The 171,535-nt window shown below is 45.5% G+C and carries 136 protein-coding genes and 6 pseudogenes (1 of these 142 running past the window's edge); 85 read left to right on the plus strand and 57 right to left on the minus strand.

All coding sequences use genetic code 11. The features are described from left to right. The 7 genes from AB4167_RS05170 to AB4167_RS05200 all read left to right on the plus strand — a co-directional run. Positions 1 to 121, plus strand: partial view of a GyrI-like domain-containing protein gene (locus tag AB4167_RS05170; RefSeq protein ID WP_372136240.1) — the 3' end only. The gene continues 749 nt to the left of window position 1, outside the view; 121 of the gene's 870 nt are visible here — the last part of the coding sequence; its start codon lies beyond the left edge, outside the window; the stop codon is at positions 119 to 121. A gap of 209 nt (positions 122 to 330) precedes the next feature. Continuing rightward, positions 331 to 1,668 carry an MATE family efflux transporter gene (locus AB4167_RS05175; protein ID WP_104216222.1) on the plus strand — a complete coding sequence of 446 codons (1,338 nt, stop codon included), beginning with the start codon at positions 331 to 333 and terminating at the stop codon, positions 1,666 to 1,668. Positions 1,669 to 1,877: 209 nt separating this feature from the next. Further along, positions 1,878 to 2,636 carry an ATP-binding cassette domain-containing protein gene (locus AB4167_RS05180; RefSeq protein WP_102398459.1) on the plus strand — a complete coding sequence of 253 codons (759 nt, stop codon included), beginning with the start codon at positions 1,878 to 1,880 and terminating at the stop codon, positions 2,634 to 2,636. Further along, complete coding sequence (locus tag AB4167_RS05185) at positions 2,633 to 3,484, plus strand: ABC transporter ATP-binding protein (RefSeq protein WP_017065049.1); 852 nt, start codon at positions 2,633 to 2,635, stop codon at positions 3,482 to 3,484. The genes AB4167_RS05180 and AB4167_RS05185 overlap by 4 nt, the downstream gene beginning before the upstream one ends. Before the next feature lie 48 nt (positions 3,485 to 3,532). Continuing rightward, positions 3,533 to 5,062, plus strand: coding sequence for an ABC transporter substrate-binding protein (locus tag AB4167_RS05190; protein WP_372136241.1), 1,530 nt, complete (start codon positions 3,533 to 3,535; stop codon positions 5,060 to 5,062). A gap of 4 nt (positions 5,063 to 5,066) precedes the next feature. Next, entirely contained in the window at positions 5,067 to 6,803 is a 1,737-nt protein-coding gene (locus tag AB4167_RS05195; RefSeq protein ID WP_372136242.1) for an ABC transporter permease subunit, read from the plus strand. A 152-nt stretch (positions 6,804 to 6,955) separates the two neighbouring features. Continuing rightward, on the plus strand, positions 6,956 to 7,198 hold the full coding sequence (locus AB4167_RS05200) for a hypothetical protein (protein WP_102299817.1): 243 nt from the start codon (positions 6,956 to 6,958) through the stop codon (positions 7,196 to 7,198). Between the two features lie 134 nt (positions 7,199 to 7,332). Here the strand turns inward: AB4167_RS05200 and AB4167_RS05205 are convergent, their stop codons facing one another. The 3 genes from AB4167_RS05205 to AB4167_RS05215 form a co-directional block, all read right to left on the minus strand. Further along, a complete protein-coding gene (locus AB4167_RS05205; protein ID WP_372136243.1) occupies positions 7,333 to 10,188 on the minus strand; it encodes an FAD-binding and (Fe-S)-binding domain-containing protein in 2,856 nt (951 codons plus the stop codon). 443 nt (positions 10,189 to 10,631) lie between these two features. Beyond that, positions 10,632 to 11,771, minus strand: coding sequence for an FMN-dependent L-lactate dehydrogenase LldD (gene lldD / locus AB4167_RS05210; RefSeq protein ID WP_048663885.1), 1,140 nt, complete (start codon positions 11,769 to 11,771; stop codon positions 10,632 to 10,634). Positions 11,772 to 11,972: 201 nt separating this feature from the next. Continuing rightward, the gene (locus AB4167_RS05215; protein WP_372136244.1) at positions 11,973 to 13,667 is read right to left on the minus strand and encodes an L-lactate permease; all 1,695 of its coding nucleotides are present in this window, start codon (positions 13,665 to 13,667) and stop codon (positions 11,973 to 11,975) included. A 247-nt stretch (positions 13,668 to 13,914) separates the two neighbouring features. Here AB4167_RS05215 and AB4167_RS05220 point away from each other — a divergent pair, with 247 nt between their 5' ends. The 11 genes from AB4167_RS05220 (at position 13,915) to AB4167_RS05270 (ending at position 30,485) form a co-directional block, all read left to right on the plus strand. Further along, positions 13,915 to 14,832, plus strand: a complete 918-nt coding sequence (locus AB4167_RS05220; protein ID WP_017068571.1) for a LysR family transcriptional regulator — start codon at positions 13,915 to 13,917, stop codon at positions 14,830 to 14,832. A gap of 11 nt (positions 14,833 to 14,843) precedes the next feature. Further along, the gene (locus AB4167_RS05225) at positions 14,844 to 16,904 is read left to right on the plus strand and encodes a prolyl oligopeptidase family protein (RefSeq protein WP_372136245.1); all 2,061 of its coding nucleotides are present in this window, start codon (positions 14,844 to 14,846) and stop codon (positions 16,902 to 16,904) included. Positions 16,905 to 17,277: 373 nt separating this feature from the next. Then, positions 17,278 to 18,618 (plus strand): carbohydrate porin, encoded by a 1,341-nt coding sequence (locus AB4167_RS05230; RefSeq protein ID WP_017061564.1) that lies wholly within the window; start codon positions 17,278 to 17,280, stop codon positions 18,616 to 18,618. Between the two features lie 199 nt (positions 18,619 to 18,817). Further along, the gene (locus tag AB4167_RS05235; RefSeq protein ID WP_372136246.1) at positions 18,818 to 20,836 is read left to right on the plus strand and encodes a methyl-accepting chemotaxis protein; all 2,019 of its coding nucleotides are present in this window, start codon (positions 18,818 to 18,820) and stop codon (positions 20,834 to 20,836) included. Positions 20,837 to 21,282: 446 nt separating this feature from the next. Beyond that, on the plus strand, positions 21,283 to 22,290 hold the full coding sequence (locus AB4167_RS05240; protein ID WP_372136247.1) for a LacI family DNA-binding transcriptional regulator: 1,008 nt from the start codon (positions 21,283 to 21,285) through the stop codon (positions 22,288 to 22,290). An 18-nt stretch (positions 22,291 to 22,308) separates the two neighbouring features. Then, the gene (locus AB4167_RS05245; RefSeq protein WP_017077014.1) at positions 22,309 to 23,556 is read left to right on the plus strand and encodes an ABC transporter substrate-binding protein; all 1,248 of its coding nucleotides are present in this window, start codon (positions 22,309 to 22,311) and stop codon (positions 23,554 to 23,556) included. 66 nt (positions 23,557 to 23,622) lie between these two features. Beyond that, positions 23,623 to 24,609 (plus strand): carbohydrate ABC transporter permease, encoded by a 987-nt coding sequence (locus AB4167_RS05250; protein WP_017070431.1) that lies wholly within the window; start codon positions 23,623 to 23,625, stop codon positions 24,607 to 24,609. A 46-nt stretch (positions 24,610 to 24,655) separates the two neighbouring features. Beyond that, positions 24,656 to 25,504: a carbohydrate ABC transporter permease gene (locus AB4167_RS05255; RefSeq protein ID WP_017061568.1), complete on the plus strand. Its 849-nt coding sequence runs from the start codon at positions 24,656 to 24,658 to the stop codon at positions 25,502 to 25,504. A 17-nt stretch (positions 25,505 to 25,521) separates the two neighbouring features. Then, the gene (locus AB4167_RS05260; RefSeq protein WP_102497098.1) at positions 25,522 to 26,871 is read left to right on the plus strand and encodes a GH1 family beta-glucosidase; all 1,350 of its coding nucleotides are present in this window, start codon (positions 25,522 to 25,524) and stop codon (positions 26,869 to 26,871) included. Beyond that, on the plus strand, positions 26,871 to 27,962 hold the full coding sequence (locus tag AB4167_RS05265; RefSeq protein WP_372136248.1) for an ABC transporter ATP-binding protein: 1,092 nt from the start codon (positions 26,871 to 26,873) through the stop codon (positions 27,960 to 27,962). Before AB4167_RS05260 ends, AB4167_RS05265 begins: the two co-directional genes overlap by 1 nt. Before the next feature lie 108 nt (positions 27,963 to 28,070). Continuing rightward, complete coding sequence (locus AB4167_RS05270) at positions 28,071 to 30,485, plus strand: GH36-type glycosyl hydrolase domain-containing protein (protein WP_372136249.1); 2,415 nt, start codon at positions 28,071 to 28,073, stop codon at positions 30,483 to 30,485. Between the two features lie 59 nt (positions 30,486 to 30,544). On the opposite strand, the gene AB4167_RS05275 is transcribed toward AB4167_RS05270, so the two are convergent. Next, the gene (locus tag AB4167_RS05275; RefSeq protein ID WP_372136250.1) at positions 30,545 to 31,492 is read right to left on the minus strand and encodes an aldose 1-epimerase; all 948 of its coding nucleotides are present in this window, start codon (positions 31,490 to 31,492) and stop codon (positions 30,545 to 30,547) included. A gap of 64 nt (positions 31,493 to 31,556) precedes the next feature. Here AB4167_RS05275 and AB4167_RS05280 point away from each other — a divergent pair, with 64 nt between their 5' ends. The 3 genes from AB4167_RS05280 (at position 31,557) to AB4167_RS05290 (ending at position 36,896) form a co-directional block, all read left to right on the plus strand. Further along, positions 31,557 to 34,655 (plus strand): GH116 family glycosyl hydrolase, encoded by a 3,099-nt coding sequence (locus AB4167_RS05280; RefSeq protein WP_372136251.1) that lies wholly within the window; start codon positions 31,557 to 31,559, stop codon positions 34,653 to 34,655. Between the two features lie 96 nt (positions 34,656 to 34,751). Then, positions 34,752 to 35,765, plus strand: a complete 1,014-nt coding sequence (locus AB4167_RS05285) for a LacI family DNA-binding transcriptional regulator (RefSeq protein ID WP_017070807.1) — start codon at positions 34,752 to 34,754, stop codon at positions 35,763 to 35,765. Positions 35,766 to 36,113: 348 nt separating this feature from the next. Next, positions 36,114 to 36,896, plus strand: a complete 783-nt coding sequence (locus tag AB4167_RS05290; protein ID WP_102431267.1) for a hypothetical protein — start codon at positions 36,114 to 36,116, stop codon at positions 36,894 to 36,896. 405 nt (positions 36,897 to 37,301) lie between these two features. Here AB4167_RS05290 and AB4167_RS05295 read toward each other — a convergent pair whose 3' ends face one another. Beyond that, a complete protein-coding gene (locus AB4167_RS05295; RefSeq protein ID WP_017071106.1) occupies positions 37,302 to 38,009 on the minus strand; it encodes an SDR family oxidoreductase in 708 nt (235 codons plus the stop codon). 647 nt (positions 38,010 to 38,656) lie between these two features. Here AB4167_RS05295 and AB4167_RS05300 point away from each other — a divergent pair. The 3 genes from AB4167_RS05300 to AB4167_RS05310 all read left to right on the plus strand — a co-directional run bounded on the left by AB4167_RS05300 (position 38,657) and on the right by AB4167_RS05310 (position 43,567). Next, positions 38,657 to 39,019 (plus strand): EF-hand domain-containing protein, encoded by a 363-nt coding sequence (locus tag AB4167_RS05300; RefSeq protein WP_372136252.1) that lies wholly within the window; start codon positions 38,657 to 38,659, stop codon positions 39,017 to 39,019. 124 nt (positions 39,020 to 39,143) lie between these two features. Beyond that, entirely contained in the window at positions 39,144 to 40,466 is a 1,323-nt protein-coding gene (locus tag AB4167_RS05305; protein ID WP_032545691.1) for an efflux RND transporter periplasmic adaptor subunit, read from the plus strand. Continuing rightward, complete coding sequence (locus tag AB4167_RS05310) at positions 40,463 to 43,567, plus strand: efflux RND transporter permease subunit (RefSeq protein WP_102394013.1); 3,105 nt, start codon at positions 40,463 to 40,465, stop codon at positions 43,565 to 43,567. The genes AB4167_RS05305 and AB4167_RS05310 overlap by 4 nt, the downstream gene beginning before the upstream one ends. 824 nt (positions 43,568 to 44,391) lie before the next feature. Here the strand turns inward: AB4167_RS05310 and AB4167_RS05315 are convergent. After that, the gene (locus tag AB4167_RS05315) at positions 44,392 to 46,020 is read right to left on the minus strand and encodes an ABC transporter ATP-binding protein (RefSeq protein WP_372136253.1); all 1,629 of its coding nucleotides are present in this window, start codon (positions 46,018 to 46,020) and stop codon (positions 44,392 to 44,394) included. A 12-nt stretch (positions 46,021 to 46,032) separates the two neighbouring features. Beyond that, positions 46,033 to 46,527, minus strand: a complete 495-nt coding sequence (locus AB4167_RS05320; protein ID WP_102320288.1) for a hypothetical protein — start codon at positions 46,525 to 46,527, stop codon at positions 46,033 to 46,035. 240 nt (positions 46,528 to 46,767) lie between these two features. On the opposite strand from AB4167_RS05320, the gene AB4167_RS05325 reads away from it, so the two are divergent. Next, a complete protein-coding gene (locus tag AB4167_RS05325) occupies positions 46,768 to 49,128 on the plus strand; it encodes a Lon protease family protein (RefSeq protein WP_017061577.1) in 2,361 nt (786 codons plus the stop codon). Between the two features lie 192 nt (positions 49,129 to 49,320). Here AB4167_RS05325 and AB4167_RS05330 read toward each other — a convergent pair whose 3' ends face one another. Continuing rightward, positions 49,321 to 50,067, minus strand: coding sequence for a flagellar brake protein (locus AB4167_RS05330; RefSeq protein WP_017065025.1), 747 nt, complete (start codon positions 50,065 to 50,067; stop codon positions 49,321 to 49,323). Between the two features lie 274 nt (positions 50,068 to 50,341). On the opposite strand from AB4167_RS05330, the gene AB4167_RS05335 reads away from it, so the two are divergent. Genes AB4167_RS05335 through AB4167_RS05345 form a run of 3 tightly spaced genes read left to right on the plus strand, consistent with a single transcriptional unit; the run spans position 50,342 to position 52,957 of the window. Further along, positions 50,342 to 50,626: a GNAT family N-acetyltransferase gene (locus AB4167_RS05335; protein WP_004732803.1), complete on the plus strand. Its 285-nt coding sequence runs from the start codon at positions 50,342 to 50,344 to the stop codon at positions 50,624 to 50,626. Between the two features lie 11 nt (positions 50,627 to 50,637). Next, entirely contained in the window at positions 50,638 to 51,786 is a 1,149-nt protein-coding gene (locus AB4167_RS05340) for a phosphotransferase (protein ID WP_372136254.1), read from the plus strand. After that, positions 51,776 to 52,957 (plus strand): MFS transporter, encoded by a 1,182-nt coding sequence (locus tag AB4167_RS05345; protein ID WP_102394010.1) that lies wholly within the window; start codon positions 51,776 to 51,778, stop codon positions 52,955 to 52,957. The genes AB4167_RS05340 and AB4167_RS05345 overlap by 11 nt, the downstream gene beginning before the upstream one ends. A gap of 108 nt (positions 52,958 to 53,065) precedes the next feature. On the opposite strand, the gene AB4167_RS05350 is transcribed toward AB4167_RS05345, so the two are convergent. Both AB4167_RS05350 and AB4167_RS05355 read right to left on the minus strand, forming a co-directional pair. Further along, positions 53,066 to 53,980, minus strand: a complete 915-nt coding sequence (locus AB4167_RS05350; RefSeq protein WP_371721309.1) for a DMT family transporter — start codon at positions 53,978 to 53,980, stop codon at positions 53,066 to 53,068. Positions 53,981 to 54,312: 332 nt separating this feature from the next. Then, a complete protein-coding gene (locus AB4167_RS05355; RefSeq protein WP_017071977.1) occupies positions 54,313 to 55,206 on the minus strand; it encodes a DMT family transporter in 894 nt (297 codons plus the stop codon). Between the two features lie 123 nt (positions 55,207 to 55,329). Here AB4167_RS05355 and AB4167_RS05360 point away from each other — a divergent pair, with 123 nt between their 5' ends. Beyond that, on the plus strand, positions 55,330 to 55,812 hold the full coding sequence (locus AB4167_RS05360; protein WP_017061583.1) for a MarR family winged helix-turn-helix transcriptional regulator: 483 nt from the start codon (positions 55,330 to 55,332) through the stop codon (positions 55,810 to 55,812). Positions 55,813 to 55,911: 99 nt separating this feature from the next. On the opposite strand, the gene AB4167_RS05365 is transcribed toward AB4167_RS05360, so the two are convergent. Together AB4167_RS05365 and aceB are read right to left on the minus strand one after the other, a co-directional pair. After that, positions 55,912 to 56,352, minus strand: a complete 441-nt coding sequence (locus AB4167_RS05365) for a heme-binding protein (protein WP_008220964.1) — start codon at positions 56,350 to 56,352, stop codon at positions 55,912 to 55,914. Positions 56,353 to 56,453: 101 nt separating this feature from the next. Further along, complete coding sequence (aceB, locus tag AB4167_RS05370) at positions 56,454 to 58,079, minus strand: malate synthase A (protein ID WP_372136255.1); 1,626 nt, start codon at positions 58,077 to 58,079, stop codon at positions 56,454 to 56,456. Between the two features lie 314 nt (positions 58,080 to 58,393). Here aceB and gcl point away from each other — a divergent pair, with 314 nt between their 5' ends. The 6 genes from gcl to AB4167_RS05400 all read left to right on the plus strand — a co-directional run bounded on the left by gcl (position 58,394) and on the right by AB4167_RS05400 (position 65,975). After that, the gene (gcl, locus tag AB4167_RS05375; RefSeq protein ID WP_372136256.1) at positions 58,394 to 60,166 is read left to right on the plus strand and encodes a glyoxylate carboligase; all 1,773 of its coding nucleotides are present in this window, start codon (positions 58,394 to 58,396) and stop codon (positions 60,164 to 60,166) included. Positions 60,167 to 60,318: 152 nt separating this feature from the next. Beyond that, positions 60,319 to 61,095 (plus strand): hydroxypyruvate isomerase, encoded by a 777-nt coding sequence (gene hyi / locus AB4167_RS05380; RefSeq protein ID WP_102291463.1) that lies wholly within the window; start codon positions 60,319 to 60,321, stop codon positions 61,093 to 61,095. Between the two features lie 37 nt (positions 61,096 to 61,132). Then, positions 61,133 to 62,029 (plus strand): 2-hydroxy-3-oxopropionate reductase, encoded by an 897-nt coding sequence (locus tag AB4167_RS05385; protein ID WP_372136257.1) that lies wholly within the window; start codon positions 61,133 to 61,135, stop codon positions 62,027 to 62,029. A gap of 187 nt (positions 62,030 to 62,216) precedes the next feature. Further along, positions 62,217 to 63,527, plus strand: a complete 1,311-nt coding sequence (locus tag AB4167_RS05390) for a glycerate kinase (RefSeq protein WP_372136258.1) — start codon at positions 62,217 to 62,219, stop codon at positions 63,525 to 63,527. A gap of 163 nt (positions 63,528 to 63,690) precedes the next feature. Further along, on the plus strand, positions 63,691 to 64,299 hold the full coding sequence (locus AB4167_RS05395; RefSeq protein WP_102332259.1) for a TetR/AcrR family transcriptional regulator: 609 nt from the start codon (positions 63,691 to 63,693) through the stop codon (positions 64,297 to 64,299). 239 nt (positions 64,300 to 64,538) lie between these two features. Continuing rightward, the gene (locus AB4167_RS05400) at positions 64,539 to 65,975 is read left to right on the plus strand and encodes an amidohydrolase (protein WP_372136259.1); all 1,437 of its coding nucleotides are present in this window, start codon (positions 64,539 to 64,541) and stop codon (positions 65,973 to 65,975) included. A gap of 86 nt (positions 65,976 to 66,061) precedes the next feature. Here AB4167_RS05400 and AB4167_RS05405 read toward each other — a convergent pair whose 3' ends face one another. The 4 genes from AB4167_RS05405 to uraH all read right to left on the minus strand — a co-directional run bounded on the left by AB4167_RS05405 (position 66,062) and on the right by uraH (position 71,203). Next, entirely contained in the window at positions 66,062 to 67,423 is a 1,362-nt protein-coding gene (locus tag AB4167_RS05405) for an 8-oxoguanine deaminase (RefSeq protein ID WP_372136260.1), read from the minus strand. A 161-nt stretch (positions 67,424 to 67,584) separates the two neighbouring features. Further along, positions 67,585 to 69,036: a nucleobase:cation symporter-2 family protein gene (locus AB4167_RS05410; RefSeq protein WP_372136261.1), complete on the minus strand. Its 1,452-nt coding sequence runs from the start codon at positions 69,034 to 69,036 to the stop codon at positions 67,585 to 67,587. 224 nt (positions 69,037 to 69,260) lie between these two features. Next, positions 69,261 to 70,604, minus strand: a complete 1,344-nt coding sequence (locus AB4167_RS05415) for an NCS2 family permease (RefSeq protein WP_372136262.1) — start codon at positions 70,602 to 70,604, stop codon at positions 69,261 to 69,263. Positions 70,605 to 70,849: 245 nt separating this feature from the next. Continuing rightward, positions 70,850 to 71,203 (minus strand): hydroxyisourate hydrolase, encoded by a 354-nt coding sequence (gene uraH, locus AB4167_RS05420; protein ID WP_017076963.1) that lies wholly within the window; start codon positions 71,201 to 71,203, stop codon positions 70,850 to 70,852. Positions 71,204 to 71,629: 426 nt separating this feature from the next. Between uraH and puuE the strand changes: the two genes are divergently transcribed. The 9 genes from puuE (at position 71,630) to AB4167_RS05465 (ending at position 78,731) form a co-directional block, all read left to right on the plus strand. Then, entirely contained in the window at positions 71,630 to 72,550 is a 921-nt protein-coding gene (gene puuE / locus AB4167_RS05425; RefSeq protein WP_372073888.1) for an allantoinase PuuE, read from the plus strand. A gap of 23 nt (positions 72,551 to 72,573) precedes the next feature. Beyond that, positions 72,574 to 73,089 (plus strand): 2-oxo-4-hydroxy-4-carboxy-5-ureidoimidazoline decarboxylase, encoded by a 516-nt coding sequence (uraD, locus tag AB4167_RS05430; protein WP_017061596.1) that lies wholly within the window; start codon positions 72,574 to 72,576, stop codon positions 73,087 to 73,089. Between the two features lie 123 nt (positions 73,090 to 73,212). Further along, the gene (gene alc / locus AB4167_RS05435; RefSeq protein ID WP_017069066.1) at positions 73,213 to 74,199 is read left to right on the plus strand and encodes an allantoicase; all 987 of its coding nucleotides are present in this window, start codon (positions 73,213 to 73,215) and stop codon (positions 74,197 to 74,199) included. A gap of 14 nt (positions 74,200 to 74,213) precedes the next feature. After that, positions 74,214 to 74,774, plus strand: coding sequence for an ureidoglycolate lyase (locus AB4167_RS05440; protein ID WP_372136263.1), 561 nt, complete (start codon positions 74,214 to 74,216; stop codon positions 74,772 to 74,774). 14 nt (positions 74,775 to 74,788) lie between these two features. Further along, positions 74,789 to 76,105, plus strand: a complete 1,317-nt coding sequence (locus AB4167_RS05445; RefSeq protein WP_061037654.1) for a urate hydroxylase PuuD — start codon at positions 74,789 to 74,791, stop codon at positions 76,103 to 76,105. 293 nt (positions 76,106 to 76,398) lie between these two features. Continuing rightward, entirely contained in the window at positions 76,399 to 76,959 is a 561-nt protein-coding gene (locus tag AB4167_RS05450) for a hypothetical protein (protein ID WP_017071670.1), read from the plus strand. 250 nt (positions 76,960 to 77,209) lie between these two features. Next, on the plus strand, positions 77,210 to 77,449 hold the full coding sequence (locus tag AB4167_RS05455; RefSeq protein ID WP_017086627.1) for a hypothetical protein: 240 nt from the start codon (positions 77,210 to 77,212) through the stop codon (positions 77,447 to 77,449). 16 nt (positions 77,450 to 77,465) lie between these two features. Continuing rightward, positions 77,466 to 77,939 carry a GrpB family protein gene (locus AB4167_RS05460; protein WP_372136264.1) on the plus strand — a complete coding sequence of 158 codons (474 nt, stop codon included), beginning with the start codon at positions 77,466 to 77,468 and terminating at the stop codon, positions 77,937 to 77,939. A gap of 267 nt (positions 77,940 to 78,206) precedes the next feature. After that, complete coding sequence (locus AB4167_RS05465; RefSeq protein ID WP_050632517.1) at positions 78,207 to 78,731, plus strand: hypothetical protein; 525 nt, start codon at positions 78,207 to 78,209, stop codon at positions 78,729 to 78,731. Here AB4167_RS05465 and AB4167_RS05470 read toward each other — a convergent pair. The 9 genes and pseudogenes from AB4167_RS05470 to AB4167_RS05510 form a co-directional block, all read right to left on the minus strand. Further along, the gene (locus AB4167_RS05470) at positions 78,728 to 79,609 is read right to left on the minus strand and encodes an AEC family transporter (RefSeq protein ID WP_048613709.1); all 882 of its coding nucleotides are present in this window, start codon (positions 79,607 to 79,609) and stop codon (positions 78,728 to 78,730) included. The genes AB4167_RS05465 and AB4167_RS05470 overlap by 4 nt on opposite strands. A gap of 287 nt (positions 79,610 to 79,896) precedes the next feature. Beyond that, positions 79,897 to 81,231 carry a guanine deaminase gene (gene guaD, locus AB4167_RS05475; RefSeq protein ID WP_102362672.1) on the minus strand — a complete coding sequence of 445 codons (1,335 nt, stop codon included), beginning with the start codon at positions 81,229 to 81,231 and terminating at the stop codon, positions 79,897 to 79,899. 59 nt (positions 81,232 to 81,290) lie between these two features. Then, positions 81,291 to 82,172: a xanthine dehydrogenase accessory protein XdhC gene (gene xdhC, locus AB4167_RS05480; RefSeq protein WP_004732871.1), complete on the minus strand. Its 882-nt coding sequence runs from the start codon at positions 82,170 to 82,172 to the stop codon at positions 81,291 to 81,293. Positions 82,173 to 82,264: 92 nt separating this feature from the next. After that, entirely contained in the window at positions 82,265 to 84,670 is a 2,406-nt protein-coding gene (gene xdhB, locus AB4167_RS05485; protein WP_372136265.1) for a xanthine dehydrogenase molybdopterin binding subunit, read from the minus strand. Beyond that, positions 84,663 to 86,108, minus strand: coding sequence for a xanthine dehydrogenase small subunit (gene xdhA, locus AB4167_RS05490; protein ID WP_108020175.1), 1,446 nt, complete (start codon positions 86,106 to 86,108; stop codon positions 84,663 to 84,665). The genes xdhB and xdhA overlap by 8 nt, the downstream gene beginning before the upstream one ends. Before the next feature lie 480 nt (positions 86,109 to 86,588). Further along, a complete protein-coding gene (locus tag AB4167_RS05495) occupies positions 86,589 to 87,323 on the minus strand; it encodes a GntR family transcriptional regulator (RefSeq protein ID WP_048669449.1) in 735 nt (244 codons plus the stop codon). A gap of 194 nt (positions 87,324 to 87,517) precedes the next feature. Next, a complete protein-coding gene (locus AB4167_RS05500; RefSeq protein WP_019821260.1) occupies positions 87,518 to 88,204 on the minus strand; it encodes a DNA-3-methyladenine glycosylase I in 687 nt (228 codons plus the stop codon). Positions 88,205 to 88,267: 63 nt separating this feature from the next. Then, positions 88,268 to 88,893: pseudogene (locus tag AB4167_RS05505) on the minus strand (HD domain-containing protein). 196 nt (positions 88,894 to 89,089) lie between these two features. Beyond that, positions 89,090 to 89,749: an HAD family phosphatase gene (locus AB4167_RS05510; protein ID WP_017069081.1), complete on the minus strand. Its 660-nt coding sequence runs from the start codon at positions 89,747 to 89,749 to the stop codon at positions 89,090 to 89,092. A 411-nt stretch (positions 89,750 to 90,160) separates the two neighbouring features. On the opposite strand from AB4167_RS05510, the gene AB4167_RS05515 reads away from it, so the two are divergent. Beyond that, on the plus strand, positions 90,161 to 91,489 hold the full coding sequence (locus tag AB4167_RS05515) for an anaerobic C4-dicarboxylate transporter (protein WP_010432780.1): 1,329 nt from the start codon (positions 90,161 to 90,163) through the stop codon (positions 91,487 to 91,489). A 115-nt stretch (positions 91,490 to 91,604) separates the two neighbouring features. Here the strand turns inward: AB4167_RS05515 and AB4167_RS05520 are convergent, their stop codons facing one another. From AB4167_RS05520 to AB4167_RS05540, 5 genes are all read right to left on the minus strand, one after another. Next, positions 91,605 to 91,928, minus strand: coding sequence for a DUF4144 domain-containing protein (locus AB4167_RS05520; protein WP_102320855.1), 324 nt, complete (start codon positions 91,926 to 91,928; stop codon positions 91,605 to 91,607). Between the two features lie 31 nt (positions 91,929 to 91,959). Further along, positions 91,960 to 92,226, minus strand: a complete 267-nt coding sequence (locus AB4167_RS05525) for a Txe/YoeB family addiction module toxin (RefSeq protein WP_372082956.1) — start codon at positions 92,224 to 92,226, stop codon at positions 91,960 to 91,962. Continuing rightward, positions 92,216 to 92,473 carry a type II toxin-antitoxin system Phd/YefM family antitoxin gene (locus AB4167_RS05530; protein ID WP_017061616.1) on the minus strand — a complete coding sequence of 86 codons (258 nt, stop codon included), beginning with the start codon at positions 92,471 to 92,473 and terminating at the stop codon, positions 92,216 to 92,218. The genes AB4167_RS05525 and AB4167_RS05530 overlap by 11 nt, the downstream gene beginning before the upstream one ends. A gap of 186 nt (positions 92,474 to 92,659) precedes the next feature. Further along, positions 92,660 to 93,451 carry a CLCA_X family protein gene (locus AB4167_RS05535; RefSeq protein ID WP_372102138.1) on the minus strand — a complete coding sequence of 264 codons (792 nt, stop codon included), beginning with the start codon at positions 93,449 to 93,451 and terminating at the stop codon, positions 92,660 to 92,662. 120 nt (positions 93,452 to 93,571) lie between these two features. Continuing rightward, the gene (locus AB4167_RS05540; protein ID WP_017061618.1) at positions 93,572 to 94,261 is read right to left on the minus strand and encodes a flavin reductase family protein; all 690 of its coding nucleotides are present in this window, start codon (positions 94,259 to 94,261) and stop codon (positions 93,572 to 93,574) included. 233 nt (positions 94,262 to 94,494) lie between these two features. Between AB4167_RS05540 and AB4167_RS05545 the strand changes: the two genes are divergently transcribed. From AB4167_RS05545 to AB4167_RS05555, 3 genes are all read left to right on the plus strand, one after another. Further along, positions 94,495 to 95,826: a ferric reductase-like transmembrane domain-containing protein gene (locus tag AB4167_RS05545; protein ID WP_372136266.1), complete on the plus strand. Its 1,332-nt coding sequence runs from the start codon at positions 94,495 to 94,497 to the stop codon at positions 95,824 to 95,826. 139 nt (positions 95,827 to 95,965) lie between these two features. Next, on the plus strand, positions 95,966 to 96,373 hold the full coding sequence (locus AB4167_RS05550) for a hypothetical protein (RefSeq protein WP_017054885.1): 408 nt from the start codon (positions 95,966 to 95,968) through the stop codon (positions 96,371 to 96,373). Between the two features lie 470 nt (positions 96,374 to 96,843). Then, the gene (locus AB4167_RS05555; protein WP_372136267.1) at positions 96,844 to 98,217 is read left to right on the plus strand and encodes a carbohydrate porin; all 1,374 of its coding nucleotides are present in this window, start codon (positions 96,844 to 96,846) and stop codon (positions 98,215 to 98,217) included. A 134-nt stretch (positions 98,218 to 98,351) separates the two neighbouring features. Here the strand turns inward: AB4167_RS05555 and AB4167_RS05560 are convergent, their stop codons facing one another. Further along, complete coding sequence (locus AB4167_RS05560) at positions 98,352 to 99,338, minus strand: LacI family DNA-binding transcriptional regulator (RefSeq protein WP_137002180.1); 987 nt, start codon at positions 99,336 to 99,338, stop codon at positions 98,352 to 98,354. A 234-nt stretch (positions 99,339 to 99,572) separates the two neighbouring features. Between AB4167_RS05560 and AB4167_RS05565 the strand changes: the two genes are divergently transcribed. The 3 genes from AB4167_RS05565 (at position 99,573) to AB4167_RS05575 (ending at position 103,609) form a co-directional block, all read left to right on the plus strand. After that, on the plus strand, positions 99,573 to 101,012 hold the full coding sequence (locus AB4167_RS05565) for a sucrose-specific PTS transporter subunit IIBC (protein WP_017064972.1): 1,440 nt from the start codon (positions 99,573 to 99,575) through the stop codon (positions 101,010 to 101,012). A 195-nt stretch (positions 101,013 to 101,207) separates the two neighbouring features. Beyond that, complete coding sequence (locus AB4167_RS05570; protein ID WP_372102134.1) at positions 101,208 to 102,167, plus strand: aminoimidazole riboside kinase; 960 nt, start codon at positions 101,208 to 101,210, stop codon at positions 102,165 to 102,167. After that, entirely contained in the window at positions 102,164 to 103,609 is a 1,446-nt protein-coding gene (locus AB4167_RS05575) for a sucrose-6-phosphate hydrolase (RefSeq protein ID WP_102320860.1), read from the plus strand. The genes AB4167_RS05570 and AB4167_RS05575 overlap by 4 nt, the downstream gene beginning before the upstream one ends. A 145-nt stretch (positions 103,610 to 103,754) precedes the next feature. Here AB4167_RS05575 and AB4167_RS05580 read toward each other — a convergent pair whose 3' ends face one another. Both AB4167_RS05580 and AB4167_RS05585 read right to left on the minus strand, forming a co-directional pair. Next, a complete protein-coding gene (locus tag AB4167_RS05580) occupies positions 103,755 to 105,197 on the minus strand; it encodes an N-acylglucosamine 2-epimerase (protein WP_372136268.1) in 1,443 nt (480 codons plus the stop codon). Positions 105,198 to 105,340: 143 nt separating this feature from the next. Then, positions 105,341 to 105,988, minus strand: a complete 648-nt coding sequence (locus AB4167_RS05585; RefSeq protein WP_017069761.1) for a glutathione S-transferase family protein — start codon at positions 105,986 to 105,988, stop codon at positions 105,341 to 105,343. A gap of 98 nt (positions 105,989 to 106,086) precedes the next feature. Between AB4167_RS05585 and AB4167_RS05590 the strand changes: the two genes are divergently transcribed. After that, positions 106,087 to 106,938: a LysR family transcriptional regulator gene (locus AB4167_RS05590; RefSeq protein WP_372136269.1), complete on the plus strand. Its 852-nt coding sequence runs from the start codon at positions 106,087 to 106,089 to the stop codon at positions 106,936 to 106,938. An 18-nt stretch (positions 106,939 to 106,956) separates the two neighbouring features. On the opposite strand, the pseudogene AB4167_RS05595 reads toward AB4167_RS05590, so the two are convergent. From AB4167_RS05595 to AB4167_RS05605, 3 genes and pseudogenes are all read right to left on the minus strand, one after another. Beyond that, a pseudogene (locus tag AB4167_RS05595) lies at positions 106,957 to 107,943 on the minus strand (sigma-54-dependent Fis family transcriptional regulator); the annotation flags it as partial. 237 nt (positions 107,944 to 108,180) lie between these two features. After that, entirely contained in the window at positions 108,181 to 108,918 is a 738-nt protein-coding gene (locus AB4167_RS05600; protein ID WP_102398053.1) for an NUDIX domain-containing protein, read from the minus strand. Between the two features lie 224 nt (positions 108,919 to 109,142). Continuing rightward, positions 109,143 to 109,544, minus strand: a complete 402-nt coding sequence (locus tag AB4167_RS05605) for a hypothetical protein (protein WP_017061631.1) — start codon at positions 109,542 to 109,544, stop codon at positions 109,143 to 109,145. 306 nt (positions 109,545 to 109,850) lie between these two features. Between AB4167_RS05605 and AB4167_RS05610 the strand changes: the two genes are divergently transcribed. Then, positions 109,851 to 110,933 (plus strand): pyridoxal phosphate-dependent aminotransferase, encoded by a 1,083-nt coding sequence (locus tag AB4167_RS05610; protein ID WP_017061632.1) that lies wholly within the window; start codon positions 109,851 to 109,853, stop codon positions 110,931 to 110,933. 77 nt (positions 110,934 to 111,010) lie between these two features. Here the strand turns inward: AB4167_RS05610 and fghA are convergent, their stop codons facing one another. Both fghA and AB4167_RS05620 read right to left on the minus strand, forming a co-directional pair. Continuing rightward, a complete protein-coding gene (gene fghA / locus AB4167_RS05615; protein ID WP_017061633.1) occupies positions 111,011 to 111,850 on the minus strand; it encodes an S-formylglutathione hydrolase in 840 nt (279 codons plus the stop codon). A gap of 315 nt (positions 111,851 to 112,165) precedes the next feature. Further along, positions 112,166 to 113,314: an S-(hydroxymethyl)glutathione dehydrogenase/class III alcohol dehydrogenase gene (locus AB4167_RS05620; RefSeq protein ID WP_017061634.1), complete on the minus strand. Its 1,149-nt coding sequence runs from the start codon at positions 113,312 to 113,314 to the stop codon at positions 112,166 to 112,168. Positions 113,315 to 113,823: 509 nt separating this feature from the next. Here AB4167_RS05620 and AB4167_RS05625 point away from each other — a divergent pair. The 8 genes from AB4167_RS05625 (at position 113,824) to folM (ending at position 123,042) form a co-directional block, all read left to right on the plus strand. Then, a complete protein-coding gene (locus tag AB4167_RS05625) occupies positions 113,824 to 115,995 on the plus strand; it encodes a phosphoesterase (RefSeq protein ID WP_102320867.1) in 2,172 nt (723 codons plus the stop codon). Positions 115,996 to 116,214: 219 nt separating this feature from the next. Further along, positions 116,215 to 116,559 (plus strand): multidrug efflux SMR transporter, encoded by a 345-nt coding sequence (locus AB4167_RS05630; RefSeq protein WP_017061635.1) that lies wholly within the window; start codon positions 116,215 to 116,217, stop codon positions 116,557 to 116,559. A gap of 232 nt (positions 116,560 to 116,791) precedes the next feature. Beyond that, entirely contained in the window at positions 116,792 to 119,089 is a 2,298-nt protein-coding gene (gene pflB / locus AB4167_RS05635) for a formate C-acetyltransferase (protein WP_372136270.1), read from the plus strand. A gap of 439 nt (positions 119,090 to 119,528) precedes the next feature. Beyond that, the gene (locus AB4167_RS05640) at positions 119,529 to 120,410 is read left to right on the plus strand and encodes a DUF4238 domain-containing protein (protein ID WP_372136271.1); all 882 of its coding nucleotides are present in this window, start codon (positions 119,529 to 119,531) and stop codon (positions 120,408 to 120,410) included. 295 nt (positions 120,411 to 120,705) lie between these two features. Continuing rightward, the gene (gene folK, locus AB4167_RS05645; protein WP_372083339.1) at positions 120,706 to 121,203 is read left to right on the plus strand and encodes a 2-amino-4-hydroxy-6-hydroxymethyldihydropteridine diphosphokinase; all 498 of its coding nucleotides are present in this window, start codon (positions 120,706 to 120,708) and stop codon (positions 121,201 to 121,203) included. Between the two features lie 97 nt (positions 121,204 to 121,300). Further along, on the plus strand, positions 121,301 to 121,672 hold the full coding sequence (gene folX, locus AB4167_RS05650) for a dihydroneopterin triphosphate 2'-epimerase (protein ID WP_017067658.1): 372 nt from the start codon (positions 121,301 to 121,303) through the stop codon (positions 121,670 to 121,672). An 18-nt stretch (positions 121,673 to 121,690) separates the two neighbouring features. After that, positions 121,691 to 122,329, plus strand: coding sequence for a GTP cyclohydrolase I FolE (gene folE / locus AB4167_RS05655; RefSeq protein WP_102398130.1), 639 nt, complete (start codon positions 121,691 to 121,693; stop codon positions 122,327 to 122,329). Next, positions 122,326 to 123,042, plus strand: a complete 717-nt coding sequence (gene folM / locus AB4167_RS05660; protein WP_104216029.1) for a dihydromonapterin reductase — start codon at positions 122,326 to 122,328, stop codon at positions 123,040 to 123,042. Before folE ends, folM begins: the two co-directional genes overlap by 4 nt. Before the next feature lie 104 nt (positions 123,043 to 123,146). Here the strand turns inward: folM and AB4167_RS05665 are convergent, their stop codons facing one another. Continuing rightward, positions 123,147 to 124,067 (minus strand): helix-turn-helix domain-containing protein, encoded by a 921-nt coding sequence (locus tag AB4167_RS05665; RefSeq protein ID WP_017061644.1) that lies wholly within the window; start codon positions 124,065 to 124,067, stop codon positions 123,147 to 123,149. A gap of 200 nt (positions 124,068 to 124,267) precedes the next feature. On the opposite strand from AB4167_RS05665, the gene AB4167_RS05670 reads away from it, so the two are divergent. From AB4167_RS05670 to eat, 3 genes are read left to right on the plus strand one after another with little or no spacing between them, the layout of a single operon-like run. Further along, the gene (locus AB4167_RS05670) at positions 124,268 to 125,680 is read left to right on the plus strand and encodes an ethanolamine ammonia-lyase subunit EutB (RefSeq protein WP_017061645.1); all 1,413 of its coding nucleotides are present in this window, start codon (positions 124,268 to 124,270) and stop codon (positions 125,678 to 125,680) included. Continuing rightward, positions 125,673 to 126,542, plus strand: a complete 870-nt coding sequence (gene eutC, locus AB4167_RS05675) for an ethanolamine ammonia-lyase subunit EutC (protein WP_136974151.1) — start codon at positions 125,673 to 125,675, stop codon at positions 126,540 to 126,542. Before AB4167_RS05670 ends, eutC begins: the two co-directional genes overlap by 8 nt. A 24-nt stretch (positions 126,543 to 126,566) precedes the next feature. After that, the gene (eat, locus tag AB4167_RS05680; protein ID WP_017061647.1) at positions 126,567 to 127,964 is read left to right on the plus strand and encodes an ethanolamine permease; all 1,398 of its coding nucleotides are present in this window, start codon (positions 126,567 to 126,569) and stop codon (positions 127,962 to 127,964) included. Positions 127,965 to 128,372: 408 nt separating this feature from the next. Here eat and mpaA read toward each other — a convergent pair whose 3' ends face one another. Next, on the minus strand, positions 128,373 to 129,080 hold the full coding sequence (gene mpaA / locus AB4167_RS05685) for a murein tripeptide amidase MpaA (RefSeq protein WP_372098080.1): 708 nt from the start codon (positions 129,078 to 129,080) through the stop codon (positions 128,373 to 128,375). A gap of 144 nt (positions 129,081 to 129,224) precedes the next feature. Between mpaA and AB4167_RS05690 the strand changes: the two genes are divergently transcribed. The 4 genes and pseudogenes from AB4167_RS05690 to AB4167_RS05705 all read left to right on the plus strand — a co-directional run bounded on the left by AB4167_RS05690 (position 129,225) and on the right by AB4167_RS05705 (position 133,444). Beyond that, positions 129,225 to 130,850: an ABC transporter substrate-binding protein gene (locus AB4167_RS05690; protein WP_372136272.1), complete on the plus strand. Its 1,626-nt coding sequence runs from the start codon at positions 129,225 to 129,227 to the stop codon at positions 130,848 to 130,850. Between the two features lie 160 nt (positions 130,851 to 131,010). Continuing rightward, a pseudogene (locus AB4167_RS05695) lies at positions 131,011 to 131,496 on the plus strand (LysR family transcriptional regulator); the annotation flags it as partial. A gap of 10 nt (positions 131,497 to 131,506) precedes the next feature. Continuing rightward, positions 131,507 to 131,730: pseudogene (locus AB4167_RS05700) on the plus strand (GGDEF domain-containing protein); the annotation flags it as partial. Positions 131,731 to 131,938: 208 nt separating this feature from the next. Then, the gene (locus AB4167_RS05705; protein ID WP_372136273.1) at positions 131,939 to 133,444 is read left to right on the plus strand and encodes a putative bifunctional diguanylate cyclase/phosphodiesterase; all 1,506 of its coding nucleotides are present in this window, start codon (positions 131,939 to 131,941) and stop codon (positions 133,442 to 133,444) included. Positions 133,445 to 133,601: 157 nt separating this feature from the next. Here the strand turns inward: AB4167_RS05705 and AB4167_RS05710 are convergent, their stop codons facing one another. The 4 genes from AB4167_RS05710 to AB4167_RS05725 all read right to left on the minus strand — a co-directional run bounded on the left by AB4167_RS05710 (position 133,602) and on the right by AB4167_RS05725 (position 138,983). Continuing rightward, positions 133,602 to 135,029: a fructose-specific PTS transporter subunit EIIC gene (locus tag AB4167_RS05710; RefSeq protein ID WP_372136274.1), complete on the minus strand. Its 1,428-nt coding sequence runs from the start codon at positions 135,027 to 135,029 to the stop codon at positions 133,602 to 133,604. 13 nt (positions 135,030 to 135,042) lie between these two features. Further along, the gene (locus tag AB4167_RS05715) at positions 135,043 to 135,483 is read right to left on the minus strand and encodes a PTS sugar transporter subunit IIA (protein ID WP_372136275.1); all 441 of its coding nucleotides are present in this window, start codon (positions 135,481 to 135,483) and stop codon (positions 135,043 to 135,045) included. Between the two features lie 283 nt (positions 135,484 to 135,766). Further along, entirely contained in the window at positions 135,767 to 136,984 is a 1,218-nt protein-coding gene (gene manA / locus AB4167_RS05720; RefSeq protein WP_016785547.1) for a mannose-6-phosphate isomerase, class I, read from the minus strand. Positions 136,985 to 137,078: 94 nt separating this feature from the next. Next, positions 137,079 to 138,983, minus strand: coding sequence for a fructose-specific PTS transporter subunit EIIC (locus AB4167_RS05725; RefSeq protein WP_372103450.1), 1,905 nt, complete (start codon positions 138,981 to 138,983; stop codon positions 137,079 to 137,081). 379 nt (positions 138,984 to 139,362) lie between these two features. Between AB4167_RS05725 and AB4167_RS05730 the strand changes: the two genes are divergently transcribed. Then, positions 139,363 to 140,202, plus strand: coding sequence for a helix-turn-helix transcriptional regulator (locus AB4167_RS05730; RefSeq protein WP_017061655.1), 840 nt, complete (start codon positions 139,363 to 139,365; stop codon positions 140,200 to 140,202). Positions 140,203 to 140,766: 564 nt separating this feature from the next. Beyond that, complete coding sequence (locus AB4167_RS05735; RefSeq protein WP_029236500.1) at positions 140,767 to 142,545, plus strand: sodium:solute symporter family transporter; 1,779 nt, start codon at positions 140,767 to 140,769, stop codon at positions 142,543 to 142,545. A gap of 155 nt (positions 142,546 to 142,700) precedes the next feature. Here the strand turns inward: AB4167_RS05735 and AB4167_RS05740 are convergent, their stop codons facing one another. Both AB4167_RS05740 and AB4167_RS05745 read right to left on the minus strand, forming a co-directional pair. Then, positions 142,701 to 143,474, minus strand: coding sequence for a PTS sugar transporter subunit IIA (locus AB4167_RS05740; protein WP_372136276.1), 774 nt, complete (start codon positions 143,472 to 143,474; stop codon positions 142,701 to 142,703). A gap of 7 nt (positions 143,475 to 143,481) precedes the next feature. Then, the gene (locus AB4167_RS05745) at positions 143,482 to 143,784 is read right to left on the minus strand and encodes a PTS fructose transporter subunit IIB (RefSeq protein ID WP_372136277.1); all 303 of its coding nucleotides are present in this window, start codon (positions 143,782 to 143,784) and stop codon (positions 143,482 to 143,484) included. Positions 143,785 to 144,122: 338 nt separating this feature from the next. Between AB4167_RS05745 and AB4167_RS05750 the strand changes: the two genes are divergently transcribed. Then, positions 144,123 to 145,988, plus strand: coding sequence for a fructose-specific PTS transporter subunit EIIC (locus AB4167_RS05750; protein ID WP_017070484.1), 1,866 nt, complete (start codon positions 144,123 to 144,125; stop codon positions 145,986 to 145,988). 125 nt (positions 145,989 to 146,113) lie between these two features. Here AB4167_RS05750 and AB4167_RS05755 read toward each other — a convergent pair whose 3' ends face one another. Both AB4167_RS05755 and AB4167_RS05760 read right to left on the minus strand, forming a co-directional pair. Then, entirely contained in the window at positions 146,114 to 146,698 is a 585-nt protein-coding gene (locus tag AB4167_RS05755) for a TetR/AcrR family transcriptional regulator (RefSeq protein ID WP_017064940.1), read from the minus strand. A 139-nt stretch (positions 146,699 to 146,837) separates the two neighbouring features. Beyond that, positions 146,838 to 147,011 (minus strand): hypothetical protein, encoded by a 174-nt coding sequence (locus AB4167_RS05760; protein WP_017061661.1) that lies wholly within the window; start codon positions 147,009 to 147,011, stop codon positions 146,838 to 146,840. 495 nt (positions 147,012 to 147,506) lie between these two features. Here AB4167_RS05760 and AB4167_RS05765 point away from each other — a divergent pair, with 495 nt between their 5' ends. Next, positions 147,507 to 149,486, plus strand: coding sequence for a methyl-accepting chemotaxis protein (locus tag AB4167_RS05765; protein ID WP_136982577.1), 1,980 nt, complete (start codon positions 147,507 to 147,509; stop codon positions 149,484 to 149,486). A gap of 121 nt (positions 149,487 to 149,607) precedes the next feature. Here AB4167_RS05765 and AB4167_RS05770 read toward each other — a convergent pair whose 3' ends face one another. Continuing rightward, positions 149,608 to 150,771, minus strand: a complete 1,164-nt coding sequence (locus tag AB4167_RS05770) for an amino acid permease (protein ID WP_136982582.1) — start codon at positions 150,769 to 150,771, stop codon at positions 149,608 to 149,610. Between the two features lie 274 nt (positions 150,772 to 151,045). On the opposite strand from AB4167_RS05770, the pseudogene AB4167_RS05775 reads away from it, so the two are divergent. Further along, positions 151,046 to 151,444: pseudogene (locus tag AB4167_RS05775) on the plus strand (GNAT family N-acetyltransferase); the annotation flags it as partial. 237 nt (positions 151,445 to 151,681) lie between these two features. Further along, positions 151,682 to 152,230, plus strand: a complete 549-nt coding sequence (locus AB4167_RS05780) for a carboxymuconolactone decarboxylase family protein (RefSeq protein WP_017069794.1) — start codon at positions 151,682 to 151,684, stop codon at positions 152,228 to 152,230. Between the two features lie 114 nt (positions 152,231 to 152,344). Here AB4167_RS05780 and AB4167_RS05785 read toward each other — a convergent pair whose 3' ends face one another. Beyond that, positions 152,345 to 153,772 carry a PLP-dependent aminotransferase family protein gene (locus AB4167_RS05785; RefSeq protein ID WP_372136278.1) on the minus strand — a complete coding sequence of 476 codons (1,428 nt, stop codon included), beginning with the start codon at positions 153,770 to 153,772 and terminating at the stop codon, positions 152,345 to 152,347. Between the two features lie 124 nt (positions 153,773 to 153,896). Between AB4167_RS05785 and AB4167_RS05790 the strand changes: the two genes are divergently transcribed. Beyond that, positions 153,897 to 154,796: a DMT family transporter gene (locus AB4167_RS05790; RefSeq protein ID WP_102429238.1), complete on the plus strand. Its 900-nt coding sequence runs from the start codon at positions 153,897 to 153,899 to the stop codon at positions 154,794 to 154,796. 103 nt (positions 154,797 to 154,899) lie between these two features. Here the strand turns inward: AB4167_RS05790 and AB4167_RS05795 are convergent, their stop codons facing one another. Further along, positions 154,900 to 155,325: a DUF3010 family protein gene (locus AB4167_RS05795; protein ID WP_017071370.1), complete on the minus strand. Its 426-nt coding sequence runs from the start codon at positions 155,323 to 155,325 to the stop codon at positions 154,900 to 154,902. A 259-nt stretch (positions 155,326 to 155,584) separates the two neighbouring features. Here AB4167_RS05795 and AB4167_RS05800 point away from each other — a divergent pair, with 259 nt between their 5' ends. After that, positions 155,585 to 157,222: a methyl-accepting chemotaxis protein gene (locus tag AB4167_RS05800; RefSeq protein ID WP_372136279.1), complete on the plus strand. Its 1,638-nt coding sequence runs from the start codon at positions 155,585 to 155,587 to the stop codon at positions 157,220 to 157,222. Between the two features lie 175 nt (positions 157,223 to 157,397). Here the strand turns inward: AB4167_RS05800 and AB4167_RS05805 are convergent, their stop codons facing one another. Then, the gene (locus tag AB4167_RS05805) at positions 157,398 to 157,745 is read right to left on the minus strand and encodes a DUF3316 domain-containing protein (protein ID WP_048611671.1); all 348 of its coding nucleotides are present in this window, start codon (positions 157,743 to 157,745) and stop codon (positions 157,398 to 157,400) included. A gap of 209 nt (positions 157,746 to 157,954) precedes the next feature. On the opposite strand from AB4167_RS05805, the gene AB4167_RS05810 reads away from it, so the two are divergent. Further along, positions 157,955 to 158,824 carry a LysR family transcriptional regulator gene (locus AB4167_RS05810; RefSeq protein WP_372136280.1) on the plus strand — a complete coding sequence of 290 codons (870 nt, stop codon included), beginning with the start codon at positions 157,955 to 157,957 and terminating at the stop codon, positions 158,822 to 158,824. A 114-nt stretch (positions 158,825 to 158,938) separates the two neighbouring features. Here the strand turns inward: AB4167_RS05810 and AB4167_RS05815 are convergent, their stop codons facing one another. Then, on the minus strand, positions 158,939 to 160,600 hold the full coding sequence (locus AB4167_RS05815) for a methyl-accepting chemotaxis protein (protein ID WP_268672850.1): 1,662 nt from the start codon (positions 160,598 to 160,600) through the stop codon (positions 158,939 to 158,941). Positions 160,601 to 160,875: 275 nt separating this feature from the next. Between AB4167_RS05815 and AB4167_RS05820 the strand changes: the two genes are divergently transcribed. From AB4167_RS05820 to dgcA, 5 genes are all read left to right on the plus strand, one after another. Then, positions 160,876 to 161,388: an RNA methyltransferase gene (locus AB4167_RS05820; RefSeq protein ID WP_017111519.1), complete on the plus strand. Its 513-nt coding sequence runs from the start codon at positions 160,876 to 160,878 to the stop codon at positions 161,386 to 161,388. An 87-nt stretch (positions 161,389 to 161,475) separates the two neighbouring features. Next, entirely contained in the window at positions 161,476 to 162,312 is an 837-nt protein-coding gene (locus AB4167_RS05825; RefSeq protein ID WP_371725254.1) for an SGNH/GDSL hydrolase family protein, read from the plus strand. Positions 162,313 to 162,407: 95 nt separating this feature from the next. After that, positions 162,408 to 163,298 carry a LysR family transcriptional regulator gene (locus tag AB4167_RS05830; protein WP_017066887.1) on the plus strand — a complete coding sequence of 297 codons (891 nt, stop codon included), beginning with the start codon at positions 162,408 to 162,410 and terminating at the stop codon, positions 163,296 to 163,298. Between the two features lie 91 nt (positions 163,299 to 163,389). Continuing rightward, entirely contained in the window at positions 163,390 to 164,397 is a 1,008-nt protein-coding gene (gene dgcN, locus AB4167_RS05835) for an N-acetyltransferase DgcN (RefSeq protein WP_017061677.1), read from the plus strand. A 57-nt stretch (positions 164,398 to 164,454) separates the two neighbouring features. Next, positions 164,455 to 165,441 (plus strand): N-acetyl-D-Glu racemase DgcA, encoded by a 987-nt coding sequence (gene dgcA, locus AB4167_RS05840; protein ID WP_372136281.1) that lies wholly within the window; start codon positions 164,455 to 164,457, stop codon positions 165,439 to 165,441. Positions 165,442 to 165,602: 161 nt separating this feature from the next. Here dgcA and AB4167_RS05845 read toward each other — a convergent pair whose 3' ends face one another. The 3 genes from AB4167_RS05845 to AB4167_RS05855 form a co-directional block, all read right to left on the minus strand. Further along, positions 165,603 to 165,758, minus strand: a complete 156-nt coding sequence (locus tag AB4167_RS05845; RefSeq protein ID WP_017061679.1) for a DUF3012 domain-containing protein — start codon at positions 165,756 to 165,758, stop codon at positions 165,603 to 165,605. Positions 165,759 to 165,998: 240 nt separating this feature from the next. Next, entirely contained in the window at positions 165,999 to 166,355 is a 357-nt protein-coding gene (hpf, locus tag AB4167_RS05850; protein ID WP_102320895.1) for a ribosome hibernation-promoting factor, HPF/YfiA family, read from the minus strand. A gap of 337 nt (positions 166,356 to 166,692) precedes the next feature. Beyond that, positions 166,693 to 166,950, minus strand: a complete 258-nt coding sequence (locus tag AB4167_RS05855) for a hypothetical protein (protein WP_229648214.1) — start codon at positions 166,948 to 166,950, stop codon at positions 166,693 to 166,695. Between the two features lie 57 nt (positions 166,951 to 167,007). Between AB4167_RS05855 and AB4167_RS05860 the strand changes: the two are divergent. Then, positions 167,008 to 167,235 (plus strand): annotated as a pseudogene (locus AB4167_RS05860) (hypothetical protein); the annotation flags it as partial. 415 nt (positions 167,236 to 167,650) lie between these two features. Further along, entirely contained in the window at positions 167,651 to 169,081 is a 1,431-nt protein-coding gene (locus AB4167_RS05865) for a YfcC family protein (protein ID WP_102320897.1), read from the plus strand. A gap of 121 nt (positions 169,082 to 169,202) precedes the next feature. Here the strand turns inward: AB4167_RS05865 and glgC are convergent, their stop codons facing one another. Next, positions 169,203 to 170,423 carry a glucose-1-phosphate adenylyltransferase gene (gene glgC / locus AB4167_RS05870; RefSeq protein ID WP_102320898.1) on the minus strand — a complete coding sequence of 407 codons (1,221 nt, stop codon included), beginning with the start codon at positions 170,421 to 170,423 and terminating at the stop codon, positions 169,203 to 169,205. A gap of 401 nt (positions 170,424 to 170,824) precedes the next feature. On the opposite strand from glgC, the gene ompW reads away from it, so the two are divergent. After that, positions 170,825 to 171,466 carry an outer membrane protein OmpW gene (gene ompW / locus AB4167_RS05875; protein ID WP_008216576.1) on the plus strand — a complete coding sequence of 214 codons (642 nt, stop codon included), beginning with the start codon at positions 170,825 to 170,827 and terminating at the stop codon, positions 171,464 to 171,466. Positions 171,467 to 171,535 lie beyond the last annotated feature (69 nt).

The raw sequence follows: 171,535 nt of genomic DNA on the forward strand, positions 1-171,535 counted from the left end.
ACCCACATCTGGTTTCAAACAGCGCTCGACTCCCGCGTATGTGCATTATCATCAGAATCATTTTCTCAACACCGATGAAGTGTTCGAACTCGATTTCTACCTTCCCGTGAGCTTTTACTAATCGATGGTTGTGCTGTTTTGTTGAACCAGACTTTGATCTTTTGTTGAGACAAATTAGCACAACCAATAGCAGCTAACGATTTTATGCAGTTGGCCTAAGATAAAGATGCTTTGTTGATAATCTACTCTAAGTAAATGATGACAACGTACGGATTAAACGATAGCATTTCATTCTAATTGCAAATAGTTCTTAATATCACTCGATAGAATATGACCATTACCCACAAAGATTATCTGAAAATCGCTTTCCCTTTCATCATCTCAACGGTGACACAACCTCTGTTAGGTGCTGTGGATACCGCTGTTATTGGCCAACTTGGTATTGCTGAATTGATTGGTGGCGTAGCGATCGGCACCATCATTATGAACACCATGTATTGGTTGTTTGGTTTTTTCCGTGTCAGTACCACGGGCCAAAGTGCGATGGCACTGGGTAAGGGAAACCGCACTGATTTGGCGGGTAGCTTGATGCGTCCGTTTGTGCTGTCTGGTTTAGTGGGTTTGATCTTTATCTTGATACAACCACTCATCTGGCAAGGCGCAATGTGGGTGATAGAGCCTGAAGCCAATGTAGCCGAGCACGCGCATATCTACTTCAGTATTTTGATTTATGGCGCGCCTTTCGTGTTGCTTAACTACACCATTATTGGTTGGTTAATGGGACAGGCGAAAGCCAAAGACGTTCTTTATACACAAGTGTTTGGTAATGTGTTGAACATTGTCTTGGATGCGGTGTTTGTACTTTATTTCGATTTGGGTGTCGCAGGTGTGGCTTACGCAAGTTTGATTGCACAAGTTACCACCTTTGCGATTGGTGTGACCTTGGTGATGAAGACCAGCAATATTTCGATCTCTGAGTTCTTGCAAGGCTCGAAGATGACCAAGAAAGACCTATCGACAATCATCTCTTCGAATACCGATCTATTGCTTCGCACCATTTGTATCTTGGTGTTCTTCAACATGATGGCGCGTACTGGCTCTAAACTGGGTACCGATGTTCTAGCGGCTAACGCGATCTTGATGCAGGTGACCTTCATTGTCAGCTATATGTTTGATGGTATTGCCAACGCATCGAGTGTGTTTGCAGGTAAGGCGGTAGGACAGAAGAACCCTTCAATGCTTGATCGTGTTTTAAGGCTTAACTTCCAATGGACGGCAGGTTTCATTGCCGCGCTGACGCTTTTAACTTTGATTTTTAAAGATATGATTGTTTTCTTGTTTACCGATATTCTAGCGCTGGTCACGCTGTACCAAGAGATGGCTCCGTGGTTAATTGTGTTCCCGCTAGTGGCTGGCTTTGGCTTAACGGTTTATGGCATTTTTACCGGAACGGGAACCACACGTCCGGTTAGAGACTCAAGCATCGCGACTTTGTTGGTATTTTTAGCGGTACAGGCATTCACCGTCGATATTTGGGGTAATCATGGTTTGTGGTTGGCGTTTACTCTGTTCTATCTTGGGCGTATTGCGTTCCTGTATCCGTTCATCGCACAAGTTAAGCAGAAGTGTTACCCAGTCGAAGATACCGCTCATGGTGCCATTAACTAAGTAACCTAATCACCACCTGTAATATTTTATGAAAGCGCTTTACTATTTTTATACGATAAATTTGGTGAGCGCTTTTTTGTATGTAATGACTCACTATAAATGGTCAATAAAATTGTAAGTAAAACGCGATACAGTTCAATGTCCGCTTTTCATCGCCTCAGCTAAATGATAATGTTGTTATGTTATAACATCTATCTGTGAGTATCTGCGTGAACGCCCCACTTTTGTCTGTTGACCACCTAACGATCAAAACCTCTTCGAGAACCCTTTTCCAAGATATCCACTTCGATGTTTATCGCGGTGAGCTGTTGGCGATCATGGGACCGTCAGGCATTGGTAAGTCGATGCTTTCTCGCGCTATTGCCGGGTTTCTGCCAGAGACGATTGAAGTTGAAGGTCATATTTCTCTATCTGGTGAAGCTGTGTGTGGTTTGCCTATGTTGCAAAGAACTGCCACACAGCGCCCCGCAGTTATCTTCCAAGATGCGCTTCAAGCTTTGAACCCTCTGGTTTCAATAGAAGGTCAACTCTGCCTTGCCTTGACGGGAACTCGCACTAAGCTTAAATCAAGAGAAAAAATTCAAATTACCGAGTTGCTGAATCAACTTGGTTTTCCTAATCCAGAAACCATCTTGCCGTTGTACCCGAGCCAAATTTCGGGTGGGCAACGCCAACGTGTGTGTATTGCGATTGGCTTGCTGAGTAACGCCGATATTATCATCGCCGATGAACCAACCAGTGCGTTAGATCCGGTGACAGAGCAAGAGATACTTAAGCTGATTCGACACAATGTTAAACAGCGTCAAATTGGTGGTTTACTCATCACCCATGACCTGCATAGCGCGTTGGCGTGTGACAAGCTGTTAGTCATCGATGATGGTGGTGTGGTGGCTTACGGTGCACCGAAACATGCACTTGAGTCGAGCTCTCACGCTTTCTGCTGTTCATTGAGAGACTTAATCGAATGAGCTCGACCTTATCACTAAACTCAGAAGCCTCGCCATTAATGCCAGTGACTGATTCAGAAACACAAACACCGATAGAGATTAAGTTCGACAATGTGAGTGTTCACTACTACTCCGTACCAAGTTGGTTGGGTGGTAAAGCGTTCAAAGCGCTACAGAACATAGACCTTAATGTTGAAGACAAAAGCCTAGCAATTGTTGGGCGTTCTGGTGCCGGTAAATCAACGTTAATTGAACTGCTATTTGGCCTTAAAGCGCCAACCGTTGGTCAAATAAACTTGTTCGGTTATTCGCTCCCAATTCGCGATAGCAAAGCGCAAGCAACGGTGTGTCGCTTGATTCAATTGGTGCCTCAAGAGCCCCACACTAGCCTCAACCCTTACTATACCGTTCGACAGATCTTAGCCGAACCTCTAAGTAACTTAGATGTTTCGGGTAATCATGAAGCCATCATTGAAGAGGCGCTTTCAGACGTTGGATTGCCTGCCAGTTTGCTCTTACTGAAACCCAATCAGCTTTCTACAGGTCAAGCTCAACGTGTGGCTATTGCTCGGGCTCTTGTCGTTAGACCCGCAGTGCTGGTGGCCGATGAACCTACTGCCAGCCTTGACCCAGTGAATCGCCAAAGGTTGTTGGACTTGGTTAATTCATTAAAAAAGAAGCGCGATATGCGCCTTATTTTGGTTACTCACGATTTAGGTGCCGCAAAAGCCCTTTGTGAAGAAATACTGGTACTCGACCATGGTGAAATGGTGGAGCACGGACCGACCGATCAAGTGATGAGTAAACCTGCTCATCCTGCGACTCAGATGCTGATCGAGTCTCAGCCTCTTTCGAAATCTACTTGTTAAACACAACCTTATTTATTAAAAAAATACAGCTACAGAGAAAAAATAATTATGCGTTTTAATTCAATCAAACTGGCTTGCACGCTTGCGTTGGCTCTGCCTTTGACGGGCTGTTTTGACTCTCAACCAGGGTCTAGCGATGCCGCAGTAAAATCTGAAATTCGAGTTGCGATGATGCAACCACCAAGAACGGGTTTATCGCCACTTTCTGATGACGCGTTCAAACTATCGCGTTGGAGCACGGCTGAAACGCTAGTTAACCTGAGCCCAACTTCAGAAGCTGAGCCAATGCTGGCAACAGATTGGAAACACGTTGATCCACTGACTTGGCAATTCACGGTTCGCCAAGGCGTTAAATTCCACGATGGCTCTACATTAACAGCAGAATCCGTAGTGAACTCTTTGCAGAAAGCGCTTGAGGCTGCACCTAAGCCACGCATTCTAGATGGTGTCGATCTCGAAGTGAAAGCGATGGACAACTACCGCGTAGAGATTAAAACCAGCTTTGATGACCCTCTTTTACCAAGCCGTTTATCAAGCCCTCAATTAGCGATTCTTGCAGCAAGTGCTTACCAAGAAGATGGCCGTGTTAGCCCAATGGGTGCTGGTACGGGCCCGTTTGAGTTGAGTGAAATCAACGGCACAACCAGCGCGAAGCTAAAACGTTTCGATGGCTACTGGGGTGAAAAAGCGCAAGTTGAATCTGTGATTGCAGAATACGTCCCTAACGGTTTTGCTCGCGCTGCAGCTCTAAGAACAGGTACAGCAGACATCGTTGAAGCAGTACCCGTTTCACAAATCGCGACCATTGATCCGAACCTACTTTATGAAGTGGCAATGCCTCGTACCAATACGCTTTACTTAAATAACAAGTCAGGCGTATTCAGCGATATTAACTTGCGTAAGGTAGCGGCGGCTGCGGTAGACCGTGAGCAAATCGTGAATACTGTTTATGAAAACCACGCGGACATCGCACAAGGCCTATTAGGTCCTGCACTTGCTTGGGCAGAGCCGATCCGACCTGAAGGTCAAGCAATCGACAAAACGCTAAAAGCAAACGGTGAAAGTATTGTTATCGGTACCTTTACCGACCGTGCAGAGCTTCCAGAAGTGGCAGCGCTACTGAAGCAACAACTTGAAGCGGCTGGTTTCAAGGTTGAGCTGGATATTCGTGAATACGCTCAGATCGAGAACGATGCGCTATCTGGTAAGTTCGACGCGTTTATCCTTTCTCGTGCAACGGTTCTAGATTCGGGTGACCCAGTGGCTTACATGATGAGCGACTTTGGTTGTAAGGGTTCATTCAACCTTGGCCAGTTCTGTTCTCAAGAGGTAGATAAAGCACTGAATCACGCTGACCTACAACCGCTAGGTGCGCTGCGTCAGCAAGCGATCATCGAAGCTGAACAAAAAATCCTTAACGATTTCGCGGCTATCCCGCTGCTTCACGAACGTGTGATTCAAGGTGAAAGTGAGCGTGTAAGCAATGTCGTTCGTGACCCAAGTGAACGTCGCTTGGTTGACCAAACTACACAGGTCAAAAAAACGACACAAGTTAACCCGGCAACACAGGCTAACTAAATAAATGTTATCTGCTGAGACTCTGCGTCGAACTCTATTTATCTTGACGCCTTGGCTATCAAGAATCGCCTCACTGATTGTGGTGGTGATTCTTGTTGGTTTGATGCCTGACATTGCAGGCATCGATCCAAGCCAATCTATTCTGCGGGCTAGGGCGGGGCAACAACACCTGCTTACGCCTGAAGCTTTAGCGGCGGTACGCGCTGATCTTCAGCTTGACCGTTCAGCCATTGAGCGCCTGCTCGACTGGGTAGGAAGTGCTTTTTCAGGTGATCTAGGTGAATCATGGATTGATGGTTCCTCGGTTGCTTTAAGCATTCAAAAAACAGCATCTACGTCTCTGTTCTTGATGTCTAGCGCACTTGTGATGACCTTCGTGTTGTGTGGTGCAGGCTTGCTTGCCACCTTACGCAGCTGGAAGAAGGGCAAACTGGGGCAGAGTTACAGCAGTTTAAGCACGGTACTAATATCCTTACCAGAGTACGTTGTTGCCTCGGTATTGATACTGGTGTTCTCTATCTGGTTAGGTTGGCTGCCGCCGTATGGTTGGCAAAGTTGGCAAGATATTTGGCTACCAAGTTTAGCGCTCGCCCTACCTGCCAGTGGCCTGTTTAGTCGCCTACTCAGAGACAGTTTACAACGCGTTCTCAATGAACCTTGGGTGATCACTTGGCTCAGTGCCAACGTTCATTCCAATCAAATTATTCGCTTTGCGCTGAAAAGAGCGCTGAGCAGTCTGATCCCGCAAATCGCGATGATCGTGATTGGCTTAACGGGTGGCGCAGTCGCGGTTGAGCTTATCTTTTCGATTCCGGGTATCGGGCGCATGATTCTTGGTGCAGCCAAGGCGCAAGACTTACCAACGCTGCAAGGCGGCTTATTGGTGTTGCTGCTATTTTCAATTGCCGTGAGCAGCATGAGTTTGTTTGTTCAGCAATTGATTCTTGGCCATAGCCTGAAAAGCGGCAAGCTCATCAGTAGCCACTCTTCGTTTCGTTTTACCCAGAATCGAGCTAAACGTGTCACTGCTTTTGCGATCTTCTCTTTCCTAATTGCTATCGTTGTATGGGCTGCATTCCGAGACCCATACACTAGCCAATTCGCACGCTTGGCATCACCGAGTTGGCAAGCACCTTTGGGCGCAGATGGCATTGGTCGAGACCTACTGGCGAGAATTGGTTCTGGTATGATTGCGACCTTCCAAGCCGGCATATTGGCAACGTTCTTGAGCTTGGTGACGGGCATCATCATGGGTTTCAACACCCGCTTTAGCCAAGGCCTTATCGAGATCACTAAGGGTATCCCATACATCATTGCAGGCTTGCTTGTTGCAGGCTTAACGGGGATGAATCCGAACAGCGCATTAATCGCGATTGTATTGGTGTCGTGGGCGCCGCTAGCTGCACACTGCTCAAGCTTGATCGTAGAAGCCAAGGCTCAACCTTATACACACCTCGCGCCACTATGGGGCACCAGTAAGCTTAGAATCTTCCGTTTCTACTTGCTTCCGTATGTGTTGCCACCGTTGTTAAGACACGCGATGTTGAGGCTACCGGTTATCACTCTAAGTCTGACCTCGCTGAGCTTCATCGGATTAGGGGCAAAGCCACCAACACCTGAATGGGGTTTGATGATCGCAGAGAACCTTCCATACATTGAGCGCGCGCCATTAGCAGTCATGGGGCCAATTGTTGGGCTGATCTTGTTGGGTGCAGCCATTAACTTGATGTTTGATGACTAACGTAAAGATCCGGTCGCTGAGGTTTCTAAATTGACGATCCGATTGGGTATTCGATTTAGCATTTATGTTGTAACCTTAGCCCTGCTTTTTAGAGACGCTTTTTGATCGGCTCGAAAGTTAAACAGGCCCTAGTTAAGTGTAAAGGATTCAACATGTATCTCGTTTTGTATTGCCACAATATTGGTATGACTGACTTTTCATTCTTTGAAACGGAAGATTTTGACAAAGAAGAGGGCTATATCGTGCGAGGCAAATGGCCGAATGAGAAAGCGTTTCGTGATTACTTGACCAAAGAGTTTGGGGATATGAGCGAGTTCCAAGTGATTGACCTAATCGCCAAAGGTGCAGAGGCAGAACACTACTCGCCAGAAGAGTTGATGCGCTTAGCTCAATAACATAAGGCTCTGTAGCTCTCGCTTAATAGCATTTATTTCAATAATATATTTCAGCCGAATAAAGAAATGGCAGCCTGATTGGGCTGCCATTTTTCGTTTTAAACTAGAGCACATTGCTCGCAGTATGAGTGAAGCTACTGCGCCACTTCGTCCACCAAGTACAAGATTGATTGATACGGAATGCCACTGTGGTGCGACAAACCGATCTCACAGGTTCGGCTGTTACTGAAACCACGAGTACAGTTGCTCGGTACTTGTTCTTTAAGTGGGTGGACTGCCGCTTCATTTAGTTCTGGCGTAGTGAAGCCTTTGTCACCCGCCCAGCCACAACATTGAATATGCTCTGGAACAATCACTTCTTCGGTACAGGCTTTAGCGAGGTTTAGCATCGCACTTTCTAAGCCCATTCGGCGAGAGCTACAAGTGACATGCAGCATTACGGTTTCTTTCAGTGGCTCAAGCGTCAGGTGCTCTAGCAAGTATTGATTCACAAACCCTGTCGGCTCTAGCACCTCTAATGGCTTGGTGAACTGCTCAATACTGCGTTTGGCGCACGGACTGGTGTCCATCAGTACCGGGTATTCACCCTGACGACTGGCTTGCCATAGCACTTCTTCCAACTGCTGAGTCTTCGACTGTGCTAAGTCGGTCATTCCTTTGCTGTCGTAAGGCATACCACAGCATTGGTCATCTAGCTTCTTCGGTAGAATTACCTCGAATCCTGCCTTGTTGAGCAAAGACATGGTCACTTCAGTAAGAGGACGTTGGTCGCCCGCATCACTTTGTTGCCCCATGGTTCGACTGGCACACGAAGGGAGGTAAACCACTTTCTTCGCGTTGTTCGATGTTTCGGCTGTCATTGGTGAAGCCGTGAGGGAGTGATTGTTGGATTGCGGCATCTCTGGCATCCAAATCGGTGTCGCGCCTTTGGTCACTGAGCGTAGGCCATTGGTAAGCTTGCCGACCGTGTTGGCGCCCAGAACCTTACTCGCCACTTGGTTGGTTTTGAGGCCAGCCTTGGTCAGCTTAGTGGTGGTCGAGAAATGATCCGCTGTCCACTTAGCGATTGGTGTGAACTTCTCATACTTGGCAACACGAAGCTTCTTCACTAAGTCACCCGTATTAATGCCTACCGGACAGCGCTCAGCACACAGGCCTGTTGCCGCGCAGGTATCAATGCCTTGGTATTCGAAGGTTTTCTCTAGTTCACTGGCTTCTATCTCTTCACCTGCTTCTCGGCGGCGTTGCAGTTCTCGGTACAACACAATACGTTGGCGAGGTGACAAGGTCAGTGTGCGAGACGGGCAAACAGGCTCACAGAATCCACACTCAATACAGCGGTCAACAAGGTCGTCGGCAGCAGGCATTGGTTTTAGGTCGGTGATGTGGGAATTCGGGTTGTCGTTGATGATAACGCCGGGGTTGAGCAGTCTTTCTGGATCAAACAGCGCTTTGATCTGTTGCATCAAGGCATAGCCGTCTTTGCCCCATTCCAATTCCACATAAGGCGCCATGTTTCGGCCCGTGCCGTGTTCCGCTTTTAGAGAACCTTGGTATTTCACCGCAACCAGCTCGGCAACATCGTCCATGAAACCGCCGTAGCGATCGATTTCTGTTTGACTGTCGAAGCCTTGAGTAAATACAAAGTGCAGGTTGCCTTCGAGGGCGTGACCAAAAATGATCGCTTCGCTGTAGTCGTATTTGTCGAACAGCTCTTGTAGCTCTCGAATACCGTTAGCGAGGTTTTCGACAGGGAAAGCCACGTCTTCGATGATAACGGTTGTGCCAACTTCACGAACGGCTCCAACTGCTGGGAACATGCCTTTTCGGATGCCCCACAGAGTCGCGACTGTCTTCGGATCGGACGTGAAAGGGACTGATTCAACAATTGTGTATTCAGTCAATGCATCCAAAATTGATTTACATTGTAAATCTAAGTCCTGCTGGGAGCTGGCGTGTGATTCAACCAAAATAGCCGCGGCTTCTAAATCCAAGCTAGGCATAAAGGCGGGCATACCCGGTTTATCAGCCACTGAACGCAGTGCTCTGCCATCCATCAATTCAACGGCAGCAACTGGTGTTTTTGATAGCGTAGTAACGGCTTTACTTGCTTGTTCTATGTCAGCAAACACCAACAGAGCCGAAGCTTTGTTCGGGTGTTCGATAACGGTGTTGTAGGTGATCTCTGCGATGAAGCCTAGCGTGCCTTCTGAGCCAATCATCAGGTGTTTGATGATCTCAATTGGATCGTGGTAATCGACCAAGGCATTCAGAGCGTAGCCAGTGGTGTTTTTAAGACGGTACTTGTGGCGGATTCTGTCTGCCAGTTCTTGATTTGAGCTAGTCTGTCTGTGTAAATCAATAATGCCTTCAAACAACGTTTTGTGTGACTGCTTGAATGATTCAACGCTAGCACTGTCTGCGGTATCGAGCAGGGTGCCATCGCTCAATACGACTTTCATGCTTTCGACCGTGCGATAGGAGTTCTGCGCAGTACCACAACACATGCCACTGGCGTTGTTCGCGGCAATACCACCAATCTTACAGGTGTTGATAGAGGCTGGGTCTGGGCCGATTTTACGTTGGAAAGGGGCGAGGTATTTGTTGGCATCAGCACCAATCACACCGGGCTGAAGAATGATCTGATTGCCGTTATCGACAATCTCATAGCCGCGCCAGTCGTCGGTTAGAGTGATGAGTACCGAGTCTGAAACCGCTTGTCCTGATAGGCTGGTACCCGCAGCGCGAAAGGTAAAATGAATGCCCAGTTCGCGACAGCTTTGAATGGTGAATATCACTTCATCTAAGTTTTTCAGCCTTAGAACCATTTTCGGTACCAAGCGATAGAAACTCGCATCGGTGCCGTAAGCCAAGCGCTTTGCCTCTTGCGTGACAATGCGTTCTGTTTCTATTCTTTGAGCCAGTATCGATTCAAGCTGCTGATAAGCTTTGGCGTCGATTACTCGCTCATGGGATGTGTTTGTCTCCATCTTTGCTTCCTTGTGCTTCTTATTTGGCACTGTTCAGGGCGTGTTGAACTTTCGCGGTTAAATTTTGTTCGAGATAAAAGCGTTTTAATCGCGGCGAAGGGGAAGTAGCCTAGTCACTCTAAGCAAATCCCCCTCAACAAAGAGTAAAACGCTTTTTGCGGGGGCGCCCAGCTCGAACCCTTCGGGCAGCGTTTGCTGACCATTTCTACTACGTTATCGGCTTCTCATGTAGGCTAGCTACACATCGACGCCTCTGCCTTGTATAAATACCCAGCAACTCGCTGCAAAAATCAGCTCGAAAGATCAACACGCCCTAGCTTTTTATTTTATTTTCCAGTGCTTAAACGGTGTCACAACGGCAGTGGAATTGCTGTGACACCGATTGAACTTCAGTCTAAGTAGACCAAAGCATTAGTCTGAACCTAAATCAGAATCGTGGCCGCTTAATCTAGCCCCACCAAAGATTCACGAGTTAAGTCTTTGATTGTCTTCGCGCCTGTTAATGTCATGGCAACGCGCATCTCTTTATCGTAAAGATCGAGCAGGTTCTCAACACCTGCTTGTCCTTGCGCTGCTAACGCGTAAACGAAAGAGCGGCCAAGCAAGGTGCAGTCTGCGCCCATCGCCATCATGCGAACTACATCTAAGCCAGTACGAATACCAGAGTCGACCAGAATCTTGGTGTCGCCTTTTACCGCATCTGCAATCGCAGGCAGTGCTTTAGCACTGGATAGAACACCATCTAGCTGACGACCGCCGTGGTTTGAAACTACGATACCGTCTGCGCCAAATCTCACGGCGTCTTTTGCATCTTCTTCATCAAGAATGCCTTTGATAACCATTGGGCCATCCCAGAAGTCACGGATCCACTCTAGATCTTTCCATGAAATCGACGGGTCGAAGTTATCTCCTAACCAACCGATGTAGTCTTCCAGCTTGGTAGGAGAACCACGATAAGTAGAGATGTTGCCTAGGTCGTGTGGTTTACCCAGTAAGCCGACATCAACTGCCCAGCTAGGATGACGCATAGATTGGAATACGCGGCGTACTGCTGCATTTGGACCACTCATTCCTGAGTGCATGTCACGGTAGCGAGCGCCGGGTACGGGCATATCCACGGTGAAGACCAGTGTTGTGACGCCAGCGGCTTTAGCGCGTTCAAGAACGTTCTTCATGAAGCCACGGTCTTTTAGTACGTAAAGTTGGAACCACATTGGGCGCTCAATCTTAGGTGCAACTTCTTCAATCGGACATACCGACACGGTCGACATGGTAAAAGGGATGCCTTTGTTGTCGGCGGCTTTTGCTGCTTGTACTTCACCGCGTCTTGCGTACATACCCGTTAAACCAACAGGCGCCAGTGCGATTGGCATCGCTAGCTTCTCGCCAAATAGTTCGGTTTCCAAATTTAGGTCCGACATGTCGTTGAGTACGCGTTGTTTTAGCGCAATCTCAGCTAGGTCAGCCGTGTTGCGACGTAGGGTATGTTCTCCGTAAGAGCCACCATCAATGTAGTGGAAAAGAAACGGTGGTAATTTCGCTTTTGCTGCGGCGCGGTAATCAGTCGATGCGGATATGATCATAATTTCAGTCCTAAATTCTTGGGATGTTGCTCTTCTTTGAGAGCTTGGTTTGGGCTGCTTTAATTCGGGAAAATGGCGTTAATACCCATGGGTGTTGATGTGCTCTAGTATCCATCCCGGAACTCATCAACTGTCTTATTAGACGGTGTCGCTGTCGGGGAATTGAGTATTAACGCCAAGTGCTTTTGAACGACTTATGGTTTACATAAGTGCGTCGGTCATTTTGAATCCGTAGATAACCACTAGGCCGATGATGCCTGTCATCACCAAGTAGTAGAACGTTGGAATGATTGTCTTACGTAGGGTTGCACCTTCGCGTCCTAGCAAGCCAACAGTTGCTGATGCCGCTACCACGTTGTGAATCGCAATCATGTTACCTGCTGCTGCACCAACGGCTTGTAGAGCAACAACCACCGCACTAGAGATAGTCAGAGTCTGCGCTACTTCGAATTGGAACTGGCTGAACATCATGTTTGAAACTGTGTTCGAACCTGCAATGAAGGCACCTAACGCACCAACCGTTGCACTCAATGCTGGGAATGCGCTACCAACGAGGTCAGCTGCGAAGTTTGCCGTGGTTACGGGCATACTTGCTAAATCTGCGCCGTTCACACCAGAGTTAATGAAGATACGAACCATTGGGATGGTGAACACCAACACAAAGCCAGCGCCTATCAGAGTTTTGCTCGACTCACCAAAGGCTTTAGCCAGTGGAGCTGCACTGCGAGATTGCATTAGAACCGCAACCAGCGCGACGAAGACTAAGATGCCGCCTGGTAGATACAGAGGTTGAATCGCTGTGCTTACACCGGTCTCGCCAAGGATGTTGCTGAAAGAAAGGCTAACGCTCTTAAGTAGGCCTTTGAACTCAGGGCTCACACGGCTAGCAACGAGAGTGACAGCGAGCAGCACGTAAGGTGCCCATGCCATCGCCATGCTCATCTTCTTATGGCCTTGATTGTTGTCGTCAAGGTCGATTTTCAGAGAACCTAGCCATTCTGCAGGCCACTTGTCTTCGCTTTCAAAATCCCATTTTGATTTAGGGACTAGGAAGCCGCGTTTTGCTGCTGTCACAACAATAGCAAGGCCAACCAAACCACCAATCAGTGATGGGAACTCAGCACCGAGGAAAACACCCGTTAGTGCGTAAGGAATGGTGAAAGCGGCACCTGCGAACAGTGCGAATGGCAGGATATCAAGACCTTCAGTCCAGCTTTTGTTCTTACCGAAGAAGCGAGTCAGCATCATTGCCATCAATACAGGAATCATCACACCAACGCAGGCGTGGATGATTGCAACACTTGATGTGATCTGTTGTAGGTAAGCATCCCATGTTGAACCATTGGCAATCAGGCTTTCACCGATGTTGTGCGTATCCAAACCTTTGTTTACGCCAACAATGATAGGTGTACCCACCGCGCCGAACGATACCGGCGTAGATTGAATCATCATGCCCATCAGTACCGCAGCTAACGCTGGGAAGCCAATTGCCACCAACAATGGAGCGGCGATTGCAGCGGGTGTGCCGAAGCCAGATGCGCCCTCAATGAATGAACCAAAACACCAAGCAATGATGATCGCTTGTACACGACGGTCTGCTGATATGTCAGTAAATCCGTTGCGGATGGTGGTGATAGCTCCGGTGTGTTTCAAAGTGTTTAATAAGAAGATGGCGCCAAACACAATCCAGAGAACCGACACTGTAATGCCGAAGCCTTGGAATACTGAAGCCAGCACGCGAGTGCTAGACATATCCCATGCGAATAGGGCGATAGCAACGGTTAATGCAAATGCCACTGGCATCGCTTTTTTTGCAGGCCAGTTAAGGCCAACCAGCAGAATCGCTGCAACAACTATTGGCGAAAAGGCCAATAATGCTAGTAGAGTTTCACTCATGGGTACTTCCTCGTACTTGTTTTCAAACGTTCATGTTTGAAGTGAATAACACGTCATTAGTTTTGTAGGTGTAATCTGAATCTCGAGGATTCAATTGTTGTAATTAGAGTCGCTTTATTTGTAACCGATGTGATTGCAAAAGCTGTTTTTGTAATTGTTTTGTTAATTTGGCGTGAATTTACCCCTTTATTTTTTATTGATATAGGGAAATAATGAAAATAATTAATTCCAAAATTGGCATAATCAAATGCGAGCAGACGATTTGATCCTGTTTTCACAGGTAGTAGAGCTGGGCAGTTTTAGTAAGGTGGCAGAGCAAAATAACCTTACAAATTCGGTAGTTAGTAAGAGAATTGCGCGTTTGGAAGAAGAGATTGGCGTGCAGCTATTATATCGAACCACGCGTAAATTGACGCTTACCGAGGCGGGTAAGGCAATGTTACACGGAGCCAAAAATGTGAAGCAGGCGGCTCAAGAGGCTATGGACGCAGTTTCAGGCTTTGGTGAAAATGTTAGTGGTCATATCAAAATGTCAGTGCCTACTATCTCCGGAGATTTGATTCTCGCAGACGCTGTGGCCGAGTTTTGTAATATGCACCCAGGTTTAACGGTCGATATGTCTCTGAATAATCGCTTTGTCGACTTGGTTGAGGATGGTCTCGATTTGGTGATTCGAACCGGCTACTTGGAAGATTCAAGCCTCATTGCTCGTCATATATTGGATTCACAATGGGTGGTGTGCGCTTCGCCGTCTTATATTGCTAAGAACGGTAAGCCGATGCTGCCTAAAGATTTAGTGCAGCACAATTGCTTGCAATACGCCTATCAAACAACGGGTGCTAGCGAATGGCAGTTTCTGCATAGTAAAGATGGCTGTACCGACAATGACAAATATATCGTGCGTGTTGCGGGCTCTTTTTCGACTGACAATGCGACCGCGTTAAGAAAAGCGGCGCTGGGTGGGCATGGCGTGGCGTACGTACCACGTTGTCTGGTTTATCACGACATTCGCAATGGTCAGCTGGTGGATATCTTCCCTGATTTGGTAGGCAAAAAGTTGGGAATTTATGCGGTGTACCCTTTTACTCGCCAGCCACCAAACAAGATTAAGTTATTGATTGAACATATCAGAACGCGCTACTTGACGATTTCTCACTATTTTTAATAAGGATCACGATGAGCTATTTAAAAGAGTATCCATATCCAATCACCAATAAACAGATCGTCAGCGATGACTATTTTGATCACATAGTTGAAGACCCTTATCGCTGGTTAGAAGACGACAGAAGCGACGAAACCGCGCAGTGGGTGGCGAGCCAAAATGAGGTCACGTTCGATTACCTTGCTCAAATTCCGTATCGCGATGACCTGCGAGAGCGATTAGCGAAAGCGCAAGACTACAAAAAGAGCTCGCAGCCGTTTGTTCGAGGTGAGTACACCTATTTCTATAAGAACGATGGCCTGCAGAATCACAGCATTCTCTATCGTCACAAAGAAGGGCAACAAGAAGAAATTTTCCTAGATCCGAATACTTTCTCGGAAGATGGCACTACATCACTGGGTGCGGTGTCGTTTTCTAAAGATTACAGCCTAGTGGCGTACAGTATTTCAGAGGGTGGTAGCGACTGGCGTAAGATCTTCGTGATTGATACCGAGACTAAACAGCAGCTTGAAGCCGAAATCACTGACGCCAAATTTACTGGTATTTCTTGGTTGGGTAATCGCGGCTTTTATTACTCTAGTTACGACAAGCCAGACGGCAGCCAGCTTTCTGCACGTACCGAACAGCACAAACTTTACTTCCATGAGTTGGGTACAGAGCAAGCTAGCGACAAAGTTATCTTTGGTGAGAACAACGCTGAGCAGCACCGCTATGTATCAGGCTATACCACCGAAGACGACCGTTACTTGATCATTCTAGGGCGAGAGTCGACATCGGGTAATAGACTGTTCTATATCGATTTAAACTCACCAGAACAACAGCTGAACACGCTGATTGATCATGTGGATAGCGACATTTATCTCATCGATAACCAAGATGAGACCTTCATTCTATATACGAATCTTGATGCGCCTAATGGCAAGGTGGTGAGCTTTGGTACTCGCGATGGGAAATGGCTCGAAATCATCCCTGAAAAGCCACAGCCATTGGATATCAGCACGGGTGGTGGCCACTTGTTTGCTCACTACATGGTGGATGTGGTGTCTAAGATTGAGCAGTTGGATTACCAAGGTAACCTAGTTCGTGAAATTCATTTGCCTGGGCTGGGAACGGCCAGTGGCTTAGGTGGAAAAAACGAGCAAACTCAGCTTTATTACACCTTTACCAACTATGTAACGCCGCCAACGATTTTCTCTTTCGATGTCGAATCAGGCAATTCTGAAATCTACCAACGCTCTGAGTCTCCGTTTGAGTCGGATCAATTTGAGTCTAAACAAGTCTTCTATACCTCGAAGGATGGCACCAAGGTTCCGATGCTTATCTCTTATAAGAAGGGATTAGTGTTAGATGGCAATAATCCAACCATGTTGTACGCCTATGGTGGCTTTAACGTTAGCCTAACGCCTTCTTTCTCGGGCACGGTTGGCAGTTGGCTAGAACTGGGTGGCGTATATGCGGTGCCGAACCTGCGTGGCGGTGGTGAGTATGGTAAGGCGTGGCACAAAGCGGGAACTCAGCAGAAAAAGCAGAATGTCTTTGACGACTTCATTGCTGCTGCCGAGTTCTTAATTGAAGAAAACTACACCAGTAGCGATAAGTTGGCGATTCGCGGCGGTTCTAACGGAGGCTTGCTGGTAGGAGCTTGTATGACACAAAAGCCTGAGCTGTTCCAAGTGGCTCTGCCTGCTGTTGGGGTGTTGGACATGTTGCGTTACCACACATTCACGTCTGGCGAAGGGTGGGCGTACGACTATGGCACATCCGCGCAGAACAGAGAGATGTTCGAATATCTGCTTGGTTATTCTCCGGTTCATAATGTGGTGCGTGGCACGGATTATCCAGCAACATTGGTGACGACCGCTGATCACGATGACCGCGTAGTACCGGCTCACTCTTATAAGTTCATCTCAGAGCTGCAAGATAAGCATGAAGGTAGTGCGCCCGTGATGATTCGTATTGACGTAAATGCAGGGCATGGTGCTGGAATGCCATTGAGTAAAGCGATCGATCTCACTGCCGATATTTATGCGTTTACGCTGTTTAATATGGGCGTTGAATCTCTAGATTCGTTTTAGATAATACTTGATTCTAGATAATTGGGTGTTTGACTCAGACTAAAAAGCCTCAAAATCGACCTTAGATTTTGAGGCTTTTCATATATATGAAAACTTATCAAAACTGCACCATATTTCCTTCATTTTTACATACACTTTTCCGTGATAGATCCCGCCATTATTGATGAAATGAAAGCGATTTCAAGCTGATATTTCACGCGTTTCCTTTCCTAAGTTTCTGATATTAAATTAATAGTTTTGGGTATGACTTTTCTAAAAGTTTCATGGCTCTCGACCTAATTTATCAGTGTGAACAGCGACCAACTTTTCAACGCTTTCATTGCTTAATATTTCCCTGTTCGATGAAAACTCAAAAAAATAATAGGGAATTACAATGCAAAAATTTAAGCTTTTGCCAATAACGGTCGCAGTGGCGGCTTCGCTTGCTTCACTCTCTTCTTTTGCTGCAGAAACGGATCTTGCTGCTCTCGAGCAACGAATCCAAGAGTTGGAATCTCAAGTTGGGGACATCAAGTATGTTGATGATCAGCAACAAGCGGTTCTAACTTCAGAAACAACTGTGCCAGACGGTATCGTCTTCTCTGGTTATGCTCGTTACGGCGCTCACTACAAGAGCGGTGATGAGCGTTACGTAGACATCGGTACAACAGGTCGTTCTGTCGGTCGTTTGGGTAACGAAGCTAATGGTGGTGAGGTTCAGCTAGCTAAGCTTTTCCAAGCTGACAATGGTGCGATTTGGGACATCGTATTCATGGCTGACCACTGGGAAGCAGACGCTTGGGCTGACGACGGCGGCCTGAGTATGAAAAAAATGTACGCAGGTGTAACTAACGTATTTGAAAGCCAACCAGAACTTTATATGTGGGCTGGTCGCGACTTCCATCAACGTCCGCAACAAGGTTTGAACGATTACTTCTGGATGACACACGATGGTCAAGGCGCTGGCTTTAACAACCTAGATTTCGGCGGCGCTAAGCTAGATATGGGCTTTGTTGGCCAAGTGAAAGGCGGCCTCGTAAATGACAATGGCCGATACGCCGTGACAGCGAAGCTACACAGTATTGACGCAGGTATTGGTAATCTGGATTTTTACGCGAACTACGGTTTTGCATCGAGCGAAGCGGATACGTCTACGACGACTGAGTACGTATACGATCCAGTGACAGATTCAATGCAGCCTGTCGTGACTCAAGGACAAAAAGTCAGTGATGAAACGGCCTACCTAGTAGGTGCAACATTAGGCTTGGGTGAGTCTAACAAGTTGGTTGTTAAGTACGGTGACGGTGCCGATTCATCGGTATATGACCTTAAAGGTGATTACCAGACTTTTTATGCAAGTGTTGAGGGTAGCTACGCTGCATCTGAACAGTTCATCATTGATTACTTAGTGTCTTACAAAGACAACTCTGGCTCAGACTTAGATCGTGAGAATACTGAATACGCGGGTATCGTTCGTCCACAGTACCAATGGGATGATGTTCATTCTACATGGTTAGAAGCGGGCTACGGCATGGTTGATTACGATGACGACGGTGAAGAGAACGCATGGAAAGTAACGCTTTCTCAAAACGTTTCTCTAGGTGGCTTACCTTGGAGCCGTCCAATGCTTCGTTTCTACACAACCGTGGGTGATGTAGAAACCAAAGGCAACACAGTGAAGACAACCAATGTTGATACATTGTCGTTCGGCGCAATGTTTGAAGCTTGGTGGTAATCACAGGTATAGAAAGCGCTGCTCTTTGAATTCGGCATATTTTCAAGGAGCCATGCTTTCAAATATCTATGCTTGTTAAGAGCACGTAATACTGTCCATTTTAGCCCTAAAGGCAGATTGATTAGGGCACGTTTCAATTAACTCCATTCTTGGGCACATTTTTGTGCCCTTTTTTTCGCCACTAGATCAGGGATTTACTATGAGACTTTCTTCCATCGTGTCTCGAGTTTATTTAGGTTTCTTCGTACTGATTGTGATCATGCTGGGTTCTGCATGGTTAAGCATCAGTAGCAATAAAGACATCACCACTCGAATCGAAAACATCACCCAGCAAGCTACGCCATTAATGCTTCAATCTTCAACGTTAACCATCCGATTTCTGGACATTAATCGCAGCACCACACCCTACTTATCCGCTAACTATATTGATGAACTTGAGCCACTGAAACAAACCGTCTTAAACAACATCGAGCTATATCAGCAGCAATTGAACTGGTTCGAAGGTAAGGGCGTAGCTGGTTCACAAATGGAAGCCATGCTTAACAACATCACTCAAACAGGTTTGTTGACTATCGATAAGATAGAGCAGGTATTAGAGCTTTATGTTGAGTATTTGGATAGTAAAGATCTCGGTTCGATGGATCAGGAACAATTTCAATCTGTGGTAGGACAACTCAATAACACCTTGGTTAATCAATTGGCGAGTACGAGTTCGGGCAACACGCAAAAAGCGGTAGAAGCCTTGTTGGTTCAGTTGAGTTTGATTGCAGCAGAAGCGAATGAAGCTTTCTCTCTGCAAACTTCATCGGAGGTTCGTGGTGTTGAGCGTCGCCTACAAAGCCGTAAAGAGCGATTCGAACAAGCTGTATCAGACTTGGATAATCTGGACTCATCTTTGCTACGCCGCAGTAAACAGTCTTTATCGTTGCTCGCTTCACACGCGTTTTCAGCCAGTGGCTCAGTCGCTACCCATAAAGAAACCGTCAAACTCGATGAGTCTATCTCCCTTCAAAAGCAGGAAATTGAACAGCTAATCGATCAACAGTTAAGTCACTTTGATGAGCTTTCAATGTACGCTGAAGACACCGCGACACGCCTGTATCACGAATCGATGGACTCTTCACAGCAAGCCCTTGTGATGCAGGGTTTTATTGCACTTGCTTCCGTGCTTATTGCTCTGTTGATCGGGTTGAATATTGCCAAAGGTATCCGTAAACCAAGCAAGCTGCTACAAAGTGCACTCGACCAAGTTGCCAATAAAGACTTGAGCGCGATGGTGCAGTATCAAGCCAATAATGAGTTCGGCTCAGTGAGCGACAAGGTCAACTTAGTGATCAGTCATCTGACTCAAATGATTGAGAACATGCGTTATTCGTCGACGTGCTTAAAAGAGGCGTCCATAGAGAATCAAAGCACGAGCCGTTCATTGAGCGAGGCGATGCAAGACCAAACCAATCAGACCGTGATGGTGGCAACAGCTATGGAGCAGATCGAGTGCTCGGTGACCGAAATAACTCAAGCCGCTAATCAAACGCTAACGCTTGTAACCGAAGCGGTGTCGAGTTCCTGTGCTGGTCAGAAGACCATGGATAAAAGCGTCGAGTTAATGGGCAGTTTAGAGCGCAAGTTAGCAGAATCAACAGCGACCATTGGCCAGCTCGAAAGCGAAAGTGCCAGCATTGGCTCCATTTTGGATGTGATATCTGGGATCTCTGAGCAAACTAATCTACTGGCGTTGAATGCGGCAATAGAAGCGGCGCGAGCTGGAGAGCAAGGGCGTGGTTTCTCTGTGGTTGCGGATGAGGTTCGAGTGTTAGCAGCGAAAACCAATGCCTCGACGCAAGAGATACACAACAAGATCGAGCAGTTGCAAACTAGCTCTAAACTGGCGGTTGAACAAATCAATCAATGTGTGGTGGGGATGGTTCAATGTGTTGAGCAAACGGGCGAAGTGAATCACTCGATATCGACGGTGTCTGATCTTCTCAACGAAGTAGAGCAAAGAAGTCATCAAATTGCGACCGCGACGACAGAGCATCAAGTGGTTGCCTCTCAAGTCACTCAAAATATCAGCCAGATACACATCTTGGCTGAAGATAACTCACAACGATCTCAGGTTTTGTTTTCTCATGGTCAACAGCTTGAAACCATGTCGCAGCAGCAGTTCTCACTAACTCAAGAGTTTAAGCTCGCGGAGCAATCAGAAAACGAGGTTTAAAGGCGACTCTAAGTTTTTCAATGTTTCACGCTCAGCCTTTGCTGGGCGTTGTTGTTTCAAGTTTCGGGTTCTGGAAAGAGAATTAGAAGTGCCTATGAAATGTTCCCATACAATTTCGCATAGCCACTGAAATAATAGGGTCAATTTTGCTCTGTATATTACCGCCTGTTGCGGGTTCATCACCGAATCGTGCTTTTTGAAAACGGAGTTTATGCATGCTTGTTAGCACTTTGGGAGCAAGTAACCGAGTGCTGTTTTGATAAGGTGAGCAAGAATCTCATGAAACAGTTTCATGGTGTGAAGTGAATCTGTAAGCGCTTTCAAGATTTCCAAATCCAGCCTTTTTACCTCCAAGTTTAGTGTGATGACACTCACTTCAACTAAAACGTAATTTCTTAATAATCGTTTTGTAAGCGGTTACAAGCTAATGAAGTATCGAGGTTCGAGTGGCAACAATTAAACACGTATCAGAGCATGCAGGTGTGTCTCAAGCGACAGTGTCTAGAGTGATTAACGGCACCAGTAGAGTGAGCCACGACAAGAAGTTAAAGGTTGAAAAGGCGATCAAAGAGCTGGGTTATCGCCCGAACTCTATCGCTCAGGCTTTGGCTTCAAGTCGTACCGGAAGTGTGGGTGTTGTTGTTCCAGAACTGGGCGGATCTTTCTATTCAGGCATCTTGCATTGCATAGAGGAAAACCTACGCCGCTTCGGTTACCACGCAGTGGTTACAGCGGGTTCGAACACCGAACAAGGGCAGCGCGAGTCGGTGGAGTTTCTGTTGGGGCGTCGTGTCGATGCTTTGATTCTTCATACTCAACTGCTCAGTGATGACTATTTAATTGAATTGGAAGAACAGGGGACCCCTGTGGTTTTAATTAACCGCTTCATCCCAGAAATGGCGATGAGTTGCATTGATATTGATAACGAAGTCGGGGGGCTACTCGCTACTCAATATCTTTTGCAAAAGGGACATACAGATATCGCGTGTATTACCGGGCCTTTAGATAAAGCAGATGCTAGGGGGCGTTTGCAGGGGTATCGAAAGGCCTTGGAAGAAGCGGGTGTGCCATACGATGAAGCATTAGTCTCGGAAGCGGGCTTTACTGAAGAGACGGGCATCAGTGCTATGAAGAAGCTGGTTAATCGTAAGTGTCATTTCACAGCAGTATTTGCTTCGAATGACCACATGGCATTTGGCGCCTTCGAGGTGTTGCATCAAGAGGGACTGTCTGTTCCTAAAGATGTATCACTGGTGGGCTTCGATAACACCATCTTCGCGCGCTATCTGACCCCTAGTTTGACCACCATTAATTTCCCTATTGAAGAGATGAGCGTTGAAGCAGTACAGCTCACTCTACAGAAGCTAAAAAAAATAAAACATGACGTGAACTTTAAATTGCTGCCGACGTTGGTCACTAGAAACTCGGTATCGGATTTACCAGTTACCCTATAAAAATATTAAGGATAGAACATGAAATTTAAGACCTTAGCGCTTTCATGCGCGGTTGCTTTAGGATTAGGTACAACAGCTGTAAATGCAGCAGACAAAGAAATTCGTTTCGACGGTTTCCCTGATTTCGATAGCAGCCTAAAGGTATTACTGCCTGATTTCGAAAAGGAAACGGGTATCAAAGTTGATTACCTTATGAACAACCACGGTGACCACCACACGAAACTCACAACGAACCTTGCAACGGGTTCTGGTGCCGGTGATGTGATTGTTGTCGACGTTGAGAAAATTGGTCCATTTGTTGGATCTGGCGGCCTAGTTAACCTGTCTGAAAACTACGGTGCAGATAAATACGAAGAACGATTCGCACCTTACGCATGGGCACAAGGCAAAGGCGCTGACGGCGATATGTATGGTATCCCTGTCGACCTAGGTCCAGGTGTTATGTACTACCGTACCGACGTATTCGAAAAAGCGGGCATTGATGTAGAAGAAGCAATCAAAGATTGGGATTCATACATCGCTGCTGGTGAAAAACTGAAAGAGCAAAACGTACAACTTATCGCTTCGGCAGCCGACGTGGCACAAGCGATTATCTTCACGACCGTTCCTGAAGGTGAAGGTCTGTACTTCGATAAAGATGGCAATCCAGTGGTGACATCAGAGCGTTTTGTTCACGCTTTTGAAGTAGCAAAAGAGATTCGCGACAAAGGCTTAGACGGACGCATTTTGGCTTGGTCTAACGAATGGTACGAGGGCTTCCGCAACGGCACATTTGCAACTCAACTTTCTGGCGCTTGGCTACTTGGTCACCTAAACAACTGGATCGCTCCTGAAACCAAAGGCAAGTGGGCAGTAGAAAACCTACCTGATGGTATCTACGGCAGCTGGGGTGGTTCATTCCTTTCAATTCCAACTCAATCAGACAACCCAGATGAAGCTTGGGCGCTTATTGAATACATGACGACGGATCGTGAAGTACAGCTTAAGCACTTCGAAACGATTGCTGCTTTCCCAGCGAACATCACAACGTATGACGATGAGCTTTTCCAAGAAGAGATGGAGTTCCTAGGTGGACAAAAAGCCCGTCTTCTTTTTGCTGAAGTGGCGCAAAACATCAAACCCGTCTCTCCAGCACAAGGCGACCACGTTGCACGTTCTATTATATTAGAGAACGCATTGATGGAAGTACTTGATGAAGGTAAAGACATCAAGACTGCGCTTAAAGAGGCAGAGCGTCTAATCAAGCGTCGCACGCGTAATCTTTAATTTGTTTTTACTTTAAGTAAGTGAGGAAGCGTGGATAACGCGCTTCCTTTTTAAGAGGTCGTTACTATGAATCATACAGCGAGCACAACGATAGAACCTGCGGACAAAAGCCTTTTTTCTCGTCTAAATCTGAAAGCGCTTACACCGTATGGATTCCTTCTGCCGTTTCTGATCATTTTTTCTGTATTTGGGATCTTCCCGCTGTTGTTCTCTGTTTATCTGTCGTTCCACGAATGGAATCCAGTACAGGGCATGGATGCAATGGAGTTCGTTGGTTTTGAGAACTATCACATTGCCTTGACTGACCCATGGCTATGGCGTTCATTAAAGAACACATTGTGGCTAGCAATCACATCGGGTGTTGCTCAGCACTTAGTCGCTATTCCAGTGGCTTACATGTTGGTTTCAATGGGTGACCGTATGCGTCACTGGCTAACATCGGCGTACTTCCTACCGTTCATCACATCAACGGTCGCAGCATCACTGATTTTCTTCAACATGTACTCTCCTAACTCAGGAATTATCAACCAAACGTTAATGGCATTGGCCGATAGCACGCTGTTTGGTTGGGCATTTGCTTGGGTTAACGATTTTCAACCAATCCGCTGGTTAGACGATGCCACTATGGTGAAGCCGTCTATTGCGATCATGGTTTTCTGGAAATACACCGGTTTTAATATCGTCCTTTACACCACTGGTTTAATGACGATTCCTAAAGACATTTTAGAAGCTGCACGTATGGATGGTGCGAATGCCTTCCGCCGCTTCTGGAACATCTCACTACCAATGATTCGTCCATTCATCTTCTTTGCAATCACCATGACCATCATCGGTAACCTGCAAATGTTTGAAGAACCGTTCGTTCTAACGCGTGGTACAGGTGGTACGGGTCAATCTGGTTTAACTATCTCTATGTACCTCTACAAAGTGGGTTGGGAATGGTTAGAAATGGGCACAGCGTCAGCAATTTCATGGCTTCTGTTTGCACTGATCGCGTCTTGTACTTTGGTTCAATTTTTATTCTTCGGTAAGAAAGGCTTAGGGGAACATTAAGATGTCGACATCAATTAAGACAAATACCTCACCATTAAGTGGCCTAATGCCAAGCGAACGCACCATGTACATCATGACTAAGATCTTGATGGTCATGCTCGGCATATTACTGATTGTTTCCGCAATCATTACGGTGTTCCCGTTTGTGTGGTCAGCACTGCTTTCAACACGTGACCGCTCGGAGATCTTCGGCTCGGGCATCAGCTTTGCGATTGGCGACAGCCTAATGGTGAACTACGCAAAACTGCTAGAAATCATGCCGTTTTGGAAAGCGATGTTTAACTCGATTTACGTGGCTTTCTTGGGCACAACCATCTCGCTGCTGTTTTGTAGCATGGGTGGTTACGCGTTTGCTGTGTTTAAGTTTCGCGGTAAGAACGTGTTGTTTGGCATGTTGGTTGGCTCAATGGCGATTCCGCCAGTGCTTAGCCTGATCCCTTACTTCATGATCGTGAAATTCTTAGGCTTGTTGGATAACCACATGGCGGTATGGCTACCGTTCACAACCACGCCGTTTGGTATCTTCTTGATGCGTCAGCACGTGATTGCATCGATTCCAAAAGAGCTACTTGAAGCAGCGAAATTGGATGGTGCTGGTGAGTTCAGAACGTATTGGAGTGTGGTATTGCCACTGATGAAGCCTGCCTTAGCAACACTGGCTATCGTTCAGTTCGTTTTCTTCTGGAACATGTTTATGCAGCCTCTCGTGGTGCTAAATAACCCAGATAACTATGTTATTACGCAAGCACTTCGAAGTGTTCAAGGTATTCCGAATACGCCATGGGGCGCGGTAATGCTAGGTACAACAATTTCTATTTTACCGCTCGTGATTACTTACCTGTTCGCATCGAAACAGATGATCAGTGGTTTAACGTCCGGCGCAGTCAAAGGTTAGGTTTAAGGGTTATAACAATGAATAAATATCAACTTCCAAGTGATTCAAAGTTACGCAGTAAGGAATTTGTATTCGGTGTCGCGACATCTTCATACCAAATTGAAGGCGGCGTTGAAGAGGGCGGTCGTACACCGTCTATCTGGGACACTTTCTGCAAGACGCCGGGCAAGGTCGATAACGGCGACAATGGTGATGTGGCGTGTGACCACTACCACTTATGGAAACAAGATATCGAGATGATTCAAGGTTTAGGCGTTGATGCTTACCGTCTCTCTATTGCATGGCCGCGCATCCTGCCACAAGACGGCGTGGTGAACCAGCAAGGCCTAGAGTTTTACGGTCAGATCATCGATGAGTGTCATGCTCGTGGCATGAAGGTGTATGTGACGCTGTATCACTGGGATCTTCCGCAATACCTTGAAGATAAGGGTGGCTGGCTAAACCGTGAAACGTCTTACAAATTCGCAGAATACGCGGAAGTGGTGAGTAAATACTTTGGTGACAACATCGATGTGTACACCACGCTGAATGAACCGTTTGTTTCTGCATTCCTAGGCTACCGCTGGGGCGAACACGCGCCAGGTATCAAGGGTGAGAAAGAGGGCTACCTAGCATCTCACCACCTAATGCTGGCACATGGTTTGGCAATGCCGATCCTTCGCAAGAATGCACCTCACGCTAAGCATGGTGTGGTATTCAACGCGACGCCAGCTTACCCGCTGACGCCACAAGACCAAGCGGCAGCAGATTACTGCGAAGCCGAGAATTACCACTGGTTCATCGACCCAGTATTAAAAGGCGAGTACCCACAGCTGGTGGTTGAACGCCAAGCGATGAACATGCCTATGATCCTTGAAGGTGACTTAGACATCATCAGTGCTCCTGTTGATTACATCGGTATCAACTACTACACACGCAATGTCGCTCGCTTTAATGAGAACGGCGACATTGAATCGGTGAAGCAAACTGAAGCTGAACACACTTACATTGGCTGGGAAATCAACCCACAAGGTTTAACCGATTTATTGGTAAGACTGGATGCTCGCTACGAAAATATGCCACCTATCTACATCACTGAGAACGGTGCTGCAGGTAACGACGAGCGCGTAAACGGACAAGTGATGGACGACCAACGAGTTCGTTATTTCCAAGGTCACATCGAAGCGGTTCACAACGCGGTTGAAGCGGGTGTGAAAGTTGATGGTTACTTCGCTTGGAGCCTGATGGACAACTTTGAGTGGGCATTTGGCTACTGCCAGCGTTTTGGCATTGTCCATGTTGACTACACCACCCAAGAAAGAACATTGAAACAGAGCGCAATTGCGTACAGAAATATGCTTCTAGAGCGCGCTGAGGAGAACAGATAATGGCTAAAGTAGAATTTAAGAACATCAAAAAATCATTCGGTGATGTTGAAGTCGTCAAAGAGTTTGATTTTACGGTTGAAGACGGTGAGTTCGTGGTTTTCCTTGGCCCATCTGGCTGTGGTAAATCGACAACGCTACGTATGCTTGCTGGCCTTGAAAGTATCAGCTCTGGAGACATCGTGGTTGGCGGCAAGCTGATGAATAAAGTCGACGCGAAAGACCGTGATTTGGCGATGGTATTCCAAAGTTATGCTCTGTACCCGCACATGACGGTATACGAGAACATCGCATTTGCTCTTAAACTGAAGGGCATGCCAAAAGCAGAAATCGACGTAGAAGTGCTAAAAGCAGCGAAAATGCTAGAGCTTGATCCACTACTCAACCGTAAGCCAAAAGAGCTTTCTGGTGGTCAGCGTCAACGTGTGGCAATGGGCCGCGCGATGGTTCGTACGCCGAAGGTTTTCTTGTTTGATGAGCCGTTATCTAACCTAGATGCCAAACTGCGTGGCGTGATGCGTGAAGAGATCAAACACCTACACCGTGAACTAAAAACCACAACGATCTACGTAACCCACGATCAGATCGAAGCGATGACATTGGCGGATCGCATCGTGATCTTGAAAGATGGTTATGTGGCTCAAGTTGGTACGCCAACCGAGGTGTTCCAACGCCCGGCTAACAAGTTTGTCGCGCAATTCATTGGTAACCCATCAATGAATATGTTGGAAGCCAAACTGATTGAAAAAGAAGGCGAATACTTTGTTGAACTTGGCGATGTTCATATCCCTCTGCCAGATCGCTTTAAGTCTCTGGCCTCTAAAAACTTAGCGCTTCACTTTGGTGTTCGTCCAACAGATATCCACCTTCGTGCTGAGCAAGTCGACCACGATCGCGTACTGCCATTCCCTGTGAAAATCAAAGACAAGGAACTACTTGGCGCGAGCATTCTTCTGAAAACAGAAATTGGTGGTCAACCGCTGATGGTTGAAACCCAAGCCGCTGAAGTGGATGTGAAAGAGCTGACACTTTACTTGGACTTGGATGCTTTCCACCTGTTTGACGCTCTGAGTGAGAACTCGCTAGCGAGCTAGTCAATTACGAGCTAGCCAATCAATTTAAATCAGCCATTGAGCTGACACCAACCAACTTACGACAAATTGTTTTGGCTCCTCCTGATTTGGGAGGGGCTAGGGATAGTGATGATGAAATTCGGATATTTTGACGATAAAAACAAAGAATACGTAGCAACCACACCGTGCACGCCGATCAAATGGTGTAACTATGTCGGCACATTAGATTTCGGTGGCATTGTCGATAGCAACGGCGGCGTACTACTGTGCAAAGGTGATCCGGCACTTAACCGCATCACCAAATACATTGCTCAACTGCCAAATTCAGATTTTAAAGGCTCGACAATGTACCTCAAGGTACGTGATGAAGCGGGCAACGTAGAGGTGTTCTCACCTTTCTACACGCCAACCTTGAAGCCGTTAGATAAGTTTGAAAACCATACCGGTTTGTCATACACCACAATCATTGCAGAAGCATTTGGTGTGCGTTGTGAAGCGACGTTCTTTGTACCGAAAACTGACCAAGTACTGCTACAAGACATCAAAGTCACCAACATTTCAGACGAAGCACTGCACGTTGATGTGGTGCCTGTATACGAATTCACGCACTTCGATGCACTTAAGCAGCTATTGAATGCAGACTGGGTGCCACAAACCATGACGCTAAAAGCACACCAACAAGAATCGGGTCATACCGTGCTTGAGCAGTATGCTTTCATGAAGCGCGATTACGCGGTGAATCTGATGACAGCGGATCGTCCAGCGACGTCTTTTGATGGTGACCGCCAATCGTTCTTAGGCAACTTAGGCTACGGTACATGGGCAGCGCCACAGGCGTTAGACAACGATGAGCTTGGCAATACTGAATGTCTGCGTGGCGACAATATTGGCGCACTTAACCTGCGCCTAGGTTGGTTATCTCCAGAGCAGACAGAACGTACGGTTGTACAAATTGCACAAGAACAGAGCCTAGAAGCTGCATTGCCTTTGCTAGCTAAATACCGTGACCATCAAATGGTCGATTCGGCATTCGCTGAACTGGCTGAACACTGGGATGGCTACCTACAAGCGGTTCAGGTTGAAACGCCAGATCCGGCAATGAACTCAATGCTGAACGTACATAACCCACGTCAGTGTCACACAACCAAAAACTGGTCTCGTTACCTGTCTCTGTATCAGCTTGGCTATGGTGCTCGTGGTATCGGTTTCCGTGATTCTTCGCAAGATACTTTAGGCGTAATTACTCACATGCCGGAAGAGGCGCGTGAGTTCATTGAGCGCTTACTATCAGTGCAAAACACCAATGGTTCGGCGATGCACCAGTTCTTCCCGTCAACCATGGAAGCTAACGCTGGTGACTCACGTGAAGAAGAAGATCGCCCGGATTACTACGGTGACGATCACCTGTGGATCATCTACGCGGTCACTCAATACGTGAAAGAAACGGGCAGTGCAGACTTCCTGAATAAAGAGATCCCGTTCTATCAAAAAGACAAAGCGGGTAACCTAGTTGAAACTGGAACAGTTTGGGAGCACCTATGCCGCGCGATTGAATTTACTTACACCAATACTGGTGAGCACGGCCTACCGTTATTAGGTTTTGCTGACTGGAATGACACAGTGAACCTGCCAACGGGTGCTGAGTCGATGATGGTGGCGAACATGTACGGCAAAGCATTGCTCGACATGTTGGACTTGTGTGAGCTACGTGGCGAAGCGCAACTGACGGCTAAGTTTAAAGATCAGTACCAACAGATGCAGAGCACGGTGAATGAGTGTGGCTGGGATGGCGAATGGTTTGTTCGTTACTTCGATGAGCAAGGTCTGCCAATCGGTTCTCATAAAAATGAGCAAGGTCAGATCTACACTAACGGTCAAAGCTGGCCTGTGATTTCTGGTTTCGCAACACAAGAGCGTGCAACGCAAGCGCTAGACTCGGTTTACAACAAACTAAACACCACCAATGGCATCAAGCTTTCAACACCTGGCTACAACGGTTTTGATCCACAGCTAGGTGGCGTATCAACGTATCCACCGGGTGCGAAAGAGAACGGCGGTATCTTCTTACATTCAAACCCATGGGTGATGATCGCAGAAGCGAAAATGGGCAACGGTGAGCGTGCTTACGAGTACTACCGTCAAATCAACCCAGCTTCGAAGAACGACGACATCGATACCTTTGAGTCTGAGCCATACTGCTACCCACAAAACATCTTGGGTGACGAGCATAAACAGTTCGGTTTAGGACGCAATGCGTGGCTTTCTGGTACTTCATCTTGGACATACGTTGCAGGTACGCAGTGGATTCTGGGTGTTCGCCCTGAAGTGGATGGCTTGCTGGTGGATCCTTGCATTCCGGCAGAATGGCCTGAATTCAAAGTACGTCGTCAGTTCCGTGGCGCAACATATAACATCCATGTCTCGAACCCGAACAATGTGTGTAAAGGTGTGGTTGAAATGAAGGTCAATGGTGACCTGATTTCAGGCAACAAAGCACCGGTATTTACATCGGGTGAGCACATGGTAGAAGTGGTATTAGGCTAACAAAGAGAAGGGCGCTTTATGCGCCCTTTATTGCTTTTTGGTTTCTCTTTAGTGTTGTTTTATTTTGGTTGATAGCTGGCCTGGCATTGCCAATTGAAGGTTTGAGACTGGTTCGGGCTAAGCGTCAGTAAGCCAATTTGGTTATTGAATGCATCTGCAGGGCAAGTCATTGGTTCTATTGCAATGCTTTGCTCACTCGTGGGCGTGTACAGCTGAACGAATGGGTAGCTTGCATCTTGTTGATAGTGAATCGCAGCTGATGAATCTGAGCGCGTCAAAGTCAGTTGGTTGGTTGTCTTCGAATCAAATTCAAAGCAGTGATTTAGGCTTTGATTCGTCAGGGAGTCGCCCAAAGACAAACGGTCAAAAACCTGTTTTTCACCATTAGGTAGGTCGTTCACGTGTATGACTTCGGAGCACTGCGACATGGACAGCGCACATTGTGTCAGATCCGTACCCAGTGAAAAGTAAGGGTGCCAAGCATCACCGAATGGGAAGGCAGAATCACCAAGATTAGAAGCGGTTGTTGAGCAAGAGAGCTTGCCTGTTATGTCGATAGTGAAGGTGACTTCAAGGTTAAAAGCAAATGGGAAAGCAGGGTGCAAAGAAGACGTTTGATACTGCATTGTCACACTGGCTAACTCTTCGTTGGCTACGCTGTTTGTGATTGAAAAAGGTTGGTTATAGAGCAGGCCATGTACGGCGTGATCAGACCAAGGAAAGTTAGCCGGGAGTTGATGGTTTTGGTTATCGAAACTGTAACGACCTAAGTTTAAACGGTTTGGAAAAGGGAATAATTTAGCACTGCGGGAAAAGAACGGATGTTGGTTGATCAGTTCATCATAATTCTGATAACCACAAATAAAAGAGAACGGACTGTTATTTACGATATATTTATTAATAATAGCACCAAATTCATTGATTATTTGAAGTTCTATACCATGTTGGTGGTTTATTAATGTGACAGAGTCAATACTTCCAAATTTTTCATTTATAATTTTAAACATGTTGATGTCTCCATTTTTGAAAGATATTAACAAGAAGAAAAAAATATTCAATGGCGGTTTTAAAATGAATAATAAAATTCCATATACAAGCTATTCAGGAAATTCAAAACACCTTTGCAAAAAAGGTGATGCAGTTGAATTTATTCAACCTTGGTACACGCCAATTTCTACCACACCAGAAAATACCGGCATGGCAGTGGGTGGTATTGGTAATACATTTACACTGACGCCAAATGGCAACACGCCAAACTTTAGCTTTATCCCTGGTATATTTGTTGATTGTTCAGAGCAAGTTATTAATTTTAATGATTTTTATGCTTCAGTGATGGATGTGCCAACCATCGACACGCTGCAAGTCATTGATGAGCAAGATCTGGGCGTTCACCTGAACTTTTACCCTGCTTTGTTCGATGGTAAGAAGATTGACAATACAGACATGTCGAATGCGATTAACCACATTCGTTCGGCATTAAAAAATGGTGGCTTCTACCAAGAGAATAAAGCTAACTTTACAAAATGGAACATTGAGTTTTCAAATAAGACTCTATTATTGATTGACTCAGATTCATCTTCAATTATTTGTCAATTATATGTAGCCTTAGATTTCTTTAATGGTTTATTAATAAATGATACAGTTAAATTATTATCACTTACTGCTGGTAATAATAGTGATATGGATAGTTTCAATGGCAGTGATATAGATAGTGTCAACGGTAAGGATATCGAATATCAAGCTTTGTATCCATTAGCTGAATATAAATATAACAGTTTTGATGACATTAAAATAAAACGTAAAGTGGTTTCTCCAATCGTTAAAAACGACAAACGCCTGTGCTCTTTACCGATGCACTGGAATCACTTCGAATTAACCAATCATTCGGCGCAAACACGCGTGATTACGCTTGCTCAGCCGCTACAAAACTTGATTGGCTCAACTTATCGCAAAGGTCGCGATGGCATTCAAGATTCGGCGTGTACCTTGTCTCAAAATCCAATCGCCCAGCAGCATCAAGCGGTTAGCGTAAACGGCGAAAACCACGGTTTTACGGGTGTCCAGCTCACTAGTCAGTCCCCGTATCAAAGTGATATTGAAGGTGAAGTGGTGTTTGGTGTTCAAGCGAATAACCACCTGACCGAATCTGGCAAGATATCGGTGTCTGTTAAGCCAACGCTTTATACTTCGAAAGTGACCCAGCAAACCGAGTTCGCACTGAAAACAGGCCGTACTAATACAGAATTCCAAACCGGCATTTACACAGGGCGTGAAGCGTTGAGCGCATTGGTGGTGGTTCAGGTTGAATTGGAAGCGGGTGAGTCTGTTGATCTGCGTTTTGCACAGGTGATGGCTCACAGCAAAGTCATGCTTAATGGTTGGCACTCAGATAAGGCTTACACGCAATTCTACCCGCAAGTAAAGCCTGCATTACCTATGTTAGAAGACATGTTGCCTAAGCTCGAAACCATTGAGCAGCAGATCGTCGAACAACAAACAACTTTCCTAGAGCAAGCTCAAAACAAGATCTCGCAGCCTGAATCGGCACTTCGCTATGCAACGATGGCGATGAACTCATTGTCCTTCCTAGCGGAATCAACGGTATGGGATAAAGAAGATAAATTCTTGGTTAAAGAGTGTGTCGACTACCCATTCTTTAACTCTCTGGATGTGTATTTCTACGGCTCGTTCTCGCTGCTTTATCTGCTGCCTGAGCTTGATGGCTGCGTGATGAAAGCGTTCTCGAAGGCCATTTTGGCGGAAGACTTCACTCAGCGCCGCTACTGGGAATACGAAGCGACGCCTAATGCCGAATTGATTGATGAAAAGTACCAAGGTGTACGTGCTATTCGAGGTGCGGTAATCCACGACTTAGGCAGCCCATTCGACATTCAGCCCGATGCTTACAGTTGGCACAATGTGAAAGAGTGGAAGGACTTAGCGCCGAAATACATTCTGATGGTGTACCGCCATTATCAAAACACCCAAGATCTTTCTGTGGTTAATGAGTGCTGGCAAGCGGTAACTGAAAGCATCGATTTCTTATCGAATTTGATCGCTGAGGGTGACGATTTACCACTAACCCGAGGCACAGACGATACCTTTGATAACCTAGCTTCTCACGGCATCTCTATTTATTGTGCGAGCCTGTGGGTTGCTGGCCTGCAAGCCGCGAGCGAACTTGCACAATTGATGGGTGAAAGCGAGCGAGCTAGCGGTTACTTAACGCGTTCTAAAAAGGCGTTAGCCACGGTTGAGCAAAGCTTGTGGGATGACAAAGAGGGTTACTACCACTTCTTCGTGACGCCAGTTCAAGCCAAGCATCTAACGGGTGAAGGCTACCAAACTCTGGAAACCTTAGGCCTAACTTTGACGGGCGATGCGATTGCCGATAAGAACACGCTCAATACCTATCTCAATGAAACAGATACTTCAATCAGCATCAGCAAGGTGTCTCAAAGAGTATCTAAGAAGCGCTTATTGAGCGAGACCGCGCCTCAAGCCTTTACACAAGACTACTTAGATTTAGTACCTGATTCAGACAACAGCTTTGGCGATGCTTTATTGGCTGACAGCTACCTAAAGCTCATCGGTTTAGAAGGTATTTTCCCGCAAGAGAACATCCAACGCGCACTAGACTATGTTTATAAGCATAACTTCGAAATTAACAGCCCTAAGCTTGGGGTTGCGAATATGACGTTGGCCGATGGTTCGCCGCATGAGGCATTTCAGGCTCAAGATGTGTGGATTGGTGTGCAGTTTAGTGTCGCAACGGCGTTGAGTCTGGCAGGTAAAAACCAGCAAGCAGAAACATTGATGGATACCGTGTATACCGCACTCTATGACTATTCAAAAATTCCATTTGCAGCGCCAGAAGGGTTCAATTGCTCTGTGTCTGTCAATGAGAAATATCTTATAGAAGCCTTTAAATTGACGCAAAATGATGCGAAAAACTGGCTAAGTGTACTTAAATGTCAAAACTGTGTGCTGTCTGACGGTCGGATCAATCCAACATTGACGAAAGATACTGGTAATTTTGTTAAAATGGTGAGCGGTGAAATTCCGTTAGAAAAGCTGGCAGGCTTACACAAATGGTTACTGAGTACTGGCTTGAAATATACGGCTGGTCGTTACTTTAGACCGGGGATGATCTTCGCCTACTTGTATTAACTTAATGACACGATTTTCAGCTAAAGCAGTGGTATGCAGGTTGAAACTGATGGGGAGCTTAAAGCTCCCCGAATGTCACTTGATTAGGGGGTCGAGATGCGCACTAAAACAAAAAAAACAACAGTATACGATGTAGCAAAACTGGCTGGTGTTTCTCCCAGCACAGTTTCTCGTTTTCTTAATCGAACCACTTATGTGTCGGATGATAAAAGCCAGAACATCGAGCAAGCGATTAAAGACACTGGCTACAAACCTAATTTTCAAATGCAAGAAAACACCAACCGACGTTCACTCACCATTGGTGTGTTGGTGCAACACCCTGACAGCCCTTATACCAGCCGTATTCTCAATGACATGGAGAAAACACTGATCGCTCAAGGTTATTCGTTAGTAATCGCGACAGGGCATTGGCAGAAAAAGTTAGAAATGCACGCGTTGGAGTATCTCGCAAAAAGTAACGTGGATGGCATGATCATCGTGACAGGAAGCATTACTCAAGAAGAGATTACCAAGTATGCACAAGACATTCCTATCGTGATGGTTGGCTACGATTTTGTTGAGAATAACGTCCGCTCCATCAACATTGATAACGTGTTGGGCGGCTACATGGCAACCTTACATTTACTGCAACAAGGGCATGTGAATATTGCTCATATTAAGGGACTTTCAAGTCAACCTGATTCGGGAAATCGCTTTGAAGGCTATAAGAAAGCACTTCAAGAGGCGGGCATAAAAGTGATGCCAAAACTCGTTAAACAGGGTGATTTCAGTAGTGAAACTGGCTATGAGAAAACCGTGGAATTAATTGAATCTAAGATTCATTTTTCTGGCCTGTTTGCCGCCAATGATCAAACGGCTTACGGCGCGATTAAGGCGCTCCATGATCACGGCTACAAAGTGCCAGAAGATGTGTCAGTGATTGGGTTTGATGACTTGCCAACGTCTAAGTATTTCACACCTGCGTTAACAACATTAAGGCAGCCAATTGAAGAGATTGGAGAGGTGTGTGCTCAGTCGATTTTGAACTTGTTATCTGGCGAGCGACATGAAGCTCGACTGCCACCGATTGACTTAATCGTCAGAGAGTCAACCAAGTCTTTGTATCGTTAATTTCAAGACAAGCATCAAGGTGGTGCGTCCGTGATGATTCGTATTGATATTAACGCGGACCATGGTGCAGGTAAGCTAAAACACTTCTGCCCCACTCTTCTTAGCTCCGCCGAACGGAGCCCTTCGAACGTTCTAGAATAGAACAAATTAAACCAATCCATATGTACGGTGTTTATACGGATATTTTTGGTAGGCTTCTTACGAATATCGCTTTCGATTCACACAATAGCATTATACTTATTGAGCCTCATAATAGACGACAGCAATATAATAAAAACGTAGATACGGAAGAGTTACGTCTGTAAAGCGCGAGGCATTTACATACAGTTTTAGCTATGAGGAGGTCAAATGGGTGACTGGGACTATTTATATGACATGCATAATGAAGGTTATAGCGCTGATCAGATAACTGACGCAGCAGGTTGCGGGTATAACCCATATGATATTAACCTAGATCTACATGCTTTAGGGTTATCTCCTAAAGAATGGGAGGCGACTGATAGTAATTTTAATTCAGAGTTATCCAAAGTTAACCCCAAGTTAGAAGTGATCTTTGAGAAGTTGGTGGATAATGCCGAAGCTTTCTACGATCTTACAAATCGTTATTTGCAGATTTGGGGGGAGTTAGGAGAGTTATATGCCGAAATTAACTATGGGATTAAGCGGCATAAACCACATACTAAAGGGTCAGACGGAAAGCTAGGAAATGACTTCATCGAAATAAAAACGATTTCTCCTGAAAAGAATAAAGAAGAAGTGAAAGTGAAACGCGCTGGAAACTTTAATAAGCTTCTAATTGTAAAAATATCCTCCGACTTTACGTTTGAAGGGCAGCTAATCGCCCGAAAAGATCTACCGAAAGGTGAAGGTAAACATGCAAGAGCTTCATGGGAACGTAAGAAAACTGTAGTCACAAAACCACAAACTGTAATCACAAAATCAATGACTGGCTCACCTGAAGCCAAAATATATGCAGCCCTAAAGGTTCCTACTTATTTAGATGCCGAACTTCAAAACAAGCTTGGTTTGTCGGAGTTAGATTTCACAAAAGCAGTTAGTGAGCTTTCTAAATCCCAAAAGATTAAGCGTTCACTAGAAGATGGTAAAAAATGGGTACGCAATACAAAGTAACCTAGTAAATCGATAAGACAGATTTGCAACGATTGGCATTCTCAGTTCAAGTTGAATTTAGTGCTTACAGTTCAATTCTAAATAAGTTGAGTGGTGGCGTCGTTTACTGCTTAACGTTACATCAGCCAATCCACAATCTAGTAAATTAGTAAAATCGTTAACTCATAATTGCCCCCAAAATCACTTAGACCAAATACTCTACAGATTTTAGAGATGTGTGTTTGCCCTATCAAAACTTATCCGAGTTCAGCCTATCTAGAATTTTGCTGCACTAAGCAACCTAACCGCTCAATATGGTTGCTAACATGTTGATTTCAAATAAAGTGACAGATGAAAGACGGCATTATCTATCCATGAAATAGGCTTATACCCGTATAAAAAGTGTTATACCTATCTCTGATAGGTCTACTCTAAGTCTATAATTCGACACCTTATGGATAGTGTGCTTACAGCAGCCCCTGGAGATAGACTTCGAATAAATCTAAGTGCTTTTGCTAGGTCTTGTGTTTCAATTTTAAATTTATTATCAATACGCCCATCATTAGTCATATCGGTATCTACAACGCTAGGGCATAAACAGCAAACCTTTACCCCAAAAGGGAGCAGTTCGTGATAAAGCGATTGGCTATAACTAACAATTGCAGCTTTTGTCGCTGAATATGCTGCAATCTTAGGGACTGGCGCCAAACCAGCAGTAGAGCCAAGGTTATATATTTCCCCGTAGCCTTGCTGTTTCATTTTCTCCGCAACTAAATTACAAGCAGTGATTGTAGATAAAAGATTTACGTTTACCAACTCAGAAAGCTTAGCTAAGGAAAGGTTAGTATTGCCTGCTGCCAAAACGCCAGCACTATTAACCATAGCATCAATATTTTCATGCTGTTTAATGATTGATGTAATAGCAGTTTCAACTTCAGATGGGTTATTGAAATCGACTGACATTGTCTCAGCTAGACATGAGGAATAGCATGACTTGAGCTCTGCTTTAGTCCGCTCAAGGTTTTCATTATTTAAGGAAAGTAACACCAAAGTGTATCCTTCCTGAGCAAAGTAATGAGAAATAGCTTTACCAATACCGCGACTAGCGCCTGTAATTATGGCAACTTTAGACATAGTGTATCCCTAAACTGTGTAATAAGTGCGTTGTTAGGTTAATGTACTAAATAGTTTCCAAAATTAGAACTGGTCTTTGCACCGTAAGCACACTAAGGTTTCAAGATACTTTTTCTAACCTGACCAAAACGGTTTATAGCCGTGGCCGCAAATCGTTTTTGTCCAGAGTCTTCATAGACCTGAAGTTTTACTCGTGGCACTTTTCTCAAAAAGTGCCAGCTAGCTCAGATCTGCCCCATTACCAGTCAGAGTTAACAGAATGTTAACATGTATTTGCCCTACTAAAAGTAATCCCTTGTCTGTTGGATATTTGCAAGGCAAACTGCTGGGCAAAAGTTCGAAAACACTCTGAATGTCTAAAAATCGCCATATTTTTCGAAACTAGGGATTTTATATCATTGGCTTTTCGGTTTCGGTGGCTGAAAGTTTGGGATAATTTGAAAACCATTTGGACATAGCTATGCCTGTACTCTTACCAGAGTACTAGCGGCAGAAGTTTCATAATTTCTGTTGCGCTGCGCTTACAAACCGATAAGAACATAAATCGATATCTACTTAGCCATCTTTACATACCTTTACATCACATGACGTTATCTTACTTACATTAGTATATTCTTAAGTAGTGAAACAAAGAGAAGGAAAACGTCATGAAAATCAAAAGCACGATAATCGCGTTACTCGGTATCGTTATTGCCTTCGGAGCAATGGCTGGTGGAATGAATAAAGGCATGAATAAAGGCATGAATAACAATATGTCACGCCCAGTATTTTCACAGTTTGATCTCGATGGTGATGGCAAGATAACCGAAGCCGAGTTCAATCAAGCACGCTCAGAACGTATTGCCCAGCGAGCAGAAGAGGGACGTACGTTGAAAAATATCAATCAAAGCCACAGTTTTGCTTCGTTAGATAGCAACGCGGATCGCGCTATCTCTCAACAAGAGTTTAATGCTCATCAAGGCATGGTGAACCCCAAAAATACCATGGGCAAAGGCAAAAACAATCAGTAGCTCAATTCAATCAGGCCTCCATTTGTGAGGCCTGACTTATTTTGAGATCAAGGAAGCAAATCCGCTTATGTTGGTGTGCTACCTTTTGCTTAAGGAAAAGCTAATATATAGTAAGGGAATCGCTATGACTAGGTATAGCTGGTTACAAAGGGCTCTGTTTGTTCCTCCTGTTTTGTTGGGCATCGCGTTATTGGTGATCGCACCAGGGATGAAGGCTGAACCGCCTAATGCGAGTAATACGGCTGCTAAAAAGGTGGTTCGGGTGTTGAAAGTCGAGCCGCGAAATATCCAACCTTCTGCCATCGGATATGGACATACCGAGTCTGTTCAAGACTGGCAGGCACAGTCTGAACTTGACGGCGCGGTTGTGTGGGTTTCTGAGCAATACAAAACGGGCGCTATTATCCGCAAAGACAGCGAACTCCTTAGAATTGACCCCACCGCTTATCAACTTACTATTGCCCGTTTGCAAGCTGAGCTTGAAGTGCTAATGCTAACGAATCAGACCATTATCGATTCGCTCAAGATTGCAGAGAAAGAGTTTGAGGTACAACAGTCAGAATATGCCCGCTCAATCAAATTGAGTGAAACCGGGCATATCTCCAAAACAGAGAAAGACCGCGCGACCAAAGACTTGCTCAGCAGCCAGCAACAGCTCCAGACACAGAAAAACCAACTGGCAATTAATCAAGCGCAGCAAAAGGTTTTGCAAACGGAACTAGCACTTGCAAACCGAGATCTCGAACAAACCGTAATTAAAGCCCCATTTGATATTCGCATTGTCGAAACCTTGGTTGGACTCGCCGAGTATGTCAACAAGGGGGAATTGCTGCTCAAAGCGGATGACATCGATGCCGTTGAGGTTCGCGCGCAGTTTCCGCTTGGTAAAATGCGTCCGCTAAGAAATTCCAATCGCTTTGACTCGCTTGACGAAGATGTTCATAGCAACTTGAGCGCGACAGTCGAGCTCCAAGCAGGCGATAAAGTAATTACTTGGCCTGCCGAGATCAGCCGCTCCGGCGGTGAAATCGATGCTCAGACTCAAAGCCAAAGCCTGGTTGCACAAGTAAATCAGCCCTATCAGCAAGCCATTCCCGGGGAGAAGCCACCACTTATTCGTGGGACTTTCGTTAAAGTCACGATTAAAGCACCAATGATGGAGCAACAAGTCTTGCTACCGATAAACGCCATCCATGATGGTAAAGTTTACACTGTCTCTGAAGGTAAACTGAAAAGCAAACCTGTCAGGATAGATTTCGTCCAAGGGCAGGTTGCGGTGATCAAATCTGGCGTGGAATTCGGTGATGTGGTTGTGCTAAGTAAACTTTCACCCGCCGTTGAGGGGATGGCTTTACAACCGCAACCGGATGAGAAAATCGGCCTTTGGTTGGATACGCAGAGCGGATTTAAAGCCCTAAACGCGATTCAGAAAGAGGGCAAATTATGATCGCTTTTTTTGCTCGGCACACCACTGGCGCCAATGTCCTGATGATGGCGGTACTGCTGTTAGGGGCTTTTGCCTTGCCCAAACTGCAGAAAGACACTTTTCCGTTGACGCCGACCAAAAATATTGAGGTTCGGATCGTTTATCCGGGCGCGTCACCTTTTGAGATGATGGAAGAAGTGTGTTACCCGTTGGAAGATTCTCTCGACAAGCTGAGTGGAATTAAAGAGTTAAGCTGTGATGCCCGAGAGAGTTTGGTCATCGCCAATGTGGAAATCGGCGATGATGAAGACATTGACACTTTAACCAGCGATATTCAACAGCAGGTTAACGCCATCAGTGATTTTCCGGATCGAGTTGAGCAGATCACGGTGTCGAAACTGGACCGAGTGGCAACGGTGGCCAGTGTCGCGATTACCGGCAATATGTCAGATAGGGACTTATATCTCTATGCCCAGCAAATTAAGCATAAGTTAAAAGAGAGCCCATTGATCGCTCAGGTGACCGTGAGCGGTTTTGCGGATCAAGAAATAGAAATTCGCGTATCGCAGTGGAAGTTGCAGCAGTACGGCCTGAGTGTGTCCGACTTGTCCAATCTAGTACAACAGCAAAGTATCAGCACTCCTGCTGGCGTATTTAGTAATGACTTGGAAGAGATCAGCGTCCGCTTCGACCACTTAGGCAGCAACGTCAGAGACTTCGAAAATATCGTGATTAAATCCAGTGAGACGGGGACTCAGGTTCGCCTCGGTGATGTTGCCGTTATTCAGCAGAAGTTCACTAGCGATGAAAATCAAATCCTGTTCAATGGTCAGCGTGCCGCTTTGCTTCAGGTGTCCAAAACGCAATTTCAAGATACCTTAACGGTCAAAGATGCGATCGTCAGCATCGTTGAAAAAGAACAGGCGAGAGCCCCTGAAGGCGTCGCTTTAACCATCACCCAAGATTCCAGCACCAATATTATTGAGCGTCTGAGAATCCTCACCAGCAATGGCGCACAGGGATTAGCACTGGCATTTTTGATGTTGTGGGCGTTTTTTAATATTCGCTTTAGCTTTTGGGTCACCATGGGGCTGCCGGTTTCATTCCTTGGCGCCATTTTTGCGATACAACTTCTCGGTTATACCCTGAATATGATGACGCTGGTCGGGCTGATTGTCGCGATTGGTCTGCTAATGGACGACTCGTTGATCATTGCAGAAAACATCGCTGCCAAGAGGCAACAAGGGCTACCCGCGTTTGACGCTGCAGTTGAAGGTACCAAACAAGTCTTCCCAGGTGTGATTGCATCGTTTGCTACCAGCATTATGGTGATAGGGCCGCTGATGTTTCTCACAGGCAAGATGGGCGAAGTACTACGCTATATTCCCATCGTGTTATTGATTACCTTGCTTGTTAGTCTGATAGAAGCTTTCTTGATCTTGCCGTCTCATTTGGCACATAGCCATACTGAATCTCGCTCTAATCCTATACGGGACAAGTTCATTGCCGGTTTTGAAAACATCAGAGACAGATTCTTTGTGCCAGTGAGTGTCAAGGCGATGAATGCACCTTATCTTTCAGTAGGGATATTGGTGATGGTGGTGATGATTTCAACCGCTTCCATTTCGTCAGGTTGGCTGAAATTCAAAGCCATGCCTGCCTTGGAAAGTGATGTGCTGCAGGCGCGTATCTTGCTCCCTCAAGGCAGTTTACTGAGCCAGACAGAGGCGGTGGTGGAGAAGGTTTCAAACGCGCTTGATGAACTCAACCAAGAATACGCAGAGAAATACCCAAGCTCAAAACCTTTGGTCGCGAGCACCACGATCATGTTCAACTCAAATGCTGATGCTAATGAGTCGGGGCCGCATATGGCAACCGTCAGTGCCGATCTATTGCCAGCGCAATTTAGGCAGCAGAGCATTAAAGATCTGATCCAAGATTGGAAACAAAAAGTAGGCCCTACGGCGGATGTGGTTTCACTCAAGTTTACCGATAAAGAACGGGGCATTGCTGGCAATGGCATTGATATTCGGGTTCAGGGTGAGTCGTTACAAGAGCTCAATCAAGTCAGCCGCTCGCTGGTGAAATGGTTGAAGGGATTTGACGGTGTCTATAACCTCTCCACCGATCTGCGTGAGGGCAGAACCGAATTTCACGTTAACCTTAAAGATGAAGCTGGCGTGATGGGAGTTAATGCTTCCAACATTGCTCAAACGCTGCGCAGCGCGGTAAAAGGCAGTACTGATCTGACGGTTTTCCAACAAGGCGAGCTGGTGGATATTAGTGTGAGACTGGATGAGTTTACGCACCAAGCTAGCCTGTATGAGTTGAATAACTTGATGGTGACGGCAGGCAATGGAACCCTAGTTCCATTATCAAGTGTTGCGACGTTTGACAGAAAACAAGCCTTCTCGCGAATTCACCGCATTAATGGGATGAACACTGTGGTTGTGCAAGGCAATATCGATACGCGGGTTGCCAATGCGCGTGAAATCATGCTGCAGTTCAATAGCGAATTTGTCTCGCAAACTCAACACAAATTCCCAGACATCACCTTCACCTCGCAAGGTCAGGATAAAGAAAGCTCAGATACGGGCTCCTCGCTGGCGACCTTCTTTGCTCTTGGCGTGGTGGGGATTTATCTTATTTTAGTGTTCCTGTTACAAAGCTACACTCAACCGATTGCTGTGCTGCTGGCAATCCCTATGGGCTGGATTGGTGTGGTATGGGGGCACTTGGGCATGGGGTTCGATTTGACTATTCCAAGCTTGGTTGGCTTTGCTACCTTAGCGGGTATCGTCGTTAACGATAACATTCTGTTGGTCAATTTTATTAAGAAGAATATCGCCCAAGGCGAGCGCTTGATAGACGCTTGTCGAGAGGCGGTACGTGACCGATTTAGAGCGATATTTATCACCTCGTTAACCACATTTGCAGGATTGCTTCCACTGTTAATCGAAACCAGTACGCAAGCGCAATTTCTGATCCCGTTAATTGCCAGTATTGCGTTTGGCTTAGTCTCGGCTACGTTACTAGCGTCAATTGTTGTGCCTTGCGTGCTGCTTATTTTGGACGATTTAAAGCTGACCAAATGGGCAGAAGGTGCTCAATCTTCCCTTTGAGGCCCTTGGGAGTGCATGCTGAACCATGTCATTTAGCCCGGCATGAAAATGGTAGTTTGCGTAGAATTTATTTGGCGATTAAACCCTATCACTGACTGCTGTTTTTTTGCGTACAAAAAACAATAGGGTCAGGTCTTGTCTTTTGCTCTTTGGTGGCAGTTTTTCTATCAGGTTTAGTTATTTGTCATACCTGAAGTTATTAGTCATTTGCTAATGTTTGATTTTCCAAAACTCATTTCTGTCCAATTATCATTTTTAGCGACAGCTGCCCCGTTTAACTTGATTGCATATGCTAGCTAAGTAAAACATTATTGTTATTTAAGCCACTTATACATGGCCACTTTCCCTACTCTGGAAAGTGGTTTTTTTTGTTTTGCCGTACCTGTGGTTATTGATGGTTTGCTAATTTAACGAAAGCGCTGGCAAATAAATGTCCAAAAACGAGTTGAACGAAGCCGCTCTGCGGCTGTGATCCGACTATCAGTTAACCCTGTTTAAACTTGATCAGACCTTCATAATCACCGGCATGAATCACTGAGTTGATTTTTCATATACGCCAGAAACGAAAAATGTCGCATCCATGCGACATTTCTCTTTTGGCGGCCAAACCAGTTTTGCTATATCCATTCTAGAGTGAAACCCATTCTACTCTTCATACTTGAAGCCGCAGCGTTGTTAACTGCCTAAGTTCACCCAAATCACATAGAGCCCCTATGCTCATAGGGCTGAACTTATTTGTTGCCTAGCTGCAATTCCAATTATTTTGAGTAGCGATATTATTCAGAATGTACTTATAAGACGCTGTTAATGTTGATTAGTTCCCTCTATGCGGCATTTTTTTTCGATTTATTTTCTAAGTCGAATGACGCTGCGATCAGTTTCTTGGTGTAGTCGTTTTTCGGCGCATTGAAAATCTCTTCTGCAGCCCCTTCTTCCATCACTTCGCCCTTCTGCATCACCAGCACTCGATCCGACAGAGCTTTCACTACCGAGAGATCGTGGCTGATGAATAGGAAGCCGATATTGTGCTTAGCTTGAATGTCTTTCAGTAGGTCGATCACGGTCAGTTGTACTGAGCGATCGAGTGCTGAAGTCGGTTCATCCAGTAAAATGAAAGAAGGTTCAAGAATCAGCGCGCGAGCAATCGCGATACGTTGTCTTTGTCCGCCAGAGAACTCATGCGGATAACGGTTTATTGAATTTGGCTCTAAGCGAACTTCAATCAATGCTTTGCGCGCTCTTTCTAAACGTTCTTGCTTGGATAGATGAGGTTGATGCACCGTTAAGCCTTCGGTGATGATTTCCCCAACTGTCATGCGTGGTGATAAAGAACCATAAGGATCTTGGAACACCATTTGGACATCTTTCTTGAGCTTGTGACGCTCTTTATCATTTAATAAGCTAACGTCTTGGCCTTTGTAAACAATACGTCCGGTACTTGGCAGCAAGCCGATTAACGCTCGTCCCAGTGTTGATTTTCCTGATCCGGATTCACCAACAATACCCAAGGTTTCGCCCTGTTTAAGATTCAACGAAATGCCTTTTACGGCTTCGAAGTACTGACTTTTACTCTTGATGAAATGTGATTTAACCAAGAACTGAACTCGGATATCGTCAGCAGACAATAGCTCTGGGGCTGACGCCTCAACAGGAACCTTAGCGCCTTTAGGAATCGAGTTAATCAGCATGCGTGTGTAATCGTGTCTTGGATTCTCGAATAAGGCTTGAGTCATCCCTTCTTCAACTAGCTCACCTTTGCACATCACCAGAACACGGTCGGCAAAATGTTTTACTACGCCAAGGTCATGGGTGATGAACAAAATTGCCATGCCCATTTTGTTTTGGATTTCTTTGATAAGAGAAAGCACTTCCGCTTGTACGGTCACATCCAATGCGGTGGTGGGTTCGTCGGCAATCAAAATATCGGGCTCGTTGATTAAAGCCATCGCAATCATGATGCGCTGCAACTGACCGCCTGAAAACTCATGCGGATACTTGTTGTAAGCCTGTTCTGGCATTGGTAAATGCACAAGATTGAAGAGCTCTAGCACACGCTGTTTTGCTTTTGATTTCGATACATTGCGGTGGCACATAATGGCTTCAGCCACTTGTGTGCCCACGCGCAGGTATGGGTTGAGAGAGGTCATCGGTTCCTGAAAGATCATGCCGATTCTGTCGCCACGAATCGACTGCATTTCTCGTTCAGTCTTGCCAAGTATTGATTGCCCCTCAAATTCTATTTCAGATTGAGCATCAATGATGGCGTTATCAGGGAGCAAACGCATGAGTGCGTTAGAAGAGACTGATTTACCTGAACCTGATTCACCAACAATGGCCAAGGTTTCGCTAGAATTAAGGGTAAAGTTAACCTTTTTTACCGCATCAATGATTCCATCATTGGTTGTGAAGCTAACGGAGAGGTTATTGACTTTAAGAATGGCCCGGTCCGACATGATATATCCTTATCAATTTAAGACATTAGGTGAAGATTTCACTTCTGACGTGGTTTTAAGTTGCCCAAAATGGTGATGAGCACGTTGAATTTGTTCTAGTTCGAGCATCCAATACGAACTGCGCTGAGCGCTGCAAAAAGCGATCAGGTGATTGAGCAAACCTTCGCTCTGCTTTTCCAATAATCCAAAGGTACGTTGAATCAGCTCAGTGTTCTCCAGAGAGATAAATTGCATCAGAGCGTAAGATTGATTCAAGGTATCGAAGGCTTGTTGGTGCTGACCTAATCGGTTGAGTATCTCTGATTGAGCGACGCTCGCGTCTCTTAACCCGGCAAGCAAGCAGGCAAATTGGCAAGGCTTGATATCGCTTTGGTATGCTGCATCTTGGATGTGGTGAGGAAGTGAGGTTAGAACATCACCATATAGGCGCTGTGCTTCAGGCCAGTGACCTTGTTCCATTAACTGTTCAGCTTTTAGGTAGTGCATCCAGCATCGTTCAATTTCCATATCCACATCCTCAATTTATAATATCTGAAAATGTTAATGATATTTGTTATCAATTGCAAATTAAAATCATTCACATGTTAAGTTGGTGAATTAAATGACGAGCTATTCCTAAAAATGGCTTAAATTGTGTGTTATTTGTTCAGTTGAACAGCTGTGTAGCGTAAGTCACTAAATTTGTAGGAAATTACATCTACACTGATTTTATCTACACCCAAGTAATGAAGGACTAAGGAGGCGGCGATGGCGATGCAAAGACTCAATACAGAACAGCTGTATCAGGTAGCGGATTTAGACAAGCTACCATGTAAGTCGACCAAAGAACTGGCTCCAATTGACGAAATCGTCGGGCAGGAACGGGCACAAAAAGCCGTTGAGTTCGCGATGTCAATCAAGGAAAAGGGTTACAACATTTATGCGATAGGGCGAAATGGTCTGGGTAAACGCACCATGATCTTGCGCTATCTGAACCGTCACCCTCAAGAAGTGCAGGAGCTTTTTGATTGGTGTTATATCGCGAACTTTGAAGATATTCGTACACCTAAGGTACTGAAATTGCCGCGTGGCGTTGGCAGCAGCTTAAAGCAAGATATTGAAAAATTGATGCGTAAACTGCTGAAAGGTATGCCTCTAGCGTTTGATAACGAGATGTACTTTAGCCGTGCTGACAGGCTTAAAAACCAATTAGCAGCTAAGCAACAAGCCGCGTTAGAAAGCATTAGCCAAGAAGCGAAAGACAAGGGCATTAACCTGACGATCACCACTCAGGGTGATTACCAGTTTGTGGCAATGAATGGCGATGATCTTCATACCGAAGAGAGCTTTGATCTGCTTTCGCCGGAAGAGCAAGATCAATTCGATAAAACCATTGATGGATTGGAAGTCGGCCTGCGAACCATCTCTCGTGAACTGACGGAACTTGAAGAGACGTACACTGAGAAAATTCAAAAGCTGAATGATGATACGGCGCGAGATGTGATCACGCACTTCATCAAGCAATTGAAGAAGGATTACAGCCAATATCCAGACATTAAAAAGTACCTAACGGCACTGCGTAAAGACATTGTCGACAACGCTGACATCTTCTTAGAAGAGAGCACTGAGCAAGCCGAAGTTGCAACCGCTTCTTTGGATAAGAAAATGCCGCGTCGCTACAAGGTTAACGTGATTGTGAGCCAAAAGGAGGAGACTCTGCCGATCGTGGTGGAAGAGAATCCAAATTATCACTCTCTGTTTGGCTATGTAGAAACGGCGACGTTCAAGGGTACTGTCTTTACTGACTTCTCATTGATTCGCGCAGGTAGCTTACACAGAGCCAACGGTGGCGTATTACTGATGGATGCGGTGAAGGTACTTGAGCAGCCGTACGTTTGGGAAGGCTTGAAACGAGCACTGCGTTCACGTCAATTGAGCTTCACTTCATTAGAAAAAGAGGTGACCTTAACGGGGGCGGTATCGCTTGATCCAGAACCGATTCCATTGGATGTTAAGATCATCCTGTTTGGCGATTACCGAACTTACCAACTGCTGCAACACTACGATGCAGAGTTTGGTGAACTGTTCCGTGTAACGGCCGATTTTGAAGATGAGATGAAGCGTACTCCCGATTCTGAAATGCATTACGCGCGCTTTATTTCGAGCATCGTGCACGACAACAACATGCTGCATTGTGACCGTAAAGCGATCGCTCGCATCATTGAGCACAGCTCTCGTCAGGCGGGTGACCAAGGTAAATTGTCTCTGCACTCTGCTCACATTGCTAATCTGCTTCGTGAATCAAACTACGTGGCGAGAGGCTCAAAATCGAACCTGATTCGTGCAACGCACGTTGACCAAGCGTTATCTAACCAACAGATGCGTGTCGGACGACTGCAAGACAGCGTGATGGAAACCTTCACTAACGGCACAACGCTAATCCATGTTGATGGTCAAGCGGTTGGGCAAGTGAATGCGCTGTCTGTACTCAGCACGACGGATCATATGTTTGGTGCGCCGAACCGAATCACGGCAACCACCGCTTACGGTGATGGTGAAGTGATTGATATTGAAAGAAACGTAGACCTAGGTGGCAGTATTCACTCAAAAGGCGTGATGATCTTGTCGGCTTACCTTTCTTCCGTATTTGGTAAGACAGCCAAAGTCCCGCTCACCACTAACATCACCTTCGAGCAATCGTATGGTGGCGTCGATGGTGACAGTGCGAGTATGGCCGAGTTCTGTGCGGTTGTATCAGCGTTCTCTAAGCAACCAAACCGTCAAGATATCGCAATTACAGGCTCGATGAACCAGTTTGGTGAGTCTCAGCCAATTGGTGGTGTGAACGAGAAAATTGAAGGTTTCTTTGATGTGTGTGAAATCAAAGGGCGTTCAAACGAACAAGGGGTGATCATCCCGCGTTCAAATGTTCACAACCTGATGCTGCGTAGCGATATTGTGAAAGCGGTTGAAAAGGGCGAGTTTAATATCTGGGCGATTGACCATGTAACAGAAGCGATTGAACTGTTCACAGGCAAAGCCGCAGGTGAGGCGAGTGATGAGGGTAGTTATCCAATTGATACTATATTTGGTATCGCCCAAGCTAAACTGAACGCACTGCGCAAATAGTTTGAATATCTAGATACACAGTTTAATAGCTAAGCTAAATAGATAGATAAACAAACAGATAAACAGCTAAAACGCAAAAGCCATCGATTCTAGAGTCGATGGCTTTTTTGTTGGTTACGATTTGGTTTACCAGTGAGCTATTTGTATTTGGTCAGCTTGCTGTATTCGGTGAAAGTCGCGTGTTAAAAGGCGTTACCCATTTCGTAAGCAAAGCTTGGTGCCATCGAACTTCAGTTTTGCCAACAAGTGTTTGGCGTTAGCTCGGCCAATATCATCAAATTCGACACCGTATCGAGCGTAGTGTGTCGATTTCTGTAGATTGCAGACGATGCCTCGCAATGGCGGAATCAGTGGTCCGTTGTAGTTCTCAGGGGTTATCTCAATAGACACGCGATCGGCAATCTGAATCGCACGAGAGGTTGGTGAGGTAACGAAACGACAACCACTTTTCGATAAGTCTCTTATCTCACAGTTTGCTCGCTGGTCGTTGAAGATGATTCTTGAAGCCAGATTCACTTCATAGCGTGTTTCTTTACGTAGCTGTGTCACTTGCATCGTGCTTGGTGTAGACAGCACTAGAATAGGGAAGGGTTCACCAATCTTATGGTGAATTTGGCTTCTAAAGTGGATAAGCGCGCCTTCACCTCGTAGAGAATACGCACGAGCGGTCATCCAAAAACCTTCTTGAAAGAAAAAGTTCAGATCTTCATTGGATACCTCGGGAACCTCAACCACAATACAGTTATCACTGTGCGTTCCGATAAACTTGGTGGTGGCGAGAAACTTCGTGCCAACGGGAGTCGAGACATTTAATGTCAGCTCACTGCCGTGCTCAATCATGGCCAGTGCATCAGTGCTATTGATAGTGGAAACGGTGCGATTACGAGGGTCTTGAAGTGCCTGATTATGCTCCAAAGGCTTCTTCAGAGGTGCGTTCATTATATGTTCTCCATGCGCCAACATGCGTCTGTTAGTTATACTGGTAACTTGCTAATAAGGGGTTATTACGTGCTAGATTTAGTAGGTGTACTAACACAATTTATAGAGTGCTTTTAATTGGTTTGAATTTTATTTATAACCACACGCTATAATAATATTTTCTTTGATTGTAAGTACTTAGTTTTATTTATATGCACTTGAGCTAGTCTATTACAAGGAACTCATACTTCAAACTTTTATTGTTTGTCGTATCAATTATTTGCAGGAGTTGAGAATGCAGGCAGTAAAATGGGATCAAGAAGTGAACCAGATCACGGTAGAGTTAGAACCCAACCAGTTCGCGGTCGTTAAGTATCAAAAGGACGGAGATGTACTACATATCACGTCGACACGCATTCCTGATGAACTGCAAGGCAAGGGCTTTGGGAAGGTGATGATGGAGTCGGTATTGCCTGAAATTGAACAAGCGGGCTTCAAAATTGTGCCGGTTTGTAGCTATGTGGTTCACTACATGAATAGGCAGCCACAGTGGTCACACCTTCTATCCGATAAAGCATAACAACGAGTAATATGTCTCAATCAATATCGTCGAATAATCGAGCTCAACCTGAAGCGGGTTCAAGTCAAAATCAGCCAGAGCTTTATCAACAAGAGTTTTATCAAAATGAGCTTTATCAAAAAATAGCGACCTCGCTGGGTTGTCATGAAGGGTTTGATGTCCAAGTGATTCAACGCCTATGGGGTGGATATGGCGAGTTAGTTCGCTTAGTCTTTTCTCAAGAAAGCAGTGCGGAACTCAAGAGTGTGATTGCTAAACATGTCGCGTTGCCAGATAAAGCTGAACACCCAAAGGGTTGGAATACCAAACTCTCTCACCAACGAAAGGTACACTCTTACCAAGTGGAAACAGCTTGGTATCAGTCATTCACCCAACAATGGGATGAGCGCTGCCCTGTACCTGTTGGGCTGCAATGTGAACTAGAAGAGAATGAGTGGCTGATTGTGATGCAAGACTTAGCGGATATAGGTTTTCCGTTAACCTCTCATTTTGATGTTCTTGCTGCTTCTGACTATCAGGCACCTAGTTACACACGAGAAGAGCAAAAACAACGCGATGCTTGCCTTAAATGGCTCGCTAACTTTCACGCAAAGCATATCAATATCAATCAAGAGCAGTTGTCATCATTGTGGCAAGTCGGTACTTATTGGCATCTAGATACACGTCCTGATGAGCTCAATGCCTTGGCTGATTTACCATTGAAGAATCAAGCCAAGCACATCGACCGTTTACTCAAAGAGTGTCCATATCAAACCTTAGTCCATGGCGATGCCAAGCTCGCCAATTTTTGTTTTGATTCTGAAAGCGAGCGAGCAGCTGCGGTCGATTTCCAATATGTGGGTTACGGCTGTGCGATGAAAGACGTCGCCTTGTTCATGAGCAGCGCGATTAGGCCACAAGATTGCGCAGAGCTTGAATCAGAAGTACTAGATGCTTACTTCCACTACTTGAAAGAGGCATTGGCGTACTATCAGCCACACCTTTCATTTGATGAGGTAGAAGCAGCATGGCGACCAATGTTTTACGTGGCGTGGGCCGATTTCCAACGTTTCGTAAAAGGCTGGAGCCCAGAGCATTGGAAGATTAACCCTTATACTGAGCAGTTGACCTTACGAGTGCTCACTCAATTAGACGAACAGGAGTCCGTCAATGTTCGATAGAACCGCGAGCTGGAAAACGCCGCAAAACTTTTTATTACTGATTTCGATTGTTGTCCCTATCGCGTTTTCGAGCTGGATGGCACTGCTTAATAACTTCGTGATTGAAAAAGCGAACTTTGATGGTGCGGATATTGGTTTACTGCAAAGTGTTCGTGAAATACCTGGTTTCTTAGCGTTTACCGTAGTGTTTGTGCTGGCCTTCATACGTGAACAACGCTTTATGTTGATATCGCTAGCGATGCTCACTGTAGGCACCGCGATTACGGGTCTGTTCCCTTCACTCACTGGTCTGTTGCTGACTACGATTTTGATGTCGACGGGCTTCCACTATTTTGAAACGCTGAAGCAGTCTTTGTCACTACAATGGTTGAGTAAAGAAGAAGCACCAGAGATGTTAGGTAAGATGATCTCCGTTGGCGCGTTGGCATCCTTAATCACTTACGGATCTATCTGGGTGATGCTAGAACAGCTGAAGCTCGACTTTGCTTGGGTGTACGGTATTACTGGCGGTATTGGTTTTATTCTGGTTTTGGTGATGACCTTTGGCTTCCCTGAGTTTCAAACCAAGACGCCACAGAATAAGAAGTTGGTACTGCGGAAGCGTTACTGGCTCTACTACGCGCTAACGTTTATGAGCGGTGCGAGAAGACAAATCTTCACTGTGTTTGCAGGCTTCTTGATGGTAGAGAAGTTTGGTTACTCGGCTGCCGACGTCACATTGTTGTTCTTGGTTAATTACCTATTTAACTTCTTGTTTGCGAAGCGCATTGGTCGATTTATCGGTGTGGTTGGCGAGCGTAAAGCGTTGATCTTCGAGTATGTTGGCTTGATTGGTGTGTTTGTCGGTTATGGTTTGGTGCAAAGCGCGGAATGGGCGGCGGCACTTTACGTGATCGATCACCTGTTCTTTGCATTGGCGCTGGCGATCAAAACTTACTTCCAGAAAATCGCAGACCCGGCAGACATGGCATCAACTGCTGGTGTCTCTTTCACCATCAATCATATTGCAGCGGTCGTTATTCCAGTGGTGTTTGGTGTGATTTGGTTGTCTTCTCCTGCAACGGTTTTCTATATTGGTGCAGTGATGGCCGTGGTTTCTCTAGCGCTATCTTTAAACATTCCGAAGAAACCTGAAGAGGGCAACGAAGTGCGAATGTTTAGCTGGCGCTAATGTTGGTCTCGATATTATGAAATAAGCAAAAAGCTCCAATAGTGATATTGGAGCTTTTTGTTTATGTGGGATATGTATATCTAATCCGCAAAATAGGTTTCACGCGGATCAGTTTCTTACGGTTTTTAATTCGGTACGCAGCTTGAAGATTCCCTTTGGTGCTTTGGTTAGCAGGATGCCGCAAAGTAGAGGAATCATCATTACAAGTGACTGTTCAGATAGAACCTCACCATTGATGTAACAAGAGATCAGTAGTGCAACCACAGGGAAAATTAGGAAGCAGATAGATGCTTGGAAAGGTGTCGAAACCTGACCTAATTTAAAGTAAGCCACAATGCCGCCAACACTCGCCACAAAGCCTAGGTAAACCACAGCAGAGATTGAGTCCCAAGTGAAAGATTCAATATTCACGTTTTCACCTATAGCTGATACAGCAAATAAGAATAGAGCTGCAATTAGGCTCGGTACAGCGTTGTAGGTTAGTACTTCAATACCTTTGCAGTGCTTTTGAACTAACACATACATCACTGCGTGAATCGCAACAGCAAGGCCTAAGCAAACCGTGCCAATTAGGTAGTCATCGCCACCCATCTGCATTTCATTACCAAGGATTAAACATAGGCTCACAACAGCGGTAATCAAACCGAATATTTGGTGCTTCGCCAGTCGTAGACCTAAGAATAAGCCAGACATCAACATCACAGCCACAGGCATGTTGGCGAAGATGATCGACGCTAAACCTGAAGAGATGTATTGCTCGCCATAGATCATCAACGTAAACGGAATCGCGAAATACATCAGCGCAACAATAAGCAGCCATTGGCGCTTACCTTTAGGGAACAGCAGTGGTTGGTTGAAGACTTTCGCTAATACCGCAAGCAGAGGTGCTGCAAGTAAAAAGCGCAACGCAGTAGCAAAAATAGGTGGGATAGAATGCAATGCTACTTCCATAGCGAACCAAGTGGTTCCCCAAATTAAGCAAACAGAGACAAAAAGCAAAATAGTTAGCGACTTCGAATTCATGGTGACTACTCATTAATAATTATTTTAAATCATAGGCTTGTAGCGCCTTAATGACGTGGCACAGTATAGAAAGGTAGTCGGAGAAAAGTTTTGTTTTTTTATCTCTAATTTGAGTTTTATGTGGAAATTAGATCTCTAATATGATTATTTTATAGAAAATAAATTCACTTTAGATAGCCTGAGTAAAGTCATTGTTCTTTGTGAGGTCTAATTTTGCTCAGGAAGTAATCAACTCGTCTAGTATGGCTGTTGGGTTATTGCTTTCAGCGTAGCAACAAAAAACTCGCCCTCAATGAGGCGCGTTTTTGAGCAATACGTTTAAGAGGCTGCGTCTACTGCGTAACAGGCTTAACTTGTTTGGATTGTCTTACCGCAAGGATAAGTTGTGGTAGCAGTGACATCACTATCATGCCGGTCATTAGTGAGTATTGTACTGCAGTGAATGATTCACCCATTAACACCATGCCTGTCACGATGCCAGCCACTGGGTTTGCGATGCCACCGAAGGTGAAATCAACCACCGACATACGTTGTAGCAACCACACATACATGCCGTAACCCAGCGCTGTGTTTAGCCCAATAACCCACACGAGTCCCATAGCATTACGAGTATCGAAATGAGTCACGGCATTAACATAAGGCTGCGGGTCGATGAATGCATGAACGCCAGACGCGACAGACAAAATCGTACCACCCAGAATCAACTGCCACGTTAATACCTTCCACCAGTGCATGCGGTTACCCAGTGACTTGGTAATGCTGCTGCCGATGACAATACACATTATTGCGGCAAACATTGCGCCTAAACCGATTGGGTTCAGAGCAATTTGGCTTGGGTTAAACAGTATCCACGCTAAGGTGATCAAGCCAATACCCGAAAGGGCTTGAATCAGATGCGGGCGCTGTTTTTTCACTACCCAGTGGAAGATCATCGCGAACACCGGCACGGAGATCATGCCCACGCCAGAGATTGCCGAAGGCAGCGTTAGCGCCATCACGAAGATCAAGCCAAAGAAGGTCGCGATATTGATAAGGCCCAGTGTGAAAATGATTTGCCACTCGCCTTTTTTAGGCAGTGTTGGTTTTACTGCTAGCAATAACAAACCAGCAGGTAACGCACGCAAAGCACCCAATAATAATGGTGGCCACTCCTGTAGCGTAAATTGCGTCACTGCATAGGTTGTTCCCCAAAAGAACGCGGGGATCATTGCTAATAATATGTTCATTTAAAATATCTTTACGTTAAGATAACTATTGTGTGAACTGTATACTGAGAACTAGTGGTTGTAAAGTATCTTTATGTTAAACTAGTTTGAAGTAATCAGACTAACAACGGAGCGAGATTGCAAATGGATGCTATCGACCGCGTAGTAGAGCAATGGGCAAAGGAAAAGCCCGAACTAGATACTGAGCCTATGGCAATGATGGGTCGGATTATGCGTATTGCCAAGTATATGGAGACGCAAGTTGCCGAGCTTCATAAAAAATACGACATGAAGCTGGGTGAGTTTGATGTGCTGGCGACGTTGCGACGTTCTGGGAAGCCTTACCGACTGACGCCATCTGAACTGATTGGATCCATGATGCTGACATCTGGCGCGATGACCAATCGCCTTGATAAGCTAGAAGCCAAAGGGCTGATCAGTCGTGAACACAGCAAAGAAGACAGACGCAGCGTGAGTGTCCAGTTAACTAAAGATGGTCTTATTCTGATTGACCAAATGATGACTGAACATGTCGAAATGCAGAAAAAACTGGTTAAATCATTGTCTGCGAGTCAGAAGAAGAACACCAATCAACTTCTGAAAACATGGTTGAGCGCGTACGAGTAGTTTTTCTGATCTTCCTTTAGATTTAATAAAAAACCGAAGCTTAATCGCTTCGGTTTTTTTGTGCTTGTTTAAGAACTTCAAGTACAGCGAATTGGCGAGTTAAGCTTGCAGCATCTCGTCACTGAACAGTTCTGCACAACCAATGCCGTTGATGGCGCAACTTTCGTCGATGTCTGAGATGTCACCGCTGACCCCAATCGCACCAAGTACCGTTTTATCCTTATCTCGAATCAGTAGGCCCCCTGGCACTGGCACCATGTTTCCGTGTGCGAGTACGTTTACGGCGGAGATAAATGCTGGTCGATTATCAGCATCTTGGGCGAGTTTTCTAGAGGAACAACCCAGTGCGAGTGCTCCCCAGGCTTTAGCAATGGCGATGTCAGGTCGCATCATGCTAGAGCCGTCTTGACGTTGCAGAGAAATCAGCTTGCCACCGCTGTCTAAGACGGCGACCGTCAAAGGTTCTGTGTGGATCTTGTTTCCTGCTTTTAAGGTTCCATCGATGATGGTTAACGCTTGTTGTAGAGTCAAACTTCCCATGTTATCTCCTAGTTTTTCAAGGGGCCGTGTACCAAGCTAAGTCAGCCAATCATTACGCTTGTTGTGAATATCATCGACTGATTCAGCTCGGTACAAGAGTCCTAACTGGACTCTTGTAATAGCCCATAGCTGGGTAAAGTTAGGAAGGCAGCGAACTCTTTGGCTGTAGAAAGTTGATAGAAAAGATCAGCTGTCTCTTCAAATCGACCTGCTGTATAGCGCGAGTCTCCGACTTCATGTTTTATCGTGTCTAGCTCTTGGTAAAGCCAAGAGTGGAATAGTGATTTGGTAAAGGTTTGGCCATCATCGAGTGTTACCCCGTGGTGGATCCACTGCCAGATATTGGCTCTTGAGATCTCAGCAGTCGCGGCATCTTCCATAAGGCCGTAGATAGGTACACAGCCGTAGCCTTGGATCCAAGCCTCAATGTAATACAGCGCAATGCGGATATTCTTACGCACACCCGCTTCGTCGCGGCTGCCTTCACAAGGTTTTAGCAGAGAGTCTGCATTGATCACATGGTCTGGGCTTTGGAAGTCCATTTGGTTTACTTTGCCATCGAGGTGCTTATCGAAGATCGACATCGCTAAATCAACCAGTGCAGGGTGCGCGACCCAAGTGCCATCGTGTCCGTTTTGAGATTCTCTCTGTTTATCTTCGATAACCTTGGCGGTTACACGTGCCATTTCTTGCGGGTCTTTCGCTGGAATAAAGGCCGACATACCACCCATCGCCAGTGCGCCGCGAGCATGACAAGTACGCACCAACAGTTGGCTATAGGCATTTAGAAACTCTTGATCCATGCCGATCCCGTGGCGGTCAGGCAGGATGCGGTCTTTATGGTTTTTCAGCGTTTTGATGTAGCTGAAGATGTAATCCCAACGGCCACAGTTCATTGCCACGATATGATCACGCATTGCGTACAAGATCTCTTCCATTTGGAATACGGCTGGAAGCGTCTCAATCAAAACCGTCGCACGAATGGTGCCTTTGGGTACGTGGAAATAGTTTTCGGTGAAGCTGAAAACATCGTCCCACCACTGTGCTTCTTCCATGCTCTCAAGCTTGGGAATGTAGTAGTAAACCCCTAAACCTTGTTGTGCTCGTGATTGATAGTTATGGAAAAAGTACAAGGCGAAGTCCATCAAGCAACCGCCGATAGGCTGATTGTTGAATTGGATGGATTGCTCAGGAAGGTGGATCCCTCGTGGGCGTGCGATCAGCAGTGCAGGATCGTCGTTTAATTGGTAACTCTTCTGCTTTTTCTCATCGAAGTAACTAATGGTGCCAAGGTTGGCGTCTCTTAGGTTGATTTGCCCTTCGACCATATTGGCCCAAGTCGGGGAAGACGCATCCTCAAAGCAACACATGAAGACTTTTGCGCCTGAATTTAGCGCGTTGATCACCATCTTTCTTTCGATAGGTCCGGTGATCTCTACGCGTCGATCCAGTAAGTCTGGCGGCGGTGTTGCCACTTTCCATTCTTTATTCTGACGAATGGATATGGTGTCCTTTCTGAAATTAGGTAACTCACCGTTGTCATATTGAGCTTGTTTTATGTCACGGTCATTTAGCAGGGTATGACGGCGATCTCCAAACTTATTAACAAGGGCTTCTAAGAACTTTAATGCATCTTTAGACAAGATCTCTTTGTACTCGGGGTTGTCCATATTCCCAAGTACCTGCATACACAGCGTTTCTTCTCTTTCTTTCACGTCATTCATCATTGTCTGTCTCCTTTACACAATATGATTTAATTTTGTATACAAAGTGCTCTTTTTAACGATATTTATATTGTAGAAATTGTAAACAAGCAAATGATATTTAACATTTATTTATCATTTGATCTTTTTGTGATTTATTTTTACGTAAAGATATTTTATGTAAAGCAATGAATTGTAAGCTTTTCAGGCCTAATTGCTGTTCAATAGGATAGGTTGATGTAACAAAATTGTTTCAAATTGGACTTGATAAATGCTGAGGATGATTCATAGTACACAAAAGTTAGTTTAATTGTATACAATCTGATCTGGAGGTTCGAATGGCAATTATGAAAGCGATTGAAGCAGCGGTAGAGGTGCTTAAACGTGAAGGAGTAGACATCGCATTTGGTGTTCCCGGCGCAGCGATAAATCCAATGTACGCAGCGATGAAAAAGCTCGGAGGAATCGACCACGTCTTAGCTCGACATGTAGAGGGTGCATCGCATATGGCCGAAGGGTACACGCGTACCAATCAAGACAATATCGGTGTGTGTATTGGTACCTCTGGCCCTGCGGGAACGGACATGATCACGGGGCTTTATTCGGCGTCTGCAGATTCAATCCCAATCCTATGTATTACAGGCCAAGCGCCACGTGCTCGTCTTCACAAAGAAGATTTTCAAGCGGTCGATATTGAATCTATCGCTAAACCAGTGACTAAGTGGGCGACTACGGTGCTGGAACCTGCACAAGTGCCACGCGCATTCCAAAAAGCCTTTCATTTAATGCGTTCGGGTCGCCCGGGTCCAATCCTGATTGATCTACCGATTGATGTTCAGCTGGCTGAGATTGAGTTTGATATCGATACCTATGAGCCGCTTGAACCATACAAACCAAAAGCGACACGCGCGCAGGTTGAGAAAGCATTAACCATGATGTCTCAATCTGAAAAACCGCTGATTGTATCTGGTGGTGGCGTGATTAACGCTGGCGCGTCTGAATTGTTGCAGCAGTTTGCCGAGATCACTGGTGTTCCTGTGATTCCAACCTTAATGGGTTGGGGCTCGATTCCGGATGATCATGAGTTAATGGCGGGTATGGTAGGGCTACAAACTTCTCACCGTTATGGCAATGAAACCATGCTTAATTCTGATTTTGTGTTTGGTGTTGGTAACCGCTGGGCTAACCGTCATACCGGTTCTGTGGATGTTTACACCGAAGGCCGAAAGTTCGTACATGTAGACATTGAACCAACCCAAATAGGCCGTGTGTTCTGTCCTGATTTAGGCATTGTCTCTGATGCGAAAGCAGCACTAGAGCTAATGGTTGAAGTGGCGCAAGAGTGGCGTGATGCTGGCAAGCTGCCGAACCGAAATGCTTGGGCAAGTGAGTGTCAGGAACGCAAGTCGACCATGCTGCGTAAAACCAATTTCGATGAAGCGCCAATGAAACCGATGCGTGTTTATGAAGAGATGAACAAGGCATTTGGTCGTGACACTTGTTATGTGAGCACCATTGGTTTGTCGCAAATTGCTGCCGCTCAGTTCCTGCATGTTTATAAGCCGCGTAACTGGATCAACTGTGGTCAAGCTGGCCCATTGGGTTGGACAACACCAGCCGCATTGGGTGTACGAGCGGCCGATCCAAATCGCGATATTGTCGCTATCTCTGGTGACTATGATTTCCAATTCATGATTGAAGAACTGGCCGTCGGCGCGCAGTTCAACTTGCCATACATCCATGTGTTGGTGAACAACTCGTATCTAGGTTTGATTCGCCAAGCACAGCGCCAATTTGATATCGACTATTGTGTACAACTGGCGTTCGATAACCAGAATGCACCAGAGCTTGAAGGCTACGGTGTTGACCATGTTGCCGTTGTTGAAGGCCTAGGTTGTAAGGCAATTCGAGTTCGTGAACCAGACCAAATTGCCGCTGCGTTTGAGCAAGCCAAAGAGCTGATGAACAAGCATAAGGTCCCGGTTGTTGTTGAGTTGATTCTTGAGCGAGTAACCAACATTGCGATGGGCGTTGAGATCAATGCTATTAACGAATTTGAACCGCTTGCCGAAAGCCGTGGCGATGCCCCAACAGCGTTAGCGTACAAGTAATCATTAAGTAATGTGTATCCGTAGAGCTGAGGTTTAGCTCTACGGAAAGTCTCCAATAGAGCGAGGCTTACTAAGCAAACGTAGCTCCACCAAATAACCGTTGCTTCACTAAACAGTCATAGTTTCACCAAATAAAGAATAAGGACAGAGTCATGGCAAAATTTGCAGCAAACTTGTCAATGTTATTCACGGAAGTTGATTTTATGGATCGCTTTGAGGCCGCCGCAGAAGCGGGCTTTCAAGGTGTGGAATACCTTTTCCCTTACGCCTTTGATGCTCAGGCGATCAAAGCAAAGCTCGACGCTAATAACCTAGAGCAAGTGCTATTTAACTTGCCTGCGGGTGATTGGGGCGCTGGCGACCGTGGTATCGCGGTAGACCCAGCACGAGTTGAAGAGTTTCAAGCGGGTGTACCTAAAGCTATCGCTTACGCAAAAGCGCTCGGTTGTACTCAAGTGAATTGCTTGGCCGGGATTGTTCCGCAAGGTGTGACCCAACAAGATGCGCAATCGGCGTTTGTGATTAACCTGCATTACGCGGCAAACGCGTTAGCAGCAGAAGGCATTAGCCTAGTGATAGAAGCGATCAACACCCGTGATATTCCGGGCTTCTTCTTGAACACGACTGAGCAAGCCAAAGCGATCATCAAAGAGGTAGGGAGCGATAACCTTTCTATCCAATACGATATTTATCACATGCAAATTATGGAAGGCGATCTTACGCCGACCATGCAACAAAACATTGGCCAAATCGCACACGTGCAACTGGCGGATAACCCAGGCCGACACGAACCGGGTACTGGTGAAATCAATTACCCATTCGTGCTCAATTATCTTGATGAGCTTGGCTATCAAGGCTGGGTTGGCTGCGAATACAAGCCAAAAACAACGACGACAGAAGGCCTTGGTTGGCTACACCAGTACCGTTAATTGCGTCTGGTAACCCTCAAACGTTAAGGAGAACAACATGTCTAAAATTGCATTTATCGGAACTGGCATCATGGGTAAACCTATGGCGAGTAACCTTCAAAAAGCAGGTCACGATTTGATTCTGTCGGATCACTTTAATGCAGCACCTGCCGACCTTGTGGCAGCGGGCGCAACGGTCTGTCATTCACCAGCGGAAGCGGCTGAAGCAGCAGATATCATTATCCTAATGGTGCCGAATACACCACAAGTTGAAGATGTCCTGTTTGGTGACAACGGCGTCGAGAAAGGCCTAACGGCGGGTGGCGCAACGGGGAAACTGGTTATCGACATGAGTTCGATCTCGCCAATCGCGACCAAAGCAATCGCAGCGCGAATCAACGAAGGCGTGGCGTCATACCTTGATGCACCGGTATCAGGTGGCGAAGTAGGCGCTATTAATGCAGCGCTGACTATCATGGTTGGTGGTGAGCAAGACGCCTTTGACAAAGCACGTCCGCTATTTGAAATCATGGGTAAGAATATTACGCTGGTGGGCGACAACGGTGCGGGTCAAACCTGTAAGGTGGCGAACCAGATCATTGTTGCTCTGAATATCGAAGCCGTGTCTGAGGCGTTAGTCTTTGCTTCGAAAGCAGGCGCTGATCCAGCGCGAGTACGTCAGGCTTTATTAGGTGGCTTTGCTAACTCTAAGATATTGGAAGTGCACGGTGAGCGTATGGTTGAAGGCACATTTGACCCTGGCTTTAGAATCTCACTTCACCAAAAAGACTTAAATCTTGCGCTAACGGGCGCACAGGAGCTAGGGGTTGCGCTACCGAACACGGCAAATGCACAAGAGCTGTTTGGCGAGTGTGCCGAAATGGGCGGTGAAGGTTGGGACCACTCTGCGCTTATTCAAGCGATTGAGAAACGTTCTGATCACTCGATTCGCTAATTAATTAAGGCTGCTATCGATTCGTAGCCCAACAGTTTGTTTATAAATCGCGTAGTTTCGTCTCCTTTTATACGCGTTCCTGATACGAGGCAGAGGTTGAAGTTGTTCCTTTCCAACTTGATCTTAGCAGGCACCCTTTGGCCTTGTATCGGGGTTCTTTTTTTCTCCGTCAACTAAGGAGTGGCTGATGGACATTGATGCTAAGCAGTTTCTGCAAACCCTTTTCTCAAGTGCTGTTAATCAGGCGCTACCTAAAAATCACATCGAACCTTTTCTTCCTAAAGACATTTTTTATCGCTCTGCTAACCAAGCTGGGCGAACTGTCGTTATAGGAGCAGGTAAAGCAGCCGCGTCGATGGCCGCTGAGCTCGAAGCCGTCTGGCAAGTTAAACAACAGCAAGATCTCGCACTGCGTGATCTTGAAGGCTTAGTCGTGACCCGCTACGAACACACCGCCCCTTGCGAACATATCGAAGTGATTGAAGCTGCGCACCCCGTGCCAGATGCGATGGGCTTAGAAGTGAGCCAACGTATGCTGCAATTGGTGAGTGGCTTGAGCGCTGACGACACGGTTATTTGTCTATTGTCGGGTGGCGGCTCTGCACTATTAAGCTTACCCGGTGGTGACATCAGCCTAGCAGAGAAGCAACAAATCAATAAGGCGCTGCTTAAATCAGGCGCCGCCATTGATGAGATGAACTGTGTGCGCAAACATCTATCTTCGATAAAAGGTGGTCGACTCGCCAAAGCTGCGTATCCAGCAAGAGTTGTGTCACTGGCGATTTCGGACGTGCCGGGTGATGACATCAGTGTGATTGCATCGGGCCCAACCGTACCCGACACCACCACGCGTTTTGATGCGATGGCCATTTTAGAACGTTATCAAATAGAAACACCACGCTCGGCATTTGAATGGCTAAATAATCCAGAGTCAGAGACCATTAAGCCAGATGATGCCTGTTGGAAGAACGCGGAGCACCATATTATCGCCACCCCGATGTCGGCATTGGAATCCGCTGCAGCAGAAGCTGAAGGCTTAGGTATTCCGGCTTATGTGTTGAGTGATTGCATAGAGGGAGAAGCGCGAGAAGTGGCGAAGGTTCATGCAGCGCTGGCTAAGCAAGTGGCTAATAACAAGCACCCATTCGAGACGCCTTGCGTGATACTTTCCGGCGGGGAAACCACGGTAACCGTTAAGGGAAATGGTCGCGGTGGGCGTAACTGTGAGTTCCTTTTAAGCTTGTATAACGAGCTCAAAGGCCAAGACAACATATTTGCATTGGCTGCCGATACCGACGGGATTGATGGCGTGGAAGATAATGCGGGTGCGTGGATCACACCTCAAACATGGCAGCAAGGTTCGAGCCTGTCGCTTAAAGCGCAAGATTACCTCGATGCGAATAACAGTTACGATTTCTTCGAACAAGTCGATGTGCTTCTAACCACGGGGCCAACGCTGACCAATGTGAATGACTTCCGCGCGATATTGATTCTTTAACTTGAACAGTTCAAAAACACGGTATGGAATGGTCGCTTCTTAACAAATAGAGCGGCCATTTTATTGTTATCAATGCGGTGACCTTGAGTTCTGAGATTATCTTCTGGACTAATGAAGCACGTTGATTACTATGATTTTAGTAACGAGCTGTAAAGGATGCAATATGTCTAGGATCAGACAAAAGAATCAAGATTTAATCATCGAAGTCGCGTGTGAACAATTCGCCACTCATGGTTATGCTGCAACAAAAATGGCCGATATCGCGAAAGCGGCCGACATTCCCAAGCCTAACGTATTCTATTATTTCAGCTCTAAAGATAAGCTCTACAACGCTGTGCTTGAAACCGTCACTCAACCCTTACTAGAAGCGTCTCGTCCGATTGAAGAGCTCAGCGATCCTGTTGAAGCTTTGTCTCAATATATTCAAACCAAGCTGATCATTTCTCGCGATCATCCACATGCCTCTAAGGTATTTGCCAATGAAGTGATGTCTGGCGCGAAAGTGCTGCCGAAAGAGATTGGTGACGAGCTGTATAAGCAATCCCAGATGATTCTTGATAAGTTCTCGACATGGTCAGCGCAAGGCTTAATGGACGATGTTCCCGCTCATCACCTGATGTTTACCATCTGGGCGGCAACTCAAACCTACGCCGATTTTGGCTGGCAGATTTGCAGCGTGATGCAGAAGGACCAACTCGATGATAAAGACTATGCCGATGCCGCTCAGTTCATCACACAGTTAGTGATTAAAGGCTGTGGTGTGAAAAGCTAATGTTGTTTGAACGTTTATCTAGGTGTGTGAGTGACTATAAGCACAGAACCTCTTTTGTGACCTGTTGTGCAATAACTCATTTATCTTGAATTCGGTTCGATTAGGTATGCCATTTTATTTAAATGACAGGTTATAGTATCGCGAAAATTGGCGGCACTTACTCTTCTGAAAAGCGAAAAGCTGGAAACTTATAGATGAAGCCGCTAACAATATTACACGCACAACATTAAGGTTTAGCAATGACGCTTAAAAGCTTGGCATGCACCATCAGCGCAGTTCTGCTTGCAGGTTGCGGTTCAACGGTCGCGACGCAAACATACAACGCTGATCTGATCATCACCAACGGACAGGTTCTCACCATCAATTCAGAAATGGATGTGATTGAAGATGGTGTGGTAGTGGTGAAAGACGACCAGATTATCGCAGTTGGTAACGAGGATTTGATCACTCAATATCGCGCTGAAAAGGTGATTGATGCTCAAGATGGAATCGTTATGCCGGGTATGGTGAACGCGCACAACCATTTACCGATGATCGCGTTTCGTGGCTTAGGGGAAGAGGGTATTTCGAATCGTCTGTTCGCTTACTTCTTCCCTCTAGAAGCCGAAAAGCTAAGCCGTGAACTGATTTACAACGCGACTAAGCTTGGCTCGATCGAATTGGCACAAAGCGGTGTGACCACTTACGCCGATATGTACTACCACATGGACGAAATGGCCAAGGCGACCAAAGAAGTTGGCTTGCGCGCCGTGCTCGGCGAAACCGTGATTAAGTTCCCGGTGGTCGATGCCAAAGAACCTTACGGTGGAATTGATTACGCGAAGGGTTTTATCGAACAATACAAAAACGATGAGTTAATCACACCTGCTTATGCACCACACGCGGTGTACACCGTGAGTAAAGATAAGCTGCAAGAAATCAACAAGCTGTCTGCTCAATACGATGTGCCAGTGCTGATTCACGTTGCTGAATTCCCAAATGAAGAGAAACGCATCAAAGATGAAACTAAGGCAACATCGCCAGTCGAATACATGGATGAAATTGGTGTGCTGGACGAGCGCGTAGTCATTGCTCACGGTATCCATCTTTCGGAGAACGATCAAAAGCTTCTCAAGCAAGCTGACGCGGGTATCTCATACAACCCAATGGCGAACGCTAAAGGTGCAACTGGCATCGCACCAGCATGGGATATGTACCGTGCTGACATGCGAGTAGGCTTAGGAACAGATGGCCCAATGAGCTCTAACCAAGTCGATATCATGCGCACATTAAGCTACGCAGCGAACATGCAACGTTTAAAGCATTCTGACCGCACTATCATGATTCCTGAGCAAGTTATCGAGATGGCGACATTAGGTGGCGCGAAAGCCCTACACATGGAAGATCAAATCGGTTCTCTTGAAGCGGGTAAGAAGGCAGACATCGTGATTGTAGAGACAACATCAGCGAACATGATGCCAAATTACGACCCTTACGCGACCTTGGTTTACCAAGCGAACCCAAGCAACATCGACACGACGATTGTGAACGGCCAAATCGTAATGGAAAACCGTGTAATGCAAACCGTTCAACTGGATGAAATCCGCCAAAGCGTCGATGAGTTTGAAACAGATATCAAAGCCTTTGCCAAAGAGCTTTCTAAGAAGGCGATTAAGTCGAAGAGCTTGATGGATTAAGATGTAAATCGGTTTCTAAAAATCGAACTGAATGAACAAGGCCGACATCACGTCGGCCTTTTTTCGCTTTTCTAGTTAGAGAGTATTTAATTATTCATCGCCAGTTTACCTAGCTTCATTGCAGCTGCATGGTGGCGGTGCATTAGTTGTTCCATGTCTACGCCAATCACAGCGCCATCGTTCACTCGCCACTTACCTGCAACCATCACTTTATCCGCTTGTTGAGCACCACAAAGTAGTAATGCGGCCAGTGGGTCGTGGCTGCCAGAAAAACGAATATCATCGAGCTTGAACATCGCGATATCGGCTTGTTTGCCAACCTCTAGTGTACCAATGTCGGTTCTGCCCATTGCCGCGGCAGAACCGGATGTCGCCCAGCGTAATGCATCAAAGTGTGAAACGTTGGCGGAACCATATTGCAGGCGTTGTAGATACATCGCCATGCGCACTTCGGCAATCATATTAGAGCCGTCGTTTGAGGCCGAACCATCCACACCTAGCCCGACTTTTACGCCTGCTGCTTCTAGATCGTTGTTTTTACAAATACCGGAAGCCAACATCATATTGGAAGTTGGGCAGTGACTGATACCAATGCCTGCTTTACCCAAACGTTTGATCTCTTCTGGATTGAAGTGAATACCATGAGCGAGCCAAGTGCGCTCGTTCAGCCAACCCACATCTTCTAGGTAATCAACTGGGCGCAAGCCAAACTTCTCTATACAGAAGTCTTCTTCATCGAGCGTTTCGCATAGGTGCGTGTGCATCATGACGTTTTCACGCTCACTGATCTTGGCGGTCTCTTTCATCAGGTCGGTAGTGACTGAGAACGGCGAACAAGGCGCGAGCGCGATTTGAATCATCGCCCCTTCATCACGCTGGTGGTAATCACGAATCAAGCGCTGGCTGTCATCAATGATGGTTTGTTCGGTTTGAATGGTGTGTCTTGGTGGCAATCCACCCTCATCTTCCCCTAGGCTCATGGAACCTCGGGTAAATATCGCTCTAACGCCCAGTTTCTCTGCGGCCTCGACTTGCAAATCAATAGCGTGCTCAAGCCCGTTTGGCAGCAAGTAATGGTGATCGGAAGCAGTGGTACAGCCCGACATCATCAGCTCAACCAGAGCAAGCTCTGTTGCGAGGCTCATCATCTCCGAATCGAGGTTGGCCCAAACTGGGTAGAGGCTTTGTAGCCAATGGAAGAGTTCTTTATTGAGTGCGCCGGGGTAGGCTCGCGTTAGGGTTTGATAGAAGTGGTGGTGCGCATTGATAAGCCCAGGAGTCACAACATGACGAGAGGCGTCGACGCTGTAATCTACGGGTAAGGTCGGCTCTTTGTGTTTGCCAACCAGTTCAATGATTTTATTACCTTTTATGACGATTCCGCCTTCTGCATCAGCCTGCGAGCCAGTGTAGATTGCGAGAGGATTCTTAATCCAGATGGTTTCCATTCATAGTAGTCCTTAGCCATCTCAGCCTTTTCAGGGAAGAGGGTCTTTATTTGGTATTTGTTGTTGAAAGATAAATTCAAATCAAGGGCGATGAGACATTCACTGTTATCGTTACGCCCGTGATTCTACGGAAATCGGTTTTACGCTCGTTAGCGATTTATCTAGTTCGTTTTTGGCTCAGGGTTATCTGATGCCGTTTGAACTTCAGTTTCTGTTGTTGCTTGTTGAATTTCTAATTGCTCGTTTGAGTGTAGTTCTTCTTCTGCTTGTTCTTTCATTTCTAGCTCAACTTGCGCTTGGCTTTCGGCTAACGCTTCTTGTTCTTCTGCGCGTGAAGATTTAGGCAATACAAGGTTAAGAACAACCGTCATGATGGTGCCAGTCGTAATGCCAGAGTGAAGGAAATTGGCCAAATCGTGTGGCAAATGTTGAAGCAATCTTGGTTCGAAGGTGACGGCTAAGCCAGACGCTAAACCTACACAGATTACCAAGGCATTTCGCTTGGTGTCTGCGGCCTTGATCAACATGCGGATACCCGCGTAAGCAATCATCCCGAACATCACAAAGCCCACACCACCCAAAACAGGTTTCGGAATCGTGACGGCAATAGCGGCTAATTTCGGGAATAAACCACCTAAAATTAATAAACCACCGGTTGCAGCTACTACATAGCGACTTGCCACACCTGTGATACCAACAATGCCGACGTTTTGGCTGAATGACGCTAGTGGCATCGCTGTTAAAATCGAAGACAAGGTACTACCAAGACCATCGCCTAGAAGACCACGTTTTAAGTCTTTACCGGATACTTGGGTTTGGCAGTTGTTGCCAAGCGCCATGAAGTCACCGGTTGCTTCAGCGATAACCACGATGTACACCAAGCTCATGCTGATGATGGCACTAGCAGAAAACGTAAAGCCATACTTGAGTGGTTCTGGGCCACCGACCCAAGCAGCAGAGCTGATCTGCTCAAGATCGACCATGCCGAGTGACAGCGCCACAATGTAACCACCTGCTAGGCCAATCACGATAGCGGAGGCCGCAACCGCGCCTTTACAGTAAACCGATACGCCAATCACGATCCCCAAAGAAACCAGTGCGAGAAACAGTTTAGGTAGGGTGGCGAATTGTTCCGTGTTGGCAGGAGAATCGCCAACCCAGTTCATGGCAACCGGTAAAATGGTTAAACCGATTAGGGTAACCACCACACCACTTACCACTGTCGGGAACAGCTTGCGAACCTTGTCCATGTAGAAGCTGGCACCAATTACCACGAATGAACCGATAAGCGCCGAGCCCATGATAGCGGCGACACCACCTTCGTTACCGATCGAAATAGCGACCCCTAAAAAGGCAAAGCTTGAGCCCATTACAACAGGCAGTCGAATACCAACAGGGCCAAAACCGAGACATTGCGCGACAGTCACAATACCAGAAGCCAATAGCGCCGCATTGATCAGTGAAACGATCTCTGTGTTGGGTAGACCGATGGAGGCACCGACAATAAGAGGGACAGCGACGATGCCACCAATCGAGGCGAGCATGTGCTGTAAAGCGAGTAGAAGGGTTAGCCCATGGGGCGGTCTTTCATTAAGGGTGTACAGAAGTTTCATTTGATATTCCTCTGCCTGCGTTTCCGTTTACAGGCGATTGGCGGTCAAATAATGACTTCTACAAACTGCGTAGGGTCATAAAAAAGTGCACTGAATCGGTAGGGTTTCTACTCTTTCGTCATCAATGCAATTAGCTTTCTTAAAAATCATGTTGTTGCTTGGCTTGCGAACCAGCCAAGCAACGTTGTGAGCAATCAAGAAATGACTGCTCAGGAGCTTTAGGGTTAACCGATGAACACTAGCTTGGCGATGAAGATAGCCGCTAGGAAGTACATCGAGATAGACACATCTTTGGTTTTACCTGTCGCCAACTTAAGCACTGTGTAGGTAATGAAACCCAATGCGATACCGTTCGCGATAGAGAAGGTCAGTGGCATCATTAGTGCGGTAATCGCGGCTGGAGCACCGTTAGTGAAGTCTTTCCAATCGACGTGCTGCATGCTGCTCATCATCACGAATGCGACGTAAATAAGAGCACCAGACGTTGCGTAAGCGGGGATCATGCCTGCAAGCGGTGATAGGAAAATTGCCGCTAAGAACAACACACCAACCACGATTGCTGAAAGACCTGTACGTGCGCCTGCTGCAACACCGGCTGCACTCTCTACATAACTGGTTACTGGCGGACAGCCTACACACGCACCTGCCACGCTTGAAATACTGTCGGCTTTAAGTGCTTTGCTTAGGCCTTCAATCTTGCCCGTTTCAGGGTTGGTCAGGTTTGCACGCTCAGCTACGCCCATCAAGGTACCAGCTGTATCAAACATGTTTACAAAAAGGAAAGCCAAGATAACGCTGATCATCGATACGTTTAGTGCACCGGCGATATCCATTGCCATAAAGGTAGGCGCTAAGCTTGGTGGTGCAGCGAAGAAGCCATCGTAGTGAACTAGGCCAAGCATCATGCCGACTAGCGTTACACTCAAAATACCGATAAGCACCGCGCCAAACACTTTACGCTCACTCAGAACCGCAATGATCAAGAATGCAATCGCAGCAAGCAGAGCTTCTGGTTTCGTGAAGTCACCCAATGAAACCAAAGTTGCTGGGTTTTCGACGACGATACCCGCTGTTTTTAAGCCAATTAGACCTAAGAACAAACCAACACCTGCAGTCATTGAATAGCGCAAGCTCTCTGGAATACTCTCGATGATCCATTGGCGGACTTTGTAAAAACTCATCCCGACAAACAAGATACCGGAGATAAACACCGCACCCAGTGCCACCTCCCAGCTGTAACCCATTTTGCTCACAACCGTGAAAGAGAAGAAGGCGTTCAAGCCCATGCCCGGTGCAAGGCCGACAGGCCAGTTCGCGAATAAGCCCATTAACAAACAACCAATCGCGGCACCAATACAGGTAGCGACAAATACAGCCCCTGCATCCATACCTGAAGCGGCCATAATTTGTGGGTTAACGAAGATGATATAAGCCATGGTTGCGAAGGTGGTGACACCGCCGACTAACTCATTTTTTACGCTGCTTCCGTGTGCCTTAATCTTAAAGAGTTTCTCTAAAATTCCGTTGTTCGCATCTTGGTTGAGTATTTCTGTTTTACTCTCACTCATGTCAGCAAGTCCTTTTATGTTGTGATCCATTTATTGAATACAGCGAGATTTCAATATTAAGTTTTAAGGTTTTTTCCTAGCCGTTATTTCTTTAGTTATCTGTTGTTTAGTCATCAACTTCTAACTAATAACGTTGTTAGTATTTTTATATGAGCGTGTTTAGTGGGTGCACACCTTTGGGGTGTACACGTGAATCTGTTTAATATTTGGTGATTGAGCCTAGTTCGAAGTTCTAGGTCACGGGACTAACTGCCCCGATAGGTTGAGAAACTGTAAGGCGAGACGAGAAGAGGAACGTGGTAGTGCGCGTCTGGATCATCTAGACCAAAGCGAATAACCACATCATCTAGGAAGGGTACGCCATCCAGCTCCACGCCTTTGCTTCTGTAGTAATCGGCGACGTAAAACACCAATTGGTATTTCCCCGGTCGGAAATCATTTCCTGCCAGAATCGGCGCATCGGTTCGGCCATCGGAGTTGGTGAGTACCGTCGCCAGCTTTTCTGTTGAGTCTTCGTTTACCTTATAAAGCTCTACCTTGATCTCTGCGCCAGGCAAGCCGTGTGTGGTGTCTAATACGTGTGTTGTTAATCTTCCCATAGTCCTTTAATAGCGCTTTTGGCGCTCCTCTGTTCCGTGGTTTATGTATCCATTTCGACCTTGCAAAAGAGTGCAACTGGTCACTTTGTTATCACTAACTATGTACGAACTGTACACAATTAGTAAAGCGAATTGTTGGAAAAATGTAAACTATTGTGTCTTTTTTTCTGGCTTTATAGATCCTGATTATCGTTTTTTGGTGAGGTTGTGATTTGTTAAGTTATTGTTTTTAAATTACAAAAGTAACAAAATTTAACTTGAATAACAAAATCTTTACATAGAGATAAATAATTGTATACAATAAATGTACAGGGGTAAGGTTACTCGGTTTTGAAATAACCAATAGCGGAATCACCAATAGAAGAATCATATTGATGAACCAGCTAAAGAGCGGCTAAGCCAACCACTTATGTTAGGAGTACTTGGATGAATAAGGATTATTCAAGAAATTTGATCGGTTACGGAGCTAACCCTCCCAACCCTCAATGGCCAGGTAATGCGCGCGTCGCGGTTTCTTTTGTATTGAACTATGAAGAGGGCGGTGAGCGTTGTTTGTTACATGGAGACGACGAGTCTGAAGCCTTTCTCTCAGAGATCCCGTCAGCACAGCCGATCAAAGGCGAACGTCACATGAGCATGGAATCCATCTATGAATATGGTAGCCGTGCGGGTGTGTGGCGTGTTCTTCGCTTGTTCGATGAATATGAAATCCCACTGACCGTATTTGCTGTCGCAATGGCGATTGAGCGTCACCCAGACGTTGCCAAAGCTATGGTCGAAGCGGGCCACGAAATTTGTAGCCACGGTTATCGCTGGATCGACTATCAATACATTGATGAGTCAGAAGAGCGCGACCACATGACTAAAGCGATTGAGATCATCCAACAAGTGACGGGTCAGCGCCCGCAAGGTTGGTACACAGGTCGAACGGGTCCAAATACGCGTCGCTTAGTCGCAGAAGAAGGCGGCTTTCTTTACGACTCAGATGCCTATGATGATGACCTGCCTTATTGGCACACCGAAACCGGTGATCCACAACTGGTGATCCCTTACACACTCGATGTAAACGATATGCGCTTTTCAACAGCGCAAGGCTTCAACTCTGGTGAGCAGTTCTTCCAGTATTTAAAAGACACTTTTGACACCCTTTATATGGAAGGCGAAACCGCACCGAAAATGATGTCGGTAGGACTGCATTGTCGTCTTATTGGTCGTCCCGGTCGTATTGCTGCATTAAGACGTTTCTTAGATTACGTAAAACAGCATGACAGCGTGTGGCTTTGTCGTCGAATCGATATCGCCAACCACTGGCACCAACATCACCCATACAACGAACAACAAAATTAGAACGAACAGCAAGGAGGCTTAACGTGACTGAATTTCGATCTTGCCAACCAACAACCATGAACCGCGATACCTTTGTCGCGCACTTTGCTGATGTGTACGAACACAGCCCATGGGTTGCTGAAGCGGTTTATGACCAAGGTTTGAATGCCGAAGATGATCATATCGAGAATCTTCATCTAAAAATGGCATCAACCTTGTTAAATGCCGACCAAGGCAAACAGTTGGCTTTGATCAATGCTCACCCAGATTTAGCGGGCAGAGCAGCAGTAAACGGCGAACTCACCGAGTCGTCGACCAAAGAACAAGCGGGGGCGGGCATCGACCAGTGCAGCGCCGAAGAATTTGAAAAATTCACTTCTTACAACAACAGCTACAAAAGTCGCTTCAATTTCCCTTTTATCATGGCGGTGAAGGGAGCCAATCGTTACCAAATTCTTGAGTCGTTCGAGATGCGATTAGGAAATGATAGTGAAACTGAGTTTGCTACGGCGATTCAAGAGATCAACAAGATCGCGATGTTTCGTCTCTGGGATATGTAAGTTAACGGAGTTAACAGCTATCTCAGCCCAGTCTTAGTGCGTTAAAGGTTTGATTTGTAAAAACATAAGCCACTAAGTTCTCATTTTATTATTACTTGATTAATTTCATAGGATTACACGGACATGACCCATAAATTTGAACAGTACATAAACCTTGCAGACGAAAAACTCGGCGCAGAAGCTATCTTCGCAACCGACGATTTTTTCGCAGATAAAAGCCGTCTACTCAGCCACGCAGCGCCAGAGTGGAAAGACGACTTATATGACGACAACGGCAAGTGGATGGACGGCTGGGAAAGCAGACGCAAACGCGGCGAAGGTTACGACTACTGTGTCGTTCGCCTTGGCCTAGCTGGCACCATTGCTGGCGTTGATATTGATACCTCATTCTTCACAGGTAACTTCCCACCTTCGGCATCAATCGACGCGTGTTATTCACCACAAGGTGAGCCAACAGATTCAACAGAGTGGCAAGAAATTCTGCCTTCAATGGCACTACAGGGTGATCATCATCATCTTGAAGACATCGAAAGTGACCAAGTATTTACGCACCTACGTTTGAACATCTACCCAGACGGCGGTGTCGCACGTCTACGTGTTTATGGCCGACCAAGCGTGGATTGGGACGCAATAGATTCTCAGCAACAAGTTGACCTAGCAGCCGTTGAGCACGGTGGCCGAGCACTGGCATGTAGTGATGAGCACTACGGTAATAAAGCCAACATCTTAGGCCCAGGCCGCGGTGAAAACATGGGTGATGGCTGGGAAACAGCGCGCCGTCGCACGCCGGGTAATGATTGGGTAATCGTGGCATTAGGCCACCCAGGTAATATCGAACGTATCGTTGTGGATACGGCACACTTCAAAGGTAACTACCCAGACAGCTGCTCAATCCAAGCGGCTTATGTGAAAGGCGGTACCGACGATCAAGTGGAAACACAAAGCCTATTCTGGCGTGAACTACTGCCTGCTCAAAAGCTGCAAGCGCACGAGATTCACGAATTCATTTCTGAGGTAAACGACCTTGGTGCGATTACCCACGTACGTGCAAACATATTCCCAGATGGTGGTATTAGCCGTTTGCGTCTATTTGGTACGAAAGCGAAATAGGTAAGGAAATGAGTATGAGTAATGGAATACGTCGTTTAACTATCGAACCGTTAACTAAGCATGCTTTTACTGAGTTTGGTGATGTTATCGAGTCTGATAATAGTGATTTCTTCATGATCAATAGTGGATCAACACGTCGCTACCACAAGCTAGCGACAACGGATGTGCAAGACCAAGATGGAGAAGCCATCATCAGCATCTTCCAAGCCACACCGTTGAGCTACCCACTGACCATCAAAATGTTAGAGCGTCATCCACTTGGCTCTCAGGCATTCATTCCATTACTTGGTCAACCCTATTTAATTGTTGTTGCGCCAAAAGGCGACGAGCCAACATTAGCCAATAGCCGAGCTTTCTTGAGCAACGGTCGTCAAGGAGTGAACTATCACAAAGGGGTGTGGCATCACCCAGTGCTCGCCCTCACCGATCAAGACCAGTTCTTGATCGTCGATAGAGGCGGAGAAGGACACAACTGTGATGAAGTTTATTTTGAGAACGACCTAGTGGCATTGCATTTGGAAGATATGCCAACGGAAGACAACAAGGAAGAGCAACGCTTAGCTAAAGCGTTGTGATACAGGAGTTTATTATGGATCCGCATATTACAGAATGGTTGAACTTAGCAATACGCTGGGCTCACATGATTGTTGGTGTTGCATGGATAGGCGCATCATTTTACTTTGTTTGGTTAGAGAACAACCTTAACCGAGTAAACCCAAAAACTGGCCTTTCAGGCGACCTATGGGCAATTCACGGCGGTGGTATTTATCACCTAGAGAAGTACAAACTTGCGCCACCAGAGATGCCAGAGCACCTGCACTGGTTCAAATGGGAAGCCTACTTCACGTGGATCACCGGTGTGTGTCTACTGGGTGTGGTTTACTACCTCAACGCTGAGATTTACCTGATTGCACCGGGCTCTGGCCTTGATTCAACAACGGCAATCGCGATTGGTATTGGTTCATTCGTTGCCGGTTGGTTTATCTATGACTTACTGTGTGACTCACCATTAGGTAAAACCCCCGTGTTACTTGGCGTTGTGTTGTTTGTGCTGCTCGTTGCTGCTACGTACGGCCTAACTCAAGTGTTCAGTGGTCGTGGTGCCTACATCCACGTGGGTGCGATCATTGGTACCATCATGGTGGGTAACGTATTCCGCGTTATCATGCCTGCACAACGCAACTTGGTGAAAGCGATTGAAGAGAAGCGTGAACCGGATCCGGCACTGCCAGCGAAAGGCCTACTGCGCTCTCGTCACAACAACTACATGACACTGCCAGTGCTGTTCATCATGATCAGTAACCACTTTCCAAGCACTTACGGCTCGGAATACAACTGGTTGATCCTTGCTGGCCTCGCGATTTTCAGTATCTTGGTGCGTCACTACTTCAACACCCGTCATGGTAGTCAGAAGTTTGCATGGACAATACCAGTAGCAGCATTGGGTATGATCACGCTCGCGTTTGTTACCTCACCTTATGCGAAAAAGCAGATGACTCCGGTTGTGCAAGCACCAGTGGTTCAAGAAGTGCAAGTCAGCGCGACTGAATCAGCGACAGAAGAACTTGCTGCAAACGACACCGCTTCAACGACTAGTTCTCAGGCCGCACCAGCAGACCACGCAATGCAAACTGCTAGCGCAGGCGTCAGCTTTGAAACCATCAACAAAGTCATTCAAGAGCGCTGTTCTGTGTGTCACTCATCAACCCCGAGCCACGCCGCTTTTGCTGCTGCGCCAGGTGGTGTGATGTTTGATACGCCAGAAGAGATCAAAGCCAACGTCCCAAGGATTGTTGCTCAAACCGTAACAACTAAGGTGATGCCGCTCGGCAACATGACTCAAATGACTGACGAAGAACGCGCACTGATCGGCACTTGGGTAGAGCAAGGCGCTACGCTTCAATAATGATGTAAATCCTTTACCTAAGAGCATGAGTCTTAGGTGAGGCTTGGGGAGAGTTTGGTTTACGGGCACGCGCCAAACTCATCCCACCCTGTTTCCCCGGTTCCTATAACCGGGGCTTTTTGTTTTTGGACAGATAAAAGTAGGTACATCATTTAGTCCGATTATAGATGGATTTTTCAGTAAGAACGCTCTGTAAGCTTCTGTTATTTTTGATTTAAAAGAGTTGTTTTAAACTTTAGGAATTCTGTGTAACACTTCATTTGTTGAGTACGTCCAGCTGTAATTAGGGAATTATGAACAAAGAAACTGAAAAAATACTAAATGATTTGAAACTGTCTATTGATGAAGCTGCGAGGCACAGAGAAATATGGTGGGAACTAGGTGTTTCTGAAAATAGGACAAAATTTAAAAAGGAGTTCGAGTCAGAGGAGTATAATTATTATCTACATGCGTCATACGAAGCACATAGTTTGGCTATGCTATTGGCTTTGGGACGAATTTTCGATAACGACAGTAGATCTTCAAGTATTCGAAGCTTAAAAGATAATTTAACAGCTAATGGGCACACTAGAATAGTAGATATAATCTCTCAAAGTCTCCACTCGTATTCTACTTCAGTACAGAAAGTACTAGATATTCGGAGTAAAATTATTGCTCATACAGATATGAGGTATGATGACAGATCTGTACTAAGGGATAATTCATTGAGTCCGGATGAGATTAAGGATCTAATCTTTGCAGTTAGAGAGACTTATTATGTCGTATTGCGTCACTTTTTTTTGAATACTAAGCAGCATCCAGATGGATCGTTTGGTGAGTCTGCGATTAAAGTGTTAACTAAGCTACAAGCTTGAGAAGCCTTTTTTGAGATGTATTTTAAATGTGTAGTTTGCTTTGCAATGCTTACTATTATTGGTGAAGCCGTGAGTTTGGACTCGTGACACTGACCAACTCAGGCATTTTAAGTTAATTTCTTTCTCGATTATCTAGCGAATATTGCTTTTGCGTTATTCAAGCATATGAATTTAGTTCTATATTTAGCACTTGATGTGAATACCTACCCATGGCACTTTTAGTCCAAATTGACTTTAGTTAGGACAAAAAATGGAAGACTTGATAGTCGCGTATTTTAGGGCATTGAGCTCATTCTTTAGGTATCTGTTTCAGTCGATATTGATTGAGTTCATTGGTTACGGAGCTGGCTGGATAGTTTGTAAAGTATTCACATTGGGGCGCTTCCCCCCATTGATTCCAACTGAAAAAGAGCGAACCAGAATCTCTTATATCGGAGCTATTAGCATCGTGTTGCTTCTGTTAGCAATTGGTGTGTTCAATAGTTTGTGATTCGGAGTAAGGATATATGAAATTTTATCCCGCGGAACAATACCAAGCAGCTTGCAACGAGCTGTTTATCCGATACGAACGTGACATCAAAAAGCTAATCCCTAACGCGAGAGTTGAGCACGTAGGTGCATCTTCTATTCCATCTGCAGTATCTAAAGGCGACTTGGATATATTCGTCGGTATTGAATCGAGTGAACTTGAGTACGCCATTGAACAACTCACAACACTCGGCTTCAATGAGAAACTCGATACCTTAAGAACGCCGGAGCTGTGCATGTTGGAGTCTACATCAGGACATGACGTGGCCTTGCAAGTAGTTGCCAATGGTTCTGAGTTCGAATGTTTTCTAAGGTTTCGTGACAAGCTACGTGCGAATCCGGCATTAGTGGAGCAATACAACACCCTCAAAATGTCTTGTGAAGATTGGTCGCAAGAAGAGTACCGTGAAAAGAAGTCGGCTTTTATCGAGCATGTGTTGGCTTTGAAATAACAACAAGTTTCGATTGGATATTATTCATCCAAATCCTAACTTTTTGTGCTGTTTTTACTTTCCCCTCACACTCCTTTCAAATATCGAATTTAGTATCAAATTTCTCTTTGTTATACAGGCAAGTCTCTCATTATGAAGAACTTCTTTGATAGCGAACTCATGCTCTCTAGCTCCTTGAATTTCGTTTTGCTATCGCTTGGGCTAACGCTCCTTTTTCATCTTCCGATTTGGTGTGGGTTCAACTTGAGCCGACGCAAATGGAAGCTTATGGATTATTTATGGCCGTTCTTGGCGGGTATCGGGATGCTGGGCGCAGTGTCTGAGATTCGTGCGAAAGTAGCGGGTGATTGGGTTGAAACAGAACAAACCAGAGCGGTGGCGATTTTAGAGTCGGTTCAGCAGTTTTCTTTGGATAAATTAAGAAGTGATACCTGCACCGGCCAGCCATCTTTAGATAGTCACGCTCAGCACCACGAAGCGTGTTTGTGGTATTTGAATACGGCAATCACGTTCAAAGATGTCGATTTTACCCTGTTACCCAACGCATCGGATTTTACGGTTCCTGCGCCGAGCGTGTCGCTGGTTGAAAGCGATGCCGTGTGGGTGGATGGTATGCTGAGTCAGTATGAGAAGCAGAAAAACCAATACATAAAAACCAGAGAAGCGCAGGTGAAGCAGCCACTAGAAAGCCTCTTCTGGTATGTAAGTCCTTACTTAGTCTGTTTCGCTATTGCTCTGCGCCTTACTAAAGTGACGGCAGAGCTTAAACTGGATAAGTGCGCAAATAATTAGTTCGACATAGACAGCGCGAACGACAGTAAAATAGGCAAGGTAACCACACTTAGGAAGTTGCCGAACAACACCATAGATGCGACTTTAGGCGGCTCGACATTGAACCGTTCAGCGAACAGGTAGTTCATCACGGCAGGTGGCAGCATGGTGAACAGCACCATCATTTGTAGGTGCAGCGTTGGCAGCGGGATAAAGAAGTAGATGATGGCGAAGGCGATGGCACCAGTAAACAGCGATTGAGCCGTACACAGCAAGCCAACTTTGAGTCCGCTTAGCTTCAAGTTCACCATTTGCGAACCCAACGACAACAGCATGATAGGCACGGCTGCTTGGCCGAGTAGTGAGGTGGCTTCGTAGATTGGATTCCACACTGCAATTCCAGACAGGTTGAGCGTCATCGCTAATGCTGCGGCTAAGAATATCGGCATCTTGAGGATCTGTTTGATCGGATTACCTTCACTCAACAGCGCCAAGCCAACACTAATATGGACACATGCTGACACCACAAACAGCAGTACTGCAGGAGCTAACGCGCTTTCGCCAAAGGTATACGTGAACAGAGGAATCGCGAGGTTGCCGCTGTTGCGGAACATGTGTGGCGGAGCCCAAGCTTTGAAGTTGAGCTTAAAGATCTTACAGATTGGTATCATCAATAAAGCAGGAACCAACACCGCGACCAAAGAGGCGGTAATGAGTGGCAGTTGTTCTGTGTCGAGAGGCATGGTGGTTAGCGATGCAAACACCAAAGCAGGAATACACACATCCATGTTGATGCGATTGATCGGTTTGAAATCGGGCTTGAGCCAACGACCCACCGCAAAGCCAGCACTGGCTAAAGCAAAAACGGGAAACAGAATGCTGACGACCTGTTCGAACATAGAATTCCTTTCTAGATTGAGTGCTTCCATTTAGCTGAGAAACGAATGTTCGAGAGAGACGCTAAAGTGAAGTATGAAGTCGAAATGTATAAACATTAACCTATCAATATAATGACTTGGCGTCACCGAAGATCGTTGTCTGTGAGCGGTTAATTTATATTTATTTGAATGAAGCACAAAAAAGACCAGTGGCATCAGCAACTGGTCTTTAAAGGCTAGATAAATCTGGACGGATTTTTAATTAACGACGGCTGTCGTTGTCTAGCGATTGTTACTCGGTTTTAAGCCTAACTAACGAGCTTTTTGTAATCTTTGAAGTTCACATCGTAGGCCTTTTCGCCGTAGATGTAAGTCTCGCTAACGGTTCTGTCGTCACCCAAGCTCATTAGTACAAACAGCTTCTCTTCAAGTTTGGTAGCTTGTTCCATTCTAAAGCGCATCAGCTGTGTAGCGTGTAGATCCAACACCACGAAATCTGCTTCTTTACCGACTTCTAGGTTACCGATCTTGTCTTCTAAATGCAGCGAACGTGCGCCGCCTAGAGTTGCTAAGAACAGTGATTTGGCTGGGTGCAGTTTCTCTTGTTGAAGCTGCATGATTTTGTAGGCTTCGCTCATGGTTTGCAGAATTGAAAAGCTGGTGCCTGCGCCTACATCGGTACCCATGCCGACACGAATACCGTGCTCTTCCATTTTCGGTAGCTTGAATAAGCCTGAGCCCAGAAATAGGTTTGAAGTTGGGCAGAAGGCGATTGCAGAATCGGTATCCGCGAGGCGCTTACATTCGCAGTCTGATAAGTGAATACCGTGCGCGAATACCGAGCGTTTGTGCAGCAGACCATAGTGGTCATAGACATCTAGGTAACTGTCGCGCTCTGGGAACAGCGATTTAACCCACTCGATCTCTTTTTCATTTTCTGAAAGGTGAGTGTGCATGTATACGTCTGGGTATTCTTCTAGCAGTTTGCCAACGGTAGCTAATTGCTCTGGTGTACTAGTTGGCGCGAAGCGAGGCGTTACGGCATAGTGCAAACGACCACGCTTGTGCCACTTTTCGATTAACTCTTTTGAGTCTGTATAGCCAGATTCTGGTGTGTCAGTCAGGTAATCAGGAGCATTGCGATCCATCAGCACCTTGCCCGCGATCATACGTAGGTTACGCTTCTCAGCTTCTTCAAAGAACACGTTGACCGACTCTTTGTGTACCGTGCCAAATACGAGTGCAGTGGTGGTGCCGTTGCTTGCCAATTCGTCTAGGAATAGCTTCGCCACTTTGTGTGCGTAAACTGGGTTTTTGAAGCGCTTTTCTTCTGGGAAAGTGTAGTTCTCTAACCAATCAAGAAGCTGCTCACCGTAAGACGCGATCATCCCTGTTTGAGGGTAGTGGATGTGCGTATCAATAAAGCCAGAGGTGATCAGCTTGTCTTTGTATTGTTTGACTTCGAGTGTTTTAGGTTGGCGAGCTAATACTTCGTCCGCATGGCCTAAGTCGACGACATGGCCGTTCTCAACCACTAAAACACCGTCTTCAAAATAGTCGTAAGACTCATCGATGCCGACGTCTTTTGGGTCGGCGACGCTGTGTAAAATACTGGCGCGATAAGCTTTGCGTTGCGTTGTCATGTTTACTTCCTTTTAATGACTTCAGCGACGTTATGGTCACTGAAGCTTTGCGACTTGTGTTAGGCGATCTTCTCTTCCAATGGTGGTTCGCCTACGTCGCTTGGTTGACTGTGTTGATCGGTCAAATCCTGATTTCGATATTGTTTGGTTGGGCGCTTTTGTTCAAGTGCTTGGCCTTGATAGTGTGCGATCAGTTCACCGGCAACCGATACTGCGATTTCCGCAGGATGTTTGCCATTCACCGCACTAATACCAATCGGGCAAAGCATGGTTTCAATTTGTTCTTGGCTATAGCCGCGTTGCTCTAAGCGGAAATCGAACTTCTTGCGCTTAGTGAGTGATCCAATCATTCCGAAGTAACGGCTGTCTTCACGGTCGATAATCGCTTTGGTTAAATCGAAATCAAGCTGGTGGTTGTGGGTCATCACAAGGTAATAGCTGTTCGGTGGCATGTGTTTTACTTCACCGACTGGATCGTCTGAGACAAGCTTTTTCACACCGTGTGGCAGCGTTTCAGGGAATACTTCTTCACGTTCATCAATCCAGGTCACACGGAAGGGCAGAGTCGCCACAATGTGCAGCAGCGCTTTGGCAACATGGCCTGCGCCGAACAGCACAAGGTGGTTCTGTTGAGTGCCAATCGGTTCAAAGCTTAACGTTGCCATTCCACCACAACATTGGCCTAAGCGAGCGCCTAGGTTGAAGCGTTCTACTTTGAGTGATTTCTCGCTGGCAATCAGCATCTCACGCGCCATTTTAGTGGCCACATGTTCAAGGTGACCACCACCAATCGTAGCGATGATTCGGTCACGAGTGACAAGCATTTTGGTGCCCGCATCGCGTGGAACGGAACCTCTGTCTTCAAGAACCGTCACCATCACACACGGTTCGTAGTTCTCTTCCAGTTTTGCCAGTTCGTGAATCCAATTATCCTTAAACATATGTCCTCCTAAATCCCTTCTATGCTTCCTAAGCTATTTATAGGTGCTCTAAGCTATTTATTGCGCCCTAAGCGGTCTATATAAACCGAGCCCTAAGCCGTTTCTGATTGAGCATCGACCGAGGTCGGAGCGGTTTCAGTGACTTCCTGTATTGCCATCAGAATACGTTCTGGCGTTGCAGGTGTGTTGAGCTTAGGAATCGCGCCATCGACGGCGACATAGCTAATCGCATCTTTCAGTGCGCTCCATACCGACATACCCAACATGAAAGGGGGTTCACCCACGGCTTTCGAGTTGAAGACGGTGTCTTCTGGGTTGTTACGGTTTTCTAAAAGGTGCGTTCTGAAATCAATTGGCATATCAGCAATCGCAGGGATCTTGTAACTCGCAGGACCATTGGTCATCAAGCGGCCTTGCTGGTTCCAAACCAACTCTTCCGTTGTTAACCAACCGACGCCTTGCACAAAGCCACCTTCGACTTGGCCGATATCAATCGCAGGGTTCAGTGAAGCGCCCACGTCATGCAGAATATCGACACGCAGAATCTTGTTCTCGCCGGTTAAGGTATCGACGATAACCTCTGAACAAGAGGCACCATACGCGTAGTAGTAGAACGGGCGACCGCGCGCTTTCTCGTGATCGTAATAGATCTTCGGAGTGCGGTAGAAGCCAGTGCTCGATAGCGAGATTTGGTTAAACCAAGCCAGTTCAACAAACGAGTTGAAGGTCATGATCTCGTCGCGGATCTGCACCATGCCGTTCTTAAACACAACCTCTTCAGGCCACACTTTGAAGTGCGAAGAAGCGAAGTCAATCAGGCGCTGCTTAATGGTCATTGCGGCGTTTTGCGCGGCCTTACCGTTGAGGTCGGTGCCCGATGAGGCTGCGGTTGGTGATGTGTTCGGAACTTTGTCTGTGTTTGTAGCGGTGATCTGGATACGTTCGACATCGACTTGGAACTCCTGTGCAACGATTTGTGCCACTTTGATGTTCAAGCCTTGCCCCATTTCCGTACCACCGTGATTCAAATGAATACTGCCATCGGTGTAGATATGGATGAGCGCACCTGCTTGGTTCAAGAAAGTCGCAGTAAACGAGATGCCGAATTTCACTGGTGTGATAGCAAGGCCTTTCTTCAAAATAGGGCTTTGCTTGTTGAACTCAGCGATTTCTTTACGACGTGCGTGATAGTCACTGCTGCGCTCAAGCTGTTCGGTTATCTCAGGTAAAAAGTTGTCTTCAACGGTTTGGTAGTAATGGGTCACGTTACGGCCTTCTTCGCCGTAGTAGTTCGCCTTACGTACTTCCAAAGGATCTTTTTTCAGGTAACGCGCAATCTCGTCCATGATGTGTTCAATGGTCATCATGCCTTGCGGGCCACCAAAGCCACGGTAAGCGGTATTCGATGCGGTATTGGTTTTGCATCGATGACCAACCACAGTTGCATCACCTAGATAATAGGCGTTGTCTGAGTGGAACATCGCTCGGTCGACGATAGAACTTGATAAGTCTGGCGAGTAACCACAGTTACCTGCAACGGTAATATCGGCACCTTGAATCACACCATTGTCGTCAAAACCGACTGTGTATTGATTGTAGAACGGGTGACGTTTACCGGTTTGCTGCATGTCTTCATTACGCAGCAGACGCATTTTGGTAGGTCGACCTGTTAGGTGAGCAATCACCGCAGCCATACATGCTGGAGAGGCTGCTTGAGTCTCTTTACCCCCGAAACCACCACCCATACGACGCATATCAATCACGACTTTGTGCATCGGTACGCCAATCACTTCCGCAACCAGCTTTTGAACTTCGGTCGGATTTTGGGTCGAGGTATAGACGATCATGCCACCATCTTCGGTTGGCATTACGCTACTGATTTGAGTTTCTAGGTAGAAGTGTTCTTGGCCGCCGATCTCTAGGTCACCAGAGATCACGTGTTTCGCTTTTGCCAGTGCGGCTTTCGAGTCACCTCGCTGCTGAGTGTGGCTCTCTGTGACGAAGTGTTCTTTCTCTAGCGCTTCTTTTACGTCAAGAATTGCAGGAAGCTCTTCGTATTCGATGATCGCAGCGTGTGCGGCTTTACGTGCGGTCTCTAAATCGTTAGCAGCCACGGCAATCACAGGTTGGCCGTAATATTCTACTATGCCATCAGCAAGCAGTGGGTCACCCGGAAGAATTGCACCAATATCCAGTTCACCCGGTACGTCTTTGGCTTGAATGGCAATCGCCACACCTTCAAATTCGTAACACGGTGACAAATCTATTTTGGTGATGTTCGCGTGTGCTTGAGTGCTCAGGCGTGCGTATACGTGCAGCTGATTTGGGAACTCTAGGCGGTCATCAATGTACACCGCTTCGCCCGTGACTTGTTTGGCTGCACTGTCGTGTTTAACGCTTTTACCCACGCCAGTTTTTAGGTCTTGTTTTGCAATGGTAACCATCTCTTCGTGGGTCATCGCATTGCTCTTGTGAACAGAGGAATTTGATTTAGACATAAGACGTTACCCTTGTTTCGATTTGGTTGTTTTTGTTCTGTTGTTCAATGAAGTAACGACGCAACATATTTGCTGCCGACAATGAACGATATTCTTGGCTTGCACGGAAATCAGAGAGCGGTTCAAAGTCGTTATACAGTTCCTGCATTGCTAACTTAATATTAGCGTCTGTCCACGGTTTGCCTAATAACGTGTTTTCACAACGCGCCGCTCGCTTAGGCGTTGCAGCCATACCGCCAAAGGCGATACGAGCGTAAGACACCTTGCCGTCTTCGATTTGAATATCAAACGCACCACATACCGCAGAGATATCATCGTCTAAACGTTTAGACAGTTTGTAAGCTCGGAAGCTGTCGTTGGTTGGCTTAGGAATGATGATCTGTTCAATGAACTCACTCTCTTTTTGCGCTGTCACTTTGTAGCTGATGAAGTAATCTTCAATCGGCATGGTGCGTGACTCATCACCACAACGAAGTTTGATCTTCGCGTTCAGGGCAATCAGTAGAGGAGGGGTATCACCGATAGGTGAAGCGTTGGCAACATTGCCACCGATGGTGCCTTGGTTACGAACTTGAAGTGAAGCAAAGCGGTGCAATAGTTCCCCAAAATCTGGGTAGTGTTTTTTCAGTAGTGAGTAAGAATCGCTGATAGGTAGGTTGGCACCAATGATTAAATCGGTGTCGGTCTCTTCGCATACCTTCATGTCTTCAACAAGGTTTACGCTGATCAGTGTTTCAATCTCGCGATGGAATTGTGTCACTTCCAGTGCTAAATCCGTGCCGCCAGCAACCAGCTTCGCGTTCGGATGCGCTTGAAAAAGCTTGGCCAACTCGTCAGTGCTTTTCGGGGAAAAAGCGGTGAGGTGACCAAGGCGTAAGTTGGCCTCGGTGTCTTGAATATCTTCTAGCTTCTTGATGGTGTTGCGTTCAAGCTCAGCAAATTGGTCGATCAAAGGTTGGTCTGTTGAAAGCGACATCGCGGCATCAACGATTGGTCGGTAGCCTGTACAACGACATAGGTTACCCGCCAGTGATTCCATGACGTCTTCTTTGCTCGCATCGGGTTTGTTCTTGCCTAGGGCAAACATCGACATGATGAAGCCCGGCGTGCAGTAACCACACTGTGAACCGTGAAAATCGACGACCGCTTTCTGTACCGGGTGTAATGACTTATCTCGGTTTTGCAGATCTTCTACTGTGATCAGCTGCTTACCGTGTAACGCTGACACAAATGTAAGGCAAGAGTTCACCGAACGGTATTGCAGTTGCCCATCAACTACTTCACCGAGAACGACCGTACATGCGCCGCAGTCGCCTGACCCACAACCTTCTTTGGTACCGGTTTTATTAACCTTGGTACGAAGGTAGTTGAGCACTGTCATGTTAGGTGACAGATTGTCTTCACGTCTTATTTCCTGATTGAGCAAAAAAGTAATCAAGAGACCTCCTTGTATATCGACATATTTCCATGTGTATTCTTTTTGACTTCTAGGTCAATAATTATCCATCCTGACCCTGTGGTCAACTATTTATTTACAAAAATGCAACAACATTGCACTTTGGTGGATTGTGTACAATTCAGTTTTGGTCGTAGTCGTCTGTTTTATAAGGGTTTGGGGTGAGAGTGAACAGTTTTATGGTGTGAATGAATGGATAACTATGTATACAAGATAAAGACAAGATTTATGGCACTGTGGGAAGTGAATCTGTAAAAGCTAAGAGCACTATTCTGCTCAGAAACGAGAGTTTTTTGAGGTGAAATGAGTCGATCTTCGCGTCTATCATTATGGGGAGGGTAAAAAAAAGAGAAGTAATCGCAGAAGCTTACTTCTCTCCCGTCTTGTTAACAAAAAGTTGTTAACTGATAGTTGCCAACAAGAAACTATTAGCAGTTAGTCATTAATAGCTTATAGAAGCGATTATGACTTGTTCTTAAGCAGATCTGAGAACACAACATGCAGGTCGCTCGATGCGGTGCTGCTGTCTAGGTTTAGCTTAGAGCGAATGTGGCTTAAATGCTCTCGCATTAGGTCAACGGCTTGCTCTTCATCTCCAGACTCTATCGCATCAAGCAATCCTTCATGCTCATCTAGAGAGCAGTTTGAGTGGCTGCCGGTTTCGTACTGGGCAATAAGCAGAGAAGTTTGCGATACCAAGCTGCGTTGAAAAGCCAGCAGTGGCGCGTTCTCAGCCATTTCAGCCAGTTTGATGTGGAACTCACCAGACAAACGTAAGCCAGAACCATAGTCACCTTGGTCGAAGGCGCAGTTCTCTTTCGCGACCAGTTTTCTACACTCTTCGATTTGAGCTTTGGTCGCGTTTTTAACCGCTAGCTCTGTGATAGCAATTTCCATCACTTCGCGTGCTTTAAATATCTGTTTGGCTTCGTCTACTGTGGGTGCTGCAATCACGGCACCTCGGTTAGGACGGATCACCACAACTTGTTCTAAAGATAGGCGCAGCAAGGCACGACGAATAATAGTACGGCTAACACCAAAGATTTCTGCTAATGCTTCTTCGCTTAATTTGGTGGCTGGTGGCAGCCTTTGTTCTAGTATCGCATCGAAGATATGGCAGTAAACAACATCGTCTTGAGTCTGGCCTGTTACTTTCGTTTTTACACCTTTGGAGACAGAGTTTTTGAGAACTGTCATAGAGATAAGGACCCTTGTTTAGTCGAGTTGGGTTGGTTGAGAATAATTCATGAGTATTACCCTATATTGTATACATTTATCTATACAATTCCACCGGATGAAAGTGCGATGCACGCTTATTTGTTAATGACTTATAACATTTAGTTTGCAAGGAACTGTGTGCAATCTAGAGCTTTAAGTCATTAGCCCTAAAACTAGACGCGATTATCGCCGCAGCTGTATGCCACGATCTGGCTGATTTCGCTCAGGCTGCGACCTGATTGCTGCTGCCACTCGTTGAAAGCCTTACTTGCCGCAACTTGTGCTCGCTTAGTGTTACGACCGCTATCAACCACATCTGTGCTGCGCAGGTGCGCTTCAACGTCCGATGATAAGATGAATGTGTCTTTACCCATCTGGCGCAAGGTGTAAGCACCGGTGTTACCACCTAATCGCTTACCGTGTTTCTTCAGGTAGTCCCAAAGTTCTGTAATGCGTTCTGATGGCCAGTCGGCAACCATTTGTGAGAATGAATCGGCTTCACGCTTGGCATTATGAATCATGGTGGCATTGGCAGGGATAGTCATCACCTTAGTCAGGTGGCGAATAATACGCGGGTCTTGCGCTTTCTGTTCCCACATCTCATTCGGCAGCATTAGCATCTTTTCGATGTCGAATTCAAAGAACACTTCTTCAAATTGCGGCCATTTCTTCCTCACCACATTCCACGAAATCCCACACTGGAATACCTTCTCGGTAAAGGCGGCTAGCCAACGGTCGTCGGTGATTTGTGATAACTCGGCTTGTGAAAGGGGCGCACGGACAATCTTTTCGAGTTCGGCCGCTCCGCCTTTACGGTGAGCCGCACGTTGATAAATGGTGTCGAATTTTTCTTGGGTCATTGAAGGTTCCAAACTAAAGCGATTCTTTATGATATGGGGACTAATTTCTATATGAAAAGGAGCTTAAGCTTCTGTCGCCAATTGAACAAGAAAACCGCGCATGTAGTCGGTTCGCTTGTTGGCTTCTAATTTGGCGGATTCTGTATTCATGGTTTCAGCGAGCTTGAACAGTTTCACGTAGAAATGGTCGACGCTGTAATGCTTGTCATCTAAGTCACGATGTTCAGCGAACGGGTCTTCGTGGTTATACAGCTCGGCATTAAAGCTCTGACCCACATACAAGCAGCGAGCGATGCCAATTGCTCCGAGAGAATCTAGGCGGTCAGCATCTTGGACTATCTGAGCTTCTAAGGTTTCAGGTGTGATGTTGGCGCTGTAGCTGTGCGTGACAATGGCATGATGGATCTCATCAAGATGGGACGCGGGATAGTCGATAGATTTGAGGAAAGAGATCGCCTTGTCTGCTGCCATTTGCGAGCTTTTGGCTCTGTCTGGATGGTTCTTAGGAAAGGTGAAACAATCATGAAGGTAAGCGGCGGGTAAACGACTTCAAGCTTAGCCTGTTCTTGAGCACACAAAGCCTTAGCGGTTTTGACTACGCGCTTAATGTGGCTAATGTCGTGTGCTGCATCTTGTGTCATTTCTCGTTGTGCAAACTCAAGCAGTTGGTCTTCAAACTTTTCCTTCACGCGTCTCTTTCTCCCTATGTAGACGTTAGCAATCTTGTTGATCACCTAGCATTTATTTCACATCGACTTTAACAGTTTCAAGCGCGAGTTTTTATCTTTTATAAAAGGAATACCAACAAAAAAACCGACTCTGTGAGTCGGCTTAATAGAGGGGCTTGTCTACGTTGATAAAAGCATTATCAACGTCAGTCAGAGCTTAAGCTGCAGCTTGTTGAAGCTGTGCTAGCACATCATGCAGAGAAGGGCTGATGGTGTGTCCAAGCGCTTTCACTTCGTCACATGGCTCTACTAAATCAGGGATCTGGAAGCTGATCATGTTGGCTGCCATAGAAGCGCGAATTCCGTTGTTCGAATCTTCGAACGCTAGGCAGGTTTCAGGCGCAACACCTAGGCGTTCAGCCGCCAGCAAGTAAATCTCTGGGTGAGGCTTGCCGTGAGTCACTTCGCAGCCTGTGCTTAATGAAGTGAAGTACGAATCTAGGCCAGCCAGCTCAAGCTTCTTCTTTGCGATATCAAGCTGAGTGGAGGTCGCCACCGCGATTGGAATGTCATTCGATTTTAGCCATTCAAGCAGCTCAATCACGCCATCTTTTACTGGGATTGCTTGGTTTTTAACAATTGCACTGTAGCGCGTGCGCCATTCATTATTCAGCGCTGGGTAATCTAACCCTTCACCGTAACCATTTCGAAAAATCTGTTCGATGGTTTTTGCGTTACAACCAATGATGCCTAGGTAGACATCTTGCAAAAACGGAACACCTTGCGCGTGACATGCTTCTTCAAAAACCTGCATACAAAGTCGCTCGGTGTCGAGCAGCAGCCCATCCATATCAAAAATAGCAGCTTGAAAATTCATATCCGTGGTTCTTAATGTGTTGTCATCGTGAGGGCGGGTATTTTGACATAGTGTCTAGTGATAGGCGAGTCAACGTTCAGTAAGAATATATCCAATCGGCTCGGCAATATGCTTCTGCATGACTTTAAATGTGATTGATTGTGGTTGAAATAATATCGTTCAGTTATGAGCCTTGTGTTTTATAGGCCATCCAGATCTAACAGAAACAATTATGATTATTCCACATAACAAATCTAGCTTGTGCGTCTGGCTTCTTATTACATTTCATAAACTTACAGGTCGGTTTACGTGACCATAATCTTATAAAAAACAATTACCGGGAGCCTGCAATCATAGTGTGACCAAGCAATAAGTAAATGGCTGAGCTTAGGGAGAAAATAACATTAGTCCACATTTTTAGCAGGGTTGCTTATGTTGTATTTTGAGTTTCTATTTTTATTAGTCGTCCTTTATATCGGATCTCGGTATGGCGGTATTGGCTTAGGTGTTGTTTCTGGTATTGGTTTGGTTATCGAGGTGTTTGTCTTCAAGATGCCACCAACGTCTCCACCTGTCACCGTGATGCTGATCATCCTCGCCGTTGTTACTTGTGCTTCGATTCTCGAAGCGGCAGGTGGTTTGAAATACATGCTGCAAGTGGCGGAAAGGGTGCTTAGAAAGAACCCGAAACGCGTTACCCTGATAGCTCCGTTCGTGACTTACTCGATGACTTTCCTATTGGGTACTGGTCATGCAGTTTACTCCATCATGCCGATCATTGGCGATGTCGCACTGAAGAACGGGATTCGTCCTGAGCGTCCAATGGCAGCTGCGTCTGTCGCGTCTCAACTAGCTATTACCGCATCACCAATTTCAGCCGCTGTGGTGTACTACCTCGCGCAGCTTTCTGATATTCAACACTCTATTACACTGCTTTCCATTTTGATGGTGACGGTGCCTGCAACGCTGTTTGGTACGTTTTTGCTTTCTTTGTACAGCCTGAAACGCGGCAAAGAACTGAACGACGATCCTGAATACCAAGCTCGTCTAAAAGATCCTGAGTGGAAAAAGCGTATCGAAAGCACTACTGCGACGTCTTTGGATGAAGTGCTGCCAACCTCGGCTCGTAATGCGGTTTTGATTTTCCTATTGTCGATTGTGGTGATTGTTATCGTGGCGATGGTGCCTGAGATCAGAACCATCGTTGACGGCGACAAGCCAATCAAGATGTCGGTGATCATCCAAATGATGATGCTCTGCTTCGGCGGTATCATCTTGCTGGCGACCAAAACTGACCCGCGAGATGTGCCAAACGGTGTGGTATTCAAATCGGGAATGGTGGCGGCGATTGCGATCTTCGGTATCGCTTGGATGTCGGATACCTACTTCCAATACGCAATGCCTCAGTTCAAGTCTGGCATCGTGGAAATGGTGACCAACTACCCATGGACGTTTGCACTAGCGCTATTCATTGTATCGGTTGTGGTGAACTCGCAAGCCGCTACTGCACGTATGATGCTGCCTGTTGGGCTTGGATTAGGACTAGACCCAGCCCTGCTTATCGGCTTGATGCCAGCGGTTTACGGCTACTTCTTCATCCCGAACTACCCATCAGATATCGCAACAGTAAACTTCGATGTTTCTGGCACCACCAAGATTGGTAAGTGGTACTTCAACCACTCATTCATGTCGGTTGGCTTAATCGGTGTAGTAGGCGCATGTTGCTTAGGCTACGCACTGGCACAGATTTTTATCGCTTAATGTATTAGCTTTCTTTGAGATAGCTAAGACAACAAACAAAAACAGCGCCTGAATTGGCGCTGTTTTTGTTTAATCTGTCTTGGGGATTCGCTTTGATACGAGCTCTTAAGCAGTATTAGCGAGCCTCAAAAGCCAAAGACTGAATCGCTTCTTCGATAGTTAGGAAGTGGATCTTCATTAGGCACACTTCGGCTTTCTGGAACTCGTGATTTCGAATCAGTTTGGTCACGCTCTCAACCGAATACTGGTCTGCTAGTTTAGCTAGAGACAGTTGATTTGAGCTTGATTGCAGCGAGTAGCTGTCGCCTTCAGAATCGATGAGGTAATCATCTTCGCCCAAGATCATGTCTGAGCATTCTGCTTGAAATTCGTGTTCGGATGCGACGTAAATAAGCTCATCATCACCGTCGAGTTTTACCAAAGATGGCCAACTGATCATTACTGCCCTTTCTATGTGCTGCTTACTGCTTTTAACAGTGGTGACGACAAGCAATTATATAAAAGTTATCGTCATCTGCTTTATACACTAATCGATTCTTGTCATCGATTCGTCTTGACCAAAAGCCAGACAGGTTGCCGACTAGTGGCTCCGGCTTTCCAATCCCTTCAAAGGGCGTTCTTTTAGCGGCTTCAATCAACTTATTTAGTTTCTTGAGCGTTTTCTTGTCTTGGGTTTGCCAGTATAGGTAATCTTCCCAAGCATTATCTGTAAATACAATCTTTCGATCATTCGTCATTATTCAATTCTCGAACGGTTGTATTTCCGGCTTCGAGTTGAGCAATAGATTCAGCCAATCTTTCAGCGTTTTTAGGCGAGCTCATTAGGTACAAGGTTTCTTGCATTGAATTAAAATGATCAAGAGACATGACCACTGCATCTTCTGAATCTCGTCTGGTTATTACCGTAACATCAGAATCGTCTACCACTCTATCGAGCACAGACTTAAGGCTATTTCTGGCCTCAGTAAAAGAAACAATATTCATCACTTATTTACCCTGTTGTTTTTGAATATGTTTAATCTTTCTATATACACAGAATAGTTAATCATTCATGAATTAACTATTCTACATGTTCCGCTTGTTGTACATGTTATATCAGAGCTTACACATGATCAACTTATGGTACATGTCATTCATTGTAAATATGCAGAGAGTTACTGACTCAAAATGCTATTTACTCAAAGATCGCCCTAATGGTGCGAAGTAACCTTGCAGGGCTTGGTATATCTCTTCTCGATGCGCCATATCCGGATATACGGGGTACATATCAGGCTTGGTTGTGCCATCCACTAGATAAGCGTTCTTGATATCGGAACACGATTCAATCACGGATTCAAAAGCGCGCGCCATCATCTCTGTGGGTAGTGAGAAGTAACGGGCAGACATCGCCTTGTCGGCAATAACACTGCGAGCCACGTAATCGTGTTTGTCTAGGTTATTGTCGCTAAGCAGTGTGACATCGAACAGTGACATCAAACTCTCGTTTAATGGATGAGATCGTACTTTTCTATCGTGCAACCAACAGTCGCTGGCGAACAAGATTTGCTTACGAGGGCCAGAGGTGTCACCAATCTCAAACGCCTTTTCGGCGATGTAGTGGTCAAACGCATGCCAGAACTCGTGTGCGAGCGCGCCAGCTCCAGCGTTCTTGGCGAGGGCTAATTCTCTCTGGTTTGGGGCGTAGTGTGCTTGTACGCCTTTTCTGCCACCACTGCCAAACGCTAAGCCTAATGTGCCGCGAAGGCCAATTGCCTCTGGTGGCAAAGCCAAGATGTAAGCCAAGTCGGCTAGCGAGTCGAATATCAGATTTGCGGCCAACTCTTTTTCTTCTTTCGTGACCCAAGCCCCCACACGAATGCTGCCCATACCGAAGGTCTGTTTGATGTCCATGAATGACACCTGATCGCCATGTCGGTAGTCTGGGCCTTCGCGCGTTTTGTATTTAAAGTGAGTTAACTTCAAAAGGGTCCTTGGAAACAGACGTAAGAATGAATAGTGTGCTCAGTGAGATGCGCCTGTGTGAGATGCATCTCTTGGAATTAAAGGACGTTAGCACTTTTGATAGCAAATTGCCGAACAAAATTAGTTTAGATTGAGTTCGAAAGCTTCCCATGAAGTTGGGTTACCTTCACGAGTGAGTGGAAAGAGTGGCTGTTGTGGTTTTGCATAGCTTAATCGGTGCAGTCTTTGAGTTACGTGGTAGCTATCAAGCCCTGATACCGTGACCAAATCCAACGCTTCTAAATCAAGGTAGCCATCCGGCATCACGGCGCGTTTGGGTGCGTGAATCGTTATAACTTCACCGATCAACATTTGCGTTTGATTGCTTTCGATTGTTATCTGTTCTTTGAACGCTAACCCTATCTTTAAACTGCTCTCCAAGACGAAGGGAGCGGGGAATGTGTCGTCATAATAGGCCGTTAAGCCGACCGCGTTGAATTCTGAGACTGGTTTAGGGTAGCGAGCCGAGGTTTGATGGGCCTTTTTAACAAAGTCAGCACCAATGCTGTTAACGGTGAAGTACTTAGTTTCTAGGATGTTTTCTAGCGTATGACGTCGGCTTTTATCTGGGCGAACAATAAAACCAAGCAGCGCGGGATCAGACCCTAGGTGAATGACAGAGCTCACTATCGCAAGGTTTTCAAGCCCCTGTTTATCACAAGTACCAATTAGGTTGGCGCTTTTAAATCCAGATAGGGAGTTAACCAAACGAATGCGGTGGCGCGGGTCCATTGTTTGGATATCTTGTTTAGAAAGGGTCATGTCCTTCATATCTTCTCTTCTTCTCATTTATTGTTATCTTCGAGCATGCTCACTAACGGACTTATATGTACGAAGAATCCGCTTTTATCGATCAAAGAGCGCTTATTGGCCGTGGGCAGTTTGTCTCTTTTATCTCTGCTACAGCACAATGAACGAGATCCTTTGCATAGATTTACGTACGTTGACGTCCCTTTACATCACAGGAGCTAAAGTAATGATGTCGTCTTTATGAGTGTTAACAAATGAAAACAGTCCGCAATATCATTTGGGCAATGATTGCCACAATGTCAGCCTTTTGGTTTGCGATGGAACCGCAATTATTCGCTTCAAGCGATGTCTTTGAATGGCGCTCAGCCATGATTCAGTACTCAGGTATTTTGTCTCTGGTGTTAATGTCCATCACAATGATCTTGGCGATGCGTTTGCCTATGGTTGAGAATTGGCTGAAAGGTATGGATAAAGCATATCGAGTCCATAAATGGCTCGGTATCGGTGGTGTTGCACTGGGTGTGACACACTGGTTGTGGTACCAAATACCTAAGTCATTGGTGGTGTCTGGTGTGTTAGATAAGCCTGTTCGACACGATGGTTCAGGGCCGCAAGCTGTTTTGACTGGATGGGAGTTATGGGTCAATGAATTACGCGGTATTGCTCAGAGTATTGGCGAGTGGGGCTTCTACTTGTTGCTCATTTTACTGGTGGCGTCACTATGGGCGGCAGTGAAGTACAAACCGTTTAAATTGTCGCACCGTCTGATGTCGGTTGCGTACCTGTTTATCGCTTTCCACTCAGTAATCCTGCTTAAACGAGCGTATTGGGGAGAACCTATTTATTATCTAACTGTGGCATTTGCTTTGGCTGGGTCTATCGCAGCGATTTACAGTTTGTTGGGCTTGGTTGGGCGTCGTAATCGTCACTCAGCGGCGATTATCTCGACTCGCTATTTTCCACAAGCTGAAGTGATGGAGCTTGTGTTAAAACCGGAGGTATCTTGGCAAGGTCACAAAGCTGGGCAGTTTGCGTACTTGCGTTTCGGTAATGAAGACCCGCATCCGTTTACCATTGTTTCTGGCAGTGATGATCCAGAGCTGCGCTTTTTGATCAAAGAGCTGGGTGATTTTACTAATGGCCTATATGAACGAGTGAAAGCGGGCGATGCGGTTACGGTTGAAGGACCCTATGGTCGACTTTATTTTGACCTAAGCAAGCCACAAATTTGGATTGCTGGTGGTGTCGGGATAGCGTCGTTTTTTGCAACACTTGAAGCGCTCAAAACAGAACGAGATCATCCTCGTATTCAACTGTTTTATTGTACTCGCGGTGTTGATAAGCAATTAATCGATGAGTTGTGGCACCTAGCACACGCGGTTGGTGTGAAGTTGACCGTGATAGATACCTTGCACTCACCGCGGCTAAACGCCGGAAGAATTGTCAATCAATGTGGCGACCTCAACGAGTACGAGATGTATTTCTGCGGGCCGGAGTTGTTCTCTACATCACTGAAAAAAGAATTAGACACCTATCAATTTGATATTGAAAAGCACTACCACGAAGAGCTGTTTGTGATGCGTTAAAGCCAACTATTGGAGCTGTGATTGTTAAATTAGTCAATCGGCACAGTGTAAAAAGGCGTAAAGTCACTCAATTTGTTATTGCAGCGGTTTGCTATTGAGCGATACCATATAGGGCTGTTTCTTTGGTAAAGATGTAATTATGTCAGATGAAAAACTCGCACTCGAATGGATGCGCCAACAAGCTCATAAAGTTGACCCATACGTTATCGATCCATCGTTTGATGAATGCGTTGAGTTGCTTGATCCTGCCTTCAAGAAAGGCAAGAGTGTTGCTCAACTCAAGTATCTGTTATCAGAAGCAGATCGCCGAGCGGGCGCGGCAGAACGTAAGCATGCGGCTTTAAAATACGCCAAAGAGAAAAGCCCAAATGCTGGTCAAATCTTGCGACTGCAAAGCAAGCTTCAACAAGTTCAGTTGGCTCTCAAGCTTGCCACTGGCGATAACAATATGACCATATCTCAGTTCTGTGCGGAGTACGATGTCTCTAAGCGTGACGGCAATACGGCATGGAATGAAAAGTTGGTGGAGCAGGGTAAGAGAAAGTAGTCTTTTAAACGCTTTATTCTTCTATAAACTGTCACGTTAGTTAATGTCATACACTTTTCAAAAAACGACCTATTGTTATCAATGAACGCCTTTCTAAAGCCTGAAAAATCGCTTCTCAGGCTTTAATTTTTATAGCCAACCTGTTGCATTTTTTAGCGCCTTTCCTAATTCTCGTACTGGATTTTCTCTCTATTTTTCTGAGATATCTAATGTGCGCGATACACTATTTTTCGCCCATTAATCAATTTCACTTGTGACAAAGTTATCAGAATTATGCATTTTCGGTAACGTTCCCGAAGTTATCGATCTATCATCCACTCAGATACAAAAGTGAAGTAATCAACACGACTGATTTCTATTTCTTCTTCGATATAGAGCTTATACATCAAAAGTATAAGCCGAAATGTGCTTACGAATTGTTTTGGGAACGTTTGCAAATAATCCAAAACAATTAACGTGAGAACATCAGAATGAAACGACACATTTTAGCGGTTGCTGTAACAATGGGGCTAATGACTACATCGGTATTAGCAAGTGAAGACGTTGCAGCATTAGAGCAACGTATTAATGAATTAGAACAAAGGGTTGCACAAACAGAGCAGGTCTCTACCGAGGCCAATGAAAAGGCTTCTTCGTTTGAGTTTCACGGCTATGCTCGCTCTGGGTTATTGATCAACGACGACCTCAATGGCGCGACAGGCACTGGACCTTACATGACGGCAGCTGGTGCCATTGGAGCTCCAATTGGACGTCTTGGTGTGGAAGATGATCATTACGTTGAAGCGAACTTGATTCATAAGCGATTTGCAGACGATGGCTCTAGTGCTTTGTTTCGCATCATGTTGGCCGACAGTACTGAGACAAATAACGAGTGGACTGCCAGCGAAAGCCAGTTGAATGTGCGACAAGTGTATTCAGAACTGAACCGTCTGAGCATGTTCTCTGAATCTGAAGCGTTTTCTGAAGCAACGTTTTGGGCGGGTAAACGATTCGATCGCGACAACTTTGATATTCACTTTTTCGATTCGGATATTGTCTTCTTATCAGGTACTGGTGCGGGCGTTTATGACGTTCAGATGAGCGACAACTGGAAAGCGAATTTCTCTATTTATGGCCGAGATTTTGGTGAGATTGATAGCTCGTCAACAGATGTAGAAAACTACATTGCAACCATGAATAACCGTATTGGCCAATGGCAAGTGATGTTGAGCGGTATGACCTCAGCAGACAACGATAGCCGCCTAAATGGCGCAGCTGAAAGCGGTGTACACGCAATGTTTGCGTACCATGGAGACAACTTCTTTGGTCTGAGCGAAGGCTTCTCTAAAACGGGTATGTTAGTGGGTAGTGGCCTAGGTGCAGAGCTAAAAGGCATCGGTTCAAATGGTGATCTACTGGATGACGCGAAAGCCGTTCGCCTGTTTAGCTACGGTGTCACTCGCATTGGCGACAACTGGCGCTTAGCACCTGCATTAATGGCAGAGCATAGCCAAGACCGTTTGAAGAAGAATGACGAGTTCACATGGGCTTCTTTAAACGTTCGATTAGCTCAAGAGTTCACAGAGAACTTTGAGATGTTTTACGAAGGTTCATTGCAATACATGGATTTAGACAACTCGACAGAGCAAGCGAGCGGCGGTTTCTACAAAGCGACAGTTGCACCAACACTGAAGCTTTCAACTAGCACTGGTTTCTTTGATAGGCCTGAACTGCGTTTCGCTGTGAGCTATGTGGATTGGAGTGAAGACCTGAATGGTTACTCGATCAGCACTGAAGCAGATGCTGCAACGATGGGAGAGGGCGGCGAGGTTCTGTTTGCACTGCAGATGGAAACTTGGTTCTAATTGCTTGATATATCGTTTAGATAGAGAGTGTTACTCATGATGTGATAGTCGCATCACCAAATGCCAACCTTATCGTTTCAACTCGAAGGTTGGCATTTTTTATCTTGGGATAACCTGATCTCTGAAATAAATCGCTAGCAAGACTCTCGGTCAATAGTGGTGAAGGTCAACACCATCTTGCTCATTTCAAAGCCTTTTTTCTCAATACGGTCGAGTAGCAGCTTGGCTCCATTTTCTCCCGCTTTATCAAACGCATAGTTAAACGTAGACAGCGTTGGTGTGCATACTGAAGCAAGTTCATCATCACCCACGCCGAGTACCAAGACATCCTTTCCTGGAACGAGGCCCGCTTCTTGAATTGCTCTGATCGCACCGATTGCGATACGGTCAGTGGCGCAGAATAGGCCGTCGAGCTTGGTGTGCTCCTTGAGATACTGCTTCGCCAGTTGGTAACCTGATTCTATGGTGAAGTCGCCACGGGCGTGAAATTGCAGTGTGAGGTCGTTAAATTGAAGCGATTGAGCGAAGCCTTCCGATCTCATCTTATCAACCGCAATATCATCACCTTGCACACCGATGAATCCCATATGCTTACAAGCTTTCGCTATGAGGCGATTACCCGCTTCAAACCCTACGCGAGTGTCGTCGTGCACAATGCTTGGGATGTTAAACATTGACCCGTCTTGACCAACCAATACCACGGGTACGGCAGAGCTTTGAATCGCTTTGACTAATTGGTTGTCGAGGTGGGTCGCGTACAGGATGATACCTTCAACACGCCTCTGGTTAAATATCTGAATATATTCAAGTTCTTTATGGTGTGTTTGGTGTGTGCTCGCTAATAATACATGCTTGCCCGCTTGCTCTAAGACGGCGGTTAAACCATCGACACCCTGAGAGGTGGCATGGGAAGAAACCCTAGGAACAATCACGCCAACCAGGTTGGTTTTTTGGGACTTTAAGTCTTTAGCGACTTGGTTTGGGAGATAGCCACACTCTTCAACTGCTTTACGCACCTTCACCTTGGTCGCGTCTTTTACGCCATACTCATCATTGATTACTCTTGAAACCGTCGACTTGGAAACTCCAGCGAGACGAGCGACATCATGAAGACTAGCCATTATTCATTATCCAATTGTAATTTTAGTTTTGGGATTGTTTGCAAACAGAGCATCAAATTTACCTGTTATTAGGGGATTTTAACCCTGTCTTCTTATCCTAGGGAGATAATTTGAAGATCATTCTCACACTATTGAGCAGTTATCTTTGATCATTTGTTATTTCTAGGCAAAAATTTGTTTTGCAAACGTTCCCGAAAATTCAAAAGCTCAAATGATAATCCAATGGGGTATGTAATGAATTATCCAAAAATAGCAAAAGAGCTGCTTTCTCTATTAGGTGGTAAAAGTAATATCACCGCACTCGCACACTGCGCGACTCGTCTGCGTCTTGCGGTTGCAGACCAAGATAAAATTGATGAACAGGCGATTGATAACCTAGAAGGGGTTAAGGGCCAGTTTAAAGTGGCAGGTCAATATCAGATCATCTTTGGCTCAGGCATCGTAAACCAAGTTTATGCTGAGTTGGCTAAGCTGACTGAAATGACGGAAATGTCGACCAACGATGTGGCGTCTGCAGGTGCTGACAACCAAAATATCCTGCAACGCGCGGTGAAAGGCCTGTCTGATATTTTTGTACCAATCATTCCGGCGATTGTTGCTGGTGGTTTGTTGATGGGTATCTACAACCTATTGACGGCTCAAGGCTTATTCATTGATGGCAAATCTTTAATCGACGCTAATCCGGGTTTGACCGACTTAGCAAACATGATCAATACATTTGCTAATGCTCCTTTTGTGTACTTACCTATTTTATTAGCATTTTCAGCGAGTAAGAAGTTTGGTGGTAACCCATACCTTGGCGCGGCTTTAGGTATGTTGATGGTTCACCCAGACTTGCTTAACGGCTGGGGCTTCGGTGGCGCATCAGTGTCGGGCAGCATTCCGGTTTGGAACATTTTAGGTTTCGAAATCGAGAAAGTAGGCTATCAAGGTTCAGTACTACCCGTTCTTGTTTCTGCGTTTATTCTAGCGAAAGTTGAGCTTGGGCTGCGTAAAGTTATTCCTTCGGTTCTGGATAACTTGCTAACGCCGCTATTGGCGATTTTCATAACTGGTTTGTTAACATTCACGATTGTTGGTCCATTTACTCGTGATATCGGCTTCCTGCTTGGTGACGGCCTAAATTGGTTATACAACAGTGCTGGCTTCATTGGCGGTGCGGTGTTTGGTTTGATTTATGCGCCGTTTGTTATTACTGGTATGCACCATAGCTTTATTGCTATTGAAACTCAGCTGCTTGCGGATATCGCAACGACTGGCGGTACGTTCATCTTCCCTATCGCGGCGATGTCTAACGTGTCACAAGGTGCAGCGGCACTGGCGGTTGGTTTCATGAGTAAAGATAAGAAAATGAAAGGTATCGCGATTCCTTCTGGTGTGACTGGCTTGCTTGGTATTACTGAACCTGCAATGTTCGGTGTGAACCTGAAGCTTCGCTATCCATTCATTGCTGCGGTTTGTGCCGCTGCGATTTCAAGCGCGTTTATCACGATGTTCAATGTGAAAGCACAAGCACTGGGTGCGGCGGGTATTCCTGGCATCATCTCAATATCACCAGAAAAGATTGGCTACTACGTGGTAGGTATGATTATCGCGTTCGTGACTGCCTTTGCTCTGACCGTTGTTTTAGGTCTGCGCGAGCGCAGCAAGCAAAACATTAAAGCAACAGCTTAACGTTTCTCCCTAGAAGTGAAGCCCCCCTTTTCACTTCATTTCCTAAGCTTTGGGGTGCTAGCTAGGTGATTTGGCTTAGCTAGCCTTTTTATATTTTTACATGACAGCGTGAAGTGTCACCTTGCTTTTGGTTGCTACTGCTTTCGATTGCCATCGCTTTCGGTTGTCATGATTTTCAGTTTTAAGGTAAGAAAGATGAATCAAGTTTGGGTAACTGGAGACGCCGTCGTCGACCTCATTCCGGAGTCTGACTCGACATTATTGAAATGTCCGGGCGGAGCTCCTGCTAATGCCGCGGTAGCGATTTCTCGCCTTTTAGGCAAAAGCGCATTTTTCGGCCGAGTGGGTAACGATCCGTTTGGCACTTTTATGGAAGTGACTCTGCAAAAGGAAGGTGTGAATACCGAGCGTTTGGTGAAGGACCCTGAACAACGCACGTCAACCGTGGTGGTCGATCTTGATGACCAAGGCGAGCGTAGCTTTACGTTTATGGTTAAGCCAAGTGCCGACCAGTTTATGTCTGTTGAAGACATTCCCGAATTTAAGAAAAACGAGTGGCTACACGTCTGCTCGATCTCTTTGGCTAATGAACCAAGCCGAAGCAGTACCTTCGAAGCGATCCGACGTATGAAAGCCGCGGGCGGTTACATCAGCTTCGATCCAAACCTTCGTGATGAAGTGTGGCAAAACCCATCTGAAATTAAGTCTGTGGTCATGAAAGCGGTTGAGTTGGCGGATGTGGTTAAATTCTCAGAAGAAGAACTGGACTTCTTAACCGATTCAACTTCGATGGAACAAGGCTTGGCTAACATTGCAGATCTTAACAACACGCTTGTTCTGGTTACGCAGGGCGCGAAAGGCGTTTGGCGAGTATTTGAAAACCAAGGTGTGTTGATTTCAGGTCGCTCAGTGACGCCAGTGGATACCACGGGTGCAGGCGATGCTTTTGTTGGCGGTTTGCTTGCAAAGCTTTCTCAAGATGATGAGTGGAACAATCAACAAGTCGTCGATTCTGCAATTCAGTGGGCGAATGGGTGTGGTGCACTGGCGACCACGCAAAAAGGCGCAATGACCGCACTTCCAACGCAAGAAGCTCTTACTCAGTTTATTCAAAAAGACTCTTCAAATACGAATGCCGTAGAGGAGAGTGTATGAGTTTGAACTCGAACTGGACAGTAGAGCAAAGATATCGCCGTATAGAAGATATTTCTCTAGAGAGTATTGATGCGATGGTAGAGCTTCGCAAACAAGACTCTGGCTATCCAAGCTACCATATTGCGCCTAAGTTTGGTCTGCTTAATGATCCGAATGGTCTGTGTTTCTTTAATGGTGAACACCACCTATTTTACCAATGGACGCCAGTTGGCCCCGTCCATGGTATGAAGTACTGGTACCACCTTTCTACCAAAGACTTCGTTCATTTCGAAGACCACGGCATTGGCTTGCACCCAGACCAAGATTACGACTCTCACGGTGTTTACTCTGGTGGTGCATTGGTTGAAAACGACAATGCATTGTTGTTTTTTACAGGTAACAAGCGCGACGGAAATTGGTTGCGAGTGCCAACTCAATGTTTTGCCAAGATGACTGCTGACGGCAAAATAGAAAAGCACGGCGTGGTTATCGAAAACGATCACTACACCGAACATTTCCGCGACCCAAAAGTGTGGAAACAGGGCGGCGATTATCTGATGGTTGTGGGTGCTCAAACGCCTCAAAATACTGGCTCTATGGCGCTATATTGCAGCCGAGACCTGATGAATTGGCAGCACAAAGGTCCAATTCAAACTCGTTACAACAACCTTGGCTATATGTGGGAATGCCCAGATTTCTTTGAAATAGAGAATCAGTCGGTGATGCTGTTTTCTCCACAAGGTGTGTCTAGCGAAAATCCATACGATTTCAAAAATATCTACTCGGTGGCTTATATCGTCGGTGACCGCTTAAATCTCGATTCGGTAGAACTGGAAAACCACCAAGATATTGCGCAGCCAGATTATGGCTTCGATTTCTATGCACCACAGACTTATTTAGATGATACAGGCCGCCGTATTCTGATTGCTTGGATTGGTCTGCCTGAGATTGATACACCATCTAATGAGTATCAGTGGGCGGGCATGTTGTCGTTACCACGCGAACTTCAAATCCAAGATGGCTATCTTGTTCAGTCTGCTTTACCTGAATTGAAAGCGCTACAGGGTGAAGCTGTGGTGGTTGAAAATGCTCTTGAATTGGATACAACCAGCTTCATGGTTGAGCTCGAAACGGATACTGACGAGTTTGAGTTTACACTTACTAACGTTGCGGGTGATAACATCGTATTCAGTGCTACAGAAAAGGAGTTCATGCTTGATCGCAGTAAGATGTCTCAGCTCTACGCGGAAGAGTTTGGCTCAGTGAGAAAAGCACCGAGGTTGAGCACCAAGCAAATCATCGAGGTTTATGTTGATAAGTCAGTGATCGAAATCTTTATCAATGGCGGTAAGCACACAATGACCAGCCGTTTCTTCATTGATGACTTGAGTTCATTGTCGATGACTGGTGACGTGAACACCGTTTATCACTCGATGAACCCAATTAAAGGGTTGGACAACTAACCTCCGCTTATCTCCATCAAGAAAGCCGCTGATCATCAACAGCGGCTTTTGTTTGGTCTGCGACATCACTATTGTGCTAACTCTTTGACCTTGTCCATTCCCCGTAGCCCTGAATCTCAAGTCCATTTAGAACAAACAACCAACGCTAAGGTCGAATGTTATTGAAACTGACCTTCTGCGTTCCGTCATCTTTATTCAATAGCTCCACCACATCGCCTTGATAGTAATACGGTTCCATTGGCATCTCGCTGTTGGTCGGCCTTGCGTAATGCAATATTGCTGGCTTCGCGTCAACTTGCTGAGCGAACAAATAGCCAATCAGCGCATGTTCAAACTGGTGATAACCGTTGCCCCAATGGAAAGCTTTGGTGCGTTTTGGGTCAAGCCCGACACCGCCGTATTTGTGGTCGACCCATACATCATGAAAGGTCGGTAACGTGTATTGCAGGACGTCTTTCATCGAACCATCGACAAGTGAAACCGTCATTGCTGCTTGATCAAGTTCCGCCCACTCCCATGATGAAGCCCACTCACTGTGCGGTCTGCTTTGCCAGCCAGTTATCTCTTGTCCTTTCCAGGCTTTCTGAAGTTCCTCGCCATAATATTGGGAGACACTCACGAACTCTTTCTGATATTGCGCCTGATCCAAAGTGTATTTCATACCGTCTAAACCAAACTCCGACCATTCAGAGTTATTCAATGTTTGGCCTGTAAGGTAAGTCATCCAATACGCTTTGATGGTGTGCCCAAAATCATTGTGATTGGCATTCGGCATCATCGCATCTTTACCATGAATTGCACCGTAGAAGCGTTGTTCATCTTCAGAATGGTATTGGTCAATCATGGTTTGCGTGAGCCAGTTTAAGTCATCAAGCCATTTTGATTTGACGGGCTCTTTGAGCAGAGGTGCGATGAGCAACAGGTAGCCATTTATTTGATCAAGTTGCGCAACCAGTTCACGTCGTTTTGCACTGCCATCTTCACCGTCGGCGAGTACCCAAGCAAGACCGCTGTTGTCGCTAAGTCGATATTTATCAAAGATAAAAGCTTGTTGGGCGATGAGTGCTTCTTCTACCTTTTTGTCTTGGGTCAGGTAGTAGTACATGGCAAGGCCAACTAATGCATACGCTTGATCTTGAGAAGTACGCTGCTGCCAATTCTGGCCTACTTTTCCCTCTTTTGTGTAGCCGATAAAGCCGCCGTTTTGCTTATCTTCTAGCTGATCAATGATGTAGTAGGCTCCTTGCTTGGCAAGCGCTAAAGCCTGCTTATCGCCACTAAGGTGGTAGAGCACGCCATAGGCATAAGTTTGACGTGACTTCATCCGCGTAAACTCTTTGCCAAAGTGTGGCGTGATCCAGCCTTTGTTTAGTTCATGGCACACATCAGAAACATCGAGCAAGGTACCGTCATCACAGCGGAAAGTAGGGAAGTTTCCTACCGGTTCTCCTTGAGCGCTAGGCATTAACCAATAAGGTGCAAGCCCTTCAGTCGCATGGTTGAGCCACTCTTCTCCAGAAGGAAGATGGGCGTTGGCAGATACGGCGAAGCTAGTAATACTGAGTAATGCGATCGTTGCTCGTAACATGATGTTTATCTTAACTATTTGAATTTCTTTGAATATAAACAATCACATCTGCACATTGTGATTAGGCGATCACAATCGACCAAATTAATAAGGTTTAGATAAAAGCTCACAGACTAGTGAGCTTTGGAAGGGTGTCTTGTATTTTATACTGGCTTGCCCGCCTCATCTTCTTCAACCACATCGGTTTCTAAGCTTGCCTCTGCCAGCCATTTTTGTATTGATGGACTGTTAAGCACACGTTGTTGATACTGCGATGCCTTTTCGGAAAGTTGTATTCCATAGGTTTCTACGCGCAATGCGACGGGTGCAAACATCGCATCGGCAATCGACCATTCACCAAATAACCATCCCTCTGGGTATTGTTCCATTTGTGCAGACCATATTGCATCAATACGAGCGATGTCTTTCAGTGCGTCTTCACTCAGTGTGAGCTTTCGTTGTGCGCGGCAGTTCATCGGCATTTCATTTCTGACGGCAAAGAACCCAGAGTGCATCTCGGCGGAAATTGCTCGGGCATGGGCGCGTTCTTTCACTGAGCTAGGCCACGCTGCACCGTCCAAATAGGCATCGTTAACGTATTCGAGAATCGCCAATGAATCCCACACCGCAACATTACCATCAACTAGGGTTGGAACCTTGGCCGTTGGCGTCACTTTCGCCAGAGTGTCGTAAAAATCAGAGGTGAACAGCTTGAGCTTGATGACTTCTGCATTCAGGTTGTAGTTGTCGAATATTAGCCATGCGCGCAGTGACCAAGTTGAGTAGTTCTGGTTTCCAATATAAAGCTGCATCGTTGCTTCCTTGCGTTTGGTGGGCATGCATTTGAGATTAGGGGATTGTATTGCGGCGCACTAACGGATAATTTTGATGCAATACATTAACAAAAACGATGGGTGGTGATTTCAATATGGATATTGATGCTTTGCGAGGCTTTCTCGCGTTTGTAGAAACCAGTAGTTTCACTCGTGCAGCGAAACAGATAAATCGCACCCAATCGGCATTCAGTGCTCAGATGCGTAAGTTGGAAGAAGAACTCAACGTCACTCTTTTCCAGAAAGAAGGACGTAATTTAATACTGACTGAAGCTGGCTTAGCGCTGCGATCTCATGCCGAACAGTTGGTCGCCCTTCACAATACCGCACTTAAGCAAGTAAAGCGTTACGAAGACAAACAACCTCTGCGACTCGGCTGCCCTGAAGACTACAATGACACCATTCTGCCGAAAGTGATTCGCCTGTTGCAGAAAGCAGAACCCACCTGTTCAATCCAAATATTCAGCCTGCCCAGCATTACGCTGAGAGAGTGGTTGGATGACGGCAGGCTTGATGCGGCGATTGTCACCCGAGCGCCCGATAGTGAAGAGGGTTACTGGCTCACTCATGATATCGGAGTATGGATAAGCAGCCCTGATTATGTGTTCGATGAGTCTAAACCAGTCCCACTAGCCTTGTTTCAGACCGATTGTAAGTACCACGCAGCGGCAGTGAATGGCTTAACCAAGCAGGGCACGCCTTATCAGTTATTGGCGTGTAGCAATACCGCTTCAGCGCAGCGTGCAATCGTGAAAGCAGGATTAGCGATTGGTGCGATGGGTAAGCTAAGCGTGACTTCAGATTTGAAAATTCTTGATGATATGCCGCCGTTGCCTTCGGTCGATATTGTGCTGATCCTAGCGAGTAAGCATCACCCGGTATTGGATAAAGAAGTGCTCAATCAACTTGTGGAATTAGAGTCTGAGTAGCTTAGATTCCTTTTCCTACTAAAGAATCCCCAAGCTCTTTAGCTTTCGATAAATGGTATTGCGGCTGATGCCGAGTATTCGAGATGTCTTGCTGATGTTGCCTTGGTTCGCTTGATAAGTTTGCAACAAGGTTTCTTCAACGGTGCTTCTTAAATCGTTACTCGCTGTACCTTTTATGGCATTAGAAGTCATTAGCTGATGCTGATTATCGTGTGCTAATGACGTGAGATGTTGAGCAAGGTGGCTGGGCACATGCTCGAGTGTGAGTTGGGGTTCATCACTTGCTAATAGAGCAGCAACCTTAAGTAAGTTGTCTAATTCGCGGATATTACCCGGCCAAGAATAGGCGCACAGTAAGCTCATCAAGTGCGGGCAGATTGTCTGTTCGTCTTCGGCGTATTTACGATGAATGTGCTCGATTAAAGCGTGCTTGTCTTGTCGGTGTTGTAGGCTTGGCAAGGTGAAGGCTAAGCCATTGAGTCTGTAATACAGGTCTTGCCTAAACTCACCTGTTGCGACTAACTGCTCGAGGTTTTTGTGAGTTGCAGCGATGATCTGACAATCGACTTGATAGCTTTGATTAGAACCAACTGGCACCACGGATTTGTCTTGCAGAACATGCAGTAGTCGGCACTGAGCTTCTAAAGGCATGTCGGCGATCTCATCTAGAAATAGAATCCCTTTATCTGCTTGACGGATCTTACCTTGGAAGCCCTTGTGGCTTGCTCCCGTAAAGGCGCCCGGCGCGTAACCAAACAGTTCAGATTCGATAAGGTCTTTAGGCAGCGCGCCACAATTTACCGCTACCAAGGGCGAAGACTTACGCTGGCTTTGCTTGTGCAGCGCTTTAACAAACTCGCCTTTGCCAACTCCTGTTTCTCCTAAGATCAACAAGCTGATCCCTTTGTCGATTACCTTGTTGGCTTGCTGCCAAGCGTGTTCGATTTGTTGCTCGCCATGGTGCAAATCACACGATGCTGAAATGGAGCGCGTGCGTTTGGTGGTTATAAGAAATCCGGCATCGGCCGTGAGACACATAAGATGATGCTCGATCACTACCAAAATACTAAGAACCTGTTGATCAGCTACGATACTAACCCACTAGGATTTTTCTAAAATAGATAGGTTCTAGAACAGTCTATTAGGAAGTCACTAGCAACGAGATGGCTTAAACAATACAAGTAAAATGAAAAGCAAAACGCCAAGTTCTTATGAGCTTGGCGTTTTTATATTTGAATCGCTCTAGTTTTGCGAAAAGAAGATCTCGGGCTTGTGGACTGGGCCATAGTTGCCTTCTAACTGAGTGAGTTCTAATCCTTGTTTGCCTATCAAAGAGCCGACTAACTGGCGGTTGAACGGGTAGCTGTCGGGGTTGTTAATGTACTCTTCAACATCAATCCATTTAGCTTCTGCAATTTCATCTGTGTCTTGAATCGCAATCTCTTGAGTTTGAGCGATAAGGTGACAAACAAAGTAGAGGTTAGACTTTCCGAATTGATACGGGTGTCTCGTCGCCATGCCAACCACTGAAACGAACGTGGCTTCGATGCCAGTCTCTTCTAAGGTTTCTCGAACCACGGATTCTTCAATGCCTTCACCCAACTCAATATGACCGCCCGGTAATTTGTAGCCCGTCATGCCGTGTTCTTTAATCATCAGCACTTGGTTGTGTTCGTTAGTGATTAACGCGCCAGCACCCAAGGTGTGGGTCGGAATGAAAGGCACAAACTCTACAATCTCGGATTTGTGGATCAGCGTAATCTCGTCTTCTAAGCAGTTGTGAAACACAAAGCCAAGCTCAGTCGCCACCGGAATAAGGTGCGAGAGTGAAATAGGTAAGCTAATCCAAATAATGCCTTTGCTATTCTGCTTTGAAAATTCGGTGATCTCGCTGAGTTCGGCATTGAATGAGTCAACATCGTGAGGGGCTGTTGCTGGGTCAATGATGATGCCGTTAAATTTGTCGAGCGTAAATTCCACGGGTGATCCTTTATTATTTTGATTTATTGGGCGTCGAGCATGGTCTGAGCTTATCGTATCTAAAGAGCTTATAACACCTTGAGAGCAAGGGCAGCAGTGAATCAAAAGTAGGCAATGCAGTTTATGTCGAACGGGTCGGGATAAGTGGAGGGTGTTGCTAGAAACAAAAACTGCGCTTGGAAGCCAAAGCGCAGTTTTAAAATGAGGTTTATTGCAGTTCGATTTTAACGAATATAGTTCGCGTTAATACTCACGTACCAGTGTTGAAGCTTGCCATCAGATTTCTTGATCCACAAATCGTTGGTGTAGCTATCAATCTTGCCGTTAACCGTAAGGTTGAATGTGTTCTCGTCGAATTCGCCAAGCTTCACGAACTGGTCCGTGGTAATCAGGAATGGGTCCATGTCGTCTACACCAACCACATCTGAAATCACATAGTAGTGGTAAGTCAGCGGCTTGCTCGCATCATTCGGGTTGCTGCGATACGCAACAAGCTTGAATGGTTCCGTTAATGGAACGTCGAGCGTTTGCTTGTCCATGGTCGCTGGAATTGGAATAAACAGCCAAGCGGTAAACAGACCGCTCAATAAAACCATCAGGAAGAAAAGAGTCTTAATTGCTTTCATAGCAACCTTCAAAATATGGGGGATGTTAATGGGGCTATGGTAACTAGGGAGAGTAAAGATGCAAGCTCTGTTATTACCCTATCTTATCTCAGCTTAATCTAGCGCAAAGAAAGCGGTTCGGTTAACTCGAAATGTAAACACGAGTGCTTAACTCTTGATTATGGCTTAAGAGAATTCGTTATTTGAACCAATCTTGGTTTTTAACCAGTCTCTCGAAACAAGGCGAAGAACTGTCGCGAAATGACCTATATAGATAAAATTCAGTACGATAAGAATAGCGCATGAATATTTTTTGAGCGTTTTCTTATGCATTTAAATCCACGGTTAAGTGGCGAATACCATTCTTATGTCGATCACTCATTTCGTATCGATTGTTCACTTGGCTCCAATCCATTTGGCGCACCAGAAATTCCTGAACATGTGATCAAAGATATTATCTACGGTATTGATAAGTACTATTGCCACAGGGAGCTTTCGGAGCTGACTTATCTGACTCGCCAGTTTATTGGGATTGAAGATTGTCGTATTACGTACACCACGGGCTCTCTTGGGGCGCTAGAACTTATCTTCAATAAACTTATCGATCACAACAATCGCACCATGATAGGCATTGGCCCTCAGTTTGTTGAAGCAGTATCAGAGTTCACTTTGGTGGGCGGGAAGTACCAGTCCATCAACATGTTTGATTATCAAAACGAGTCGGATCTGTTCGGTGTGTTGGCATCAAAAATAAGCAGTCAAAATCCTGCCTTGGTGTATATCGATAATCCCAACAACCCAACGGGTCGAATCTACGACAGAGCTTATTTGGTCGAGATAGCGAGAGTATGTGAGCGTTCTGGCGCTATTTTGATTGTCGACGAGGCATATGGTGAATACCTGACCCCTGAGCAGTCTATGCTCGATCAGACCTTAGTCTTGGACAACTTAATAGTTTTACGAACCTTTTCTAAAGGTTTAGGGCTCGCTGGGATTCGACTCGGTTACTTAGCCAGCAGTGAAAACCTGACTTCTGCAATCGAAGCTGCGGTGAGTGTGTTTACGCCGACTTACCCCTCAATAAAAATCGCATCGGCGACCTTACCCAATGCAAAACACTTCTTAGAAATGAACCGCAGCAAAACTGAATACTTTAAGCAGCAAATGATCGGCTTGTTGTCTGAGAACAATATTGAGGTGGTTGGCACGTCAATATCGACGCCCATTATGTTGTTGAAAAAGAGAGGAACTCACCTTTCAAAGCTATTTGAGAGTATCGGTATTAAGACATGTTCGGGTGTCGATTTTGCTATTACGTGCGACGCGATGACTGAAGAGTATGTTCGATTACGAATTGTTGGCAATGATATAGATTTAGAAGCGTTAAAGCAGCGTATTAAGCAGTTATAAAAGCAACCGTTATAAAATCAGTAGGCATAAAAAAGCCCGCACCTTGCGTTTACAAAGTGCGGGCTAAATTCATCTGGCTACTTGTTTAAGTAAGCAGCGTGGAACTCAATGTGTTCATCAATAAAGCTAGAGATGAAGTAGTAGCTGTGGTCGTAACCAGGCTGCATACGTAGATCTAAATCGGCATTGGTTACCTTAGCGGCTTCGACTAATTGCTCAGGTTTAAGCTGTTCAATCAGGAAGTTATCGGCTTCACCTTGGTCGACCAACATTGGCAGTTTAGTGCCTTTGGTTTTTAGAAGCTCAGAGGCATCGTAGTGTTTCCACTCTTCAATATCCAAGCCTAGGTATTGGTTGAAGGCTTTTTGTCCCCAAGGGCATTGCATTGGGTTGGTGATTGGGCTGAATGCAGAGATAGAACGGTAGCTATCTTCGTTTTTAATGCCAATCGTTAGGGCACCATGTCCGCCCATGCTGTGACCAGAAATCGATTTTACGGATGTAACAGGGAAGAACGACTCAATCAGTGCAGGGAGCTCTGTTACCACGTAATCGTACATGTGGTAATGGCTGTCCCATGGCGCTTGAGTGGCATTCACATAGAAGCCTGCACCTTGGCCGAGATCGTAATTTTCATCGTCGGCAACACCTTCGCCACGTGGGCTAGTGTCTGGTGCAACAATCGCGATGCCTTGCTCAGCCGCGGCTTTGAACGCGCCGGCTTTTTGCATGAAGTTTTCATCGGTACAGGTTAAGCCTGACAACCAATACAAAACAGGAACTGGGTTTTCTTTGCTTGCGTTAGGTGGCAAGAAAATCGCAAAACGCATGTTGCAGTCAAGCGTTGCAGAAAAGTGGGTGTATTGTTTGTGCCAACCACCAGCAACCTTTGCTTGGCTAATGTTTTCGATTGTCATCTATTGTGCTCCGTTAGGTTGATGGTTTGGGAGTAAATTTGTCTATATAACATAAAGTTTCACCACCCACCGGGCAGGAGGAGGTGAAGACAGTTTGTTGCTTTTCATTTATAGCTTTGGCCTCGACACCTAAGTATCGAGACCAAGAGGTGTTATACCAATCACAGTAAGTAGATGGTCATAAATAGCGCAGGAAAAAGGCTTGAGAACAAGGCAGAAATTTTCGATAAGTAGTTATTCTACAATCAAAATTTCTAACGCCGTTATCGAGTGTTTTAACAAGCTAGAATGACCAGTTATTTACTACGATTGGTATTATTTATCCATGTGTAGAACAGTACGGATAGATTCACCTTTATGCATTAGGTCGAATGCTTCGTTTACGTCTTGCAGACCCATTGTATGAGTGATGAACTCTTGAAGACCAAACTCACCCGCCATGTAACGGTTTACGATTTCTGGAAGCTCAGAGCGGCCTTTAACACCACCGAAAGCAGAACCACGCCATACACGACCTGTTACTAGTTGGAATGGACGAGTTGAGATCTCTTGACCTGCGCCTGCAACACCGATGATTACAGATTCGCCCCAACCTTTGTGACAACATTCAAGCGCTTGACGCATCACGTTTACGTTACCAATACATTCGAAAGAGTACTCAACACCACCGTCTGTCATCTCAACGATAACGTCTTGGATTGGCTTGTCGTAGTTCATTGGGTTGATGCAGTCAGTCGCGCCAAGTTGTTTCGCTAGCTCGAATTTGCTCTCGTTGATATCTACACCGATGATGCGGTTAGCACCAGCCATGCGAGCACCAATGATTGCAGAAAGACCGATACCGCCTAGGCCGAATACAGCAACGTTGTCGCCTTTTTCAACTTTAGCTGTGTTAAGTACCGCGCCCATGCCTGTTGTTACACCACAACCTAGAAGACAAACTTCTTCAAGTGGTGCTTCTTTGCTTACTTTCGCTAGAGAGATTTCTGGAAGTACTGTGTACTCAGAGAAAGTCGAGCAGCCCATGTAATGGAAAATCGTTTCGCCATTGATAGAGAAGCGGCTTGTACCGTCTGGCATTAGGCCTTTACCTTGCGTTTCACGAACGGCTTGGCATAGGTTAGTTTTACCAGATTTACAGAACTTACATTCGCCACATTCAGCTGTGTAAAGTGGGATAACGTGGTCGCCAATCTCAACACTTGTAACGCCTTCGCCGATCATCTCAACGATACCGCCACCTTCGTGACCAAGAATTGAAGGGAAGATACCTTCTGGATCGTCACCTGATAATGTGAATGCGTCAGTGTGACAAACACCAGTAGCAACGATGCGAACTAGAACCTCACCAGCTTTAGGAAGTTGTACATCAACTTCTTCCATTTTGAGTGGCTCGCCAGCTGCCCATGCAACCATTGCTTTTGATTTGATATGCGTTTGACCAGGTTTAATTTCGATTGTCATTGGATGTTTCCTATATATGTCAGTACAGCGGATAACCGTGCAATTAGCTTCAACCCGTTAAGCGTAGTTGAGCTTAATTGTTTCCGCTCTCTCGTTTTGTTGGAGCTAGTATAGGTGTGAGTGCATGTTTTGATAATACCCTTAAATAGAAAATGATTATTACGTATTTGTAATAATAAGTATGGAGCGGTCAGTTTTCTTATTGGCAACTATCTTAGCTAGAGCGACTCAGGTTTGAGGACAGGCGACTTATCCAAACGGTCTGAATACATTGCCTTTACTGATGTTTAGGTGGAGGTTTTATGGCGATTTATATATTAACCTTCAATTCGTGTTGTTGAGCTATCAGCTTTTAGTATGGATGGTAACTTGTTGAATTTTAACGATTGAAGCAATGTCGCATAAGCGTACGTTGTGCGACGTTTTGTAAGATATCAGAAACAATAGTGTCATTTTTCTCATCTAGTCTCCTCGCCAAATTTTGAGTTCTAACTTTTTGGGAAGAGAAAATGAGAAAGAGTACATTGACCGTACTGTCAGGCTTAATAGCAGCCACATTAGTTGGTTGTAATTCAAGTTCACCAAGTGACGACAACGGCAATCTAGATAGCGCAGTGCAAGTCGCATTCATGCCTGATATCCATTTCCATGATGTTTACGGCAAATTTGAAGATGGTTCGTTCGCGGGACTCTACAACTCGGATAGTGGCGAGTATGCGACAATTCGAACGATGGAGTCTCAGATGAACTCCACTCGTCTATTCAATGAAAACTACTTTGCGATGATAGCGGCGCTTGATGATGTGGTTGAGCGTGGCGTGAAATACGTAGCCTTGCCAGGTGACTTTAGTGACGACGGCCAGCCGATTCATATGCGTGGCTTAGTTAGCATCTTTGATCACTACCGCGAGACTCATGGTCTTGAGTTTTTTGCAGCGCCAGGCAACCACGATCCAGTGCGTCCATTTACAATCCCTGCGGGTAAATCTGATTACCTAGGCGAGGGTGGTAAGAAGCAGCGTATCTATAGCCGCGGTAAAGAAGAGTGTGTTGGTTATGACGATGAGTGGACGACTATTCCCGGTGAAGGTGACAACTTAGCAACCATCTGTACTGAAGAAGTACGTGAATGGGGCTATGAAGAGATCATGAGTATCCTAGGCACTCACGGCTTCTACCCTCAGCAAGACTATCTCTACTTTGAAACGCCTTACAGCAGCGACCAAGCTCGAGCTAGTTACAGCTATGATTTAGCGAAAGAAGAAGCGGCTTTTGATAAGCGCATGTACGAGATCTGTTATGAAGGTACGGGTGGTAGCTACAAAGAAAGTGGTTACTCAAGCTGTTCTGAAGTGCCGGATACCAGTTACTTAGTAGAGCCAGTGAAAGGGCTTTGGTTGTTGGCGATCGACGCGAACGTTTATCGCCCGAAAGAAAATTCGTCTGATAGCTCTGTAGATGGAAACACGTTCGATGGTTCAAGCAGTGCTGGTTACAACATGATGCTGACTCACAAAGAACACGTAATTGATTGGATCTCTGATGTTGTAAAAGCAGCGAAAGAGCAGAACAAGACGCTTGTCTCTTTCTCGCACTTCCCAATGACCGACTTCTACAACGGCGCTTCTGAAGAGATTGAAGATCTGTTTGGTGAAGGAAGCCATCAGCTGGCTCGTGAACCGGATGACGATACCAGCCGCGCATTAGCTGCTACTGGTCTAAATATCCACGTTGGTGGCCACATGCACTTTAACGATACGGGTAAGAAGAGCTTCAATATCGATGGAGTTCAGCACACACTCTTCAATATTCAAGCGCCGTCGTTAGCGGGTTACATTCCCGCGTATAAACTGTTGAACATTCGTCCTGATAATCAGATTGAAGTTGAGACGGTGGTCATCGATCAAGTTAAGCGTTACAACGAGCTATTCAGTCACTATGAAGAAGAGCATGAATACCTTACTCAAGCTGCGAATGGCGATCCTGATGCAGAAGCTAAGATTTGGAACAAAGATATTCTGAATTCAGAGAGTTACTACGAACTGACTGATTGGCACATCCGTGAACTAACACGCCTACGTTTCCTTCCGGGTGACTGGCCGTTAGAGATGCGCGCTATGATCATGGAAATGAATGGCGAAGAGATGATGATCATGTCTCAGTTAGAAACCAACTTTACCGTGTGTCAGTTAGCTAATGAACTGGGTTACGATGTTGGCGCTTGTGTGGAAAATGGTGTTGATGACTACGATCAATTCCAACAAGACTGGCAAACAGCTAAAGTTGTCGCTGAGAAACTGGCTTCTTTAGAGGGACTAGAGTTAGCTGAATTTGCAGAGTGGAGTGGTGAGTTGTTAGCGACCGACTTCTACCGTTTACGTAACGCAGACGAACTGGCATTCCGTGATATCGGTGAAACACAATTGCGCCAATATGAGTTGTTAAGCCGAGAACTTTCAGAGTTCGATGGCACTGTCGATTCAGAATTGGGTGACCTTGGACAATATACCGTTGGTGAAGTGTTCCGCTCTCGTTTTGGTAGCTTGTTCGTGATTCTTGAAAAATTCGCAACAGGCCAAGCAAGTGACCACTTCTTGATTGATATCGACCAACAAACTCTGACCGATCTTAAAGGTGAAGTGAAGCGCGATATCCTAAGAGGTTCATCATCAGCAAATTAAGCGGCTCAGATTATTAGCGGATTAACCTATTAGCTGATTAAAAAAGAGCTCTACACATGATGTTGTAGGGCTCTTTTTGTCTTTCTGTTCTTCGATGAATGAACCATCACATTTAAGAATTTTTAAGGTACGTCATAATAATTGCTTACTGAAAATCACATGAATTGGAAATAAAACTACAATATTCTGAGCGCCGTATTTAATGTTGTGGACTCATACATGCTTTTATCTCTTCCGCCTCCAGTGATGCTGTCACTTGCCATCGTGCTTGAAGTTGTCGCGACTTCTTTATTGCCTAAAACGCAGCAATTTACTTCCCTTCCTGCGACCGCCGCAGTACTCGTCGGTTATGGCTTTGCTTTTTATCTGTTGTCTCTCACGGTTCAAACCATGTCTTTGGGTGTGGCGTATGCGATTTGGTGTGGCGCAGGGATAGTGTTGGTCGCGGCGTTGTCTTGGTTGGTCTACGGGCAAAAGCTAGACATCTACGCGATCATTGGCATCGCTTTGATTCTGTCTGGTGTGGTGGTCATTAACCTGTTTTCAACGTCGGTGAGTCACTAAGAGTCTATTTCCTACTTCTGAAGGAACAAACTAATTGGAATCTAGAGTAGTTAGCCTTCAATTTAAGGTATTGAATATAATATAGTAATTCCAATAAATGCATTTTGTGCATGTATTTTATGAAAACAGCTCACTTTACTCATAGATTGGTCGGTTTAGTATAGCCAGCAGAAACCAATGATTATAAATAATCATAGATATTATCTGTTTATCAATAACTTAGGGGGTCATTATGACTATTCCGACAACCGATATGATGGAAGCTTGGACGGGATTTCAAGCTGGCGACTGGCAAACATCCGTTAATGCACGTGATTTTATTCAGCGAAACTACACTCCTTATGAAGGTGATGAATCTTTTCTTGCGGACGTGTCGGATTCGACGACACAGCTATGGGAATCGGTGCTAGAAGGTATTAAAGAAGAAAGCCGCACTCACGCCCCTGTCGATTTTGATACTGATATCGTTTCCACTATCACCTCACACGATGCAGGTTACATTGCAAAAAACCTCGAAAAAATCGTGGGTCTACAAACCGATAAACCACTAAAACGCGGCATCATCGCTAATGGCGGTATTCGAATGGTGAAAACGTCGTGCGAAGTGTACGGTCGTGAATTAGAGCCACAAATCGAAAAGATCTTCACTGAATACCGCAAAACGCATAACCAAGTAGCGTTCGATCTTTATACCGATGAAATTAAAGCATGTCGCCGTTCTGGTATTATTACTGGTCTGCCGGATGCTTATGGTCGTGGACGCATTATCGGCGACTACCGTCGTCTTGCTTTGTACGGTATCGACTTCCTAAAATCAGACAAAAATGAGCAATTCAAATCGACTCAGAAGATGCTTGAAACGGGTGGTGATTTAGATAAGACATTGCGCCTACGTGAAGAGCTTACTGATCAAATTCGTGCCCTTGATGAAATGCGAGAAATGGGTTTGAAGTACGGCATTGATATGTCTTCTCCTGCTCGTACTGCGCAAGAAGCAATCCAATTTACCTATTTTGGTTACTTAGCTGCGGTTAAGTCTCAAAATGGTGCTGCGATGTCGCTAGGCCGTACATCAACCTTCCTAGATGTTTACATCGAACGTGACCTTAAACTTGGTCTGATTGATGAAAAACAAGCGCAAGAGTTGATTGACCATTTCATTATGAAGCTTCGTATGGTTCGTTTCCTACGCACACCTGAATACGATTCATTGTTCTCTGGCGACCCAATTTGGGCAACGGAAGCAATGGCAGGTATGGGCGTTGATGGTCGTACTCTTGTTAGCAAAACGACTTTCCGCTACTTGCATACATTGCACACGATGGGCCCAGCACCAGAGCCGAATATGACGGTTCTATGGTCTGAACAACTGCCTATCGCGTTTAAACAATACGCGGCTAAAGTGTCTATCGAAACCTCATCACTTCAGTATGAGAACGATGATCTAATGCGTGCGGATTTTGATAACGACGATTACGCGATTGCGTGTTGTGTGAGCCCACAGGTGGTTGGCCAACATATGCAGTTCTTTGGTGCTCGTGCAAACCTTGCCAAAGCGCTGCTTTACACCATTAACGGTGGTGTTGATGAAAAATCTAACATGCAGGTTGGCCCTCAAGTTGCTCGTATCGAAGATGAAGTTCTCGATTTTGACCGTTTAATGCCTCGCTTTGATGACATGATGGATTGGCTTGCAACACAATACGTCACTGCGCTGAACGTGATCCATTACTCGCATGACCGCTACAGCTATGAAGCATCGTTAATGGCATTAATGGATCGCGATGTTCATCGAACAATGGCTTGTGGTATTGCAGGGCTGTCGGTTGTTGCTGACTCGTTAGCGGCTATCAAATACGCGAAGGTAACACCAGTACGTAACGAAGATGGCATCGCTGTCGACTTTGAGATTGAAGGCGAATATCCAAAATTCGGCAACAACGATTCACGTGTCGATGATATTGCTTGTGATTTGGTTGAACGTTTTATGAAGAAAATTCAGAAAATGAATACCTACCGTGAAGCGGTTCCAACGCAATCTATCCTTACGATTACTTCAAACGTTGTATATGGTAAAAAAACCGGCAACACGCCAGATGGTCGCCGCGCAGGTATGCCATTTGGTCCGGGCGCAAACCCAATGCACGGTCGTGACGAGAAAGGTGCGGTGGCTTCACTGTCTTCGGTTGCCAAACTGCCATTCGAGTTCGCTAAAGATGGTATCTCTTACACCTTCTCAATCGTACCAAATGCATTAGGTAAAGATGACCTAAGCCAAAAAGTGAACCTAGCAGCACTAATGGATGGTTACTTCCACCACGAGGAAAGTGCAGGATCGATTCGTGTTGAGGGTGGACAGCACCTTAACGTGAACGTGCTTAACCGTGATATGTTGTTGGATGCCGTCGAACATCCAGAAAAATACCCACAGTTAACCATCCGAGTGTCGGGTTACGCTGTGCGATTCAATTCGCTAACACGTGAGCAGCAACAAGATGTAATTAGCCGTACGTTTACTGCTAAGATCTAACCGTAAACTTCGAGTTATACGGTTCTAAAAAAGCGCGAGAATGACATCCGTCTCTCGCGCTTTTTTGTGCGTGGAGTATGGCGCTAATGATGTCGTTGGGCGTCGCGTTGTCTTGGCTAGTATATGGGCAAAACCGATATTTACGCGGTGATTGGAATTACTTTGATTGTGTCTGGTGGTTAGGGCCTCTAACTTATTTTTGCCCCTTTATGATTTAGAGTATAAGATCATACACATTCTGTTAATGAACTTTTGCCCTACAAAAAGTTATCCAAACTCAGCAAGTTCAGAAATTATGCACTCACAGTGCATTCTAACTTTTTAACACCCTCACTAAGTTATTGATTTTCTGTTGAAGACTTAAACAAAAGACCGCATTATATCTATGCAAAGAGCGGCTTAGCGCGGTATAGAAAGTGTTATATTTATGAGGTAAGTTTTGAGTTCAATTAATCATCACTATGTCCCACAATTGTATTTACGAGGCTTTATTGCTGAGTCTGGTCGTATTCAAGTATTCGATAAAAAGTTGGAATCATTCAAGAAAGATAAGCAAACACCTCGAACAATATTATTCGAAAAACATAGAAATACAATCACACATCGAGGTGTGCGAACTGATGCACTAGAAAAGCTCTACGGGACAATTGAAGCACCATTGGGGCAATTTTTTGATTTAGTTCGCAAGGGCCTGTCGGAGAAAGAACTAATATCCAAAGAAGGCATTTATCTTCTAAAGGTATTTGTAGCGTTTCAATTTTGGCGAATGCCTTTGTTAGATCCCTTTGTAGAGCAGTACATTAAAACTCTAGACTTAACACTGTTTGGAGACAGAATTACACTAAATGGGGTCAATATTGGCGATTGTGATCAAATCAAAAACGCATTAGAAAATGACTCAGGGTTCAGGCATTACTTTCGTAGCTTTATGCTGCCTCTACTAACGTTTGATTTTAGGGTACATGATAGTGACTATGAATCATGGAAAGTCCATCATGTTTCGCCAGAATACGGAGGTTGGAACAACTTTTTAACGGGAGATAACCCGCTACTCTTTGACGATTTGACTCAGATGTTCGCATTTAAGTCTAAGTTTATTATGCCTTTATCGAATAATCAGTTGATCACCTTTTCGCCAGTTCAAAATCACGCTATGAACCTAGATCCGCTTTTTACAACTTACTTAGCAATGGCTACATATAATCAGTGTCATCGATATGTTGTAGGTACTAATAAAGACTATATTGAGCAAATAAAGTTATTCTTGGGTTCAGAAGTGGAACCTTCAGATTTGAGGGCGGAGTTATTTACATACATATAACGATTGAGCAGTGCAATAAGGTTTGGTCGTGGAAATAACCGATTTGCTATACCTGAAGTTATTCATTAATTGCTGATGTTCGATTCTCCGAGACGGATAATTGTCCAGAACCTTCATTAGCTGAATTTTTACCCGTGGTATTTTCTAGTTTAAAAGTCCTCCTTTCCGACTCAGAACCGATCTCTATATGAGTTGTCGGGAGATTTTCTTTTACCCTCCCGACATCAAACGGATACATAGCTGATCTTCCTAGCGACTTACAACGTAAGAGGCTAGTTAAAAGGGAGAAAACAATATGGCCACCGTTTATGTCAGCATCGGAAGCAACATTAACCGCGAACATCACATCACAGAATCTCTCAAAGCGTTGAATAGTCACTTTGCACCTCTGAACATTTCTAATTTCTACGATTGTGAGCCTGTTGGTTTTGAAGGGGACAACTTCCTAAACCTAGTCGCAGGGTTTGAATGTGACCTTTCTATCGCTGAACTGGCTAAGGTTCTGCATCAAATCGAATTAGAAAATGACCGCAAGCGAGAAACTAAAGAATATGCCTCGCGCACGATGGATATCGATATCCTTCTTTACGGTAACGAAGTAGGCATTATTGATGGAGTAGAGCTGCCTCGAGGTGAAATCACCGAGTACGCTTTTGTGCTTCGACCGTTAGTTGATGTTGCCGCGCAAGAACTTCATCCCACTCTAGATATCTCTTTTCAGCATCTCTGGAACAACTTCGATCAGCTGAGTCAGAAAACCGAACTTATACCGTTCGAGGTCAGCTTCACTTAGTCCCTGTAACTGCTTTAAACAGAACGCTTGAGCTTTATTGATCTTTTCCTCTAACAGGCACGTAACTCACTCTACCTTCTAAGGAGCGGAAACTGTTATGAATCACAATGCGATTATCACCATCACAAATCTCAGATTAAGAACCTTCATCGGCTTCAACGAAGAAGAAAAAACCAAGCAGCAAGACATCGTCATAAATGCGGAGATCCATTATCCCGCGAACAACCTTTGCCTCTCTGATGATGTGGAGAACGCACTTAACTACAAAAATATCTGCAAAAAAATTATTGAACATGTTGAATCTGGACGGTTTCTGCTTTTAGAAAAGTTAACCAGCGACGTACTCGGTATTTGTATCGACCATTCATGGGTTCGATACGCTCAGGTGAGAATTGACAAGCCTCATGCTCTACGTTTCGCCGATTCCGTCTCGCTCACCCTGAGCTATGAAGCAGAACTTGAAGATTAATTCATAAGGAGCGACTCAATGCTAACCACAGAAGCTGAAAAAGTAAGAGAAGCTTTGCTCGAAAAGGGGCTTGAAACCCCGATGACATCGAGCGAAATGAACCCCGACCAGAAGTACAACCGCATCAAAGGGCTTTTGACGGAAGTTGTCAGTACGCTCGGGCTGGATTTAACCGATGACAGTCTCGCTGAAACACCTCATCGCATTGCAAAGATGTACGTTCACGAGATATTTTCAGGGCTCGACTACAATAACTTCCCCAAAATTAGTGTTATCGACAACAAAATGTCAGTTGATGAAATGGTTAAGGTATCGGATATAGATTTAACTTCGACGTGCGAACATCACTTCATCACCATCGATGGTTTAGCACAAGTGGCTTATATCCCAGAATCCAAGATTCTTGGGCTATCTAAAATAAACCGTATTGTTCGATTCTTTGCTCAGCGTCCGCAGGTTCAAGAACGCCTTACACAGCAAATCCTGGTCGCGATACAGACTCTAGTCGAAACAGAAAATGTGGCTGTGACGATTAAAGCAACTCACTACTGCGTTAAATCGAGAGGCGTTATGGACGCTAACTCTGAAACCACCACAACCGCGCTTGGTGGCAGTTTCAAAACTAACCCTCAAACTAGAGCTGAGTTTTTACGATGAGTGGAACGATTCTAATAACTGGAGTGGGGAAGCGTTTAGGATTCGCTCTGGCGCAGCAACTTATATCTGACGGATACAATGTGGTTGGCACTTACCGAAGTGACTATCCTCATTTGCAATTACTGCGCGACAGTGGAGCCGACTTACAACAGGTAGACTTTTATCAACAAAGCAGCCTAGAGGGCTTTCTTCATTACGTTGGTCAAGAATATAAGACACTTCGTGCCATCATACATAACGCTTCCGACTGGAAGCCTGAGAACAAGACAAACCCCAGTGAAAATGCATCACAAATCATGCACCAGATGATGACGATTCACGCCACCGTGCCTTATCTGGTTAATTTAATGCTCAAAGACCAACTAATGTCTGGCGATAAAACGTCGGACATCATCCACATCAGTGATTACGTTGCGGAAAAAGGCAGTAAAAAACACATCGCTTACGCGGCCAGTAAAGCCGCACTCAACAACTTGACGCTGTCGTTCTCAGCGATGCTGGCTCCCAAGGTGAAAGTCAATACTGTCTCTCCTGCCATGATAAAATTCAATGAACATGATGACGAGGCGTACAAAACCAAAGCTCTGAAAAAAGCACTGATTCCCGCAGAGGCAGGCTTTGAAGAAGTGATAGATGGCATTAAGTTTGTTTTGGCTAGTCACTATATGACAGGAAGGACTTTGCACCTTGATGGCGGCAGGCACTTGAAGTGAAGTTCATGCGTTGTGATCTTGAGGCAGGATAGTCAACTAATCTATTCGTCTTTCATATCGTCTAACTACATTTTTTTAAGTTGTCCCTCGACACTTTTTGGGTTTTAGACATTAGAACGTGTTTGCATGGGCGACTCACCAAACAACTGCTTGTAGCTTTGGCAAAAATATCCCAGATGAAAAAAACCAAAGTCAAAGGCGATTTCATTGATGCACCGTTGTTCGCTCGGATTTTGCAGAATGCGCCGTACCTGGTTGAGACGTACATTTTGTATAAATTGTTTTGGTGATATGCCACAACAGGACTCAAAGGTGTATTGCAGCGTACGGCGACTGACATAAACCGCATCGCACAGTTCAGACACGGTGACGGGTTTACGGTACTGCGAGTTATCTAGGTACTGCCTAATTCGACGCATGGTGTTCTCACGCTGTGAGGCATTGGTTTTTTGCATATTTTGATTAGACGATTGAGCGAACAATTCGACCAACATATCTTGAACAATGGATTGATGAGTTTGAAAAGACCAGCGAGATTGACTCGGGGAGAGTAGTAAGCTCAAGTAAGCTTTTATTTGTTGGGTGTAGTGTTGAGAGCAACCAAGAAAGTGGCTCTTGCTGTTTAATGATTCAATCTCTAGCTGTTGCTGAATCATTTCAACCAGTGAAGGGCTTATGACTAACCCATAAATAGAAAAGGTTTCTGGCGTAAGTAGCTCAAAATCCGCCCCAGCCTCACGGATCAAAATACTATCAGGATTACCTTGTGCGTAATTGATGTGTAAAGGTCTATCGTTAGCACTGATCCCTAACCAAATCCCTTCATTAATACGACATTGCTGCTTGAGTTTTCGGTTGCTGTCTTCTCGAAATAGGTGCACGTGAGAAAATTTTCGTTCACGGATCTGACCTAGAAAACTTCCTTGACTCAGTTGGTCATATTCTTGCTGCCAGTTAAAGAGGCTGGCTGCCTGCTGATTTGCATCAAATGTGTTGAATGTGCACAAATTAGGTGCATAACGCATCAATTCTTCATCCTTTCTCATCATTCCATGACCTACCCATGTGACCCATATTAGTACAGTGTGTCTTTAAGTTTATGTTTATTAATGCTTTTTTATGTTTGCCGATTCTTGATATTCATTCGGTTCAAAAATCGCTTAATTACTCATATATACAAAAGGTTATTGAGCAAGAACTGAACCAGTTTATGAAGAGGGAATTTATGACAGCAGCTTATCGCCGACAACAAGGGCACCTGGTTTTTAACTTTGAGTCGTTAGCAGATCTGATGGCAAAGGCTACGCCAGAGCGTTCAGGGGATGTTTTGGCTGGTGTATCTGCGACTTCTGCTGCAGAGCGTGTTGTAGCTCAGATGACACTGGCAGACTTGCCCCTAAAGACGTTTTTAAATGAAGCGGTGATCCCTTATGAAAGTGATGAAGTTACTCGTTTAATCATTGATAGCCATGATAGAGAGGCGTTTAAAGCGATTGATCACCTTACAGTGGGAGACTTTCGGAACTGGCTGCTAAGTGATGAAGCCGATAGTCTCACGCTTGCAAAGCTGCGTCCTGGTTTAACTCCAGAAATGGTGGCTGCAGTGAGTAAGATCATGCGTAATCAGGATTTGATCCAAGTCGCCAAAAAATGTCGGGTAGTGACTGCGTTTCGTAACACCATTGGCTTGCCTAGTCGTTTATCCACCCGTTTACAGCCCAATCATCCAACCGATTCTCTCAATGGCATTGCCGCCAGTATTTTTGATGGTTTGATGTATGGCAATGGTGATGCTGTGATCGGCATTAATCCCGCAACAGATAATGTACCACAGGCAATTAAGTTGATGAATCTGATGGAAGAGGTCATTCAACACTACCAGATCCCGACCCAATCTTGCGTATTAACCCATGTTACAAACACGATTGAAGCGATTGAGATGGGCGCTCCGGTGGATCTCGTCTTTCAATCTATTGGTGGCACTCAAGGTACGAACGACACCTTTGGTATTAACCTTTCGATCCTTAAAGAAGCAAACGAAGCGGCGCTTTCGCTGAACCGAGGCACAGTTGGAAGTAACGTCATGTACTTTGAGACAGGGCAAGGAACATCTCTCTCTGCCAATGCTTTTCATGGTGTGGACCAACAAACTTGTGAGACACGGGCTTATGCCGTAGCGCGTCATTTTAATCCATTGTTGGTTAATACCGTGGTCGGCTTTATCGGCCCTGAATATCTCTTTGATGGAAAACAGATTATTCGAGCAGGGCTTGAGGACCATTTTTGTGGCAAATTGCTTGGCCTGCCGATGGGGTGTGATATCTGCTATACCAACCATGCCTATGCCGATCAAAATGATATGGATAACTTACTGACATTGCTCGGTGTCGCTGAGTGCTCGTTCATTATGGGGATTCCGGGTTCCGATGACATCATGCTCAATTATCAAACAACCTCGTTTCATGATGCACTTTATGCACGCAAGGTGTTGGGTTTAAAACCTGCGCCGGAGTTTGAGGAGTGGCTAACTCAGATGCAGATTTTTGATGATGTAAAAGATGTGCGCCTAAATGAACGACTCTCCGGCTCATTTGCTGGCGCTCTAGCACAACTTAATGGAGGCCCCGCACATGGGTAAGGTGGTCTCTATGGCAAAACATTCTGCTTCTAAGTTGGTAACTCAAAACCCTTGGCACGAGCTTAAAGGTTTTACATCGGCACGTATTGCACTGGGTCGAAGTGGAAATAGCGTTCCAACTAAAGAGTTGCTTTCATTTCAACTCGACCATGCACAGGCGATGGATGCCGTTCATTGTGCTTTAGATGTGGATTCATTGGTTGAGCTCATCGCTCAATCAAACTCGGTCATTCAACACACTTCTCAGGCACCAATTAAGGCGCACAGCAAAGCGACAGACAGATTCATGTATTTGCAAAGGCCGGATCTTGGTCGTGAGCTTGATGACGTCTGTTGGAATCAGTTGCAAGCCGTTCTTCATTCAGAGTCTCCCCCGTTTGATCTCGCGATAGTAGTGGCTGATGGCTTGTCTTCAATTGCCATTCAAAATCATGCAAATCCAGTCATTGAGCATCTGCTTTCTTTATTAGGGGAAGACGAAGTGCCGTGGCATGTTGCTCCTATTACTGTTGTGAGGCAGGGCCGAGTGGCAATAGGAGATGATGTTTGCGAGTGCTTACAAGCCAAGATGGTGGTGGTTTTGATTGGTGAGCGCCCGGGACTGACCTCTCCAGATAGCATGGGTATGTACCTGACTTGGCAGGCGAGAAGAGGAACAAAAGACTCTGATAGGAACTGCATTTCTAATATTCGCCCACAGGGGTTGGCTTATGAAGATGCGTGTAAGCGAGCGGTATACCTATTGAAGGAAGCTCGTCGGCTAGAGCTTTCTGGGGTCAACCTTAAAGACCGTTCGAGTATCGAGGAAGAAGGTGGTGAGCAGTTAGAAGACAAGCACACAGGCAATTTTTTAATTGGATAAAAGACAAAAATAGAGGGATTTACAATGTCAGAACATCAGGAATATTTGGCGCAAAGACAACTTAAAAGGGGCACTGCTGGGTGGATTTTGCTAGCAGGGTTAGGCGTTTCATACGTGATCTCTGGTGACTTTGCAGGCTGGAACTTTGGTATCGGTCAAGCTGGTTGGGGAGGCTTTCTTATTGCTGCAATTGCTATGGCGGTGATGTACTTTACCCTTGTCCTTTCTTTGGCGGAGATGTCTGCGGCTATTCCCGCTGCAGGAGGTGGCTATAGTTTTGCTCGACAAGCCATGGGACCAACGGGGGGATTTTTTACCGGCTTATCCGTCTTAATTGAGTATGCCCTTGCACCTGCCGCGATTGTCATTTTTATTGGCTCAGCGGTGAATGAACTAATGGGTATCGATGGTCCTCTTGTTTACGCGATCTTTTATGCCATCTTTATCGGTATTCATATGGCAGGGGTAGGAGAAGCTCTGAAAGTCATGATGGTCATCAGTGGGTTAGCCGTACTAGCAATTCTTATGACAGCAGGCGTATTGGTTAGTGAGTTTGATGCTAATAATCTGTTTGATATCGCTCCGGCAACCGCACAAGCCACAGAACTACTTCCTTTTGGTTGGTATGGTGTATGGGCGGCACTACCGTTTGCAATGTGGCTTTTTCTTGCGGTAGAAGGGGTTCCACTGGCTGCTGAAGAGGCGAAAAACCCGGCCAAGGATGTACCCAAAGGTATTATCGGCGCAATGTTATTCTTACTGGTCACCGCTACCTTAGTCGTTCTGCTGCTTGCGGGCGCTGTGGGTTCTGAAGCGATTGCGAATAGTGCCGTTCCTCTAGTCGATGCCTTGAAGTTGACCGGTAATCCAACCGTTGCAACGGCTGTTAATATACTAGGACTTGCAGGACTTATTGCTTCATTCTTCTCGATTATCTACGGTTATAGCCGCTTAGTGTTTGCATTGTCTCGTGCGGGTTACTTGCCTCAAAGCTTGTCGCTTACAAACAAAAACAAAGTGCCTGCTCGTGCTTTAGTGGTGCCGGGTGTGTTTGGTTTTGCTGTGTCATTGACCGGAGAAGGCGACCTGATCTTGGCGATGGCGGTAGTGGGGGCGACAGTGTCTTATGCATTAATGTCGCTTAGTCATATATTGTTGCGTATCAAGCAACCAGAGCTTCACCGTCCATACAAAACACCGGGTGGCATGCTGACTTCCGGCACTTCACTAGTGCTGTCGCTTATTGCAATGACGGGTGTTTATGCTTTTGACCCATCTGCATTCTTTATGACTATGGGACTCTTTGTGATTGGTGGTGCTTATTATGGCCTATATAGCCGTAATAAATTGGTCGCATCGACCGCTGAGGAAGAGTTTGAGATGCTGTCGGTTGCAGAGAAAGAGCTTGAGGCTACTAATTAGATTCAATTTCTAATGGTATTTAAGGCTCTAGTGCTTTGCTGGAGCCTTTATTACACTACTTGTAGTAACTTGCGTGTAAACCCCAATCGTCATCACCTCTAACGATAAATATTAATTTAGAAATAGTGCTGTTTTAGGATCATTTTCTTGGAACGTTTTTGTCCAGACACTTGTCATGATTTTTTATAACGAGTTAGATTCATAGCGACGAGCCCCGAAGTTCATTGATAGTGAAGTTTTCATCGCGCTAATCATGTCGATTGCCTTTCTCTAAAGATAAGTTGAAATGATGCAAAGGAAGAATTCGGCATAGATTATGAATGGGATTGATTCAGTAGACGGAATATATGATTCACTAGTAATTAGGATGAATTACTGTTCGCATGTGTATATGTAGCCTACTCCAGACTAATTTCCCTCACACCCCAACACTGCGACAAACGCATCCAAATACTTTTCTATAGTTAAATCCGCAGAAACAGGTGGTAGCTCTACGGTAATACACGGCAGGCTTCTTTCTTGGCACCATGTTCCGAATGAACCTGGGGTTTCGTAATCCACGTCTTCAACGAGCGGTAGGTTGAACTGCTTACTTAGCCAAGTGGCAAGTTCCGATTGGGCTGGGTCGTCGACTATGGCAAGTGGTTCGTGGAAAGAGATAACGAATTTAGGCTCACGCGCTTCGATAAGGTTGATGAGCGACTGTACTTCAGGTTCAAGTTGTTCGGCTTGCCCGGTTTTCACTTTTACATCTCTGACTGGTGTGTGGGAGCTCCAGCGATACACGGTGCCGTTTTCTGTCCAGTTTTGAGTTGGGAAGGCGCGGTTCAGATCGACTTGGTTGGCGTTGGCGCGAGTGCCTAATTGATTGCCATCTGGGTTCATCGACAGGATCACATCGTGTCTCAAGTTGGCGGCTGGCAAGCTTCTCAGCGCACAAGATAATCCTGCAATAGAAGCGGTTTCATCACCGTGTGTGCCTGCTAAGATCAGCCCGCGAGACTCGCTTTCTATTTGCGCGGGGAAATAGAGCAAAGGCGCACCCAACACTGATTTTCCATATGACAGCGGCTTTATTGAAAATGCAGCTCTTTCTGTTCTTGGAATTGAACTCACCTTTATCTCCTGATTGATCAAGTACTATCAAGTATTAACGATTACACAAACTTACTTAAATAAACTAAAGCGTTAAAACTCGTCAACAGTCGCATTGTTAATTTTATTACTTGCTTCAAAGATAGGCTAGGAGAGCAAAAACATATGGATTTTAAGAAACATTCAACGGCTTTACTCATTTCATCTCTATTGACCCCTTTTATCTCAGTAACTGCCGTTGCTGACACATTGCCTGCGGGAACTTCTCTGGCGAAAGAACAACATTTAGTTCGTGCTAACGATGCAGAAGCGGCGACGCTTGACCCTGCGAAAGCAGAAGGCCTGCCAGAAATGCACATTCTACGTGACCTATTTGAAGGTTTAGTGATTCAAGATCGCGATGGCAATATCACCCCAGGTGTTGCACAGTCTTGGGAAACCGAAGACAACCAGACGTTTGTATTCCACCTGCGTAAAGACGCGCAGTGGTCGAATGGCGATCCGGTGACGGCCGATGATTTCGTGTATGCGATAAGACGCGCGGTAGACCCTAAAACGGCATCGCCAAATGTGTGGTACCTAAAGCTTACTCAAATCAACAATATCGCTGACGTAGCAGAAGGTAAGAAGCCAGTTGAAGAACTCGGTATTTCCGCTGTCGACAAGCACACGGTGAAGTTCGAACTTGATAGCAAAGTGCCATACTTTGTTGCGATGACGGGCCACACATCCATGATGCCAGTGCACAAAGCAACCCTAGAAAGTAGTGACAAGCCGTGGAGCGATCCTAAGCAATTTGTTGGTAATGGTGCATTCGTACTAGATGAGTGGGTGGTGAACGAGCGCATTGAGCTTAAGAAGAACCCGACGTACTGGGACAGTTCAGATACCCACTTAACCGAAGTAACTTATATTCCGTTTGAGAATCAGAATGCCTCGATTAACCGTTATGCGGTGGGCGAGGTCGATATTACTTCGGACGTGCCTACACACATGGCGCAGCAGCTTAAAAGCAAATATCAAGATGCGTTTACCACAGTGCCTCTGTTGTGTACTTACTACTACGCATTCAATACTACGCGACCACCTTTTGATGATGCGCGAGTACGTAAAGCTGTCTCTTATTCTATGATGCGTGACGTTATCACCAATGGTGTGACTCAGGTGGGCAACTTACCGGCTTATACCTTTGCTCATGAGTACACGGCTGGTTTTGATGCAACACAACCTGAATACAGCACGTGGACTCAGAAAGAACGCGATCAAAAGGCCAAAGAACTATTGCAAGAATCGGGCTACGATGCGTCTAACCCGTTGGATTTCAAACTGCTTTACAATACCAGTGAATCGAACAAGTCGATTGCAGTGGCGATTGCATCAATGCTGAAAGGCAACTTAGGCGCACAAGTTGAACTAGAAAACCAAGAGTGGAAGTCTTACTTGGTATCGCGTCGCCAAGGTGATTTTGATGTGATGCGCGCCTCTTGGTGTGGTGACTACAATGAAGCATCAACCTTCTTGAGCCTGTTGCGTTCTGGCTCTTCAGGTAACTTTGCTCGCTACAACAATGAAAAGTACGACGCAGCAATGGATAGCGCACTAGCCGCAACCAGCGAACAAGATCGCCAAGGTTTCTACGACCGGGCAGAACAGTTGCTGGCAGAAGACATGCCGATCGCGCCAATCTACTACTACATGCAGGCTCGTCTAGTGCGACCAAGTGTCGGTGGTTTTGCGAAGAACAATGTAGAAGGGCGTATCTACTCTAAAGATCTCTACATTGAAGAGTAATTGAGCTTCTTATATACCAATAAAATTCTGAAATAAAGAAAAGGGATGTTGATCATAAATATCTGATCAACGTCCCTTCGTCATTAATCTGTAACGGTAAGCGCAAAAAACTGAAACCTGATTGAAGTATTTTTCACTTTTATTTCAATCAGGTGAAGCCATGTTACCCCCTCTACGTGCCCTTGTTGCGTTCGAAGCTGTTGCCCGCCTCGGTTCTATTGGCGCTGCTGCGCGCGAGCTTTGTGTTACCCAAGCTGCGGTGAGTCAGCAGCTTAAAAGTTTAGAAACCTTTCTCGATACCACATTGTTTGAGCGCAGCTCCAAAGGCGTAAAGCTAACGTCAGCTGCTCAGCATTATCAACCGATTGTGGCAGGCTCACTTGCTCACCTTAAATTGCAGACTCAAATCTTGTTCGGGGAAAAAGAAACCGACGTGTTGAGCCTGCGCGTTAATCACACTTTTTGCCATAACTGGCTGTTACCTCGCCTGCCATCTTTTTATCAAAAATACCCTTTTATCAGGCTCGATATTCAGCTGGTGGACTGGCCATCAACCAATCCTTGTCAGAATGTCGATATCGAACTAACCAACGGCAAGGTCGAAAGCGAAGACACCCATAGTGAGCGACTGTTTCAGGAGCATAGGTAACTGGTGTGCAGCCCTTTCAGAGAAATTACGCTCAGCAATTCAGAAGATCAAACTTGAGCAACAACCAACTCTAACAATTAAGTCTAGTTTTGGTATTAGCTTGCTATCAGAAAAGGAAAAGTGGAAAGACTGTGCGATCGCGCGCTTTATCAAGCAAAGCTAAAAGGACGAAATACAATTGTGATTGAAGAGTCATACCCGGCATCAACAAAAGCGATCGGCAGCTCTTAGTTTGACTAAGAGCCAACATCCACACAAATTATTTTTGGCATGTTTAGCCCTAAAAGGCTTTCGTCGTGCAAAGTGATGACGAAAATCGGTAAATAAAAGTCAAAAATAAAAACGCGAGCGGTAGATTGCGATTTATGTTGGTGCTACGTTATGAGCAATTTATAACATATAAGTCATGACACATTAGACTGAGAGATAGCAGCTAACGATGAACAAGACAAAAAGATATCCGGCCAGCATAGTATTCAGCTACCTAATACTTTCATCTTTATGGGTTTTATTTTCTGATCTCGCGGTTGAATCATTATCAAATGACTTGCGTGAACATGCCTTAGCACAGACAGTCAAAGGTCTGGTATTTATCATTCTAACGTCTGCTCTGTTATGGGTAATGGTTCGGAAAAATAATCGCGATTTAGAGAGCGCCAACGATCTTGATAGTGTCACCGGGCTTCATAGCCCATCAGTTTTTTATCGATATTTAAATAAAAGACTGAAAAATTCTCAAGCCATTGACCATTATGTCCTCTTCTTATTAGACATTGATAACTTCAAATCTGTCGCTGACCAGATCGGATTCGAAAATACAAATTCATTTTTAAAAGACATTGCACGATCTATTGAATTTCCTATTGAGCATCAACCACTTTCGTCACGGGTACATTCCGATGGTTTCGCATGTTTAGTCAAACTCGATGATAAGGAAGATATTGAATCCTACATTGCTCTCGTACATCGTAGATTTAACCAGTGTGCTTATCGTTATGATATCCACGCCACTTGTTGTATTGGCGCTGCTCTATTCCCCTCGGATGGGAATAATGCCAAGCAACTCATGGCATCAGCAACCCACGCCTTAACTGAAGCAAAGAAAAGCAAGGACACGATTGAATTTCATGACCCAAAACTCACTGAGCTTGAACGTCAACGTCAAGAAATGGTGCAAGAATTACGTAAAGCGATTGATGACAAAGCGATTGATATTGTGTTTCAGCCTAAATTCAACATTGAAAGTAGACTCGTCGCAGGTGTGGAGGTGTTGTCTCGTTGGACGCATGAGCGCTATGGTGTCGTTTCACCGGATATCTTTGTCGCGCTAGCAGAAGAGAATTATTTTTGTCGTGATTTGACTACGTTAGTTCTAGAGAAGACTGCGTCACAACTTAGGGCTAATGGCTTGCTAGGGAATGAGCTTAATAGTGTCTCGGTCAATATTTCAGCGGTAGAGCTAAATAGCGTTGATGACATGAACCATCTGGACGAATATCTACGAAAGGATCCCGAGTTTGCTCGCTTACTTTGTCTGGAAATCACTGAAACCGCTATTTTGAAAGATATAGATCAGTGTGCAATCGCTGTTCAGAAGTTAAAAAAACAAGGGGTGTCCTTTTCGATAGATGATTTTGGTGTTGGCTACACGTCTTTTGGTATATTTAGCAAATTGGATGTAGATGAAATCAAAGTCGATCGCAGTTACATCAGTGGGTTAGAAGATGATTATCGTTCTAGAGCTATAACGTCTGGTATCATTGATATAGCGCGAGGGTTTGGCATTAGTGTTGTGGCTGAAGGGGTTGAAAATGCTCAACAACTGTCAATTTTGAAAACGTTAAATTGCGAACAAGCCCAAGGTTATTATCTGGGCTACCCGATGCCATATAAGCAGTTGAAAGAAAGTCTCACCTCTGAAATAGAACCATGTTCAACAACATAACTTAATACTTTTTCATCTAGGCTACAGAGATACAGATGACTTGTATCGAGAAGGATGCTGTTGGCCTAACTATAAGAAATCCCCATTCGCTGACAAAACGAATGGGGATTTTAGTTACTAGGGGGTAGTAATTTTATCTTCTAACTTGTTTCAGGTTTTAAATAGCCACCATAGTCGCGGCTTTCTTCATTGCTTCCTTGGTTGAACACTCAATCACGTTCGCGTTAGCAAAGCGGTGAGCGTCTTTCACTTGAATATCGTGAGCCAAGATAACCAGCTTCGCGTTCGCTACATCTAGGTCGGTGATGCGGTTCTGAATACCGTTTTGACCTTGAGTTTCTACCTTGATCTTAAGGCCTGCTGCTAAGCCTGCTTTTTCCAGTGCTTTCGCTGCCATGAAGGTGTGTGCAACACCTGAAGGGCAACATGTTACTGCTACGATGTCGTACTCGCCTTCGCCTGCTACAGGTGCTGTTTGAGCTTGAACTGGCGCTGCTTCAACCATGTCATCTTCTGTTTCTACTGCGACTGGTTTCCAGAAGCCAACGATAACCGCTGTGGTTAGCGAGCCAAGTGCAATACCTACTACGTACATTGGAATGTTGCTTGATACAGGTGCAGTGATTAAGCCGCCCCAAGGTGCGTGAAGTAGAACGTCTGTCATGAAGCCAAACACACAACCCACGATACCACCGGCAACGATTGAAGGAAGTACGCGCATTGGGTCATTCGCTGCGAACGGGATAGCGCCTTCAGAGATACCGATAGAACCCATGATTGCTGCAGCTTTACCTGCTTCTTGCTCTTGTTTAGAGAACTTGTTTTTGAATAGGAACGTTGCCAATGCCATGCCTAGAGGTGGTGTACAAATCGCGATGCCTACGCCGCCCATTAACCATGGTTGTGTGTCTACTTGAGTTTGAGCAAATAGGGTCGCTACTTTGTTGATAGGGCCGCCCATATCAAATGCCGTCATACCACCAAGGATTGTGCCCAGAACCATCTTAGATGCACCCGCCATTGACGCTAGGAACTCGTTCATTGAAGCCATGAACAGTTTGATTGGCTCACCGATGCCCCACAGTACGATACCTGCCGAGATTAGCGTACCAACAAGCGGGTAGATGAAGTAAGCACCTAGTGCAGTCATGTTAGTAGAAAGTGGGATCTTCTTAAGTTGAAGTACCACGCCACCTGCGATGAAGCCAGCAACGATACAGCCAAGGAAGCCGCCTCCCATGTCTGCCATAATGCCAGAAGAGATCATCGCTGGCGCTAGTGCTGGTTTGTCTGCAATGGAGTAACCAATAAAGCCGCCAAGAATGATTGGGAAAAGAACAAGGCCCTTGATACCGATGTTAGAGATGTCTGCCAGCAAGCCGTCTGCTGGAACCGCACCTTTACCCGATGCCATGACCGCTAACGCCAACAGAACACCACCGGCTACGATGAAAGGCAGCATGTGTGATGTACCGAAAAGCAGGTGACCTTTCATGGTACTAAGGAGTTTTTTATAGTCGCTACTACTATTTTTATTATTAGAATTGCTACTGGTATTCGTAGCTTGATTTGCTAGGGTACTCATAATTGTCTACGCCTTATGAATTAATTAAAATATTAAGGATTTGATGTTCATCTTTTGCGTTATGGATATCTTGAATAAATTCATTACTGAATTTTCCAAATAGTTCTTGTAGTACATAAATATGATGGTCAGCACCGTTGTCTGGTGAAGCAATCATAAAAAATACGGTTGGGTTAATACCGTCTTCATCGCCATACTCAATGCCTTCTCGCTTTACACCAACAGCAATTGCTGGCTCAGTTACTGCCTTGCTTTTTGAGTGTGGGTAAGCGATGCCGTCCATTGAGGTGATGCTTTGAGATTCACGAATTTCGATGTCTGCCAAGAAGGCTTCTTTACTGCTGATTCGGTTATTCTCAAATAACATGCCTGCCAATTCTTCAAACAGTTCTTTTTTATTATTTGCTTGAAGGTTGTTATTAATTAAGTTGACGTTAGTTAGCTGTGTGATCATTTATTAACTCATTCACTATTGAAGTTCTTGAATTAAAATTAATGGATTAACTCGATTCGCGAAATAGCAAATAAAAGCCCTTCACTGTACATTTGTATCCAGCAAAATTAAGTGTGATTTGCATCATTCATCCAGTGTGAGATGGGTCATATTTGATGGAACACTTCGGTGTTGAAATAACTTTCTGTAGGAAGAAAAGATCTGTAGAAACCGAAAAACTGTAGAAACAAAAAATGCCCCGCAAAAGCAGGGCATGAAGAGTGTGTTGTGAGTTGTTAGAAAGCTAACTGTAAGCGCGCGCTACTCGGCCAACGCAGTCCAGTTTGTAGCTCTCTGCGTAAGCAGGAATAAACACCGACTGGCCTTTCTCTATCACGCAGGTTTCGCCACATTGGTGAGTGAGCACCATAGATTCGTCGAGCGGCAATAGGATCTCGGCACCTTCGGTAGTGATCCGTCGCTGATGTGAGTTTTGCACGATAGAGAACTTAAAATCCTCGACTGGAATTTGGTATTCCATCACATCACCTTGCTCTATCGGGCTGAGCAGTAACCTATCCGCAGGCTTTTCCTTAAATCGAGTACAAGAAACCAGTTCATTCACGTCCATGTATTTAGGCGTTAACCCAGCGCGCAATACATTGTCTGAGTTCGCCATGATCTCTAAGCCCGTGCCTTTGATGTAAGCGTGGGGCGTCTCGGCATCCAGATACATGGCTTGCCCCGGCTTTAGCGTGATAACGTTCAATAGCAGCGGAGCAAACAGGCCGACATCCCCCGGATACTGTTGTTCCAACTCTGAAATCAACTGGAACACAGGGGCATCTGAAAGTTTCGCCTTCATCAACAACATGGTCAGCGCCATGCCTTTTTGTTCACCTTGCAAAGACAATAAACTCGCGAAGAAGCTCGCTAATCCATTAGGCGTTTGATCGCCCGCGAGGTCGTTAACCATCGAGTGCAGCTCAGGAATATCGAGGTAATGGAAGTGCTCAAGGATCTCGCTGATCGACCTAAAGCCATTCATCGCCGTGTAGTCCGTTAGGGCATACACCAGTTCTGGCTTATGATTAGGATCCTTGTAGTTACGATTGCCAGCTGTCATTGGAATGCCTTGCTGCTCTTCAAGAGCATAGCCAGATTCCGCTTGCTGTTTGTTTGGATGTACTTGAACAGACAGCGCTTTCTCAGCCGCTAATACCTTGAAAAGATAAGGTAACTCGCCAAAGCGACTCGCCACTTTCTCGCTTAGAAACAAGTTTAGGTTCTTAGAAATCAAGCTCGACAATGTGGTCTGTTGCCCGTTATCAGTCACCATTGAGCAACCATTGGGGTGTGCGCCCATCCAAATCTCCGCTTGTGGCTCACCAGATTGGTTATCAATACCAAACAGTTGGCTAAACGAAGACGGGCTACCCCATGCGTAGTTTTGAATCACGTTGGTCATAGGGTAGAAAAAGCGTTGTACGAACGAGTCGTTCGCTAAAGAAAAATCAGACATCGAAATCACCATGAAGGGAAACATGGCTTGAGCTCTACTCGGCTTAATGAAATGCGAGACTAGAGTGGGCTCAAGCCATTGGAGTTGAAATGGCTTAAGCCGCTGCTGTTGCTAGCTTGGCTTTGCGTAGATTTTTAAGTGCGATACAAGTAACCGCAGTTACGCCTGCACCAGACGCCATGCACAACAGTGCTAGCAGTGGGTAGTTCATTGCGCCAAGTAGAGCGACCACTGGACCACCGTGAGCAACACTGTTGGTGATACCAAACGAGAACGCCATTACCGCAGCAGTCATTGAGCCAAGCACGTTGGCTGGGATAACTGACATTGGATCTTGAGCCGCGAATGGAATCGCACCTTCAGAGATACCCACCAAGCCCATCGCGCCTGCTGCTTTACCTGCTTCAATCTCAGAAGATTCGAATAGGTCGAACTTACGGCCAAGTCTGGTTGCGATAGCCATACCAAGGGGAGCGACAGGGATTGCACACGCCATTGCACCCATGAACTGAGTTTGACCGCTGGCAATCATGCCGACTGAGAATAGGAACGCCACCTTGTTGAACGGGCCGCCCATATCAAAGCCGGCCATGCCACCAAGGACAATACCAAGCAGAACCACGTTGCCTGTACTCATGCTGGTTAGCAGTGCAGTAAGAGCATCCATCAGCCCAGCGATAGGTGCGCCAATAACAAAAATGAACAAACCTGCGATGAACAAAGAGCCAGTGATCGGAGCGATCATGATAGGCACAAGCGGTTGAACGAATTTGTGGTAGTTAAACGAAGTAATCCATTTAACGAAGTAACCCACTAATAAACCCGCGATGATTGCGCCAATGAAGCCAGTACCTGCGTCAGCGCCATAGAAAGAACCGTTGTTGGCAATCCAGCCGCCAATTAAGCCAGGGGTTAGGGCAGGGCGGTCAGCAATCGCGTAAGCAATGTAGCCAGCCAAGATTGGGATCATCAGGGTGAAGGCCACCACACCCACCTCTAGGATTTGGTTCCACATGCTGCCAGCAGGAATTGCCATGCCAGATTCACTCGGCTCACCGCCAATGGCTAGTGCTAGGGCAATCAAAAGACCGCCCGTCACCACGAATGGGATCATGTGAGATACGCCATTCATCAAGTAACGGTAAAGGTCTGAACGTGCTTGCGAGGCTTTCTCTGCAACAGATTGGTTGGTCGGTGCTTGTTCTGCTTGGTAGCTTGGCGCGTTGAGTGCTTGCTTAATCAAGCCTTGCGCGTCTTTGATTGGCGCTTTTACGTTGGTTTTGATAACGCATTTTCCGGCAAAGCGAGCCATGTCGACCTGTTTGTCACAAGCCACCACAATCGCATCTGCGCGTTCGATCTCTTCTCGAGTTGGGCTGTTCTTAACGCCAATAGAACCGTTGGTTTCGACCTTGATGTCGTAGCCAAGAGCCGCCGCGCCTTTTTCTAGTGCTTCGGCTGCTAAATATGTGTGTGCGACGCCAGCTGGGCAGCCTGTCACACCAATGATGAAGCCTTGCTTCTCAACATTGGTTTCTGTCTCAGCAGGTTCAGGTTTGGTAAGCAGTAGCTCTAATGCCGCTTGTTCAGATTGAGCATTCATGAAGTTTTCAATGAAACCTTCTTCAATCAATTTTGAAGAAAGCTCTGCCAGTACTTCGATGTGGTGATTATCGCCGCCATCAGGAGAGGCAATCATGAAGAACAGTTTTGATGGCTGGCCGTCATCGGCGCCGTACTCGATACCCTGTTGATGGACACCGATAACAACCGCGGGTTTGATGACCGCAGCGCTTTTCGCGTGTGGCAGAGCAATACCTTCTTCAAATCCGGTATTACCTTGTTCTTCACGAGCTTTAATGTCGGTAAGGAACTGTGCTTTGTCTGAAATTCGACCTTGTGCGTACAGCACCTCGATCAGCTCTTTAAATACGTCTTCTTTTGAATTAGCGCTAAGCGAAAGCTTAATCAAATTTTGGTTGATCAATGTCGTGATCATAATGAACCCCTACTCTGTTTTTATTTTGTTAGGGGTATTCTGGAATCTACGGCTTGCCTTCTGTAGTGAAGAAAAAATGCATTTACTGGATGATTGTTGCCTTATAAATGGAGTGTGATTTTGATCGGTTAGGAGTGCCTGTTTGGGGGAGTGTTGACAGCTTTTATGAGGTTATAACGCTTTTATTGATAAGGGCTTAGATTGATTTTTCTATCATGATAACAGTGTTCTAAATCTGGCCTTAGACTGGAGATTTATTTCCACTACTGGATTTTTGTAACCTAGATCTCAAATTGTGATTTTGCTCAATAGCGCTATGTTTCACTAAGGAGTATATCTATTCCCGTAGCCTTATTGCTGCTTATAAGAGTTCGAAACAATGATATTTCATGACCTAATCTCGTCGGTATTAAACGAGCGAGAACCGTTTCATAACATCTGGTTTGCGGGAGATTTTCACACGCCTTCAGCATTCAGTTATCAGGTGAACTTTCCGCGTTTAGAGCTGGTGCTCGACGGTGAGTATATTAATGAAATGGAGAGTCATGATCGCAAGATCACCAATGTTGTTGCGAAAGCAGGGGATGCGATTTTCATCCCGCCTAACTGTTGGAACAAGCCGAACTGGGATACTGATTGTTCGGTACTGAGTATGTTGTTTGGGCGTCGTCAGCTTGGTTTAAGCTTGGTGAGCAAGCGCAAAGGGGAAGAGAGCTTCTACGATATCCAAAAGCATAGTATTCAGACTCGCTCTGGCTTTGCGATTGATAATATTTTGGAGGCGCTCAGCTCGTTAGCGCGCGAGAGCAACAAGCAGCCGATGGATGAATTATTGCTGCAAGCGTTGCTTCAATACAGCAAGACGATGCTGGATGCGCCTGTCGAGAAGTCTCACAGCCGCGTACAGGATGTGTATCAAGGGATCTGTATCTATATCCAAGAGAATTTCCACCGCCAGATCACGCGAGACAGCATCGCTTTGCGCTTTAGTATTTCATCCAACCATTTGTCGCGAATGTTTCGTCAACAAGGCCACATGACGCTGGCTGAATACATTACACGTGTGCGAATCGACCGCGCCAAGTTCATGCTCAAGAAATACAATTTCAAGCTCAATGAAGTGTCGGTACGTTGTGGCTTTAAGGATGTGAATTACTTCTGCCGAGTATTCAAAAACCGCACCGGAAGAACCCCGACTGAATATCGTGGTTCAATCTAATATCCCTTCAAATTGCCATTTTTGACCAGAGCTTATACGACCGAAATTTGTATGACTAGATCACCACAGTGAGCTCTGTGTTGTGGTGATCAATTTGCTTTGTGTTTTCCTCTGCTGTTTATTTCTATACCTTATTTCCAAACCTATCTTTAGGCACGTTCTCTATTTATCCCGTTTCACTAAATAAACCCAATTAATAACATTAAGGCTTCGCTTTGCGAGTTGCTTATTGTTTTTCGTTGCCTATTTATTGAATTAAACGTGTGAGAGTTGATGTATTAACGCGATGCATTTAATGGATGATAAGTAAATTAAAAACCACTTATCGAGACGATAAAATCTTGTTATTATTGTCCGGCTTACTGATTTAAATGTTTTTAAGTTATTGATTTTAAATGCTTACTTCGCTTCGGCTTATTCTTTGTTTACTAACGTGTAATTCATGTCTCGAAATCAAATATTCAGGTTTATACGCCCCATCACAACCTTGACTTATAATACTACAAATTAAAAATTCTATAGATAATATGATCTTCAGATATTCATCATAAAGAAGACTTATACATGGAACTCAATACTCTGATCGTAGGAATTTATTTCCTTTTCCTTATAGCAATAGGTTGGATGTTTAGAACGTTCACCAGTACAACCAGTGATTATTTCCGCGGGGGCGGTAACATGCTTTGGTGGATGGTTGGCGCGACTGCGTTTATGACACAGTTCAGTGCTTGGACCTTCACTGGCGCAGCGGGTAAAGCGTATGCCGATGGTATGGCTGTCGCGGTTATCTTCTTAGCGAACGCATTTGGTTACCTGATGAACTACCTGTACTTCGCTCCGAAATTCCGTCAACTGCGTGTGGTAACGCCAATTGACGCGATTCGTATGCGTTTTGGTAGCTTCAACGAACAAGTATTTACTTGGTCTGGCATGCCGAACAGTATTGTTTCTGCAGGTATCTGGCTGAACGGTTTGGCGATCATCGCATCGGGCATCTTTGGCTTCGACATGACGACAACCATCGTTCTGACTGGTCTTGTTGTACTTGTTATGTCGGTGACAGGCGGCTCTTGGGCGGTTATCGCGTCTGACTTCATGCAGATGGTTATTATCATGGCGGTAACCGTAACGTGTGCTGCAGTGGCTATCGTACAAGGTGGTGGCGTTACTGAAATCATCAACGATTTCCCTGTAGCAGAAGGCGCATCATTCGTTTCTGGTAACAATCTGAACTACGTAAGCATCTTCGGAATTTGGGCATTCTTCATCTTCTTCAAACAGTTCAGTATCACCAACAACATGTTGAACTCTTACCGTTACCTAGCGGCAAAAGACTCAAAGAACGCGAAGAAAGCGGCACTGTTGGCATGTATTCTGATGACGATCGGTCCAATCATTTGGTTCATGCCACCTTGGTTCGTTGCAGGACAAGGCGTTGACCTTGCAGCACATTACCCAGACGCAGGCTCTAAAGCAGGCGACTTCGCTTACCTTTACTTCGTAGAGCAATACATGCCAGCGGGTATGGTGGGGCTTCTAATCGCAGCGATGTTTGCGGCAACTATGTCTTCTATGGACTCAGGCTTAAACCGTAACTCTGGTATCTTTGTAATCAACTTCTATCAACCGATTCTTCGTCCAAACGCGACAGAGAAAGAGCTGATGATTGTGTCTAAGTTGATGTCTACCTTCTTCGGTCTAGCTATCATCCTTATCGCGCTGTTTATCAATTCGCTAAAAGGCTTGAGCTTGTTCGACACCATGATGTACGTGGGTGCACTTATTGGCTTCCCAATGACCATTCCAGCATTCTGTGGCTTCTTCCTTAAGAAGACTCCGGACTGGGCAGGTTGGGGTACGCTAGTGGTCGGTGCGATTGTGTCTTACATCGTTGGTTTCGTGATTACCGCTGAAATGCTACAAAACTTGTTCAACCTAGAGCCTCTAACAGGCCGCGAATGGTCTGACTTGAAAGTTGCAGTAGGTCTGATTGCGCACCTAGTGTTTACTGGCGGCTTCTTTGTTCTTTCGACATTGTTCTACAAACCACTAGAAGCGTCTCGTCAGAAAGATGTTGATACCTTCTTCAACAACCTTGCGACACCATTGGTTTCTGAATCAACAGCACAGAAGAAACTGGACAACAAACAACGTCACATGCTGGGCTCACTGATCGCAGTGTCTGGTGTGGCAGTGATGGCGATGTTTGCTCTACCGAACCCATTCTGGGGAAGAATGATGTTCGTACTGTGTGGCGGTATCGTATTCGTAGTTGGTTTGCTGTTGGTGAAAGCTGTAGACGACTCGGTTGAGGATGCGAAACAAGCGAAAAAAACAGCTTAAGTTAGCTAACCAGTTAAACAAGTAATTAAACATAAAACGGCTGAGCTCTAATGCTCAGCCGTTTTTTATTGTATGAGAAAATGAGCTTATAACGATTGGATAGGTGTCACAACAGGGGATTAATGGATGCTTTGAGTTTGACCAGAAGAGATGAATTAGATAAGGCGTGACGAGATGTACATCAACAAGGCTTGTAGGTCGACACTGCTTCGAGTCTTTTGCAGACGTTCATTGACCTGATCGTGAAGCAGGTTTCGAGTTAGGTTGGTCGCCGCGACAATGTGCTCACGCTGTGGCTTGGTTGGCAGAACAAGAGCAATGGCCACATGCACTTCGCCGATACGTGATGCCCAGTCAATTGGGTCGTCACTAACGATAACCGCAATCGAGAGATCTTGGGTCGATTCAAACATTACATGCGGTAGTGCGATACCCGGTGACACGCAGGTTGAAGAGCGTTCTTCTCGCTTAATAAATGCCAGAATCAGTTCATCTGGATCCTCTGGGTAAACAAGGTGAGCGAGCCCTTTTAAGCACTCAAATTTGGTCAGTTGGGTTTGCGCCTTAGCGTGGTGCCATTTGATGTCACAAGGCGGGCATATCTGTGGCATTCGCTGGATTAAATCGCTAGAGAATTCATGGTTCACTTGCGAACCAACCATGTCGTAATGCTCAGCAATTACATCTTTGAGAACGAAACAGGCAAGCTCCGCATCAATACCGACCGCGGTTATCTGGCACAAATCACCACGAAGTAAACCTACTTGCAGCATCGCGACGGATTTGGAGAGATCAGCGGTTCGATTTTGAGTGATGTTGATAATGCGGATGTTGCTTTTGAATTTCTTCGCTAAGCGAGTCAGCGGCTGCGTGACATGTGAGTTCGCGGCAGGATCGTTAACGAAGAAGGTGATCTGGTATTCGTTCATGAAAAGTTTAAGTTCGACAATGCTTAATAAAGACTTTATCGATACTCAACAATACCTCTTCCATGGGAATGAGTAAGGTTTTAGCTGGGTCAAATCGGTTTGGTTGTTCGATGTCGATATCAGAGACGATCAACACTTTGTCTGCGAGGGTAATATCTTGGGCGGTCAGTAAGTTTTCAATACCCATAGCGCCTTGCGTCTCAACCTTGATTGAAACGTTGAACTTAGGGGCTGTTTTATTTAGAGCATCAGCTGCCATATAGGTGTGCGCAATGCCTGTAGGGCACGCAGTTACCGCTACAATTCTCATTATTATTCTCGGCTTAATCTCGTCCCTGTTACGTTACATAAGCTACCTTTCACAAGCTACCTTGCAAAAGCTATCTTGTATGGGAACTTCAGTATAGAAAGCTCGCATAGAGGAGGGACGATATGTTTATGGGTTCTGGGGATTTTATGGATTGCCGTTTTTTATTCCAAGGTGAAAGTCACACTCTGAGCTCTTGGTTACAATAATCCAGTTAATGCACCTTTCGTCCTATATATTGAGTGCCTTCACACCGTTAATCTTTTCATCTTATTAACCTTATTCCTAGGTTAACAGACACTAATTACTTCAGTCTGAATGCAGGCGAGGCAGAGCAACATATGGATATCACCAATATTATCGAGCCCGAGATTATCTGCTTGGAACTACAAGCAGACTCAAAACAGGCGGTATTTGAAGAGCTTGTTGAACTGCTCGACCGTGCCGGTAAGCTCTCCAATAAACGTGAATTCCTTGATGATATCTGGAAACGTGAAGCCATCGGTAATACAGGCTTTGACGATGGCATTGCGATTCCACACGCGAAAAGCACTGCCGTAGCTAAACCTGCTGTCGCAGTAGGCATTAGCCGAACGGGCATTGATTATGGTGCTGATGGCGGTGAACTCTCCGATGTGTTCTTTATGCTCGCTTCACCAGACAACAACGACGACCATCATATCGAGGTACTGGCTCAGATCTCGACCAAACTGATCGAAGATGGCTTTGTTACAAAATTAAAGGCAGTCGAGTCGGTCGAAGAGGCTCAAGAGCTGTTTCTCGAAGCCAATTCAGATTCCTTCGACAGCTACGCTTCTAGCCATCATGAAGTGTATGTCGAGCCGCTCAGTCCTTGGGCACAATCTCTCAATAGACTCAAAGAACACCTGTTATATGGCACTTCGCACATGATCCCATTCGTGGTTGCGGGCGGTGTGTTGTTGTCTTTGTCGGTGATGATGTCGGGTCATGGTGCAGTACCTGAAAGCGGTGTGTTAGCAGATATCGCACAGATGGGCATCGCGGGGTTAACCCTGTTTACAGCGGTGCTCGGTGGTTACATCGCGTATTCAATGGCCGACAAACCGGGTTTAGCGCCCGGTATGATTGGTTCTTGGGTTGCGGTGAATCAATACAATACCGGCTTTCTCGGTGCAATTGTGGTCGGTTTCTTCGCTGGTTTTGTGGTGAATCTACTTAAGAAGATCAAACTGCCAGACAGCATGATCTCGCTGAGCTCTATCTTCATCTATCCATTAGTCGGCACCTTCGTGACCTGTGGTGCGGTGATGTGGGTGATTGGCTCTCCGATAGCTCAAGTAATGCTTGAGATGAACCAAATGCTCACGGGCATGGCAGGCTCCGGAAAAATGGTATTGGGCAGTATTTTAGGTGCAATGACGGCCTTTGATATGGGCGGCCCGATCAATAAAGTAGCAACGCTGTTTGCCCAAACTCAGGTGAATACTCAACCATGGTTGATGGGCGGTGTCGGGATAGCGATTTGTACGCCACCGCTAGGTATGGCATTGGCGACTTTCTTATCGCCAAAGAAATTCAAAAGAGACGAACGTGAAGCAGGTAAAGCGGCGGGCATCATGGGCATGATTGGCATCAGTGAAGGCGCGATTCCTTTTGCTGCCGCCGACCCTGCGCGAGTGCTGCCTGCTGTGGTTGCTGGTGGCATTGTCGGTAACGTGGTTGGCTTTATGTTCCATGTAGTGAACCATGCACCATGGGGTGGATGGATAGTGTTGCCAGTGGTTGATGGCAAGATTGGCTATATCGTTGGCACACTAGCGGGGGCTCTAACTACAGCCCTGATCGTGATTCTTCTGAAGAAGAACGTGGTCGAAGGTGAAGTGAATTCTAATCAGTTGACCTGTGGTTCGGTAACGGAAGAAGGGCAAGCAGATGTATTGGCGATCACTTCTTGTCCATCTGGTGTTGCCCACACTTTCTTAGCGGCGAAGTCTTTAGAAAAGGCGGCGCATCATCTTGGGGTTCGGATTAAAGTCGAAACCCAAGGTGCCAACGGAATAGGTAATCGCATTACCCAGAAAGACATTGAAATGGCGAGGTTGGTGATCTTTGCTCACGATGTGGCGATTAAAGAAGTTGAACGCTTTGCGAACGTGAAAACCTTGGATGTCAGTACTAAGGAAGCAATGCTTAATGCTCAGGCGTTGATCATGAGAAAGGTGTAACTCTTTAAACCGCAAAGTTTATCATCTATAAAGTTAACTAGATCAAAACTAAAAAGACTCCGCTCAGACCTGTTAAGGCGAAAGTGGAGTCTTTTTGTATTGTGCCCAATCAGTCAGGTCAAACGCTAAAAAGGGTGGTACTTAAATACGTCTTCAACCATTGAGTTGAGTAAATCGATATCGTCACAGGTTTTGGCGTAGGTACGCAGGCCTGCTATTTGAACCTGAACATGACGAGCAAGCTGAGTCGGTTCACGCTCTTTGCTTATCTCACCCAATTCTTGTGATTCTGCGATCAGCTTAGCGAACTCACCTTCCATGATTTTGAGTGATTTCTTTGCTTCTTCTAATAATTCGGCGTGTTCATCAGTCAGTTCTGCTACCGTTTTTGCCAGCATACACATGCCATTTGGCGAACTTTGTTTTGATTCGACCACAGCACGTTTGACGAAGCTTTCGAGCGCTTTGATTGGAGAGTCTGTTTCACTGCGGAAGCGGTTCAGATTCAGGATGCCAAGTTCGGTATAGCGAGCAAGCGTCTCTTTAAACAAACCTTCTTTGCTGCCGAACGTCGCGTAGATGCTGCCCGGACGCATATCAATCACGTCTTGCAGGTTGCGCATAGAAGTCGCATGAAAGCCCTTTTCCCAATACAGGTTCGTTGCTTTATCTACTACGTCTTGTCTATCGAACTTAGCGGTCTTAGCCATAACATCTACTTCATTAATCTGAACATATGTTCAATATTTTATGCTGAACGCCCGTTCTAGTAAAGGTGTGTTTAGCTGCTTTGCGCAGGCTTAGAACATCAAAGAGTTAATCAAACATCCAGATCATCAGGAAATAATCTTAATCATCAATAACTTCTACGGTCTTGTGCTGAGCGCCGTAGTAGGTGCCTTCATCGATGGTGTACATCAATGTTGCTTCGCACTCTGGACAATCGAATTCCTCATTGGGTTCAATAGCCGCTTCTTCTACCCATTCCCAACCGATATGTTCTTCGCAAGCGGGACAATCCATACAATATCTCTCAGTTGTTGTCGCATATTTATTGCGAATCTCTACTTTGATAATTCGGCATTATACATATTTAGTTAACGAGGAATAGACAGTTAATCAGCGCAGAATAGGGAGTTGATTAGTTGTGAATCAATCGCTGGTGAGCGTTGAATCTATAGTTAGTTCTGAATATATCGTTTTCTCTGAGCACATAATTGGTGCAGGCCTACCCCTTTTGGGTAGTTAAAATGTGTCATATTTCAGTCGCTTACGTCAATAAAATGTTGTCGCATGTGTTTTGGGTATCGTTAGGTCGCTTAGCTAACAGTTTTATCGGTAAATCAATGAATTTTGTAAGGTTAAATGTTACCTTCATCGCATCGCGATCTGTGTAGCACGGTAATTGACGCACATTGATCAAGTTGAATAATTATACAGTCACAATTGAGGCGCATCTTATTAAGGGTGTGCGAGTTAGATGACTGAAAAGATTTGTTAGCTGCTAGGGAAATGATAATGAAATTAACCGATATGTCTTTTAAGCAAAAAATCATCGCTTTGCTTATTTTACCGATCTTGGGATTTCTATGGCTTAGCGTTTCTGCGATTTCAAAAGGCGTAGAAACCACCAGTGAATTGTCTTCATTAAACCAACTTACCCGTTTGTCGGTTGTGTACAGTGAACTTGTGCATGAGTTACAAAAAGAGCGTGGAATGACGGCTGGGTTTATCGGCTCACAGGGCACTAAGTTTGTCAGTGAACTACGTGCACAAAGAGCCAGTGCAGATAATAGACGTAATCTGAAAACCGAATACTGGCAATCTGCTGAAATCGATTTACCGCAGATCACTCGGCTGAACACTGAAATAAGCCAAAGCCTAAATCAAATTACTTCTATTCGTAATCGGGTCGATTCTCAATCGATTCCGCTGTCTGAGGCTTTGGGTTATTACACCCAACTTAATGCAAAGCTGCTGAGCGTATCGGCGTTAATTGCTGAGCTTAGCTCTGATGCTGCCATCACCACTGAAACCATCGCTTACTACAACTTTTTACAAGGTAAAGAGCGAGCGGGTATCGAGCGTGCTGTCCTAAATAATACCTTCTCTAAAAATGAATTTGGCCCAGGCATGTTGGTTAAATTCATCTCTTTGGTGACTGAGCAAAATACCTATTTCTCAAACTTTGAGGTATTGAGTAACCCAGCTAACGCTCGTTTCTTTGAACAGCAATTGAATGATCGTTCGGTGGCAGAAGTAGAAAAGCTTCGTGGTTTGGCTGAATCTAAGATGAGCGGTTTTGATGTTGATCCTGTGTACTGGTTCTCGCAATCTACCGCTCGTATTGTTCAGCTAAAGAAAACAGAAAACCGCCTAGCAGAGTCGCTTATCGCACTGACAGAGAAAAAAATGTCAGAGGCGCAGTCTGCGATGATGATGAGTATTGGTCTGTTTGCTTTGATAACCTTGTTCGCGACCTTCGTGAGCTATAAGGCGATCAGCGACCTGACGATGAGAGTAAAAGATCTTACAGTGATGTTGTCTAAGGTTCGTAATGACAACGACTTAACAGTTCGCGCTAAGTTCGTTGGCAACAGCGAGCTTGGACAGATCTCTTCGGCACTCAACGAAACGCTAGAGAAGTTTTCAAACGTTATCGACAACCTGTCTCAGTCGAGTCTGACCTTAGCTTCAGCCGCTGAAGAAACCTCACAAACCTGTCACTACAATTCGAACACGCTAGTGCAACAACAAGACCAAATTGGCTTGGTTGCGACGGCGACAGAAGAGTTATCAGCAACGGTAAATGAGGTGGCGGCTAAAACTCAGCAGACAGCAAGTTCCGCTAAACTGGTCGATGAGCAGTCTCAAGAAGGTTTGAGTACGGTTCAAAACTCTTACCACTCTATCGAAAAACTGGCATCTGAAATTAATGATCTAGCGGAAAAGATCACGCACTTAAACGAGAGCAGTAATAACATCAACAGTGTGATTGATGTGATTAAGTCCGTCGCTGAACAGACTAACTTGTTAGCATTGAACGCGGCAATTGAAGCGGCAAGAGCGGGTGAGCAAGGTCGTGGATTTGCGGTAGTGGCTGATGAAGTTCGCACGTTAGCACAGCGTACTCAGCAGTCGACAGCTGAAATTGAAGGTTTCATCAGCTCGTTACAGTCTGATGTGCAAACCGCGTTTAATGTAATTGATAACAGTCAGAAGATGTCGTCTAAAGCGGTTGAGGATTCAAAAGAGGTGGAACACACCTTACAAGGTATCTCAGCATCGGTGAGCGAGATCTTTAGCATGACTGAGCAGATCGCAACCGCTACCGAAGAGCAAGCGGTAGTGACTCAAGATATTGCTCAAAACGTCATGGCAGTAGAGCAGAAGTCGACAGAATCTACGACAGGTGCAACGCAAATAGCTGCAACAGCCAAAGAACAAGCTCAGTTAGCAGCTTCATTGAAAGATATTGCGAGTACGTTTAAGAGCTAACTAGCAAGCACTCCAATAAGAAGTAAAATGCCCGTTAGTCTCTACTTTTAATAGCAGGACTAACGGGCTATTTGTATCTGCTGTCTTCTAAATGGCAACAGATAGGCCATTCAATGGGGATCTACCCCATAAACCAAGACACGAAAATCAACGCACCAAAACCAAATGTCGCCATTAATGCCGTGTCGCCACCGGCTGCTGTGTAGCTGCCTTCGGTTTGTAGGTGAGGGAAGTCAGGTCTGCGAACCTTAACTACCATTGTGAGTGGGCCCCAGATAGCTAGGAACACCAGCACCATACCTGCATAGTCCAGCATGCTTACAAACTGGCTAGCGAACAGCTCAGCTAATACCAAAGGTAAGATGAAGGTTAGCGCATAAGCCAACGCTTTGTTGTTGGTCACCGCATCTTTGTTTTGGTCGTAAAGCGCCATCGACACGCCGAGGAAAGAAGTCACCAAGGCCAGAGCAGAGAACAGAGCGATCACCACTTTCAACCAAGCAGATTGGCCGCTGAACGCAGAGATCAACTCAGAGATATTGTGGAACTGGCTGATCGCGTCTGTGCCGAGGTTGCCGATAATCGCGAATAACCAAGTCAGGTAGCAAATTAATGGAATCACTGAGCCAAGCAGAATCATATTGCGGATCTGCTTTTGAGTCGCTTCACGGTTGTAGATCACCAGTGATGGGATCACCACCATAGAGGCAAAGCTGGTAAAGATAACCGCGCTGTATTGCACCACGTCGTTGGCCGTGTATTGGCTGGTTTGAGTTAGGTAATCAAGGCGAATGTTGCTAAATAATGACGCGATAACGATAAACAGCATCACGACCATCAAGATGAATAGCCCGCGATTCAGTTTGTCGATATAAGACTTGCCCGAGACGACGATAGCACCCATCAATAGGCTGAAAATGGTATACGCAACGGATGCTGATACATCGACACCAACGTCGAGCAGTAGCTTATGAATGATGTCACCGACACCCAAGATATAAGCGATCAACATGCATACTAGCAACAGGTAAAAGAGTGCATTGATAAAGTGTTTACCTTTGCTGCCCAGAGTGAGGTAAGCAACACTGCTCATGCCACTGTTGTCTTTAGTTTTAGTGCATGCTTCTGCCAGGAGGAGTGCAGAGTATGTGGTGCCGATAAAGATAAGTAGCATCAGCACTGAGCTGATCATGAAGCCAAATTGGGCCAACACCATGGGAATAGCGAGCATGCCAGCCCCTAATGCAGTTCCTGACAGAATCAAAGAACTGCCGAATAATTTCATATTCAAGAAAAACAACCTCAAGCGATCCAATTAAATTTTGTTTGGATTGTAAATAATTGTTTCCAAGACTAACAAAATACTCAGTAAAGTTAGGGGTTAATTTCTAATAAATTTTGAATTTTTCTAAAAAATTTAAGCAGGAATTTCTGGTGTATATGTGTGGTTGATTTAAGTATTCACTCGGTGAGTTTATTTATCGTTTAGTTAACGTTCGTCCATTATTGAATGATTTAGAAATTGGCAAAATTCAGTTAAAAAGAAGTATGTTTATGAGCTAATTGAAGACGATTCTAGTGAGTCGGATGCGGATAGTACGATTGTAGGCTCGATTATCTTTACGTCGCTTTCATTTGACGATGAAACCAAGGCATATTTGCTTTCGCCAGTCGCGGTGAGCACTCAGGTGCAAAAGCGTGGTATTGGTCAGCGCCTGATTAACTCCGGTTTGCAGCTCCTAAAAGAGCAGGGTATTGAGCTTGCAGTGACGTACGGTGATCCTAACTACTATTCAAAAGTGGGCTTTGAGCAAATTACCGTTGAGCAAGTCCCTGCGCCCTTTGAATTGAGTTTCTCTCACGGTTGGTTGGCTCAATCGTTGACTGGTGGTGAAATTAAAGTAACAAGTGGCAAGTCGAGCTGTGTTAAAGGCTTGGCCCACGCAGAATATTGGTAGCCGCTTGCAAAAAAATTGAGAAAAAGAGAAAGCCCATCAGGTGTTTGCCTGTTGGGCTTTCTTGTTATGAACGAAGACATTCTTCTGGCTTCAATGTATAAATTGAACAACTGTTCAAAATAACACTTGAACGATCGTTCTTGTTTGATCTATATTGTTTTTACACCAACGGAGAACATTCATTAATTGCTCCGTGATTGAATAACTTTAGAACCGAAAATTGATAGGGATAGAGCAATGAGCAACTTCAAAATTCACTCAGTAGAATCCGCGCCAGAGCAAAGCCAACCTATTCTTGAGGGCGCTAAAAAGCAGATGGGCAGAGTGCCGGGCTTGTTTGGTGTGTTGGCTGAATCTCCAAACACACTTAAGGCTTACACTCAGCTTCATCAGGCGTTTAGTGACTCATCTTTCGATGCTGAAGAGCTAACGGTTGTTTGGCAAACCATCAACGTTGAACACGAATGCCACTACTGCGTTCCTGCACACACTGGCATTGCACATTCAATGAAGGTTGATCCTGCAATCACCGAAGCACTGCGTAATCGCACAGATTTACCCACTGAAAAGCTGCAAGCCCTGCATGATTTTACGCTGAGCATGGTACGTAACCGCGGCAATGTGCCTGAAAGTGAAATGGCAGCATTTTTCGAAGCGGGCTACGGTCAGCAACAAGTGCTAGAAGTGATTCTTGGCCTGTCTCAGAAAGTGATCAGTAATTACGTAAACCACGTTGCTAAAACGCCAGTCGACAAAGTTTTTGAACAGTTCGCTTGGCAAGGGTAATCGTATTTAACTAACCATCGTATTTAAGCAACTCAAGATATGATAATGATGAAAGCCCCACTCAGTTGAATGGGGCTTTGTTGTTTTGGTCTAAATGGTAATTAGAAAGGTAACCTAACGCACGTGCTTAGCGATTATCTTCGCTAGTGTCACTACCCCTTCTTTCCACTCTTTGCTCTCTTCAATATTGGCGACAGTGAAGCGAAGGCAATGTTTATATTGGTCATTCGTCCCAAACACTGTGCCGGGTAAAATCCCCAACTTATGCTTTAAACAGTCTTGATAGACCGCGTAGCTATCGACTGACTCAGGCAGTGTTATCCAGTTTAAAAAAGAGCCTTCAGGTCTTGATAAGTGGTAGCGCTCGACAAGGTGAGGGTGACTATCCAATGCTTGAATTAAAAGGCTTTGGAATTGCTTTTGATTGGTTTGGTAAAGCCGTTTCATTTTCGAAAGGTGACTGCGGTATTTGCCTGTGGTGAGGAACTGCCCCACTGCCGATTGCATTAGGTTGGAACTCCCCATGTTGTCGCACAAGAGGTACTTTTCGATCAAAGGCTGGTAACGACCGGATAGTAGCCAGCCGACTCGCAAGCGTGAGTCTAAGGTTTTAGACAATGAGTTGACGTAGATAACTCTATCTTGATCATCAAGCTCTTTGAGGCTGGCAATTGGTGCGTCAAACGCTAAGCTGCCGAAAACATCATCTTCGATAATAGGCAAAGATCCGGTTATCTCCAACAAGGCTTTTCGATTAGCAAGAGGCATTCTAGAGCCTGTCGGATTGGTAAAGTTTGGCGTTAGCAGTAAGGTTTTCACTTCCCATTTGTCTAACGCGCTCTGTAGTGATGGAATATCAATACCGTGGCTAACACTGCTTGGAATCTCAAGGGCTTGCAAGCTAAGCGACTCAAGTAAAAGTAGATTACCGAAGTAACATGGTGACTCGACGGCCACTATGTCGCCGGGCTTGGTGAGCGCACGCAGAGCCAGGCTGATCGCCTGTTGAGCACCATGAGTAATCGCAATCTCTTTCGATCCCGCAGGCACACCAAGATCATGGGTGATCTTTAACAATTGCTTTACTAACTGCTCATCTCCAGGAGGCAGTTGGTAATAACCGGGAAGCTGAGTTTGCAAACGGCTATGCCGACCGATTTCGGCGTACAAGCTACGAATCGCAGGGTTATTGATGTTCGGGTGTGCTGAGCCTGCCAGCAACTTCAGGCGACCTTTTGGACGAGAGAGTACCGATTTGGTGACAGACAACAGATCGACTTTTTGAGGTTGGCTTGATGCATCCCAGCTGGTGGTGTTCGGTGCTTTTACGCGATAGCCAGATTTAGGTACTGAATATACCCAGCCTGTCGCTTCCAGTTCTTGGTAGGCGCGAATCACGGTGTTCTTGCTCACGCCAAGCTGTTCGCTTAGTTGACGGATTGAGGGAAGACGATCGTCTGGATGAAAGAGTCCTTTATCGATCTGAGCCTTAATATGTTGTTCGGTAGCAAGGTATTTATTGCCGCTGAGTTCTGCTTCCACGTGTTTCTCCCTCGTTGCACACTCTCAATCTGTAACCATTTAAAGTGTTATATCTGTATCTTTATTAGTTATCTGTACCCAACTAAGGTAACAGCATTGATGAAGAGTTGACCAGAGGTTTGTAATGCTGATTAAAATGATTCCGTTTGTGTTTGTAATATTGTGGTCGTCAGGTTTTGTCGGCGCACGTCTTGGTGTTGAATATGCCGAACCCGCAACATTACTTTCATTGAGGATGGTAGCCAACGTGGCGCTGTTCTTGGTTTTGATTGCAATCCTTAAGCGTCGTATTCCTCGTGGTCGAGCATTCTTCCACGCAAGTGTGGTTGGCATCTTGATTCATGGTTTCTATCTTGGTGGCACCTATCTGGCGATTGATATAGGTATGCCCGCCGGGTTGAGTTCTCTACTTGTTGGCTTACAACCGATTCTTACCGCATTGATTATGATCAGCTGTACTTCGCAGCGTTTTAATTTTGCACAGTGGTTGGGGTTAGCGCTTGGTTTTGCGGGTATTAGTTTGGTGTTGATGGGCAATATTGAATGGCAGTCAGACGACCAAAAAGGCTTGGCAACGTTATTGTGCTTGGTTTCTTTGGTGGGTATTACCTGCGGCACTTTGTATCAGAAGCGCTTCTGTCAGGGGACAGATATGGTCGGCGGTGCGATGGTGCAATATTTGGCTTCTGCCGCGTTGTTTCTGCCGTTCGCAATGCGTTACGAAACTATGCAAGTAAACTGGACGATAGAATTCACGTTGACTCTAATTTGGCTGGTGGTCGTTCTGTCTTGTGTTGCCATCCTATTGTTGCTTTACATGGTAGAGCACGGTGCATCTTCAAGTGTGGCTTCGGTCTTTTACTTGGTGCCACCGACGACAGCAATCCAAGCGTGGCTTATTTTCGGTGAGTCGTTCGACATGTATGGCGCGATGGGCTTTGCCTTGTCTGCTGCGGCGGTTTATTTGGTGGTGAAAAAGCCTGAGTTAATTAAGGCTCGTAGGCGAACAGTGTTAGAGCGGTAGTTTGTATACCAAACTCATCCTACTAAAAATCGATGACTAGAAACAAAAAAGAGCCTGAATATTCAGGCTCTTTCTATATAAAATATTGGCTAGCGACTTTTGATTAGCGTTTCATCAAGCAAGCGTAAGCCGTTGTAAACGGTGCTTCTTGGTATTGCTTAAGGCCAGTTTCTTTGAACTTCATCATAAGAGGGTTGCGCTTAAGGCTCTCCTTGATGTCAGCAGGTGATACAACGGTTACGTCTAGGCCGTCGATCAACTGAATTGCTGCTTCTAGTTTGAAGCCGAAGCCACCGCCAGCAAATTTGCCTTTAGTCTGACGTTGGCGAATTACAACTTTTTCTACTTGGTAATCTTCCATTAACTTTGCAAAAGAGAATTGAAAGTCTTTCATATTCTGTGTGTCGTTTGCGTCGCTAATCGCAACCTTAGAAACTCGGCAATCAGGAATGTTAAATACGCCGTCTGACAGAGAAAGAAGACAGATGACTGCATCGTTACCTTTGATTTCAACACCACAAATTTTCATGTTCTTACCTACTTATTTTAGAGCCCTACATTATGGTGTTATTTCTAACACTTCTCCAGTATTTGCGCGTATCAGCAGCAAATAAGTCTAAATCAGAGTGTATTTTAGTCGCCGAAAGTGAACCTTTGATTGAAAAAACATCACACGAATTTACGGTATCGTTTGCTATGAGATGAAGCTCACAAAAGCTTAGCGGGATTTCATATGTGTGCTGTATATTGCGCGCGCATCCCTATTTGAAGTGTGGTTATTAATCCCAATGAATATCAATAATCTTTCGATTAAGAGTAAAATCGCGATCCCGCTGTTGGTGATTGTGATTGTTTTTTCTACCGTTACTGTGCTCAACGTTATCAGATCAAATGCTCAAGCTGCGATTAATAACGAGCTCAATAATGTGGTTCAGCCAGTGCTAGACAACCTAGAAGATGGCTACCGAGATATCTACCAAATTATCGCTTCGGCACAAGGTCTGTTGCTTGCTAAAGACCAAGCGGCGATCGAGTACCAAAAGTTTGAATTTAAAGACAACGCTTACAAAGCGGTTCCTCGTTTTCAAAGTGTCGAAACCTTGTATCAAGCGGGTGTGTTGGATCCATCTTCACGTGGCGAGTTATCAAAGCTCGTTAACGCGATGAGCAAGTGGGTGGCACTGCACGAGCCAATGTTCGCTGATCCAGCAAACGCAGACCAATACAATATTGATTACTCGTCAGCGCTCGATGCTGAGTTTGCGATCATTCGTACTCAACTACGCGATATTCGAACTCTGATCGAACTGAAGCAGAAAGAGCTTCGTCAACAAGCCGATGACTCTATTGAATCAAGTAAGTTGATCATAGAAGTGGGTATGGCGGTTGCTGTTTTCGCTGCACTTTTCGCGATGTGGTTATCGAATCGCTTTATTGTTCAGCCAATCCAGAACGTAGAAAAAGCGATGAATGAGATCGCATCAGGCGACGGTAACTTATCTCAACGTATGAAGGTCGAAGGTAATGATGAGATTGCTCGTTTGAGTTCCGCTTTCAACCAGTTTGTTGGCAAGATCCATGTTACTGTCGAACAAGTGATCTTCACATCGAATGCGGTACGCGCTGAGATGGAAAACATTAAATCGTTAACGCAAAGTGTTGCTGAATTTTCATCGAACCAACAGCGTGAAAGTGAAGTAGTCGCGGCGGCGGTTCATGAGATGCAAGCAACCAGTGAAGTGGTGAGTGGTAATGCATTAGACGCAGCAACCGCAAGTAACGTTGCAAACCATGAAGTGGAATCGGCTGATACTACGCTTGGCTTAACTGTTACTTCGATTGAACGCCTTGCGCAAGATATCGAGAACGCGGGTGGTGTGGTTCAAGAACTGGACACAGACGTGAAGAACATCGCCTCAATCCTTGGCGTGATCAAAGGTATTGCAGAACAAACCAACCTACTTGCTTTGAATGCGGCAATTGAAGCGGCACGAGCGGGTGAACAAGGTCGTGGCTTTGCGGTTGTGGCTGATGAAGTTCGTGCGCTTGCGAGCAAAACTCAAGACAGTACAGGCGAAATCCAATCAATGATTGAACGCTTAGAAGTTGGCGCGAAACACGCGGTTGGCGTGATGACTGAAAGCAAAGTGAGTGGCGAGAAAACCATAGTTCAGGCAGGAACGGCGGCGTCTTCATTGAGTGAGATTCGCAACTCAATCGGCAAGATGAATGACATGAACACACAAATCGCTACGGCGGCTTCGCAACAGTCTCAAGTGTCTGAAGAAGTGAATAAGAATGTTCAACGCATTGCTGAAAGCACCATGCAAATGGTCGAAATGGCGAGCAGCGCAGAAAATGCATGTATGGCATTGGCCGAACAGTGTGAAGCGCTTGATAGCCTTGTGTCTCAGTTTGAAGTGTAATTTTCAAAATTAGACAGACGAATATGAGCTGATAATAGTTGCTCATTTTGAATTCCATTAATTAGCGTTGAACGACAAGAAAGCCCGCATTCTATGAGTGCGGGCTTTCTTTTTGACTAGGTGATCAGTCTTTTGACTAGGTGATCCGTTTTTAGACCAAATCAATCATTCAGTGTTAGCTGCTACGTCCGTCTTTGTATGTGTAACGGTAGTCAACTTTTACGTTCGCTTGGTAATGGATGTCGCCGTTCATGTTAGTGATTTTTTTCACTTCCATATTCGCATCATCAATCTTGAACGAATCGTATTTGGTTGTCTGTTGGAACTGTGGCAGTTCTCTTGAAAGCTCAAAAGGTGTTTTTTCGCTTAACTCATCCATAAGGTTGGTGCCTGCATCGTATGCTTCGGCTTCACTAGCATATGTGTCAGATTTTAACGTTGTTTCTTGAATCGTTGTTTTGGTTGCTGCGAACGCTGTTGTGCTGAGTACAAGAGTTGATGCAAGTATGATTAATTTCTTCATAGGGATACCTTACCTTGTTGTACTGGTGATTTAGAGATTCTCACCCTAGCAATAGGGGATGAGATTAATGTTAGGACAAAAATATGGTTCTGTAAGGGAATGACTTTAGGTGCCGAAGATTTATGCCCAGCGCAAATCAAGCAAGGTGACACTGATATCTAACTTCAATACACTGTATGGGTAACCAAAGTTCAGCATAAGGTAAAGGCATGGCCAATTGGGAAGGGGTAAGTGAGTTTGTTGCAGTGGCAGAGCGTGAAAGCTTTACTGGTGCGGCGCAGAAACTCGCTACGTCGGTGGCTCAAATCAGTCGGAGGGTGGCAAACCTCGAAGAACGACTCGCAGTGAAACTGCTCAATCGAACGACTCGAAAGGTGTCTCTAACAGAGGCTGGGCAACTCTATTACCAACAATGTAAGTTGTTGGTCGAAGGTTTAGAAATTGCTGAGCTTGCGGTCACGCAGATGCAATCCACACCAAAAGGCTTACTGAAAGTTACCGCGCCTGTGACTTATGGTGAGCGCCAACTCTCTCCAATACTCCATCAATTCTTAAAGCTTCACCCGCAAGTAGAGCTTGAGCTGATGCTGACCAATCAAAAGCTCGATCTTATCGATTCGGGTGTTGATGTGGCGATTCGTCTTGGCCGATTAGAAGACTCAAGCCTTGTGGCAAAGAAGCTCTCTCAACGCCAACTTTATGTATGTGCAAGCCCTGAATATATTGAACGTTATGGTGAACCGCATACATTATCAGAATTAAATAATCACCAATGTTTAGTCGGTGGATTTGAACATTGGCGTTTCAAAGAAAATGGTCGCCCTCGCTCAGTTCGTGTTAACGGACGTATTAAGTGCAACAGTGGTTTAGCCTTGTTAGACGCAGCTAAGCAGAGCATTGGCTTGGTGCAGTTACCTGAATACTACGTGAGTGAAGACCTTGATTCTGGTGAGTTGGTTGAGGTGCTGTCCGATTATAGAGACGACAAAGAAGGGATATGGGCGCTTTATCCTCAGAACCGTAACTTATCTTCGAAAGTTCGTCTGCTGGTGGACTTCCTTTCTGAGCAATTGGATTAGTTTATGGCTTAAAACCTCCACCGATAAAAACGGGCTTCAGAATAGAGATTCTGAAGCCCGACGTGTTTTAGGATTAATTAGCGTTTGATTACGGCTTACTAGACCGAAAATGTATTAGACGGTGAAGCGATCTACCAAGTGATACAGCTCATTTGCACGACTGTTGAGGTTTTGGCTACCTGTACGGTTTTGATTCGCGAGTTCGGCCGATTGTGAGCTTTGGTCAGAAATCACCACGATGCGTTGAGATATCTCTTGGCCGACAATATTCTGCTGTTCAGTCGCTGTCGCAATAAGCGAGTTCATGTCCATGATGGTATCAATCGACGCTTGGATCTTCGCCAGTGCTTCGGCTGCGGCATTCGCTTCTTCCACGGTTTGCGCACTTCGGTTTTGACTTGAATCCATCGCTTTCACAGCAGCATCTGAGGCAGCTTTAAGTTGCTCAATCATCTTATGAATGTCGCCAGTGCTCTCTTGAGTACGGCTTGCTAGCTTACGTACCTCATCGGCTACTACAGCAAACCCACGCCCTTGTTCGCCCGCCCGCGCAGCTTCAATCGCGGCATTCAACGCAAGTAGGTTAGTTTGCTCGGCAATGTCTTGGATGACCGCCAATGAAGAGGAGATGTTTTGTACATCGCCTTCTAAACGAGACACCACGGTGTTCGCTTCTGATACTTCGCTCGCTAGGCCTGCCACCGAGTCTGCAGCTGCGTTTACGATCTGTTGCGCTTCTTTTGCATTGCCCTCTGCAAGCTTGGCGGAATCCGCCGCTTGGCTAGCGTTGCTCGAGATCTCTTGCGCCGTTGTGGTCATCTCAGTCATCGCTGTTGCAACTTGTTCTGTCTCTTCACGTTGCCCTGTAGCAATCTCGTCGACCTGCGCAGCACGAGAAGACATGCTAGATGTCTCGGCTACGACTTGCTGACCGACATCACTTACGCTGCGAATGATGGTTTGCAGGCTTGCCACAAAGGCATTGAAGTTCTCGCTGAGTTTTGTGAACTCGGGCGCTTTGAAGGTTTCCATTCGAGCGGTTAAGTCAGCTTCGCCACTCGCGAATGCGCTGATTGAACGATCAAACTGCTCGAGTGGTTGCATGATGGTACGGTTGACGGCAACGGCAAACACAGCAACTACTAGGGCAATCAAACCACAGAATATAGCGATGGCCGTCAATGAGCTTTGTAACGCAGCATTTGAGCTCTCTTTCATCTCTGCGATGACCGCATCGATGTCGTCAGTATAGAAGCCTGTACCTAGCATCAAGTCCCACTGGGGAACGAATATCGAGTAGCTCAGTTTCGGTAGGGCTTCGGATTGACCAAGTTTTGGAAAGTAGTAGGTGGTGAATTCACCAAGCTTTGAGTTCTTGATCAAGTCACGAATCAGGTAGTTGCCTTTTTTGTCTTGCAGGTCGTAGTAGTTGTTACCAATACCATCGTTGTTTTGTCCAACAACCACTCGAACGCCTTTAGAGTCGTAGCCAAAGATGTAGCCAGATTCGCCATATTCGAGTGTTCTTAATGTTGGTAAGGCTTCTTCTAATGTTGCACCTCTATCCAAAAATGGGCTGATCGAAGAGTAGGCCATTTGTAGATACGCTTTGAGTTCCTTTTCTTTCATCGCCATCATATTGCTACGCGTCGATTCAACTTGCTGTGCGGTTAGCTCGGTGCTCTTCATATACGTCACGCTCATCATGCCAATTGCCATTAGTAGCAACGGAATGAAAGAGAGAATATAAAGGCGGTTTTTGATGGTTAGGGTCATGTCACGCTTCCTGTGTGATTATCTCATGCAATTTTCAACACATTATTAATGTGGTTTTAAAATGTAAATGGACTTGTTGTTGAATTGTTATCCAGAAATGTTTTTGTTTTATAAACATGATGGCGGTTAGGTTTTTGACGTTAGAAGCCTTGCAACTAGGGGCTTAATGATAAAAAGAGCGGTTTGTTACGATGCTTTTGAATTTGGCGCTGCTTTGGTAGAATGCGACGCTTTGTAGCACCCTGCTATGTCTATTCGTTAAGTGAGAAAGATTCATGAACAAAAGCCATGTGACTATTGGTTTAACTAACCCAAAGAGCCCGACAAACGTTGGTGCTGTTATGCGCGCGGCTGGTTGTTACCAAGTCGACGAAGTTAAATACACAGGGCAACGCTACGAAAAAGCCGCAAAATTCCACACCGATACTAAGAGTGCTGCGCGTACTATCCCACTAACGGGTGTCGAGTCGTTTTTGGATAACCTTGATTCAGAAACGAAAATTGTTTGTGTAGAACTCGCTGAGGGTGCAACACCACTGCCGCGTTTTAAACACCCAGAAAATGCCATCTATATCTTTGGCCCTGAAGACGGTTCTATTTCTCAAGATGTCGCCGACAGAGCAGATCATGTTGTTTATGTACCAACAGTAGGCTGCATGAACTTGGCTGCGACAGTTAACGTGCTGCTTTATGATCGCCTTGCTAAGTCAGATGAAATGGACGAGAGCAACGAGCTGATTAAGAAAAGCCGTGATAACCGTAACCATCTGCTAATCAAAGAAAAGTAATTCTCTGCTTCTAGTGTTATCTATCCCGTACGCAATCGGATATTATCTTGAGTTCATCATCAGATAATTGAAGGGTTAGATAACACCATGGAAGACAAGCAATTACTTGCCGCGCTACAGCAACACTCTGTCCTCGATCTCTATCAGTTATTCCAAGAAGTTGGTCAAAACCGCTCTTTGTATGCATTACTAGAGAGGTTATCTTCCCTTAAAGAACATCATCAACTGAGTACTCGTCTTAGCCCTTTTAAGCCTCATATCGAAGGATTGCTAGCTCAATTTGATAGCGCCACGCCAGATAGCGAGATCCTCAAGGCAGTCGCTCTTCAGTCTGAGATTCAGCAACGAGGCCACAGTATGAGTCGTTACATCATGACATCAGATAACCATCGCCATTTTTCCCCAAGTGTAGACCTAGTCATGTTTGGTGATTCGATCACCGAATGGGCCCCGTGGGCGGATATCTTTCGCGATGTTTCGATGGTCAACCGTGGCTTAGCGGGTGACACCACAACTGGCATGTTGCGCCGTATTGATACCACGTTGAATGTGAAGCCAAAGCTGGTGTGTTTTATGGCAGGGATAAACGATTTAGCTCAGGGTTATGATGTCGACCATATCTACCAGAACTACATTGATATGCTTAAGGTGTGGCAAGAAAATGAGATTCGCATATTGGTGCAATCAACGCTTTATGTTGGCTCTAAACTGCAAGGTTTAAATCCGTCGGTTGAACTGCTCAATAGCAAGCTAAGCGAGTACTGTACACAGCAAGGCATTGCGTTCTTAGATGTGAATTCAGTATTGTCGCCTAATAAGCTGTTGTCGAACAAGTACTCGTGTGATGATCTGCATTTGAATGCGAAGGCTTATCAAACTTGGGCTGAGATACTTCAACCTACGATAGCTGAGCTACTAAAATAGACTCACGCAAAACGCTAGCTAGACCGATAAACAGCTTAGCTAATACAAGAAAAGCCAAACCCTAGATTTGTTTCGCGAACCATAAGGACATCAATGTGAACCTAAGACAATTGGAAGTCTTTTACGCCATTATGCAGACCGGAACCGTATCTGGAGCCGCGCGCAGCTTGCATGTGTCGCAACCAAACGTGACCCGTATTTTGGCGCACACGGAGCAACAACTTGGGTTTGGCTTATTCGAACGAGTTAAAGGGCGGTTGGTGCCAACGGTTGAGGCAAAAACCTTACTGCCAGAAGCGGAAAAGGTGTATCAGCAATTGGGGCAATTTCGATCTCTGACCAACAAAGTGAAGCAAGGCCATCAGCATTTACGCATTGGTGCGCCGCCGATACTGGCGACTAAATTACTAACTCAGGTAATAGCCCAAATGTCTCGGGAACAAGAGCTCTCTTTTGAGTTGCTGACTGCAAACCGTGATGAGCTGTGTGCTGGGTTATTAAAGCATGAGCTTGATATTGCTATCGCGTTTGGCGATGAAGCACCGCCTGCGATATTAAGTGAAACGCTATTAACCGAATCACTAAAGGTTTTGGTTCCTTCCAATACGGTTGATCATTTCCCCGCGGAATTAACGTTAGATGATCTGATCAATTATCCGCTGCCAATCATCGGGCTCGATAGCCGCGATCCATTAGGCCTCCTGTTACATCAACGCCTTATTGCACGTGAGCAGCATTATCACCACCCGATATCTGTACGTGGGTATAGCGCCGCTGCGGAACTGGTCAAGCACCAAGCGGGGTTTGCGATTGTTGATCCGTGGACGGCAGAGCAATATCAAAATGACGATGCGGTCTGTGTGTTGCCGCTTCAACCAGACATCCAATTTTCGGTATCGATGCTTTGCGCAGAGCACACCCCTCAGTCGATTTCCGTTAAGCAATTTATCGCTTCATTGAAAATCCATACTCACCCTATAACTTAAGGTTATAGGCTCGCCATAAATAGGCATTCGGCAGCTTCGAAGTTCTTAATTAAAGTAAACCCATACAAGGGCTTATTAATTAGGAATACTCATGTCGATCGCTCAACCTTACCTTCTTTTTCTTGGGGATGTTACTGACCCACTCGCTGCAAAAACAGCTCGCGGTATTCATCAATGGCGACCAGAAATCTGCCTAGGTCAACTGCGTTTAACGGGTGATACCGTTTCACTGGGCTTAACGGATATGACCCTGCAAGAGGCGCAAGCGCAGGGCGCGAAGACGCTAGTGATTGGTACCGCAAATCCGGGTGGTGTTATTCCTGATTCTTGGCAGTCAACCATTATGGCCGCTGCAGAAATGGGATATGAGATTGCATCTGGCATGCACCAACGATTGAGTGAATTTTCACCGCTTGCTGACATGCAGCAACAAGGATTGACTAAGCTTCATGATGTACGCCATTTTGACGGTGTTCTTAATGTTGGTAACGGTAAGCTTCGTCAAGGTAAGCGCCTGCTTACTGTCGGAACTGATTGCTCAGTAGGCAAAATGTTCTCGGCATTAGCGATTGAAAAGTCGCTTAAACAAGCGGGAACATCCGCTCAGTTTAAAGCGACAGGGCAGACAGGTATTTTGATTGAAGGCAGCGGTATTTCGATTGATGCGGTGGTTGCGGATTTTATTTCTGGCGCAGTTGAAGCGATTAGCCCTGATTTTACCGACCACGATTGGGACATCATTGAAGGGCAAGGCTCTTTGTTCAACCCTTCGTTTGCAGGCGTGAGTTTGGGTCTTTTACATGGCGCACAAGCTGATGCCTTAGTGCTGTGTCATGAAGTTGGGCGGCCACATATTCGTAACCTTCCTCATGCTAAATTACCAAGCATAGAACAGACGATTGAAGCCAACTTGCAAGCGGCGCGACTGACTAATCCAGACGCGAAGCTGGTGGGTATCTGCTTGAACACGTCGGCGATTAGCATTGAAGAGGCTGAGACATTGTGCCAAGAATGGACCACACTCTATCAAGTGCCAGTGACGGACCCAGTGCGCTTTGGTGTACAACACATTACTGATCATTTGCGACATTCACTTTAACGACTTCATCATTTCTACGTTTCCATTTGTTAAAGTGAACATCAACCGAGTGAAATTATGAAGATTACAGCTGAACCCATTATTATCGCGATGCAAACGCCTTTTCGCATCTCTCGTGGCAGTCGAACTGAGTGTCACGTTGTTCGTGTTTACATTGAACATGGTGGCAAACGAGCTCAGGGCGAATGCACGCCTTACCCACGATACGGCGAGTCATCGGAGTCTGTGTTAGCGCAAATCCAACAAGCGTCTAGCGCACTTGAAGCTATGTTTGAACGAGGCGTTACTGATCCGGCAGAGCTAAGAGATCATCTTCAGTCTTTATTGACCGGAGGGGCAGCGCGCAATGCGGTCGATTGTGCGCTTTGGGATTTTGAAGCTCAGCAGAACGACCAGACGTTTCCGAATAGCTTGTTTGAGTTGCCTGCTCAAATCGTGACTGCAATGACAGTCTCGATTGGCACGCCAGAAGCCATGGCGACTCAGGCTCGAGACTATGTCGCGAATGGTGCGAAACTTCTGAAAGTGAAGCTTGACGGCGAGCGGGTGGTAGAGCGTGTTCGCGCGGTACGAGAAGCTGCGGCAGATGTTCAAATTGTATTGGATGCGAATGAAGCGTGGACAGGATTGAATCTCGAAGAGTTGTTCAATCAACTGGTAGAATTTGATATTGCGATGATCGAGCAGCCGTTACCCCAACAGCACGATGCCTCATTGGCGCACATCAAGCACCCGATACCACTGTGTGCTGATGAAAGCTGTCATACCACTTCGCAACTTTCATCTTTGTTAGGCAAATATGAAATGGTCAACATCAAGCTCGATAAAACAGGTGGTTTGACCGAAGCATTGGTACTTGCTGAAGAAGCTCAAAGGCTAGGATTTACGCTGATGTCGGGTTGTATGCTCGGTACATCGCTGGCGATGCGTGCAGCTCTGCCTATCGCCGTTCAATCTGAAATCGTCGACCTCGATGGCCCAGTTTTACTTGGCCAAGATGTAGCGCCAGCACTGACTTATCGAGATGGAATGATTATTCTTTAGTTCCTAACAAATTAGCTAGGTGTCTCTTCATACAAAAATCGCATAAGCGTTAACTTATGCGATTTTTTGTTTGTACCGTTTTACAGAGATAAGTAAACCATACTGCAACTGCTCACTTGTTTCATTGAGTGGGGTGTACTGAATTGCTAAATACAACCCGCCTAGAAAATACAGTGTTTAGCAAAATCGCCCGCTTCATTAGCCGTCCAGTCACCTTTAGGCTTTTCTTTCATATCCGCACACCAAGCTTCACTGCCAACCTCGGTACAAGCCATTAATTGAGTAGCAAGGAAAAGTATCAACGCGATTTTCTTCATAATAAACATTCCGTTGTGGTCTAAATTTCTGCTTATAACTGTATCAAATCCCACAAGTGATTGTTATAGCTGCTAAGAACTTAAGGGCGTTAATAATGATGTGGGGTTGAGCTGAATTCGAGGGACGGTAAAGAAGCGAAGGTTTGCTTGGCTTTAAGATCGAAAAAGCCAGCAATGTATGCTGGCTTTGAAATTCTTAATAAGTGTCTATTCGTTATTTCGCTTTAACTACTTATCGATTTATACCAATTTCATCTCTTGGATGATGTCCGAAGCAATCTCTGGCTTCGTGCTTGTTGGTTTCTCGTGTAGGTCTGCTTTCAATTGTCCCTTACGGTTACTTAGGCCCGCTTCAAGTTTCTTAAGTGCTGCAGCGATAGCTGGGTACATAACATCGTCTGTCGATTTTGCTGTTACTCGTACACCTTCGTAGTTGGTGAATACTTCAACCTGATGTTGACCATGTTCTTTTGTAATGATGATGTCGCAGCTAATCAGTGATGGAAAATGGTTAGATATCTTTTCGAATTTACCTTCGATGTCTTTACGTGAGTCGTCGTTAATTGATACGTGATGTGTTTGAACGTTTATTTTCATAAATCATACCTTTCCAATGACTGTGTCATTTAAACGTAGCAAACATCGGATAGATTAACCAATAGAGAAAGTACACATGTGTGATTGACTTCAGTGTTATCAAATAATCTCTCCTTCCTCCCTTGAAAGTCCGAATAACTGATCGCATATTATGTTTCGTGTTTTCGAGACATGTTCAAAAATACTCCATCCTTGATAATTTGCTCTAACGTAGCGCTCAATTCCAGTGAATCTCTCTTTATCGGTTTTATAATTCCGAACTTGTCACTCCATTGATTTTCTTTCCAGCTCACTCACTTTTTCTTCTTTGATTAAAAACTCAGCTTAAGTTACTAATTTATAGACACTCAACTGCCCACTCCATATTGAAGTGAAACTCTCCTGCTGTGAGTTGAGACTCGGGTATGGTAATGCGTGCTCGAATATCGACTTCTTTATTGGATGCCAGTTGATCGACAGGAAATTCGACGCCCTGACGCCAATAATTAATGTCACCTTCATAGCGAACCGGCGTTTCGACTTTGAATCGCACAAGTTCTGAAATGCGAGACTCATCAATTGAGCCTAGATCAATATGTTGCAGTTTGAGCAACAATCGAGAATCTTTGCGATTGGACTCAAGCTTAAGCGTTATCGCTCGGGCATCGTATTCTCGGCCACTGAATTTAAGCCGTTTAAGTGTATTAAAACCATCAAAGCCATTAAGATTGATGCAGAAATGCTTGAGCTGTTAGGCAGTGAAGATGGCAACACAGCGATGATCAAAGTGAGCTGGGATGAGAAGGGAATGAAGGTCTATAAGGATGGCTACTTAGCAGATTATGAGTACGGGATTGCCCCTCATGAGATGCAAGAAAACTACGAATTAGCACCTAAGTAACTCGATTCGATTGCAGAAAAGCGCCTTGCTTAGTTAGTGGGCGCTTTTTTGTTGCTCACCAAAATATGACGAAACTCACACTTTTCTGACAATTAATGACTCGTTGTGCTAGTATGCGCCGCTTGTCTTTGTAATTGATAAAAAACGCATTACCAAAACAGACTTTTCTGTTTACCTGCTTGTAATGACCTCATTCAGTTTGGCCTGACTTGGCTGAACATCTGCATTTTGCTCGGACGCAAAGAGAGTAGTACTCACTACTTCACTATGTACATTTGAGAGCACCATCTATCAAAGGCCTTTTTGAAACAGCCTAAATTAGCGCGAACTTAGTTCAGCGTGAAGGGTTTCGTTTTTCCAAAAATCCCTATCGGCGGCTAAGTGAACCTTAGTTGCTGACAAATAAGGAGTCTATATGACGACTACGGTATCTACATCCGTACCTACATCTCAAGCTGGTAACGCAGCGCCGACAGAGAAAGAAGTAAACCACCCGTTTCTCTCTTTGGTTATCATGGTGATCGTTGCTGCAATCGCAACTTACTTCATCCCTGCTGGTGAATTCGAGCGAGTGGTCATGAATGGCCGCACGGTTATCGACCCAGACAGCTACACACAATTGACCAGCAACCCAACAACATTAGCCTCTTTTTTCGAATCATTTTTTAAAGGCTTCAAATCCGCTTCTGGCGTGATGGGCGTTGTGGTATTTGTGGGTGGTGCTTTTGGCATTATCAAACACATGGGTCTGTTAGACGCATCCGTTGTTGCACTAACTACTAAGCTAAAGAAGCAAGGCTTATACGTGATTGCGCCTGTGATCATGACGGCGATCTTCTTCAACGTTACCTTCACCGGTATGCGTGAACTTGATGTCATTTTCATCTCTTTGATGATCCCGATCTGTATCAAGCTTGGCTATGACGCGATTACGGCACTTGGCGTTGTTTTACTGGCAAGTTGTGCCGGTTTCGCGGCCGCTTTGGCTAACCCATTCTTTACGGGTATTGCACACACTATCGCTGAACTGCCTATGTATTCAGGCATGTGGTACCGCTTTATTGTTGGTATGTTCATGTTGTTAACGGGTGCATGGTATGTGCTTAACTACGCGCGCAAAGTTAAGCAAGATCCGACCAAAGGCTTGTTACACGGCACGGGTTACCACTATGAATCAAATGTTGAAGCGAAAACACTGACCACACGTGAAAAGCTTGCGGGCATCGCGTTCTTGGGCGTATTCGCATACATGATCTTCGGCACGTTGACGATGGGGTTCGGCTTCACCGAGATTGCGGGTGCATTCGTGGCGATGGCTATTATTCCGGGTTTGGTGGCGGGTTTATCTCCGAACAAGATCTGTGAGTATTGGACCAAAGGTGTTAGCGACGTATTGATCGCGGTACTGATCATCTTTTTTGCTCGTTCAGTGCTAACCATTATGGAAGACGCGAAGATTGTTGATTCTATTATCTTCTATCTTGCACAGATCATTTCTGGTAGCTCTAAACTTGTGGCAGCAGCAGGGATCTACTTCTCGCAGGCTGCGATCAACCTGTTCATTCCATCGGGCAGTGGCCAAGCGGTGATCACCATGCCAATCATTATTCCGTTGGCAGATATTGGTGAAGTGACTCGTCAAGTGGCGGCACTGGCTTCTCAATTGGGTGATGGTATTTCTAACTATATTTACCCAACCAATGGTGGCTTGTTGGCGGTATTGGCTATAGCAAAAGTACCTTACACCAAGTGGGTTCGTTTCTTCTTACCACTGTTCTTGTTCTGGTCGGTAGGCGCTTTGGTTTCTGTTGTTATTGCTCAAATGATTGAGTTAGGGCCTTTCTAAGGTTTCTGTTTAATCGAATACATGGACAGTTAAGGCTTAACTGAAGCTGTGTGAGTAAATAAGAAGGCAGCGAATTCGCTGCCTTTTTTCGTTTAAAGAAAAGCTATTCCAACGTTAAAGGTTACTCTTCAAATTGGTAAGAAGAGGGCACCACAATCACGCCTTGTTTTGATATGTGGAAGCGTTTCGCATCGGCAAGGCCATCAAGACCGATCTGGGTTCCGTCAGGCACCTTAACGTTCTTGTCGATGATGCAGTTTTGTATGTGGCAATTTTTTCCAATCTCAACATCTTCAAACAGAATACTATCAATCACAATCGCGGCATTGCTGACTTTCACTTTCGGGAAGAAGATTGAGTTTTGCGCCGAGCCGCCTTCAATTACAACGCCATTCGCTATCATCGAGTTGATGAATATTCCTTGATTACCTTCAACTGAAGCAATGGTTCGTGCGGGTGGCAGCTGCGGTTCGTAAGTACGAATCGCCCAATCAGGTTGATATAAATCGATAGGCGAAGCTGGCTTTAACAGGTCCATGTTGGATTGGTAATAAGAGTCGATAGTACCAACATCTCTCCAGTACGCATCTTGGGTCACTCGGCCTTCTTCATCCCCAAACTTGTATGCGTAAACACTGTTGTTGCACACCAATTTAGGAATGATATCTTTACCAAAATCGTGGCTTGAGTTCGGATCTTCGGCGTCCGCCAGTAGCGCTTGTGTTAGTACTTCTTTATCAAAGACGTAAATACCCATTGAAGCCATGCTTCGAGTTGGCCTACCAGGTACACATGCAGGGTAACGTGGCTTTTCGGTAAAGTTATTGATCTCTAGAGATTCATCTATCTCCATCACACCAAACTCTTTGGCTTCGTCAATCGAAACCTCCATGCACGCCACAGTTAGGTCGGCCTCGTTCTTTTTGTGCTGCTTGAGCATTGGTGCGTAATCCATGCGATAGATATGGTCACCGGATAACACCACCACATGCTTGGCTTCACTGCGTGAAAGTAGATACAAGTTTTGATAAATCGCATCGGCAGTACCGCTGTACCAGCTATCACCGGTTCGCATTTGTGGAGGAACATTGGTGATGTATTCGCCGAGCTCAGGGTTAAGCACCGACCAACCATCTCTTAAATGTTTTTGCAAAGAGTGAGATTTGTACTGAGTCAGCACCAAAATTTGGCGTAGCCCAGAGTGTAAGCAGTTCGCGAGTGTGAAATCGATGATTCGATATTTGCCACCAAAGGGTACCGCAGGTTTTGCACGGTTATCGGTGAGAGGGGAAAGCCGAGAGCCAACACCGCCGGCCAGAACGATTGTTAGAGTGTCTTGCATGATCAGAACCTCAATGTATTTATGATTATGAACATAGACTTGCAAGCACTAAGCCAAATGTAACTCATTGAATATTATACGAGGCGAGATTGATTCTTGTTGTTCTGCACCAAAATAATGCGTGCGAGATATTGGCTTGCTCTATTTTGATCCAAAAAAGATCCGAACAGAGTGAAGGGATTGGGTTAACAAAATGACGCACGGAAAAGCTGCATTACAAAACTGTCAATAAAATGAAGAAATAAAGTGGTCGGGTCGATATAAATTTACATAAATAATCACAACTTTTCACAAATTGATTTCCATCAATAAAGTAGGGTTATTCTATGATACCTTGCACGCAAAATAAGAAATGATTACTCATTCACCAACAAAGATTAAGCCCCCAAAAGGAAATTATAATGAAAAAAACAGTATGTGGTATTGCGGTTATTGCGGCTCTTATGTCAACCAATGTTCTTGCTCATAAAGAAGGTGATTTCATCATCCGTGCAGGTGCAGCAACGGTATCTCCTAACGATAGTAGTGGCGCTGTGTTGAATGATCCAAATACAGAATTCTCTGTAGACTCAAACACTCAACTTGGTTTGACTTTTGGCTACATGTTTACAGATAACATCAGCTTTGAAGTACTAGCGGCAAGCCCATTTTCTCACAACATTTCTGCAACTGGTCTAGGTGAAATTGCTGATACGAAACACCTACCACCAACGTTTATGGTTCAGTATTACTTTGGCCAAGCAAACAGTGACTTCCGCCCTTACGTAGGTGCTGGTATCAACTACACTGTATTCTTCGATGAGTCACTAAATCAAGGAGCGAAAGATCTAGGTTTAAGCGACTTATCTCTTGATGACTCTTGGGGCTTGGCAGCAAACATTGGTATGGACTACATGATCAATGAAGATTGGTTTTTGAACGCATCGGTTTGGTATGCAGATATCGGCACTACAGCAAAATATAAGTTTAATGGTCAACAGTTCTCGACAGACGTTGATATCGACCCATGGGTATTCATGATTGGTGGTGGTTACAACTTCTAATCTCCCTATACAGTTTACTAAAGGCGCTCAAGCATCAGCCAGCTTGGGCGCTTTTTTTTGGTTCATCGC

The organism is Vibrio sp. 10N.286.49.E11 (assembly GCF_041469505.1).
GTDB lineage: Bacteria > Pseudomonadota > Gammaproteobacteria > Enterobacterales > Vibrionaceae > Vibrio > Vibrio crassostreae_C.

Excerpts from the sequence above, each read along its gene's own strand:
- AB4167_RS05510 (WP_017069081.1), bottom strand. The coding sequence starts at position 89,749 with ATGAATTTTCAAGCTGCTATTTTTGATATGGATGGGCTGCTGCTCGAC.
- AB4167_RS05215 (WP_372136244.1), bottom strand. The coding sequence starts at position 13,667 with ATGAGTGAAACTCTACTAGCATTATTGGCCTTTTCGCCAATAGTTGTT.
- AB4167_RS05280 (WP_372136251.1), top strand. The coding sequence starts at position 31,557 with ATGAATAATAAAATTCCATATACAAGCTATTCAGGAAATTCAAAACAC.
- AB4167_RS05560 (WP_137002180.1), bottom strand. The coding sequence starts at position 99,338 with ATGGCTAGTCTTCATGATGTCGCTCGTCTCGCTGGAGTTTCCAAGTCG.
- AB4167_RS05665 (WP_017061644.1), bottom strand. The coding sequence starts at position 124,067 with ATGCGTTATGCACCTAATTTGTGCACATTCAACACATTTGATGCAAAT.
- AB4167_RS05415 (WP_372136262.1), bottom strand. The coding sequence starts at position 70,604 with ATGAGTGAGAGTAAAACAGAAATACTCAACCAAGATGCGAACAACGGA.
- AB4167_RS05740 (WP_372136276.1), bottom strand. The coding sequence starts at position 143,474 with ATGAACGAATACCAGATCACCTTCTTCGTTAACGATCCTGCCGCGAAC.
- AB4167_RS05555 (WP_372136267.1), top strand. The coding sequence starts at position 96,844 with ATGAAACGACACATTTTAGCGGTTGCTGTAACAATGGGGCTAATGACT.
- hpf (WP_102320895.1), bottom strand. The coding sequence starts at position 166,355 with ATGAAAATAAACGTTCAAACACATCACGTATCAATTAACGACGACTCA.
- AB4167_RS05460 (WP_372136264.1), top strand. The coding sequence starts at position 77,466 with ATGAAATTTTATCCCGCGGAACAATACCAAGCAGCTTGCAACGAGCTG.
- AB4167_RS05205 (WP_372136243.1), bottom strand. The coding sequence starts at position 10,188 with ATGGAGACAAACACATCCCATGAGCGAGTAATCGACGCCAAAGCTTAT.
- AB4167_RS05755 (WP_017064940.1), bottom strand. The coding sequence starts at position 146,698 with ATGGCTAAGACCGCTAAGTTCGATAGACAAGACGTAGTAGATAAAGCA.
- AB4167_RS05385 (WP_372136257.1), top strand. The coding sequence starts at position 61,133 with ATGTCTAAAATTGCATTTATCGGAACTGGCATCATGGGTAAACCTATG.
- AB4167_RS05725 (WP_372103450.1), bottom strand. The coding sequence starts at position 138,983 with ATGATCACGACATTGATCAACCAAAATTTGATTAAGCTTTCGCTTAGC.
- AB4167_RS05365 (WP_008220964.1), bottom strand. The coding sequence starts at position 56,352 with ATGGGAAGTTTGACTCTACAACAAGCGTTAACCATCATCGATGGAACC.
- AB4167_RS05395 (WP_102332259.1), top strand. The coding sequence starts at position 63,691 with ATGTCTAGGATCAGACAAAAGAATCAAGATTTAATCATCGAAGTCGCG.
- AB4167_RS05390 (WP_372136258.1), top strand. The coding sequence starts at position 62,217 with ATGGACATTGATGCTAAGCAGTTTCTGCAAACCCTTTTCTCAAGTGCT.
- ompW (WP_008216576.1), top strand. The coding sequence starts at position 170,825 with ATGAAAAAAACAGTATGTGGTATTGCGGTTATTGCGGCTCTTATGTCA.
- AB4167_RS05540 (WP_017061618.1), bottom strand. The coding sequence starts at position 94,261 with ATGAAGGACATGACCCTTTCTAAACAAGATATCCAAACAATGGACCCG.
- AB4167_RS05305 (WP_032545691.1), top strand. The coding sequence starts at position 39,144 with ATGACTAGGTATAGCTGGTTACAAAGGGCTCTGTTTGTTCCTCCTGTT.
- AB4167_RS05195 (WP_372136242.1), top strand. The coding sequence starts at position 5,067 with ATGTTATCTGCTGAGACTCTGCGTCGAACTCTATTTATCTTGACGCCT.
- AB4167_RS05495 (WP_048669449.1), bottom strand. The coding sequence starts at position 87,323 with ATGACAGTTCTCAAAAACTCTGTCTCCAAAGGTGTAAAAACGAAAGTA.
- AB4167_RS05515 (WP_010432780.1), top strand. The coding sequence starts at position 90,161 with ATGTTGTATTTTGAGTTTCTATTTTTATTAGTCGTCCTTTATATCGGA.
- AB4167_RS05185 (WP_017065049.1), top strand. The coding sequence starts at position 2,633 with ATGAGCTCGACCTTATCACTAAACTCAGAAGCCTCGCCATTAATGCCA.
- AB4167_RS05865 (WP_102320897.1), top strand. The coding sequence starts at position 167,651 with ATGACGACTACGGTATCTACATCCGTACCTACATCTCAAGCTGGTAAC.
- AB4167_RS05265 (WP_372136248.1), top strand. The coding sequence starts at position 26,871 with ATGGCTAAAGTAGAATTTAAGAACATCAAAAAATCATTCGGTGATGTT.
- AB4167_RS05630 (WP_017061635.1), top strand. The coding sequence starts at position 116,215 with ATGCTTTTATCTCTTCCGCCTCCAGTGATGCTGTCACTTGCCATCGTG.
- AB4167_RS05735 (WP_029236500.1), top strand. The coding sequence starts at position 140,767 with ATGGAACTCAATACTCTGATCGTAGGAATTTATTTCCTTTTCCTTATA.
- AB4167_RS05355 (WP_017071977.1), bottom strand. The coding sequence starts at position 55,206 with ATGAACATATTATTAGCAATGATCCCCGCGTTCTTTTGGGGAACAACC.
- AB4167_RS05225 (WP_372136245.1), top strand. The coding sequence starts at position 14,844 with ATGAGCTATTTAAAAGAGTATCCATATCCAATCACCAATAAACAGATC.
- AB4167_RS05800 (WP_372136279.1), top strand. The coding sequence starts at position 155,585 with ATGAATATCAATAATCTTTCGATTAAGAGTAAAATCGCGATCCCGCTG.
- AB4167_RS05550 (WP_017054885.1), top strand. The coding sequence starts at position 95,966 with ATGTCAGATGAAAAACTCGCACTCGAATGGATGCGCCAACAAGCTCAT.
- AB4167_RS05520 (WP_102320855.1), bottom strand. The coding sequence starts at position 91,928 with ATGATCAGTTGGCCATCTTTGGTAAAACTCGACGGTGATGATGAGCTT.
- AB4167_RS05440 (WP_372136263.1), top strand. The coding sequence starts at position 74,214 with ATGAGTAATGGAATACGTCGTTTAACTATCGAACCGTTAACTAAGCAT.
- lldD (WP_048663885.1), bottom strand. The coding sequence starts at position 11,771 with ATGATCATATCCGCATCGACTGATTACCGCGCCGCAGCAAAAGCGAAA.
- AB4167_RS05795 (WP_017071370.1), bottom strand. The coding sequence starts at position 155,325 with ATGAAAATTTGTGGTGTTGAAATCAAAGGTAACGATGCAGTCATCTGT.
- fghA (WP_017061633.1), bottom strand. The coding sequence starts at position 111,850 with ATGACAATCGAAAACATTAGCCAAGCAAAGGTTGCTGGTGGTTGGCAC.
- AB4167_RS05235 (WP_372136246.1), top strand. The coding sequence starts at position 18,818 with ATGAGACTTTCTTCCATCGTGTCTCGAGTTTATTTAGGTTTCTTCGTA.
- AB4167_RS05530 (WP_017061616.1), bottom strand. The coding sequence starts at position 92,473 with ATGAATATTGTTTCTTTTACTGAGGCCAGAAATAGCCTTAAGTCTGTG.
- AB4167_RS05450 (WP_017071670.1), top strand. The coding sequence starts at position 76,399 with ATGAACAAAGAAACTGAAAAAATACTAAATGATTTGAAACTGTCTATT.
- AB4167_RS05445 (WP_061037654.1), top strand. The coding sequence starts at position 74,789 with ATGGATCCGCATATTACAGAATGGTTGAACTTAGCAATACGCTGGGCT.
- AB4167_RS05290 (WP_102431267.1), top strand. The coding sequence starts at position 36,114 with ATGGGTGACTGGGACTATTTATATGACATGCATAATGAAGGTTATAGC.
- AB4167_RS05760 (WP_017061661.1), bottom strand. The coding sequence starts at position 147,011 with ATGGATTGTCCCGCTTGCGAAGAACATATCGGTTGGGAATGGGTAGAA.
- AB4167_RS05750 (WP_017070484.1), top strand. The coding sequence starts at position 144,123 with ATGGATATCACCAATATTATCGAGCCCGAGATTATCTGCTTGGAACTA.
- eat (WP_017061647.1), top strand. The coding sequence starts at position 126,567 with ATGTCAGAACATCAGGAATATTTGGCGCAAAGACAACTTAAAAGGGGC.
- uraH (WP_017076963.1), bottom strand. The coding sequence starts at position 71,203 with ATGGGAAGATTAACAACACACGTATTAGACACCACACACGGCTTGCCT.
- glgC (WP_102320898.1), bottom strand. The coding sequence starts at position 170,423 with ATGCAAGACACTCTAACAATCGTTCTGGCCGGCGGTGTTGGCTCTCGG.
- AB4167_RS05580 (WP_372136268.1), bottom strand. The coding sequence starts at position 105,197 with ATGTTACGAGCAACGATCGCATTACTCAGTATTACTAGCTTCGCCGTA.
- puuE (WP_372073888.1), top strand. The coding sequence starts at position 71,630 with ATGAATAAGGATTATTCAAGAAATTTGATCGGTTACGGAGCTAACCCT.
- aceB (WP_372136255.1), bottom strand. The coding sequence starts at position 58,079 with ATGATGAATGACGTGAAAGAAAGAGAAGAAACGCTGTGTATGCAGGTA.
- AB4167_RS05340 (WP_372136254.1), top strand. The coding sequence starts at position 50,638 with ATGTCTCAATCAATATCGTCGAATAATCGAGCTCAACCTGAAGCGGGT.
- AB4167_RS05815 (WP_268672850.1), bottom strand. The coding sequence starts at position 160,600 with ATGACCCTAACCATCAAAAACCGCCTTTATATTCTCTCTTTCATTCCG.
- AB4167_RS05620 (WP_017061634.1), bottom strand. The coding sequence starts at position 113,314 with ATGACAATCGAAATTAAACCTGGTCAAACGCATATCAAATCAAAAGCA.
- hyi (WP_102291463.1), top strand. The coding sequence starts at position 60,319 with ATGGCAAAATTTGCAGCAAACTTGTCAATGTTATTCACGGAAGTTGAT.
- AB4167_RS05295 (WP_017071106.1), bottom strand. The coding sequence starts at position 38,009 with ATGTCTAAAGTTGCCATAATTACAGGCGCTAGTCGCGGTATTGGTAAA.
- AB4167_RS05610 (WP_017061632.1), top strand. The coding sequence starts at position 109,851 with ATGCATTTAAATCCACGGTTAAGTGGCGAATACCATTCTTATGTCGAT.
- AB4167_RS05585 (WP_017069761.1), bottom strand. The coding sequence starts at position 105,988 with ATGCAGCTTTATATTGGAAACCAGAACTACTCAACTTGGTCACTGCGC.
- AB4167_RS05455 (WP_017086627.1), top strand. The coding sequence starts at position 77,210 with ATGGAAGACTTGATAGTCGCGTATTTTAGGGCATTGAGCTCATTCTTT.
- AB4167_RS05335 (WP_004732803.1), top strand. The coding sequence starts at position 50,342 with ATGCAGGCAGTAAAATGGGATCAAGAAGTGAACCAGATCACGGTAGAG.
- AB4167_RS05500 (WP_019821260.1), bottom strand. The coding sequence starts at position 88,204 with ATGACCCAAGAAAAATTCGACACCATTTATCAACGTGCGGCTCACCGT.
- folX (WP_017067658.1), top strand. The coding sequence starts at position 121,301 with ATGAATCACAATGCGATTATCACCATCACAAATCTCAGATTAAGAACC.
- AB4167_RS05175 (WP_104216222.1), top strand. The coding sequence starts at position 331 with ATGACCATTACCCACAAAGATTATCTGAAAATCGCTTTCCCTTTCATC.
- AB4167_RS05310 (WP_102394013.1), top strand. The coding sequence starts at position 40,463 with ATGATCGCTTTTTTTGCTCGGCACACCACTGGCGCCAATGTCCTGATG.
- AB4167_RS05565 (WP_017064972.1), top strand. The coding sequence starts at position 99,573 with ATGAATTATCCAAAAATAGCAAAAGAGCTGCTTTCTCTATTAGGTGGT.
- AB4167_RS05190 (WP_372136241.1), top strand. The coding sequence starts at position 3,533 with ATGCGTTTTAATTCAATCAAACTGGCTTGCACGCTTGCGTTGGCTCTG.
- AB4167_RS05770 (WP_136982582.1), bottom strand. The coding sequence starts at position 150,771 with ATGAAATTATTCGGCAGTTCTTTGATTCTGTCAGGAACTGCATTAGGG.
- AB4167_RS05545 (WP_372136266.1), top strand. The coding sequence starts at position 94,495 with ATGAAAACAGTCCGCAATATCATTTGGGCAATGATTGCCACAATGTCA.
- AB4167_RS05250 (WP_017070431.1), top strand. The coding sequence starts at position 23,623 with ATGAATCATACAGCGAGCACAACGATAGAACCTGCGGACAAAAGCCTT.
- gcl (WP_372136256.1), top strand. The coding sequence starts at position 58,394 with ATGGCAATTATGAAAGCGATTGAAGCAGCGGTAGAGGTGCTTAAACGT.
- AB4167_RS05465 (WP_050632517.1), top strand. The coding sequence starts at position 78,207 with ATGGATTATTTATGGCCGTTCTTGGCGGGTATCGGGATGCTGGGCGCA.
- AB4167_RS05625 (WP_102320867.1), top strand. The coding sequence starts at position 113,824 with ATGAGAAAGAGTACATTGACCGTACTGTCAGGCTTAATAGCAGCCACA.
- AB4167_RS05260 (WP_102497098.1), top strand. The coding sequence starts at position 25,522 with ATGAATAAATATCAACTTCCAAGTGATTCAAAGTTACGCAGTAAGGAA.
- AB4167_RS05400 (WP_372136259.1), top strand. The coding sequence starts at position 64,539 with ATGACGCTTAAAAGCTTGGCATGCACCATCAGCGCAGTTCTGCTTGCA.
- AB4167_RS05810 (WP_372136280.1), top strand. The coding sequence starts at position 157,955 with ATGGCCAATTGGGAAGGGGTAAGTGAGTTTGTTGCAGTGGCAGAGCGT.
- xdhC (WP_004732871.1), bottom strand. The coding sequence starts at position 82,172 with ATGTTTAAGGATAATTGGATTCACGAACTGGCAAAACTGGAAGAGAAC.
- AB4167_RS05765 (WP_136982577.1), top strand. The coding sequence starts at position 147,507 with ATGAAATTAACCGATATGTCTTTTAAGCAAAAAATCATCGCTTTGCTT.
- AB4167_RS05230 (WP_017061564.1), top strand. The coding sequence starts at position 17,278 with ATGCAAAAATTTAAGCTTTTGCCAATAACGGTCGCAGTGGCGGCTTCG.
- folK (WP_372083339.1), top strand. The coding sequence starts at position 120,706 with ATGGCCACCGTTTATGTCAGCATCGGAAGCAACATTAACCGCGAACAT.
- AB4167_RS05705 (WP_372136273.1), top strand. The coding sequence starts at position 131,939 with ATGAACAAGACAAAAAGATATCCGGCCAGCATAGTATTCAGCTACCTA.
- folE (WP_102398130.1), top strand. The coding sequence starts at position 121,691 with ATGCTAACCACAGAAGCTGAAAAAGTAAGAGAAGCTTTGCTCGAAAAG.
- folM (WP_104216029.1), top strand. The coding sequence starts at position 122,326 with ATGAGTGGAACGATTCTAATAACTGGAGTGGGGAAGCGTTTAGGATTC.
- AB4167_RS05820 (WP_017111519.1), top strand. The coding sequence starts at position 160,876 with ATGAACAAAAGCCATGTGACTATTGGTTTAACTAACCCAAAGAGCCCG.
- AB4167_RS05220 (WP_017068571.1), top strand. The coding sequence starts at position 13,915 with ATGCGAGCAGACGATTTGATCCTGTTTTCACAGGTAGTAGAGCTGGGC.
- alc (WP_017069066.1), top strand. The coding sequence starts at position 73,213 with ATGACCCATAAATTTGAACAGTACATAAACCTTGCAGACGAAAAACTC.
- dgcA (WP_372136281.1), top strand. The coding sequence starts at position 164,455 with ATGAAGATTACAGCTGAACCCATTATTATCGCGATGCAAACGCCTTTT.
- AB4167_RS05805 (WP_048611671.1), bottom strand. The coding sequence starts at position 157,745 with ATGAAGAAATTAATCATACTTGCATCAACTCTTGTACTCAGCACAACA.
- AB4167_RS05270 (WP_372136249.1), top strand. The coding sequence starts at position 28,071 with ATGATGAAATTCGGATATTTTGACGATAAAAACAAAGAATACGTAGCA.
- AB4167_RS05780 (WP_017069794.1), top strand. The coding sequence starts at position 151,682 with ATGAGCAACTTCAAAATTCACTCAGTAGAATCCGCGCCAGAGCAAAGC.
- AB4167_RS05410 (WP_372136261.1), bottom strand. The coding sequence starts at position 69,036 with ATGAAACTTCTGTACACCCTTAATGAAAGACCGCCCCATGGGCTAACC.
- dgcN (WP_017061677.1), top strand. The coding sequence starts at position 163,390 with ATGTCGATCGCTCAACCTTACCTTCTTTTTCTTGGGGATGTTACTGAC.
- AB4167_RS05745 (WP_372136277.1), bottom strand. The coding sequence starts at position 143,784 with ATGAGAATTGTAGCGGTAACTGCGTGCCCTACAGGCATTGCGCACACC.
- AB4167_RS05605 (WP_017061631.1), bottom strand. The coding sequence starts at position 109,544 with ATGAAAGCAATTAAGACTCTTTTCTTCCTGATGGTTTTATTGAGCGGT.
- AB4167_RS05200 (WP_102299817.1), top strand. The coding sequence starts at position 6,956 with ATGTATCTCGTTTTGTATTGCCACAATATTGGTATGACTGACTTTTCA.
- AB4167_RS05790 (WP_102429238.1), top strand. The coding sequence starts at position 153,897 with ATGCTGATTAAAATGATTCCGTTTGTGTTTGTAATATTGTGGTCGTCA.
- AB4167_RS05405 (WP_372136260.1), bottom strand. The coding sequence starts at position 67,423 with ATGGAAACCATCTGGATTAAGAATCCTCTCGCAATCTACACTGGCTCG.
- pflB (WP_372136270.1), top strand. The coding sequence starts at position 116,792 with ATGACTATTCCGACAACCGATATGATGGAAGCTTGGACGGGATTTCAA.
- AB4167_RS05325 (WP_017061577.1), top strand. The coding sequence starts at position 46,768 with ATGGCGATGCAAAGACTCAATACAGAACAGCTGTATCAGGTAGCGGAT.
- AB4167_RS05245 (WP_017077014.1), top strand. The coding sequence starts at position 22,309 with ATGAAATTTAAGACCTTAGCGCTTTCATGCGCGGTTGCTTTAGGATTA.
- AB4167_RS05670 (WP_017061645.1), top strand. The coding sequence starts at position 124,268 with ATGACAGCAGCTTATCGCCGACAACAAGGGCACCTGGTTTTTAACTTT.
- AB4167_RS05275 (WP_372136250.1), bottom strand. The coding sequence starts at position 31,492 with ATGTTTAAAATTATAAATGAAAAATTTGGAAGTATTGACTCTGTCACA.
- AB4167_RS05470 (WP_048613709.1), bottom strand. The coding sequence starts at position 79,609 with ATGTTCGAACAGGTCGTCAGCATTCTGTTTCCCGTTTTTGCTTTAGCC.
- AB4167_RS05690 (WP_372136272.1), top strand. The coding sequence starts at position 129,225 with ATGGATTTTAAGAAACATTCAACGGCTTTACTCATTTCATCTCTATTG.
- AB4167_RS05320 (WP_102320288.1), bottom strand. The coding sequence starts at position 46,527 with ATGGAAATTGAACGATGCTGGATGCACTACCTAAAAGCTGAACAGTTA.
- AB4167_RS05730 (WP_017061655.1), top strand. The coding sequence starts at position 139,363 with ATGATATTTCATGACCTAATCTCGTCGGTATTAAACGAGCGAGAACCG.
- AB4167_RS05845 (WP_017061679.1), bottom strand. The coding sequence starts at position 165,758 with ATGAAGAAAATCGCGTTGATACTTTTCCTTGCTACTCAATTAATGGCT.
- guaD (WP_102362672.1), bottom strand. The coding sequence starts at position 81,231 with ATGACAACGCAACGCAAAGCTTATCGCGCCAGTATTTTACACAGCGTC.
- AB4167_RS05350 (WP_371721309.1), bottom strand. The coding sequence starts at position 53,980 with ATGAATTCGAAGTCGCTAACTATTTTGCTTTTTGTCTCTGTTTGCTTA.
- AB4167_RS05360 (WP_017061583.1), top strand. The coding sequence starts at position 55,330 with ATGGATGCTATCGACCGCGTAGTAGAGCAATGGGCAAAGGAAAAGCCC.
- AB4167_RS05315 (WP_372136253.1), bottom strand. The coding sequence starts at position 46,020 with ATGTCGGACCGGGCCATTCTTAAAGTCAATAACCTCTCCGTTAGCTTC.
- xdhB (WP_372136265.1), bottom strand. The coding sequence starts at position 84,670 with ATGTCTAAATCAAATTCCTCTGTTCACAAGAGCAATGCGATGACCCAC.
- AB4167_RS05255 (WP_017061568.1), top strand. The coding sequence starts at position 24,656 with ATGCCAAGCGAACGCACCATGTACATCATGACTAAGATCTTGATGGTC.
- AB4167_RS05715 (WP_372136275.1), bottom strand. The coding sequence starts at position 135,483 with ATGATCACACAGCTAACTAACGTCAACTTAATTAATAACAACCTTCAA.
- AB4167_RS05300 (WP_372136252.1), top strand. The coding sequence starts at position 38,657 with ATGAAAATCAAAAGCACGATAATCGCGTTACTCGGTATCGTTATTGCC.
- AB4167_RS05825 (WP_371725254.1), top strand. The coding sequence starts at position 161,476 with ATGGAAGACAAGCAATTACTTGCCGCGCTACAGCAACACTCTGTCCTC.
- AB4167_RS05345 (WP_102394010.1), top strand. The coding sequence starts at position 51,776 with ATGTTCGATAGAACCGCGAGCTGGAAAACGCCGCAAAACTTTTTATTA.
- AB4167_RS05590 (WP_372136269.1), top strand. The coding sequence starts at position 106,087 with ATGGGTGGTGATTTCAATATGGATATTGATGCTTTGCGAGGCTTTCTC.
- AB4167_RS05575 (WP_102320860.1), top strand. The coding sequence starts at position 102,164 with ATGAGTTTGAACTCGAACTGGACAGTAGAGCAAAGATATCGCCGTATA.
- manA (WP_016785547.1), bottom strand. The coding sequence starts at position 136,984 with ATGTCTGATTTTTCTTTAGCGAACGACTCGTTCGTACAACGCTTTTTC.
- AB4167_RS05330 (WP_017065025.1), bottom strand. The coding sequence starts at position 50,067 with ATGAACGCACCTCTGAAGAAGCCTTTGGAGCATAATCAGGCACTTCAA.
- AB4167_RS05710 (WP_372136274.1), bottom strand. The coding sequence starts at position 135,029 with ATGAGTACCCTAGCAAATCAAGCTACGAATACCAGTAGCAATTCTAAT.
- AB4167_RS05570 (WP_372102134.1), top strand. The coding sequence starts at position 101,208 with ATGAATCAAGTTTGGGTAACTGGAGACGCCGTCGTCGACCTCATTCCG.
- eutC (WP_136974151.1), top strand. The coding sequence starts at position 125,673 with ATGGGTAAGGTGGTCTCTATGGCAAAACATTCTGCTTCTAAGTTGGTA.
- AB4167_RS05285 (WP_017070807.1), top strand. The coding sequence starts at position 34,752 with ATGCGCACTAAAACAAAAAAAACAACAGTATACGATGTAGCAAAACTG.
- AB4167_RS05525 (WP_372082956.1), bottom strand. The coding sequence starts at position 92,226 with ATGACGAATGATCGAAAGATTGTATTTACAGATAATGCTTGGGAAGAT.